Source organism: Aeromonas sp. FDAARGOS 1403, assembly GCF_019047325.1.
GTDB lineage: Bacteria > Pseudomonadota > Gammaproteobacteria > Enterobacterales > Aeromonadaceae > Aeromonas > Aeromonas dhakensis.
Window position 1 is genome coordinate 2,594,582 of record NZ_CP077249.1, and the last position, 226,738, is coordinate 2,821,319.

A 226,738-nucleotide genomic window follows, 5' to 3' on the forward strand; every position below is an offset into this window, starting at 1 on the left:
TCGATATGTTCACTTAGCATGGATTGCGCACACTCCTTATGACGGGCGCACTATATCACAAAGGATTTGAAACTGTTAACCGCCTGTCGACAGGAAATCCACAACCAGTTTGTTGAACAAAACCGGCTTTTCCGCGTGCAGCCAGTGACCGGTGCCGGCGATGACCCGGGCCTTGGCAGCGGGAAATTGGGCCATAACCGTCTCGGTATGCGCGGGCAGCATGTAGTCGGAATCGCCCCCCTTGATGAAGAGCGCAGGCCCCTCGAAACGGCTCTGTGGATCGGGCCAGCCCATGATGTTGGCGTAGTTGCGCTCAAGGGCCGGCACGTTGAAACGCCAGCCCCAACCCGACTCCCCCTTGGCGAAGGACTTGAGCAGGAACTGGCGCACGCCGGCGATCTCGACATGCTCGGCCAGGATGGCTTCCGCCTCGCCGCGGCTTTGCGGAAGGTGCGCGAGCGTGGCATTGAGGCCGGCAAACACGTTCTGGTGGCGGGCGTGAGGGTAGGCGACCGGCGCTATGTCGGCCACTACCAGCCTGGCGACGCGGGTCGGCGCCTGCTTGGCAACCTGCATGGCTACCTTGCCCCCCATGGAGTGGCCCACGAGCGCCACCTGCTCAAGCCCCAGCTGATCGAGCAGGGCGAGCAGATCGGCGGCCTGGGCCGGGTAGCTCATCTCGTCGGAGTGAAAGGAGGCGCCGTGGTTGCGCAGATCGACGCTGATGACCCGGTATTGTTCGCTCAGCGGGCGTGCCAGCAGGCCCAAGTTGTCCAGGCTGCCGAACAGCCCGTGGATCAGCACGACGGGTTGGCCCTGGCCCTGCTCCTTGAAGTTCAATAATGGGTTTTGTTGCAAAATGACACCTTGTCGGTCGTGAGTACGTTGCTCACCATGATTTAACGCACTGGAAAGAAAAGGATTTCACTCATCACGGAGCAAAAAAGTGTGGTTTTTTTCCTAAAAAAAGCCAGCCAGATCGGCTATCAGTGCGACGGATCACACACTTGGGCCGCTATTATGCCGTATTCTCGATGAGATTCATGCACATCTGTCCGCCCCTTGCTTGGGCTGCCGGGTTTGCCTATGTATAATCGCCGCATCCGAATTTCGACGAGTCCAGCGCATCCCTATGAAAACCATCGAGCTTGATGACGATCTCTACTTCTATATCGCCAGCCAGACCCGGCACATCGGTGAGAGTGCCTCCGATATCCTGCGCCGCCTGCTGGAACAGCCCGCCCGCCAGGCCTCGCCGGTCGCAGCAGAGGTGACGGCGGCTCCGTCGCCCACCGTGGCCGACGGCATGGGGCTGGAAACGCTGCTCGATTCCGGCGAGCTGCAAAAAGAAGAGAAGTCCATCAACCGCTTCATGCAGGTGCTCAGTACTCTCTACCGGGATGATCCGGTCGGGTTTACCCAGGCCACCGAAATCAAGGGGCGCAAGCGCGTCTATTTCTCGCGGGATCCCGATGCCCTGCGCGCTAGCGGCAGCACCACCAAGCCCAAGCAGGTGCCACAAACTCCGTTCTGGGTGATCACCAACACCAACACCAGTCGCAAACAGAACATGGTGGCCCAGCTGATGGCCAGCATGGGGTATGGCGACGAGGTGATTGCCCGGGTGTGCGGCGCAATCTAACGGTTCATCAGACTCAGGCCTTGCTGGGCAAGGCCGCCATCAAGCAAGGACAACGCCATGGCACAGCATTCCCACGCCGGTCAGCCGGCCCGTTTGAGCGACCTGACCAACATCCCCCGTCTGGTCAGCGCCTACTACCTCAACAAGCCGGACATGAGCCGTCCCGAGCAGCGGGTTGCCTTCGGCACCTCCGGCCACCGCGGCAGCGCCCTGCACAACGCCTTCACCGAATCCCACATCCTGGCGGTGACCCAGGCGCTGGTGGAGTATCGCCAGCAGGCCGGCATCACGGGCCCGCTGTTTGTCGGCATGGATACCCATGCTCTCTCTGAATCCGCCTTTGCCAGTGCGGTGGAAGTGCTGGCGGCCAACGGCGTCGAGACCCGCATTCAGGCCGGCCTCGGCTTCACCCCGACCCCAGTCATCTCTCATGCCATTCTGCGCCACAATGCAGGCAAGCCTGCCGCGCGCGCCGACGGCGTGGTGATCACCCCGTCCCACAACCCGCCGGAAGACGGTGGCTTCAAATACAACCCGCCCCACGGCGGTCCCGCCGAAGGGGAGATTACCAAGTGGGTGGAAGACCGTGCCAACGCCATCCTTGAGGCGAACCTTGCCGGCGTGAAGCGCATGCCGTTCGCCGAGGCCCTCAAGAGCCCGTTCGTGGTGGAGCACGACTATGTCACTCCCTATGTGGATGACCTGAAGAACGTGCTGGACATGGAGGCCATCAAGCAGGCCGGCATCAAGATCGGTGTCGATCCGCTGGGCGGCTCCGGCGTCGCCTACTGGGACGTCATCGCCAAGACCTATGGTCTGAACATCGAGGTAGTGAACTACAAGGTCGACCCGACCTTCTCCTTCATGACCCTGGATAAAGACGGCAAGATCCGGATGGACTGCTCCAGCCCGTTCGCCATGGCCAGCCTGATTGCCCTCAAGGACAAGTTCGACATCGCCCTTGGCAACGACCCTGACTACGACCGTCACGGCATCGTCACCAAGTCGGGCCTGATGAACCCGAACCACTATCTGGCGGTAGCGATCCAGTATCTGTTTACCCATCGTACCGGCTGGTCTGCCGATGCAGCCGTCGGCAAGACGCTGGTCTCCTCTTCCATGATCGACCGGGTGGCCGGCGAGATTGGCCGCACCCTCAAAGAGGTGCCGGTCGGCTTCAAGTGGTTCGTGGATGGCCTCTACAGCGGCGAGTTCGGCTTTGGCGGCGAGGAGAGCGCGGGCGCCTCCTTCCTGCGCAAAGACGGCACCGTCTGGACCACCGACAAGGATGGCTTCATCCTGGCGCTGCTGGCAGCGGAAATTCTGGCTGTGACCGGCAAGGATCCGCAGGCTCACTACGACGCACTGGAAGCCAAGTTTGGTCGCTCCAGCTACCGCCGCATCGACGCCCCGGCCAACAGCGCCCAGAAGGCGGTGCTCTCCAAGCTGGATCCGGCGCTGGTGGAAGCCTCCACCCTGGCCGGCGAGCCCATCGTCGCCAAGCTGACCAAGGCGCCGGGCAACGATGCCGCCATCGGCGGCCTCAAGGTGGTGACCGAGAACGGCTGGTTCGCGGCGCGCCCCTCCGGCACCGAGTCCATCTACAAGATCTACATGGAGAGCTTCAAGGGCGAGGCGCACCTGGACCTCATCCAGCAGGAAGCCCAGCAGATCGTCTCCGCCGCTCTGGCCAAGGCCGGCGTCTGAGTTCGACTCAAATATCCGCGGAATGTGAAAGAGGAGCCTTGATGGCTCCTCTTTTTTATTGCGCTTTTTGTATTGTCCTTGAGCCGGCTTACGGCTTGCCGCACTGGCCGGTGCACGCCCGGCGGGCCTGCCAGCGCTTGAAGAAGGGGCGGGCAGGCAGCTTCATCAGAAACAGTGAGGCCAGGATCACCCCGATGCCGAGCCATTGGCGGGCATCCAGCGTCTCCCCCACCATCAGCACGCCGCAGGAGACCGCCACCATGGGGTTGGTGAGGGCCAGCATGCCCATCACCTCCGGGCCGTGGCGCTTGAGCCCCCACAGCCAGGCCCAGTAGGCCAGCGCCGTATTGAGCAGGATCAGCCAGAGCAGACCAGGGGCGCTTGCCGGCTGTGGCAGCGGCATGGGGCCGGCCAGCCACCAGGCGAGCGGGATCAGCATCAGGCCGCCCAGCAGCAGTTGCCAGGCGGTCAGTGCCAGCAGATCGCTGACCGGCCAGTGGCGCATCCAGCGGCTGGACTGGCCGATGAGCAGGGTGGCCAGCAGGGCGCAGGTCACGCCGACAGGATCCAGATTGGCGGAAGGGTTGAGCAGCAGCAAGACCCCGCCCAGTCCCATCAGGCCCAGCAACAGCCATTTCAGGGATGGCCTGACGCCATCCTGCAACCAGGCCAGCAACATCAGGATCAGCGGCAGAGTGGCACCCAAGGTGCCCGCCACGGCCCCGGGCAGCCGGAAGGCGGCCACGAACAGCAGGGCGAAGAAGGCGGCGATGTTGCAAAACGCCAGCAGGCTCTGTTTGCCCCAGGACAGGGGGGGCAGGCGCGGGTGCAGCACCAGCAGTAGCAGGCCGGCTGGCAACGCCCGCCATACCGCCACCCAGTAGGGGGAGTAGTCGGTCAGATAAAGGCTGACGACGGCATAGGTGCTACCCCAGAGCAAAGGGGCCAGCAGGGCGATCAGCATGGGCATTAACTTGTCTCTTTATGAAGTATCTTTAAGTAAAGATAAGTTGGCCTCAAATTGGTTTACCATCAAGTATCTCGATAAAAAGATAAGTGGCCGAAGATGGAATCAGATCATGTAGACCTGCTGCTGGCCCAGTGGGCCCGGCAGCGACCGGATCTCGACTGCTCTCCCATGGGCGTGCTGGGGCGGGTGGCGCGAATGGCGGCGATCGCCGGACGGGAGGTGAGCGAGGAGCTCAAGGAGTGCGGCCTGCTTGGCAGCGACTTCGACATTCTGGCGACCCTGCGCCGGGCCGGCGAACCGCTCACCCCGACCGTGCTCTATCAATCCGCCATGTTGAGCTCGGGGGCCATGACCGCCCGCCTCGACAAACTGGCAGAGCGGGGCTTGATCGAGCGTCAGGCCGCCCCGAGCGATCGGCGCAGCCTGCTGGTCTGCCTGACCGACGCGGGTCGGGAGTTGGTTGACCGGGCGGTGGAGCGGCACGTGGCCAACGAGCGGCGCCTGCTGGCGCCATTGACCCAGGCCGAGCAGGAGCAGCTGGCCGCCCTGCTCAAGCGCTGGCTGCTGGAAAACGAGTGACCCCCTGAGCGGTCGTCATGCCTCCGCAGACAAGATGGCCTGCATCTGGGCCAGCACGGCGTTCACCTTGGCGGCGGGCGGATGGGTGCGGCCCAGCACGCGCAATCCCCACACCATGGTCATCAGCAAGGCGGCGGTGGCGTCGACGTCGCGCCCGGCGGCCAGCTCCCCTGCCGCCTGCGCCTGGCACAGGGCTGCGCTGACCCGCAGCTCGACCTCGGCTAGGTGGCTGCTGGCGGTCTCCTGAATGAGCGGGTGGTGGCGGCCGATCTCCAGCAAGGTGTTGACCAGCAGGCAGCCACGGTGCGCCTCGCTGGCGATGGCATCCCGGGCCACTGCATCGAGCAGGGCCTGCACGCCCGCCAGCGGGGAGGCTGCCGAGCTCAGGATCTGCTCGATCTGCGCCAGGCTCTGCGCCGAATAGCGCTGCAGCACCTCCATGAACAACCCCTCCTTTGAGCTGAAGGCGCCATACAGGCTGCTGGGCTTGAGCCCCATCCGCTCGACCAGCGCGGCAATGCCGGTGTTGCTGAAGCCGGTATCCCAGAAGGCGTTGAGGGCGATTTCCAGTACCTGTTCTCTGTCAAATGATGCGGGTCTTGCCATCTCGAGTCCTGCCTTGTGACACTCCATTTTGGAGTGATCGCTAAAAAACAACTTGACCATAGTGCGTGGTCCGCTTGATATTGTAGCGACCACTACAAAAAGGATGGTCATGATGCACACACTCGAGCAAAAAATCAAAGCGTACGATGAGCAGAAGCAGCGCCAGGTACCGGCCCCGGTACTGGCCCTGATGGAGGAGGCGACCCGCAACCTGCAGGAAAGCGGGCTGGCGCAGGCTGCGCTGGGGCGCGGAGAGCGGATGCCCGACTTCGCCCTGCCGGACCAGCACGGGGTGGTGCGCCCGCTCTCCCACTATCTGGCGGAGGGGCCTGTGCTGCTCAACGTCTATCGCGGTGGCTGGTGTCCCTACTGCAACATGGAGATGCAGGCGCTCAACGCCGTGTTGCCGGCGCTGCGCGAGCGCGGCGTTAACCTCATCGGCATGACGCCGGAAACCCCCAGTTCGGCGCAGGATACCCTCACCGCCAACGGGCTGGCGATCACCGTGCTGAGTGACGAGGGCAACCGGGTCTCGGCAGCGCTGGGGCTGGTGTTCGAACTGCCTGAGGCGCTCAGGCCCATCTATGCCGGCTTTGGCATCGACATCCCGGCGAGCAACGGCGACGAGAGCTTTACCCTGCCTGTGCCGGCCAGCTACATCATCGGTCAGGACCGCACCGTGCTCTACCACTTCATCAACGCCGATTACACCCGTCGGGTCGAGCCGGCCGCCCTGCTTGCCGAGCTGGACCGTCTGGCGAAGGCGGGGGCACTGTAAACGCACACTGCGCCCGAAGGCGCAGTGTGGATAGTTGGCGCGGCGGCCCCGAGGGCCGCCTTTTTTATCCGGCCGGATCAGTAGCCGCCGCGGGCATCCTTGACCGCCAGTCCCAGCTGCCACACCGCCATGGCGTAGTGGGTGCTGTGGTTGTAGCGGGTGATGGTGTAGAAGTTGGGCAGGCCGTACCAGTACTGATAGCCGGTGCCCACGTCCAGGCGCAGCAGGCTCGCCTCGCTGTGGTTGCCGAGGGTGCTGGTGGGGGTCAGCCCGGCGCGGCGCAGGGAGGCGACCGGGTAGCGAGTCTGGAAGCCGTGTTCGTAGCCGGGCAGCTGGCCCTGACCGCGCACCGCCACCGGTTGTCCCTTCTCCCAGCCGTGGGCCTTGAAGTAGTTGGCCACGCTGCCGATGGCATCCACCGGATCCCACAGGTTGGTGTGGCCGTTGCCGTTGAAGTCCACCGCGTAGCGCTGGAAGCTGGAGGGCATGAACTGGCCGTAGCCCATGGCGCCGGCGTAGGAGCCCTTGGGTTCGGTGGGATCCATCCCCTCGTCGCGGGTCATCACCAGGAAGGATTCCAGCTCGCTGGTGAAGAACTCGGCCCGGCGCGGGTAGTCGAACGCCAGGGTCGCCAACGCATCCAGGATGCGGGTCTTGCCCATCACCCGGCCCCAGCGGGTCTCCACGCCTATGATGCCGACGATGATCTCCGGCGGCACCCCATAGATCTGCTGGGCGCGGTTGAGCTCGTTCTCGTACTCACGCCAGAAGCTGACGCCGTTCTGTACGTTGTCCGGAGTGATGAACTTGGTGCGGTAGCGATTCCAGGCGCCGGTCGGGCCGGTGGGTGGCGTGGTGGTGGGGGCCTGGGCATCCATCAGGCGGATGATCCAGTCATAGCGTTCGGCCTGGGCCAGCACCCGGTGCAGCTCGGCGCCGTCGAACCCGTGCTTTTGCACCATCCGCTGCACGAAGTTGTTCACATTGGCGCGATTGGCGAAGTCCCCCTTGCTGACTCCCGGCTGGCTCACCTGCCCGTAGAAGGGTTTGCTCGGCGGCGTCTGGTTGATGAAGGCGCTGTTGGGCTGGGGCTTGACCACGGGCTTGGCAGCCGGCGTGCTGCTGCAGCCATAGAGCATGGGAAACAGGGAGAGGGTGAGCACGGAGACAAGGCGACGCATAAGGTTCTCATGAGCCTGAAAAAGAGTGTCGCCATGGTAAAACATTGTCGTCCATGCGCAAGTGTTCCGTAGCGGCCTCCTCCCGCCGTCCTGCCTCAACGCAGGGTGTGGTAACCGCTCCAGAGCCGGGTCAGGGTGGTGATGGCGCAGAGCAGGGCAAAGCCGTAGGCGAGCGGGGCGAAGGCGGCGGGCCACAGGCACATCAGCACGAACAGGGTTATGGTCTCGCTCCCCTCGGTGAGGCCGCCCAGATAGTAGAGGGATTTGTGGTGGTAGACCGGATTGTCGATGCCCCGCTTGCCCGCCATGATGGCAAATGCCAGAAAGCTCGAGCCGGTGCCCATGAAGGCAAACAGCAGGGTGGCGGCGGGCAGCGCATTGGCGGGGGTGGCGAGGGCAAAGCCCAGCACCACGGCGGCGTAGAAGATGAAGTCGAGCGTGATGTCGAGAAAGCCGCCGCAGTCGGTGATGCCGGTCTCCCGTGCTACGGCGCCGTCGAGCCCGTCCAGCAGCCGGTTGAACAGGATGGCCACGAGCGCCCACTGATAGCAGCCAAAGGCCAGCAGCGGCAGCGCCAGCATGCCGATGGCAAAGCCGGTGAGGCTGACCTGGTTGGCGCTGATCCCGGCGCGGCAGAGCGGTCTGGCGAGCCGGGCGAGGGGGCTGCGGATAACGGGGATCAGGTGGCGGTCAAACAAGGTGAACTCCTCGGTCAAAAACGGGATTCGGTGAGCTGGATTATGGTGCCCGGCGCGTCATCTTCGTCGTGGGTCACCAGAATGGCGGGGATGGCCAGTGCCTTCACTTGCGCGAATACCAGTGCGCGAAAGGCGGCCCGCAGCGGCTTGTCGAGGCGGGAGAAGGGCTCGTCCAACAACAATGCTTCGGGCTCGGCCAAGAGCGCCCGCAGCAGGCTGACACGGGCCTTCTGGCCGCCGGAGAGCGCCCCCGGCAGCTTGTCCGCCTGATCTGTGAGATCCACCTGCGCCAGCGCGGCCACCGCCTTTTCCCGCCGCGCTCCGTGCCCCTTCACGCTGGCCGGCATGCCGAACATCAGGTTCTCCGCCACCGTCAGATGGTCGAACAGCAGATCATCCTGAAACAGCATGCCGATGCGCCGCGCCTGGGGCGGCAGCTGGGTGAGCCGGCGCGCGCTCAGGGTCACGTCCCCCTCCAGCCGGAACGGGCCGCTGGCGGGCAATACCCCCGCCAGCGCCGCCAACAGCGAGCTCTTGCCACAGCCACTGGGCCCCATCAGGGTCAACACCTCGCCCGGCGCCACCTGCAGGGCGGGCAGCGAGAGCAGCAGGTTTTCCTCCAGATAGAGGCGAAGAGGCGTGGTGCTCAGCATATGGCTATCTCCATCATGAGAGTTCCTCGTCAGCGGGCGCCCTTGAGCGCCGGATTGATCCGGGCCGGCAGCCAGAGCGCCAGCAGATAGATAACGAGCGGCAGCAGCAGTTGCAGCAGGCCGTAGAGGCCCGCCAGCCGCCGGTTGAGGCCGCTGCCGATGGCCACCGCCTCGGTGGTGATGGTGACCACCCGGCCGGCGCCAAACAGCAGGGTCGGCAGGTATTGGGCCAGGCTTACTGCCGCTCCGACGCCGAAGGCAAACAGCAGCGGACGGGCCAGCAGCGGCCCTTTCACCTGCCACCAGGCTCGCCACGGGGTTGCCCCAAGCAGCAGGGCACTCTGGGTGATCCGTGGGTCGAACTGGCGATAGGGGCCCTGCAGGCACAAGTAAACGTAGGGAAAGACAAACAGCAGCTGGCTCCAGAGCACCCAGCCCCAGCCGATGCCATCGCCCCCCCACCCTAGGCTGAACCAGTCCACCCCGAGCCGAATGCCGAACAGCAGGCTGGCCTGCGGCAGCAGCAGCGGCAGGCAGATGAGCCAGAGCGGCCAGGGGCGGCGGCCCGCCTGCGCTTCAAGGCTCAGTACCGCCATCACCAGCGCTATCGCCCCGCTCGCCAGTGCCAGCAGCATGCTGGTGGTCAGCAGCGGCGACAGGGTCGGCAGCAGTTCGAGCCAATGGCGGCCGCTCCACTGGCTCGGCCAGAGGGCGGGAAAGGGCCAGCGCCGGGTCAGCGACCATAGCAGCAGCGCCCCCAGCACCGCCAGATTGATGGTGATCAGGGTCGCCACGCTGCCGGTGGCAAGGGTGCGGCCAAGAGCGCTTGGGTTGGCTCGCCTGCCATCGAGCCAGCCGGGTTTGCCAAGGGTTCGATGGGCCAGCTCAAGCAGCCGCAACAGGGCCAGCAGCAGCGCCGTGATGGCGAGCAGTAGCAGGGCGCCGCTGGCGGTGGCGCCGCGCCAGGCCAGATCCGGGTCCTGATACCAGAGCCACAGGCGAACGGCCAGCGGGGCGGGGGCATCGGGCCCGAGCAGCTGAGCCAGATCCACTACGGCTACCCCGTAGGCGGCCACCGCGTAGAGGGGCAGACGCAGGGCGGGCCACAGCGCCGGCAGCAGCAGGCGCCACCAGATCTGGGGGGCGCTGAAGCCTAGGCTCGCCCCCAGCCACTGCTGACGCGCCACCCTGGCGGGGTCTTGCGCACCGAGCGCCATCAGCAGCAGGAAGGGGGTCTCCTTGAGGGTCAAGGCGAGGATGAGCCCGAGCCCGGCGGGATCGCGCAGGGTCTGCCAATCGGGGGGCAGCTCAAACCCGGTGAGGGTCGGCGAGAGCAGGCGCAGCAACCAGCCGGAGGGGGCGAGCAGAAAGGCAAAGCCGATGGCAAAGGCGACGTGGGGCAGTGCCAGCAAGGGCGATAGCAGCCGACGCAGCCAGCCGACGGCCCGGCTGTCGCTGTGGGCCAACAGCATTGCGGTCAGCAGCAGGCTGGCCAGGGTCGAGGCGGCGCCAATCCACAGGCTCAGCAGCGCCGAGTGCCAGAGGCCCGGCTGGGCCAGCAGCCGCTGCAGGTGGGCCAGACTGAGCCCCTCAGCCAGCAGTTGCCAGCCCCCCGCCAGCAGCGGGAGACCAAAAACCAGGGCGCACCCCGCCGCAAACAGGGGGCGCCAAGCGGATGCAGCGCTGCCAAAGCGGCTCATCAGTGGCCGTAGCGCTCGGCCCAGGCCGCTTCGAGCCTGAGCTGCCAGCTGGGATGGGGCTCTGCCACCGATTTGAAGCGCAGTGCCGGTGCCTGCTGCTGGGTGGCGGGCAGGACATCGGCGCGCAGCACGCTGGGATCGCCCCAGAAGGCGGGCTCGGCCTTGCGCTCCTGGGCGGCGGGGCTCAGCAGGAAGTTGGCCACCACCTTGGCACCGGCACGGGCGTTGGCATTGAAGGGGATGGCGAGGAAGTGGCTGTTGGTCAGCGCCCCTTTCGCCATGGCCACCGCCACCACGTTGGGGGTAAGGGTGCCATTTTGCACCGCGCTTTGCGCCTCCTGCGGGTTGAAGCTGATGGCCATCGCCAGCTCGCCGTCATCGAGCAGTTGGCGGGTTTCGGCGGCGCTGGTGGGGAACAGCTTGCCCTTGCGCCAGAGCGTCGGATGCAGCTCGTCCAGCCAGGCCCAGAGCGGGGCGGTAACTTTGGCAAAATCGTTCTCGGTCGCCTCCCGATAGAGAGGGGCGGGATCCGGGGTCAGCTCCAGCAAGATCTGCTTGAGGAAGCTGGAGCCGTGAAACTGGGGCGGTTTGGGATAGGTGAAGCGGCCGGGGTGGGCCTTGCTCCAGGTGAGCAGGGCCGCCGCCGAGGTGGGCAGCGGGCTGACCTCTTCGCCGTTGACCATCAGGTTGAGCTGGCCTATGCCCCAGGGGGCTTCCAGCCCCTCCACCGGCACGGTGAAGTCCTCGCTCACCGGCAGGGTACCGTCGACCAGCGCCATGTTGGGCAGCTCCCGGGTAAAGGGGGCGCCGAGCAGCCCCTGCTCCTTGAGCGCCTTGAAGTTCTCGCCGTTGACCCAGAGCAGGTCGATGGGGCCGCCACTGCGCTTGCCAGCCTGCTTGTTGGCCAGCAGCTGGCTCACGCTCTGGGCGATGTCATCCACCTTCACCTGCACCAGCTTGACCTGGTATTCGCGCGCCAGCTCCTGGCCGGCCCACACCAGATAGGCGTTGATCTCCGGGCTGCCGCCCCAGGCGTTGAAGTAGACGGTCTGCCCTTTGGCCTCCTCGAGGGTCTGCTGCCACTGCGGGTTGTCACCAGCGTTGGCCTGGGTGAAGAGGAGGCTGCCAGCCAGCAGGGGCAGGGCACGCAGCAGCTGTTTGAACGAGGGCAATGGGTGTCGCATCTGGGTTACCTGGTTGGTCAGGCGCCGCGGCGCCAGTGGTGATAACGGGTCAGCAGCGCCAGCAGGGTGGCGGGCTGACGGGCCCGTCGCCACTCGCCCGCCAGGTACTTGTTCCCCTCCATCAGGGTGGGGTAGGCGTGGATGGTAGCGAGGATCTTGCCAAGGCCGAGGCGGTGGCGCATGGCGAGCACGAATTCGGCGATCCGCTCGCCGGCGTGAGTGCCCACTATGCTGGCACCCAGGATCTGATCCTTGCCGGGCACGGTGAGCACCTCGATAAAGCCCTGGCGCTCGCCGTCGGCGATGGCCCTGTCCAGCTCGGCCAGCTCGAAGCGGGTCAGCTCGAAGGGGATGCCCTGCGCCCTGGCCTCTTTCTGGTTGAGGCCGACCCGGGCGATTTCGGGGGTGGTGTAGATGGCGGCCGGCATGACCCGATAGTCGGCCCGAAAGCGCTTGAACGGGCTGAACAGGGCATTGATTGCGGCATACCAGCCCTGATGGGCGGCGGCATGGGTGAGCTGGTAAGGACCCGCTACGTCCCCCACCGCCAGAATGCTGGGGTAGTTGGTGGCGAGGAAGCCATCGACCGCCACCGTGCCGCGCGGAGTCAGCTCCACCCCCAGCGCTTCGAGCCCGAAGCCGCCGACGTTGGCCACCCGGCCCAGCGCCAGCAGCAGCTGATCGCCTTCAATTATTTGCGTCTCGTCGCCCCGCCGCAGTTGCAGCCGGATGGGCAGATCTCCCTCGGCTGCGGGCAGATAGTCGGCTCGCTCGGCGCGCCAGCCGGTGAGCACCCTCACGCCATCGCGGGCCAGCTGTTCCGCCAGCAGTTCGGCCACTTCCCGCTCTTCACGGGGCAGCAGCTGATCCGAGAGCTCCACCAGGGTAACGGGAACCCCAAGCAGGGCAAAACTCTGGGCCAGCTCGCAGCCGATGGGGCCGCCGCCCAGCACCAGCAGCTGGCGCGGTGCGCTGCGCAGTTGCCAGAGGCTGTCGGAGGTGAGCCAAGGCACCTGATCCAGCCCCGGCAGCTCGGGCACCAGCGGCCGGGCGCCGGTGGCGAGCACGATATGACGGCTGGCAAGGCGCTGGCCGTTCACCTCCACCTCCCAGGGGGAGACAAGCCTTGCCTCTCCTTCTATACACTCCACTCCCAGCCCCTGATAGCGCGCCACCGAGTCGTGGGGTTCGACCTCCTTGATGACGCGGGCCACCCGCTCCATCACGGCGGCGAAATCGGCGCTGGTCTGGCTTGGGCCAAAGCCCAGTTCACTGGCCCGGCGCTGCTCGGCGGCAAAGCGGGCGCTTCGGATCAGCGCCTTGGAGGGAACGCAGCCGCTGTTGAGGCAATCGCCCCCCATCTTGTGCTTCTCGATAAGGGCCACTTTGGCCTTCACCGCCGCGGCGATATAGCTGGTCACCAGGCCGCCGGCCCCGGCGCCAATCACCAGCAGGTTGTAGTCATAGTGCGTCGGCTTGCGGTAGGGGGCGTGCAGCCGATGCCGGGCGAGGCGCCGCTGCAGACCCTTGAGCAGCATCGGCATCAGCCCGAGCAGGGTCAGCGCCACCATCAGGCCGGGGGAGAGGATATTGCCGGTGCTGGTGAGGTTGGCGAGCTCGCTGCCCGCCAGCACGTAGACGAAGGTGCCGGGCAGCATGCCGAGCTGGCTCACCCAGTAGTAGGTGCTGACTCTGATGGGGGTGAGCCCCATCAGCAGGTTGACCAGAAAGAAGGGGAAGATGGGGATGAGGCGCAGGCTCAGCAGATAACGCGCCCCTTCCTTCTTCATACCGGCCTGCAAGCTGGCCAGCTTGTCGCCAAAGCGCCGCTCGACCCAGTCGCGCAGCAGAAAACGGGCGCTGAGAAAGGCCAGGGTCGCGCCAATGCTGCTGGCAAAGGAGACCAGCAAGAGCCCCCAGGCAACGCCGAACACGGCGCTGCCGGCCAGGGTGAGCAGGCTGGCGCCAGGCAGGGAGAGGGCGGTGCTCACCACATAGACGACGACGAACAGCAGGGCGGCGGCGCCAAAATGGCGCTCGACCAGGGCGGCCAGCTCGGCCTGACGGGCCTGCAGCTGGGGCAGGCTCAGGTAGTGGCCCAGGTCGAAGGCGAAGAAGGCGCCGATGAGGCAGCCCATGACCAGCACCAGCAGCAGGCGGGAGCCTCTCATCAGGCGTCCTTGCTGTTCGGCTGGGCCGGGCGCTCGGGTTGCACCGGCAGCTGGCAGAAGCCCTGCGGGGCGATATCGAGGGCGGCGTTGAACTTGGCCGACATGTTCTGGAAGGCGATGAGGCCGGTCAGCTCCACCATGGCGTCGTCATCGAACCAGGGCTTGAGGCGGGCGGCCTGCTCGTCGCTGACCCCATCGAGGCCCGTCATCGCCTCTGTGTAGTCGAGTACGGCTTTTTCTCGCTCATCGAACAGCGGGCTTTCGCGCCAGTTGGCGAGCGCCTCCACCTTCTCGCTGGAGCCGGCTCTTTTTACCAGGGTCATGGCGTTGATGTCGACGCAAAAGCGGCACCAGTTGAGCTGGGAGACCCGCACCGTTACCAGGGAGCGCAGCACGGGGTCGATGGGGGAGCGCTTGCGGTTGATGACGCCATAGAGGGTGGCGACGGCGGCAAACAGGCGCGGCGAGCGGCCCCAGCACTTGCCCGGAATGAGCACCTGGCCGTAGTTGCGTTTTTGCAGCCAGAAAAAGGGGCGGATGAACCAAGCATATTCCCGATCGGGCTTGACCTCGACGCGCATGGATGACCTTCTTATTGCTTCAAGTTGGGTTTGTAGGCCTGACCCAGCCGCTCGTTGAGGCGGATCAGAAACTCCTCTATACGGGCCCGGTTGGTGCCCAAGTCGCTGCGTCCCTGGCGGGAGGCGGAGCGCATGTCGATGCGGGTTTCGCTGGGCCCGGCAAAGACCCGCAGCGCCACGTCATCCTGAAAACCGAACCAGCCGGTGGTGACCACCGCCTCGAGCCCTTGTGGGCTTGGTCGCACCCGCCAGCCGAGCTGCTCCATCAGGGCGTGGGCCTCGGTGATCACCTCGGCCGGGGGGGCGCTGGTAAAGAGAGGACCGGGTTTCCCCTCAAATGCTTTCAAAGGAGCCGGATTAATGGGCAGATCCTGCGCCGTTCTGAGTTCGGCTGCCCAGCGCAGCTGGGGCGGGTTGCAGGGATCCGTGCTCACGTCGTTGACCAGCGGCGTGCGCAGCGCCTGCACCACGAAGGCCAGGGGCAACAGCAGGGGGACGGCGCCCCAGCCGTTGGCGCAGCGGCTGCGAGACCAGGGCAGGCGAACCAGCAAGACGAGGGAGACGAGGGTCCCGAGCAGGCAGAGGGCGAATCCCAGCCACCAGGGCCAGAGGTGAACACGGCTGCCGAGGGCGCCGGCGAGCGGCAGCAACCAGGCCAGCAGTGGCCACCACAAATAACTGGGCATAACGGGGATCCCCTGGTTATGATGAACAAGTGCCCAGAAGGATAAACTTAATTGACTGATAACGTTAGTAAATTTATCTCAATCCTGCTGCTTTTCCCAAGCGTTCCGCTGTGGGCGGACAGCGCCGTGCTGGCGGCGGGGGACATGTGGCGCGCCGAGGCCGTCTACGAGACCCTGCCCGGGGTCAGCCGGGTGGAGCCGGGCTATGTGATTCAGCGGGTGACGACGGGGTCGAGCTGGCGGGAAGTGCCACCGCAGCGCCAGGCGGTGCGCATCGACTATGACCCGGTCAAGGTGGGGTATGGGGATCTGCTCAACGTCTTCTGGCAGCTGGTGGATGGGAACGATGGCGACGGCCAGTATTGCAACCGGGGGCCGGCATTTGCGCCGGCCCTGCTGCCGAAGGATGACTACCAGTGGCGTTTGTCCCAGGTGAGCCTGACACGCTGGCAGGCCCTGCACGGGCGGCCGAGCCGGGTTGCGCTCTGGCCGCAGAGCCGGTTCACCCCGGCGCCGGAGATGGAGGACTGGGCGGCGCGCCACCCCTGGCGTTTCGGCTTCTATGCCCGCCGCTGCGGCGGCTGGCCGGTGGAGTTGAACCCAGAACCCTGAGCCGGGCCCTGAACTCAGTTGCGGTAGAGCACCTTGATAAGGTGGAAACCGAACTTGGTGCGCACCGGTCCGAGCACGGTCAGCAGCTCGCCCTTGAACACGGCATCGTCAAACGACTTGACCATGTCTCCTTTCGAAAACTCCCCCAGATCGCCGAAGCGCTTGCCGGAGGGGCAGGTAGAGAAGCGCTTGGCCATCTGGCCGAAGTCGGCTCCCTTGGCAATCTTCTCCTTGATCTCCAGACACTCTTTCTCGGTCTTGACCAGGATGTGCTGGGCACAGGCTTTTTTCATCGGGGTGCTCCTCGGTAGCGGGCAAATCGGGGGCGCAAAGAGTACTCCAATTCCTGCCGCGCGTCAGCCGTCATCGGCATATCAGCCGCGGGCACGGGCCCCGAGCCGGGTTCTGGGGCGCGCCTGCCAGAGGATCTCCAGCCCGAGCAGGGCATGCAGGCTCCAGATGGCCAGCGGATTGAGCCAGTTGCCCCCCAGTTGCAGGGTCGCCAGGGCGCTGCCTGCCAGCAACAGGGTGATGCCCGGCAGGCGCCAGTGGGTCGGCAGCGGTGCCAGCATGGCCATGCCCAGCAGGATGGCGAGCCCGAACGGCAGGTTCAGCGCGGTGAAGGCCAGCGCCTGCTGGCCGTTCATGCCGGTCAGCAGGGCCAGCAGGGCGCTGCAACAGGCGAGAAAGGTGATGAATTCGAGTCTATCGGCGATGTAGTCCGCCATCTGTTCGCTGCGTGCGTGCATACGGTGTCTCCTCTGGTGGGGCAGGGGTCTGATCCAATGGCTCCAGTGTGGGCGAGAAGTGAGCAGGGGGGCAGCGGGATAAATCGATTGGGTTGAACGAGGCTTTGATTGCGTGACGGCAACTATTTGATCCGGCAAGATAAAATCCGCAGTCCTGCGGAGGCGCGAGTGAGATGGCCCAGTGCCTGCCAGGATCCGGTCTGGCCGCTTGGGGAGGGGGCATTGCTGCGATCTTGACCCGTTGCCGACAGTTGGTGTCGCGCCCATCGGGAAATCGGGGAGATTGCGCCGTCGGGCCGGATTGGCCGGCAGGGGCCATCTGGCCAGGCCCTGAGGGTCATGGATTGCCCTTTTGGGCCCATAGTGGCATAAGTCTGCGGGGGAATGCCTGAAAAATGGGCGGCCCGAGCGGGCAAAGGCTTCAATAATATGGCGAAATTCGCGGTCAACCCGCTCTGATGTCGAGCCGGGGATATGCTAGGATGAGGCGCGCTTGCGATCGAGTGAGCCTCATATTCGTTCTGAATATCGCATTATTTTAATCATGTTCTTCGGGGAAATTGACGTTTGACAGGATGCAATCCGCCCCTGCCTGCAGGGATCTCACCGCCCGCACGGGCTTTTCGTCGTGGGCTTCGCGCGCTGGGACTGAGCCTCTGTCTGCTGCTGTTCGTCACGCCCGCCATGGCGGCCAAACTCACCTATCAAATCAAGGGGTTGAAAGGGGAGAACAAGGACAACGTCGAGGCCTACCTCAATGCCCTGCCGGTCTATCAGGAGCGCCAGTACCGCCCGGCCCGCCCCAAGATCACCGAGAGCGTGCAAAAGGCGCTGCAGGTCTATGGCTACTACCAGCCCAAGATCACCCTGAGCCGGGACAAGAAAACCCCCTCTAAGGTGATCATCGAGGTGGATCCCGGCAAGCCGGTCATCATCTCCCGCCTCGACATCCTGCTGGAAGGGGATGCCGGCAGCGACGAGCTCTACAGCGAGCTGTTGGACAAGCTGCCCCTGAAAGAGGGGGATCCCCTCAACCACGGCAAATACGAATCCATCAAGGCTGATCTGGGCAGCCTGGGGCTGGCCCGCGGCTACTTCGATGCCAAGATCAGCAAGAGCCAGGTCAAGGTGTTCCCGGATCAGGGCACCGCCGAGATCTACATCCTGTTTCGCTCCGGCCCGCGCTACCACTTCGGCGAGATCCGCTACGACGCCACCCCGGAGGCGCTGCGCCTCATCCGTCCCCTCATCAACATCAAGAGCGGCGACCCCTATCTGGCGATCCGGCTGGCGGAGATGTCGCAGGATGTCTCCTCCACCAAGCTGTTCAAGCAGGTGGACATCAAGCCCCTCATCAGCCAGGCCGAGCATAACCGGGTGCCGGTGCAGGTGACTCTCTCCAACCGGGTCGATCACGAGATTGAAACGGGTATCGGCTATGCCACCGACGTGGGGCCGCGCATGAGTGCCACCTGGGAGAAGCCCTGGGTCAACCGCTACGGCCACCGGCTCAACGCTACCGCCAAGGTCTCCCAGCCCGAGGCCGAGCTCAGCTTCGACTACCAGATCCCGGTGGGCAACCCGCTGCGGGACTACTACTCGTTGCAGGCCGGCTATCAGTACAAGGACAACAACGATACCCGCTCCGATCTGACCACCTTCAGCGTGCACCGCTGGAAGCGGCGGCCGGAGAGCTGGGACCGGGACGTGTTCATCCGGCTGGAGAACGAGGTCTATACCCAGGGCGCCGACGAGGGCAATAGCTTGCTGTTGATCCCCGGCGTCTCCTGGTCGCGGCTGCGGGTGCGCGGCGGTCTGGTGCCCGACTGGGGCGATCGCCAGCAGCTCACCCTGGAGTTCTCCGACCCCTACTGGGGCTCCGACATCAGCTTCGTGCGGGTGTGGGGGCGCAGCAAGTGGCTGCGCACCCTGGGGGAGGATCACCGCTTCCTGCTGCGGGCCGAACAGGGGGCCATCATAGGGGACAGCTTCTCGCTGGTGCCGCCTTCACTGCGTTTCTTTACCGGTGGTGACCAGACGGTGCGCGGCTACGGCTACGAGACCATCTCGCCGCGGGGCAGCGACGGCAAACTGCTGGGGGGCCGCTACGTGAGCGTCGCCAGTGCCGAATACAACTACCGCTTCAGCGACAAGTGGCTGGGAGCCCTGTTCGTCGACAGCGGTACCGCCACGGTCGACTACAGCGAGGCCTGGAAGATAGGCACCGGGGTCGGCGTGCGCTGGGTGACCCCCATCGGCCAGGTCAGGCTCGATCTGGCAGTGGGCATTTCCGAAGATGAGAAGCCGCTGCGGCTCCACTTCGCGCTGGGGCCTGAACTATGATCCGGCCGCGCTCCACCTCTCTTCTCTTTTGTTCTCCTGACTGGCCGCTGCGGCTGCATCTTTCGCGGGGGTCTGCACTGTGATCTGGGTAAAACGTATTTTTCTCTGGCTGATGGGGCTCATCTTCCTGCTGCTCATCGGCGTCAGCCTGCTGGGCTTCACCCATCAGGGCAACAAGTGGCTGTGGCAGCAGGCCAGGGCCGCTCTTCCCTCCCTCAAGGGGGAGCTGGTGGCGGGCCAGCTCGGCTACGGCTGGACCCTGGAAGGGGTCGGCTGGCAGGACGAGCTGGTGGACGTCACTGTGGATCGCGCCGTGCTGGACTGGGATCTGGGCAAGCTGCTGCAGGGCAAGCTCTGGATCAAATCCCTTAACGTCACCCACCCGGTGGTCAAGGTGGCCGACTCGGAGCCGGCTCCGGAAGAGCCGTCAGAACCCTTTGTCTGGCACCCGCTGCCGCTGAAAATCCAGGTCGACAGCCTGACGGTGGCGGATCTCGATGTGACTGTGCCCGGGGTGGGGGTGAGCCTCAAGTCTCTCGACATCGGCGCCACCCTCAGCCGCAAGGGGCTGATCGTGCAGGGGCCGGTGCTGGACGGCCTCAAGGTGACCCTGGCCGAGACGCCTGCGGCCGAGGCTGCCAAACCGGCTGGCGTCAAGGCGGCCCCCAACCCGCAAAACGTGGCCAAGGCTGCCGGCAACGGGAACAAAGCGGCAAATGCGGGCAAGGCGCAACCGCCCAAGCCGGCGGAGCCTATCGCGCTGCCCGCCATCCGGCTGCCTTTCCCCATCCAGCTGGAAGGCTTGCAGGTCACGGCGTTTCGCTATCAGCAAGGTGAATTGATTGAAGGGCTCGACAAGCTGCTGCTGTCGGCCAGCGCCGAGGGGAGCGACATCGCGCTGCGCGAGCTCTCCCTGCGCCACGCCATGGCGGATCTGGCGCTCAAGGGCAAGATCCAGCTCAAAGAGGATTACCCGCTCGCCCTGACCCTGGATGCCAAGGCCCGCAAGGGGCTGCTGGATGGCGAGCTGCAGGGGCAGCAGGCCAGCCTGACCCTCGGTGGTTCGGTGGGCAAGCTGGCACTGGCGCTGCAGGCCAAGGGGCCGGTGGCCGCCAGCCTCAAGGGGTCCTTGGCGCCCCTCGACCCCGACTTGCCGTTTGATGCGGGGCTGGAGTGGAAGAGCCTGGGCTGGCCGCTGCACAAGCCTGCCAAAGATGAGCCCAGCTACCGGCTGGAGAAGGGCACGCTGAGCGCCAAGGGCAAGCTCTCAGGCTACCAGTTTGCCTTGAATACCGCCGGCAAGGGCACGGACGTGCCCCCCTTCAAGCTGGCGCTGACCGGCAAGGGGGATCTGACGCAGCTGAACCAGATAAACCTGCTACTCAACGCCCTCAAGGGGGAGCTCAAGCTGGACGGCAAGCTCGCCTGGGACAAGGGGGTACGCTGGCAGGGCACCACGGAGTTCAAGGGGATCAACCCGGCCGAGCTGGTGCCCGAGCTCAAAGGGGCGCTGGCGGGCAAGATTGCCAGCCGCTTCGAGCTCGATGAGGCAGGCCACTGGCAACTGCAACTGCCGGAGCTGAAGGTGGACGGCAAGCTTAACCAGTATCCGCTGGCCATCAAGGGCAGCGCGAGCGGCAACGACAAGATGGAGTGGACCATCCCGGCGCTGGCATTGCAAAGCGGCCCCAACCAGCTGCAGGCCAAGGGCAGCCTGAGCCAGCAGGCGTGGAAGCTGGATGCGGATCTCGACGCTCCCAACCTGGCCGGGCTTTACCCCGGGCTCAAGGGGGACATCAAGGGGCAGGTGCGGCTGACCGGCAATCAGCAGGCGCCGCGGGTTACCACAGATCTGGCCGCCAGCCGCCTCTATTATGCCGGCACCGACCTGAAGGGGATCGCCATCAAGGGCAATGCTCTGGTCGGCGACAAGCCGGCAGGGGAAGTGGCCCTGACGGTGGCCAGCCTAGTGCAGGGGGCGACCAGCCTCAGCCAGCTGGCGCTCAACCTGAGCGGCGATCTCAACCAGCACGCCCTGTCGCTCACCATGAAGGGCGACCCGGTGGCGGCCAACCTCAAGCTGAGCGGCGGCCTGCGCGGGGATCGCTGGCGCGGCGCCCTCGGCGAGCTCAAGTTGAAGACGCCGCTGCGGCGCTGGGAGCTTAGTGCACCCTGGGATCTGGATGTGGATCTGCCGCGGCAGCGGCTGACCATGGGGGATCTCTGCCTCGGCTCCCAGGGGGCCAGCCTCTGCGTCAAGGGCAGTCAGGTATCGGCCCAGCAGGGCAGCCTGGAGTTTGCCCTCAACCAGTTCGACCTCAAGCGCCTGCGGCCCTGGCTGCCGGACAACTTCCGCTGGCAGGCGGTGCTCTCCGCCGACGGGCGGGCCAGCTGGCGCGGCAATCAGCCGACCCTGCACGCCACCGTGCGCACCACGCCGGGCACCTTCGTGGCCGACGAGCTCAAGACCGACTATCAGCGCCTCGAGCTCGGGGTGGACTTCGAGCGCCAGCAGGCGGCGATCCGGCTCGACTTTGCCTCCGGGCAGATCGGCAACATCGATACCAAGCTCTATATCCGGGATCCGTCCGGTCGCGGCAATCTCTCCGGCCAGCTCAAGTTTGACGACCTCAAGCTGACCACCTTCGCGCCGCTCATCCCAGAGGTGCGCTCACTGCAGGGGGTCATCTCGGCCGATGCCCGCTTCGACGGCACCCTGGCCTCGCCGCTGCTGTTTGGCCAGCTCAACCTGCTGGACGGGGAAGTGCAGACCCACTCCGACATGGTGACCCTCTCCAAGCTGGTGACCCGCCTCAAGATTGAAGGCAACCGGGCCGAGCTGGACGGCACCATGCTGGTGGGCAAGGGCCCGCTGGCACTGGGAGGCTGGCTGAGCTGGGCGCAGCTGCCGGTCAGCGGCAGCCTCACCATCCAGGGCAAGGAGCTGGAGGCCCAGTATCCTGGCATGGGCCGGGTGCGAGTCTCCCCGGACATCGCCATCTCGCTGGGAGAGGAGACCCGGATCACCGGCCAGGTGGACATTCCCTGGGCGCGGATCCTGGTCAAGAGCCTGCCCGAGAGCGCGGTGGCGGTGTCGGATGACGTGACCGTGGTCTACGACGATCTACCACCGGTGCCCAAGGCCGCGCCGCTGCCGATGGAGATCAAGCTGGCCATCCGGCTGGGTGACGACGTGCGGCTGGAGGCGATGGGACTCAAGACCAAGGTGGGGGGCGGCATCAACATTCGCCAGGATCCCTCGCGGCCGCTGGCGGGCAACGGTCAGCTGGTGCTCAACGACGGGCGCTTCAAGGCCTATGGCCAGAACCTCATCATCAAGGATGGCCGCATCCTCTTCTCCGGCCCCCTCGATCAGCCCTACCTCAACATAGAGGCGTATCGGGATCCCGATACCATAGAGGACAAGGTGACGGTCGGGGTGCGGGTGACCGGGCCGGCCAGCAAGCCCAAGATCACCGTCTACTCGGAGCCGCAGATGGCCCAGTCCGAGCAGCTCTCCTACTTGCTGCGCGGCAAGGGGCTGCAGACCAGCGGCGAGGATGGCGGTTTCAACGGCCTGCTGGTGGCGGGCGCAGTCAGCCAGGCCAACGGCGTGGTCTCCAGTCTGGGAGAATCCCTCGGCATGAGCGACGTGGCCCTCGACACCGCCGGCAGTGGTGAGAACACCCAGGTGACCCTGTCGGCCTACCTGCTGCCGGGGCTGCAGTTCCAGTACGGGGTCGGGGTGTTCAGCCCCATCGCCGAGTTCAAGCTGCGCTACGAGCTAATGCCAAGGCTCTACCTGCAGGCCATGAGCGGGGTGGCCCAGGCGGTGGATATCTTCTATCGCTTCACCCTGTAACGGGTGGCAAGAGACAAAAATGGGAGGCGCAGGCCTCCCGTTTTTATGGGGGGCGTTGAAGATGCCGACGAATGAGGTAGGACGCTGAAAAGCGAAAACCCGGCGTGAGGCCGGGTTTTCTTGAATAGATGGTGGAGGGAGAAGGATTCGAACCTTCGAAGGCAGAGCCGTCAGATTTACAGTCTGATCCCTTTGGCCGCTCGGGAACCCCTCCACGGGGCATTGCTGATGTTGCATCACAACCTGGGGCGTGACGGCACTTGAAATGGTGGAGGGAGAAGGATTCGAACCTTCGAAGGCAGAGCCGTCAGATTTACAGTCTGATCCCTTTGGCCACTCGGGAACCCCTCCACAAGTGCGAGGCGCATACTAACAGATCTTCTGCGGTTGTGAACCCCTCGGCGGGATTTTTCCTGCTCAAAGGATCGGATTTGCGGCCGATAAAGGATGAAACCACCGTTTCCAAGAGTTATCCCATGCTACCCAGCGCCGTTCGTGAGCAATGGCTGGTGGACGAAGCCCAGCTCGGGCAACGTCTCAACCAGGATCTCCAGCACGGAGACAGGGCGGACTTTCGTCTGCATCTGGCCCTGCTGACCGATGCGGTGGAAGAGCAGCCCTGGTTTGATCCCAGGCAGCCAGCAAAGGCAGAGAGTCGGGTCTGGCGCAGCCGCTTTGAGCTGCCACCGGCTACCCCATTGCAGGGGAGCGAGGATGATGCCGAGGCAAGCGTGCTCAACGAACGGCTGCAGCAGGGGGGCTCCATGGTGGATGTGCGGCTCTGGCTGGCGCTGCGCTCGCCACCGCTGCTCGGCACCCCGCCTGCGCTGGAGCCCGCCGTCTATGACAACCTCTCGCCGCTTGGGCGCGAGCGTTGGCGAGGCAAGCTGGCGGATCAGCCCAGACGCGAGGATCCGCTGCTGATGCTGCCCGTGCTAGATGCGCTCAAGGAGGGGGTGGATGCCGGCCTGCACTGGCTCAGCTGAGGGTATGCCCAAGGCGTCAGGCAGCAAAAAGGCGGGGAGACCCCGCCTTTTGTGTGATGGATGTGTCGTGCCCTGGATCAGGCGTCGGCTTCGTCCGGCAGCGGGACTTCCTTGCCGGCCGCAGCGGCGCGACGGGCGATGGGTTTCTCGGTGTGGCGGTTGATCTGACGCTCCAGTTTTTGCCCCAGTTCGGTGATGGCGGCGTACAAGTCCTCATGTTCTGCCTGGGCAAACAGTTTGCCGTTGGGGATGCCAGCAGTGGCTTCAACGATAAACATCAGACGCTCTTTGGAGACAATCACATGGGGTGTGATAAGAGGCACCTGAAGACGTTCGAGCTTGTCAAAGCGGGATTCAATGCGCTCGCGGATAGCCGGGGTGATCTCGATGATTTTGCTGGTAATTTCGATTTTCATATTGGCCCCCTTCGGGTCGTATTGCTTGTGTCTTCACCTTCAGATTACTCATGGCTGAACATTAAAATGTGATCTGCGTCACTAAATGGTGCCTTGCTGCGAAGGGGAGGGGGAAATTGTGATCTTTTCCCGTTCTGCACCAAAAAGCACTTGAGCTCGACGAAACAGGCAGGCAGTATGGGGAAACTTGGATCGTTTCTGTCCCTTCGTGGCAGCGCCGCATGTCGACCTCATGTCCGGTTTTCACCGCTTAGTCTCGCATCTTTCGCACTTCCCCCCGCACCGCCCTTGCCGACGTGCGCGCTGAGAATGTGGGCGCTATCGAGTCGTCAGGGACTTGAACGTGGTTGTTGTGGTGTTGGAGTAGTACATGAAACAGCAAGCCACTCAGATGATGTGGTTTTATGATCGGCAACATGCCCAGTGGAGCCTGTCCGATCATGCCTCCTACCAGCTCTGGCAAGGGGAGGGGCCTCACCCCTGGTTCGGGCAACTGGCGGCAGATGACGAGGCCGGCTTTGCCGACTTTCTCGCCAGACTCTACCACTCCCAGCAACCGGCCCAGTTCATCGGCCACCTCGGCGACGAGAACGGCGAGGTGCGTCATGTGCTCTGGAGCGGCCAGTACGTACCGGCCCAGCAGATGTGCTGTGGCTGGATTGCGCCGCTCGACACCACCCGCAGCACCCAGCTGCCTGCCGATCTCTCCCAGCAACTGCCACTGCTGCAAGACCCTCTGCTGACTCAGCTGGCCCAGGCGCTCTCCGCCCGGACCGGGCTCGATTTCTTCAATACTCTGGTCAGCCAGCTTGCCCACATTCTGGTGGCTGATGCGGTCTGGCTGGCGGAGCGCACCGGCAGCGAGCGGCTCAAGGTGCTGGCCTGTCACGGCATCGACCTCAAGGAGTACGAGCTGGCTGGCATGCCGTGTCAGCAGGTTTACCAGCGCGGCGAGACCTGCATCCTGCCGCTCACCGCCGAGCATCTGCACTGCGCCGGCTTCAAGGCAGGGCAGGGCTACTACGGCCTGCCCCTGTGCGATCGCAACGGCCAGCTGCTGGGGCACCTGGCGCTGCTCTTCTCCGATCAGAGCGCGATCCCCAATCTGGGCTCGGTGCTGACCACCTTCTCCATGCGCATGGTGGCGGAGCTGGAGCGGCTGCAGAGCGACGCCCAGCTGCGCCTCTCGGCGGTGGCCTTCGAAACCCACGAAGGGATCATCATCACCGACCCCGACTTCAAGATCCTGCGGGTCAACCACGCCTTCAGCCAGATCACCGGCTTTGACAGTCAGCGAGTGATCGGCCTGCATCTGGGCAACGATCTCTGGTGCGGGCTGGGGGGGCTTGGCTATGAGCTCGGCAGCCTGAGCCGCTGGCAGGGGGAAACCCAGCGCCTGCACGCGGATGGCTATCCCTATCCGCAGTGGGAAATCGTCACCCCGGTGCAGGACGACAGGGGGGCGATCAGCCACTTCGTCATCTGCTTCGAGGATATCTCCGAGCGCAAGGAGGCGGAGCGTCGCATCCAGGATCTCGCCTACTACGACGAGTTGACCGGCCTGCCCAATCGCCGCCAGCTGCACGAGACCCTGGCCCACGCCTTTGGCGAGGCGAGCCGCGACTATCTGATCGGCGCCCTGCTGTTCATCGATCTCGACCACTTCAAGACCATCAACGACTCCCTCGGCCACGCCACCGGCGACTGGCTGCTCAAGGAGGTGGCCAGCCGGCTCAAGCGGCTGGTACGCCAGGGGGACTGTCTGGCGCGCCTTGGCGGCGACGAGTTCGTGCTGTTGCTGCCCTCGCTCTCGGCCAGTCCCCCCCAGGCGGAGATGCAGGCCGACCTTATCGCCGAACGGCTTATCAGCGAGATTGCGGCCCCCTACAACCACGCCGGTCAGGTGCTGCACATCGGCGCCAGCGTCGGCATCACACTGTTCCCCGGCCGGGAGCAGGGGGTGGACGATCTGCTCAAGCAGGCGGACACCGCCATGTATCAGGCTAAGTCGGCAGGTCGCAAGACCCGGCGCTTCTTCGACGCCTCCATGCAGTTGCAGGCGGATCGCCGGCTGCTTATCCACAACGAGCTGCGCAGCGCCCTCAACCAGCAGGAGCTGACCCTCTACTACCAGCCCCAGCACATGGTGGAGGGGGGCGACATCATCGGCGTCGAGGCGCTGATCCGCTGGCAGCCGCCAGGTCGGGCGCTGGTGTCCCCTGCCGAGTTCATCCCCATCGCCGAGGAGACGGACCTTATCGTCGACATCGGCAACTGGGTACTGTACGAGGCCTGCGCCCAGTACGTGCGCTGGGAGGAGAACGGCATTCACATCCCGCAGCTGTCGGTCAACGTCAGTGCCAAGCAGTTTCACGCCGCCGATTTTGTTGACCGGATCCACGACGTGCTGGCCTCCACCGGCATGGATCCCGCCAGCCTGAATCTGGAGATCACCGAATCCGTGGTACTGGGGCACGCAGAAGACACCATCAGCAAGATGAGCGAGCTCAAGGCGCTCGGCATCAGCTTTGCCATCGACGACTTCGGCGCCGGTTACTCCTCCCTGAGCTACCTCAAGCGGCTGCCGGCGGACGAGCTCAAGATCGACCGCTCCTTCATCCAGGACATACCGCGCGATGGCGACAACATGGCCATCGTCGAGGCGGTGATCGCCATGGCGCGTCACATGGGGTTCAACGTGACGGCGGAGGGGGTGGAGTCACGCCAGCAACTGGAGTTTCTGCAGGCCCAGGGCTGCCACTTCTACCAGGGCTACCTGGCCTCCAAGCCACTGCCGGTGACCTACCTGGAGCGCTACGTGCGGCGCCTTGCCCGCAGTGAGAGCCTCGCCAGCGGCGAGTAAAAATAGTCTCGCCGGCGAGCTGTAGCCCCCGGGGTTAACGGGTAGAATGAGGGAATATGACACCACCGCCAACGGGCGGTGGCATTGCCTCTCAATGGAGACGTCTCTCGTGAAAGCCGTGCAGGGAATCATTTTATCGGCGCTGTGCGTGCCGGGGCTGCTGACGCAAGTGGCGGCGCAGACCCTGGAACAATCTCTCTATCGCCAGGCTTATGACGCGGTGCGGGCCGACGATCAGGCCCGTTTTCAGCAAATTCGTGCCCGTTTGACCCATTATCCGCTGCTGCCCTATCTCGACTACTACCAGCTGGCCTTCCGGCCCGGGGCGGCGGACTATGGCGACGTGACCCGCTTCATCCGCGAGCACGGCGACACCCCGCAATCCAACCGGCTGGAGCGCAGCTACCTCACCTATCTGGCCCAGAGCCAGCAGTGGTCCCAGTTCCTGCGCTTCTATCCGGCCAAGCCGAACTCCACCGATCTGCTCTGCATGCACTATCAGGCGCGCTACTACACCGGCCAGCAGAGCCAGGCGCTGCAGGAGGCGGGCAAGCTCTGGCTGAGCGGCCAGTCTCGCCCCGATGCCTGCGATCCCCTGTTTCAGCTCTGGCAGCAGGCCGGCTTGCGCACCCAGGAGAAGATCTGGACCCGCATGACCTTGGCCTTCGAGGCGGAGAACCCGAACCTTATCCGCCACCTCGGCGCCCAGCTCGGTAGCGGCATGAAGGCCTATGGGGATCAGATGATTACCCTGTTCGAGCAGCCCGCCAAGGCGATGAACACGGCCTATTTCACTACCGCCGCCCCCTCCAAAAAGTTGCTGTTGCTGGGCTTGGCCCGCTATGCCAACCAGCAGCCGGAAGCGGTACTGGGACAGCTCGGCTATCTGCGCTCGCGTTTCGCGCTGAGCGCGGCCGAACTCAAACCGGTGGAGCGGGCGGTGGCCAGACGGCTGCTGCTGGATCGCTCAACCGCCCAGCGCAACTGGCTGGATGCTACCGTGGTGCGCCAGGCCGACCCGGATCTGCTGGAGCTGCGGGCCCGGCTCGCCATCTGGGAGCAGGACTGGAAAGGGCTCTCCGGTTGGGTCAAGCGCATGCCCATGGGCCTGCAGAAGGAGGATCGCTGGCGCTACTGGCTGGCGCGCTCGCTGGAGGTACAGGGTCAGCAGAAACCGGCGCGGGATCTCTATCTGGAGACCGCCAATCTGCGCGGCTTCTACGGCTTCATGGCGGCGCAGCGCACCGGCGTGCCCTATCGGATGAAGAACCAGAGCGTGGCGCACAAGGTGCCGGACTGGCGCACCGCCAGCCGCCGCTGGCCCTTCCTGCTGCGGGTGCGCGAGTTGCTCGACATGAACGAGATCACGGCGGCGCGGGCGGAGTGGATCCACAACATGGATCGCAACCCGGTGGCCCAGCGCCTCGAGTTCGGCCACATCGCCCTCAACCAGGGCTGGCACGAGCTGGCTATTCTGGCCAGCATCCGGGCCGAGGCCTGGGATGCCCTCGACTTGCGCTTCCCGCTGCCGCTCAAGCACACCTTCTCCCAGATGGCGCAGGAGCGGACCATGAACACCAGCCTGCTCTACGCCATCTCGCGCCAGGAGAGCGCCCTTTACCCGCTGGCGCAGTCGCCGGTGGGGGCGAGGGGACTGATGCAGCTGATGCCAACCACCGCCAAGGAGACGGCCAGCAAGCTGGGGGTGCCCTATCGCAACGAGCAGCAGCTGTTTGATCCCGCCATGAACATCCGCCTTGGCAGCGCCTATCTCAAGCGGCTGCTGGATGTGTATGACGGCAACCGGATCCTGGCGGCGGCGGCCTACAACGCCGGTCCCGGCAGGGTCAAACGCTGGCGCGATCAGAGTGCGGACAAGCCGATGGATGTCTGGGTCGAGAGCATTCCCTACAAGGAGACGCGCAACTATGTGCAGAACGTGCTGTCGTTCGACCTCATCTATCAGCACAAGCTGCAGCAGCCGCTGCGCTTCATGTCCGAGCGCGAGCTGAGTCACGCTTATTGAGACGGCTGCCGCCTGGGCGGCAGCCGGATTCCCATTCCTTCCCCAAAATGGTTATTATCCCATAAGGTTTTGTTACAAAAGGAAACCTGCCAGGTGATCGGGCGCCCTCTCTTGGTCTGGCAGGTTCGTTATAATCGCCCGTTCAACACAGACAGGCTTCCCCAACAAAGGAATTGATAGTGGCAACGATTAAAGACGTTTCCCGGTTGGCTAATGTGTCCATTTCAACTGTGTCGCGAGTCATCAACAACACGGCGCAGGTGGCACCAGAAAAGCGTGAGGCCGTATTGGCGGCCATGAAGGAACTGAATTTTCGTCCCAACAGTTTTGCCCAGGCGCTGGTCAGCAAGCGCTCCAACTGCATCGGCGTGCTGGTGGGGGATCTGTGTGGTGGCCCCTTCTTCGCCCAGATGATGCGCGGTATCGAGAGCGTGGTGGACAAGGCGGACAAGTTCACCATCGTCATGTCCGGCAATCACGACGAGGTGCGCGAGCGCCACGCCATCCAGGCGCTGCTGCAGCGCCAGTGCGATGCGCTGATCCTGCACAGCAAGGCGCTGCCAGACGAGGAGCTGAGCGAGCTGGTGGCGGGCAGCACCCCGGTGGTCTTCATCAACCGCCAGGTGCCGGGCGCCGAAGATCGCTGCGTCTGGCTGGACAACCAGGCCGGCATCACCACCGCCTGCCAGCACCTGCTGGATGCAGGCCATCGCAAGATTGCCTTCGTCACCTCGGACGATGAAGAGTTCGTCGATGGCCAGCAGCGGATGGCCGGGTATCACCACGCCCTGCAGCGGGCCGGCATTGCGATCGATCCTGCTCTCATCGGTCGAGCCTTTGCCGACGAGAACGGTGGCTACGTGGCCATGGGTGAGCTGCTGGATCGGGGCGTCGAGTTTACTGCCGTGCTCGGCTTCAACGACGCCATGGTGGCAGGGGCCATCTCCTGTCTGCTGGAGCGGGGGTACAAGATCCCGCAGCAGATTTCGGTGGTGGGCTTCGATGACATTCCCTATGCCCGCTACATCTATCCCAAGCTCACCACGGTGCGCTACCCCATCGAGGAGATGGGCGGCCGGGCCGCCGAGCTGGCGCTGAGCCTGCTGGATCACAAGCCGGCCGAGGGGCTGGAGCTCAAGTTCGAGGCCGAGTTGGTGAGACGGGAATCCGTCGCCTGAGTGGCCGACATTGGCCCTGAACGGGCCAATGTCGCTCCCGAATTTTGCTGAAAAATTGAAAGCGTTTTCAGAAATCCTTTTCAACTGTGATCCGCTTCAAAGCTTTTTGGACTGCCTGCCACTAGCATAGGCCCCACGAATTAGGAGCCTGCGCTCCCGATTTTCCCGCTGTGGGAGGTAACTGGTTAATCCAGCTATTTCCTTCGTTACTTTCGACGGTCATCATGGATGGCCGTTTTTTTTTGCCAGGATTTTGTCATGACAACAGAACGTGAATACCAGACCGGGATCGTGGGGGCAGGCTGGCTGGGACTGCCGCTGGCCCGGGCGCTGCAGGCCGAGGGCCGCCAGGTGGCGGTGACGGTCAGCTCGGCCGAAAAAGCCGCGCAGCTGACAGCAGAGGGGGTGAAGGCCTGGCCGTTGCAACTGGGCTCCGGGCTGGCGGCCCTGCCGTTTCGCTGCCGCGAGCTGGTGATCTGCGTGCCGCCGAGCAAGGTCGAGGATTACCCGGCCGCCATCGCGCGGGTAGCCGAGCTGGCGCAGGGCGCCGGCGTGCAGCGCTTGCTGTTTGTGAGCGCTACCTCGGTCTGGGCGCCGGGACAGGGGGAGGATGAACACCCCATGCCTGCCCACGAGCGCGGAATGCGGATGCTGGCCGCCGAGCAGGCGGCGATGGGGGCCGGCATTGCATGCTCCATGGTGCTGCGCCCGGCCGGGCTCTACGGGCCAGAGCGCCATCCCGGCCGTTTCCTGGCGGGCAAGACCCTGGAGGGGGGCGGCCAGGCGGTGAACCTGGTACATCTGGATGATGTGGTGGCCGCCTGCCTGCTGCTGCTGGAACAGGGCAAGGATGGGGATGCCTACAACCTGAGTGCGCCAGTGCACCCGCGCCGGGAGCAGTTCTATCCCTTTGCTGCGCGCCAGCTGGGCCTGCCGGCCCCGATCTTCATCGAGCCGGCCGGCCGGTTTGCCCCCGTCGAGGGACAGCGCATCTGCGAGCAGCGCGGCTTTGTCTATCGTTGGCCCGATCCGGCGCACTGGTTTGCCGAGCTGGCAGCCCGGGGGCACTGAGCATACTGCCCGGTGCTATGTGTGGCTATGGCGGTGAGGCACAGGCGGCTCCGCTCCTTGGGCGGGCCTGCCGTTTGACGGGCAATTGAGGTTTGCCAAGGGGGAGCTCGCCCCCTATCATGCCGCCATCCATATAGAGAGAGCGGTAATGATGGTAGATACAAGACGTCACCCCGATGGGGAACTGTTGCTGAGAACCCTGGCAATGCCAGCCGATACCAACCCCAATGGCGATATCTTCGGGGGCTGGATCATGTCCCAGATGGATATAGGTGGGGGCATCATGGCCAAGGAGCTGGCAAAAGGACGTATTTGTACCGTATCCGTCGAGGGCATGACCTTTCACAGCCCGGTCAAGGTGGGCGATGTGGTGTGCTGCTACGGGCGCTGCCTGAAGATTGGCCGCAGTTCCATGCGGCTGAAGCTGGAGGTGTGGGTCAAGCCGGTGCTGCGTGAAAACGAAGCCCAGCGCTACTGCGTCACCGAGGGGATCTTCACCTATGTCGCCATCGACGAACAGGGAAAATCCCGTCCGGTACCGGTCTGATCCGGGTCAGATAAGCCGGGCATTGATGATGGATATTTCCTGCTCAAACCCGGTTTTTTGCCGTATCATGCGTTCCAGCATCTCTTCCGAGCCGACGCACTGCTGGGTGTCGAACAGGCAGAGATCGCACTGGGGATCCCGTCTGATCTGATAGACGGTGGAAAGCTCCACTTGATGACAATTTCCTTGTTGATCATAAAACGTCACGCGGTACTGGTGCTGTCTCGCCATCGTTGAATTCCTTCTGGATGAGCCGGGCCGGACACGAGTTATGAGCCTAGTCGGCAGCGATGACGTTTGGGATGGTCATGACACAATGCAGAGGCAGGTGGTTGTTAGCCAATGAAAAATAGTTATCGCATTCTGGGTACGTCGCTGCTGACGTTGGGACTGGTCGGCTGTTTCGAAGTGCCGGATCAGGATCACCTGGTCACGGCGCAGGGCATCATCCCCGGCGCCAGCTGCCAGAAGCCGCCGCTGGTGGCGCTGGCCTCCACCGCCTTGCCCCGCGAGTTTGGCATTACCGTCTGGAATCTCTACAAGGGTCAGCGCAAAAACTGGCGCGAGGGGCTGGACGAGTATGCCAAGGCCCAGGATCTGGTGCTGTTGCAGGAGTCGGCGACCCGCCCCGAGATGCTGGCGTGGCTCAAGGCCGGTGATTTTCAGTGGCAGCAGCTGCAAGCCTTTACCCAGGGCGACGTCTCCTTCGGCGTGATGACGGTGGCCAAGACGCCGCAGGCGTTCGTGTGCGGCGTGCGCTCGCCCGAGCCGCTGCTGCGCATCCCCAAATCCGGTCTGGTCAGCCTCTACCCGTTGCAGGGGGATCCTGACGGTGTGCTGGTGGTCAACCTGCATGCGGTCAACTTCGAGCTGGGGATGGCGACCTTTCGCGAGCAGATCAACGATCTGACCGCCCTCATTCATCGTCACCAGGGGCCCGTCATTCTGGCCGGGGATTTCAATACCTGGAGCGACAAGCGGGAGTTCTGGCTGAAGCGGCTGGTGAGCGATCTGGGGCTGCAGGAGGCGATCCCGATGCCGGATCTGCGCCGGACCGCCTTCGGCCGGCCGCTCGATCACCTCTACTACCGCAATCTGGATCTGGTGGAAGTGAGCAGCCCGGCGACCGATGCCTCGGATCACAATCCCATCGTGGCCCGTTTCGCGGCCCAGGCCATCACCCCCTGAGCCCTGCTCCAGATAAAAAAATACCCCGCATCAGGCGGGGTATTTTTTTATGAAGTGATGAACGATCAGCTGTTGTTCTTCACGAACAGGGTCAGCTCCTGACCCGGCTTGAGGTAATCGCTCTTGCCCAGCTGATTCCAGCGCATCACATCCATCACGGCGACCTGAAAGCGGGCTGCGATGGAGGAGAGGGAATCGCCGCGGCGCACCTGATAGACCATGGACTTGTTGCCACCCTTGCCCTGCTTGGGCCAGACCACCAGCTTCATGCCCGGTTTCAGGGCCGATTTGGCGTTGAGACCGTTCCACTTGGCCAGCTCGTCATGGGTCACCCCGTGTGCCTGGCTGATGCTCCACAGATTGTCGCCGGCCCGTACCTTGTACTGGATCTTGCCGCTACCACGGCTGGCGAGCTGCTGTGGCTTGCTCTGGACGTTCTGGCTGACCACCGGTTTGCTGCCGCTGGTCGGGATCATCAGGGTCTGACCACGGCGCAGGTTGTTGCTGCGCAGGTTGTTGGCCAGCTTGATCTGCTGCACGCTCACCCCGTGATTCTGGGCGATGCGGGAGAGGGTGTCGCCACTGGTAACCTGATAGGAGCGGGTGCGGATGCGCTCGCTCTGCGGCAGGTCGGCCAAGGCCAGCTCCAGGGTATCGGCATATTCAACCGGTACCAGCAGGCGATAGGGGCCCTTGGGCGAGGTCGACCAGCGGGTCAGCGCCGGATTGACCTCTTTCAGCTGGGCCGGGCGCAGGCCCGCCAGCTGGGCTGCCACGTTCAGGTCGATCTGACCCCCCGTGTTGACCACCCGCAGTTGTGGTTTGTTGGCCAGCACCGGTAGGGTGATATTGTACTTGTCCGCATTGCGGATCATGTCAGCCATAGCCAGGATCTTGGGCACGTACATCCGGGTCTCGCGAGGCAGATCGAGCGACCAGTAGTCGGTCGGCCGGCCAGCCTTCTGATTGCGGATGATGGCGTTGCGCACCCGCCCTTCACCGGCATTGTAGGCGGCCAGCGTCTGCAGCCAGTCGCCGTCGAAGAAACGGTTCAGGTACTCCAGATAATCCAGCGCGGCATTGGTGGAGGCCAGTACATCGCGGCGGCCGTCGTACCAGTTGTCGTGGCGCAGGCCGAAGTTCTTGCCGGTCGCAGGAACGAACTGCCACAGACCCACCGCATTGCTGCGGGAACGGGCGTGGGGATCGAACATGCTCTCGATCATGGGAATGGTAATAAGCTCCATTGGCAGCTCACGCCGTTCGATTTCCTCTACCATCAGATACAGGTAGGGCTCAGCCCGGCTGGCAATGGTCGCCAGATGCTTATCATTGCGCAACAACCAATCACGCTGCTGGCGGACACGGTCGTTCTCCTGCGGATCAAACTGCATATCATCGCTGATACGCACCCACAGGTTATCGGTGTCATCCAGTTCGTCGATCTGTTCGTCACCGAACAGGAAGCGCGCAGAATGTTTTTTATACGCTTTTTTGTTGACTTGGGGGGACTTGATCGGCTCGATTGCCGTTAGCGCCCGGTCATCCTGATGGCTCAGGTTTTGGCAGCCGCTGAGAAACAGCGCCGCCAATAAGGCCGTTCGTACCTTCATCTCGCTCAGGTCATCTTTGGGAAAAACAGCTCGCATCATAAGGGGCAATGGCCCCCTGATCAAGGTTTGTTCAAAAAACATCCTTCCATTGGCGCAGGATCGTGAAGGTATCTACCGGATTTTCCACGCATTTCAGAGCGTGTTTCTCAGCAGAAAATTTCACGGAATCCAGTTCGCAACGCAGAAAAACATTGAAGCGCTTCTCATCCCCCAGCCGTGAGGGGAGACTCGGCAGGCCCTGCTGGCGCAGCTTGCTGATCAGCCCGATCTGTTGCTGGATCGCCTGGTTGTCGGGCTCGACAGCGTGGGCGAAGCGCAGGTTGGAGAGGGTGTACTCGTGGGCACAATAAATGAGGGTGTCATCAGGCAGGGCGGCGAGGCGCTGCAACGATCCGAACATCTGGGTCGGGGTCCCTTCGAACAGGCGGCCGCAGCCGGCACTGAAGAGGGTGTCGCCACAAAACAGCATGCCGTGACCGTGGTAGGCAATGTGGCCGTGGGTATGACCGGGCACGTGGATCACCTCGAGGCTCAGGCCGTGCCAGTTGATCTGATCCCCGTCATCGAGCCACTGGCCGTGGTGCGCCGGCATGGGGTCAAGCTTGGGGCCATAGAGGCGGGCATGGGGAAAATGTTCCAGCAACTCACCCACGCCGCCCACATGGTCGTGATGGTGGTGGGTGAGCAGGATGGCATCCAGTTGCAGCTCCAGCACGGCCAGCCGTTCCAGCACGGGAGCAGCCTCGCCCGGATCGACGACCAGGCAGTGATTTTCGTGTCGGATCAACCAGATGTAGTTGTCGTTAAAGGCTGGAACTGTGATCACTGGATACATGAGTCTGCTTCTCTTTATGGAGGGTATCTTATATAACTGGATGGCGTTCGAACCCCAAGTTGAGCCCTATTATGCAGGTGGCACGTACCGAACAACAAATCGAGATCCCGACCAGCTGGTCGGCACTGCCCATGGGGGACTGGGTAGCGGCCGAGATCCAGGAGCGACTCGACAGCTGGTGCCCGCATCTGTTTGGTTATCATCTGCTGAAGGTCGGCGCGCTGAGCGCCGAGCTCTCCTGCGGTTGCTCCTCCATTCGCCACCAGATAGGGGTCGCCCCTGGCGGTCGCCTGCTGGATCTCAAGGGGGATCCGCTGGCCCTGCCGGTACGCACCGGCAGCGTGGATGCCTGCCTGCTGGCCCACTGTCTCGATTTTTCACCCGACCCGCACCAGGTGCTGCGGGAGGCGGAGCGGGTACTGACCGACGATGGCTGGCTTATTGTCAGCGGCTACAATCCGCTCAGTCTGGTCGGCATCGGGCACTGCCTGCCTTTCCTGCGTCAACATCTGCCCTGGTCCGCCCGCATGTTCACCCCGGCACGGGTCACCGACTGGTTGCAGCTGCTTGGCTGCGAGGTGATGTTTGACGAGCGCTTCGGCTATTCGTTCATGGGCAGGCAGAGCCGGATCGGCTGGTGGCGGGAGAGTGTGGGGCGGGATTACTGTCGGCCGTTTGCGTCTGTCTACGTGATAGCGGCGCGCAAACGGCGCTTCCCCCTGACACCGGTGCGCCGTCGCTGGCGTCTGCCGGGCTCCATCGCGACGCCGGGGATGGCGCGCCAGGGCGGCTAGTCGTCAACCGCCGATCAGGCTCATGTGCCAGAGGGGAAGGAGGTCAGGGTTGATAGCCGGTATCTTCGGCCAGCTGTTTGCCGCTGGCGGCCTCGCGGGCCAGCTCATCGCAGCGCTCGTTCTCCGGGTGTCCGGAGTGCCCCTTGACCCAGAGCCACTCGATCTGGTGGCGACTGACTTCCGCATCCAGCGCTTTCCAGAGATCGACGTTCTTGACCGGTTGACGGTTGGCGGTCATCCATCCCTTCTTCTTCCAGCCGATGATCCACTGGGTGATCCCCTGGCGCACATACTGGCTGTCGGTGGTGAGGCGTACCTGGCAGGGCACGTTCAGGGTGCGCAGCCCCATGATGGCGGCCATCAGCTCCATCCGGTTATTGGTGGTGAGGCGAAAGCCGGCGGCGATCTCCTTGCGATGCTTGCCGTAGACCATGACGGCACCATAACCACCCGGGCCCGGGTTGCCGAGGCAGGAACCATCCGTATACAAATCAATCTGTTTTAACATGAGGCTTGGGGTAAACTAGCGGGTAAAGCCGAAGTTTGACATAGATTGGATCATGAGCACACCCCAACTGAATCGCCAGATCATTCTGGATACTGAAACCACTGGTATGAACACGGCCGGTGGCCCCGTCTATCTGGGACACCGGATCATCGAGATCGGCTGTGTGGAGGTGATCAACCGCAAGCTGACCGGGAACCACTTCCATGTCTACATCAAGCCGGACCGGCTGGTGGACCCGGAAGCCATCCAGGTGCACGGCATCACCGACGAGTTTTTGCGTGACAAGCCGTCGTTCAGCCAGATTGCCGACGAGTTCATCGAGTTTATCCGCGGCGCCGAGCTGATTGCCCACAACGCGCCGTTTGACGTGAGCTTCATGGACTATGAGTTCAGCAAGCTCGGCCTCAACTTCAAGACCGCCGATATCTGCGGCATCACGGATACCCTGGCGATGGCGCGGGACCTGTTCCCGGGCAAGCGCAACAACCTGGACGTGCTGTGCGATCGCTACGGTATCGACAACTCGCACCGTACCCTGCACGGGGCCTTGCTCGATGCGGAGATCCTGGCAGACGTCTACCTGTTGATGACGGGTGGCCAGACCAAACTGAACCTGGCCACCGAGAGCAGCGAGAATGAAAGCAACCAGGACACCAGTATCCGGCGGCTGGAGAGCAACCGTCCGCCGCTCAAGGTGATCCGGGCCAGCGCCGAGGTTGAGGCGATGCACGAGGCGCGGCTGGATCTGGTTCAGAAGAAGGGAGGAGCCTGCCTGTGGCGGCAATGAGCAAGCTATGGGGCGGCCTGCTGCTGCTGGCCTCGCTGACGGCTGGGGCCAACGAGGTATTTGCCCCCTCCGACATCCCCCTGCTCGATAATCGCTTTCGCATCGATTACGGGGTGAAGGAGATCACCTTCATCGTGACGCGCAAGCCGGGCACTCCGTCGGTGATCCTGGTGCGACCCGATGGCAGCAAGCTCTATGTGAGCAAGGTGACGCCCCCCGATGTGGGCTGGCTGGCGCTCAAGGATCAGGATCTCATCACCATCCGCAATCCCATGCCGGGCCCCTGGCAGGCCATTGGCGAGGTGGACCCCGACAACCGGGTGCGTCTGCTGTCGAACATCAAGCTGGAAACCGATCTGTTGCCGACCCAGCTTTATCAGGGGGAGAAGGTCAAGCTCAAATCCTGGCTGCTGATCGACGACGCGCCGCCCAAGGATGGCTACTACCTGTCCGATCTCGGCATGACGGTGCGACTGCAGCGTTTCAATGACGCCAAGCCGGAAGGGGAGCCTGTGGTCGATGAGGTGCTCGGCCACTATCGTGACGATGGCAAGGGGCTCGACGAGGTGCCAGGCGACGGCATCATGACCGCCGAGGCGGTGCTGGATGTGCCTGCCGGAAAATACCGGGCCATGTACAGCACAGGCAATCAGGTCTTCTCCCGTGCCCGCTATCAGGATGTGCTGATCTATCCGCTACCTGTCAGTTACTCCTTGGCGCCTCCCTCCCAGGAGTTCGGGGCCAAGCTCTCCTTCCTGATCGACGTGGATGAACTGGATCCCGCTTCCGTGGTGATCCAGGGCAAGGCGAGCAGCACAGTCGGGACCAGCATGCCGTTCAATGCGGTGGCCACCGAACCCAAGGTGGAGGTGGATCTCTCCGCCATCAAGGAAGTCGGCCAATATGAGGTGACGGCCACCCTGTTTGGCACGACCCGCTTGGGCCGCGAAATTCAGGTGAGCCTGCCGGTCAAATCCTTCAATATCTTCCCGGTGCTGGCAACGCCCCCATCGGCCGCCTCTGCTGCGTCAGAAGCCTCGGCGGCAATTCCGAGCCAGGTCAAGTTCGAGGAAAAGGAGAGCGGCGGCTGGCTGGTCTGGCTGCTGGGGGGCGCTGGCACATTATTGCTGCTCCTGCTCGGCGGCGTGGGCTTCATCGTGCTGCAAAAGCGGCGGGCGCTGAAAAAAGCCATGGCATCGCAAAAAGCCGAGAGCGAGAGCGCCAAGCCGGAGGCCAAGCTGGATCTCAACCTGCCCGAACAATAGGTGAGGGGAATGCTGCAAGCAGCAAAAAGCCGCCTGTCAGGGCGGCTCTTTCTATATGGGCAGATTATTGGGGTGGTTGAACAACCCATCCAGCTCAATGTTCCCCGACGTAGATATCCTTGTGCTGTTCGCGGATCTCGAGGAATTTATCGAGGTTGGCCAGCATCAGCTCCACCAGCTGGGGGTCGAAGTGCTGGCCTTTCTCCTCTTGGATCAGCGCCAGTACCTTGTCCAGCGGCCAGGCCTTCTTGTAGCAGCGATCCGAGCCGAGTGCATCGAACACGTCAGCCAGCGCCACCACCCGCCCTTCCAGCGGAATGGCATCGCCCTTGAGGCCACGGGGATAACCGCTGCCGTTCCACTTTTCGTGGTGGTTGCCGGCGATGGTGGCACCAATCTGGAACAGCGCCAGATCGCTGCCGGAGAGCATATCCTGTCCCAACTGGGCGTGGGTCTTCATGATCTCCCACTCCTCCGGGGTCAGCTTGCCCGGTTTGTGCAGGATGGCATCCGGAATGCCCACCTTGCCGATGTCGTGCAGCGGAGAGGCGCGCTTGATGAGCTCGCTCTGCTCCTCGCTCATGCCCAGCAACTGGCAGAACAGCTCGGTATAGAGGGCGACCCGCTTGACGTGCAGGCCGGACTCCTTGGAGCGGGTCTCCACCAGTTCGCCAATGCGGTAGATGATCTCGCGCTGGTTGTCGGCGATGACTTCGTTGAGCCGGATGTTCTCCAGCGCCACTATGATGTTTTCGGTGAACAGGCTGAGCAGGCCCGTATCCATCTGGCTGAGCTGGCGAGTGGTCTCGATGTGAAACAGCAGATGATGGCGGGGGTTCTGGCAGTAGAGCACCATCTGGTTGCCGTCATAGACGTTGGCGCGATTGTTCATGGCCTGACGCAGGATGACGGGAGCATCGGCCAGACGCAGCGACGGATGGCCCGGCAGCAGAGGTTCCAGGATCTGATCCCGTACCTCGTAGGCATACTGCTTCACATCATAGATATGTGAATCTTCCAGATTGAGCAGGGCACTGAGCTGCTCCTGGGCCCCTTCGACAAACTGCCGCAGTGCCCGCTTCTCGAAGATCCCCTTGGAGGCCTCGATGACCTTCTCCAGCCCCTGGCGGTTGCTCTCGAGGGTGCGGATGTCGCGATAGGAGCGCAGGCTGGCTCGCAGCAGGGTGCGCAGCTTCTGGGAGGTGAGCTCGGTCTTGTCCTTGTAGTCGTTGATGTCGTAGTTGCTGACCACGTCATCTTCCGGGGCCTGGCCCGGCTGACCGGTACGCAGCACGATACGCACCATCTTGTTTTGCAGATCCTCGCGCACGAATTTGACCACATCGAGACCGGCGTGATCGACCTCCATGACCACGTCCAGCAGCAGCAAGGCCACGTCCGGGGTCTTGGCGAGCAGCTCCTTGGCCTGAGCGGCTGAATAAGCATGCAAAAATTCAATGGGTCTATTATCGAATTCAAACTTGCTCAGGGTGATCTTGGTGATGCGATGCACTTCGGGCTCATCGTCCACAATCATCACCTTCCATCCAGCCTGCTGGTCGTCGAGAAGGGGCAGATCGTCATCGTCAATAATCAGGATTTGGTCATCCATCATGCAATCCTGTTTGGGATCCTGTGCTTACATTAACTGCTTCACTAAGGATAGGAAACTTATTGGGAAATAAAATTTGATCTGTGAAATCTCTTTGTCGTCATCCTGATCCTGCCCCATAAAAAACGCCTCCACTTGGGAGGCGTTTGACTATCTATCAGGCGTTCAGGCGGCTCTGTGATAGGCCGATGGCTCGAACAGGGCCTTGTTGGCGACCAGCTCGATGGGATCAAAATCATCGACGTTGATGGTGCGCAGACGGCTCTCTTCGGCGCGACGCAACAGGTCCGCTTCGGTCTGGTTGAGCACCCCGAGCGTCAGGCCCGCTTCTGCTACCTTGTCCAGTTGCATAAACGGACGCTTGATGCCGTCAGCCTTGCATACTTTCTCAAACAGCGGCTCGGCAGAGAGCACGTCGTCCAGTGCCTGCTCCAGCAGACCGAAGGGGTTGCCCTCTTCGCGGGTGAGATACTGCCCCTGGGCCAGTCGACTGCGGGTGTCGCTCGGGGTTTGCAGCAGGCGGGCCACCTGGTTGTCCAGCTTGTCGCTCGGACGTTTCAGGTCGCGGCCCAGTGGCAGCACGATGACGCGCAGGGCCAGCCCAATCCAGCGGTTCGGGAAGTTGCGCAGCAGCTCGTCGATCGCTTCCTGTGCCTTGAACAGGGCATCTTGCAGCGCCCAGTGCAGCAGCGGCAGGTCGGCGTGCTGACGACCCTCATCCTGATAGCGCTTGAGGGCGCTGGAGGCCAGATAGAGCTGGCTCAGCACGTCGCCAAGACGGGCGGAGACCCGCTCTTTACGCTTGAGCTCGCCACCCAGGGTGCCCATCGCCATGTCTGACAGGAAGGCCAGGTTGGCGGATAGGCGGGAGAGCTGTTGGTAGTAGCCCTTGGTCTGGTCCTTGAACGGCGCAGCAGCGAAGCGGGCACCGGTCAGACCCAGCCAGAAGCTGCGTACCAGGTTGCTGATGGCAAAGCCGACGTGGCTGAATACCGCCTTGTCGAAGTCCTTGAGGGCCTGCTCCTGATCCGGGTGGCTGGCCGCCAGCATTTCGGGCAGCACGTAGGGGTGGCAGCGGATGGCGCCCTGACCATAGATGATCATGCTGCGGGTCAGGATATTGGCCCCTTCCACCGTGACGGCGATGGGTGCGCCCTGATAGCCACGGGCCAGGTAGTTGTTGGGCCCCATGCAGATGGCCTTGCCGCCGTGGATGTCCATGGCGTCGATGATGCACTTCTGGGCCCGGTCGGTGAGGTGGTACTTGACGATGGCGGAGATGACCGAGGGTTTCTCGCCCAAATCGATACCGGTCACGGTCAGCTTGGCGGCGGCGCCCATGATGTAGGCGTTGCCGCCGATACGGGCCAGCGGCTCTTCAATTCCTTCCATCTTGCCGATGGGCAGCTTGAACTGGCGACGGATGCGGCTGTAGGCGCCGCTCGCCAGGGCCAGCATCTTGACGCCGCCGGTGCTGTTGGAGGGCAGGGTAATGCCGCGTCCGACCGACAGGCACTCGACCAGCATGCGCCAGCCCTGACCGGCCATGGCCGGGCCGCCGATGATGAAATCGAGCGGGACGAACACGTCCTTGCCGCGGGTCGGGCCATTCTGGAACGGCACGTTGAGCGGGAAGTGGCGACGGCCGATCTCGACCCCTTTGATGTGGGTCGGAATGAGGGCGCAAGTGATGCCGAGCTCCTCTTCGTCACCCAGCAGGTGCTCGGGGTCACGCAGCTTGAAGGCGAGGCCCAGTACGGTGGAAATGGGGGCCAGTGTAATGTAGCGCTTGTTCCAGGTCAGGCGCATACCGAGTACTTCTTTTCCTTCCCACTCGCCTTTGCAGACGATCCCGAAGTCGGGGATGGAGCCTGCGTCAGAGCCTGCTTCCGGGCTGGTGAGGGCGAAGCAGGGGATCTCCTTTCCGACCGCCAGACGTGGCAGGTAGTAATCCTTCTGCTCATCGGTGCCATAGTGTTGCAGCAGCTCGCCCGGGCCCAGCGAGTTGGGCACGCCGACGGTGGAAGCGAGCACGGCGCTGGCGCCGCACAGCTTTTGCAGCACGCAGGACTGGGCGTAGGCAGAGAACTCCAGGCCACCGTACTTCTTCTTGATGATCATGGCGAAGAACTTGTTGTCCTTCAGGTATTGCCATACCTCGGGGGAGAGATCGGCCCGCTCATGGGTCACTTCCCAGTCGTTGACCATGCGACACACCTCTTCCACCGGGCCGTCCAGGAAGGCCTGCTCTTCGGCAGAGAGGGTGCTGACCGGGATGGCGTGCAGCTTTTTCCAGTCCGGGTTGCCGGCAAACAGGTCGGCTTCCCACCAGGTGGTACCCGCCTCAATGGCCTCTTTCTCGGTGCGGGACATCTCCGGCATGATGGACTTGTAGAGCTTGAACAGCGGCTTGGTCAGTTGATTGCGACGAAAATCCACCAGATTGAGGGGAATGGCGATCACCGCAAACAGTACCCAGACCAGCAGAGGAACGTGGCCATAGAGGGTGCCGGCAATCAGGGCTGCCGCCGTGGCAAGCGTGGAGGTGAACAGAGACGCCCGGCGATAAGCCATGGCGCCGATCACCAGGATCACTCCGAGCAGAGTGAGGGTCGTCGTCATTTTTCGCTCCTTGCATGAGTTGCCGAAATTGGGTGAACTGGGGGTTAACCGATCCAGAGGTCTGACCTGTTGGATATGGCCTCTGTTGTAATTCATACGCACAAACTTATCAAGCTGTTTACAAGCTCGTTACCTTGGCTCTGTGATCGGCATAACGTAGTGCCGGCGCCATCTTGACGGGCGGGGGGCGACTCCGGGATTGGCTTGTGCGACAATGGCGCCGCCCATATTTTGGAAGAGACATCATGTACCAAGAACTGATCCGCAATGAATTGACCGAAGCTGCCGGCGTGCTCCAGGCGTTCCTGGCAGATGAGCAAAATCTGAAGAACATCGAGGCCGCCGCCAAGCTGCTCGCTGACTCCTTCAAGCAGGAAGGCAAGGTACTCTCCTGTGGCAACGGTGGCTCCCACTGTGACGCCATGCACTTTGCCGAAGAGTTGACTGGCCGTTATCGCGAGAACCGCCCCGGCTACGCCGGCATCGCCATCTCCGATCCCAGCCACCTCTCCTGCGTTTCCAACGACTTTGGCTATGACTACGTCTTCTCCCGCTATGTGGAAGCGGTCGGCCGTCGTGGCGACGTGCTGCTCGGCATCTCCACCAGCGGCAACTCCGGCAATATCCTGAAGGCCATCGAGGCGGCGCGTGCCAAGGGCATGAAGGTAATTGCACTGACCGGCAAGGATGGTGGCAAGATGGCCGGTCTGGCCGATGTGGAGATCCGGGTGCCGCACTTCGGCTATGCCGACCGCATTCAGGAAGTGCACATCAAGGTGATCCACATCCTGATCCAGCTGGTCGAAAAAGAGATGGCCAAGTAAGGATGTGATCCCGCGCCGGAACCGCTGAATCCTGCAGATTTATGTTCCGGCCGGCGTGATCCGGTGCAAGAGGTCGGTCGGCAAGGTTCTGCATTCCCTGCCGGGCGACCCCTTGAACGAGCAACGATCAAGTAAGCAAGGAGCCCGCAGCCTATGTGCGAACTGCTCGGCATGAGTGCCAATGTGCCGACCGATATCTGCTTCAGTTTCACCGGCCTGATGCTGCGCGGCGGCAAGACGGGACCCCACAAGGATGGCTGGGGCATCACCTTCTACGAAGGGAAGGGCTTTCGAACCTTCAAGGATCCCGAACCCAGCGCCCAGTCCCCCATCGCCAGGCTGGTGCAGGCGCTGCCCATCAAGAGCCGCGCCGTGGTCAGTCATATCCGCCAGGCCAACCGTGGCTGTGTGTCGCTGGAAAATACCCACCCCTTTACCCGCGAACTGTGGGGCCGTTACTGGACCTTTGCCCACAACGGCCAGTTGACCGGCTACAAGAAGCTGGCCACCGGGCGGCACAGGCCGGTGGGGGATACCGACAGCGAGCACGCTTTCTGCTGGTTGCTCGAGCGGCTGGAGCAGAAATACCCCAGGCGCCCTGCCAATTTCCCCGCCATGTTCCGCTATCTGGCGACCCTGTGCGACGAGCTGCGTAGCCTCGGGGTATTCAACATGTTGCTGTCGGATGGGGAGTTCGTGATGACCTATTGCAGCAACAACCTCTACTGGTTGACCCGGCGAGCTCCATTCGGGGAGGCACGTCTGCTGGATGAGGATGTCGCCATCGATTTTCAGAGCGAGACAACCCCGAACGATGTGGTGACCCTGATTGCCACGCGACCGCTGACCGGTAATGAAGACTGGGTCAGGATGGCGCCTGGCGAGTTCAACCTGTTTCGGCTGGGTGAGCGGGTGTCTGCCGATCAGAAGTGATAACACCCTGATCTCAATGTAAAAAAATACCAGGGTAGAATCCTACCCTGGTTCTTCGCAGCAGCCATACAGGCAAAAGGGATGAGAGAGGTGTTGCTGAGTCGCATCATTCTCACGGCTGTTATTGTTATTTAATTGTTAATTTATTGGCAACCATTATGTTGCAATCCAGCCATCTATTGTCTGGTTAGGCGAGCTCGATCACGTTTTTCATCCTATGCCCCGTGCGGGCCTGATTGTTGGTAGGGAAGTAGACGTGACGGTACCATGCCGGGCATCTATAGTATGGTCTGTTTGAATACCGCGGGAGGATGATGAAATGGAGTGGCTGGATCAGAAGGTATTGCGACAATTGGCGGAAGATATCGGCCAGGAGATGATGCCGGTGGTGATCTCGGTGTTTATCGAGGAGGTGGGCGAGCAGCTCACTCAACTACGTCCGCTCTATGAGCGTCAGGACTGGACGGCTCTGGCCCGGCTTGCCCACAGCATGAAGTCTTCTTGCGGCAGTTACGGTGCTCAAGTCAGCTATCAGCAGGTGATGGCGCTGGAGCTCGCCTGCAAACAAGCGGATGGGGCCGAGGTCGCCCGTCTGCTCAACGAGCTGGAACAATCTCTGCCTCAGGTGCTCTCCCACCTTGCCAACTACCATTGAGCCCGGGCAGCCGGCGCATGGGCGCCGGACTTGCCAGACTCAACCTGCCCGCTAGCGTTGATTGACCAGTTGTTGGATCACCCTGTCCAGGGCCAGTTTCAGTTTCAGGCGATCATGGCGATGGGGCAGCGCGGCTTCACCCAGATCGGCCTGGATCAACCTGCCAGCCAGTTCAGGTTGGTACTCTCCTGCAGGAGCAAGGATGGCATCGAGCCGTCCCGTACCGACCCGTGATTCCAGCCAGCGCCACTGATCGAGCAGGCTGAGCTGGCCAGCCGGGCCATTCTCCGCCACCAGATTGCAGATGAACACCAGCATGGCGTTGCTCTCGTTGATGGCCTGCGCCACTTCCGCCAGCAGCAGCGGGGGCATGATGGAGGTGAGAAAACTGCCGGGCCCCAGAATGATCATGTCGGCCTGCTCCAGCGCCTGTACCGCCTCGCGGGTGGCTGGTACCTCGGGGCTCAGGCTGAGTGAGAGCGGCGGGGTATCGAGCTGATCGATGGAGACTTCCCCCAGGATCTGGTTGCCACAGACGGTGTGGGCACACAGGTCGGTGGGAAATTCAGACATGGGTAACAATTGTGACTCTATTTTCAGCATGTCGCTGATGAGCTTGATAGCATCAAGAGGACGCACGCAGAGGTTGTCGAGTGCCAGCAGCATCAGGTTGCCGAGGTTGTGACCGGCCAGTTCACCGCGGCCGGCGAAGCGATACTCGAACAGCAGGCTGCCGATGCTGGGATCGGTGACCAGTTGATTCAAACAGTTGCGCAGATCACCCCAGGCGATACACTCCTGGCTCTTGCGCAGTCGTCCGGTGGAGCCGCCATCATCCGTGGTGGTGACGATGCCGGTCAGGCGCGATCCCAGGAACGAGAGGGACGAGAGCACGCGGCCCATGCCATGGCCGCCACCGATGGCGACGACCCGGTCAAAATCATTGATGTTCTTCTGCCACATGCGGCTGTCCTGTGGTTGGTCTCGATTGAGAGCATTCTAGTCGATGAAACGGGATAATTGTTTGATTAAGGTATGATTTTTGCTTACCCCCAGCATCATGCACAACTAGGAGATGGTGTTGAACTTTCTGACGGCTCACTCTCTTGAAGAGACCTCCCTGCTGGCTGCCCGACAGATCAGTGAGCGGCTGCTCGCTCAATCACCCGATTCCCCTTCACTGTTGTTGGTCTATTTTACTCAGGCTCATGATGCCGAGGAACTGCGTCATCATTTCAAACAGCAGTTCCCGTCGTCCCGGCTTATCGGTTGCAGCTCCTGCGGCGGGGTCATGACCCAGACCGGCCATCATGCCCGCCAGGGGCGGGGGGTGGCGGTTGCGGCCATCTACGATGACAAGGGCGCCTACGGTGTGGCGGGTCAGGCGGGGGCTGCCGTCGATGTGCGCCAGCTGCTGCGCAACGCCATTGCTGACGGGGGTCGCCCCGGCGAGTTACCGCAGCTCATCTTGTTGCATGCAAGCCCGGGCCAGGAGGAGGCGATGCTGGAGAGCATCGAAGCCGAGCTGGGTACAACGGTGCCGGTGGTCGGCGGCTCCGCCGCCGACAACAGCGTGAGCGGGGAGTGGCAGTTGTGCTGGGACGAGGGCAGTACTCGCGAGGGGGTGGTGCTGGCGGTGCTCTATCCCGATTGCCAGCTGGCGTTCCAGTTCCACTCTGGCTATGTCCCCACCGAACAGCGCGGCATCATCACGGCGTTGGCAGGACGTGAGATCCTCACCATCGACGATGAACCGGCCGCCACCGTCTATGCCCGCTGGACTGGACGCACGACGCCCTGGCCGGTGGGGCCCATCCTGCGGGAAACCACCTTGTCTCCGCTGGCCAGGCAGGTTGGCACCCTGGATGACATGCCCTATTACAAGCTCTCCCACCCCGAAGCCGTGACAGAAGGTGGCGGATTGCGCCTCTTTACCGATACTCAGGTCGGGGAGCGGTTGCTGCTGATGTACAGCAGCCAGGAGGGCCTGTTGCAGCGCTGTCTGAATGCGACTCGTATCGAGCCCGAGTACGGCATGGCCACCGAGATGCAGCCGTTTGGTGCCCTCGTGATCTTTTGTGCTGGTTGCCGCTTGGCTCTTGGTGATAGCTTATGCCAATTTGTCGATCAATTTCATACCCGGCTGGGGGACATCCCCTTCATCACCCCGTTCACCTTCGGTGAGCAGGGACGTCTGCCACACGGTGAGCTGGCACACGGCAACCTGATGATATCGAGCGTGATCTTTCTCGACAGCTGACACTGCGCTGGAAACAAGATGATTGGTAATACGGAACTGGAAGCCCTTGGCGACAAGCTGCAGACCACTCTGGTGGAGCTGGTGCGCTGTCGGGAGCGCGAGGCCAAATACCGGCAGGAGTCGCAAACCCTGCTGTGCGGGGTGGCTACCCTGGCCGATGCCCAGACGCTGGAGCAGGTGCTGGACAGCCTCATCCAGGTGCTGAAACCCTTCATCGGCTTCGAACACGCGGATGTGGTGGCCTGGGAGGGCGAGGGGGCGCTGACCCACCTAAGCACCCAGGAGGGGGAGGTGGGCCGCCCCTGGCTGCTGACACCTATCTTCTCCCGGGCCATCGAGGGGGAGACCCTGGTCATCTATGACCCGACCCAGTTGCCCGAGCTGGCGCCGCTGGCCGATGTGACGGGTTGGGCCAGCGTCATGATGACGGGGCTGCGGGCCCCCGGTTTCTCCGGCGTGCTCATCTGCCGCCACTCCCTGATGGGTACTTTCGATCTCAAGAGCAAGGCCGCCATGCAGCGCTGCCGGCCGCTCATCTCCCAGGCATTGGTCAACATCGCTTATCGGGCCCGCTTGCAGGAGCAGGTTGAGCTCAAGACCCTGGCGTTGCAGGCGGGTGAGCAGCGTTTTCGCAGCTTTGCCGGCATGGCCTCCGACTGGTTCTGGGAGACGGATACCGAGCACAGGCTGAGCTACGTCTCGGCCCCCGGCCAGCAGGAAGAGATGCTGGTGCATCAGACTGGCCAGAGTCTCTACGACTACGCCTATGACAGGCGGGATCCCGAATGGGGCAAGTACCGCCGGCTCATCGGCCTGCACCTGCCGGTACGGGCGGTACGGGTACAGGTCAGCCTGGCACGGGGGCCGCGCTGGATGGAGATCAACGCCGAACCCTGTTTCGACGGGGCCGGTGTTTTCATCGGCTATCGGGGCACGGCGCGGGATGTGGGCAACCAGATCCGCCGTGAGCAGGAGCTGGCCAGGGCGCGGGACGAAGCGGAGGCGGCCAACCGTGCCAAGTCGCAGTTTCTGGCCATGATGACCCATGAGATCCGCTCCCCCATGAACGCGGTGCTGGGCATGCTTGATCTGCTGCAACACGCCCAGCTCGAACCCCAGCAGCAGACGCTGCTTGGCCATGCCACCCATGCGGCGCGCCTGCTGCAGACCATCATCGACGACGTACTCGATTTTTCGAAGATTGAATCCCACACCCTGGAGTTTCACTGCGAGACGCTGCAGCCGGCCCAGCTCTGCCAGTCCCTCATCGAGCCACTGCTGGCGCGGGCTGTCGCCAAGGGCATCGATCTGCGCTGGCAGGTCGATGAGGCTGTGCCGGCCCAGTTGCAAGGGGATCCGGTGCGCCTCTCCCAGGTGATCAGCAATCTGCTTGGCAACGCGGTGAAATTCACCAGCACGGGTCGGGTGTTGTTACAGCTGGAGTGGCATGATCAGCAGTTGCGGGTGACGGTGACCGACACCGGGATCGGCATCTCGGCCGAGGATCAGGCCCTGCTGTTTGAGCCCTTCTCCCAGGTGGACAGCTCGGCCACCCGCCGCTTCTCCGGCACCGGACTGGGGCTGGCCATCAGCAAGCGGTTGGTGGAATTGATGGGGGGCAGCATCCATCTGCGCAGTGCCCCCGGCGAGGGCAGCTGTTTCTGGTTCGATTTGCCGGGCATGGCGCTGCCATGCGAGTGCAGCAGCCGGCCCGAGCCGGATCAGCAGCCCATCCAGGCTCTGGATGTGCTGGTGGTGGAGGACAGCCCGGTCAATCAGCTGGTGGTCTCGCTCATGCTGCAAAAGCTGGTGAGCCGGGTCAGGGTGGCCGCCAACGGACTGGAGGCGCTGGCGCAGGTCGCGCAGCAACAGCCGGATCTCATTCTGATGGACATGCGGATGCCGCAGATGGATGGACTGGAGGCGACCCGCCGCTTGCGGGAGCTGGGTTACCGCATGCCCATAGTGGCGCTGACGGCCAACGCCATGGCGGAAGACAGAGCCCGTTGCCTGGCACAGGGCATGGATGATTTTCTGGCCAAACCCATCAGTCTGATGCGGTTGCGAGAGTGCCTGCAACGTCATTTTCATCCCGCATCACCGGATCGCAGCTAAAAAAAATGGTCAACCTGGGTGGTTGACCAATTCTTCAGCAAATACTGAAGAGAGCACGGGATAAATCGGGTTGTACGATTCTATATGAAAAAGTCGTGCCAACTTTTCAGAACCGGTTTTACAGGGCTTGCAGCGCGATTATCGGTTTTTATTGCGTCCTGCAATTTGCAAAATGCGAAATTGACATTTTCATTATCGGAATATTTGCATTTTGCAAAGCCCGAATTGACTCACTGTGCGATCAGTCGGCGCAAGAATTGACGAGCCGCTTCGCTATTTTGTTTGGCAATCAACATCTGCTTCTCATAGATCGGCATCGGCAGGATCTCGAGCCAGCGTTGGCAGAGCCAGGCTGCATCGTCAAACCGCTTGTCCGGATAGAGCTCGTCGAGCTCCGGATATTGTTCGAACACTTCCTGCAACCGGGTGACCAGCGGCTTGTCGCTGAAATTTGAGTGGGTACTCGGCCAGTTGGGCAGGGCCTCGACCTTGGCCCGGCGCAGACCCAGCTCGTCCGTCTCCATCTCGTGGATGCAGAATCGTTCCATGCCGAGCACGGTGACACCGAGCAGGCCGTCATTCAGGGTGTAAAAGTCGGTGACTTTGACCCGGGTGCCGACCGGCAGGATCCGACCCGACTTGCCCGAGGTGGTTGCCTCTTCCATCACGATGCCAAACCCCTGGTCATTGATGAATGACTCTTTGAGCATCTGCAGGTGGCGCGGCTCAAACAAACGCAGAGGAAGCTTGCCACCAGGCAGGATGTGGGAAGGCAAGGGGAACAGTGCCAAAGGTTGAAGTTTCATGTTCCATCCTCCATTCAGTTGTTACTGAACAGGACAATGCAGCGACTGTGCCAGAGGATAAAAAAAGCCACCGGACGGTGGCTTTGGCTGGGTAAAAAGGGGGCTTAGTTACGCTGCTCCAGGTACATGACAGCCGCTTCCACGCGGCTTTGCGCCTCGAGTTTCTTGAGCAGGCTTTTGACGTGAACCTTGACCGTGCCTTCGGAAATATGGAGCACGGAGGCGACCTGTTTGTTGGAGAGGCCCTTTGCAATTTCACGCAGGATTTGCATTTCGCGACGCGTTAAGCTCTCCAGCTTCTGCTGCAGGTGATCCAGCTCGTAGATGTTCTCTAGGTAGGGGCGCAGCGGTTCGCTCAGGATCTGCTTGCCGGTCATCACGTCTGCCAGCTGGGCCAGCAGCATATCGGGTTCGGTGTCCTTGAGCAGGTAGCCGTCGGCGCCGGCCTTGAGCAAGGCCACCACATCCTGACGGGCATCGGAGACGGTCAGGATCACCACCCGGGAGGTCACCTCCTCGGCGCGCAGCGCCTTGAGGGTGTCCAGGCCCGAGAGACCTTTCATGTTGAGGTCGAGCAGGATCAGGTCCGGTTCGGACTCCTTGGCCATGGCGACGGCGTCGGTACCATTGGAAGCTTCACCGACGACCTCGATGTTCTCTTCCAGTGCCAGCAGTTGCACAATCCCTTTGCGCATGAGGGGATGGTCATCCACGACCAGAACACTATATTTCATCTCGTCCATCAGGCGTCTCTTGTTAGGCTGGTGGGAAAGGTCAGATGTACGCAGGTGCCTCTGGGCGGCCTTTCGCTGATGGTCAGCAGGCCATGCAGCTTGTTGGCACGCTCGTTCATGATGCTCAGGCCGTAGTGGTTGACCGCCGAGCTTGCGATCCCTATTCCGACACCATCATCTGAAATCTGAACCTGGATGTTACCATCGGCGAGGGTCTCACAGCTAACATCAATCACTTGTGCGCTGGCATGTTTGATGGCATTGAGGACTGCCTCACGGATCAGCTGCAAAATGTGAATGTGCTGACCCGCCTCTAGGTCGGTATCGGCCAGACCGTAATGGAGCCTTATCTCGGCCTGGGTCTGCGGCTTGAGCTGCTCCAGCATCACCTTGATGGCTTCGCCGAGATTGGCGTCACCAATGCTGAGGCGGAAGGTGCCGAGCAGCTCGCGCAGCTGGGTGTAGGCGCTGCCAAGCCCCTCGTCGATCTGCTGCATGGCGGCTTCGGCCTTGGCGGTATCCCCCTTGGCAAACGAACGCTTGAGCAGGGTAGCCTGGATCTTGAGATAAGAAAGAGCCTGGGCCAGAGAGTCGTGCAGCTCGCGGGCGATGACGGCCCGCTCTTCCATCAGCAGCAGGCGCTGGTGTTGCAGCAGGGTCTGATCCTTGTGCAGCACCTGGGCCAGCAGCATGGAGAAGTTCTTCATCAGCCGCTCGTCGATGGGGTGGCTGCTGATGACGTCGAGCCGGCCATACTCCTGCTCGTCCATCTGCAGATAGAAGCTGACCACCGCCTCCAGATCGCCGGGCCAACCCTTGCGGCCGGTGATGTAGTCCGGCATGGCGTTGTGCTCGAAACGGGTCAGCCGGATGTAGTCGATGTGCTGGTGGGCCGCCGCCCGCTCCAGCAGCTTGAGCAGGGTGCGCCGGCTCAGCGGCGCCGCGTGCAGCTTCTGGGCTGTGCTGTAGAGGAAGGAGAGGGTGTCGTTGGCCTGCTGCAGCTTGGCGGTCTTCTCTTCCACCTTGCTCTCCAGCTCCCGGTAGAGCTTGCCGAGCTCGTCGGCCATGGTGACGAAGGCCCCTGACAGCTCCCCCAGTTCGTTTTCGCAGCGGGGGGGCAGGGTCAGATCGAACTCCTGGCGCTGGATCTGGCGGGCGCAATAGACCAGCTGGTTGAGCGGGGCCACCACCTGCTGGCGGGTAAAGCGCACCGTGAACCAGGCGATGGTGATGATGGAGAGCAGCCCCAGCCCTTCGGCCAGCGCCAGCATGCGCACCTTGAACTCCACGTGATACTGCATCTGGTTGACGAAGTCATCGATGGCGGCGACAAACTGCTCTGTGTTATCCGTATAGCGCCGCGGGGTGGCATTCTCGATGTGCTCGCGCATCACCTGCCACTGCTGCAGCACCTCGCCGTAGGTGCGACGCAGGGAGGCTGGCGTGATCCAGCGCTGGGTCTCCTGCAGCTCGGCGGCGTGCAGGGTCTGCTCGAACTGATCGAGCCGGCTCAGCACCTGCTGGCCCTGCTCAATCTCGTAGGCCATCCGGTAGGCCTGCATCCGCAGGGAGCCGGAGAGGTTGATCGCCTTGGCATCGGGCACCGAATAGAACAGGGTCACCATGGCCACCACGGCGATAAGGCTCGCCATGAACAGGATGAGCACCATGGAGCGCCCGATGGCGCTGCTGACCGAATGTACTTTGAACCACTTTCCCATGCCGGCTCTCTTCCTTCACTGCAGACAATAACCCCACAAAGTAGCATGGGAGTGTACTCCAACTTGTGCTAGCATCGAAAAACTAGATGAACTCCGAGCGGTTTTGCCTAAGTCCTCATGATAGGGGGAAACCGCCGTCAGCCGATGTTCGAGCTGTAAGGGTCAGGAAAGAAATGCCCTGGCCTCCCGTATTTGGAAAGGTGTTTATGTCGCCACTGCAAGATGGTTTTTCCCGTCGTTTTTACTATTTGCGCCTGTCGGTCACCGACGTGTGCAATTTTCGCTGTACCTACTGTTTGCCGGATGGCTATCGGCCACCGGCCGGTGGCAAGGCGGGGCGCCAGCCCTTTCTCTCTCTCGAAGAGATCCGCCGCGTCGTCGGTGGCTTTGCCGCCATGGGCACTCGCAAGGTGCGTCTGACCGGCGGGGAACCCTCCCTGCGCCGGGACTTCACCGCCATCATAGAGACGGTGGCCAATACCCCCGGCATCGAGAAGGTGGCCATGACCACCAATGGGTATCGTTTGAAAGAGCGTGCCAAAGAGTGGTTCGATGCGGGTCTGACTGCCCTCAACGTCAGCGTCGACAGCCTGGATCCGCGCCAGTTCCACCAGATCACCGGCGAGAACAAGTTGGCTGAGGTGATGGAGGGGATCGAAGCTGCGCTGGCCGCCGGCTTCAAGTCGGTCAAGATCAACGCCGTGTTGCTCAAGGGTCTCAACGACCATCAGCTGGATGCCTTCCTGGCCTGGATCCGGCACCAGCCCATCGAGCTGCGTTTCATCGAACTGATGCAGACCGGCGAGATGGATACCCTGTTTCGCGATCATCACGCCAGCGGGGCGCTCATCAAACAGCGTCTGCTCGATGCCGGTTGGTTGCAGCAGCTGCGTGGCGACGACGATGGCCCCGCCCAGGTATTCATGCATCCGGAGTCGATGGGCGGGGTCGGGCTCATCATGCCCTACAGCAAGGATTTCTGTGCCGGTTGCAACCGGCTGCGGGTCTCTTCCCTCGGCAAGCTGCACCTCTGCCTGTTCGGCGACCACGGGGTGGAACTGCGTGATCTGTTGACGGATGACGGCCAGCAGGATGAATTGCAGCAGCGGATCCGCAGCGCCCTTGCCGGCAAGGCGGCGACCCACAGGCTGCACGAAGGCAATGCCGGCATGACCCCGCATCTGGCCTCCATCGGTGGCTGAGCGGCCTCGCTCGAAAAAATAGCCATCGATTAATAAGCAATCCTCAAATGGGGGTATTTTGTCTTGCCCCCGTTGTTCTTTCCTGCGCCAAGGGTTTGATCCAGCGCAAGAATCCCCCCTGTTTATCTCCCTGGTGGTATATCCCTGAACTTGTCAGGGCCGCAATATACACCCACTCTTATAATAGGTATTGAAAATACCTGTCATGGGACTCACTCGTGCGCCATCACCTGCAACAAGGAGCCGTTATGCCGGATGGGGTCAACCTGTCGCGTCGCAGTCTGTTTCGGGGTCGTCTGACATCGAATGAACCTCGGGTGCAACTGCCCTGGTCCGTCGCCTGGTCCGATTTTGCCGCCGACTGCACCCGCTGCGGTGACTGTCTCACGGCCTGCCCGGAGCAGATCCTGGTCAAGGGCGATGGCGGTTTCCCGACCGTGGATTTTCTGCGCGGTGAGTGCACCTTCTGTGGGGAGTGTGTCGCCGCTTGCAAAATGCCGATATTTCGTCCGACCACGGAGGCGCCCTGGCAATACATCGCCCATATTGAAGCCAGCTGTCTGGCTCAGGGTCAGGTGTTCTGCCAGCGCTGCCAGGACAGCTGCGAGCCCCGGGCGATCCATTTCTCCCCCGTGCTGGGCCGGGTGCCGACCCCCAGTATCGAGGCTGCAGCCTGCACCGGTTGCGGTGCCTGTGTGAAGGATTGTCCGGTCGGCAGCATCCGGGTGGGAGCCCCCGCCTGCGAGGAGTCCAGATGAAGCAGGATGTGTGTGAAGCAGGAGCCACAATGAAACAAGAGTTCCATGTATCGAGCCTGGTGGTGCTGACCCAGCCCTCCTTGCGTCATCGGCTCGCAGAGCAGATTGCCACCCTCGAGGGGGCCGAGATCCATGCCGTCAGTGATGAGGGCAAGCTGGTGGTGACCCTGGAAGGCCCGAGCCAGCGGCCCATCATGACGGCCATCGACGCCATCAATGCGATGCCGGGCGTGCTATCCGCCGCCCTGATTTACCACCAGTTCGATGAGCTCGATGCCCAGTGCAAGGAGTAGCGCCATAAGGTCGAGCCTGCGTGACTCATCATGATGGCCGCCATGGATGCACAGAAAAACGAAGCCAGGGTTCTAGTTCGCCGCCCTGAGCCAAAACCAGTTCGATACACTCGACAACTTACGCGATAAGCAATGTGAGGATATGCCATGAAGCTGAGTCGACGCGACTTTATGAAGGCCAACGCGGTGGCGGCAGCCGCTGCCGTGGCTGGTGTCAGTGCCCCCACGCTGGCGGCCAATCTGATCACCAGTACCGACAAGACTGCCATCAAGTGGGACAAGGCGCCGTGCCGTTTCTGCGGTACCGGCTGTTCCGTGCTGGTGGGTTCCCAGGATGGGCGCGTCGTGGCGACCCAGGGCGATCCCGATGCACCGGTCAACCGCGGTCTTAACTGCATCAAGGGTTACTTCCTGTCCAAGATCATGTATGGCCAGGATCGCTTGACCCAGCCTATGCTGCGCATGACCAACGGCAAGTTCGACAAGAACGGCAACTTCGCCCCCATCAGCTGGGATCAGGCCTTCGACATCATGGCCGAGAAGTTCAAGGCCACCCTGAAAGAGAAGGGCCCGACCGCCGTCGGCATGTTCGGCTCCGGCCAATGGACCGTGTGGGAAGGCTATGCCGCCGCCAAGCTGATGAAGGCCGGTCTGCGTACCAACAACCTGGATCCCAATGCCCGTCACTGCATGGCGTCCGCGGTAGTGGGCTTCATGCGTACCTTCGGCATGGATGAACCAATGGGCTGCTACGACGACATCGAGCAGGCCGACGCCTTCGTGCTGTGGGGCTCCAACATGGCCGAGATGCACCCCATTCTCTGGTCGCGCATCTCCGATCGCCGCCTGTCCCACCAGGACGTGCAGGTACACGTGCTCTCCACCTTCGAGCATCGCAGCTTCGAGCTGGCGGACAACGGCATGGTGTTCACCCCGCAGACCGATTTGGCGATCCTCAACTACATCGCCAACTACATCATCCAGAACGACAAGGTGAACTGGGAGTTCGTCAACAAGCACACCCAGTTCCGCAAGGGCACCACGGACATCGGCTACGGCCTGCGTCCCACCAACCCGCTGCAGCAGAAGGCCAAGAACCCGGATAACGGCGACTCCACCCCGATGAGCTTCGACGACTTCGCCAAGTTCGTGGCGGATTACGATCTGGAGTCCGTCTCCAAGCTCTCCGGCGTCTCCAAGGACAAGCTTGAGAAGCTGGCCCAGCTCTATGCCGATCCGAGCAAAAAGGTGGTCTCCTACTGGACCATGGGGTTCAACCAGCATACCCGCGGTGTCTGGGCCAACAACCTCTGCTACAACATCCACCTGCTGACCGGCAAGATCTCCCAGCCGGGTTCCGGTCCCTTCTCCCTGACCGGTCAGCCCTCCGCCTGCGGTACTGCCCGTGAAGTGGGTACCTTCGCCCACCGTCTACCGGCCGACATGGTGGTGACCGAGCCCAAGCACCGCGCCATTGCCGAGAAGATCTGGAAGCTGCCGGAAGGCACCATCCCGGAGCAGGTGGGCTACCATGCCGTACTGCAAAACCGCATGCTCAAGGATGGCAAGCTCAACGCCTACTGGGTGATGTGCAACAACAACATGCAGGCCGGCCCGAACATGAACGAAGAGGGGCTGCCCGGTTATCGCAACCCGGCCAACTTCATCGTGGTCTCCGATCCTTATCCGACCGTGACCGCCCAGGCGGCCGACCTCATCCTGCCGACCGCCATGTGGGTGGAGAAAGAGGGGGCTTACGGCAACGCCGAACGTCGCACCCAGTTCTGGCACCAGCAGGTGAAGGCACCGGAAGGGGCCAAGTCCGACCTGTGGCAGCTGATGGAGTTCTCCAAGCGCTTCACCGTGGAAGAGGTGTGGCCGGCGGAGCTCATCGCCAAGATGCCGGAAGTGAAGGGCAAGACCCTGTTCGACGTGCTCTATGCCAACGGTCAGGTCAACCAGTTCCCGAAAGAGCAGAGCAAGGGGGCGCTGAACGACGAGGCAGAGCACTTCGGTTTCTACGTCCAGAAGGGTCTGTTCGAAGAGTACGCCACCTTCGGTCGCGGCCATGGTCACGATCTGGCGCCGTTCGATCAGTATCACGAGGCCCGTGGCCTGCGCTGGCCTGTGGTGGATGGCAAGGAGACCCTGTGGCGTTATCGCGAAGGGTTCGACCCCTATGTGAAAGCGGGCGAGGGGGTGCGTTTCTACGGCAAGCCCGACGGCAAGGCGGTGATCTTCGCGCTGCCCTATGAGCCGGCCGCCGAGGTACCGGACAAAGAGTACGACATGTGGCTCTCCACCGGTCGCGTGCTGGAGCACTGGCACACCGGCACCATGACCCGCCGGGTCCCCGAGCTCTATCGCGCCTTCCCGGATGCGGTACTGTTCATGCACCCGGAAGATGCCAAGGCTCGCGGCGTGCGCCGTGGTGAAGAGGTGATCGTCTCATCCCGCCGTGGCGAGGTGAAGACCCGGGTCGAGACCCGCGGTCGCAACCGTCCGCCCAAGGGACTGGTGTTCATGCCCTTCTTCGATGCGAGCCAGCTGGTCAACAAGCTGACCCTGGACGCCACCGATCCGCTCTCCAAAGAGACGGATTACAAGAAGTGCGCCGTCAAGGTCGTCAAGGCATAAGGCGGGGAGCGCGAGATGAGTCGTAGTCGGCGCCAGTTTCTGGCCGACATGGCCAAGGGGGCCTGCGGTGTGGGCCTGCTTGGCGTGGGGCTCGGCGGCATGGCGCGTCAGCAGGTGCAGGCCATGCCTGCCCAGGCGCTGCGCCCGCCGGCTGCCCTCGACGAGGCACAGTTCCTCGGCGCCTGCGTGCGCTGCGGACTCTGCGTCGAGGCCTGCCCCTACGACACCCTCAAGCTCGCCCGGCTGTTTGAACCCGTGACCACCGGCACTCCCTACTTCAAGGCGCGCGCCGTGCCGTGCGAGATGTGTGATGACATCCCCTGTGTGGCGGCCTGCCCGAGCGGGGCGCTGGATCAGGCCATGACCGACATCGATCAGGCGCGGATGGGGGTGGCGGTGCTCATCGATCACGAGACCTGCCTCAACTACCTGGGGCTGCGTTGCGACGTCTGCTACCGGGTCTGCCCGCTGATTGACAAGGCGATCACCCTGGAGCTGCAGCACAACCAGCGCACCGGCAAGCACGCCATGTTCCTGCCCACGGTGCACAGCGATGTCTGCACCGGCTGCGGCAAGTGCGAGCATGCCTGCGTGCTGGAAGAGGCTGCCATCAAGGTGGTGCCTCGCCAGCTCGCCAAGGGAGAGCTGGGCCACCACTACCGGCTCGGCTGGGAAGAGAAGGCGAAGGCGGGCAAGTCGCTCATCGGCGACAGGCTCACCCTGCCGACCCGCAAACCGGAGGGGCTATGAGTCGTTATCCGGGAGTCGAAGCCACGGCCAGGCTGGGCTGGTGGCGCGCCCATCGCTTCCTGCTGTTGCGCCGGCTCAGCCAGTTTGGCGTGCTGGGGCTGTTCCTGCTGGGACCGCTGGCGGGCAGCTGGATCCTCGAGGGCAACCTTTCCAGCTCACTGTTGCTGGAGACTGTGCCGCTCACGGATCCGCTGACCCTGCTGCAATCGTTGGCGGCGGGCCATTGGCCCATCCCCACCCTCTGGCTGGGGGCAGGGCTGGTGCTCGCGGGTTACTGGCTGGTCGGGGGGCGGGTGTTCTGCTCCTGGGTCTGTCCGGTCAACCTGGTCACGGATGCCGCCGCCTGGCTGCGAGCCCGGCTCGGTCTCAAGGGCAATGGCCAGTTCAGCCGCAATACCCGCTACTGGCTGCTGGCCATGGTGCTGGTGGCGCCGGCCATCACCGGTGTACTGGTGTGGGAGCTGGTCAATCCGGTGTCGCTCACCCTGCGCGGCCTGTTGTTCGGCATGGGGGCGGGCTGGGCCTTGCTGGCGGTGTTGTTCCTGTTCGACCTCTTCGTGGTGGAGCGGGGCTGGTGCGGTCACCTCTGTCCGGTGGGGGCCTTCTATGCCCTGGTCAACCGGGTCGGGTTCATCAAGATTTCTGCCAAGGGGCGCGAGCGGTGCAGCAACTGCATGGATTGTTATGCGGTCTGCCCGGAACGTCCCATCCTGCGCGGCCCCGTTCACGGTGCCAAGCGTGGTCACGGGCCCTTGATTGCGGCTCAGGAGTGTACCAACTGCGGCCGTTGCATCGATGTCTGCGCGGAGCAAGTTTTTGAAATCACTGTAGGTTTTGCCGTCAAGGCAGAGAAAACGTCGGAGAACAAATAATGAAGAAGCTGATTGGAGCAATGCTGGCCTGTCTGATGGCTGGTTCCTTGATGGCGGCAGTCCCCGAGATCACCAACAGCACGGGGGGCATCAAGTCGGAACGGGGGAGCACGGATCTGGTGACGGATGCCGATGCGGCCCCCATGAAGAACTTTCGCAAGGATGGTGATCTCTACGATCGCCAGTACATGCATCAGCCCCCGCTGATCCCCCACGACACCCGCAACTATGAAGTGGACAACAAGGTCAACAAGTGCCTGGCCTGTCACAGCTTCAAGAACGCCAGCGCCATGAAGGCCCCCAAGATCAGCCCGACTCACTTCGAGACCCGTGACGGCATGACGTTGGGAGAAGTATCCCCCCGCCGCTACTTCTGCCTGCAGTGCCACGTGCCGCAAGCGGATGCCAAGCCGCTGGTGGAAAATACGTTTAAACCAGTTGAAGCCTTGAACTGAGGAACCCATAGATGAAATTACCCGGCTTTATCCAGCGTCTGTGGACCACCTTCAAGTCCCCCTCGAAGGCAGCCCTCTGGGTACTGCTGCTGATGGGCTTCTTCGGCGGGGTCATCTTCTGGGGCGGTTTCAACACCGCCATGGAAGCCTCCAACACCGAAAAGTTCTGCACCAGCTGCCACGAGATGAAGGACAACGTGTTCGTGGAGTACCGCGACACCATCCACTATGCCAACCGTTCCGGCGTGCGGGCCAGCTGCCCGGATTGCCACGTGCCGCACGAGTGGACCTACAAGATCATCCGCAAGGTGCAAGCCTCCAAGGAGCTGTGGGGCATGATCACCGGCAAGGTGGACACCCGCGAGAAGTTCGAGTCGCACCGGCGCGAGATGGCCGAGCGGGAGTGGAAGCGGATGAAGGACACGGATTCGAGGGAGTGTCGCAACTGCCACAACTTCGAATACATGGACTTCTCCCTGCAAGGCAAGCGGGGTGCCCAGATGCACTCCACCAGCCTCGCCAGCGGCGAGAGCACCTGTATCGACTGCCACAAGGGCATTGCTCACCAGCTGCCCGACATGACAGGGGTGAAGGGCTTCTAAGTCTGCACCAGCAACGAGGCCGGGGTCACCCGGCCTCGTTCATATTTCGCCCGGCCAGGGCAAAAGCACCACTGTGCCTCCTTTAAATCCCCCCTCTGGTGCGAGTTTTGATAGAATCGGCCCGCCGTGAGTCGCAGCGCATGACAGCAAGGTCAAAGGTTCAGCCCGGGCGGGCATGGACCGTGCCACCAGCGAGCGCTGTCAGCCGGGATCCTGGCCGCTTTTCTTCTTCTCTTTGCTCACGGTCCTTTGCCATCAGGAGCTGCCCATGGGACAGAAACATAACGCATTCATTCCCCTCAAGATCGCCGTGCTGACGGTCTCCGACAGCCGCACCGCTGCCGATGACAGCTCGGGCGACTATCTGGTTTCCGCCCTCGCTGAATCGGGCCATCAGCTGGCCGACCGGGCGCTCTGCCCCGACAATCTGTTTCGTATTCGCGCCCAGGTGAGCGACTGGATCGCCGATGAGGGGGTGCAGGTGGTGCTCATCAATGGCGGCACCGGCTTCAACGAACAGAACCGGGTGCCCGAGGCGGTCGGGGTATTGTTCGAGCGCACAGTGCAGGGCTTTGGCGAACTGTTTCGCCAGCTATCCTTCGCCGACATCAAGGGCGCCGCCATGCAGAGCCGCGCGCTGGCGGGTCTCGCCAATCGCACCCTGATCTGCTGCCTGCCGGGCTCTACCGGTGCCTGCCAGCTGGGGTGGGAGAAACTTGTCCGCGATCAGCTCGATGCTCGCACCAAGCCGTGCAACTTCGTCTCCCATCTTTGAGGGCCTCTGATGAACCCGACCGAATCCAAGCAGCCTCAGCCCGGCCTGACCCATCTCAACCAGAGCGGCGAAGCCCACATGGTGGATGTGACCGACAAGCTGGTGACCGAGCGTGAAGCCCGCGCCGAGGCGTTTGTCGCCATGGCTCCCGACACCCTGGCCCTGATCCTGAGCGGTCAGCACCACAAGGGGGACGTGTTCGCCACCGCCCGCATCGCCGGCATCATGGCGGCCAAGAAGACCTCGGATCTCATTCCCCTCTGCCATCCGCTGGCATTGACCCGGGTGGAGGTAGAGATAGAACCCCAGGCGGAGCAAAATAGGGTCCATATTCGCACCCTCTGCAAGCTCTCGGGCAAGACAGGGGTGGAAATGGAAGCGCTGACCGCCGCGTCGGTGGCGGCGCTGACCATCTACGACATGTGCAAGGCGGTGCAAAAGGACATGGTGATCGAACAGGTTCGTCTGGTGGAGAAAAAGGGCGGCAAGTCCGGTCACTTCCAGTTGAATGCCGGTGCAGGAGAAAATGCATGATCAAGGTACTCTTTTTTGCGCAAGTCAGAGAGCTGGTGGCCTGCGACGAGTTGAGCCTGCCCTGTGACTACGCCAGTGCCGAGGCGCTTCGCGCCGCCTTGTGCGAGCGCGGCGACAAGTGGGCGCTGGCGCTGGAAGCGGGCAAACTGCTGGTGGCGGTCAACCAGACCCTGGTGCCGCTCGATACGCCCCTTCATGATGGCGATGAGGTCGCCTTCTTCCCGCCGGTGACCGGAGGTTAAGGATGAGCGAGGCAACCATGACCGATCGCATTCTGGTGCAGCGGGATGACTTCTCGCTGGCCGACGAATATGCCCGCCTCGCTGCCCGGCAGGACACCGGCGCCGTGGTCAGCTTTGTCGGCAAGGTACGCGACTTCAATCAGGGGGAGCAGGTGAAGGGGCTGGCCCTCGAGCACTACCCCGGCATGACCGAGAAGGCGCTGACGGACATAGTGGCCGAGGCTCGCAGCCGCTGGCCCCTGCAGGAGTGCACCCTGATCCACCGCATCGGCGAGCTGCTGCTCGGCGATCAGATCGTGCTGGTGGTGGTGAGCAGTGCCCACCGTGAGGCGGCTTTCGAGGCCTGTCACTTCATCATGGATTTCTTGAAAACCCGGGCGCCGTTCTGGAAAAAAGAGCTGACCGCCGAAGGGGTACAACGCTGGGTCGAGGCCAAGGAGAGCGACAGCACTGCCGCCGCCCGCTGGCAAGCTTGACCTGTTCAAGGGGGCTGGCTCATCGGGAGCCGCGGCCCCTGTTTTCGGGGCCGCCCCCTTGGCTGGGGAGCGATAGAAGCGGCCCCACTCAGGAGGTAAAGGAATGAAACCGCTGTTATCCGTTGTCATCGCCGGGGTCTGCGCCAGTGCGCTGCAGGCTGGTGCCGTGCAGGCCGACGAGGTCAAGGTGGCCGTGGCCGCCAACTTCAAGGGCACCATAGAGCGCATCGGCAAGGCGTTCACCGCCAAGACCGGCCATACCCTGGCCATCTCCTCTGCCGCGACCGGGGTGCTCTACACCCAGATAAGCCACGGCGCCCCGTTCGATCTCTTCCTCTCCGCCGACGTGAAAACCCCGCAGAAGCTGGAGCAGGAGGGCAAGGGCAGCGAACGTTTCACCTACGCCATCGGCCAGCTGGGTCTGTGGCAGAAGGGGGGGCCGGCTCCTGACGAGGCAACCCTGCGCGGCTGGAAGGGCAACCTCGCCATCGCCAACCCGAAAACCGCGCCCTACGGCACTGCCGCCATGGCGACCCTCGACCATCTCAAGATCGATCCCAAGCAGTACCGCCTGCTGACCGGCACCAACATCGGCCAGACCTGGCAGTTCGTCGACACCGGCAACGCCGAGCTGGGCTTCGTCGCCTGGGCCAACCTGGTGGAGGCGGGCAAGACCAGTGAAGCCTGGGCCGTGCCGGCCGACTTCTATCCGCCCATTGAACAGCAGGGGCTGGTATTGAAGAAAGGGGCGGCGGTCGAGGCGCTGGTGGCCTGGCTCAAGGGGCCGGGTCAGGCAGAGATCAAGGCGGCGGGTTATGCGCTGCCCCAGTGATGGCGCAACCATACACCTGACTGATGAGTGGCCGGCCCTCGGGTCGGCCCACTCTTGCGATAAGGATGCACACCATGCCGTTGCCTGAATTCATCTGGGAATGCGGCTCAATCGATGTGTCTGGTTCTGGCGTTGGGAGTGCGTCCGATGAGTGAAGGGGATCTGCTGGCGGTCTGGCTCACCCTGAGGCTGGCAGCCAGCACCACCGCCATCCTGCTGCTGCTCTCGCCGCCGCTGGCCTGGTGGCTGTCGCGCAGCCAGCACAGGCTCAGACCCGTGGTGGAGGCCTTGGTGGCGCTGCCGCTGGTACTGCCGCCCACGGTGCTCGGCTTCTATCTGCTGCTGGCCTTCTCCCCCTCCTATGGCCTGGGCGCCTGGTGGCGCGACACCTTCGGGGCGCCGCTCGCCTTCAGTTTTACTGGCCTGCTGCTCGCCTCCATCCTCTATTCGCTCCCCTTCGTGGTGCAGCCGCTCACCTCCGCCTTCGTCAACATGGGCAACAAGGAGCTGGAGGCCGCCGCCACCCTGGGGTTTGGCCCGCTGGAGCGCTTCTTTCACATCATCTTGCCGATGACGCTGCCCAGCTTCGTGATGGCGGCGGCGCTCGGCTTTGCCCACACCCTGGGGGAGTTCGGGGTGGTGCTGATGATTGGCGGCAACATCCCGGGCGAAACCCAGGTGCTCTCCATCGCCCTGTTTGATCACGTGGAGACGATGGACTATCAAAACGCCCACCTGCTGGCGGGCGGCCTGATGGGCTTCTCGCTGGTGATGCTGGTGCTGGTGTACGGGGTGCTGCAGCGCCGGCAACGGAGGCTGTTCGGATGAACGACACCGGCAAGGTGAAACCGCTGCAACTCAAGGCGAGGCGGGCGTTCGGCGCCTTTAGCCTCGATTGTGAACTGGCCCTGGAGCTTGGGGGGATCCTCGGTCTGTTCGGCCCCTCAGGTTGCGGTAAGAGCAGCCTGCTGCGCATCATCGCCGGGCTGGACAGGGCACCGGGTGACACGTTGAACTGGCAGGGCAGGGGGCTGAGCGATCTGCTGCCCGAGGCGCGCCGCATCGGCCTGGTGTTTCAGGATTCGCGTCTCTTCCCCCATCTGAGCGTGCTCGGCAACCTGCAACTGGCTGCCCGCAAGGGGCGGGGGCGCTGGCAACCCGAGGCGCTGGCGACCCGGCTCGGTTTTGCCGAACTGCTGCCCCAGCCGGCCCACGGCCTCTCCGGCGGCCAGCGCCAGCGGGTGGCACTGGCCCGGGCCTTGTTGGCCGAGCCCGATCTGCTGCTGCTCGATGAACCTTTCTCTGCGCTGGACAGACGCAGCCGCATCCATCAGGCCCACGTGCTCAAGGGTTTGCAGCAGGAGAGCGGTATCCCGATGATCTTCGTCAGCCACGCCATGGAGGAGGTGAGCCTGCTCTGCGATCAGCTGGTGCTGCTGGCGGATGGCCGGGTGGAGGCACAAGGTCGGCCGAGCGATATCTTTGCACGCACCGATCTCTCGCTTGCCAGTCGCGACGACGCCGGGGTGATGCTGGCGGCGAGCCTCTCTCACTACGATGAAGAGGAGCAGATGGCGACCCTGCAGCTCGGCGAGCAGCAGTTGCGAGTCACCATGACCCAGGTGCCGGACGACGGCGGCCCCCTGCAGATCAAGGTGGCCGGGCGGGACGTGGTGATTGCCACCGCCCCCATCGAGCACTCCAGCCTATCCAACTGCCTCACCACCCGATTGCTGGCCGAACGCGAGGTGCGCCCCGGCCAGACCCTGTTGCAGTTGGCGCTGGGTCAGCAGATACTGCTGGCCCGGATCACCAGCCGCTCCGCCAGACGGCTGGCGCTCGCCCCGAACCAGCAGATCTACGCCTACATCAAGGCGGTGAGTCTGGTCAGCGAGGGTTGAGCGGATTGCAGAAGAGGCAGAAAATCAGGATGGTTCAGCGGATGAGTCGAGAGGCAATGAACTGATGCGCCGCAATCAGGTGATGAAATCCAACGGTCTTGCCCTGCGCAGCGCGGGGGAGGGCCCCTTGCTGTTGCTGCTGCACGGGCTGGGCTCCTCCAGCCTCGACTGGCAGGCGCAGATCGAACGCTTTTCCGAACACTACCGGGTGGTGGCGCTGGATCTGCGCGGCCACGGCCAGAGCATGCAGGAGGGGCCGTTCGATGTGGCGACCCTGGCGGCTGACGTGGTGAACTGGCTCGACGAACAGCCTGAGCCCGCCTGGGTGGTGGGGCTCTCCTTGGGGGCCATGGTGGCGCTGGAGCTGGCGTTGCAGCTGCCACACAAGGTGCAAGGGCTGGTGCTGGTCAACGGCTGCAGTGAATTTCTGCTGGAGACGCCGAAAGAGCAGGAGCGCTTTGCCCAGCGCCTCAAGTGGCTGCGCTGGTTCGGCTTGCGGCCGCTCGCCTGGTGGCTTGGCCGCGAGCTCTTTCCCGGCCCCGACCTTGCCCAGGTGCGTCACACCTTCCGGCTGCGTTTCGTGCGCAACAAGAAGAAAACCTACAAGGCGCTGCTGGAGGCGCTGCCCGGCTGGTCGGTGCGCGCCCGGCTTGGCAACATCTGGCAGCCGGTGGCCATCATCTCCACCAGCCACGACTATCTGCCGCTCGCCAAACGGGTGGAGCAGTTCGCCTCCCTGCCCAACGCCACCATCCACACCCCCAATGGCCACCACGCCTGGCCGGCGGAAGATCCCTCCGGCTTCAATCATCTGTTGCAGCGGATCCTCTCTACCCATTGATGAAGTGATGGAGAACAGTGGCAGATAAAAAAAGCCGACCCCAGGGTCGGCTTTTTTGTTGGCGCAAAGGCTCGCTGGGATGGTTCACCCGTGCGAGCAGACCGGGCAGTCGGGGCGTTTGGGCAGCTTCATTTCGCGAAAGGTGCCGCCCAGACCGTCGATCATCAGCAGGCGGCCGCTGTAACTGCGGCCCATCCCCGCCAAGAGTTTGATGGCTTCGAGCGCCTGCAGGCTGCCCACCAGTCCCACCACAGGGGCCAGCACCCCTGCCTCGACGCAGGTAAGGGCCTGCTCGCCAAACAGGGCGCTGAGGCAGGCGTAGCAGGGCTCATCCTGCTGCCAGGTGAAGCTGCAGACCTGGCCCTCCAGCCGGATGGCGGCGCCGCTGACCAGCGGCACGCCGTGCTGGCGAGCCTTTTGGTTGAGCAGGTTGCGAATGGCCAGGTTGTCGGTGCAATCCAATACCAGCTGGTGGCGTGGCAACAGGGCATCGAGCAGCGCCTCGTCGGCCACGGCGGCATGGGTCTCCACCTCAAGCCAGGGGTTGAGGGCGCGCAGGGAGTGGGCGGCGGAGTCCACCTTGTCGTGGCCGATGCGCTCATCGGTGTGCAGCACCTGGCGCTGCAGGTTGGAGAGCTCCACCTTGTCGAAATCGACCAGGGTGAGCCGGCCGACCCCGGCCACCGCCAGATACTGGCTGGCAGCGCAGCCAAGGCCGCCGGCGCCGATCACCAGCACGTGAGCCTGCTTGAGCGCCTCCTGCCCCTCGAAATCGAAAGATTTGAGGATGATCTGGCGGTTGTAGCGCAAGAGCTCGGCGTCGCTCAGGATCTCGTTCACAGCAGCAATCCCCCGAACGGTTCGACGGTGACGGTTTCCCCTGCGACGACCCGGCCCCGCTCGCGCTCCAGGACGATGTAGCAGTTGGCCCGCGACAGGGAGCTGAACACGGCGGAGTCTTGCGAGCCGGTGCTGCGCACCTCCAGGCCGTTTGGCCCCTGAGTCAGGATGCCGCGCTGGAAGTCGAGCCGGCCCGGCGCCTTCTTGAGCGGCTCGGCCGCGATGGCGTTGAGCTGGAGCGGGCGTGCGAAGCGTTGGCCGGCGAGCTTGGCCAGCGCCGGTTGCACCAGCTGATCGAAGGTGACCATGGCGGAGACCGGGTTGCCCGGCAGGCCGAAGAACCAGGCGTGGGGCAGGCGACCGAAGGCAAACGGCTTGCCCGGCTTGATGGCCAGCTTCCAGAAGCCGATTTCGCCAAGCTCCTCCAGCAACTGTTTGGTGAAGTCCGCTTCCCCCACCGAGACGCCGCCGGTGGTGATGAGGGCGTCGGCCTCGCGATCGGCCTGTTGGAAGGCGGCGCGTAGCTGGGCGGGATCGTCCGGGATAATGCCAAGGTCGAGGCAATCGCAGCCCATGCGATCCAGCATGGCCCGCACGCCGTAGCGGTTGGAGTCGTAGATGTCGCCGTGGGCGAGGGGGGTACCGACCGGTTTGAGCTCATCGCCGGTACTGAAAATGGCCACTTTCAGCGGTCGGCGCACCGACACAGTGGCAATGCCGAGGGAGGCCAGCAGCGGCATCTCCCGGGCGGTGAGGCGAGTACCGGCGCCGAGTACGCTGGCGCCCTCGCGGATGTCTTCGCCGCGGCGGCGAATGTTCTGGCCGGGCACAGGGGTGGTCAGAAAGGTGATCCTGTCGCCGTCGGCCTGGGTTTCTTCCTGCATCACCACCGCATCCGTCCCGGCCGGCACCGGGGCGCCGGTCATGATGCGCACGCAGTGGCCGGCGGGCCACTCGCCCTGGTAGGGCTGACCGGCAAAGGCCTTGCCCGCCATGATGAGGGGGGCGCCGCCGGCGAGATCGGCCAGCCGCACCGCATAACCGTCCATGGCGGAGTTGTCGAACGGGGGCACGTTGAGGGGGGAGGCGATATCCGCGGCGAGTACCCGGCCAAGGGCCTGCGGCAAGGGCAACTGTTCGCTGTCGCAGCAGCCGTCAAGCTGTGCCAGCATGCCCTGCAGGGCGTCGCTCAGGGGGAGTAGTCCGCTGGTATCAAATCCCATGTCATGACCTCATTGTGTGATGGAGGGGGGGGTGAAGGGCGGATTATCCCAAAAATCCATGCCGATGGGCAGGTTGCAGCAGGATAAAACCTTTGGCTGTACAGATAGGCAGCGACCGGGCAGCGCGCCTCCCCCCGTATGGGTAGCGCCGGCGAAGTAAAAGCCGCCAGATTGGCATAAAGTCAGGGAACGGGCTTGAGTTAGCTTGAATTATGACAATAATCGCCGTCTACTATTGCGCCACAACCGAGTGCCGTCATAGCGAGGCGGCCATCACAGTCCCTGAGCGTGGGAGAGGAACAAGATGACGAGCTTAAGTCGGGAAGCCCTGTTGGTCAGGGCCGCCCTCGAGGCCGAGGGCCTCGAAACACCTCTGGTGGCCAATACCCTGGACAGCCAGCAGAAGCGGGAGAAGATCGAGGGCCACATGCGCGCCATCATGGAGACGCTGGGGCTGGATCTGGCCGATGACAGTCTGGCAGAGACACCGCACCGCATCGCCAAGATGTACGTGAACGAAATCTTCTCCGGCCTCGATTACGCCACCTTCCCCAAGGTGACGGTGATCGAGAACAAGATGAAGGTGGACGAGATGATCATGGTGCGGGACATCAGCCTCACCAGCACCTGCGAGCACCACTTTGTCACCATCGACGGGCTGGCCCACGTGGCCTATATCCCCCGCGGCAAGGTGATCGGGCTCTCCAAGATCAACCGCATCGTGCAGTTCTTTGCCCGCCGCCCCCAGGTGCAGGAGCGCCTGACCCAGCAGATCCTGCTGGCGCTGCAGACCCTGCTCGGCACCAAGGACGTGGCCATCAGCATCAAGGCGACCCACTTCTGCGTGAAGGCTCGCGGCGTGATGGACTCCACCTCCTACACCACCACCACCTCCCTGGGTGGCGTCTTCAAGACCCAGCCCGATACCCGTGCCGAGTTTCTGGCCGGTCTGAAAGGCTGATCTGCCAGGAGATGTGTCGCCACTGCGGCATGTCTCCTCGCTTTCCCCTCTTTTTTCACTGCCCCTGACGGCCCGCTGGCCGCCGGATGGTCGCACCGACAATTTTCCTCAAGGGATGGACATCCCCGGTCGATATATCCCGTTATGGCTTGTGCGCATCTTTCGGGAGTACGTTCAAGTCTTCAAGGTGCCAGGCTTTGGCTGCTCTCTTGGCCGGGTGGGTCTGTCGATAAGAGACCTGCGCTCAGCCGGGCATCTTGTAAAAAATGTCGCCTCGTTCATGCAAGGACATATATTCATCAAGGCTGGATGAGCCGCCATGGAGGCGGTGACAGCGGGCCGTATGCGTACGGTTCAGACGAGCGTTATCTGTTCACTCATATCCAGGACATGCCATGAATACCAGTACCATGACCATTGGCAAGAAACTCACCGCGGGTTTTGCCATGCTCGGCCTGATGATGGCCTTTATCGGCGGCTTCTCGCTGCTGCAGTTTGGCAACATGAACCGGGCCGCCATCGGCTTTACCGACAGCATTTTGCCCGCCGTGGTGCGCACCAGCACCCTGGGCGAGACCATCAATACCCTGCGTCGCTATGAACTGGATGTGTTTCTGGTGGCGGCCGATCCGCAGCAGAAAGCCCACTATCGCGACCTTGGCGAGCAGACCCTGCAAGAGGTCGCCCGGCAGGTCAAGGCGCACGATGCCACCATCTGGGCGGAGGACGTGGAAGAGCGGCGCACCTTCGACATCGTCAAGCAGGACTGGGACAAGTACGTGGCCTTGCACCAGCGCATCCGGCAGATGCAGGATGGCGGCCAGCTGGCCGAAGCCCAGCAGCTGTTCATGAGCGAGGGGATCACCCTCTACACCAACCTGGCCAAGTCGGTGGGGGATCTGATCCGCATCAATCACGGCTACTCCGTGGGCTCCCGTGCCCAGGTGGTGGCTGCGTTTGACAGCGCCAAGTTGAGCATCATAGTGGCGCTGGTACTGGGTCTGCTGCTGGCGGGGGCGCTCTCCACCGTGCTGACCCGCCAGATCCGCGATCCGCTGGTGATGCTGGCCCGCCAGGCCCAGCGCATCGCGAGCGGTGATCTGGGCAAGAGCGAGTTGCAGGAGTGGATCCGTGGCAGTCGCTTCAAGCGTGACGAGCTGGGCCAGCTCGGCGCCGCCATCGATCGCATGCAGGGTTCGCTCGCGGATCTGGTGAGCGAGATCGCCGGCTCGGTGAGCCAGCTCAGCAGCGCGGTGGAGGAGGTGAGCGCCATCTCCGAGCAATCCGCCACCGGCATGGCTCGCCAGCAGAGCGAGGTCTCCCAGGTCGCCACCGCCATGAACGAGATGCAGTCCACCGTCAACGAGGTGGCCCGCAACACCACGGACGCCATGAGCGCCGCCAAGGATGCCTCCCGCACCTCGACCCAGGGCAACCAGGTGGTGCGCAGTGCCATCAGCAGCATCGAGGAAGTGTCGGTCAAGATTGAGCAGGCGGGCGCCGTGGTGCAGCAGCTGGAGCAGGACAGCACCAACATCAGCATGGTGCTTGACGTGATTCGCGGCATTGCCGAGCAGACCAACCTGCTGGCCCTCAACGCGGCCATCGAGGCGGCGCGCGCGGGTGAACAGGGGCGCGGCTTTGCGGTCGTGGCCGATGAAGTGCGCTCCCTGGCCCAGCGTACCCAGAACTCCACCGCCGAGATCAGCAAGATGATCGAGGTGCTGCAGGGGCGTACCGCCGAGGCGGGCAGCGCCATGCAGCTGAGCCGTCAGCAGATGCAGGAGAGCGTGGGGCTGGCGCGGGAGGCGGGCAACAGCATCGACACCATCAACGGTGCCGTCACCCAGATCACCGACATGAACACGCTGATCGCCACCGCCACCGAGGAGCAGAATGCGGTGACCGAGGAGCTCAACCGCAGCATCGTCAACATCCACAATGCGGCGGACGAGAACGCCCTGGGGGCCCAACAGACCGCCCAGGCCTGTGTCGAGCTGAGCAAGCTGGCCAATACGCTGTACCATATGACCCAGCGCTTTACCCTCTAAGAGCGTTTGGCAGATAGCAAAAGGCCCCGTCCAGTGACGGGGCCTTGTTGTTTCTGGCGTTTGAGGGGGCAGCAGGTCAGGCCGCCAAAGCCGATATCAGCTCAACCCGACGATATCGCCGTGCTCGTTGATATCGATATGACGGTAGGCCGGCAGGCTGCCAAGGCCCGGCATGGTCATGATGGGGCCCGCCAGGGCATAGACGAAGCCGGCGCCGGCGCAGAGTTTCACCTCCTCGATGGGCACCTCGAAGTCGGTCGGCACCCCCTTGAGGGCCGGGTCATGGCTGATGGAGAGCGGCGTCTTGGCCACGCAGACCGGCAGGTGGCCCCACCCCTCGGCAGAGAGTTGCGCCAGCTGGCGGCGCGCCTTGTCCGAGAGTCGTACGCCACGCCCGCCATAGCCGCACTCCACCAGGGTCGCCAGCTTGGCGTCGAGGCTCGCCTCGTCGGGGTAGAGCAGCTTGACCTGGCCCGGCTGCTCACAGGCGGCCACCACCGCCCGTGCCAGATCGCCGGCACCGGCCCCGCCCTGGGTAAAGGCGTGGGAGATGGCGCAGCCAGAGGCGCCGGCTTGCATCGCCTCGCGGGCCAGCAAGGCCAGCTCCGCCTCGCTGTCGGTGGGGAAGCGGTTGATGGCGACCACCACGGGTATGCCGTAGCGGCGGGCGTTGGCGATGTGCCAGCCGAGGTTGGCGCAGCCCTGCGTCAGGGTCGGCAGATCCTCGCCCAGCAGGCTTTCCGGCAGCGGCTGACCCGGGCGGATGTCGAGCAGGCCGCTGTTGGCCTTGAGGCCGCGCACCGTCGCCACCAGCACCACGCAGGCCGGGGTCAGGCCGGATTGGCGGCTCTTGATATTGAAGAACTTCTCCAACCCCATGTCGGAGCCAAAGCCTGCCTCGGTCACCACGTAGTCGGTGAGGCCGAGGGCCATGCGATCGGCGATCACCGAGGAGTTGCCGTGGGCGATGTTGGCAAAGGGGCCGGCGTGCACCAGCACCGGGGTCTGTTCCGTGGTCTGCATCAGGGTCGGCTGCAGGGCCTCCTTGAGCAACACCGTCATGGCGCCCGCCACTTCCAGCTGCTCGGCGGTGATGGGTTTGCCGTTCAGGTCGCGGGCCAGCTGGATGCGGCCGAGGCGCGCACGCAGATCGTTCAGATCGCTCGCCAGCGCCAGAATGGCCATCAGCTCGGAGGCGGCGGTGATGACGAAGCGATCGCTGCGCTCGACGCCGTCGGCGGCGCCCCCCTGGCCGATGGTGAGGTGGCGCAGGGCGCGGTCGTTCATGTCGAGGGTGCGCGGCCAGAGGATGTTGTCTGCATCGATATCGAGCCGAGGCAGGCCGGTTCTGGCGCTGAACTGGTCACCGAGTTTGCGCTCATGGAACAGGCGGGCATCGAGGGCCGCCGCCGCCAGATTGTGGGCGGCGGTGAGGGCGTGAAAGTCACCGGTGAGGTGCAGGTTCATCTCCTCCATCGGTACCACCTGGGCGTGGCCACCGCCAGCGGCGCCCCCCTTGACCCCGAACACGGGCCCGAGGCTCGGCTGGCGGATGGTGGCGATGCTGGGCTGGCCGATATGGTTGAGCCCCATGGAGAGGCCGAGGGTGGTTACCGTCTTGCCCTCGCCAAGCGGGGTGGGGGTGATGGCGCTCACCAGCACCAGCTTGCCCGCCGGTTTGGGGAGCGACTTGAGTAGGTCGAGGCTGAGTTTGCCCTTGTAGTGGCCGTATGGGCTCAGCTGGTGCGAAGGGATGGCGAGGCGCTCGGCCAGCGCATGAATGGAGAGACGGGGGGACTGGCGGGAGATCTCGATATCGCTTAGCATCAGCACCTCGTTGGCATGTCAGGTCAAATATGCGGCGAAGTCTAGTGGAATCAAGAGGGTTATCCAATGAGTAATAATATTTTGTCCGGCAATCGTGAGCTGCATCTAACGCCCATCGAGCTGGATCTCAACGCCCTCTATCACCCGCCCAAGCAGCCACTCACCGCCCTTGGCATCGTCAGCGCCTTCATTCCGCTGTTTGGCTACGGCTGGCAGGCGATGACCCAGGATCCGGAGACCCACTTTCGCCACGAGCTGGCCAAACGCATCAACAAGCACAAGACCGACGAGGCCAACCTCATCCTGATCCTGCAACTGGCCGGCATGCTCGATTGCCACTGCCTGCACATCACTCTGCCCTATGCCCTCGGCGATGAGCAGCTGGCGCCCCTGCGCCAGCGCCTGCCGCGCTGGCAGTTGAACCTGCGCGACGTGCTGCTGGTGGCCGAGCTGCCACTGCCTGCCGATACCACCGCCTCATAGCCATCCCGTCACCGCGGCCGTGGCAAAGACTTAAGCCTTGCGATCCCAGTAGTGGGGGGCGAGATAGCGCTCCTGCACGAACTCGATGAAACAGCGCACCTTGGCCGAGACGAAACGGCGATGCGGATAGAGGGCATAGAGCCCCACCTGCCCCTTCTCCCACTCCGGCAGCAGTGACACCAGGGCACCGGAGCGCAGCGCATCGCCGACGATGAAGGTGGGCTGCAAGATGATGCCCTGATCGTCGCAGGCCGCCCGGGTCAGGGCTACCCCGTTGTTGGCCCGCAGCGGCCCCTGCGGGCGCACGCTCAGCTGCTCGCCATCCCGTTTGAACACCCAGTCCGGCTGGGTCAGGGTATAGAGCAGGCAGTCGTGCTGCTTGAGATCCTCCGGGCTGTTCGGCGTGCCCCGACGGGCCAGGTAGCCCGGGCTGGCGCACACCTCCAGCCGCATCATGGCCAGCGGTTTGGCCACCAGGGAGGAGTCCGGCAGGTTGCCGATGCGCAGCGCCAGATCGAACCCCTCTTCCACCAGCGCCACCCGCCGGTCGCTGTACTCTATCTCCAGCTTCAGATCCGGGTAGCGTTCGCGAAACAGCGGCAGGGCGGGGGAGAGGTGCAGGTAGCCAAAATCCATCGGCACCGACAGCTTGAGGGTGCCCTGGGGCTGCTGGTTGTTGCGGGTCAGCTGGCTGTGGGTCTCTTCGAGCTCCGCCAGCAGCGCCTGGGAGCGCTGGTAGTAGAACTGGCCCGCCTCGGTGGGGTTGACCTGGCGGGTGGTGCGCGACAGCAGCCGGGTGGAGAGGGACTCCTCCAGCTGCTGCATCAGCTTGGAGGTCATGGCGACCGAGATGCCGAGCTGGTTGGCGGCCTTGGTAAAACTCTGACACTCCACCACCTTGATGAAGGTGCGCATGGCGGCAATCTGGTCCATCTTTCACTCTCAGTTGATAATTATTTTAATAAATCGCTGATTATCTATGTCCGGTATGGAGGTTAGCATCTTGGCTGTTGTTGTGAACCCCCAATATGAAGGAACGAACGGATGAAGATGACCAAGGCCCTGCTGGCCTCCTGCCTGTTTATGGCGGCGCCCCTGATGGCAGCCGATTACGACGTCGATGCGGCGCATACCACAGTGCAATTCAAGGTGGGACACCTCGGCTTCTCCGAGCTGGTGGGTCGTTTCAACACCTTCAGCGGCACCTTCAGCATGGACGATGCCAACCCGGCAGCGGCCAAGGCGAGCTTCGAGATCGATGCCGCCAGCGTGGACTCCAACCACGAGCCACGCGACAAACACCTGCGCAGCCCCGATTTCCTGGACGTGAAGCAGTATCCCAAGATGACTTTCGTCAGCTCCGGCTACGAGGGCACCAAGGATAAGGGCGTGCTGAAAGGCACCCTGACCCTGCACGGCGTGTCCAAGGAAGTGGCCTTCGATCTGGTTCACATCGGTGAAGGCAAGGATCCCTGGGGCGGCTACCGCAGCGGCTTCAACGCCACCACCACCATCAAGCGCAGCGACTTTGGCGTGAACTACATGGTGCCGAACATTCCGGACGAGATGACCATCGCACTGTTTGTCGAAGGTGTGCGCAAGTAATGGGCGCGGCACTCCTGCTTCAAACCCTGGCGGCTCCTTTGGGGGCCGCTTTGCTGTCGTGGCGCTGGCCGCGGCTGGGGTATCTGTGGGGCGCCCTGGCGCTCTGGCTGGTGGGCTGCCTGCTGGGCGGTGCCTACGGGCTGCCGGTCAAGGCGTGGCAATGGCTGCCACTCACCTTGCTGGTGCCTGCTCTGGCGGTGCAGCTGGCCGACCAGCGGGCCGCGCTTGCGCTGTTTGCCGCGCTCGGGGCACTGGTATGGTGGCAGGGGCTGGCCTCGGTGCTGGCAAGCGCGCCCGCCATCTGGCTGGCGCTGTTGCCCGCCATTGGCTGGCTGGGATGGACCGGACTGCGCGGTGACAGCCGCGAGGGGCTCGGCTTTGCCCTCGGCTTCATCTGGCTGGCACTGGTGATCGGCATCGACGGCAGCCTGTTGATTGCCCAGCTGGCCGGTGCGCTGGCGGCTTTCGCCGGTTTCCGTGCCCTGCTCGGGGCCTTTGCCGGCAGCCAGGTGGCGCCTGCGGCGCTCGGGTTGGCGCTGGCCTTTATGCAGATGCTCGCCTGGCAATACGTGGAGGTGCCGCTGCTGGTGTTGCTGCCGGTCTGGTTGCTGCCGCTGCTGGAGTGGGCACTGCGCAACAAACCCTGGTTCCTGCGCTGGGCCCTGTTGATCCTGCTGGCGGGCGTCGGGGCGGGTCTGAGTCTGTGGAAGGTGTGGCCAGAGGCCTCTCTTTATTGATTTTTAGCATAAAAAACAGGCAATTAACCCAAAAGTTGCCGACTTCGTCATAGTCTGTACAGATAAAGATTGAGCCCCATAGTGGTTTCAGATAAAAAGGATTTTCAATTATCTGGACACACACAGAACCCGGTCTGACCGGGTTCTGTTTGCCTGCTTGTTTGCGGCGCGCTAAGGAGGCCACAGTTGCGCAGTCAAGGATCTGAGCATCTGTTTTTTCGCCATTTCACCGAGCAGGGACGTCTCGACGGTCTCTGCATCCTGCTGGTTACCCATCTGCTTCCCGATCGTCCCCAGTTTATCCAGGCCCTCGATCAGATCGGGCGGATCGGCGCCATCCTGCCCAAACCCAAGTCAGTTCACGGACCGACCCTGACCTGGGCCCAACAGCACTATCCGGTGCTGCCTCTCAACCGCCAGTGGACCAATACCCCGCAGGGGGTGATCGAGCACATAGCCCCGCTGGTGGCGCCCCATGAACGGCTGATCATTCTCGATATCGGCGGCTATTTCGCCAGAACCCAGGCCACCCTCAGCGAGTATTTCGGCCCCCGTTTCCTCGGGGTGGTGGAGATGACCGAGAACGGCCATCAGCGCTACGAGCAGGAGGTGCTGTCCACCCCTGTCATCTCGGTGGCGCGCAGCCCTCTCAAGCAGGCCGAGGATATCCAGATCGGCCTGAGCGTGGTCTACTCCGCCGAATCCCTGGCCCGCACCCTCAACCGCACCTTCAATGTCTGCCAGGCCGCCCTGTTCGGCTACGGCAAGGTGGGGCGCAGCATCGCCCGCGAGCTCAGGTGCCGCAACCTGCATCTGGAGCTGGTGGAGACCGACGTGCTGCGCCAGGTGGAGGCGCTCTCCCACGGCTTCAAGCTGGTGGGCAAGGCCGAGGCCCTCAGCCGGGCCGAGCTGGTGATCTGCTCCACCGGCAACGGCGCGCTGGACCTGGCGGATCTGCAGCGGTTGCGCCCCGGCACCATGGTTGCCTCGGTCACCTCGGCGGACGACGAGTTTGCGTTCTGTCTCTCCCAACTGCCCTGGCCGAGCGAAGAGGTGTGCCCCCACGTGCTGGCGCTGACCCGCCCCGACGGCAGCACCATCTTCCTGCTCAACCGGGGTGAGGCGGTCAACTTCGTCCACGGCGCCGTCATCGGCGAATATGTCTACCTGGTGCTGGCGGAGATCATCGAAGGGGTGCGCCAGCTGGCGTTGCAGCCGCTGGCCCCCGGCCTGTTCGACCTGCCGCAGTCGACCATGCGCACTATTGCCCGCCACTGGCTGGCCGACTTCCACGGGGTCACCCAGTGAGCCTCTTTTTTATTGCCGCCATTGATGGAGTGACCACATGAGTAAGGCGACCTTGTCCACCCCCAAACCCCGCATCGAGATCCGCTACTGCACCCTCTGCCGCTGGATGCTGCGCGCCGCCTGGCTGGCCCAGGAGCTGCTCTCCACCTTCGACAGTGAGCTGGGGGAGGTGGCGCTGGTGCCGGCCAGCAAGGGGGAGTTTCGCATCCTGGTGGACGGGGTGCTGGTGTGGGATCGGGTGGCTGACGAGGGCTTCCCCGAGGCCAAGGAGATCAAGCTGCGGGTACGCGATCTCATCGCCCCCGAGCGAGACCTGGGCCATGCCGATCGCAAGCCGGTTGCAGAGTAAACCGCAGCATCAATGACAAAGAGAGGGAGGCGCAGGCCTCCCTCTCTCGTTGTGGCGTCCGCTCAACGGTCGGCAGCTGTGCCCGGCTTATCTTTGGCGGGGAGGCCGATATAGCGGGCCCGCTTGTGGGGCTTGAGGCGGCTCACATCCACCCACACCAGGCCGTCGATGCAGTGGTTGAAGTCGGGGTCGATGCCAAAATCCATGAACTGCACGCCGCCCGGCTCGCACAGCTCGGAGTACTGCTTGTAGAGGGTGGGAATGGCGCAGCCCAGATTATCGAGGCGGGCCTTGAGCTCCTTGAGATCGGCGCCGTAATCCGTGCCTGCAAACAGCGGCGGTGTGGCCGGATAGGGGCGGCGCGAGGGGGCGAGCGCGAGCTCGGGGGCAAAGTGCTGGCGATAGAAGCTCACCAGCAGATCTTTGGCCGCCGCCGGCAGGCTGCCGGAGAGCGACACCGGGCCGAACAGGTAGCGGTAGTCGGGATAGCGGGCCAGATAGGCGCCGATGCCAAACCAGAGGTAATCGAGCCCCCGCTTGCCCCAGTAGGCAGGCTGGATGAAGCTGCGGCCAAGCTCGATGGCAAGCTCCAGCCTGGGCAGTAGCTTCTCTTCAAAGCCAAACAGGGTGTGGCTGTAGAGGCCGTCGAGCCCCTTGCTGGCCAGCAGTTCGGCCACCGGCGCGAAACGGTAGGCGCCGATGATCTCGAGCCGGGTCGGATCCCAGAGGATGAGGTGGTGGTAGTCATCGTCGAAGGCGTCGAGATCCCGCCGTCTGCCGGAGCCTTCCCCCACTGCTCGAAAGGCGATCTCCCGCAGGCGTCCCAGCTCGCGCAGGATCACCGAGTGGCTCAGCTCATGGCGTCGGTAGAGATAGATACCCTGGCCGTCCGGGGTGTGGCCGAGGGCTTCGCAGGATTCGATGGCCTGCTTGAGCTGACGGCGCTCTTCCGGCAGGGCGATGGGGGCCTCGGTGGCCAGCAAACCCCGCTTGCCGCGCCCGACTCGGTAGAGGTGGCTGCGTACCAGCCGGGCCGCGCTCTTGGCGGGCAGATCCTGCACCCCGCTCACCGGGATGCGGGCACCTATGGTGATGGCAATGCGCTTGCCCTGCTGGCGAAACAGCTGCTTGACCAGCAACAGCCCGGCCCAGTCGTTGTTGAGCCAGGCGGTGAGATAGAAGGAGAGCCCATTGCGCCCGTCCAGGTGCACCGGCACCAGCGGGGTGCGGGTGCGCTGGGCCAGCTTGATGAAGCCTGATTGCCAGGGGCCGTCCTTGACCCCCTTGGGGCCGAGGCGCGACACCTCGCCGGAGGGAAAGATCACCAGCGCCCCTTCGTTCGCCAGGTGTTCCCCCATCGCCAGGATGGCGCGCCTGTCTGTCTTGCCGCCCAGGTTGTCCACCGGCAGCAGCAGGGGGCGCAGCGGCGTCAGCTGGGCCAGCAACTGGTTGGCCACTATCTTGACGTCCGGCCGGATGCGGCCGAGCAGACGCAGCAGGGCCAGCCCGTCGAGGGAGCCGATGGGGTGGTTGGCGACGATGATGACCCGGCCGCTGGCCGGAATGTGCTCGAGCTGGGCCTCGCTCACCCGGTAGTCGAAGTCGAGCTCGGTCAGCGCCTGCTCGACGAAGTCGAGTCCGCGCAGGTGGGGGTGGCATGCGGCGAAGCGTTGAAATGCCTGCTCGTGCAGCAGCCAGCGCAGCCCTTGTCGGAGCAGGGGGCGCAGCAGGTCGTTGGCCGACAGGCGGGGCAGGTGTTGTTGTAGCAGGGCATCGACACTGAACATGGGCTGGGCTCCGATGAGTCGTTGCCCTAGCGTGACGCCCTTTTGTTCCCGCCCCATGGCAGCGGGATGACAGTTTGATGGCAAAGAGGGGAGCCGGTTAACCGGCTCCCCTCTTGTGGTCATGCTTTGGTCATGGCGGTGACGATGGCCGGTTTAGTCGCGCCAGGCCGAAGTCAGGCGCACCAGCTCCACCAGGGTGGCGACCGCTTTTTCCATGGATTGCAGCGGGATGAACTCGTGCTTGCCGTGGAAGTTGTGACCACCGGTAAAAATGTTCGGGCAGGGCAGCCCCATAAATGAGAGCCGAGCGCCGTCGGTACCGCCGCGAATGGGTTTTATCTTTGGCGCCACGTCGGCGGCCAGCATGGCGGCCTTGGCCAGCTGGACTATGTGCATGTGCGGCTCGATCTGGCTGCGCATGTTGCGATAGCTGTCGGTCAGGGTGAGCTCGATGCGCGCTTTGGGGGCCTCCAGCTGCAACGAGGCGACCCGCTCCTTGAGCTGGGCCTTGCGGGCGGCAAAACCCTCGTCGTCGAAGTCACGAATGATGTAGTGCAGGGTGCACTCCTCCACTGTGCCGTTCATCTGGGCCAGGTGGAAGAAGCCCTGATAGCCGTCGGTGCACTCCGGGGTCTGCTCGGTTGGCATGGCGGCGTGGAAGCGGGCGGCCAGGGTCTGGCTGTTGATCATGCTGCCCTTGGCGGTGCCGGGGTGCACGTTGTTGCCGATAAAGCGCACGGTGGCACTGGCGGCGTTGAAGTTCTCGTACTCGAGCTCACCGAGCTCGCCGCCGTCCACCGTGTAGGCCCAGCGGGCCGGGAAGCTGTCCAGCGGGAAGCGGTCGGCACCGCGGCCTATCTCCTCGTCCGGGGTAAAGCCGACCCAGACATCACCGCGGGGGATCTCGGGGTGGGCCAGCAGGTGGTCGATGGCGGTGAGGATCTCGGCGATGCCCGCCTTGTCGTCGGCCCCCAGCAGGGTGGTGCCGTCGGTGGTGATGAGATCCTGGCCCAGGTAGTTTTTCAGGAAACGGTAGTCGCGAATGGCCAGCACCTCGTCACCCTTGCCCAGGCAGATGTCCCCCCCCTGATAGTTTTCGATGATCTGGGGCACCACCTGCTCGGCCTCGTAGTCGGCGGTATCCATGTGGGCGATGAGGCCGATGGCCGGCGCGTCCGGCTGGTTGCCCGGCAGGCAGGCGGTGAGGTAGCCGTGCTCGTCCAGGGTAACCCGGCTCAGTCCCATCTGCTGCATCTCGTCACAGAGGGCGCGGGCGAAGACCAGCTGTCCCTCGCTGCTGGGACAGACGGGATTGGTCGCATCGGAGCGGGTATGAAAAGTCACGTAACGCAGAAAACGCTCAAGCAAGGTATCCATTGGCAAGCCTCAAACCTGTGGTGGAGGGTCATTGTGGCCAATCTGGCGGCGGGGCTTTTTGCGTCAGCGCAGTTTTTGCCACATTTTTTGGCGAAGATCGGGTTGGAAAGGTGTAAGGTGGTTCAGTCTGTGGTTGTTGATATCAATGACAGCATAAAATGGTCCATCAATCGCATTTTTAAGCGGCTTGTGATGGGACTCAGTTTTCCGTCAATGCCCTTGGTGGCGGGGAAGGGGCGAGGACGGGCCAGACGGGGTTATTTTCAGGGTGAAAAAGGGCGCGTGGCGAGACTTCTCCCCCCGCTTGCCAGGCCTGCTGGCAGCAAGATTTGATCGCCTTATGAAAAGCTGTTTTTGAACACTATTTTTTATTGTCACCGCTGGCGGTAAGTGTGTACACTCCGCGCCGATCCAAGGGCAACCCTGAGCAGGCAGAGGCCGCCAGACTCCCGCAGGATCATACGCCTATAGGGCGAGGCACGCAGAAACGACAGACACTGCTAGGGTATGGTTTCTTTAATACCGGTTAGGCTCCGGTATCAGGGAGAACAACGGACTCTCATTTTCCGGCTGACCGAGTGAGCCATCGGCTCATCATCTTCCCTTGTCATGGGCGGTCACTGGCGGTGAGCTGGCTGTGGTTGTTGTCGTCTATCAACACGCTTGCGTGCTGACGCCTTCGCATCTCTTCCTTGAAACCCTCCCCTGCTGTCGTGACGGCTGCCGAATGATGAACGAACGACGTGGCTGATGTCGTTTGTCATCAAAGTACCGCGGCGCTGGTTGCAGCACCGCATACCGTTGAGCTTGATGTAAAGCCACCAGCCCCACATCAAGACTCGTTACTTCCCCAAGATCCACCAGGCAGCCTAGGCTTGCCGCGATGAACCAGGGAGGTGGCGACAGGTGAACGTTCAGGTCAACCCGCGGCGTCAGCGCCCGGTGCCGGACGTCTTGCCTTGCTCGCCCGCAGGCCGCTTCGGCGCGCCACACCTGCTCATCGATGGTCTGGATGTGATTGAGGGTAACGAAGGCGGCCACCGGCCGCTCATTTGCGAGGCATAGCCCATGACTAACTGGTCCAGCAAGGACTCCTTGAAGGTCTACAACGTTCCCTACTGGGGTGCGGGTTTTTTTAACATCAATGACGCCGGTCATGTGACCGTCGCTCCCGACAAGTCACGCCCTGACGCACAGATCGTGCTCTCCGATGCCATCGAACAACTGCGTCAATCCGGGCTGACCACTCCGGTACTGCTGCGTTTCCCCGACATCCTCAAGAGCCGGGTCGATGCGTTGTTCAACGCCTTCGGTCAGGCCATCGAGAAGTCAGGCTATGAGGGGGACTACCTGTGCGTTTACCCGATCAAGGTAAACCAGCAGCGTCGCGTCATCGAGACCATCAGCCAGTCCTACAGCGACAAGCCCCGGCTTGGCCTGGAAGCTGGTTCCAAACCGGAACTGCTGGCCGTGCTGTCCCATCACCATGAGCAAGGCTCGGTGATCGTCTGCAACGGTTACAAAGACCGCGAATATATCCGCCACGCCCTCTTGGGCAACCTGATGGGCCACAAGGTCTACATCGTGGTGGAGAAGCCCTCCGAGCTGGAAATGGTGCTGGACGAGTCAGCTCGCCTCAACATCAAGCCCAACATCGGGGTGCGTGCCAAGCTCGCTTCCACCGGCTCCGGCATGTGGGAATCGAGCGGCGGCTCCATGTCCAAATTCGGTCTGTCCGCCTCCCAGATCCTGGCGCTGATCGAGCGTCTGCGCGGCCTGGGCAAGCTGGACTGCCTGCAGCTGCTGCACTTCCACCTGGGTTCCCAGATCGCCAACATCCGCGACATCCAGGGCGGTATCCGCGAGTGCGGCCGTTTCTACGCCGAGCTGCGTCGCCTCGGTGCCAACATCGAAGTGGTTGACGTGGGTGGCGGCCTGGGCGTGGACTACGAGGGAACCCGTTCCCAGAGCCACTGCTCCGCCAACTACAGCCTCTCCGAGTACGCCAACAACGTGGTGTGGGGCATCGGCGACGTGTGCCGCGAGTTCGACCTGCCGCACCCGACCATCATCAGCGAGTCCGGCCGTGCCCTGACCGCTCACCACGCCGTGCTGGTTACCAACATCATTGGTGCCGAAGGGGTGGAGATGAACGACATCAGCGCGCCGGACGAAGACGCGCCCACCATTCTGCAGAACATGTGGAAAGGCTGGCTGGATCTGCGCGGCGAAGATCCCTCCCTGCTGGAGATCTTCCACGACTCGGTGGCAGATCTGGGTGACGTCAACACCCAGTACACCATGGGTCTGCTCAACCTTGAGCAACGCGCCTGGGCCGAGATGCTGCACCAGAACACCTGTCTGGCGCTCAAAGAGATGCTCAACCCGGTCAACCGCAACCACCGCGCGCTGGCTGACGAGCTCTCCGAGAAACTGGCTGACAAGTGCTTTGCCAACTTCTCCCTGTTCCAGTCCCTGCCGGATGCCTGGGGTATAGGTCAGGTGTTCCCGGTGATGCCGCTTTCCGGCCTCGAGCGTCCGCTCACCCGCCGCGGTATCCTGATGGACATCACCTGTGACTCCGACGGTCAGGTCGAACACTATGTTGACGGTCTGGGGGTGGAGAGCACCCTGCCGATGCCGGTCTACGGTGAAAATGAAGAGTGCCACGTCGGCTTCTTCCTGGTGGGTGCCTATCAGGAGATCCTCGGCGATCTGCACAACCTGTTCGGTGACACCCACTGCGCAGAAGTGTGGCTGGACGAGGAAGGCAAGATGGACATCCGCAACGTGGTGCGCGGCGACACCGTCGACCAGCTGCTGCGTTACGTCAACATCGACCCGTCCGTCATCCGCGAGAACTATCAGCGGATCGTCTCACACCCGGCGCTGGACGACGCGGCCCGCAAGGCCCTGCTCGAAGAGCTGGAGCTGGGTCTGCAAGGCTACGCCTATCTGGAAGACGAATAAGCGCCCGCGCTGGTTCGTTGCCCCGATGGCAGCAAAGAAAAGGGAGGCAGATGCCTCCCTTTTTTCATATCTGAGCGGTCATGAGCCCAGGGCCAGGTGCAAGTCATGCTGCAACTGCCGGCCCTCCTCGCCCGGCAAGGCAACCACGCCCAGCCGCAGCGCCTCCTCTATGGTGAGGGTGCCGGCCAGCAGGGCGTCGAGGGCCGCTTCGCTCAGCAGCATCATCCGATCCTTGGGGTGCGGGCCGGCAGTATGGAGCTGGAGCAGCAGCGACTCCTTGCCCCGCAGCCTCGACCAGAGCCCGGAATCGACCAGCAGGATGGAGACGCCGCCCCTGACGCCGGCCTGCTGGAAGCGGCTCTTCAGGGTCTGCAGCCAGGCCTGGCTGCGGGCAAACCCCGCCTCGCCGGTGAGGCTAGGCAGACGGGCCACCCTGTCATCATTGACCGCTGCCGCGGTCGCCATGGCAACGTCGAGTGCGCCGGGCCAGCTCTGTTCAAACGGATTGGGATAGAGGGCGTCATAACCGCAGGTCTGCCCCATCCCAGGGATGAGGCAGAGCAGGGTCATGCACACGCGCAAGGTGCGTCGCATCATGGGGTCACTATGTTGAACCAGAAGTTGAACTTGTCGAGCAGGCCGACGAAGTCGCTGAAGGTCTGTTGGTTCCCCTGAACCTTGATCTCGCCGCTGGCGATCTTCTGCTCCAGCGTGCCCTGGCCCAGCTGGATGTCGTCCAGGGTCTGCTTGCTCAGGGTGAGGGTGACATCCGGCTTGGCGGCATAGTGGGTGGTGTGGTTGAGCACGGCGTTCTCCAGGCTCAGGGTGTGTTTCTCTCCGATATCGGTGAAGTCCATGTTGATGACCATCTTCTTGCCGGCCGCTTTCTCCGGATTGATCCGCACCGCCAGATAGTCGAACAGCATGCTGGGACTCATGGCGCGAATGGTGTCCGGCGAGGCGGTGACGGTACCGCCAGCGGTGGGCACGCCGTTGCGCAGCTCATAGGCCCCCTGTAGATAGACGGAGCGCCATGGGCCGGACTCGGCCTGATAACCCAGCTGCTCGAGCGCATCGGCCAGCAGCAGTTTGCCCTCCTGGTTGTTCGGGTTGGCGAACACCAGATGCTTGAGCACCTCCGCCACCCAGCGATATTCCCCCTTGTCGAACGACGCCTTGGCTTTCTTCAGGAGCGCCTGCTCACCGCCCATGAACTCGACGTATTTGGGACCGACCATCTCGGGTGGCAGGTTGTCCAGATCGGAGGGGTTGCCGGAGTACCAGCCCATGTAGCGTTGATAGACGGCCCGGCTGTTGTGGCGCAGGGTGCCGTAGTAACCGCGGTTCGGCCAGAAGTCGTTGAGCTCGGGGGGCAGGGCAATCTTCTCTGAAATCTCCTCACCCGTGTAACCCATGTTCATCAGCCGCACCGACTGGTCGTGGATGTACTTGTAGAGATCCCGCTGCTTCTTGAAGTAGTCGACGATGCTGGCATTGCCCCAGCGCGGCCAGTGGTGGCTCTGGAACTTGACCTGGGCCTGGTCGCCCCAGGTCTCGATGGTCTCGTTGAGGTAGCTGGACCACTTGAGGGCATCGCGTACCTGGGCGCCGCGCAGGGTGAGGATGTTGTGCATGGTGTTGGTGGTGTTCTCGGCCATCCAGAGCGCCTTGCTGTCCGGGAACCAGGTGTTCATCTCGGCCGGCGCTTCGGTGCCCGGGGTCATCTGGAAGACCATCCGCACGCCGTCCAGGGTGACCTCTTCCCCACTCTTGGTGATGAAACGGGTCGGCAGCAGCAGGGAGGGCACGCCGGTGGAGGTAGTCTGCCCCAGGCCGCCATTCACGCCTCCCTGGGCATTGCGCGGCAGCAGGGCGCCATACATGTAGACGGCGCGGCGGGCCATGGCGTTGCCGGCGATGACGTTTTCCGAGACCGCATGCTCGGTGAACCCTTCGGGGGCGATGATCTGAACCCCGTTCTTTTTCACCTCGTCCGGCGAGTTGAAGAGGCCGGCGGCCCCGCCGTAGTGATCCACGTGGGAGTGGCTGTAGACCACGGCAGTGACCGGCCGCTCGCCCAGGGTCTTGTTGATGAAGGCGAGGGCAGCCTTGGCGGTCTGCGGCGAGATCAGCGGGTCGAAGACGATCCATCCCTTGTCACCCTGGATGAAGGTGATGTTGGAGAGATCGAAGCCGCGGATCTGGTAAATCTTGTCGGTCACCTTGAACAGCCCGTACTCCATGTTCAGCTGGGCATTGCGCCACAGGCTCGGGTTGACGGTATCCGGCGCCGTCTTGTCCAGGCCGATGTAGGTCTTGTATTGCTCCAGATCCCACACCACGTTGCCCTGCTCATCCTTGATGGTGAGGGTATCCGGTTTGGCGATAAAGCCGCGCCGGGCGTCCTCGAAATCCTGCTTGTCGTTGAATGGCAGGGTGTGCAGCACATTCTGGTTGGCCTGGATGGTAAATTCGCTGGCTGGCTTGGGGTTGATGACGGCCCAGGCCGGCTGCAACAGCAGGGAGCCGGAGAGCCATAGGGTGACAATGGTGTGCGTCGAGAACTTGAGCTTCATCTGTCTTTCTCCAGATTGTGGTGGGCAGGCAGGACCAAGTGTAGTCAGACTCTGATGCCTCCCAGTAATAAACAGGGTGAGTGACGGGTAGCCGAGATGACGCCAGCCATGGCTGGCGCTATCCGGACCCGGAGTGAAACGTTGGGCGAGAGATGCCCCTGACGACATGTCCCATGAACATGGTCAGCATCGATTGGTTAGTCGGGCGTTGCGGCATTGCGCCGAGGGCACGGCAACGGGGTCGGCACCAGAGTAGTCAAGCCGGCCGCAACAATCATGGCAGCCGGCAATAAACGACAGTTAAGCGGTGGTTAAATGAGGAGGGTCAGCTTGCGGCAATCAGGTGCAGTTGGCGGATAAACCACTGGAGGGCGGGATCCCGGCCCTGCGCCTGGTGCCAGCTGATGTAGACGGGACAGTGGCTGGAGGCCCAGGGCAGCGGAAAATCCTTGAGCCGCAGGGTGTCGCGCACCTGTGCGACATGCCACTGGCTGACCACGCAGAGCCACTCGGTCTGGCTGACCAGGGAGAGGGCGGTGAGCAGGGCGTTGCTCTCGTAGGCAATCTTGCGGGGGGGCAGGGCCTGCTCGCTGAGGCTGCGGATGACCCAGTCGTCCTTGCGGCGCACATCCCAGACCACGTGCTCCTCGGCAAAGAAGGTCTCGAAGTCGAGGCTCTCCCCGATGCGCGGATGATCGGCGCGACAGGCTACCCTGAGCTCCAGGGTCAGCAGGGATTCGTTGCAAAAGCCGGTCTCTTCCAGCGCCGTGCTGGCCAGCACCAGGTCGATGTTGCGAAGGCGCAGCGCCTGCTGACGCAGGTGCTCTTCAAACATGCCGGGCACCGACTCCACCCGGCAGTGGGGCGCCACCCTGGCCAGATGGGCGAGCAGCGCCGGCAACAGCAGGAGATCGAGGTCCGGGTGGCTGGCGATGCGAAAGATGCGCTGGCTGGTGAGGGGATCGAACGCCTGATTGAGCAGCAGGGAGCGCTCCATGGTATGCAGGGCGGTGCGGATCTCCCGGTGCAGGGCGAGGGCGCGGCTGGTGGGGATGATCCCGCGGCCATCGCGGCGAAACAGGGGCTCGCCGATGAGGTCGCTGAGCCTGCGAATGGCCTGACTGATGGCGGCGGGGGTCATCTCCAGGCTGGCGGCCGCGGCCGATACCCCCTTCTCGGTCATGACGCGATCGAAGATGCGAAACAGGTTCAGATCTATGTGGGAGTGGCTCATCTATACCTCCTCTGCGGGCCTGGTCGTGTGGCGCCAGGCGCTGGCTGTCGCCGGGCCCCGCCATGGGGTGAAGGGCGCCTGAGGGGCTGCGCAGGATCCGCTGCCCCAGCTCACATTGTGGCGGGCGTGGCTGACTGAGAACTTAACGAGCAGCATATGACCATCGCTGAGGCAGAAGAAGCGCCTTTCGGGGCTCTTTTACCGAGAAATGGTGGCGTCGGCAACCTGGCTTGATCTGCATCAAGTTTGTAACGCCCTGGTTACTTTACGGTCAAAAAAGGATGTGGGTAGTAGGTAACAGAAGGATGGATGTATGGAACTTGAAAGGGACCCGAGATGTTATACCGACGTCTGTATCGACGGTAAGTGGTATCACTATGACCACTGCAGCACGCACGTTTACATGCTGATGGGAGGGGCGGCGCCGAGCATGACGCTGGCTTATGAGCCCAGCAGCGAGGAGGAGTTGATCGAGATGCTCCGCCAGCTCGCCTGCGGTTGAACCATATTGCTGCGGCCATCGGCAGCTTGCCGATGGTCGCGCTTCATCTACTTACTCAATTGCCCCGCTTCTGCCCCAGCAGTGTCTTGCCGAGCGCCTGCACGGCGACGGCCGCGGCGTAACCGGCGTCTGACTTGCCCATCTCGTCGGCCACGTAGAGGAAGTTGGAGCCATACTTCTCCACCGCCTCGCGCGGGTTGGCCGCGTCGATGAAATCCTCTTCTATCTCGAACCCCTGCGCCAGCAGCGCGGCTTTCTCAATCAGAAAGGTGGGGGAGGCCATGTCGATAAAGGTGTACTGCTGCCGGTTGGAGGCCGGGATAGAGAAAAACTGGTACTTCGCCATTTGCGATACCTCGCCTGAACGGTTGTGTCGTGATGCGAGCTTCCTCTCGCCGAACTCTCGTCGAACTGCCTCTCGGGCGTCGAACTGATCCCCGGGCCTGTTGCAGGCAATAAAGGTAACGTTCGAATCTTGTTGTGGCTGCAGATTACCCCGCTTTCATCTCATTGCACAATGGGTAGTCGATACTTTTTTCGCCAAGAAAAACAATGCAGCCTGACGGTCTGAATTTGCAAAAAAACCAGCCCGGCAAGGGGCTGGCGTGGGTGACGGGCGCCGGCTCAGAGCACGAAGCTTTGCACCATGGCACGCAGCTGCTCGGTGAGCTGGTGGATCTGGCGGGCGGCGTCGCGGGCCGCGTTGGCTACCTGCAGCGCTTCGTCGCTGCCATCGGAGATGCGCACCACGTTGCGCTCTATCTCGTTGACCACGGCCCCCTGCTGCTCGATGGCGCTGGCAATGACCGAGTTGGTGTCGACCATGCTGCCCACCCGCTCGGTGATGGCGCCAAAGGCCTGCTGGGCCTCCTGAGCGAGGCCGACCCCCTCCTGCGCCTCGCGGCTGGCGGCGGACATGGCGCTGACCGAGGCGCGGGCGCCGGTTTGCAGCTGCTCGATCATCTGCTGGATCTCGACCGTGGCCCCCTGGGTGCGACTGGCCAGCGAGCGCACCTCGTCGGCCACCACTGCGAAGCCGCGCCCCTGCTCGCCGGCGCGGGCCGCCTCGATGGCGGCGTTGAGGGCCAGCAGGTTGGTCTGCTCGGCGATGCCGCGGATCACCCCGATGACGCCACCAATCTGGCTGCACTGCTGCTCCAGCTGGCCGATGGCCTCGGCGGTGCGCAGCACCTCGCGGTTGATGTGGTCGATGGCGGTGATGGTTCGCTCGACCACTGCCTCGCCCTGACTCACCACGGCCTGCGCCTCCTGGGTCATGCGGGCGGCCTGCTGGGCGTTGCCCGCCATGTCGTGGGAGGTGGCGGCCAGCTCCTTGATGGCGGTGGCCACCTGGTGGGTCTCCCCTTGCTGATCGGCGATCACCTCCTGGGAGCGGCAGGTCCGCGCTTCGATTTCGGTGGCGCTCTCCACCACGCTGACGCCGTTCTCCCGCACCCGCAGCATCAGGGTGCGCAGGGTCTGCAGGGTCACGTTGTAATCCCGGCTGATGGCGGCCAGCTCATCCTGGCCGACGATTTCGATCTGCTGGCCGAGATCCTGGGCGTTGACCCGGGCGGCGATCTCCCGCACCCGGCCCACGGTGGCGCGCAAGGAGAGATAGGCGCCGATCATCAGGTAGAGATAGACCAGCAGGATAGCGGTCAGCGGCCCGGTCACCCACCAGAAGTGGCGCTGGTTGGCGGTCATGCGCTGGTGCAGATCCGCCTCCAGCCGCTGGCGCACCTGACCGGCCAGCGCCGTGATGGCGGCATCCAGCCCATCTCCCAGCGCCAGCACCTCCTTGCTGGAGAGCTGCACCTGCTGATCCTTCATCATCTTGTTTTCCAGGGTATCGACCCCCTGATGGGCCTGCTGCAACAGGGCGTCGGTCTGCTGGCCAAGCTCGCTGCGATAGGTGGGCGCCATCTCGTAGAGCAGGGTCAGGTCGGCCTCCAACTCCTGCAGGGTGGCGTTGATGAGGTCGAGGCGAAAGCGCAGGGCGCTATACCCTTGCGCCTGAAACAGGCCGAAGTCGGCGATGGTGGCGGCGCGATCCCGTACCTGGGCCAGCAGATCGCGCAGCTGCGGCAACCGCTCGCTGGCGAGCACCACCATGTAGTAGGTGCCGAGCGCGGGATCCTGCACCAGGCTGCTGGCGGCGGTAATGCTCTTGTAGAGGTGGCGCACCTCGGTCAGCAGCTTGTCGTGGCGCAGGTTGCTCTGATCCACCTCGAGCTCCAGCGCCTCGTTTTGCAGGCCGGCCCAGCCCTGGGCGAGGGCATCAAAGGTGGGGTTTTGCTGTCCACTGGCGGCAAAGGCGGCCAGGCTCGCATCGACGGCCCGGGCCGCGGCCTTGACCTCCTCCTCGCCGACCGGGTTCTGCTCATAGCCGTGCCGGGTAACCAGGTTGCGATGGGTCAGCAGGGCCTGCTCGATGGCGGGCAGCGGCGCCAGCTTGACCACGCCGGCCAGCTCCTTGCGGGCCTGGGCATTGTCGTCCTGCAGCCGGCCCAGCAGGTTGGTCATGCTGTAGGCGAGCGGCAGCAGCATCAGGCAGGACCAGAGCAAAAACTTGTACTTGAAGGAGAGCTGATTGCCGAGCCGGATGGCGGGCATGAATATCCATTTCATATGAAGCCTCGGGCCCCGAGGGGGGCGTGTAGCGGGATGGCTGGATATTACTCCTCGCCGGGGAGGCTCGGTTGGAAGGGCGGTGGAAGTTGTGATCCTCTTGGCTTTTTCACTCAGGAAGGGGGCTGAATGGGTCAAACAGACGGGCCACCCTCAGGGTGGCCCGCCGCCGATGACACAGGGTGCCGGCAGATCAGTTGAAGGCGAGGAAGGGCGAGACGCAGAGCAGCAGACCGGTGACGATGATGATGTAGAGGGAGACCCCCTTGTACTTGTGCAGCGCTGGCACCTGATAGACCAGGTAGGCCGGGATGAGGCAACCCACCATGCCGAAGATGGGGCTGCAGATGGAGGTGAAGCTCAGCACCGGGGCGTTGAGCACGATGGCCCCCCAGGAGAGCAGCACGGTGAACACCATGATGCCCTTGCCTACGAGCCCCTTGTTGATGCGATCTTCTGGCATCACCCGGCGCAGCAGGTTCATCGCCAGCCCCTGGCAGGCCTCGCGAAAGCCGAGATAGACGCCGAAGTAGGCGGTCATCACCGCGAAGATGTTGAGGGTCAGGCTCAAGAGTTTGAGGGTCTGGCCCGGCATGCCCTGGGCCACCATGGCCAGCGCCGAGATGTTCTCCTCGGAGGCCTTGACCGCCTGCTCGTGGCCCATGGCCAAGGTGAAGGAGACGGCGTAGAAGAACACCACCACGAACAGGATGCCGAAGGCGATGTTCATGGCGCGCATCGCCTTGAAGTGGGCCACTTCCAGGGACTTTTCCCGCGAGCGGTAGGAGATCACCATGGGGCTCAGACTCTGGATGAAGAGAATGGAGGTGAGGGTGAAGGGGAGCATGACGATGGCATCCTTCAGCCAGTCACCGCTGGCCGGCATGGCGGTGATGTTGGCGGCATCCCACTTGCCCACCATCATCAGGCCGAGCACTGCCACCACGCTGATCTTGGTCAGCACCATGAAGGTGGAGATCTTGAACAGCAGGTTCTCGCCGCGCGAGGCCAGCGCCACCAGGGCGCAGATCAGCACCAGCCCGTAGAAGGGATTCTCGGAGAGCAGTTGCTGGGTGACCCCGAAGCTTTGCAGGAAGGAGGCGCTGTCATTAGTGATGGCGGTGGAGTAGACGAATACCCAGATCACCAGCATCACGAAGTAGAGGGCGCCGAGCAGCACGCCCCAGTTCTTGCCGAGGTAGCCACTGATGACGCTGGGGTAGTCCTTGCACTCGGGCGAGGTGGCCAGGGTATTGATGAAGAGGCGCTGGAACATGTACATGGCCGGGTAGCCGATCACCGCCGACAGCAAAAACACCCACAGCCCCATCAATCCCACCTGCACCGGCAGGAAGACGATCCCCGCCCCGATGGCCATGCCGATGCTCATGATGACCCAGCCCCAGTCGGTGCTGTCAAAACGAACCGCTTCTTTCCATTCCAGCGTGCCCATCACGGGCCGGGTGAGTGTCGTACTGTGCGCGTCCATAAAATACCTTGTTTTTGTAGGGGTAAAAATCAGGCGCAAATATAGTTGAATGAAAAGTGGCAAAACAATGCTTTTTATCGCTCTTCTACCTAAAGAGGGAGACAGATCACGCTTTCAATTTGCGCCTGCTACCGAATTTATCGCTGTTTTTGCAGGTTTTAGTTGAATGGAATGCCTAATAAGCAAATAATGTTGAACAAGACGAGACTATTGATTGCAAAAATAATTGCATTTTAAGGAGTGGCGATATGAAAAAGATCATAGTGGCGGATGCCGCACCCGATGCCATCGGTCCCTACAGCCATGGCACTGCCTATGGCGACCTCATCTTTACCTCTGGCCAGCTGCCGGTGTGCAAACAGCAGGGCGGCGTGGTGGAAGGGGGCATCGAGGCCCAGAGCCGTCAGGCGCTGGAGAACCTCAAGCATGTCTTGGAGGCCGCCGGCGGCAACCTGGATACCGTGCTCAAGACCACCTGCTATCTCGCCGAGATCAGTGATTTTGCCGCGTTCAACGAGGTTTATAAACGCTATTTCCTGAAAGATTGCCCGGCTCGCAGCTGCTTTGCGGTGAAGGATCTGCCGATGGGTGTCAGGGTGGAAGTGGAAGCGATCGCTCACATCGCTGGTTAATGTTGATAGAAAGGGTGTTCTGATGAAGCAAGCGTGGCAGCAGTATCTGCAGATTATTCAACAGGTTGTCAAACCGGCGCTGGGCTGTACCGAGCCCATCGCCGCCGCTTATGCCGCCGCCGTCGCCGCCCGGCAACTGGGCTGCAAGCCCGTCCGGCTGGAGGTGGTGGTGTCGGACAACCTCTACAAGAACTCCATGGGGGTCTATGTGCCGGGCACCGGCAAGATTGGGCTGGCCATTGCCGCTGCCGCCGGTGCTCTCGGCGGCAACGCCGAGGCCGGGCTGGAGGTGTTGGCCGCCATCACGCCGGCTCAGGTTGCAGAGGCGCAGGCGCTGATCGATGCAGGCCAGGTGCAGGTGAGCCGCACCTCGGCCCCCGAGTTCATCTATTGCCGGGTCCGCTTGTTAGGCCTTGATACAGAGGGCACCGAGCACAGCGCCGAGGTGACCCTGTGCGGCGGCCATACCCGCATCGTCGAGCAGCGCCGCAATGATGAAGTGACCTTCACGGCCGAGCAGGGCCAGGGCGGCGCCACCGGCGCCATCTGCGACGGGGTCGACATCAGCATCGCCGCCATTCATGAGTTCGCCACCCAGGTGGAGTTCGAGCAGATCCGCTTTATCCTGCAGGCCTCCGAGCTCAACGGCAAACTCTCCGACGAGGGGATGAACAACCCCTATGGCCTCGAGATCGGCCGCACCATGCAGCAGAACATCCAGGCCGGTCTCATCGGCGAGGACGTGATGAACCGCATCGTGATGCGCACCGCGGCGGCCTCCGATGCCCGCATGGGGGGGGCCAGCCTGCCGGCCATGAGCAATTTCGGCAGCGGCAACCAGGGCATCGCCGCCACCATCCCGGTGGTGGTCATCGCCGAGCGCTTCGGTGCCAGCGAAGAGCAGCTGGCCCGCGCCCTCATCATGAGCCACCTGGGGGCCATCTACATCAAGTCCCACTATCCGCCGCTGTCGGCCTTTTGCGGCAATACGGTCACCAGCGCGGCGGCGGCCATGGCCATGGTCTACCTGGCGGGCGGCAGTTTCGAGCAGTCCTGCCACGCCATCCAGAACGTGCTGAGCGACAGCGCCGGCATGGTGTGCGACGGCGCCAAGGCCTCCTGCGCCATGAAGGTGAGCACTTCCTCCGGGGCGGCGGTGCGCGGCTTCCTGATGGCGCTCAACAGCCATGCAGTGTCGGGGCAGGGGATCGTGGCGGGCAACGTGGAGCAGACCATTCGCAACGTGGGCCAGATGGTCAAAGACGGCATGTCTGCCACAGACAGCACCATTATTGATATCATGTCCGCTTGAGTGTCCCTGTCGGCTGCCGCCCTTGCCCGGGTCGGCGGCCCTTTTATAAGGTTTCAATGTGAAGCTGCAAGAGCTGAGTCCGACCGATTTCGAGATCCTCAAGGCGATGGAGATCATCGTGGACGGCATCGCCGCCATGTATGGTCAGCACACCGAGGTGCTGCTGCACAGCCTGGATGCACGCAATCCGTCGATCATCAAGATTGCCAACGGCCATATCACGGGGCGCAGCGTCGGTGCCCCCATCACCAACCTGGCGATGATGAAACTCAAGAGCGGGCAGGATATCTCCAGCCCCTACATGACCAAGTGCGCCACCGGCAAGACGCTGCGCTCGCTCACCACCGTCATTCGCAATGGCGAGGGGCAGGCCATCGGTCTGCTCTGCATCAACACCGACATGGACGCCCCGCTGCAATCCGTGCTGCGCACCATGATGCCGGAGTGCCTGCACGGCCACGATGGTCATGCCACCCCGGAGGTGTTTGCCCGCAACATCGACGAGGCCCTCAACAGCACCATCGACACCGTCAGTGCCGAGGTGCGCGGCAACGAGGCGGTGCCCCCGTCCCAGAAGACCCGGGTCATGGTCAACCAGCTGCACGAGCTCGGCATCTTCGAACTCAAGGACAGCGCCCAGATAGCCGCCCGCCAGCTCGGCATCTCGGTTCACTCCATCTACCGCTATCTGCGGGAGATCAAGAAGGGCTGAGCACGGAGCCTGCCAGCATAAACGGGTCACCATTGACCCGTTTTGTTTTTTTCTTTCCCCCGTCTGTGCCTTGGCTGCCCCGGCACATCTGCTACCATGCCTCTCTTGTTTTTGTTATCTCGTTGAACCTGCTGGAGAAACCATGTCCCGTACCCTCTATCTGCTGCGCCACGGCCAGACCCGTTACAACGCCGAACTGCGACTGCAGGGGCGCTGCAACTCCGAACTGACCGCCAAGGGCGAAGCCCAAGCCCTCGCCATGGGGGCCCGTCTGGCCAAGCTGCTGGCCGAGCCCGCCGACTGGACCCTTTACGCCAGCCCCCTCGGCCGGGCGCGCCAGACCGCGGAGCGGGTGTGCCAGCAGCTTGGCTTGGACCAAGCGCGTATCGTCTGGGACGAGCGGCTGGTGGAGTTGGGGATGGGAGAGTGGGAGAGTCGCCGGGTGCCCGAGCTGCTGGCGGCCCACCCCGAGCTCGATCTGGAGCAGCCAGACTGGTACCTGCAGGCCCCAGAGGGGGAGAGTTTTCAGAGCATTCAAGGGCGGGCGCTGAGCTGGCTGCAGGATGAGCAGATCGCCGAGCGCGCCATCGTGGTCTCTCACGGCCTGTTTGGCGCCATGCTGCGCGGCGCCTATGCGGATCTGGACTACACCACCACCTGGTTGCAAGAGTTGCCGCAGGATGCCTTCTTCAAACTGAGCGGTGGCCGCATCGAGCGGATCCCCTGCTGACCCCGATCAAAACGGCTCGCCAATGGCGAGCCGTTTTTTATGAGTGAAGAAGGCGCGTTATTCTCGTACCAGTCTGGGTAGCGCCTGGTAAAGGGCCTCACGTTTTTGTGCTTGGTTGACGCCATAGTGCAGCTCACGGTGGCAATTAGGGCAGAGCGCCACCGTATTGCTGATGGTATCCGAACCCCCTTCTGCGAGTGTGCGCAGATGATGCACCTCTAAAAAGGCCTCCCCCGTGGTGGCATGAAAAGGGGCTGGTTGTGCGCAGCTTTCGCAATGGCCCGCCGCCGTCATCAATACCCAAGCCTTCACCTTTGGATCTCGCCCATAGCCAGGACTGGCCCCATAACGCTGCTCTGGTTCTTGAATGCCCGTCGGCATGGGGAGTGTTGGTTTGGCCTGGTAGCGGCTCACTTGATGCTCAAAGGCAGCCTTGCCGGTATAGGGTTGGCCATCGAGTTCACAGAGCAGGCGCTCTATGATGGGGGCATTGTGGGGACCCACGTTCTTAGCCGGCTTGAGACCTGATACCCAGGTTCGTCCTAGCAGGGCGCAGATGTAGGAGATGTTCTGCATTCGATATTCGAATGCCTTCTCGGTGCGGCCAAACTGGTTAGCGAGCTCGGTGTAATAGCGCTTCTTGACGAAGGGGATGCCATTTTGCTCCATGGTGCGCATCGCCAGGTAGGCGCTGACCGTCGCCCTTAGTTCCTCTTCTGTCCATGACTCGCGCAAAACGGGCTCCTCAGCACTGTTTCTCGGTCGCCTCTCGCCCCGACATGATCGGGATGGCCCCATTCGAGTTACCTGATATGGCGCGAATCATAATCCAATCGACACCTTATTTCAGCTGTATCGGTACAATAATGTGTTCATCATCAACCAATTACGTTAGTTGTGGCCTGTAAGAGGCTTATCATACGCAGTGATCAGGCCACCGCCGCCTTCACTCAGCTAGCGGCTCTGCTCGGCCATCTTTGCGCCATTCGGCACAGATGCTGGGTGTGCAATTGGGTATGATGAGGGGGCCCACAGGCCAGTCTGTCGGGCCAGCGCTATCGACACACATCAGCCAGGAGGGGACATGATCAGCCATATCGACCATCTGGTATTGACGGTCAGTGACATCGAGCGGGCCGTCGCGTTTTACAGCTCGGTGCTCAACATGGAAGCCATCACCTTTGGGGCAGGGCGCCGGGCCCTGCGCTTTGGCAACCAGAAGATCAATCTGCAACTGCTGGGGCAGGAGCCGCGCAACCGGGCGCAGGTGGGCTCGGGAGATCTCTGCCTCATCACCCGCTGGCCGCTGGAACAGGTCATCGCCCAGCTCCATTGCCACGGGGTGGCGATAGTGGAGGGACCGGTGACCAAGAGCGGGGCCTGCGGCCCCATCGAGTCGGTCTACTGCCTGGATCCGGATCAAAACCTGATTGAGATCAGCCGCTATCCCTGATGGCGCTTGGTATCGGGTGACGGCCGGTGGATGCCGCTCTGTCTGAGCAAGTACTGAGGGGGCCCCATGTCGGCCCCATCCTGACGCACAACCTTAATGAGCCCCGGCAAGGGCCCTAGAAGGGAGCCTCGCTCTCCTGCCCATCGTTTAGAAACGCTTCCCGCTCCGCCTGATAGGCGGCCTCGTCTTCGCTGTCCCAGACCGGGGTTGGCTGTTTGCCGGCCGGCGGTTGGGCAGGCGCCGTCAGCGTCTCTATCACCTTCTCCTGCAGATAGGGGAAGAAGGGGTTGGAGGAGGTGCGGGTGAGGGCGCCGGGGTTGACGATCAGCACCCCGCGCTCACCGCGCAGGGCCAACCCCCCCAAATTGATGCCGTATTGCTCGCGCTGTTCGGGCCGTGGCGCCATGCCATAGAGGGGGTCATCCATCGGGAAGGGCAGGGCCACGTGGGAGAGGGAGTAGATCTCCCTGGGGTAGTCGATGTCGAGAGGCTGGATCTGCTCAGGCCCACCGCCGGCCGGCAGACTGCTGGCCTGGGTGCGGGTGCTGGCGGGAGCCTGATTGCCCACCACCGTCAGCCGGTAGGAGAGCGGCGGGCGCGGCAACAGGTGGCTCAGCGCCAGCTCGGAGGCGCTGCTCAGCAGCGGGCCGAACAGGGTGCCGCGGTTGATGTCGAACAGCACCAGCTCGCTGCCGTTGGCAGGCAGGAAGTGATAGAGATCGGCGATGATGGAGCGGGTGCTGACGGTGTAGTCCATCACCGACTGGAAGGTGAGGGTGGGCGGGAAGGCCGCGAGTGCGCCGCTGGCGGCCTGCTCACGCACCTGCTGCTGGATGGCGTGGGTCAGCCGGTAGGATTGGCGCGCGCCGTTGACCGGGAACGAGTTGTATTTGAAGGGGTTGAACTCCGGCATGGTGTCAAGCCAGGCGGCGCTGGCAAAGGCGGGCAGCAGGGCGGGCACCGCCTTGAGGCCGGCGAAGCGGGCAAAGCGGGTCACCCCTATCATGGGGGAGATGAGCACCAGCCGATCCGGCCTTGCCAGCGTGCCGGTCTTGTCACCTTCCGCATCGAGCGCATATTTCACCGCCAGCGCGCCGCCGTTGGAAAACCCCACCAGATGCAGCGGCAGCGGGCTTGGCGCCAGCACCCTGGCTTCGCGCACCGCCAGCCGGGTGGCGGCCAGCCAGGTCTCCCAGTCGATATCGACCAGCCCGGCCGGCACGGTACCGTGGCCCGGAATGCGCAGCCCCAGGGCGATGAAGCCCTGCTCGCGGTAGCGCTGGGCCAGGTGGCGCAGGCTGTAGGGGGAGTCGGTCAAACCGTGCAGGAACACCGCCACCCCTTTCACCTCGCCGCTTGGCCGCAGCAGATAGGAGCGGTTCCAGTCAGTTTCGAAATGAGCCGGATTGATGGGGGCATCCTGATAGTAGCGATTGCTGTCGAGCTGCTGCTCCGGCGGCGTTCTGGCGATCACTTCCTTGGTCACCAGCTCGAACAGCTGCTGCTCGTGGGCCAGATAGGCCTGCCAGTCGCTGCCATCGAGCTGCTCGGCGCTGAGCTCGGGCGGCACCAGGGTGTGCCAGGGCTGCAGCGGCTCGGCCTGCCAGGCGAAGTAGGCGATCAGGGCCCAGCCGAGCAGCAGCAAGCCCAGCAGACTGAGAAGAAGGCGGCGAACGAGGCGGCGGGTGCGAGCCAGCATGGGAGAGTCCTTGGCACTGATAAAAGAGGGGCGACCCTGCGTCCACGGCGGCCGTACTAAGGGTCGAGAGCTGGCTTAAAGCCTAAGGGAAACAAGGTGATAAGTACAGGCAGCAGGCCGGGATGAGGTAGATGAGGGGCGCCAGGAGGTGAGGTTTTGGGCATTGTCCTGGCTGGGGATAAGGCGCTTTCATGGCGGCACTTGCCGCCTGCGGCGCCGTTTATATGGAGACGCATGGCGCGCCGTTTTGGCGTGACGCGGCGCGCATTTTGCGGGAAGCGGGAGGGGCCGGGTGCAACTATCCTGCGTGTGCGGCAGAGCAATGTGCTAATGTGCCGGCGTTTTTTGCTGACAAGGCCGACCTCGGCCGGTTTTAAAGATGGAGTGATATGCACAATTTTGACCTGGTGAGCCGGCCATCCCGCGCTCTGATGAGACATGAGCAGGCCGTGGGCCGCTGGCAGGTGACCCATGCTGGCTGATGAATCCATGCGTCTGAACAAATACATCAGCGAGAGCGGCATCTGTTCGCGTCGCGAGGCCGATCGCTTCATCGAGCAGGGCTGCGTCTTCATCAACGGCAAACGGGCCGGGGTGGGGGATCAGGTGTTTGCCGGGGATCTGGTCAAGGTCAACGGCCAGGTTATCGAGCCGCGCGAGGCGGACAGCCTGGTCTTCATCGCCCTCAACAAGCCGGTGGGCATCGTCTCCACCACGGAAGCGGGCGAGAAGGACAACATCGTCGACTTCGTCAACCACAGCACCCGCATCTTCCCCATCGGCCGGCTCGACAAGGACTCCCAGGGGCTCATCTTCCTGACCAACCACGGCGATCTGGTCAACAAGATCCTGCGGGCGGGCAACGATCACGAGAAAGAGTATCTGGTGACCGTCGACAAGCCGGTAACCGACGACTTTATCAAAGGGATGGCGGCCGGGGTGCCGATCCTCGGCACCGTCACCAAGAAGTGCAAGGTGAAGAAAGAGGCGCCGTTCGTGTTTCGCATCACCCTGGTGCAGGGGCTGAACCGCCAGATCCGCCGCATGTGCGAGCACTTCGGCTTCGAGGTGACCAAGCTTGAGCGTATCCGCATCATGAACGTCAGCCTCAAGGGGCTGCCGGTGGGCGAGTGGCGCGATCTCGACGGTGACGAGCTGATCGAGCTGTTCAAGCTGATTGAAGACTCCTCCTCCGAGGTGAAACCGGCCAAGGGGGCGCAACCGGCCAATGCTCAGGGTGGCAAACCCAAGGCGCCTGCGGCGCAAGGCAGCAAGTCGGCGCCGGGCAAGAAGCCACGGCGCGACGACGATCACGAGATTGGCGGTCGCCCCAATGTGCCGGGCCCGGAGGCGTTCGAGAAACGGACCCCAGCAGGCAAGGGTGCTACGGGCAAAGGCGGGTCAGCAAAAGGGAGCGCTGGCAAAGGCGCCCCGAACAAGGGGGCCAAACCGGCCGCCGGCAAACCGCGTGCCGGTCAGGGTGGGCGACAGAAGAAGGGGCGCTAGGCGCCCTCTCACTCCCCCGCGTTGACAGTGAAAAACACCGGCTACAGGCCGGTGTTTTTGTATCGATGAACCGCGATTCAGAGGTCTTCGCGGGGCTGGGTGGTGTAATCAGGCAGGGTGCTGATGGCGCTCTCTTCCTGCGGCACGCTGGCAGGATCCAGATCGCCGCCGACATTGCGCGGATCGGTCGGTATGGTGGAGGGGATCACTACCGCTTGCTCCGCCAACCGCCAACCCAGAATGGTTTCCAGGCGGCCGCCTTCCTCTTCCGGTCCTGTGATGGCCTCCAGCTGCAGCGGCAGGGGGTGACCGATCAAGCGGCCGACCTCATCGACGGCGCCGGGATCGGCCAATGTCTGCTGGGTCGCGTAGAGGCGGGGAAGTGCGGCGCGCGGCACATACACCCGCAGCAGCACGCCATTGCGGATGCGGCCACGGGCATCCGCTTCCTGATCCTGAGCGTAACCGTAGGCGAGGGCCGGATCGCCGGCGACATAGAAGCCTTGCCAGGGGGCAATGGAGGATTGATCCCGTTCATGCACCCCCTCAAACACTATGCTGTGGGCAGCTTCGAGGAAGGTGCCGTGATAACCGACGAAGAGATAACCGCGCGCCAGCAGCTGGCGATGGGCTTGCTCCAGGCGGGTCACCGACCAGTTGCGAGTACCGGCCGTGCTGAAGCTGACCTCGTCCCCGTCACCTAGGAAGCTGGCACCGTTCGGATAGTCCCGCTCCTGCAGGGCATCGGCGCTGTCGGCTGGCGCCAGGCAGTTGAGATCGGCGGCGGGGCAGGTGAGATTGACCACGTCAGCGCTGGCGGCCTGCTCTTGGCTATTGCCCGCCTGCTGGTGGCTGAAGGCATCGCTCTGGGCGGCCGCCATGCTCAGGGCCAGCCGTGCCTGGGTCGGGTTTTCCCGAATGGCTTGCGCCAGCTGCCCTCGTGGCGTTGAGCCATCCTCTGGCGTGGTATTGGCCAGCGCCTGGGTGATCACGGTATCAAGTTGGGACCATGGCAGGCGGGTCAGCAGATAGAGGGTGACGAGATTGTGGACTGGATAGCCACACTGGCTGAGCTCTTCCCAGCCTCTGGGTTGACGGCTTCTGGCCAGGGATTCAAGGGGGATGGCGCAAACCTGATGAGTGGTGAGAGCCGCCAGACCGTCTCCCTTGGCAAAGTGCAGCCGATGACTGATGGCGGTCGGCACGATATGGGTGTCGTGAGAGGCGGGTGCCCCGGCCAATACCCGGTAGACCTTGCCTTCCCAGGTATCACCCAGGTTGCAGGTGCGCTGCGACAGGTAGTTGTAGACCGCATCCAGCGGATCCAGCAGGCACAGCACCTTGCCGGTATGCCACTCGCTCCAGCGCTTCTGACGGCTGTGCTGGGTGGGCGCCGCCACGAAGCCGACACCGGCCGCACTGAGGGTGAGGCTGCGATTGATCTCGTTGTTTTCCACGTGCCTGACGAAGAGCGTCGAGTTGCTGGCCATGGTGCGCAGCAGGTCATCGCTCACTTCGATGCTGTAGATGGGGGAGATATGGCTCACCTCGGATCCTGCATCCAGCTCGTGGAAGAAGACCTTGATGCTGGCGGGGGCATCGTCGCCGACGGGAACCAGCCAGTGCAGCGACCAGTTGCCGCGCCCCTGGCGGGTATAGCTGTAGGTGCGTGGGCCCTTGCCCGCGGTGGCGCTGGTCAGGGTGATGGTAGTGCCATCCGTGCGCAGGGTCAGCGCATTGCCGAGGGCCAGCTTGAGGCTGTCTCCACCTTCTTCCAATACCATGGAGTAGTGCAGTACCCCGGAATCGGTCTGTCCGCCCAGCAGGCTGGCGACATCGAGCTGACTGGCGCGCACCCCCTGGGCCAGATCCAGGGTGCAGCGGGTGGCGCACTCCTGCCACAGGTTGAATGACTCGTCGGCCATGACCGGTGAGATGGCACCGCCTAGCATGGCCAAGCCACCGAGTAGAGAAGCCCATTTTGTGTTTGTCTGCATGTGATTTCCTTTGAGTAATGGCAAAGCCACTGGCGCGTGGCGTTCTCCTCCTTGATGAATACAGCCTCTTCCCTGTCAGACGAAACGAGATTAATTCTCGTCTGAGCGCCTTACCTTAATGGGCTCATATGGCAGCACAACCCACCATATGGGAAGGTTTAATATGTTACAAATCAAATGGATATGTAGTTTTTTGCTGATGGTTTGCTCAGCTGCCCGATACCGGAAAGCGAGCAAGGAATGGGGAGAGGCTGGAAGGTGGTGAGTTTGCCTCCTCATCTGGAAAAGGAGGCGAGTACAGATCAGCTGATGGGCGTGGGGGTGGGAGACGGTGTGGCCAGCTTCATGGCGCTGGGGTAGCGGCGCGGGTCGAGACGCAGCACCAGCAGGCTCATCAGCACCAGGCCGGCCAGCTGCCACTGCCAGGCGGCGGCGAAGTCACCGCTCAGGTGATGCAGGCGGGCCGCTACCCAGGGGCCGGTGGCTGCCAGCATGAAGCCGAATCCCTGCATCAGGGCGCTGAGGGTGCCGGCGCGGCGCGGATCCGGCAGGTGATCGAGCGCGATGACCATGATGAGGGAGAAGCTGCCGCCAAGCCCGGCGCCGCACAACATGCACCAGAGGATGGGGGCGGCAGTCGGCGCCAGCCAGAGGCCGCCAAAGCCCGCCAGTTGCATGGCGATGGCCAATCCCATCCAGGGCCGCCGGTCGAGCCGGCGGGCGGCCAGCAGCGGCAGGCCGAGGCCGCTCACGGTCTGGGCCAGTGCCAGCCAGGCCACCAGCTCGCCCCCCTGTTGGGGGCTCCAGCCCTGCGCCATGTAGGCCGGCGCCAGCCAGGCCACGACGATGCCGTAACCGCTGTTGATGATGCCAAAGCAGCTTATCAGCAGCCAGCTGCGGGGCAGGCTGATGAGACGCTGCTCGCCGCCGCCGGAGACAGCCACCGGCGCTGCGGGCAGCCGTACCCGCCAGCCGAGCCAGCCCATGGCCAGCAGCACCGGCAGGCTCCACAGCGCCAGCGCCTGAGACCAGTCGAGCCGGGCGGCGAGCTGCGGGGTGAGGCTGGCACCCAGGGCCCCGCCCCCCATCATGCAGGCGGAGAAGATGCCCATCACCAGCGGCACCTTCTGGGCAAAGGCCTGCTTGATGAGACCGGGCAGCACCCCCTGCACCAGGGCCGAGCCCAGCCCGCAGAGGGCGGCGCTGGCGATGAGCAGGGCGCCGCTGGCCGCCTCGAAGCGCATGGCGCTGCCCATTCCCAACAGCAGCAGCGCTGCCCCCAGCAACTGACGCGGCCCGCTGCGACTGCGCAGGGCCGGGGTGAGCAGCACGCCGCCGCCGATGAGCCAGAGCGGCAACAGGGTCAGCCAGGCCAGGGTATCCATGCCAAGCCCGAGCGCCTCGGCAATGTCGCGGCTGAGAGGGCCGATGGCGGTGAGAAACGGCCGCAGGTTGAGCCCGATCAGGATCACCAGCACCAGCAGGGCCTGCTGCTGGCGTGTATCGATGCGGGCCTCAAGCATGACTTTGCGCACCATAGAGCTCGGCGGCGGCCAGCGGGCTCGGCAGCTTGATGAGCGGCAGGGGGGGCGGCGCGAGGGGCAGGCCCAGCTTGCGGTAGGCGGCCGTGCTGTCAAAGCCGAATGGGGCCGCATCCTCGTTATCGAAGGCGTAATAGACGGCGGCGATGCCGTTCATCACCAGGGCGCTCAGGCACATGGGGCAGGGGTGACCGCTGGCGTAGACGATGGCACCCGCCAGCGGCCCGACCTGGCTGGCCTGGCGCAGGGCTTCCAGTTCGGCGTGGCGGGTGGGGTCGCCATCCTGGTGCATGGCGTTGACGGCGCTGGTCACCAGCTGGTTGCCTTGCACCAGCAGGGCGGCAAAGGGTCTGCCCCCCTGCTGGCGGTTATGGAGGGCCAGTTGCAGCGCCTGCTCCAGCCACTCCTGATGAGTGGGGTTGGTGGTGAGCGAGGCGATCAGGCGTGAGCCGGCGGGTTCGACAAGGGAGTGGGGCATGGCGGATCCTCGAGGCAAGGGAATGGGAGGAGACCAGCCTAGCGGGGAAGCCAGCCATGGGGAAATTAAATGATAGAATGGCGTCCAGTGGTTTTGTAAATGGAGTCACCATGCTGGATCCCCTCTTGCTGCGCAGCTTTGTCGCCATCGTCGACAGCGGCAGTTTTACCCGCGCCGGTGAACGGGTGCACCTCACCCAATCCACCATCAGTCAGCAGATGCGGCGGCTCGAACAGCAGCTCGGCTGTCCGCTGCTGAATCGCTCCGGTCGCCAGGTGGTGACCACGGCAGAGGGGGAGAAGCTGCTGGGGCTGGCACGCAGCATCCTGACCCTGCTGGCCCGGGCCGAGGAGCAGGTGGCCGAAGCCAGCCTGCAGCTGAGCCTGGGAGTGCCGGAGGATTTTGCCGCCGGCGCCATCGCCCCTGTGCTGGCGGCCTTTGCCCGCGATTACCCGCAGGTGCGGCTGGAGGTGCACAGCGGCCTCAGCCACGAGATCTGGCAGCGTTTCGAGGCCGGCGAGCTGGACTTGGCGCTGGTCAAACAGGCGCGGGGACAGGGGGCGCCGTGCACCTGCTGGCGCGAGCCGCTGGCCTGGGTCGACAGCCGTGCCTGGCCCGCCAGCGAGCGGGATCCCCTGCCGCTGGTAGTATTCCCGAGCGAAGGGCTCTATCGGCGGCAGCTGACCGAGGCACTCGACACTCTGGGGCGGCGCTGGCGCATCGCCTACGTCAGTGCCAGCCTGGCCAGTTTGCAGGGGGCTGTGAGCGCCGGGATCGGGGTCAGCCTGCTGCCCCGGCGCTTGCTGCAGCCGGATCAGCAGGAGCTGACCCACTGGCCGGCGGTGGCGCCGGTGGAGCTGGCGCTGCACCTGGGGGCGGAGCGCGGCGAGCCGCTCACTCGCCTCTGCGAGGCCCTCATCAGCCTGTGCGATCGGGTGATGGGGCCCGCTGAGCAGTGAGAGGATGCAGGCAGGGGCCTGCTTAGCGCACCCTGGTGCGCACGATGAGCAGGGTGATGAGCGCCAGGGTGAAGACGAGCGGAGCCCAGGCCCCGTGATGGCTCACCAGGGTGGCGCCGGCGGCAGCCACCCCGGCCACCCCCTGCTGCAGGAAGCCGCACAGGGCCATGGCGTAGGCGCCGTGCTCGCGGCCATCGCTCACCGCCAGCGCCATGCTGTTAGGAAAAAGCACCGCCTGCCCGAAGATGATGAGGCAGTAGCAGGTCATCATGGCCACCAATCCACCGCTGCCCTGCAGGGCGCCCAGAGCCCAGAGCAGCAGCATGCCGCCGGCCGCCGGCAGTATGAGGGCGGCCCCCTGGCGCATTAGCTGGCGGCCTCCCACCCGGGCGACCCGCCAGTTGACCGTCATGGCGCCGGCGAAGTAGGCGATACCGATCAGCAACCCCAGGCTACCGAAGGTGGTGACCTCGAGGGCAAACCCCTGCTGCAGCACGAAGGGGCTCACCTCCTGCAGGGTCACCGTGATGGCAAAGCCGATGCCGCCGGCGCAGGCCGGCCAAAAAAAGCCGGGGCGGCGCAGCAGGCTGGCGTAACGGGCCCACATGCCGCCGCTCGCCGCCGCCGGGTTGGGCCCCTGCAGCGGCAGGCTGCTCATCAAGAGCAGCGCCAGCACGCCGACCCCGGCCATCAGCACGAACCCCAGCTGCCAATGGGCATAGCGGCTGATGAGGCCGCCTATCCACTGACCGCCGCCGAGGGCGGTGATGAAGGCGATGGAGAGCACCGAGAGGCGGCGCGCCAGCTCATCCCCGTGCCAGTGATCCCGCACCAGGATGCGGGCGATGATGGCCGCGCCGCCGGCCGCCACCCCTTGCAGGGTGCGCAGGATCAAGAGCAGCGGCCCCTGGCTGGTGGTGGCCAGCAGCAGGCTGAGGCCGACAAACAGCAAGAGTGACAGGGCGAGGGGCAGCCGGCGACCGTAGCGATCGGCGGCGGCGCCCCAGAACAGCACCGGCAGGGCGGCGCCGATGACGAACAGCGAGATGGAGAGCTCGGCCCCTTGCCGGGTCATGGCGAGATCCGTCATCACCACGGGCAGGGAGGGGAGGTAAACGGTGGTGGCCATCTGGGCCATGAAGACGATGAGGCAGGCCAGCGTCATGATGCGGGCGGAGCGGCTCCAAAGACCAGCCTGGTCGAGACATTCCTGGCTATCCATAACAACTCTCGGGCAGTAGGGGAGCCATATCCTTGCACCGCCCGTGCGCCGAGTCAGCCCCTTGTCTGGGTTAAACCTGGCCGGTTTATCAGGGCTGAGCGCGGGATGCTCAGGCGATGGCCTGGCGCGGCAGCACGGCGAGCCAGAGTTCGACCTCGCCGCTGCCGGTGTCCGGGTCAAAGGCGGCGCCATAGCGCTCGAAGTCTGGCTGGTGGGCCGACTGGTAAGCGGACTGCGCCAGCCACTCCAGCGCCTGCTGCCAGGTGTGCGGCATGGTCGAGACATGCCCCCGATGCAGGAAGACGGCATAGGTCTGGGGCTCGATGCGCATCCGCCCCAGCGTCTTGGGCAGCACCTCCAGCGCGGCGACCTCTACCGCACACATGTATTCGCACTCGGTGGCGGTCACGCCGCAGATGACGCCATAGGCATGCTCACCCAGCTGGCCCGGCAGCGGGCCCAGGGCGCTGAAATCGCGCCATTGGCCGCCGAAGTCGGCGTGGGCGAAGGCATGGTGACGACGCAGGCCGCCGAGCAGCATGGGGCGGCCGGTTTCAAAACGAACGGGATCCGTCATGACACCTCCTGTGCAAGGTGGGGTGGCAAGGCAACCTTGCTCAGCACTCCTTGCCTTCGTTGAGCTTGCGCTGATAGTCCGCGGAGACGATGGCCAGCGCCGCCAGGGCGAGGGCCGGCTCAATCCGGTTGGTCTCCAGCAGTTCGATGAGATCCACCGCGAGCTGGACCTCGGGCGGGGCAGTTTCCAATGACATGACAGACTCCATAACGGGGAAAACGCCATTATACAGGGCCGCTCCCGGATGGGGACCTGTCTGCTCTTGCGGGCAACCCGGCTAGAGGTGCTGGCGCATCTCCTGGTCGATCTGCTCGCGCAGGGCCATCAATTTGAGGGCGTACTGCTGCAGCTGCCGATCGCTCTCGTTTTGCGGTTGCCACTGGGGCACCGGGGTCGGTTTGCCGTGCTCGTCCATGGCCACGAAGATGATGATGCAGTGGGTGGTCTTGTGACGCTCTCGCTGGGTCGGGTGGCGGCTGTAGACATCCACCGCCAGGTGCATGCTGGTGGTGCCGGTGTGGATCACCTGGGCGTGTACCTCCACCAGCTGGCCTATCTGGATGGGGCGCAGAAAGCGGATCCCCCCCACATAGACGGTCACCGCGTAGCCGCCACACCAGCCGGCGGCGCAGGCGTAACCCGCCTGATCGATCCATTTCATCACCATGCCGCCGTGCACTTTGCCGCCGAAATTCACATCGGCGGGCTCGGCCAGAAACTGCAGGGTCAGCTCGCGGGGTGGGGTCATGGGGTCTCCTTGATTGAGGGTCATTGCCGGTAGCTCTTGCGATAGGCATCAGCCTGCTGGCAGGGGGGCAGGTTGTTGAGATCGGGCCGCTTGTTGCCCTCGCGCTGGCCGAAGCTGGCGAACTCCTGCTGGCACTTGGCAGCCTTGCCGCCCGCCTTGATGCAGGCGTCGATCCGCTGTTGTTTGCCCTGTTCGACCAACTGTTGCTGGGCCTGCTGGCAGGCCGCATCCAGCTTGGCCTGTTTGGCATCTCTGTCCTCCACTGCGGCCAGCAGGGGGAGCGAGAGGGCACAACCGAGCAGCAATACGAGCATCTTCATGATGATTTTTCTCCTGATGGGGGGCGTCCGGCGATGACCAGGGCGATCCCCCCCAGGATGCCCAGGGTCGACAATACCAAGCGCAGCGACCAGGACTCATCCAACCAGATGAGCCCGGCCAGGGCGGCGAGCAGGGGCACCAGCAGCTGGACGCTGGCGGCCAGGGTACGGCCAAGGTGAGGCAGCACCAGATACCAGAGCGCATAGCCAAGGCCGGAGGCCAGCGCCCCCGAGGCCAGGGCATAGCTGATGGCGGCGGGGCTGGTCTGCAGCTGCCCGAATAGCAGATAGAGCAGGGCCGCCGGCAAGCTGGCGCGCAGAAAGTGGCCGGCGTTGGCGGAGACCGGGTCGGCAAAGCGCGAGGCCCGCAGGGTATAGCCGGCCCAGGCGATGCCGGCCACTATCATCAGGGCCGCCCCCAGCGGATCCGGCGCACTGAGGCCGGGTAGCAGCAACACCACCAGGCCCGCCATGGCGAGCAGCAGGCCGAGCCACTGGCGGCGGGGCAGGGGCTCCCCGCGCAGCAGGGGCGGCGCCAGCATGCTGAGCTGGACGGCGGCAAACAGCAGCAGGGCGCCGGTGCCCGCGGTCAGGGTGAGGTAGGAGAACGAGAACGCCGCGCCATAGGTGATGAGGGCCAGGGCGCCGCCCCAGTCCCCCTGGCGGGGGGATTTTTTGCGCGCGCCGCACAGCAGCACCAGCACCAGGGCGCCGCTGGTCAGGCGCAGCAGGGTGAAGAGGGCGGGATCCATCCGCTCTTCGAACAGGGCGAGCCGGCAGAGCACCGAGTTGGCGGCGAACGCCATCAGGGTCAGCAGGGTCAGCGACAGCAGGCGGGGCAGTGGCATCCATTCACCTTGAGTTCAGTGGGGCAGGTTCAGCATGGTTCACCATCCAACGAGGAGGTCCCATGAAACAAATGCTGGAGCAATTGATGGGAGCTGGCAAGGGCTGGCTCAACGAAGGTGGCGACAGCCGCAAGGCGCAGATGAAGGGGATGGCGCAAGGGGGCCTCGCCGCCGGTGCCATGGCCCTGCTGCTTGGCAACAAGAAGGTGCGCAAATATGGCGGCAAGGTGGCGGCGGTGGGCGGCGCAGCGGCCCTCGGCGGCCTGGCCTACAAACTCTATCAGGACTGGCAGGCCCAGCAGTCTGCCCCGGCCCAGCCGACCCAGCCCCTCGATACCCTGCAGGGCAATGCGCTGGATGCCAGAGCCGCCCTCCTGGTGCGCGCCATGGTGGCGGCGGCCCGGGCCGACGGCCATATAGACAACGACGAGCGTCAGAAGATCCAGCAGTACCTGACCGAGCAGGGCCAGAGCGACGCGGCCCGCTGGATTGATGCCGAGCTGGCTCGCCCCCTGGATCCCCACGCTCTGGCGCGGGAAGTGACCGACATGGAGCTGGCCACCGAGGTCTATCTCGCCTCCCTGCTTGCCATCGACGTGGATCACTTCATGGAGCGCGGTTATCTGGACGAGCTGGCGCGCGCCCTCAAGCTCGATGACAACCTCAAAGGCAGCATTGAGCGCCAGGTAGCTCAGCTGGATGCCCCCGCCTGATCCCCGCTCAGTACATGGATTGTCGATAAGGCCCCGTGACGGGGCCTTGTTGTTTTCAGATGCCTGCCAAAGGCTGTTGCGGCACTTCTTGTCTGGCCGGGCAGCCACTATGATGGAGCCCTGGTAAAAGGGAGCAGATGAGATCGTCTCATCGCCAGGACACATCATCGTCAGGACACAGAGGCAAGGAGCATTCATTGGAAATACGCAAGGCACGTGAGCAGGACATAGACGCCATCCTCGAGCTGAACCGGCAGATAGGGGAGATCCACTTCGCGCAGGCGCCGCAGGTATTCTGCCCGCCATCCCCCGAGGAGCGGGCCTTTCTGCTGGCAGCCATCGTCGCCGAAGGGCGCCTGTTTTGCGTGGCCGAGCAGGAGGGGACCGTGGTGGGCTTTCTGACCGCCCGCATCGACATCAACGAGACCATCCCGTTTCTGAGCAAGGAGCCCATCTGCCGCATCGGCACCCTGGTGGTCGATGAGGGGCAGCGCTCCCGGGGGATCGGCAAGGCGCTGATCGCTCATTGCGATGAGTGGGGCAAGGCGCAGGGCGCCAGTCAGTTGCGGCTGGAGGTGATGGCATTCAACGAGCGCGCCAAGGCGCTCTACGAGAGGTTGGGGTTCAAGATGCTGTCACAGACCATGGCCAGATAAGCCCGTTTCAACCAGATAATTTCGCAAGAAAAAGGCCCCGTCATGGGGCCTTTTGGTCTTTGACGGGAGCTGTGTCCAGCTGTTGGTGAATCAGTTCGGCCAACCGGGTGAGGGCCGCCTCCAGCTGCTCGCTCCAGGGATGGGAGCTGTTGAGTCGCAGGCAGTGGTTGTGCAGCCCCTTGCTGGAGAAGAGGGCGCCTGGGGCCAGCGAGAACCCGCTGGCCAGCGCCCGGGCGTGCAGGGCGCGACTGTCGAGGCGCGGGTCAAACTCGAGCCAGAGGAAATAGCCGCCATCGGGGGAGGAGATGCTCACTTCCCCTGGCAGCAGGCGCAGCAGGGCGGCCCGCATCTGCTGCTGGCGCTGGGCCAGGGTGTGGCGCAGCCGGCGAAAGTGGGCATCCACCCCGCCCTGGCGCAGCATCTCGGCCAGCGCCAGCTGGCTGGGCACATTGGTGGAGAGGGTCGACATCAACTGCAGCCGCTGCACCCGCTCGGCGTGGCGACCGGCCACCACCCAGCCGACCCGAAAGCCCGGTGCCAGACACTTTGAGAAGGAGCTGCACAGCAGGCTCTCGCCCCGGGTATCCCAGTATTTGATGGGCCTTGGCCGCTCACGACCAAAATAGACCTCGGCATAGACGTCATCCTCCACCAGCGCCACCCCGCGTCGGTTGAGCAGCGCCATCAGCGCCTGCTTGTGCTCATCCGGCATGGTGTGACCGAGCGGGTGCTGAACATTGCCCATCAGCCAGCACGCCTTGATGGGGCGCTGGGCGAGGGCCTCCTCCAGCAGAGCGAGATCGATGCCCACCCCGGGGATCACCGGGATCTCCACCGCATTGAGCTTGAGTCGCTCGATGGCCTGCAGGGCGCCATAGAAGGTGGGGGACTCCACCACCACCCAGTCACCGGGCTCGGTCAGCACCTGCAGACTGAGGGAAAGCGCCTCCATGGCACCGGTGGTGATGATGATCTGCTGGGGATCCACCGCCAGCCCCTCGCTGGCGTAACGCTGGGCGATGGCCCGGCGCAGCGCCTCGTTGCCGGGGGGCAGGTCTGCCACCGTGCTGAAGGGGTCGAGCCGGCGCATGCAGCTGGCCAGCGCCCGCCCGAGCTGGGGATGAGGGAACAGGGTGGGGTCGGCCACCGACATGCCAAGAGGCACCAGCCCCCGTGACTTGCTCGCCTGCAACACCTCGAACACCAGATCGTTGATGTCCACCGAGCCGCTGTAGTGAGCCTGCTGGGGCAGGCTGGCGGCAGGGCGGGAAGGCGCCGCCTTGACGTAGTAGCCGGACTGGGGGCGGGCGAGGATCCGCCCCTGGCTCTCCAGCAGCTGATAGGCCTGCAGCACCGTCATGGGGCTCAGGCCATGGGTCTTGCAGCTCTGGCGGATGGAGGGGATGCGCTCGCCGGGTTGCCACACCCCGGCTTCAATCTGCTGTTGCAGGCGGTCGGCCAGCTGACGGTAAAGGGACATGTGATGCAGTAACTGTTATAGGTGTAATTCAATATAACTGCATCTGTTATAGGTGTCATGCTCCGTGGTGTACTTGTCTCGCACAAAACGTGCAAGGTAAATACAACAAAAGAGAGTGACGCATGATCAATCCGGATGACGTGGTCAGCCTGTCGCGCCTGCAATTTGGCGCCACGGCCATGTTCCACTTCCTGTTTGTGCCCCTCACGCTGGGGCTGTCCTGGATCCTGGTGATCGCAGAGTCGGCCTATGTGATGACCGGCAAGGTGATCTACAAGGACATCACCCGTTTCTGGGGCAAGCTGTTTGGCATCAACTTCGTGATGGGGGTGACCACAGGCATCACCCTGGAGTTCCAGTTCGGCACCAACTGGGCCTACTACTCCCAGTATGTGGGGGACATTTTCGGCACCCCGCTGGCGGTGGAGGGGTTGATGGCCTTCTTCCTCGAGTCGACCCTGGTGGGGCTCTTCTTCTTCGGCTGGGACAAGCTCTCCCGCGGTCAGCACCTGCTGGTGACCATGCTGGTGGCGCTCGGCTCCAACCTCTCGGCGCTCTGGATCCTGATCGGCAACGGCTGGATGCAGAACCCGGTGGGCGCCGAGTTCAACCTGGTGACCCAGCGCATGGAGCTGGTGGACGTGGCCGCGGTGATCTTCAACCCGGTGGCCCAGGTCAAGTTCGTGCACACGGTGGCGGCGGGCTATGTGGCCGCCTCCCTGTTCGTGATGGGGGTGAGCAGCTGGTATCTGCTGCGCCGCATGGAGGTGCGCTTCGCCCTGCGCTCCTTCGCCATCGCCTCGGGCTTTGGGCTGGCCGCCATTCTCTCGGTCATCGTGCTGGGTGACGAGTCGGGCTATCGCACCGGCGAGGTGCAGAAGGTCAAGCTGGCCGCCATCGAGGCGGAGTGGGAGACGGAGCCCGCGCCGGCCGCCTTCACCCTGTTCGGCTTCCCGGATCAGGGGGCCGAGACCACCCACGCAGCCATCAAGATACCCTATCTGATGGGCATCATCGCCACCCGCTCCCTCGATGAGGCGGTGACCGGCATCAAGGATCTCAAGGCCCAGCACGAGACCCGCATTCGCAGCGGCATGGTGGCCGCCGGGGCGCTCGAGCAGATCCGCGCCGGCAACGACTCGGCCGAGAACCGTGCGCTGTTCGACCAGCACGGCCAGGATCTCGGCTACGGGCTGCTGCTCACCCCCTATGCCAGCAACATCGCCAAGGCCGGTGAGGCCGAGATCGCCAGGGCGGTGGAAGACTCGGTACCGCAGGTGGCGCCGCTGTTCTGGGGCTTTCGGATCATGGTCGGGTTGGGGGTCGTGATGCTCGGACTGTTCGTGGCGGGCTTTGTCCAGCTCTGCCGCAACCGGCTGCTCGCCTCGCCCCGCCTGCTCAAGGCGCTGCTGTGGAGCATTCCGCTGCCCTGGATTGCCATCGAGGCGGGCTGGTTCGTGGCCGAGTTCGGTCGCCAGCCCTGGACCATCAGCGACGTGCTGCCGGTGTCGGCCTCGGTGTCGCTGCTGCAGCCGGGCCAGCTCTGGTTCAGCCTGATCTCCATCTGTCTCATTTACTCCTGCCTGCTGGTGGTGGAGCTGTTCCTGCTGCGCCGCGTGATCCGCCAGGGGCCCGCCGTGCTGCATACCGGCCGCTACAGCGGTGAACAACCCGAACTTGCGAGGATCGCCTGATGGATTATGAAACCCTGAAACTCATCTGGTGGGGGCTGGTGCTGTTCATGCTGGTCGGCTTCATCGTGATGGATGGCTTCGATCTGGGCATCGCCATGCTGCTGCCGGTGGTCTCGAAAGAAGATGAAGACCGCCGACTGGTGATCAACAGCGTGGGGCCGGTGTGGGAGGGCAACCAGGTGTGGCTCATCGCCGGCGCCGGCGCCCTGTTCGCCGCCTGGCCGCTGGTCTACGCCGCCGCCTTCTCGGCGCTCTATGTGCCCATGATAGTGCTGCTGCTTGGCCTCTTCCTGCGCCCGGTGGGGTTTGACTATCGCAGCAAGCTGGCCGATCCCCTCTGGCGCCGCTGGTGGGATCGCGCCCTGGTGGCTGGGGGTCTGGTGCCGACCCTGGTGCTCTCTGCCGCCATCGCGCTGGTGATGCAGGGCCTGCCGTTTCGCTTCGACAGCGCACTGCGCCTGCACTACGGGGCCTTCGATTTCCACTGGAGCTGGATTGTCAGCGTGGTGGCGACCGGGGTGAGCCTGTTGCTGCTGCACGGTGCCAGCTTCCTGCAAGCCAAGGTAACGGGCACCCCTGCACTGCGGGCCCGTGGCCTCGCCATCCTGCTGGCACCGCTGGTGACCCTCTGCTATCTGCTGGCTGGCTGGCATCTGCTGGGGTTGCCGGGTTATCAGCTGACCGGCCTGGCGGGCCAGCCCTTTGACCCCAATGCCGCTATCAGCCCACTGATGAAGGGGGTGATCCCCCACGCCTGCGGCTGGCTTGGCAACTACTTTGACTACCCGCTGCTGTGGCTGGTGCCCCTCATCGGCGCCCTGGCACCGCTGGCCAGCGGCATCGCCGCCTGGCAGGAGAAGGGACGGCTGGCGCTGCTGGCCAGCGGCCTGGCCTGCGCCGCCATGCTCTGCTCGGTGGCCATCGCCCTGTTCCCCTTCGTGCTGCCCTCGTCGCTGGATCCGGCCAGCAGCCTGACCCTGTGGGACGGCACCTCCAGCTTCAAGACCCTGACCATCATGTTCGGGATCGTGCTGGTGCTGATGCCCATCAACCTCGGCTACACCGGCTGGGTCTACCGGGTGGTGCGCGGCAAGCTGGATCGTGCCGGCATCAAGCGCGACAGCCATCAACTCTACTGACCCCAAGGGAGCCGCTATGTGGTACTTCACCTGGATTTTGGGCCTGGGTTTCGCCCTGTTGCTGGGCCTGTGCAACCTGCTCTGGCTGGAAGCACGCTGGGAAGCCGATGAACGGGATGAGCCCCGCTCTCAACCCTGATCCCCCTCGGTCGGGGAGGGCAGACACTGCCTCGCCCCGACCCCTTTCTCTTGTCATCCAACCGACAGGTAATCCGTTATGAAACAGACAATCAAAGCGGTGACGCTGGCCATCGGCTGCGCGCTCGCCACCGCGCCGGCCTGGGCCGAGCCCGTACAACTGACGCCACTGGACAAGGCATTCACCCTGCAGGTGCTCGGTAGCGGCGGCCCCATCTCCGACGATCTGCGCGCCTCCTCCAGCGAGGTGATCTGGTGGAAGGGCAAATCGCGCATCCTGATCGATGCCGGTGGCGGCGTCTATCTGCGCTTCGGCCAGGCGGGCGCCAAGCTCGAAGAGGTCGACTTCATCGGCATCACCCACTTTCACACCGACCATGTGACCGACCTGCCTGCGCTGCTCAAGGGAGCCTACTTCTTCAAGCGCAGCGATCCCCTCGATCTGGCGGGGCCGCAGGCCGGCTCGGCCTTCCCGAGCATGAGCGGCTACTTTGACGCCCTGTTCAACCCGAGTAAGGGGGCCTATGCCTACCTCGGCGGCTTCAAGGATGGCACCGATGGTCTCTTCCCCATCAATGTGCACGATGTGCCCTACCAGACACCCAGGCCGCAACAGGTCTATCAGCAGGATGGCCTGACCATCACGGCGCTCGGCATCCCTCACGGGGACGTGCCCTGTTTGGCCTATCGCATCGAGAGCGCCGAGGGGACCATCGTCATCTCGGCGGATCAGAACGGCAGCAATCCGGCTTTTGTGCCGTTTGCCAAGGGGGCCGACATCCTGGTGATGCCGCTCGCCATCCACGAGGGCGCCGATCCCGTCTCCGCCTCGCTCCATGCCAAGCCCTCGGTGGTTGCCAACATTGCCGCCGAAGTGAACCCCAAGCTGCTGGTGCTCAACCACTGGATGGGGGTCGGCCTCAATCACAAGAAGGAGGCGATGGCCATCGTCAAGCAGCAGTTCCACGGCCAGGTGGTGGCCGCCCGCGATCTCTCCAGTTACCCCGTTTCATCCGTCAAGGAGTCCAGCCATGAGTAACGCAAGCAGCATCAAAACCTCCTGCAAACTGAGCCTCTCCATCGCCATGACCGGCCTGATCGCGCTGACCCCCGGGCTTGCGCTGGCGGCTACCCCGAGCGAGGCGCCGGTGAAGGCGGCGCCGAGCGAACAGCACGGCGGCAAGTGTGCGGCCGGCAAGTGCGGCACCGAGAAGCGCTTCGAGAAGCAGGCCCTCGACAGTGATCCACAGGGCCGGCTGGTGCGCGCCCGCGATGGCAAGTGTGGTCTGACGGAGCAGGGGATCAACGGCGAGACCCAGCGCCAGGAGAGCAAGATAACGGAGGGGGTATGCGGCCAATAAGCGCCAGCAGCCGTGGCGTGGGGCTGCGCCAGGAGCATCTGGCCCAGCTCTGTGGGGCGCCTGCCCGCCCTGGCATCGACTTTCTCGAGCTGGCGCCGGAGAACTGGATGGCCATTGGCGGCGCCAGGCGGGAGCAACTGCAGCAGATCGCCGAGCGCTATCCGCTGGTGGCCCACGGGCTCAGCCTCTCCCTCGGCGATTGCCAGCCGCTCAATATGAGCCTGCTCGGCCAGATCCGCGCCTTTCTCGACGAGTTTGGCATCGACATCTACAGCGAGCACCTGAGCTTTTCCCGCGATGCCCGGGGTTATCTCTACGAGCTGCTGCCGGTGCCGCGCCAGTGGGAGAACCTCCCCTACCTGGCGGATCGGATCCGGCAGGTACAGGATGCGCTGGCCCGCCCGCTGGTACTGGAGAACATCTCCTACTACCACGGCTATGAGCACGAGATGGCGGAGGAGGCGTTTCTGACCGAGCTGGTGGCGCGCAGCGGCTGCGAGCTGCTGCTCGACATCAACAACGTTTTTGTGAACAGCCGCAACCACGGCTACTGCCCCGAGCGGATGATTGCCGGGCTGCCGAGCCAGGCGATCCGCTACTTCCATATCGCCGGCCATCTGGAAGAGGCGGACGGCACCCTGCTGGATACTCATGGCCGTCCGGTCTGCGAGGAGGTGGTGGCGCTGGCCCGCTATACGGTGCAGACCCACGGCCTGCGCCCCCTGCTGCTGGAGCGGGATCACCATCTGCCCCCCTTGCCCGTGCTGGAGGCCGAGCTGGCCCGAGTCCATCAGGCCTGCTGCGAGGCGACGGCGCATCCTGCGGGACGGGAGGTGTGTCATGACTAGGCGAGAGCAAGCGGCATGGCCTGCCACGGCGGTCCCGCCCCGGCTGTGGCAGCAGACCGAGTGGCTGGCCGGTTGCATACGGGAGTCGGCAGCCGAGCTAGCCCCCCACTATGTGCGCAGCGTGCGGGCCAATGTCGAGGCGGTGCTGGAGAGTACCTTCGCGCTCACCCTGAACCACCTGACGCCGGCTGAGCGCGATGCGCTGGTGAATGGCTTCGTTGCCCACCATGGCGCGATCGAGCCCGCCTTTCACCAGATTGCCACCGAGTTGGTGCGCCATGTGCAGCTTGGCCAGGGTGAGGGTTGGCTCAACTGGCCCGGGCTGCGGCTGGCGCTGCTGGAGTATGAGTGGGCCTGCCTGTGCGTCGAGATTGACGACGCGCAGGTGCCGCGCCCGCTTGCAGGGGAAGCGGTGGAGATGGGCAGCCAGCTCTGGCTCAACCCCACCCTGCAGTTGCTGACGCTGCCCTTTGTGATCCAGCAGGGGCGGGTGGTGGCGGCCGGTCAGGCGCCCGAGCTCTGCGCCCTGTTTCGCTGTCCTGCCCATCAGCTGGTCAGCCAGGCGCTGCGCGAATTCGATGTGGCCCTGCTGCAGCTGCTTGGGCAGCAGCAAGGGCTCAGTGTGGCCGGGTTGGCCGCCCAGGTGCATCCCTATCGCAGCGGTTTTGATCTGCTGGGGTGGGCCCGCCATTTTCACCGGCTCGGCCTGCTGGCCACGCAACCGCCATCCATAGAACCCATATCCATTGAACGTCAGGTTCCCCCTTTCCAAGGAGACATCCCATGAACAACACCCTTATCCATTGGTACGAGCGGGCCGTGGCCCAGTGCAAGCGGCTCGATTTTCTGGCCCTGCTGGCCATTCGCCTCTACCTCATCCCGGTCATCTATGTGGGTGCCCACTCCAAGGTGGTGGGGTTTGCCGGCACGGTCGCCTGGTTTGGCGCGCCAGCCTCGGAAGGGGGGCTCAACCTGCCGTTCCCGACCCTGCTCGCCTTTCTGGCGGCGGGCACCGAGGTGCTGGGCTGCATCTGCATCGCCCTTGGTCTCTTTACCCGGGTCATGGCCATTCCGACCATCTTCCTGATGAGCGTGGCGAGCGCCATGGTGCACTGGAAGCACGGCTGGGATGCCATCGCCACCGGCAGCATGGAGGCGACATTGCGCCTCAACGGCTTTATCGAGTGGCTGGCCGCCAACTTCCCCGGTCGTTACAACTACATCACCGAGCTTGGGGATCCCGTGATGCTCAACAACGGGATGGAGTTTGCCGCCACCTACTTCGTGATGCTGCTGGTACTGCTGGTGTACGGCGGCGGTCGCTACGTCAGCCTCGACTACTGGCTGGCACACGCCGTGACGGGCAAGGCCGAGCCGCAAGCGGCATAACAAAAATAAACAGAGCGTGAAAGCGAAACGAGCGGCATCAGCCGCTCGTTTTTATTTTGCAGAACAAAGGCCTGCGGTTTCAGTACTGGGGGCAGGCCTGTGCCATCCGGGCGGCTTGCCGCTCGCTGACATGGGTGAGGCCATAGGCCAGCAGCACGATCAGCGCGCCGATCCAGGGGGTGTGCATCAGGCCCAGGTGCTCCACCACCAGGCCGCCGACCACGGATCCCAGCGCGATGCCGACGTTGAAGGCGGCGATATTGAGGCCGGAGGCCACATCCACCGCCCTGGGGGTGTGCTGCTCGGCCTGTTTCACCACCAGCACCTGCAGGCCCGGTACGTTGCCAAAGGCAAAGGCGCCCCACACCAGCACGGTGAGCACTGCCAGCACCGGGTGGGGCGCGGTGAAGGTGAGCACCAGCAGCACCATGGCTAGACCGGCAAACAGCAGCTTCAGCGCAGGCAGCGGGCCCATGCGATCGGCCAGCTTGCCGCCCCAGATATTGCCGACGGCGACCGACACCCCGTACACCAGCAGAATGAGGCTCACCGCGCCGGCGCTAAAGCCGCTCACCTGCTGCAGGATGGGGGCGAGGAAGGTAAAGGCGGTGAAGGCGCCGCCGTAACCGAGCGCTGTCTTGGCGTAGACCAGCAGCAGCGGCTTTTTGGTCAGCACCGAGAGCTGCTCGCGGATGGTCGAGGCCGCCCCCTTGGGCAGGTTATTGGGGATCAGCAGCAGGCTGCCCACCATGGCGACCAGCCCCAGCAGGCTCACCACCAGAAAGGTGTCGCGCCAGCCGAAGACCTGACCAATCCAGGTGCCGAGCGGGACGCCGGTCACCAGCGCGATGGTGAGGCCGCTGAACATGATGGCGATGGCGCTGGCCGCTTTCTCTTTGGCCACAAGACCCGTGGCGATGGTGCTGCCCACCGAGAAGAAGACCCCGTGGGCCAGTCCTGTCAGGATGCGGGCCAGGATCAGGCTCTCGTAACCGGGGGCCTGCCAGGCGAGCAGGTTGCCGGCGGTAAAGAGCGCCATCAGCCCCACCAGCAGCCACTTGCGCGGCACCTTGCCGGTGAGTGCCGTGAGTACGGGGGCGCCGATGGCCACCCCAAGGGCATAGAGGCTGACCAACAGGCCCGCCGAGGGGAGCGAGACATTGAGCTGCTCGGCGATGGTGGGGATGAGCCCCACGATCACGAATTCGGTGGTGCCGATCGCAAAGGCACTTAAGGTAAGGGCAAACAACGCCAGTGGCATAACAACTCCTTGGATAGGGACTCCCGACGGGAGAGTGGCGCCAGTATGCCGAGGGCGTTTGTTGGCAAAAATGACGGCGACATCAAATTACTTTTGCCAAATCAGCAGCAATGGAATCGTGGAAGGAGGAGTGGCTGAGGCAACGCGGCAAGAGCAGGTCGTAGCGCGTGAGGTGGGGGCAGAGACAACGCGCACGGCAGCAATCCATGCATAGCGAGCCAGGACAACGAGAAAAAAGGAAAGAGGAAAGAGTTAAGAAACAAAGGGTTGAGGGAAGGCACTGGGGGAGCGGCACGGGCGGCCGTGGCGCTGTGTTGGAAACAAAAAAACGGGAGGCATGATGCCTCCCGCTCAGGTTCTCGTCGATGTTGTCGGGTTTTCTTTGCTCCCTTCTCCCCTTGCGGGAGAAGGGTTGGGGATGAGGGGGGCCTGATGACCTAAAAATAGGATCTTGCCCTCACCCTGACCCTCTCCCGCAGGGAGAGGGGATAGCCCGTGGCTGCAATAGGCTCGTGCGGGTTGCCGCTATCCGCCGCCTAAGCGAGAGGCCATGGCTCCACTCCCGTTTAATCCCAATCTGGCGCAAAGTCCGGGTTGGCGCAGCGCTCGCCCCGCTCCAGGGTCGCGATGGCGGCCATCTCCTCGGCTGTGAGCGTGACCTTCAGCGCCACCAGGTTGGCGGCCAGGTTCTCCCGCTTGGTGGAGCTCGGGATCACCGTCATGCCCTGGGCCAGCAGCCAGGCCAGCGACACCTGGGCCGCCGAGACGCCGTGGCGCTGGCCAATTTCCATCAGCAGCGGCTCGGTGAGCACCTTGCCATAGGCCAGCGGCATATAGGCGGTGATGGCGATGCCGTGATCTTTGCAGAACTCAACTACCTTGCGGTTTTGCAGCAGCGGGTGGATCTCCACCTGCTGGTGGGCGATGGCGCCCGGCCCCAGAATGTCGATGGCCTGTTTGAGCTGGGCCACGGTAAAGTTGGAGACCCCGATCTCGCGGGTCAGACCCCGGGCCTTGGCCTCGGCCAGCTGCTCCAGATAGACCGTCATCGGCACCTCATCCCTGGGGGAGGGCCAGTGGATCAGCGCCAGATCCAGATAGTCGGTGCCCAGTTTTTCCAGGCTCATCTCCAGGCTCGGGATCACCTTGCCCGGACCAAACTCGCTGGTCCACACCTTGGTGGTCAGGTAGATATCCTGGCGGGGCACGCCGCTCTCGCGCATCAGCTGGCCCACTTCGGCCTCGTTGGCGTAGATCTGGGCGGTATCGATATGGCGGTAGCCAAGCTCGAGCCCCTGCAGCAGGGAGTCGCGCAGGGGTTGGCCGGTCAGGCGAAAGGTACCAAGACCCAGGTTGGGCATCTTCATCATTTATTCCTCGAATGGGTTGCAAGAATGCGCTCGGCGGCGCGGCACATCAGGCGTCCAGCGGCTGATAGCGGCGAATGGTGCTGCCGGCAAACCAGGGCTCGGCCGTGGTGACAAACTTGGTGAAATGGGGTTGGCCCTGATGGGCGCTGAGGGCGGCATCGCTCTCCCACACCTCGTAGAGCATCCAGCCGTGGGGATTGTCCAAATCCTGATGCAACTGGTAGCGCAGGCAGCCAGCCTCCTGCAAGGTGGCCGCGATCAAGGGGTCCAGGGCGGCGCGAAACTGGGGGGCGAATTCGGGTTTGGCTTCAAGCTGGGCAATCACAATCACGGGTGAAGACATCTGAACCTCCTTGCAAAAACGAAGGGTCAGTATGCCCACCGTGACTTGCCCGAAACAGGGCCTCTGTCGCAAAACACTATTGAGATAAGAGCAGCAATGAATGGGCCGGGGCGAGGTGGCGGTGAGGAAGTCAGGAAGGTAAAAGGAGCAGGGAGCGCCGGGGCGCCCCCTTGTTATCAGGTATTGTCTGGCTCCGACCAGACCGCAAATTCATTGCCGCTGGGCTCGACAAAGTGAAAGCGGCGGCCACCGGGAAAGTCGAACAAGGGGCGAACTATGGTGCCCCCTGCGCTGGTCACCTTGGTCTGGGTTGCGACAATATCGGCACTGTAGAACACCAGCAGGGCGCCGCCTTGCGCACTCTGGCTGCAGAGGTCTGCGCGATAGAAGCCTCCATCCAGCCCTTCTCCCTCGAAGGCGCAATAATCGGGGCCATAATCGGCAAATTGCCAGCCGAAAGCGGCCTGAAAGAAGGCCTTGGTGGCGGCAAGATCCCTGGCCGCAAACTCCACATAGTTCAGTTTTTCATGGGCCCTGGTCATGAGGGCCTCCTTGTCGGTGATTATTTCGGTTGCCAGCGTTTTTGCGTGCGGATCGTGGAGTGGGGCAAAGCGTCCCAAGGAGTCAGTTTGAGCTGCTTGCGCCGAAACCAGAGCCAGGTCGCCATCAGCAGACCAAACCCTATGCCAAACAGCAGGCTCTGGCGCAGGGCGAATGCTGGCGTTACCTCATGTTGCCAGCCGAAGAACCACATCAACACCCCCCAGATAGCGCCAGTGGGGATCCCCAGAGCAAGGACATTGACCAGAAAGCGTTCGTAGTGGGGCGGCCTGATGGTAAACCCAGCCTTTCGTAGCAGCCAGGTGATCGGCGGGTTGTAGTTGAGCGTCTGCACGCCCTTCTCTGCCAGCTCCCGGTGGGCGGCCGCCAGTCTACGTTCGAATTCCATGATGTTTTTCCTTGAGGTGTTTGGTGCCATACGATGCCTGCTTGCCGCATTCTACTGGCAAACCCCGAGTGGCATGTGAGCGTGCCGTCACGTTATCTCCTCGTCGTGGCCTGGCCATCTCAGGCAGCGGTTACCCATCACGCCAGGGCCGCCATGATGGCTGGATGAAGCCTTCTAGCGACCACCATGCCAAGTAAAATGGAGATGAAGAGAGGGAGAGGATCCCGGCTGCGTCGATAGCTGCGCCAGTTGCCATTATGGTGGCGGAACAGCCGGTAGGTGAGAACCACAAGACAAATTGCGGTTTGAATGAAGCAGTTAACTGAAAAACTGATCATGAATTTGACGAAATCGGGCAAGGTGGGGGTCCGTATCTGTAGCCTGTATTACATCTGGTGCCAATTTGCAGCGGGGTTTCAGCCTTTTCCTGCCGCGCTTTCACGGATGGGTTGGCGTGCTAGCTGTTCCCATGGGGTCAAATCAAGCTGCCTGCGCCTTTGCCAGAGCCTGATTGAGGTAACGAGGCCAAACAGACCAGCGAATAGAGCTGTGCTGAACAAGGATGATACGAAGGATCTTCCCTCTGGGTGCCAAACGAACATCCACATAATCAGACCCCAGATCGGCGCGATACTGAGGCTGGCATAAAGAAAATTGACCAGCCAGCCCGCGTAATAAGGTGGCTTGACGGTGCAGCCGAGTTTGCGCAGCAGCTTGAACCCCCATGGGTTGTAGTCGGATTCCTTGATGCCTTGGTCAGCCAGAGTCTGATGGGCGATGGTCAGTCGTTCTTCAAATGTCATTGATGTGTCTCATATCAATGTGGCGTCATATGATGCCTTTTTTGCGGCATTCTACGGATTAAGCAGGTTGAGGGATAGCGCGCATATCTGGTTTTTCTCCCTGAAATGCCGGCACGGCTGCCAGAGCGCCCTTGCCAACCCAAGGACATTACGCCTATAAAGGCCCATTACTCTTGTCTGGATTGCAGCAATGAAGACCCATTCTGATGAACTGACCCTGTTTGTAGCTGTGGTGGAGGCGGGCAGCTTTCGCCAGGCGGCGGAGAACCTCGGCATGGATAATTCGGTGGTGAGCCGCGGCATCAAGCGGCTGGAAGAGAAGCTCGCCACCGTGCTGCTCAATCGCACCACCAGGCGGGTCAGCCTGACCGAGGAGGGGGGCTGGTTCTATCAGCGGGCGGTGAAGATCCTGACCGAGATGAGCGAGGCGGAGGGGCTGCTGCTGATGCGCCGCGAGCAGCCGGAGGGGGTATTGCGGGTCGATGCCGCCACTCCTTTCATCCTGCACCGGCTGGTGCCCATCATCGGCGAGTTTCGCCGCCGTTATCCCGCCATCGAGCTGCAACTGCACAGCTCCGAGGGCTTTATCAACCTGATGGAGCGGCGGGTGGACATGGCCATTCGCATCGGCGAGCTGACAGATTCTTCTCTGCGGGCGCTGCCGCTGGGCCGCTCGCGGCTGCGGCTGCTGGCGTCCCCCGACTATTTGCGCGAGCACGGCACCCCGCGCCAGCCGGCGGATCTGCTGAGCGGGCACGAGCTGCTCGGCTTTTTGCACCCCGATCACCTCAACCACTGGCCGCTCTTGAGCCAGGAGCAGGGAGATCGCTTTCCCATCACCCCGACCCTGCGGGCCAGCAGCGGTGAAACCCTGCGCCAGCTGGCGCTGCGGGGGCAGGGGATCGTCTGTCTGTCGGATTTCATGACCGGGCCGGATCGGACGAGCGGGGCCCTGGTGGAGGTGCTGGCCCGCAGCAACAGCGGCGCCTCGCGCCCCATCAATGCTGTCTTCTACTCCGATGCCCAGCGCGACATCCGGCTGCGGGTCTGGCTCGATTTCCTCAAGGAGCAGCTGGGAAGCCATGCCCTGTGATCCTGCGGCCGGGTGAAGAGGGCAGGGGCCGATCCGGATAAGCAGACGGCCGCCTCAAGGGGCGGCCGTCTACCTGGGAAGGTGGGGTGGGCTTAGCGGGGCAATCTGCCCCATACCCGGCTGAGCAGAGCGCCACCGATGGCAGGCGGCATGGCCAGCAAAAGCGTCCAATACCAGGGGAGCTCAGCCAGGGTGGCGGCCAAGACGATGCAGGTGAGCACCAGCAACTGGGCAACCATCATCAGCAAGGTGCCTTCACGGGGGGTCAGCGCCGCCTTGTGGGTGGCACTGGCTCGGGCGGCGGGGGTGTGAGTGGTGGTCGGCTTCATGGCGATGTCCCTGGGTTGCGTCTGATATGACTCAACGATGACTAGCAATGGCCGTTCCAAATTTTTTCGTGTTACTTATCAATCAGTTGTGTATGTGCGTGCCATTCCCGTTTAGGGAGTGATGCAAAATCGTTCGCAAAATGAAAACGCCACCCCAGGGTGGCGTCTTGTCTGACCGACAGCGGTTCAACCGATCCGGTATTGGCGGATCTGCTCGTCTATCGCCTTGGCCAGTTCGAACAGCTCGCGACTGGCGGCATTGCTCTCTTCCGCGTGTTCGCGCTGGTGCTCGGCCACCATGGCCAGCTCGTCCAGCGCCGCTCTGGCTTGTCCCATCTGCTGATCCTGCGCCTGGGCCAGCGCGCTGATCTCGTTTATCTCGAGGGCGGTCTGCTTGATCTGGCGGCTGGCATCCATCAACACCGCCCTGGCCTGATGCATGCGGTCATGGCTCTCTTCACTCAGGGTGCGGGAATCAGCCATGGAGCCGCTGGCCTGGCGGGTGCCCTCCTGCAGGCGCAGGATGAGATCCTGCACATCTTTGGTAGCGGTCTGGGTGCGCACCGCCAGCTGGCGCACCTCGTCGGCCACCACGGCAAAGCCGCGCCCCATCTCGCCCGCCCGCGCTGCCTCGATGGCGGCGTTGAGTGCCAGCAGGTTGGTCTGGTTCGAGACGTCACGGATGAGGTTCATGATCTGGGTGATGTTGTTGCTGTCCTTGACCACCTCTTCGAGCAGAGCGGAGGAGCTGCCGATGCTGCTGCGCAGGGTGTCGAGCTGCTGGGCACTCTGACTGACGTCCCGCTCGATGGCGAGCATGTGGTCGGCGATGCGGTGGGTCACCTCATTGACCCCTTCCGAACGACCGGCAATCTGCTCGGCATTGTCACCGATGAGGGCGACCACATTGCTCAGCTCCTGGATGCTCTGGGCCTGCTGGCAGGCCTCTCCTGCCAGGGCCTGCGCCTGATGCAGGGATTGGGAGGACTGGGCCGAGAGGGCGCTGCCTGACTGCTGGAAGCGGGAGAAACTCTGGTTCAGGCTCTGGATCAAGCGGTTGAAGCTCTGCGCCATCTGGCCTAGCTCCGACTGATCCGAGAAGTCGAGGCGGGTCGCCAGATCCCGATCGGCGGTGATGTGGTGCATGCCGTCGGCAGCCTGGCGAATGGGGCGGCTGATGGAGTGGGCGAGCCAGGCGGAGGCCAGCATGGCGAGCCCGCCGATAGCCAGCGACACCATGATGATAAGCCGGCGGGATTCGCTGCGTCCCTCCTCCAGTTCGGCTGCATTGATCTCGCCTATCAGCAGGCGATTGAGTGCCGGAATGTAGCGCACGGCGATCAGATAGGTCTCTTTCCCAAGCGTCAGCGCCTGGACCGCGACCTGTTCTCTGGCTGCCGGGATCAGCGTCCTGACGGTGTCGAGGAAGGCGCTCTGATGGTGGGCAGCCTCTTTGAGCTCCTGCTCTGGGTGGATCTCGATATGACCCTCCATGTCGGCCAGATAGACCTGCCCGCTCTTGCCTATCCGGTAGCTGCTGATGAGTTTGCGCAGTGCGCTCATGTCGATGGAGGTGCCGGCCACCGCCAGAGTCTTGCCCTCTGCCGTGACGGCGGTATTGATATAGAGGGAGGCACGCTTGTCAAAGTCGGAGATGTCGAGGTTCAGCTCGTAGGGCTTGCCCCGTTTCAGAAAGCCGTAAAACCACTCGTCTTTGGGATCCGATGCGCTCAGTCTCTTCTGGGCCGTGGTGCCGTTGCTGAAGTTGAGCAGGGTGGCGCTCTGGCGCGGCGCGATAAACACATTGCCCCCGATGCGTTGCTGCAGTGCCAGAAAATAGCGCTCCATGATCGGCCACTGCTCGGCGGGCATCTCCTGGCTCAGCCAGTCGATGACAAAGCTGTTGCCGGCCAGTGCCTCGGCTTCGGTCAGGTGCTGGGTCAGTTCGGCGGTCAGCTGGTTGGCGATGCGCTCCACGCTGCTTGGCAGCTCATAGCGCTCCACCCGCTGCTGTGCCTGGTCGTGGGAGATCTGCTCCAGGATCAGGGTGATGCAGCTGATGGCAATGATCATCAGGATGGCTACTCCGATCAGGATCCGGCTGCGGATCCCGAGCCCCGACCAGAGTGATTGCAATCTAACAAGGTGTATCGCCCGCTCCATAACGCTCTCCTGTATTAAATAAGGTCGCATATGCGACCCAAGAGATGATTATAGATAGATAACTCAATTGAGAATGGCTGACATGAAATCGTCATCAAGGCAGAGGCGGCTGGCAGGGGGCGGCAGGCCATAAAACAAGAGGCCGACATTGCTGTCGGCCCCTTCAGTTTCTATTTCAAGGATATCGGTTGCCCGATCACTCCTCTTCGGCCCAGCGGCGTGAACGCTCCACCGCCTTCTTCCAGCCGTTGTAGCGCTTGGCGCGATCGTCGCGGTCCATCTGCGGGATGAACTCACGGTCCACGCTGAACTTGTCTTCCAGCTCTTCCGAGCTCTTCCAGAAGCCGACGGCGAGGCCAGCCAGGAAGGCAGCGCCCATGGCGGTGGTCTCGATCCGGGTCGGACGCACCACAGGGGTGTGCATCATGTCGGCCTGGAACTGCATCAGGAAGTCGTTGGCAACCGCGCCACCGTCCACCTTGAGGGCGGCCAGCTTGATGCCGGAGTCCTGCTGCATCGCATCCAGCACATCGCGGCTCTGATAGGCGATGGATTCCAGCGCGGCACGGATGATGTGGTTGCGGTTGGCGCCGCGGGTCAGGCCGACCATGGTGCCGCGAGCATACGGATCCCAGTAGGGGGCACCCAGACCGACGAAGGCCGGTACCAGGTAGACGCCGTTGGTGTCGCCCACCTTGGAGGCAAAGTAGTCGGTGTCGCGAGCATCGTGAATGATCTTGAGCTCGTCACGCAGCCACTGGATGGTGGCGCCGCCCATAAACACCGCACCTTCCAGCGCGTAGTTCACTTCCCCTTTCGGGCCGATGGCGACCGTGGTCAGCAGGCCGTTGCTGGAGCGAACCGGCTCGGTACCGGTGTTCATCAGCATGAAGCAGCCGGTGCCATAGGTGTTCTTGGCCATCCCTTTCTCGAAGCAGAGCTGGCCGAACAGGGCAGACTGCTGGTCACCGGCGATACCGGCGATGGGGATGCGGGAGCCGCCGCCACGGGTGGTGTAGCCATACACCTCGGAGGAGGGCTTCACTTCCGGCAGCATGGAGGCAGGGATGCCCAGCTCGTCCAGCATGCGTTGATCCCACTTCAGGTCGCGGATGTTGTAGAGCATGGTACGGGAGGCGTTGGTCGGGTCGGTGACGTGTACTTCACCGTTGGTCATCTTCCACACCAGCCAGGTGTCGATGGTGCCGAACAGCAGCTCGCCGTTCATCGCCTTCTCGCGGGCACCTTCGACGTTGTCGAGGATCCACTTCACCTTGGTGCCGGAGAAGTAGGCGTCCAGCACCAGACCGGTGTTTTCGCGCACGTACTCTTCGAGGCCGCGGGCTTTGAGCTCTTCACAGATGGCCGCGGTACGGCGGCACTGCCAGACGATGGCGTTGTAGATGGGTTTGCCGGTGGCCTTTTCCCAGACGACGGTGGTTTCACGCTGGTTGGTGATGCCGATGGCGGCGATCTCTTCGCTGCGCAGGCCAGTCTTGGCCAGCACTTCGGTGAAGACGGAGGACTGGGTCGCCCAGATCTCCATCGGGTCGTGCTCCACCCAGCCCGCTTTCGGGTAGTGCTGGGTGAATTCGCGCTGGGAGGTACCGACGATGTTGGCGTCCTGGTCAAACACGATGGCACGGGAAGAGGTAGTACCCTGGTCCAGAGCGACGACATATTTCTTTTCAGCAGACATGATGTTCTCCACGTTTTTATTTTCCACGTTTTTACACGTTGGGGAGGGCCGCTCTTAGGCGGCGGCCTCTTCTTTGGCGGTTTGGGCAGCTTGCTCGGTGGCGGCAACACGGTTGCCCGGCACACAGGGAGCCAACACTTTCACATAGAGGGCGGTACCAATCTGGGCGCCGACGATGGGGCCAAGGATGGGGACCCAGAAGTAGGGGTTGTCACGACCACCGGTCAGGGCCACGTCACCCCAGCCGGCCAGGAAGGCGAACAGTTTGGGGCCGAAGTCACGAGCCGGGTTCATGGCAAAACCGGTTAACGGGCCAAGGGAGGCGCCGATCACCGCGATCAGGATACCGATCAGCAGGGCGGCGGCGAAGCCTTTGGGGGCGCCGTTGTTGTTGTCACCCAGTGCCATGATGCCCAGCATCAGCACGGCGGTGATCACCAGCTCGACGGTGAAGGCCTGCATGTTGGAGAGCAGGGCATTCGGGTAGGTAGAGAAGATGCCGGCGGTGCCGAGGCTCTCGACGCTGCCGCGTACCACGTTGTGGGTCACTTCCCACTGGCTGAAAAGGTTACCATAGAGGAAGTAGACCAGCGCCGCGAAGCAGAAGGCGCCAGCCACCTGGGCGATGATGTAGGGCACTACCTTGCGCTTGTCGAACCCGCAGAAGGTCATCAGCGCCAGGGTGACCGCAGGGTTGAGGTGGGCACCTGAGATGCCGCCGGTCACATAGATGGCGATGGCGACGCCCAGACCCCAGGTAATGGAGATTTCCCATTGCCCGAAGTTGGCACCGGCCAGCACCAGTGCGGCCACGCAACCGACGCCGAAGAAGATCAGCAGGCCGGTTCCGATAAACTCGGCGATGCACTCGCCAAGCAGGGTATTGGGTCTTTGTATGCTCATACCGTTATTCCTTATATCCACCCAGAGTAGGTTTGATGTTCCGTTTTGTTGTTTTTCATTCCCATTGTTGCGCCCGAAAACGTTTCTTCTTGTTTTTTGAGCTGGCGCAAACGTTATGCTCGTTTACGCTCGTTCTCGGACGAGAGAGAAAATAAACCGAAATCGACCATTCACCACTCCCTCCCCGCAGGAAATGTGGACAAGATCCCACTCATTGCTAAGAAAATGTGACGGAAAGCAAGTTGATACCGTGGTTATACCACTTAGTGGGTATCCAAAAGCCTTGCTACACAAGGGATTGCGACTGATGAGTGATTACTCATCTGACACTTTCTTTTGTAATAAAACTGCAATATTTCCGACTACATCACAGATTAAATGTTCACATGTGAGCACAATAGGCTCGCTTTCGAATCGGGACTCCTCTGATTGGTCAGCATGGACAGGGCACCCTCAACCGCCCACAACAACAATAAGGAAGCAGAACATGCTTAGTCTCTTCAGGCCTGCACCACACATAGACAGGCTCCCGACCGACAAGGTCGACCCCTTCTACAAACGCATGCGTTGGCAGGTGTTCTTCGGGATCTTCTTCGGTTATGCCGGTTACTACCTGGTACGGAAAAACTTCAGTCTGGCGATGCCTTATCTCATCGAGCAGGGCTTCTCCCGCGGTGATCTGGGCCTGGCCCTGTCCGGCGTCTCCATCGCCTACGGCCTCTCCAAGTTCCTGATGGGGAACGTGTCAGACCGCTCCAACGCCCGTTACTTCCTCTCCGCCGGTCTGCTGCTGTCGGCCGGTATCATGTTCATGATGGGGACCATGCACTGGGCCACCTCCAGCATCGCCATCATGTTCGTGCTGCTGTTCCTGAACGGCTGGGCACAGGGCATGGGCTGGCCGCCCTGCGGTCGCACCATGGTGCACTGGTGGTCGCAAAAAGAGCGGGGCGAAATCGTCTCGATCTGGAACGTGGCCCACAACGTGGGTGGCGGCATGATAGGCCCGCTGTTCATTCTGGGGATGGGCTGGTTCAATGACTGGCGCAGTGCCTTCTACGTGCCGGCCGCTGCGGCTGCCGCCATCGCGGTGATCGCCTTCTTCGTGATGCGTGACACCCCGCAATCGGTGGGCCTGCCGCCCATCGAAGAGTTCAAGAACGACTATCCGAAGGATTACAACGAGAGCCACGAGCAGGAGTTTTCCGCCAAGGAAATCTTCATGAAGTACGTGCTGCACAACAAGCTGCTGTGGTACATCGCGATCGCCAACGCCTTCGTCTACCTCATTCGCTACGGTGTGCTGGACTGGGCGCCGACCTACCTGAAAGAGGCCAAGGACTTCAGCGTCGACAAGTCCTCCTGGGCGTACTTCCTCTATGAGTGGGCCGGTATTCCGGGCACCCTGCTGTGCGGCTGGATCTCCGACAAGATGTTCCAGGGCCGCCGCGCTCCGGCCGGTATCCTGTTCATGGTGCTGGTGACCATTTCCGTGCTGGTTTACTGGTTCAACCCGGCCGGCAACCCGACCATCGACATGATGGCGCTGGTCGCCATCGGCTTCCTCATCTACGGCCCCGTCATGCTGATCGGCCTCTATGCCCTGGAGCTGGCGCCGAAGAAGGCGGCCGGTACCGCGGCGGGCTTCACCGGTCTGTTCGGTTACCTGGGTGGCGCGGTTGCGGCCAACGCCATGCTGGGCTACACCGTTGACCACTTCGGCTGGGACGGCGGCTTCATGGTGCTGACTGCCTCCTGCTTGCTCTCCATCGTGCTGCTGGCGATGACCCTCAAGCACGAGAACGAGTCGATTGCCGCCAAGGCTGCTGTTCATAAGGCATAAAACGTGATCCTGCCCTTATCGATTGGAAAAGGGATCAGGTAAACTGCCCAAGGCCCCGCATCTGCCGGGGCCTTTTTTCGTCTCATCATCGGAGTTCAAGCGTGAAGCAAACCCAACGACATCTGGAGATCCTGGACGTCCTGACGCGGCAGGGCTTTGTCTCGACCGAGGATCTGGTGACCCATTTTGACGTCAGCCCCCAGACCATTCGCCGGGATCTCAACGATCTTGCCGAGCAGAACAAGATCCGGCGCCACCATGGCGGGGCCTCCCTGCATTCGAGTACCGTCAACACCGCCTACAGCGCCCGCAAGGTGATGCAGCTCAAGGAGAAAGAGCGCATCGCCCGGGAAGTGGCCGCCAACATCCCCGACGGCTCGTCGCTGTTCATCGACATCGGCACCACCACCGAAGCCATCGCCCGCGCCCTGCTCGATCACCGCGAGTTGCGCGTGGTCACCAACAACCTCAACGTGGCCAGCATCCTCACCGCCAAGGATGACTTCACCGTCATCATCGCCGGCGGCGAAATTCGCAACCGGGACGGCGGCATCGTGGGGGAGGCGACCCGCGACTTCATCGGTCAGTTTCGGATGGACTACGGCGTTATCGGCATCTCTGGCATCGACAACGACGGCTCACTGCTCGATTTTGACTACCACGAGGTGAAGATCGCCCAGGCCATCATCGCTCACTCCCGCCAGGTGTTCCTGGCCGCCGACCACACCAAGTTCGGCCGCAACGCCATGGTCAACCTCGGCAACCTCAGCCAGATCCACGCCCTGTTCACCGATCAGGAGCCGCCGGAGAAGCTGATGCGGCTGATGTCCCAGCATCAGATCGAGTGTCACATCTGCTGAGTCACCGTTAATCCGCTCCAGCATCAGGCCGCCATCGGGCGGCCGCTTCGTTTTCAGCTTTCCGCCTTTCTGCTCGCCTTCATCCCACTGCCGATGCCGCGCTGATTACCCAAAAAGCGCGAACTCGCTCACAGCCTTGCCCCCGTTTTCCCCATGCCCTGCCGCTTTATCACCGACCGGCAGCATTTTTAGCATTGCCAAAACAATCGCGATCACATTTTCTCCATAAAATGTTCGTTTATCATTTTTTCATGCTCTAATATGAGCGAAATCAAACATTGCGACGGTTTCGCAAGATCAAAATAAGAAAGTAGGTGAACATGAGCGAACATTATGATCTGGTCGTCGTCGGCGGCGGCATCAACGGGGTAGGCATTGCGGCTGATGCGGCAGGGCGGGGTCTGAAGGTTGCCCTGTTCGAGGCGCGCGATCTCGCCTCTGCCACCTCTTCCAACTCCAGCAAGCTGATCCACGGCGGCCTGCGCTATCTCGAACACTACGAATTCCGGCTGGTGAAAGAGGCGCTGGCGGAGCGGGAAGTGCTGCTCGGCATGGCCCCTCACATCGCTCGCCCCATGCGTTTTCGCCTGCCCCATCGCCCGCACCTGCGTCCGGCCTGGATGATCCGCGCCGGCCTGTTCCTCTATGACAACCTGGCCAAGCGCGACAAGCTCAAGGGCAGCTGCGGCGTGCGCTTCCTGCCGCAGGATGGCCTCACCGCCGGCATCAGCAAGGGGTTCGAGTACTCGGACGCCTGGGTCGACGACGCCCGGCTGGTGGTGCTCAACGCCATGATGGCGCGCGACAAGGGCGCCGACGTGCAGACCCGCACCCGCTGCGTCAAGGCGGTGCGCGGCTCCAAACACTGGACCCTGACTCTGGAGCGGGAGGGGGGCGAGCAGTTCAACGTCACCTGCCGCGGCCTGGTCAATGCGGCCGGCCCCTGGGTCAAGACCTTCTATGACGAGAGCCTGCACGAGAAATCCCCACGCGGCATTCGCCTCATCAAGGGCAGCCACATGATAGTGCCGCGCATCCATGAGCGCGAAGAGGCTTATATCCTGCAAAACGAGGACAACCGCATCGTCTTCGTCATCCCTTATCAGCAGGACTACTCGCTGATTGGCACCACCGACGTGGAGCACAAGGGCAGCCCACGCGAAGCCAAGATCAGCGACGCCGAGATCAACTACCTGTGCAAGGTGGTCAACGCCCACTTCACCCGCCAGATCGCCCCCAAAGACGTGATCTGGACCTACGCCGGGGTGCGCCCCCTGTGCGATGACGAGTCCGACTCGCCGCAGGCGGTGACCCGCGACTACACGCTGGAGCTCAGTGGCGAATCCGATGGCGCGCCGCTGTTGTCGGTGTTCGGCGGCAAGCTCACCACCTACCGCAAGCTGGCCCAGGCTGCCTGCAACAAGCTCAAACCCTGGTTCAGCCAGATGGGGGATGACTGGACCGCCAGCAGCCGGTTGCCCGGTGGCGAGTTCGACTGCTCGGTGCGCGAACTGGCGCGCGCCTTTGCGCTGGAGTTCGACTGGCTCGATGATCGCAGCGCCCTGCGCATTGCCGAGGCCTATGGCGCCCATGCCCGCCTCTGGCTCAAGGAGCCCCGTGGTCAGCACTTTGGTGCCGGTCTGTACGAAGCCGAGGTGCGCTACCTTATCGAGCGGGAGTGGGCCTGCACCCTGGAAGACATCCTGTGGCGCCGCAGCAAGCTGGGGCTGCGCCTCTCCGACGCCGAGCAGCAGCAACTGGCTGTCTGGCTGAGCGAACACCACCACGCCCTGCCAAAAGCGAGCTGACCCCCTGCGGGCGGCCTCGGCCGCCCGCCGTAAAACTGCAATAAACCTCTGTTATAACAATAACCTACATCCCATAAACAATAACAAAGAGCACCGCGCATGAAAAAACATACTCGCTCCCTGATTGCCCTTGGTCTGGGGGCTGCCCTGGCATTGCCCGCGCTGGCCGCCGAGGAAGGCAAAATCGTGATCGCCCACCGGGGCGCCTCTGGTTACCTGCCCGAGCACACCCTGGAGTCCAAGGCATTGGCCTACGGCATGGGGGCCGATTACCTGGAGCAGGATCTGGTGATGACCAAGGATGACCAGCTGGTGGTGATGCACGATCACTTCCTCGATGGCATCACGGACGTGGCCGAGCGCTTCCCCGGCCGGGCCCGCCCGGATGGTCGCTACTATGTGGTGGATTTCACCCTGGACGAGGTGCGCTCCCTGCGCATGACCGAGCCGTTCCAGCTGGTGGACGGCAAGCAGGTGCCCGTCTATCCGGCCCGCTTCCCGCTCTGGAAGTCCAGCTTCAAGATCCACACCTTCCAGGAAGAGATCGAGATGATCCAGGGGCTCAACAAGAGCACCGGCAAGAACATCGGCATCTACCCGGAGATAAAAGCTCCCTGGCTGTTCCGCCACGAAGGCAAGGACATCTCCAAGGCGGTGCTCAAGGTGCTGAAGGAGTACGGCTACACCAGCAAGAACGACAAGGTCTATCTGCAGTGTTTCGATACCAACGAGCTCAAGCGCATCAACAGCGAGCTGATGCCCGCCATGGGGATGGACTTGAAGCTGGTGCAGCTGATGGCCGAGACCGACTGGAACGAGACCATGGTCTACGATGCCAAGGGCAAGGCGACCCCCTACAACTATGACTGGATGTTCAAGCCGGGCGCCATGAAGGAGATCGCCGCTTACGCCGAAGGGATCGGCCCCTGGAAGCCGATGATAGTGCCGGAGCCGGGTACCCTGGGCAAGCCGACCTTCACCGGCATGGTGAAAGAGGCCCATGCGGCCGGCCTCAAGGTGCATCCCTATACTTTCCGTCAGGATGAGGGCCAGATCCCGGCCTACGCGAAAGACTTCACCGATCTGCTGAACATCTTCCTCTATCAGGCCGATGTGGATGGCGTGTTCAGCGACTTCCCCGACAAGGCGGTCGAGGTGATCAAGGCGCACGGCAAATAATAAAAGAAGAGCAACACGGGAATGCAAGCGGGGCCAGGTGCCCCGCTTTTTTATGTCTGCTGGCAAGGGAAACCAGTAAGGGTGTAATTATATGTTTACGATTTTGGTGTTTTGAGTATATGGCGAGCACTACTTTCTGGCCGAAAGGGTCTTTTTTGTGGTCATTTATCCATCTGTCAGCGAATAAGTCCGCTAGTTTCACTTGATTGTTTGTTTTTAATTGGTAAGGTGGGGGCGGTTGCGTAACAAAGTGCTGACTTGTGTAAATAAAACTGAACGGTTGGCGCAGTTGGCTTGAAACAGTAGAGAGAATGAGAAAATGCAAAGAGATCCCCTGAACAACATCCATATCCAGTCCGAACAAGTGATGATCACGCCTGCCCAGCTCAAGGAGAAACTGCCCATCTCCGATCGCGCGCTGGCATTCGTGCAAGGGGCCCGCAATACCATCGCCGACATCATCCACCGTCGTGATCACCGCTTGCTGGTGATCTGTGGTCCCTGCTCCATCCACGACATGGACGCCGCCAAAGAGTACGCAACCAGACTCAAAGCGCTGCATGACGCCTATCAGGACACTCTCTACATTGTCATGCGGGTCTACTTTGAGAAGCCACGCACCACGGTCGGCTGGAAGGGCTTCATCAACGACCCGAACCTGGATGGCACCTTCGACGTGGAGCTGGGGCTGCACCGGGCCCGCGAGCTGCTCTGCTGGCTGGCCGAACTGGAGCTGCCGCTGGCCACCGAGGCGCTCGACCCCATCAGCCCGCAATACCTGGCGGAGCTCTTCTCCTGGTCGGCCATCGGTGCCCGCACCACCGAATCCCAGACCCACAGGGAGATGGCGTCCGGCCTCTCCATGCCGGTCGGCTTCAAGAACGGCACCGACGGCAACCTGGGCACCGCCATCAATGCGCTGCAGGCCGCCTCCAGCCCCCACGCCTTCATGGGGATCAACCAGCAGGGCCAGGTCGCGCTGCTGCAGACCCAGGGCAACCCGGATGGTCACGTGATCCTGCGCGGCGGCAAGCACCCGAACTACGATTCGGTCAATGTGTCGCTGGCGGAAGAGGCGCTGGAAAAAGCGGGCCTGCTGCCCGGCCTGGTGGTGGATTGCAGCCACGGCAACTCCAGCAAGGATCACCGCCTGCAGCCCAAGGTGGCTGACAACGTGATCCATCAGATTGAGGAGGGCAACCGCTCCATCATAGGGGTGATGCTCGAATCCAACCTGTTCGAGGGCAACCAGTCCAGCGAGCAGCCCAAGTGCGAGATGCGCTACGGCGTCTCCATCACCGATGCCTGCATCGACTGGGAGACCACGGCCGATCTGCTGGCCCGTTGCCACAGCCAGCTGGCGGCGCCACTTTTGGCCAGAACCAAGGCATAAGCCGTGGTATCTTGTCAGCACTGATTGAACAATCGAGGTGTCACCGGCCGAGGCGGTGGCACCTCGTTGCCTCTTGAATCACAGGGCGTCGCTGCGGGCGGCGCCGCAGGGACCGGATATGGCTGAAGAGTTGAATGCCCTCAGGGACAAAATCGATGCGGTGGACAAGCAGCTGATTGATCTGCTGGCCGCCCGTCTCGCCCTGGTGGGGGAAGTGGGGGAAGTGAAGAGCCGGCATGGCCTGCCCATCTATGCACCGGATCGGGAGGCGAGCATGCTGGCTCGCCGCCGCGCCGAGGCCGAGGCACTGGGGGTGCCGGGGGATCTTATCGAGGACGTGCTGCGTCGGGTGATGCGCGAATCCTATATTCTGGAGTCCGCCAGCGACAAGGAGCACCACTTCAAGTGCATGAAGCCGGACCTTGGCAAGGTGGTGATCATAGGTGGTCAGGGTCAGCTCGGTCGCCTGTTCGGCAACCTGTTCAGCCTCTCGGGCTACCGGGTCGAGACCCTGGGTCAGGCCGACTGGCCGCGCGCCGACGAGATCCTGCAGGGCGCCGGACTGGTGATGGTGGCGGTGCCCATCGACGTCACCTGCCAGGTGATCGACCGGCTCGGCAACCTGCCTGAGAACTGTCTGCTGGTGGATGTGACCAGCGTGAAGGCGGCGCCGCTCGAGCATATGCTGGCGGTGCACAAGGGGCCGGTGCTGGGGCTGCATCCCATGTTCGGGCCGGACGTGGCGAGCCTCGCCAAGCAGGTGATCGTCTGCTGTCAGGGGCGCGAGCCCGCTGCCAGTCAGTGGCTGCTGGAGCAGATGACCATCTGGGGGGCGCGTTTGCAGCAGGTGGAGGCCAGGGCCCACGACGAGGCGATGACCTTTATCCAGGCGCTGCGCCACTTTGCCACCTTTGCATACGGCTGGCACCTCTCCCGCGAGCAGGCCAACCTCGACCGCCTGCTTGCCTTAAGCTCCCCCATCTACCGGCTGGAGCTGGCCATGGTGGGACGGCTGTTCGCCCAGGATCCTCATCTCTACGCCGACATCATACTGTCGTCGCCGCAGAATCTGGCGATGATCCGCCGCTACTACCAGAACTTCGGCGAGGCGCTGGGGCTGCTGGAGCGGGGAGACAGGGAGGGCTTCATCGAGGCCTTCAGCCAGGTTTCGGGCTTCTTTGGCGAGCGGGCGGACGAGTTCCTGCGCGAGAGTCGCACCCTGCTGGCCCAGGCCAACGATCGTCGCCATCATGGCTGACGATGACCAAAAGCAAAAGGGGCCGACAGGCCCCTTTTGCTTTTGCATACCAGCGCGCGTTGCGCTGCCTCTATTCCGGCTGTGGCAAGCGCAGATCGGCGCCATCCCAGCCCAGCGGCAGGGTCAGCAGCTGATCGATCAGCTCCCGGCGATCGGACTTTTCCAGATAGGCGAGGTAGAGCGGACGGCTCAAGGCCTGGGCGCCTTCCACCAGGTGCAGGCGCCCCTGCTCGAGGAAAGGGCTTACCATGCGCCTTGGCAGGTAGGCCGCACCACCGTTGGCCAGCACGAACTGCAGCGCCATGTTGGCAGAGCTCGAGTGCAGCACCGGGGTCTTTTGCAGGCTCTGCAGCCGGCTGGGCTGCGGCTCAAAGCTGGTGCCCCAATCCAGATGAATGTGCGGCATCTGCATCAGGCTGTCGGCGTTGGCCGCGCCATCCCGGCTCACCAGCTCGAACACCAGCTCACCGATGGGGTGCAGGGCAATCTCGTCGATCTTGGTCGGCTCGGAGAGCAGGGCGAGGTCAAGGGAGCGCTCCAGCAACTGGCGGCACAGGTGCTCGCGGGAGGCGGTCTCGAGCCGCACCGCAAGACCCGGGGCCAGGGCATAGACATGGTTGAGCCAGTCATTGAAGTCGAGCTCCCAGAACACCGCGGGGGCGCCGATGGCGAGCTGCTGGCTGAAACCGGGGGAGAGGGCCACATCCTGCTTGGCGCGGCCCAGGGTATGCAAGATGGCGTCTGCGTAGGGCAGCAGACGCTCACCGGAGGCGGTCAGGCGGATGTTGTTGCGATGGCGGGCAAACAGACTGACCCCGAGTTGCTGTTCGAGCTGGCGGATCCGAAAGCTCACCGCCGACTGGGTCAGGTAGAGATTTTCAGCAGCCCGGCCGAAGTGCCGGGTCTTGCTGACCTCGATAAAGGTCCGAAGCAGTTCGGTATCCATTAATCGATGGACTCGTCGCTACCGCTGCCACCTTCAAAACCGCCGCCACTCGCTTCCTCGTTGGCACCGCCAGCGACGGTGCAGAGACGGTGCACGCGCTTGGGACCGATCACCTTCAGATACTTGAACCACACCTTGGCGTGGGGGTTGTTGCCGGCGGCGCCGGACTTGACCTGCTCGATGAAGGCGCTTTCCACGTCATCGCGTGCGGCCAGGTTGCCCTGATAGAGCGCGAGCATGGCGGTACCGTATTTTTCCAGACTGTCCGCTTCGGCCACAGTGAATTCGCCACTGCGACGCAGGCCACGGGGAAAATGTTTGAAGTCGTTGAAACGCTTGTCTGATTCGAAGCTCATAGTGCTCTTTTTCTGGTTAGTTTGACCTTTGCGGGCAAGTATCATCAGGCCGTCGCAGAGTGCAAAATCAATTTTTTCACTATATTGATAAATCTCTTTCATCGAAAGTGATTTGCCGCGGATCCATGGGCCCGGGTCGGCTGAAAAGGGCAAAAAAGTGAGAAAAAAAGCGGAGTTATGTCAGGTTCTGTAAAGGTTGGCGGGGTGGGAAACAGCACAATTTGTTACAAATAAAGCGCCATTCGGCGCTCTATTTGATGTCGTTCATGAACCAAAGCGGGAGGTCTGGTCTCGGTAGAGACTCACTCGATCATGGCTGGCTGAGCCAGGGTATCGGCACGCCACAGACGGTAGCGCACTTCATACTCCTGCGGTACGTAGAGCACGAACGGCAGCTTGGAGTTGTAGTTCACGAAGAAGCCCTGACCGTAGATCTGGACGAAGGTCTCTTTCTTCTGGCCATCCGGGCAGGCCATCAGGGTGCTGATGGGATCGGACACCTTGCCGAGCATCAGGTAGTTGTAGCCCCAGCCTTTGACGCTGTGCTGTTCCAGGTTGCCGGCAAAGCGCGGCACATTGCAATCGACCATCATTTTCTTGCCGACCTGCAGCTCGACCATCATGTCGGCTTCGTTCTCGACTTCCGGCAGGCGGATCACCACACGTTCCTGGTTCACTTCGGCAGCCGGGAACATGCTGATATCAAATTTTTTCGGTTCGGCGGCGAAGGCATGGCCGCCCAGCAACAAGGCGCCCAGCAGGCTAAAACGCAATACGGTTTTCATCTGTACCTCATGGGGTTGGTTCAACGCCGCTAGACTAACCGCTCTGCCCGTTTCATGCCAGCGATCTGCTACGTAAAAACTGCGTAAAATGATGCAGATCCGGCACACAATGACGTCTTCTGGCTATTTTCTGACAGGGTGCAGATCCGCCAAACGACAGGCCGGGCTGCAAACGCGGGTGGCCAGCCGGGATCCTGTGTTCATCGGGATCCCCTGGCCACCCGACTCCATCAGCGCACCAGCAGTACCTGCTTGGCCCAGGCGCCGGGGGCTCGCATGCCGACGGCGCCGCTGGTGATATCCAGATAGGCGACCCCCTTGCTGGCCGGCACCGGGGTGGAGGACCAGAGGTAGACGTAACCGTCGTTCACCTCTTTACCGTCACCGGCCATGGCGCGGGGGAAGATGGTTTCGTTGAGCGCCGGCTTGTAGCAGGCGGACTCAAGCACGCTGGCCAGCTCCTTGATGGTGGGCAGGCGCCAGCCGCCGTGGCCGCCGAAGTTATAGAGGGCATGGCTCGGCTCGGTGCGGATCCGCTCGGCTGTCAGCAGGGCCTGCTGCCAGTAAAGCCGGGTCGGTTCGCCGCTGCAGCTCTGGTTGCGCCAGGTCTGGCCGAGCTGGCAGCGCATCCAGGTCAGGCCGGTGGATCGATCCGTGACGGTGCCGTTGCCGCGATCGATGAAGCGGGCTGTGGGGCTGGTTCTGGGCATGTTGTCATCACAGATGGCGGTGGCCAGGGCGAGGGGGCTGCCAAGGGTCAGCAGCAGGGTCAACATCAAGCGGTTCATCGGGTTACCTCCGCCACCAGTCGCAGTTGCAGACCGTTGGCATCATCGCTGTTTTGAACTGTGGTGGCGTAGTCGGTGCCGGCGTCATCGCCAAGGAAGATGTGAGCAATGGCGCTGATGGGAGCACTCTCCAGCCGGCGCGAAGGGGTCAGGGTCTGGCTCCAGTAGTAGCCGCTGAAATCCTTGCTGGTGGTGCCGACATCGGGGAAGTAGCGCACGTCCATGCTCACCGGCTGGTCGTCCTGGCGGGAGAGGGAGCCGTAGTGCTGCAGGCTCATCAGCTCGCGCGAGTGGGGCATGCGCCAGCTGGTGATGCCGCACAGCTGCTGGGCGTTGAGCCACTGGCGGTACTGCTCCGTGGTGCAGATGGCCTCGCCATCCGGGCAGGCGTAGTCCAGCTCCTGCTGGGTGGGGTGATAGTCGTCAAGCTCCCAGGCGAAGGTGCGGTGCAGATCCCGCGGGCTGGCGGGATCATCGAGCTTCTTCTCCCAGACCAGACCGGTGTTGAGATCTTCCACACACTCCCAGACGGGGGCGTCATCGGCCAACGGCTGCCCCTTGCCGTCGAGCTTGCGATAGCGCAGCGGCGCCTTGTTGAGGCTGGCCTCCTGCCCCGGGTGGTCGGCGGGTTCCTGGGTGAGCAGGTAGTCGACCCCGTCCGTGTAGGTGGTGACGCCACTGCCGGTGATCAGTGGATGGGAGTGCTGTTGCAGCAGCCGGGCACTGACGCGCTCCTGCTGGCTGGCCAGCTCGCCGTGCAGGGCAAAGTGGCCAGCCAGCTCGGGCAGCAGGCTGCCGATGGCAGGCCACACCAGCATATGCAGGGTGGCGGTGGAGAAGCCCTCCTGGGCCTTCAGATCGGTCTCGACGACCGACTGCAGCAGCTGGCCCAGCGCCAGGTTGAAGTCGCTCAGCCGGGAGAGGGCGGCCAGATCCTGACCCGGTTGCAGCGGCGCCAGCGCACTGAGCAGCTCGCCGAGGGCTTGCCTGGGGGGCTGCCCCTCGGCGATGCGGTATTGCAGCAGGGTGCTGAGCGGGCTGGGGGTCAGGTGCTGATCATCGAGCCGGGCGGCGGGATGCAGCAGCACGGGGGCGGCCGGGTTGCTTGGCAAGAACAGCAAGGTGCTGGTCAACAGGGCCGGGGCGCTGCCGCTCAGCCGGTGAGTACCGGCCGCGCCGCTGACACTGGGCTCCCCCTCATCACAAGATGCATTCTGGTTGAGGTTGACGCACAGGGTGCCGGCTTCGGGCAGGGTCACGGTCAGGCTGTAGTCGGGGACCGCCAGCGGCGCCTCGTCCGAGCCGCCACCGCCACAGGCGGTGAGCAGGGGGGCCAGCAGGCAGGCCAGGCGGGAGTAATGTGGTGTCATCTCTAGTCCTTGGGGAGGGGGCCTTGGCCCCCTCTTCTTATATATGGATGGGGTGGATTCAGGTGCGCTGGCGCAGGCGGCGCCAGAGTGCCAGCGGTAGCAACCAGAGCAGGTTGGCTGCCCCGCCGCCGCTGCCGTCGTCCACCTGGAAGTGGATGATGCCGTCATCGGGTGGAGTGACCGGCTTGCTGCACTGGGCGCCGGTGCGCTGGCTGATGCTCCAGCCGTTGATGCGGCCCCGATTGCCGGGCTTGCTGTCCACTATCTCCAGCGTCCAGCGACCGGCCAGCGGCTCGCCTTCCAGTGCGCTGAAGGGCTGCAGGGGCAGCAGCTCGGTGGGGAAGACCCCCTTGAGGCGCGGCAGCGGGCTGTAGCCCTTGTCCCAGATCTGGATGCGGGTGCCGGAGGGGGAGTTGAGCCAGATTTCCAGCTCATCGAGCGCCGGGTGTTGCAGATCCAGGTTCAGCTGCAGCCGATCGCTCACCCTGGCCTCGCTGCTCTCTATCAGCAGGCTGGTTTCGCTGAGGCCACGCACCTCGTCGCTGATGGCATCGCTCAAGGTGAGCGGCTGACCACTGGCGCGGCTGACGATGGGGGCGCCGATGGGCAGGGTCAGCGACTGTTGCCACTGGCGTTCGGTCGGACTGGTGCCGCTCATGGCGAGGCTGACCGGCAGCGCCACCTCGTCGCCACAGGCGAGCGGGCTCTGGGCCAGCAGGCGCAGGGTGGTGGTCATGCTGGCACCCGCCGCGAGGGTCGCCGGTTGCCAGCTGTAAGGATCGGCCTGCAGCCCGCTTGGCAGCTGGAGGGCCAGCTCGTTCAGGGTCACCGGCGCCTTGCCCTGGTTGGTGAGGGTCAGCTGCACCGACTGGCGCTGCCCCAGCTCGATGACGCTACCCTCTGCCAGGCCGACATTGACCGGTGCCTGTAGCAGGCCGTGCTGGCGGAACGCCTGCTCCAGCAGCTTGGCATAGGGGCGCGCCGGGTAGAGCCGGGCGGCTGTATCCACAGTGATGCGGGCCAGCTGCGGCATGCGGATGGCCGGGCCAAGACCGAAGTGGGACTCGATGATCAGGCGGTCAAACTCGTCCCGCGCTCCTTCGCCCTGCTCGGCAACCGCGGCCAGCAGCGCCTGGAACAGCGGGGTGCCCCACAGCTGGTCGCCATTGCTGCCGTTGATGGTGCGGTGGGCCGGGTAGTTGTAATCCGGGTGGTAGCGGGCACGCAGATCGTCCAGCTGACGCGGGGTGCGGTCGGTGAAGCGGGCATCCCAGTTGAACACCATGGCGGGTTCAAACTGGCGGCCGGCTTCGCTGCGTTGGCGGTGGCTGGCCGCCAGGTAGTCGCTGAAACCCTCGCCGATGGCGCCCCAGTCCGCCTCGTCCCCCAGATCCGGCACTATGTGATGCTGCACCGCGTGGCCGAACTCGTGCCAGATCACCATGGGATCCTCGGCATCGGGCACGCCGCTGCGACCCAGCTCCAGCCGGCGTTCGAACGGATCGTAGAGGGAGTTGTCCTGATAGCCGGCCTCGGTGTCGATGTCGAGTGCCCCCGGAATAAGGTCGCTAAAGCCGAGGCGCTTGAGGTGACGCTGGGCCAGATCCAGGTGGTAGTAGGCGTTGATGTCGGCAAAGCCGCGATCATCGCGGGTCAGGCGAAACCCCTGCGGGCTGTCGGCGCTGAAGGGGGCGGTATCCGGCTCCATGGCATCCACCACCCGGGCGTGGGGGCCGCTCAGCAGATAGCGTCCGCCCGCCAGGGTGACCGGCAGCGGTACCTTGTCCTGATAGGCGGCGTCTGCCAGTTGCAGGGATTCGTGCCACACCAGACCGGCGTCGCGCAGCTGGGTACGGGGATCCGGATCGAATACCCGAGCCTCCAGCTGGGTGTCGCCGGCGTCGGCGGTGCGGCTGGCCCGGGTGGTGGCCGCATCCATCCAGCGGCCGAGCTCGCGGCTGCCGTCGCAGCTGGCGAAGAGCTGCACCTGGCTGGCCTTGGCGTTGCCCGCCTGATGCTCGCGTACTCGCTGGCGCAGGGCCGGCACCAGGGTGTCGCCGTCGCGCCAGTACCAGGCCTCGACCGGACCAAGGGGGTCGATCTCGCTGCCGCCATCGCGCAGTTGATCCAGCAGGGGATCCAGATTGCCGGCGGCATCGCAGCCGGGTTCGCGGCTATTCAGCGGCCGGCTGTTGTGATAGATGCGCCAGGGCTTGCCGGCCTTGTCGACGCTGACGGCGGCCTGGATGGTGGCCACCGGCAGGCCGTTGACCAGCTGGCGGAAGCTGTAGTGATGGCCGAGCAGGCTGGCCCTGTCGTAGTCGGGGGCGAGCGTCACGCCGAGACGCTGTTCGAGCCACTGCTGCGGCGTCGTGGTCAGCGGTTGTTCATCGACAAACTGCAGCTCGGCCGCCAGCAGTGGCTGGGAGAGCAGGGTTGCCGCCAGCCAGAGGGCCAGGGAAGAGGGTTTCATGGTTTACTCCAACACAAAAATGAGAAAAGGGATCACCGGCGGGCGCCCGCCAGGGTGAGCAGGAAGGCGTACTCGCGGGCCGCCTGCTGGCGCGCGTTGCCCGGGCTGGTGCGGTGGCCGCCGTCGAGGGCCGTGCTGAGCAGATAGGGGCCCGCTCCCATGCTGTGTTCCCGCAGGCGGGCCACCCACTTGAGCGGCTCCCAGTAGGGCACCTGACTGTCGTGCAGCCCGGCCGTCACATAGACGGGGGGGTAGGGGGCCGCGTGCAGGTTGTCGTAAGGGCTCAGGCGACGCATGGCGGCGTAATCGGTGGCAATGGCCGGATTGCCCCATTCGGCGTACTCCTGGCGGGTGAGCGGCAGTTCGGGATCGCTCATGGTGCCGATGAGATCGACGAAGGGCACCTGCAACACGGCCCCGGCGAAGCGGGTCGGCGCCTGGTTGAGGGCCGCCGCTACCAGCAGGCCGCCGGCGCTGCCGCCCATGGCGAACAGCCGGGCGGGGTCGATGGCGGGATCCCGGGCCAGCGCATCGGCCACGGTCAGGAAGTCGTCCACGCTGTGCTGCTTGTGGCGACCGCGTCCGGCCAGATACCACTCATCCCCCAGCATGCCGCCGCCGCGCACGTGGGCGATGGCGTAGACGAAGCCGCGATCCAGCAGGCTCAGCACCTGCGGCTGGTAGTAGGGGCGCATGGGGGTACCATAGGCGCCATAGCCGTAGAGCAGCAGCGCCTTGGGGGTGTGGATGTCCTTGCGCCACACCAGGGAGACCGGCACCTTGACGCCATCCTTGCCCACCACCCAGCGGCGCTCGCTCTGGTAGGGGGAGGGGAGGGCGGCCCGGGCGTCCGGCAGCCAGCGGCCGCTGGCGAGATCGAGCTGGCGTTGGTGCGGCGGCTCGGCCATGCCCTGACGGCGGATCAGGATCTGCCCGCTGGCGGGGTCGTGAGCGCCCTGGATCCAGGCCGTGCCGGCCCCCTCGGTCAACAGCAGGCGATGGCTGAGCCGGCCGCGGCCATCCAGCACGTCGAGCCAGTCATCCCCTTTGTGGCGATACTGCAGCACCGTGTAGTCGGCAAACAGGCGCCACTTCTCGAGGCTCCTCTGCTCGCCGGACCAGAGCGGCTGCCACTCTCCCTTGGCCACCTGGCTCAGGTCGGCCACCTGATAGAGGCCGAGGGCACCGTCCCGGTTGCTCTTGAGCAGCACCCGCTCCCCCTGGGTATCCAGGTAGTACTCGAGGCCGGCCTGACGGGCCTTGAGCAGAGCAGGTCTGCCCTCGTCCAGCAGATACTGCTCGGCGCTGTCGTGGTTGTTGCTCTGCAGCAGCAGGTGGCGCCGATCCGTGGTGCGATAGAGGCTGAGCAGCCAGGCAGGGTCCGCCTCCTGGTGGATTTGCTGCTCCTTGCCATCGCGCCAAGCCCACAGCTGCCAGGGGCGCAGGGTGCGAGGTTCGTTGGCGATGGTGTAGAGGGTCTTGCCATCCAGGCTCCAGAGCAGATCGGCGGCCCGGTGGGTCAGGGTGGCCAGGGGCTTGCCGTCGGCCAGATCGAGAAGGGTGATGCGGTAGTCCCGATCGCCCTGCAGATCTTCGGCCAGGGCCAGCCAGCGCCCGTTCGGGTGCAGGGCCCAGCCGGCGAGCTCGTAGTAGCCGCTGGCCGGTTGGCGGGCCGCCAGTCGTTGACTGGGTTCAGCCTGCTCGCCGCTGCGCTGCCACAGGCTGCCGTCGGCTTCCATCCGCCACTGGCTGCCCGCCTCGCTCAACCACTCTTGCGGCATGGGCTCGCCGCGCGCTTGCGCCTGCCACTCGGCCTGCAGAGCCTGCTCCAGTGGCCGCTGAGCGGCGAGCTGCTGCTCGGTCCAGCGGTTCTGCTCGCCCAGCAGGGCCAGCAGGGCGGGATCCTGGCGGCTGTCATCGCGCCAGCCGCCGTAGGGATCGAGCCGGGCCCGCTCCCCCGGCATCGGTAGCGGGCGGTGAGGAATAAGCGGCGCCGACGCGGCGACGGCCTGGCTCGGGGCGCCGGCAGCTGCAAGGGCGGCAGGCTGGGTGGGCGCCGGAGTGGCCAGCAGGCTGGCCAGCATCAGGAGTGCGTGCATCAGAGCCCCACGAAGGTGTAGCGCAGGCTGGCGCTCAGGGAGCGGCCCGTCTGGGTGTAGAGGCCCGCATCCGTGCCTGCTTCCAGCCCGGCGACGTCCTGATAGCGGGTGTAGCGGGTGTCGAGCAGGTTGTCGAGCTTGAGGTTGGCCTTGAGAGCGTCGGTGATCTGCCAGTCGGCGGTCAGGGCGAAGCTGAGCCAGCCTGCGGTTTTCAGGCACTCGCCCTGCTGCTGGGTCAGGCTGTTGCCACAGCTGGGCACCCGGCTCATGGCGGCGGCGTAGTCGGCCTGCAGCCCCAGGCTCCAGTCGTTGGCCTGATAGCTGAGGCGGGTGTTGCCCTCGAGCGGAGTGAGGTTGCGCGGCGATTCGCCCTGGCTGGTCTTGCCGTCGACCCAGCCCAGCTTGGTGGCCAGCTCCCATTGCGGGGTCAGCCAGTAGTTGGCGGCGACTTCGGCGCCCCAGGTCTCGGACTTGGCGACGTTGCGATATTGACGCAACATGACCCCGTCTCGCAGGCGGAAGCCCACCTGACGCCAGTCGACGAAGTTGTAGTAGCGGTTGTAGAAGAGGGCGGGCTTGATGCTCCACTCGTCCCCTTCGCCACTCACCCCCCACTCGAAGCTGTGGCTGGTCTCCTCCTTGAGATCCGGGTTGGCGATGATCTCGAACGGCGGCAGGGCAAAGTAGTGGGGGATGTTGCCGTACACCTTGTCGTAGGAGGGGGCGCTGAATCCGTTGGCGTAGCTCAGCCAGCTGCGCCACTGCTCGTTGAAGCGGTAGCTGGTGGCCAGACTCGGCGAGAGGTGCCAGCTGTGGTTGCTCTCGCCCCGACCATCCTGCGGGCTCAGCCACTGCTGATCCATGCGCAGGGTCGGGGTGAACTGCCACTGGCCCAGGGTCGCCACGTCTCCCAGCCAGATGCCGGCCCGATCGGTGCGGGCGCTGCTGAAGGGGGCGGACTGGGTGGGTTGGGGAATGCCGGCTTCCAGCATCAGCTTCTCCACCGGTCGCTCGTGCCGGGTGCGCGCCAGCTCGATGCCGTAGCTCAGCTTGTGCTCGATGGGGCCGGTGACCAGATCGCGGCGGATATCCAGCTCGCTGCCGAGCAGGTGCTCGGTGAAGGTGGCCAGCTCCCGCTCGCTGCGATAGCGGGGGTAGCCGCTCAGCTCGTCATTTTGCAGCAGGCTGCGCTTGTTGGCTGTGTTCTTGGCATAGTTGCCGTGCAGGTTCCAGGTAAAGCGGTCGGCCAGCGGGTGGCCCAGATCCTGCGCCTCCCAGCTCAGCTTGCCGCCCTGGGAGCGCTGGCTGCCGTTTTCACGATACTGGCGCACCTGCCACTTGCCGTCGGGCTGGGGAATTTCGCGCGGCCCCTGATCCCGCTTGGCGTTGTCCTCGAAGTAGTCGAACTCGAGGCGCAGCAGATGCCGTTCATTGAGGGTCAGGCTGGAGCTGGTGGAGGCGCTGAGGCCATCGAGATCCGCCGGGATGCGGCTCTGGTCGTAGTTGGCAGTCTCGTGCCCCTGCCAGCCGGAGAGGCGCAGCAGGTGGGCGCTCTCGCCCCAGCGGGCGGCGCCGGTGGCGCTCAGTTTCTGTTTGTCGCTGCTGCCGTCGTGCAGCACCTTGCTGCTGAGGTAGGCATCCTGCCCCTGCAGGTAATCTTCCGGCTGCTTGGTGGTGATGACCACGGTGCCGCCGATGGCGTCCGAGCCGTGCAGGGCGGAACCAGCCCCCTTGGCCACCTCGATCTGCTTGACGTCATCGAGATCGAAGCTGAAGCGGCCCACCTTGTCGTTGAGATCGTCGGCACCGAAGCCGTCGCTGACCCGGACCCCATCCTTGACGATCAGCACCCGGTTGCCACCGATGCCGCGGATGCTGATGTTTTGCGGCCGGCCCGCCGAGCCGGTCACCGAGACGCCGGGTTCGTTCTTGAACACGTCGGTGAGCTCGGTGGCTATCTGGCGCTCCAGATCCTCTTCGGTGATGACGGTGATGGAGCCCGAGATGTCGGACAGTTTCTGCTCGACCCGCTGACCCTTGACGATTATGGTCTCGCGCGCCTTGGGCAGGGTGGTGCCGGAGGTGTCTATCCCTGCGGGATCGCCGGCGGCCAGCGCAGTACCGGACAGCAGCATGGGCCAGTAGTGAAGTAGTGTTTTCATTTTGAGAATAATTATTATTTAAGCCTGAAGGCCGCGGATTATTGCAGAGAGGTCCAATCAGATCAACGATTGATAATCATTATCATTTTGTTTTTATGATCCTGATCGGACTGGGTTTTTGATAAAAAAGTTAGTAATGGACAGGGCCAACGTTTGCGTCGGGAGCTGATCTGGCAGGTAGGGTTGGTGATGAGGCGGGGGCGGACGAAAGCGGCTCGGCCAACGTGTTGGCAGCCCCTGCACAGACCTTGTCGGCAATAAAAAACCCGCTCGAGGAGCGGGTTTTCAAGGGATAAAAGACGGGCCTCAGGGGGCGCGGTAGAAGCGGTTCAGCTCGTTCATCACCTGGATCATAACCCCCATGTCCGGGGTGCCGTGCTTGATGGGACGGTAGCTGTTGCGCTCCAGCAGCTCGAAGTCACCCTGCTTGTTGAAGTGGGTGATGGTGTTGCCCTGATAGATGGCAAAGTCACGCTGATCCCCCGCCAGCAGCCAGTTACGCGGGCTGGTGTCGAACAGGTTGCGACCTATGCTGTAGTCCCGTGGCTGGTTGCGCACCCCAAGCATCCCCTGCATCAGGGTCGGCACCAGATCCAGGTGGCTGCTCACCGGGCTCGTCGGCAGGGTCTCGTTGCCCGGCCAGGCCAGCACGAAGGGCACCTGCACCTGATAGGGCGAGTAGTTGGTGCCATAGCCCCAGCTGTTGCTCTGGGTATCGTTGAACTCCTGGCCGTGGTTGGCGGTGACCACGACGATGGTCTGCTCGCCAATGCCCTGCTGCTGCAACTGGGTCAGCATCTGCTCCAGCAGCTGATCGGTGTAGAAAACCGAGTTCTTGTAGCGGTTCTCCAGCTTTTGCAGGTTTTCGGCCTGATAGGCGGTGGCCGGGTTGAACTTGGTGAGCTCCGGCTGGAAGGGGCCCTTGATGCCGGCCGGCAGCTGGTAGTCGCCCGGACTCGACAGATAGACCAGCGAGAACCAGGGGCGGTCAGGGGAGCGCTTGGCGAGCCACTGCTGCCAGTCGCCGACAAGCTGGGTATCGTCGGTCTGCTCGGAGACAAACACCTGCTTGCGCAGGCCGGAGAGGATGCTCTGGCGATACTGCTGGGCATCTTCCAGCGCGCCGAACAGGCCAAACTGGTAGTCCTGGCGCAGCATCTCGTCGAACAGCACCGGCGGGGTCTTGTCGTTGCGAATGTCGTCGTAGTAGTGGCCAGGCAGGCCGTAGAACAGGCTGAACATCCCCATGGCGTCATCGTTGCCGCCACTCATGTGGTTGGCAAAGTTGAGGTGTTGATCCGCATAGCGCTGCAGATTGGGCATGTTGATGTTGTTGAGCATGTCGGCCCGCAGGGAGTCAACCACTACGATCAGCAGGTTCTTGTGGGTCAGCGGGGCGTTGACGCTGAGCGGGCGCAGCGGGTAACGCAGCCGGCTCGCACTGTCGCCATCCTGGGACTCGGCCTTCTTCTCGTACTGATCCAGATCCAGCCAGCCGTGCTTGGCGAGGAAGCTCTTGGCGGTCATCGGGTAGGAGAGCGGGAAGTTGGCGCGCTGCATGGTGATGGGCTGATACAGGGTGGCATCGGCCCAGCTGTTGACCACGTGGGTCAGGATGAAACAGACCAGCAGGGCCAGCCCCACCTGATTGCCGTACTGGCGGCGCTTGCGCTTGTTGATCTTGCGCCAGACATAGGCCGACAGCAGCAGCTGCACCAGGAAGATGGTGGGCACCGCCACGAAGATGATGCTCCAGATCGAGCCCTCCTCGGTCTGGGCCTGATCCAGCAGAAGCTGCCACACCTGACCGTTGAGGTGGAACTTGAACAGCTGGAACACCTGGGTGTCGATAAGCAGCAGCACCAGCGCCAGGGTGGCGATGATGGCGGAGATGAAGCGCAATGGTTTCTCCCTGGGCAGCACGAAGCTCAGGGGGAAGATCGTCAACAGGTAGGTGACAAAGCTCAGAAACGAGAAGTGACCGATCCAGCTGATGATGAGATAGGTCACGCCGAGCGTGGTCGACGGCCAGCTGATCGCCCCCAGATAACGGGTGGCGATCAGCATGGCCAGAATGATGTTGAAGAAGGAGAACCAATGCCCCCAGGTGATCAGGCGAGAGACATTATCACGATAGGGGTTGCCGGTTTCGACCATAGTGATCCATCTGCTTGAAAAACATCAAAGAATGCGAAGAGACTCAATGAGCATCGTGGCGATGATCGACCGAGGCGGTGAGCGCCTGGATGAATTTCTCGGTGATCGCCTGACGCTGGGCCGGGGCCATGCCATTGATGATGTTGGTGGTCAGGTTGCCGAGCACCATCAGACTGAGGTCCACCGGCGCCTTGTGCTTCTCCAGGGCGGTGATCAGGTCGTTCATCAGGGCGTCAAACTGCTCGTTATTGTACTTTGATACGATGGGCATAATCTTGGGTTCATCTCGGTTCAAAGCGCCTTATAATACTTCACCCTTTCGGCTAACACTATGGCTTTGTGACATGAGTCTCGATATCGACAAGATCATTCTTCACTCCCTGCGCCAGGGCGGCGATGGTCAACCTCACGCCGACACCCGCAGCCAGCTTCTGCCTGCCGATGAGGCGGTACAGGGGCTGATGGCGGAGCTGCACCGCATTTACAACGGCAAGGGGGGCAAGGGCTTCGGCTTCTTCGCCGACCCCGAGGCCGCCGTCGCCGAGCTGGCGGAGGGGGAGGATGCCCCCAAGCAGCCCTCTCCCCTGTTTCGCATCGCGCTGGAAAAGCTGCTGGACGAGCAGCTCGAATTCGTTCCCTTCTCGGTGGAGATGACCCAGCTGCTGGTCAAGCAGCTGGTGGAGCACGCCCTCGACGAGCAGGGGGTGCTGCTGTTTGCCAAATACAACTACGTGGGTGTGGATTATCTGATGATCGCCCTGCTGGAGGGCAAGGAGAGCGTCACCGTCAGCGAGGCGCTGGAGCTGCGCCATATCCAGTATCTGGATATCGGCAAATTGAACCTGGTGGCCCGCATCGATCTCACCGAATGGAAAACCCAGGCTGATTCGCGCCGTTACATCACCTTCAGCAAGGGCCGGGTCGGTCGCAAGCTGGGTGATTTTTTTATGGATCTGCTGGGTGCCCGCGAGGGGATGGATGCCAAGATCCAGAACAAGGGGCTGCTGCAGGCGGTGGACGACTATTGCGACAGCCGCCAGCTCGAACCGGCCGAGCGCAACGACTACAAGAAACAGGTCTTCAAATATTGCACCGAGCAGGCCAGCGCCGGTGAAGAGATCGAGATCAGGGAGCTGTCGGCAGAGCTCTCGTCAAAAGAAGCAGGGGAGGGCGACCTCGATTTTTACAGCTTCATCGGTCAGGAGTACGAGCTGGAAGAGCGCTTCCCGGCCGATCGCTCCACCCTGCGCGGGCTAACCAAGTTCGTCGGCTCCGGTGGCGGGCTGACGTTGAGCTTCGAGCAGAAGCTGCTCAACAGCCGGATTTTCTACGATCCCCAGACCGATACCCTGACCATCAAGGGGGTGCCGCCCAACCTCAAGGATCAGCTGTTGCGCCAGTCGTAATGTGATCTGCTTTCCACTTTTGGCAAAAAGACACCGTAGCCTGCTGCGGTGTCTTTTTATTTAACGGGGTAGGTGGCAGCGAAACCAACTCGGTGATTTGTTAACAAATTAAACAGAATAATCCCTGTGAAAGGGTTTTCAATGAGGTGAAAACCCTTTCATTCATGTTTATTTATTTCTCTTTGGTAATTTAATTTCTTAATTTGGCGATAAATATGCCAATAAATGGCGTTAACCCCCTGAAATAAGAAAATGTTTTCAGAACTTTCCGGAAGAAAATACGTAATTGCGTTTCAAAAATGCGAGTTGCGTCATGTGAGGCGGTAACGGCTTGGGATAATATTCATCTCGCACACAATGCTCTTGCAGCGCGGAACTAATACAAGGAAAGGCTCATGAAAAAGAAATTGCTGTCATCCCTGATCGGTCTGGCTACTCTGGGTGTGGCTTGCTCTGCCACTGCCGCCATTGACGAAGGCCAACTGACCATCTGGATCAACGGTGACAAGGGATACAATGGTCTGGCCGAAGTAGGTAAGAAATTTGAAGCCGAAACCGGCATCAAGGTGACGGTTGCTCACCCTGATCAGGTGGAAGTGAAATTCCAGCAAGCCGCTGCCACCGGCAACGGCCCGGACATCTTCTTCTGGGCTCACGACCGTTACGGTGAGTGGGTCAAGGCCGGTCTGCTGGTCCCCGTGACCCCGAATGCCGCCACCAAAGCCAAGTTTGAACAGTTCGCCTGGGATGCCATGACCGTTGATGGCAAGACCTACGGTTATCCGGTTGCCGTCGAAGCCGTCAGCCTGATCTACAACAAGGATCTGCTGCCGGAGCCGCCGAAGACCTTCGAAGAGATCGCCAAGATTGACGAGACCCTGAAGAAGAGCGGCAAGCGCGCCATCATGTGGGCCTATGACACCCCCTACTTCAGCTACCCGCTGGTGGCTGCCAACGGTGGCTACGCCTTCAAGAAGACCGCTACCGGTTATGACGTGAAAGACACCGGCGTGAACAACGCGGGTGCCAAGGCCGGTGTCGGCTACATCTCCGAGATGATCAAGTCCGGTCACCTGGAAAAAGGCATCGACTACGGTGTGATGGACGCCAAGTTCAACAAGGGCGAAGTGGCCATGATGATCAACGGTCCCTGGGCCTGGAGCAACCTGGACAAGAGCGGCATCAAGTACGGCGTCGCCTCCCTGCCGACCCTGAAGGGTAAACCGGCCAAGGCCTTCGTCGGCGTGCTGGGTGCCACCATCAACGCCGCCAGCCCGAACAAGGATCTGGCCATCGAGTTCCTGGAAAACTACCTGCTGACCGACGCCGGTCTGGCTCCGGTCAACGCCGACAAGCCGCTGGGCGCCGTGGCGCTGAAGTCCTTCCAGAAGACCCTGGAAGCGGATCCGCACATCAAGGCCACCATGGTGAACGCCCAGAATGGCGAGCCGATGCCGTCCGTGCCTGAAATGAGCCGTTTCTGGTCCTCCTTCGAAACTGCCCTCAAGAACGTGACCTCCGGCCGTCAGAGCGTTGACGAAGCCCTGGATACCGCTGCCAAGCGTATCGTTCAGTAAGCACGCACTACCCGGGAGGCCGCAACGGCCTCCCACTCTCTCAAATCTCTCTTGGCGTTATAAAGGTTAATTGGCATGGAAGTAGTACCTTCTATCGAATCCTATGCCGGTCCGAAGGATAAGCACACCTGGCTTAAGTGGACCATTGCTGCCCTGGTAGCCATCCTCAACGGTTATGCAGCCGTGATGATGTACGCCAGCGGTGAGTGGGTATTCGCTCTGCTTGATCTGGTGGTGGTCTCCGTCGGTCTGTATGTCTTCATGAACAAGAAGACCTATGCCCACCGCTATATCTTCCCCGGTGTGGCTGGCATGGTTGTTTTTATCATCTTCCCTCTTGCCTACACGATCGGCATCGCCTTCACCAACTATTCGGGATCCAACCTGCTCTCCATCGAGCAGGCGCGGGATTACCATCTGAAAAAAACCTATAAGGTGGCGGGCGGTGAATTCGATTTCACCCTCCTGGGTGGTGAGAACAATCAGTTTCAGCTGCTGCTGAAACAGGACGACCAATCCTTTATCAGTCAACCCGTTACCCTGATGAACAACAAGGCCCGTGAACTGGCTGTCCGCGAGGGCAGGGTTCATGACAAGGTACAAGTTGTTCAGCTGCAACCCCTGGCCGGTGAGGCCGTGGACCAGGTGGCGCCCATCCGGGCCATCGTCGATCACCGCACCCATCTGAGCGCACTCGATCTGGTGCTGCCGGATGGCGGAACCCACCTGACCCTGAGCAGCCTGCGCAAGTTCGCCGCCCAGAAGCAGCAGTACACTCGTCTGCTGGACGGTGCCGTGCTCAAGTCCGGGGTGGTGATCAAAGACAGCAACCTGCTGCGTGACAATCAGAGCGGCGAGCTGATGCTGCCCAACGGCGACACCGGCTTCTATCAATACATCGACGAGCAGGGCCAGTTTGTCGGCAAGAGCGTGGCGCCCGGTTTCGTGGTGAGCGTGGGCTGGAAGAACTTCGCCCGCATCGTCACCGATCCGGGTATCCAGGCGCCGTTCCTGCAGATCTTCGTCTGGACCGTGATCTTCTCCGCCTGTTCGGTGGGCTTCACCCTGGCCATCGGCATGGTGCTGGCCTGTCTGGTGCAGTGGGAGTCTCTCAAGGGGCGCGGTTTCTACCGGGTCATGCTGATCCTGCCCTATGCCATCCCGGCGTTCATCTCCATCCTGGTGTTCAAGGGCTTGTTCAACCAGAACTTCGGCGAGATCAACCTGTTCCTGGAAGCGGCGTTCGGCATCAAGCCGGACTGGTATACCAACCCCTTCCTGGCCAAGGTGATGATCCTCATCGTCAACACCTGGCTTGGCTACCCCTACATGATGATCCTCTGCATGGGCCTGCTCAAAGCCATTCCGGAAGATCTCTATGAGGCGTCCGCCATGGACGGTGCCGGTCCGGTGCAGAACTTCTTCAAGATCACAGTACCGCTCCTGATGAAGCCGCTGACGCCCCTGTTGATTGCCTCGTTCGCGTTCAACTTCAACAACTTCGTGCTTATCCAGTTGTTGACCAACGGGGCGCCGGACATCATTGGCGCCAGCACTCCGGCCGGTACCACCGACCTGCTGGTGAGCTACACCTACCGGATCGCGTTCCAGGGCTCGGGTGGTCAGGACTACGGTCTGGCCAGTGCTATCGCCACCGCCATCTTCCTCATCGTGGGTGCGCTGGCCTTGCTCAACCTGAAATTGTCCAAAGCCGACAAGCAACTGTAAGGAGGCTTCAACATGGCAATCGTACAACCCAAATCAGTCAAATACCGGGTGTGGGCAACCCACCTGGTGATGTGGGGCTTCCTGGCACTGATCATCTTCCCGCTGATCATGGTCATCGCCATCTCGTTTAGAAACGGCAACTTCGCGGTAGGGGAGATCATCCCCTCCAACCCAACCCTGGATCACTGGAAGCTGGCGCTGGGCATGTCCATCACCAACGCCGACGGCAGCATCACGCCGCCGCCGTTCCCGGTGCTGACCTGGTTGTGGAACTCCATCAAGATCGCGGGCATCACCGCCCTGATGATAGTGGTGCTCTCCACTACCTGTGCCTACGCCTTCGCCCGCCTGCGGTTCCGTGGCAAGTCCACCATCCTGCAGGGCATGCTGATCTTCCAGATGTTCCCGGCGGTGCTGGCACTGGTGGCCATCTATGCGCTGTTCAACAAGATTGGTGACTACATCCCCTGGCTGGGTCTCAACACCCACGGCGGCCTGATCCTAGCCTACATGGGCGGCATCGCCCTGCACGTCTGGACCATCAAGGGCTACTTCGAGACCATCGACTCCTCCCTGGAAGAGGCGGCGGCCATCGACGGTGCCACCCCGTGGCAGGCATTCCGGTTGATCCTGCTGCCGCTGTCGGTGCCCATCCTGGCGGTGGTGTTCATCCTGGCCTTCATCGGTTCCATCACCGAGGTGCCCATGGCCTCCATCCTGCTGCAGGATGTGAACAATCTGACCCTGGCGGTCGGGGCCCAGCAGTACCTCTATCCGCAGAACTACCTGTGGGGTGACTTCGCCGCGGCCGCCGTGCTGTCGGGCTTCCCCATCACGGTCGTCTTCCTGCTCGCCCAGCGCTGGCTGGTGGGTGGTCTCACTGCCGGCGGCGTGAAAGGTTAACGGTTCATGGCCGGGGGAGCCGACTCCCCCCGCCATCACGATTTGCAAAGATTCAAGAGCGGAGCTCGACATGGCTGAAGTAGTACTCAACAACGTTCGCAAAAATTACGACCCGGCTGTCCACAAGGACACCCTGCGCAATATCAACCTGGCCATCAAGGAAGGGGAGTTCATCGTCTTCGTCGGCCCGTCCGGTTGCGGCAAGTCCACCTTGCTGCGGATGATCGCCGGTCTGGAAGACATCACCAGCGGCGAGCTGACCATCGGTGGGCGCTACATGAACGACGTGCCGCCAGTGGAGCGCAACGTGGGCATGGTGTTCCAGTCCTACGCCCTCTACCCGCACATGAACATCTACGAGAACATGGCCTTCGGCCTCAAGCTCAAGAAGATGGACAAGGAGAACATCCACAAGCGGGTGATGCGCGCCGCCGAGATCCTGGGTCTCGAGCCGCTGCTGGACCGCAAGCCCAAGGCGCTCTCCGGCGGTCAGCGCCAGCGGGTCGCCATCGGTCGCTCCATCGTCCAGCAGCCGCAGGTGTTCCTGTTTGACGAGCCGCTGTCGAACCTCGACGCCGCCCTGCGGGTCAAGATGCGCATCGAGATCGCCAAGCTGCACAAGGAGCTCAACTCCACCATCATCTACGTGACCCACGACCAGGTGGAGGCCATGACCCTGGCCAACCGCATCGTGGTACTGAGCCCGCTCAAGGCGGATGCGACCACCAACCTGGAACAGTTCGGCACCCCGCTCGAGCTCTACCACAACCCGGACAACAAGTTCGTGGCGGGCTTCATCGGTTCCCCCAAGATGAACTTCCTGGCGGGCGAGCTGGTGGAGATTGGCGAGCAGGAGTGCCTGGTCAAGCTGACCACGGGCGATAGCGTGCGGGTGCGGGTCGATGCCCGCCGCGGCGCGGTTGGCGACAAGGTGGAGCTGGGCATTCGTCCCGAGCACCTGGTGCCGCTCGATCACGCCCATGCCGACAGCCGCGTGAGCGGGGTGGTGCAGGTGGCTGAACACCTGGGGGCCGAATCCTTCGTCTACATGGACGTGGCGGGCCACGACTTCACCGTCAAGGCGAGCTCCGACGTGGACGTGGCCACCGGCCAGCAGTACAGCGTCGGCATTCCGGCCGAGGCCTGCTACCTGTTCGATGCCAAGGAGCAAGCCTTCCCGCGCACGGCCAAATACATCCGCACCTGACAAGGGGCGGCTGCCGAGGTTTCCTTTTCTTTATATTCAATGCCTTTTTGCCGGTCGCAAGACCGGCTTTTTATTGCCTGCCGTTTGGCGAGCACGGCAGGCGAGGTGGCAGTGCTCAGGCCTCGAGCGCGGCGGTAATGTCCGGCACGAAGTGCTGGCTGGTGAGCGGCGGGCGCTCGTAACCCTCGGTGTTGATGGGGGGCAGGGTGATGGGCTCGTAGTGGATCGCCTCGTAGGGCACCTTGCCCAGCAGGTGAGAGATGCAGTTGAGGCGGGCTCGGCGCTTGTCGTCCGCCTCCACCACGAACCAGGGGCAATCCTCGGTGTCGGTGTAGGTAAACATGTCGTCCTTGGCGCGGGAGTACTCCACCCAGCGGGAGCGGGACTGCAGATCCATCGGGCTGAACTTCCAGCGTTTGATGGGGGTGTTGATCCGCTCCTTGAAGCGCTTCTCCTGCTCCTCGTCGCTGACCGAGAACCAGTACTTGATGAGGGTGATCCCTGAGCGAGTCAGCATCCGCTCGAACTCGGGGCAGGCGCGCAGAAACTCGCGATACTCGTTGTCGCTGCAAAAGCCCATCACCCGCTCGACCCCGGCCCGGTTGTACCAGGAGCGGTCGAACAGCACCATCTCGCCGGCGGCGGGCAGGTGGGTCACGTAGCGCTGAAAGTACCACTGGGAGCGCTCCCGGTCAGAGGGCGCTGGCAGGGCGGTGACCCGGCAGACCCGGGGGTTGAGTGGCTCGGTGATCGCCTTGATCACGCCCCCCTTGCCGGCGGCGTCGCGCCCCTCGAACAGCACCACCACCTTCAGCCCCTCCTGCTTGACCCACTCCTGCAGCTTGACCAGCTCCTCCTGCAGATGGGCCAGGTGGTGCTCGTAGGTCTTCTTGTTCAGGCGCGGGCGCTTCTTGCTCTTGTCCTTCGGCATAATTGTCTCCTTATTGAGTCCTTTCCAGATTGCACCAGGCGGGCGTCACTGCCAAGGGGGTCGTGTTACACTGCCGCCTCACGAGCCGCCGGCAGGCAATAGAAAAAACATGACGCCAGTGATGGCGATTTGCACTGCCGTCTCATCACCGGCTGTTGGCAACAGGAGAAAACATGAAGCAAGTTATGGAGATAGCAGGCCGCCAGATGGCCTATCTGGACGAGGGGCAGGGCCCGGTCGTGCTGTTTGGTCACAGCTACCTGTGGGACAGCGCCATGTGGGCGCCCCAGGTGGAGGCCCTCAAGGGGCAGTACCGTTGCATAGTGCCCGAGCTATGGGGCCACGGTGATTCCGATGCGCTGCCAGAGGGGGGCTGCACCCTGGCGACCCTGGCCCGCGACCAGCTGGCCCTGCTCGATGCGCTCGGCATCGACGAGTTCGTGCTGGTGGGTCTCTCCATCGGCGGCATGTGGGGCGTGGAGCTGGCGCGCATGGTGCCTGCGCGCCTCAAGGGGCTGGTGTTGATGGACAGCTTCGTCGGCCTTGAGCCCCAGATCACCTGCGAGCGCTACCTCGGCATGCTGGCCATGATCGAGCAGCTTGGCACCATCCCGGCTCCCATCGTCGAGCAGGTGGCGCCGCTGTTCTTTGCCGATCAGCCGGATGCCAATCTGATGAGCGGTTTCAAGGCGCGCCTCGCCGCCTGGCCGGCCGACAAGGTGGCCGCCATGGTGGCGGTGGGTCGCAGCTTCGTGACCCGCGAAGATCGCATCGAGTGGCTTGAAGAGATGAGGCTGCCCGCGCTGGTGATGACGGGTTGCCAGGACAAGGCCCGCCCTGTGCTGGAAGGCTACCTGATGGCCGAGGTGCTGGGCTGCCCGTTCAAGGAGATCCCGGCGGCCGGCCACATCGCCTCGCTGGAGAACCCCGCCTTCGTCAACGACGCGCTGGCCGAGTTTCTGGCCCGCCTGTGACAGTGTTCTCTGCCGGATAACAAGAAAAGGAGCCATGGGCTCCTTTTCTCTTTGGTGCGGGTGTGGTCTGGGCGTTACCAGATATAGCCGAGCCCCAGCCCGGCATAGAGTTCCCCCTGATGCTGGACGAGGGGGCTGTCCGCGATGTCGCCGTCATAGCGCTCGTAGTTGATGCCAAAGCCGCCGATCCAGTTGGCGTTGAAGCGATAGCTGCCGATGAGGGAGACCATGGGGGAGAGGGTGGTGCCGGTGTTCCACGCCGGCCTGTCCGCCCTCGCTTCGTCTTGCGAGACACCGCCGAAGTAGTAGTTGGCCAGGTTGTGGCTGCGCAGCATGACGCCGGCCCCCGGCATCAGCAGCAGCGGGCCGCGAATGATGGGGAAGTTGGCCCACAGCATCAGCTCCTGGCCATTGCTGGTGCCGGTCACGTCGCTGGTGGCCCGCACGCTCCAGAGGGCATAGGGGGTGATGAGATCGGCCCCGATCCCGGCTTCGAACTCACCTTTGCGCTTGTCGAGGCCGTGCAGGAAGGGATCATCGTCCGGATCCAGATTGCCAAAGCGCATCCGGCCGAAGGCGTAGGTGGAGAGGCCGCCATTGCGGCTCAGGTAGTAGCGGGCCCGATCCCCCAGGTACATGAGGTTGTCGCCAAAGTAGAGGGCACCCGGGATCGGCAGCAGGGTGTCATCCTGGTGCTGGTAGCGGGCCTGACCGCCGATGACGGCCCCGCCCAGCACCAACCCCTTGGGAATGGGGCTGTCGGGGCTGTCGCTGGAGAAGGCGCTGAGCGCCCCGATATCGAGATCGGCCCGGGCCGGCAGGGTGGTCAGGAGCAGGGCCGCCAGCCCCGTCCGTGTGAGCATTTGCAATATCTTCATGGACACTCCGTTGTCATCGATGGCCAGGCACGACTATCGCATTATTTGGGCACGGCGGGCAGCTCTTCGCGCTTGGGCCAGGCATTGAGCACCGCCTTGACCAGGGTGGCGAGGGGGATGGCGAAGAAGACCCCCCAGAAGCCCCACAGGCCGCCAAACACCAGCACGGCAACGATGATGGCCACCGGATGCAGGTTGACCGCCTCGGAGAAGAGCAGAGGAACCAGCAGATTACCGTCGAGGGCCTGGATCACCAGATAGGCCACCATCAGCCAGGTGAACTCGGGGGTCAGCCCCCACTGGAACAGGGCCACCATGGCTACCGGCACCGTCACCGCGGCGGCACCTATGTAGGGGATCAGCACCGAGAAGCCCACCGCCACCGCCAGCAGCGCCGAGTAGCGCAGCCCCATCAGGGCGAATGGGATATAGGTCGCCACCCCGACGATGAGGATCTCGATCACCTTGCCGCGGATGTAGTTGAGGATCTGCTCGTTCATCTCCACCCAGACCCGGTTGACCAGGGTGCGGTTGCGCGGCAGGAAGCGGCGCAGCCCCCCCATCAATATCTCTTTGTCCTTGAGCATGAAGAACACCATCAAGGGCACCAGGATGGCGTAGATGAGGATGGCCACCACGTTGATGAGGGAGCCGAGGGAGGCGGTCACCAGCTGCTCGCCCCCGCTCAGGATACGCTGGCGCATGTTGTCGATGACGGTCTCCACCAGGCTGACATCGACCAGCTCGGGGTACTGCTCCGGCAGGGTGCGCACATAGTCCTGGGCATGGGAGAGCATGGCCGGGGACTCCTTGGCCAGGTTCAGCCCCTGGCTTGCCAGGGTCGGGATGAGGCCGAGAAACGCCATGGCGGTGAGGGCGATGAACAGCAGCAGGATGAGGCTGGTGGCCAGGGTGCGGGAGAGTCCGGCCCGCTGCAGCCGGCTCACCGGCCACTCCAGCAGGTAGGCCATCACCAGCGCGACCAACAGTGGCGCCAGCAGATCGCCAAACAGCCAGAGCACGGCGAAACAGGCCGCCAGCAGCAGAAACAGGGTGACGGCATCGGGATCGGAGAAGCGGGTCTGATACCAGCGCTTGATGACTTCTAACATGGCGACATCCTTTACGTTACTGGGGCTGGCTGTGGTGCCTGGCCCCGACCACCAACTGCAAAGAGAGGGTATTGTCCGGCGCTTCCTGCAAGGTGAAGGGGTGACCCTGGCGCTGCAGATAGGCGGGAATGTCCTGCCGGGAGCCGGCATCGGCCAGCCGGATGGCGAGGGCTTGACCGGTTTTGGCCTGGCGCAACCAGAGCTTGAGCCGGATCAGCGGCTCGGGGCAACGCCAGGGGGTCAGGTCGAGGTATTCCATGGAGGCTCCATCGCGCGTGATGGCGGCTATTATGGCCGTGATGAGAGCGCGAAACAACGCTTGTAGCCCTTGATGGGCAAGGGTATTCTGCCGGTGTCCCGGTAGGGTCTGATTGGAGATAGAGATAACGTGGCACGCTTTTCCCCCCTGATGGCATCGCTCCCCCTGCTGGCTTCCCTGATGGGCGCCACTTTCCATGCCCAGGCCAGCAACCAGCTTCCCGACATCGGCACCGCCGGGGTGGCCGCCCTGCCCATCGAGCAGGAGGTGCGCTACGGCAACGCCTTCATGCGCTTTGCCCGGGCCGGCTTGCCGATCATCGATGATCCCGTGTTGAGCCAGTACATCGACGATCTGGGACAGCGGCTGCTCTCCAACGCCGACGGGGTGCGCTTCCCGTTCACCTTCTTCCTCATCAACGACCCCAGCATCAACGCGGCCGCCTTCCTCGGCGGGCGGGTCAAGGTGCACACCGGCCTGTTTCTCTATGCCGACAGCGAGAGCGAGCTCGCCTCGGTACTGGCCCACGAAATCACCCACGTGACCCAGCGCCACATCGCCCGCTATATGGAAGCGCAGGCGAGCAGCTCCGCCATGACCCTGGCCGGCCTGGTGGGTTCCATTGCGCTGGCGGTGATCAACCCCACCGCGGGGATCGCCGCGCTGCAGACCACGCTGGGTCTCTCCATGCAGTCGGCCATCAACTACACCCGCGACAACGAATACGAAGCGGATCGGATCGGCATGAAAACGCTGTATGACGCCGGTTTCGATCCCATGGGCATGGCCAACTTCTTCCAAAAGCTGGCGGCCGAGTATCGCTACGCCAGCAAGCCGCCTGAAATGCTGCTGACTCACCCGCTGCCGGAGACCCGGATCAGCGAGGCGCGCGCCCGGGCGGGCAGTTATGGCCGTCGCAATCTGCCGCCGAGCCTCGACTTCTGGCTGGCCAAGGTGCGCATCCAGGTGCGTTTTGGCACCGAGAGCCCGCAGGCCCTGCTCACCTATTTCGACAACCGGTTGCAGAAGGGGGACTACCCTCTCAAGGATGCGGCCATCTACGGCAAGGCGCTGGCGCTGCTGCAGCTCAAGCGCACCGACGAGGCTGACGCCCTGATGCAGGAGCTGGCGACTCGCCACCCGGAAGATCTGTTCGTGGTGGATGCCCTCACCGACATCGACTTGGCCAAGGGGCGCAGCGCCCAGGCCATCGCCCGGCTCGAGAAATTCCGCACCCGCATGCCGGACAACGAGGTGGTGGTGGTGAACCTCGGCAACGCCTACCTGGAAGGGGGCAACTACAAGAAGTCCATCGCCATTCTCGACCCCTATGCCCGCGAGCACGAAGAGAACAACCTGGCCTGGAGCCTGCTCTCCGATGCCTATCGCAAGGCGGGCAGGATGACCGAGCTGCACATGGCGCGCGCCGAGATGCTCTCCCTGCGCGGTGACTACCAGGCGGCCATCGACGAACTGATCGTGGCGCGCGGCACCACCAACGACAAGTTGACCTTGGCAAGGCTTGAGGCACGGATCACCGAGCTGGAGCGGGCCAAGAAGGATCTCGACAGCCTCAAGGGCTGACAGGCCAGCGGCTTTCACCCACAACAAGGGCGCACCTCGGTGCGCCCTTGTTGTTTTATGATGACAAAGAGAATGGCGGGAACGCCAGCCGACTGGCTTTTTCGCAAGGGTTTGGGCGCTCAGTGGCCAGCCGGCTTGACGGAGGTCCTGAGGGCCTCTACCCGCGATGGGGTGAGCTCCCCCACCAGGCTCTGCAGGAGGTTTCCTTTGCCATCGAGCAGATAGCTGGTGGGCAGCCCGGCGGGGCGAGGGAAGGGGAGGCTCGCCTCCTGCCGGGGGACGAGCAGCGGCACCCTGATGTGGTACTGCCCGGCCAGTTTGCGAAGCTCGGCCGGTGTGGTCGGGTCGTAGTTGACCATCACCACGGCGATCTCTCCCTCCTGCGCCAGCGCCTCCAGCAGCGGCAGCTCCCGCAGGCAAGGGGCGCACCAGAGGGCGAAGTAGTTGACCAACAGCGGCTTGCCGGCAAAGTCGGCCAGGGCCACCGGCAGGTTCTTGCTGTCGGTGAACTGGGGGGCCGGGCTGCAGGCCGTCAGCAGGCCAGCCACAATCAGCCAACAAATTCGTTTCAATTCCTGCACTCTCGCGCTTACCCTGACCATCAGTTTCCCCTACAATAGCGCCGTTTCTTGTCCCATCTTGCGATTAATCAGGGAGTTATCATGAGCGAGACCCAAATCTACCACAATCCGCGCTGCTCCAAGAGCCGTGAAACCCTGGCCTTGCTGGAACAGCACGGGATCGCCCCGAATGTGGTGCTCTATCTGGAGCAGGCCCCGAGCGAGGAAGAGATCCGCACCCTGCTGAGCCAGCTGGGATTCAGTGATCCGCGTCAGCTGATGCGCACCAAGGAAGATCTCTACAAGGAGCTGGGGCTTGACGAGGTGAGCGGCGACGCCCTCATTCGCGCCATGCACCAGAATCCCAAGCTCATCGAGCGCCCCATCGTCATCAAGAACGGCCAGGCCCGCATCGGCCGCCCGCCCGAGCAGGTGCTGGAGATCCTCAAGTGAGCACCCGCTTCGCCCGTCTGCTAACCCTGGTCGGCTTTTTCGGCCTGCTGGGCTGGGTGCTGCTGTGGCATCTGTGGCTCTCGCCCCATCCCGACCTCAACCCCTGGCTGTTGCCGGTGATCTGGACTGTGCCGCTGCTGTTTCCGCTCAAGGGGATAGTGCAGGGCAATCCCTACACCCACGCCTGGGGCAACTTCGTGCTGATGCCCTACTTCCTGCACGCCCTGACCCTGATCACCACGGATGAGGGGGAGCGGTGGCTGGCGGTGGTGGAGCTGCTGTTCACCGTGCTCGCCTTCATCGGCACCATTTATTACGCCCGCCTGCGCGGCCGCGAGCTGGGTTTAAGCATTCGCAAGAAAAAGGATGCCGACCGCTGACTTTGCACCCAGGTTGACGGGGGAAGAACGGCTTGGGGTTGTCGCTGCGACCACAATGCAGAGCGCGCATCCAAATAAAAAGTCCCTGCTTTGGCAGGGACTTTTTTATGGCCAAAGTGGCCTTGGCTGCGCTTGCCGCTCGCTTAGAAATGAATGGTCAGCTGGGGCGCTTTGGCCGGGGTTGCCTCCGAGGTATAGACATATTTATCGTAGAAACTGGCATAACCGGGATCGAGCGTGAAGCTCAATCTTGGCTGTTCATAGGTATCGCCACTCCCCGTTTTTGCCCTGTCCAGGGCGGCATTGAACAAGTCAGTGACATCAACCCAGGCCACCTGTTCACTGGAGTAGGTGATTTGATCGCTGAACTTGGGCCGGTACTCTTTCCAGCTGTTTTGTCGCATCGCCCAGGTTGAGGCGTTGGCGCTGAAGAAGTAGTAACTCCAGTAACTGGAAATATATACGGTGCCGGGATCGTACTGCTCAATTCTCAATGAAACCGAGCTCGGTTTTCTGTTGCCATATTTGGCAACATATTCACCCAGGTTGAATGAGAGAAATCCCCAGGTCATGGCAGGATTGTAAGCACCATCGGCGCCGAGAGTTAGGTAGTCGTTTTGAGACTGACTGACTTGTTTGGGATCATAGGTATAATAAGCCATGTCTTCATCGGCATAGATGGCATAGGTGCCATCGCTTCTGACCTCATGGGGCTTGTTATATTCCCCTTCTGCCGCGCAATAGTTCTTTATGGTGACCTGACTTGATGGTGCACCGAGACGAATATCAAGACCTTGCTTGGGAGTCAGCGTCACATTGCCCAGTTGTCCTGAATTTATCAGGCGCTTGGCATCGCTATCCGGATCCAGCGTGTCCTTGGTATAACTCAAGGTGGCGGGATACTCTTTCATGGTCAAATAATAGGGAACGAATTTCCCCTCGGCGTCCGTTTTATTCACCATGGCAATGTCTTTATTCAAGATATTGTCATGGAGGGTGGCGGAATTATTCTTCGCCGTGACGATCAGGGAGATGCTATCCACAACCCCTTTTCCCCCCTTGAATGAAATGCTCGGGCGCTTGCTGTTCAAGCGGTCGTACAAATACATCAAGGGCACGTCATCGGTGACTACCGTATACAGCTTGGAACTGCTGCCATTGGTAGACATAGCGGCATAGGAGAAGCTGTCATTATTGCCGTCTATATCGTGAAGGTTGGTGAACTGCGGGGTGACATCCGCACTGACCAGATATTTGATCTTCAATCTCCCGGTGAGATTGACGCCGGTATTCTCGGTCGTGTTCCAGCCACTCATGGTCAAGCCCGACTTGGCATTGCTTGCCAGCACGACGTTGGAGGGGATGAAGGTGGTGACCAGCTTGTATCCCTGGGAGCTGGAGCGATCGCTATAGGTCTTGTCGACACGGACCTTCGGGGTGGTCAACAGGGTGAACAAGCCCATGGGCTCATCATAGAGCGGGAACGAGATATCACTGGCACCATTTTCGCCAAAATCTTGCCAGGCGGTGGACAAACTGCCCGGCATTTTCAGTTTGACCGTGATGCCAGGATCTGAGGAGGTCGTTTCACCCCGCAAATACACCTCCGAGAAGGAGATTTGTGGAATGATTGGGCTGTAGCCGGGCACGGCCGCCGCCTGTGTTCCGAAGATGGATCCCACGCCAGACAGGGTGCCAGCCAGTGCCTTGAAGCTTGCCGTTACACTGCTTCCCCCCGGAGCCAACTCCATCATGCCGCCCAGAAAGTCGCCAGCGGCCCCCAGGGCATCGCTGGCCACGGCATTGGAGGTGGCGGAGTCGTTGATGCCGCCGAAGACATTCTGCAGGTCGGAGAGATTGCTGACGGTATAATTGCCGGCCTGTTCCAGGTTGTCGCTCAAGCTACCCGAGACATCCATCAGATAGGCCGCCGGATCGCCGATACCCTCGTCGGTGATATTCTGCGAGATACCGGTGGCATGCCCATACAGTTCAACATTGGCGATCGCTTTTGGACTGATCTTGATGTTCAAGTCAATTTCATCTGAACCGGCGGAACAGGGATCCAGATTCACCTGGAAGTCGGTCACCCCCCAGCCACCATCCTGCGCGTTATTGATGGCGCCAAAGCCGGTTTTGCTGCTGGAGTAGAATCGGGCATCCGCGCTCTGGTTGCTGTCAAAGAGCTTGGATTTGCCAGTGGTGGAGAGCGTCACCGCAACGCCGGTGCCTATGGTGTAACCGGGGAAATATCCCATCACCCGCAGTTTTGCCGTCATCCGGTTGTAGAGGATGAGGTAGGGATATTGATTGGTTGAAAATGCATCATCTCCATCGGCTGACCAGGCGGACTTCGCATTGGCATAATGCTGCATCTTGTAGCCAAGATTGAATTTGAGGAGCTCCCAACCGCTATTTGGGTCCATGTCAGGTATTTTATCTGCGATGGTTCTGGCTACCCGCCTGGTGCAGCTTGTGGCAGGAGGGAGCTGATTACCCGGGCCCATGATATCCGAGGTGATGGCTGCGCCACCCGGAATATTGTAGAGCGATTCTATTTCGCAGATATAGAATGGGCTGGTCATCAGCTCATCTTCTCCGCTTATCGAAGACATGCCAACTTGCAGGTGTTGGGTACGCCAGTCGAAAATATTCTTGCGCTGTTGTTGAATTACCGCTGCCGTATTTGGGTAGCGCGCATGATCCGGGTGGGTAATGACGGCTTCCTGTTTCCAGCGAGCATCTATATCCAGCGGGGTGGCTGCATGCGCCATCAATGGAAGCATGGCACTGACGGCCACCCATAATGTTGAATGCCTGATCTCCATTATCATAATTCTCCAGGTTTTAATCGCTATTGTAAAATCTTATAATTGACAGATATCGAGAATATTATTCTCACAATGAATATGTCAGTGGGTTTTAAATGAAGCATATCCATTGTCGTGAGGGTAATAATTAATACTGGCTAGTCAATGACTTTCTTATTATTCTGGAGGCCGTGGATAATAGCGGCGGCGTTCGACAGACGTTTTTAGATGGAAATAGATGAAAAATAATATCAGCCAGAACTGGTGTAACATCATTTATGTGGGGCCTTCATTGGCGTTGATTTGTTGCAGCCAGAGCGATATATGAAAATATATATTCAATGAATGAAATCTTCTCCATCAAGGGTCATTGCCAAGCAAATATTCCTTACCCCAGCTCAACCGGAGATACGCTCCCGTGAAGTACGGGGAGCGAAAGAGAGTGTATGTTTGTCGTCATACTGCGGGGTACTCATGGCTGCGGCCGTTCATCCCCGCCACGATAGTGGGCCAGCTGCTGCACGCTGAACTGCATCAGCTGGGGGTAGAAGCGCAGAAAGCCCTCTTCGCACTGCTGCCAGCGGGTCGCGTCCAGGGTCGTGAGTGCTTCTCCCAGAGGCTGCGGGCGGCGCAGCCGGCGACCTATGCCGTTGAGGGCCTGCGCCAGTCCCTCTTTGCGCTGATAGGAGGCGATCCAGTCTTGCTCTGCCATTCGTTTGAGAGGTAGGGGGAGCCCCTCCGGCAGCTGGGGGGCATCCGCCAGCAGACGCCCGTAGCTCTGCTGCAGGAAGCGGGGCAGGGCTTCGTTATGAAACTGCGGCCAGTGCAGGCTGAGCCAGTGATCGTAGAGCATGTCCACCAGGATACCGCCAAAGCGGCGCCAGGGGGCCTCGAAGCAGGCCACCGCCGCCCTGTGCTCGGGGTGGCCGTCGGTGAAGGCGTCTATCTTGCGGTGCAGCCAGATCCCCTCGTCAAACGGTGCGGCGAGGCCGGTGGGCAGGGCGCCCTTGACGAAATCCCCCAGCAGGTTGCCGGTAAGGGAGCTGTGGGTATGGGCTGCCAGATGCAGGTGGGCCAGATAGTTCATGGAGGGGGAACCAGCCAAAGGGATTGCCGCTGAGCCTAGCGGATCCGGCGGCCCTTGCCTATGAAAACGGCCGCCTGGCCGTGAGGAAGTGCTTCCCTCCCTGACCGTCGGCTGGGTAGAGTGCAGCATGGCTGCCGCTTGACGGCGCACATCAACCTCACGAGGAGCATGCCGCATGTTGACCCTGATCGAAGGGGCCGAACTCTATGGTCCGACCCCGCTTGGCCGCCAGGATCTGCTGGTGGCCGATGGCCGCATCGCCTGGCTCGGGCAGGGATTGTCTCTCCCCGCCGACTGGCCGCTGACGCGGGTGGACGCTCGCGGCCGCTATCTGGTGCCCGGGTTGGTGGATCCGCTGGCCCACATCACCGGCGGTGGCGGCGAGGGGGGCTTTGGTTTTCGCACACCAGAGCTCTCGGCAAGGGAGGCGCTGAGCGCCGGGGTCACCACCCTGGTGGCGGCGCTTGGTACCGACAGCCTGACCCGCAGCCCGGCCCAGGTGCTCGGCAAGGTGCGCGAGTTTCGCGCCGCCGGGGTGAGCGCCTTCATGTATACCGGCTCCTACCATCTGCCGGTCAAGACCCTCACCGGTACGGTGGAATCGGACATCATGCTCATCCCCGAGGTGCTGGGGGTGGGGGAGGTGGCCATCAGCGATCACAGATCCAGCGCACCGACCCACCACGAGCTGGCCCGCCTGGTGAGCGAGGCGCGGGTGGCCGGGTTGCTCGCGGGCAAGAGCGGGGTGAGCTTCTTTCATCTGGGGGACGGGCGCGGGGCGCTGGCGCCGCTGCGGGTCCTGCGCGATGGCACAGACATCCCGCTGCGCCAGCTCTACCCCACCCACTGCAACCGCAATCCCTGGCTGTTTGCCGAGGCTATCGAGTGGGGCCGGGCTGGCGGCTGGATCGATCTCACCACCTCGAGCTTCCCGGACCTGCTGGACGATGGTGAGTTGCTGGCGGCCGACGCCCTGGTGGCGCTGCTGGCGGCCGGGGTACCTGCCGAGCGTATCAGCTTCAGCTCGGACGCCAATGCCAGCCTGCCGCGCTTCGATGGTGAGGGGCGTCTCATCGAGCTGCGCTGCGGCCAGATAGGCAGCCTGTGGCAGGCACTGGTGGAGAGCTGCAGCAAGGGGATCGCACTGGAGGTGGCGCTGGCAGTGGTGACGGCCAATCCGGCCAGGGCGTTGGGGTTGGCGGCCAAGGGCACGCTGGCGGTGGGGCAGGATGCGGATCTGCTGCTGATCGACCCCGACACGCTCACCATCGAGCGGGTGATGAGCGGCGGCCGCTGGCGCAGCTGAATATCGGAATTGATGGGGAATCCGTGATGTCAGGCCACCCCTCTTTTAAACAACAAGCCCGGCAGCAGTGCCGGGCTTGTTGTTGTTGACCGTGGGTCGGTCAGCGGGTCGAGATCAGATGGCCAGGAAGCCCAGGATCAGGATGGGGCCGAGCAGGCTCAGGATAAAGCCGGAAACGATGGCCACCGGCACCACCTGGATGCCGCCGGATTTCTGGATCACCGGCAGGGTGAAGTCGAGCGCGGTGGCGCCGCCATAACCGATGGCGGCGGAGGGGTGGCGGCGCATCAGCACCGGAATGATCAGGATGGCGATGAGCTCGCGCCCCAGATCGTTGATGAAGGCGGCGGAGCCCAGTACCGGCCCCAGCTTGTCGGCCACCAGGATGCCGGAGAGCGAATACCAGCCGAAGCTGGAGCTGAGGGCCAGGCCGTGGGCCAGTGGCATGCCGAGCAACTGGGCGGCCAGCAGGCTGCCGAACCAGCTGCTGACGATGACGGTGGCGGCGATCTTCATGCCCCAGGGGTTGAGCAGGATCTGGCGCAGCCGCATGCCGGAGTTGCGCATCTGTACCCCGATGAGAAACAGCAGCAGCATCAGGGCCCACTCGCTCCACTTGTCGATGGGCAGAGCGCGCAGGTCCACCAGCAGCCCCAGCAAGACGCCGCCCAGCACCACGAAGCAGAGCTGCAGCGACTCCCACAGCAGGTGCAGCTTGCTCGGCATCTGGCCGTCGCTGGCTTCATGCGTAGGGGGGGAGCGCCGGTCCAGCCACCAGAGGGCCAGCAGGTTGCACAGGGTAATGGCGGCAAGCATGACGCCGGCCACCTTGAAGATCACCGCCAGGTTGCTGCCCAGGTTCTCCACGTAGGCGAGCCCCAGCCCCATCAGGAACAAGATGAGATAGACCATCTTGCCCAGCGATTGATTGACCAGCTTGATCAAACGGGCGGAGGAGAGGGGTACCAGATAGCCGATCACGAGCGGCAGCAGGATCAGCAACACATTGAGCAACATCGGGGCCTCGATCACAAAAACTGACAAAAATGACACCTTATCATCACTTATTGGCCCTGTGTCACATATTTGTGTGTTTGCCTGCCTCATCCGGAACTTTTTTATCGATTTGTTATGTTTCTGGTATGAAATGAGGCCCCGTTTCGGGGCATCTACCCACCCTGGTGCAACCCAAAAACGGCGCGAGTCGGCGATTTTTCAACGGGATGCGAGGGCGTGGCGGGTGAATAAAGCCACTTCGGCTGCCTTATGGCATGATGGGCGGAATTTTCTTGCCAGTAGTGCGCTGCGGGTATAAAAAGGCGGTGTCGTCGAACCGGTATGATTAGCATTTTATGCAGACAAAGTGCTGAAAAATACCTGTTTGGCCAATAAAAATACAGACAAAACACCAAAGACCTCGGTTCTGTATTGTTTTTTGACTATCCGAGTGATATTTTCGCTGAAGGTTGCCATCGGTTAACTTTTTGTTAAATAAGCGATGGCGTGAGTCACGCCCCAGCGGCGTCTAGGGACAGACAAGGTTGTAATGGATGAGCGACGTTGCCGCACTGGAAGTTCGTGATCTGCACAAGTATTTCGGCACCCACGAAGTGCTCAAGGGCATCGATATGACCGCCCACAAGGGGGATGTCATCTCCCTTATCGGCTCCTCCGGTTCGGGGAAGTCGACCTTTCTTCGCTGTATCAATCTGCTGGAAACACCCTCTTCCGGCACGGTTTCCCTCCATGGCGAGCTTATTCGCATGAAAACCAACCGCACCGGTGAACGTCTGCCGGAAGACATGCGGCAGGTGGAGCGCATTCGCAGCCGGCTGGCCATGGTGTTTCAAAGCTTCAACCTCTGGTCGCACATGACCATCATGCAGAACATCATCGAAGTGCCGATCCAGGTTCTCAAGGTGCCCCGCGCCGAGGCCATTGCCAAGGCGGAACACCTGCTCAACCGGGTAGGGCTGTGGGAGCGGCGCGACTACTACCCGGGTCACCTCTCTGGCGGCCAGCAGCAGCGGGCGGCCATCGCCCGGGCCCTGGCGGTGGAACCCGAGGTGATGCTGTTTGACGAACCCACTTCGGCGCTCGACCCCGAGCTGGTGGGCGAAGTACTCGGCCTGATGCGCGAGCTGGCCGAAGAGGGGCGCACCATGCTGGTGGTGACCCATGAGATGTCGTTTGCCCGCGATGTGTCGAACAAGGTAATGTTTTTGCACCAGGGCCGCGTGGAGGAGGAGGGTAATCCCAAGGAGATCTTCGCCCATCCCAAGTCCGAACGGTTCAAGCAATTCATCTCCTCCATCTATTGATGGCCGGAGCTGAGCCCAACAATCTGCAATTGCAACAGTCGATGACTTTATCAAGGAGAGATACATGAACAAGCTGATGCTGGCGACTGCCATGGTTACTGCCCTGTCCTCCGGCAGCCTGATGGCCAAGGAGTGGAAAGAGGTGCGGATCGGTGTCGAAGGTGCCTACCCCCCCTTCTCCTGGACCGAGCCGAGCGGCGAGGTGAAAGGCTTTGACATCGACATCGCCAACGCCCTGTGCGAGGAGATGAAGGTGAAGTGCACCCTGGTCAAGCAGGACTGGGACGGCATCATTCCGGCGCTGCTGTCGCGCAAATATGACGCCATCATCGCCACCATGGACATCACCGAAGAGCGCAAGAAGAAGGTGGACTTCACCCAGAAGTACCAGCACATTCCGGCCCGCTTCGCCGCCAAGAAAGGCACTGACGTGAAACTGGAGAAGGCCTTCATGGATGGCAAGACAGTGGCCGTGCAGCGTGCCACCTCCATGGACACCTTTATTACTGACAACTTCCCCAACGCCACCATCAAGCGTTACGGCACCGCCGATGAGGCCTATCTCGACCTGAAATCCGGCCGCGTCGACTACGTGCTGGCCGACTCCGCCGCCATCAGCGACGGTCTGCTCAAGAAAGAGGGCGGCGATGCGTTCGAGTTTGTGGGCCCGAAACTGACCGATCCCAAGTGGTTTGGTGAAGGCGCCGGCATCGCGGTGCGCAAGGCCGACAAGGATCTGAAAGAGAAATTCAACGCCGCCATCCTGGCGCTGCGTGCCAACGGCAAGTACAAGGCGATCAACGACAAGTACTTCGACTTCGACGTCTACGGCGAGTAACTTCCAAGGCTCGCTGCCAGAGGCAGGAGCCAGGGCGTGACACGCACAATAGCGACAGGTTGACCCTCGTCTGTAGTCATCGGGCCCGTCGTCTCTCGCCAGGGAGTGATGGGCCCGCTTAGTTGCGATGGAACTGCATATGTTTGATTTGAAAGGATACGAAACCTCCCTGCTGGAGGGGGCCTGGGTCACCCTGGAGGTGGCGCTGGCCTCCCTGCTGCTGGCGCTGGTGCTTGGCATGCTGGGGGCGCTGGCCAAGCTCTCCCCCTACAAGTGGGCCCGCGGCTTTGCCACCGCCTACACCACCGTCATCCGCGGCATTCCCGATCTGGTGCTGATGATGCTCTTGTTCTTCGGCGGTCAGGTGCTCATCAACAACCTCTGTACCTGGGTCAACGAGACCTACAACAACTACCTGCTGGCGAGCAACCCCAACCAGGAGTGGGTCTCCCTGCTGCCCGATTACATCGACATCAGCCCGTTTGCGGCCGGGGTGGCCACCATCGGCTTCATCTTCGGCGCCTACATGACCGAGACCTTCCGCGGCGCCATCCTGGCGGTGGACAAGGGCGAGCTGGAAGCGGCCCGCGCCTTCGGCATGCGGGCAACCCAGGTGTTTCGTCGCATCCTGTTTCCCCAGATGATGCGCCACGCTCTGCCGGGGTTTGGCAACAACTGGCTGGTCTTGCTGAAAACCACGGCGCTGGTCTCCATCATCGGGCTCGATGACATGGTGCGCAAAGCGTCCCTGGCGGCGGGCTCGACCCAGCTGCCCTTCACCTTCTACATGGCGGTGGCCCTGATCTTCCTGATCTTCACTGCGGTCTCCACCTCGGCACTGAAATGGGCCGAGCGTCACTATGCGATAAAGACGAGGTAAGCCATGGATTTCTCAATCATTCTCAGCGAATGGCCCACCTACTGGCAGGGCCTCTACACCACAGTACTGCTGGTGGCCGCCTCCCTGATCCTCGGGCTGATGCTGGCGGTGCCGCTCGGTATCCTGCGCAACAGCCGCAACTGGCTGATCAAGGGGCCGATCTGGGCCTACATCTACTTCTTTCGCGGCACCCCGCTCTTGGTGCAGCTGTTCATTATCTACTACGGCGCCGCCCAGTGGGAGTGGCTGAAAAACAGCGTCGCCTGGGATCTGTTTGCCGAAGCCTGGTTCTGCGCCCTGCTGGCGTTCACCCTGAACACCGGGGCCTACACCGCCGAAATCGTGCGCGGCGCCGTGCTCAACATGCCAAAGGGGCAGATTGAAGCGGCCAACGCCTTCGGCATGACCCGCTGGCAGACCCTCACCCGTATCATTCTGCCCAACTCGTTTCGCCGGGCACTGCCGGCCTACAGCAACGAGGTGATCTTCATGCTGCAGGGCTCGGCGGTGGCGGGCATCATCACCATCGTCGATCTGACCGGCGCTGCGCGGATCATCAACTCCCGCTACTACAGCCCGTTCGAGGCGTTCCTGACCGCCGGCCTGCTCTACATGCTGCTGACCTTCGTCATCGTCTGGCTGTTCAAGAAGTGGGAAGCCCGCTGGCACGCCCACCTGCGCCCCCGCACCGTGTAACACCCATAAAAAAAGCCCGCAATCGCGGGCTTTTTTGTCGGTCAAGATAGGGGCAAGCATCACAGCATGCCGAGGGGCGTCAACATCTCGTCTGCCATCAAGCCAAGCGAGCTCAGCACGCCGAGGGCACCGATAAGCCCGGGGGCGTGGAGGGCCTGCTTGCCCTGTTTGATTGGCATGCGCTGTTTGTCGTGCTGCTGGATCTTCTGTGCCACGGCCATGGCTCCGATCTCCAGATGCCGATAGAAGCTGGCATTGATCTGGGTCAGGTGCAGCAGGGACTGGCGCATCCGTTCGAACGTCTCGTTGCAGACCGGGCTCTGCTTGTGCCAGAACTTCTCCAGCGTGCCGCGGGTGGTGAGCCCCAGCAGATCGTAGAGCGCGCGCCCCATGCAGAAGGTCGGCACATCGTGCAGCAGGGCGGAGAGGCCAACCGTGCTGTTGATGGTAATGACGCCCTTGAGCAGAGGATAGAGCGCCGGCAGCGGCAGGTCATAGCCATAAAAGACCCGCCCTTCCAGTCCGAGCAGGGTGACCAACCGGTTTATCTGGGACTGGTAGCTGACGTAACCTCGGTCCATGGGGTGGTGCTTGAACAGCAGCACATCTTCGCTGCGGGCATGCTCGGCAAACGAGTTCATCACCTGTGCCACCATCTCCTCGACACCGCTCAAATCCGAATGCTCGCGGATCTGGAAGTCCTCGGTGACCTGCAGGGGAACGAAGAAGATATGCCCCTTGTGTGCCGGCAGGGCTTTCAGCAGACGGCGGTCTGCCCAGCGGTAGCGCCACTTCACCAAGCCGCCGGCAACCCAGCCGCTGGCCTCCTGGTAAAGGCTCCAGGGTCTGTGGTTGACGAAGTGGGGGTAGCGCCAGCGAAACAGGCTCTTGTTGATGTGGTAGCGGCTGGCATACCAGGCTCGTCTGGCAAAGGTCTTGCCCACCTGCAACGGCGCCTGGTAGGGCTCAGGCCATTGCATCTCCGCCAGCTTGTCACGCTTGGCATAGAGCGGACTGAAGGCGTTGACCCCTCCTTGCTCCAAGGTCACGTAGTCGGGGCGCAGGTACCCCTCTTCCATGGCCCAGACGGCAATCTTTTTCTGCTTGCAGATGCGAATGGCCTGCAGATGGTAATAACGGCAGTCACCGTAGCAGACCAGGCTGTCGATACCGTTGCGCTTGATGAAGCGGCGAAAAAAAGTGTTCCAGCTCTCCGGTTTGCCGGTAAAGCGCTCGTTATGGCCGACACAGGGCCAGCACTCATCCCCACCGTTGAAATGGATCTTGTACACCTGATGGCCGGCATCGCTCAGCACCTGGCTCAGGGTTTGAAAGAAGGGGCCCAGCGGTCCTTGCAACAACAAAATCTTCATGTACGACTTATCTCATGAGCTGGGGGAGGGAAGGGCGCTGCCACAGAGTCTGGGTCAGGTAACTCAGCTTGAGCTGCCAACGTTGCCAGCGGCCAGCCTTTCGGGCCGATGAGTGGCCCTGCTGTGCCAGCTGGCGGATCAGCTGCTCCGGACTTATCCAGAGGCCGGTCTGCCAGTCGATATAGAGCGGATAGGCTACCAGGGTCAGATAGACCAGAGCGGCCAAAGGCAGGATTCGTTGCCGACGAGCAGGAGGGTGGGCATCCGTGGTCAAGCCCCAGCCACTGTAGAAGGGTTGGCCCCAGGTCGTGACCTTGACCCCTTGCACCAGCGCCTCGAATCCGCTCAACGAGGTCATGGTATGCAGCTCGTCCACATGGGGATAGAGGCTGGTGAGGCCGATATCGAGTACCTGGCTGTCGACGCACTCCGCCAGGCAGGCTGCCGAGATGGCACCGGCCCGGTTGCCTGCCACCACATCCGGATGCGGTTTGTAGATGATATGGGCCTCGGGTTTGGCGGCCCGCACGGCCCACAGCAACTGCTCGTTGCTGCGAATGGTCGGACTGCCGGTCAGGATGGAGGCATCCCCGTCGACCTGACCTACCACCAGCACCCGCGTGCGGCCATCGGCCGGCGGCGTGAATGGCTGTACTGTGCCCACATTGTATTTGCTGACGCCGTGTCGCTTGAGCAGCTCAAGCAGAGCCTGGCCTCGCATGACCTCCTGCTCGGTCAGTTGCTGGTAATTGAGCAGCTGCTCGAGCCCGCTTGGGGTGCGACAGTCAAAGTAGATCCCCACCGGATCGATGGAGAGGGAAGAGGGACGACACAGGTTGGAGCCCAGCCCGCGAGAGCGGATAAAACCATCTTCCACCCGAATGGCCGAGGTGAGATCGGGATGCCGGCTGCCCCAGACCAACACCTGCTCATCGCCGGTCAGCCGCTTGGGAGGCTTGCGAACAAAACGAAGCTCCTCGGCCAGGTGATGACAAAACGCCTGCATAAAGGCGCGCTTCCACAGCGAGAAGCCGACCAGATAGAGCCTGCGCCAACGGGGAGCGGGCTTTTGCTGGCGGGCGATGATGGCGATCACCTCTTCCACTTCGCAGCGCTGGCCGAGCACGGGGTCAAGGTAGCGCGGGTAGTGGATCAAGGCCGCCGCCACCAGCTGGGGCAGCGACACCGGCAGGTTACGACGCTCACACTGCTTGCTGTCGTGGGTCAGCCCCCAGCCGGCATAAAACGGCATGCCGAAGCAGTAGACCGGCTTGCCCAGCAGCAGGCCCTCAAAGCCGAGCTGGGATGAGACGGTATAGACGGCATCCACCAGGCTCAGCAGGGCGTGGGGATGACAATGGTCGGCCACTATCTCCACATCGCTGAGCTTCAGCCTGGCCAGCACTCCGCTCTTCTTGCCAAAGCGGGTATCCGGGTGAGTACGCAGCAGCAGACGGGCATGGGGGTGGTTGCGACGCGCCGCTTCCACCATGGCAACAAAATCGGCCTCGCTGGCCAGTGCGCCGGGGATGGAGAGATCGCCGGCCACCTGATCGACCAGCAAGACTCTGGGTCTGGCGTCTTGCAGCAGGCGTTGAGCCAGTGCTGCCGGTAGCCCTTTCACTTCGGCAACCGACGGGCTGCGGGGCCCGGCGGCCGAGGCGGTATCAGGGCGACTGGCATAACAGTTGTACTTGGTCACCCCAAGGCGGACCAGTTCGCCGATCAGTCGCTCGGCCCGCGCCAGCGTGCCGGCATCGCAAGGGGTGGCGATCAGCTGTTCGAGCCGGCTGGGTTGGCGGGCATCGTAATAGATGCCCACCGGATCGGCGATCAGCGACACCGCCATCCCTCCCTTGGCAGGGTGGCCGATATAGCCGATAAAGCCGTCTTCCAGTTGCCAGTAGGGCAGGCCCAGTGCCTGTGCCTGCTGCTTGATCTGACGGGTATTGGCCTTCTGGCCCCAGCCGATCAGCACATCACCCGGTTGTGGGTCATCAGGAGATGTGAAGCGAGCCAGGGGCTGGTCCAGGCAGGCACCGATCTGGGCGCTGCGAGCCATAATGCCGCCGGATTGTGTCCATAGAGTCATGCAAATTGCTCAGATAAAAAGTTCAGCGAGACCTGGGTTTGAACATGTCTCTGAAAAAAGCCCGAGGGTTGAGGTAGAGCTTGCGCAGCTTGCGCCACAAAGGGCGCTTGGGTTTGATGCCATCCTGCCAGCGAAGCAGGCCCGGATACTCCTGCACCGGGTAGCCAGCCTCCTCCTGCAAGCGGATCATCCACTCCCGAAAATCGGGCAGCTCTCCACCAAGGTCGTTGCAGGGCACCACGGGCCCCTTAAGCGGGCCCCGCTCTGCCTCGCTGCGGGTCAGCATCTGCTCGAGCAGCTGATCATTGCCTGCCCGCCGCTTGTGGTATGGGTGGGTCAGGGGGCGCGGATGCCACTGGTGCACCAGAAACCGGCCGGCAAACAGATGGGGCAGCGCATAATAGCTGAAATAGCGCCGAAAGCCCTGATAATCCCCCGGATGCTGAGCCTTGATATTGAGGGCATAGTCATCCGGTCTCGGCCCGATGGGGTAGTGACGAGTAAGGCGGTCTATCAGTTCAAGATCTTCGCCGCCATGGCCGACAAACTGCTCATCAAAGCCCCCCAGCTGCAAAAACCACTCGCGGTTCATCAGCAGACAGCTGCTGGCCAAGGCGATTCCCTCCACCCTATGGTTTTCACCGCGCAGAAAGGACTCCAGGCAGCCCTGAAAATCACCGTCAAAGCGCTCCGTTTCTTCCTTCGTCAGATAAAGGCAGGGGTACATCTCAAAAGAGGGTTGCCCTTGGGTATCAATATTCTTTACTCGAGTTAAGACCTCTTGTAATAGCGTATGATTGAGTATCAAGTCAGAGTCGACAAAAAAGATATATTCGTTTGACAGTTTTGATACGCATATATTTCTTGAGCTACCAGGGGAAAATATAGTGTCAGTATGCGTGAATGAAAATTCAATGTTGTTATGTTCTTCAATCCCCAAGGATTGAATGTTTGAATCTACATGAAGAAATAAACACTTATTGTCAAGTGACTTAATACAGCGCTCAAGCCTTTTTTGTGCGTACTTAAGTCCACCTCTTTCGTTACCTAGATGGAAAGATGGAATTATTACATCTATATGCTTTCTCATTAGATTGACTTATTTTCCGCAAAACCATTAATTATAAATGGGCATGCTGCTATTGCTAGCAGTCACGCCCATGTTTTTTATTATAACCTGACTAGGTTTTTTACTTCTTTCATAAAGGCTAGATAATATTCATCAATGTAATGGAATGGTGATAGACCCCATTTATGCTCTTTGCTAGCAAGTGAAATCTCATTGTCAATGCGTATTGTTTTTATCCTAGAGATGTTTTTCTGAAGGAAGTTAATATGCGATGACAATTTTGCGTTCATAATTGCATTCTTATGGCACCTTATCACATCAAATTGTCTGATCACTCCGTTGTCACGATAATAGTTGCTATATCTTGCATCATGAATTATTACAGTTGATTCAGGGAAGTCAGAGTTTATCCTTTCACAAAACAGCTTTGCTTTTTCATAGAATAACAATGTTGTTTCATCGCTAGTACTTCCAAGTATTGAGTCATACTCAGGACTTTTAGACAGTGGATTCACCTTTAAAAGCTCATCTGAGCGAGTAAGGTAGCTATTGCCTAACTTTATTAGGTCATATCTTTCTTCAATCAAATCTATAAAGATAAAATCTGGTTTTTTGGACTTTACCTGTGCCAATGTTGATTTATTATAATCGTTGAGTATAACCCATTTTAACCACTGATTTTCAGATGATAGAGTTGTATGTTCTATCGAAATAGGGGGGCTCATCATACTAATAAGAGATGTTCTTGGGAAATATGAACCTGATATGTCAATAAGATTAGGTTCAAACTCGAATGCATCTCTTGTAACACAGGAGCCAATAATTACGGCTTTTTTCAATGTCATGCCCCTATATGCAATAGGTATCTTTAGCTAGCCCATCACAAATAAATTGCGCATTTTTTACAAATGCTTGGTCATCGATTTTCCAAGTGTGATTATCTAAATTCTTACTTCTGATTGTAATGTAATTATATATATCAGATGAATATATAAGGATATTTTTTTCTTTGCAGTCTGCTAAGAATTGTGAATCTTCACCTTTGTTTTTATTGTGGAAAGTGACCTTTTCAAATACTTCTTTTCTTATTATTAGGCTTGCACCAATTATAAAGTCACTGAATCGACAGTCCTTATCATTTCTGATTAAAAATGTCTTATCCATTGATTCAACATATGCTAGATGAGAATCCTTTCCGACAACATCAGCACCAGAATACTCCAGAGCAAGTACAGCATCAGTTATATAATGCGAACCATAAATATCATCGTCATCTAGTTTGGCTATAACATCGCCACTGGATAATTCCACAGCTTTATTTAAACACTCCCCAAGTGTAAAACTATCAGCCATTTGGAGCAGTTTATGATTTTTTATTTTTGATAGTTTTTCATTGATTGATTTTAAATCAACGTCACTTGTGTTTATGATAACAATCAGTTCTTTTCGGTCATACTTTTGTTGTATGAAGTTATTAATCATTAAGTCTATGTTATGCGGTCTGTTCGTGCACATTACTATAGATACAAGAGGTTGTTCATTATAAAGGCTAATATTGCCATTTATTTTATTTACAATATACTCAAATCTATTTTTATATGTGTGTTCTTGTAATGTATGGCGAGAGGCAAGATGACCAACAGCTCGACGTTTACTCTCATCATTTAATAAATTATCGATATTTATTTTTGCAGTGTTTTTATTATCAACTATATAAACATGATCACCCAACATTGCCTTCATACCATCGGAATGGGTCGATACCACAGGCGTACCACAGGCCAGGATTTCGAAGACCCGACGAGAGAACATGGTCGGTGAATCTTGTACCGTGTTGATATTGAGGAACAGCTTGTACTGGCGATAAGCGGTGACCATCTGGTCGTAGCTCAGAGAACCCACAATAAACGGCTGATATTTGGCCGGGAAGATACGAGACTCGCGATGCTTGGTGGCGTGCAACATGCGGTCGTAGACGTGCAGCTCACGGTGCATGGCCCCATCGAGCACGATCTCGGTCTGAATACGGCGGGTGTCATGGCCATTGTTGTACCAGCTGCCGGCGAAGCAGGCTTCATAGGTAGGCAGCTTCTTGCGTTTGTCACGGATCGGGTTGTGAATCGCCGGCTGCGCCGCAAAGGCTAGCGGGTAAACCCTGTCGTGGCCGACACGGGCCTTGTACTTGTCTACGATCCCGCCATCGGTAGTAAAGATGTAGTCACAATCGGCGGCTACATCGATAAATACGTCGTAGTTGGTCGGATCTTCCTTGTTCCAGAACACCACAGGAATGTTCTTGGACTGGCAATACTTGATGGCTTCGCGCAGCGGATCGCCAAGGTGCTTCTTGTAGCTGGCCATGGTGTAGGTCCACTCGCCATCATTGCCGTTCCAGGCTGACTCGACGAAGAACAGTACGGGGTTGGCTGCATCGATCTCGGCTTTCCAGTTCTTCTTGGTCAGCGGGATGAAGTTGGCTTCGTAGCGGAAACACTCGTAAGTGAACTTGTCGCTGATCGAGACGACATTGATATGCTGGTTACGCAGACGGGCGCGAGGTTCGAATCCGGGCCAGGTGATCTCTTCATTAGGACGGGCTTCGTTGAAAATGCCAACCTGCTCCAGCAACTGTTGCCTGATGGAACTATCCATGGGCGAATGTTCAAATTTCCCCTTGCGCTTGGCCGCCCGAATTTTGATGAGCTTCTGCGGCAAAGCCAGTAGCCCAGCCAGCTTGTTGCGCTTGGCTTCTGCCAATGTTTTACCAAGGCGATAATACAGAGACTTCTCTACTTGCTGCTTTTCATAGAGCGCAGTAGCCAGTTTATCCTTCAATGCCTCCAGATTGGTTTTTTGAACCATGGGGGAGTCTGGCAACGCATGAATGCGTTTCTCAAAGGCTGACGTCAACGCTTTGGCTTTGAGCTCAAAGATACGAGCAATCTCTTCTTCAGACTGGCAATTTTCGAGAGTGATCGCGTTAACCGGCAGCATCTCTTCCGCAATTATTCTTAGCGGTTTTAGGCTGAGAGTTCCTTGACCTTTGAAACGAAGAGCGATGCTGAAATAACGAGCCTCTGGCACCGTTTCAAACTCGATTTTATTCAGCCCGTTATAAATCTGTTGGTATTTATGGGCGATGCGTTTTTCTGCATCATATTGAATAAAGAACATGGCGCAGTCAGGACGCTGTTCACCATAAATTGCATCAAGATGTACTTGATATTTATGACCGCCATTGATTCGCCAAGCATCTTTGTTATGAGGAAGACCGTTGATATCCATGCTGCCAGTTTGCAGATAGAAAGAATCTCCATCGACCAGATCCATGTCGAGTGAGAGTACACCATGTTCATCAACATTTATCGTTTTCTTGCGATCATTGTCAGCAGGCAACAACCAAGCATCATCGGCGTCGATATTACTGATTTTTACGAATGTAAGCAGAGCGTAGGATTGTTCAACCCAATCAATCTTGTCGGTTTTTCTGGCAAGTTGACGATAGAGATGATCGAGATGTTCGTCATAAATAGAAAAAACAGTGTTGAGATGATTTTCTTGTTGACGTGGCTGCTGATTTTTTCGAGCGTTCTTTTTAGCGAGTCGAGTCGACATATCTGAGTTCTTTTAGCATAAGGTGGCCGATATGCATCGACCACCTTTTTAAGGGAATTAGTGAGAGGCGTTGACAAAATCAAGCAGGTTATGGCTGGCAATATCATTGCTGTTCAGACCAAGGAATTGCTTGTGTTTGACCAGGATCACGACTACATCAGCCTGCTTCAGTGCATCTGACAGAGAAGCCAGCTTGACGTTATTGCGATTTTCCAGAGTGGCTGGCAGCGCTTCAATATTGGGTTCAACCGCCAGAATCTGATAGGCAGGGTTGTTGGCCAGGGTCTTGGTGATATCCAGCGCCGGACTCTCACGCAGATCGTCGATATCCGGCTTGAAGGCCAGACCAAGACAGGCGATTTTCGGGTTGTTCAGGCCAGTAACAGCTTGCTCGACCTTTCCAACCACATAGTGCGGCTTGTAGTCATTGATGAGGCGTGCCTGGTGGATGATTTTGGCGGTATCGGGGTTTTGGTTGACGATAAACCAGGGGTCGACCGCGATGCAGTGGCCGCCCACGCCACAACCCGGCTGCAGGATATTGACCCGCGGGTGACGGTTGGCAAGGGAGATCAGCTCCCACACATTGATGCCCTGCTTATCGCAGATCAGCGACAGCTCGTTGGCAAAGGCGATATTGACGTCACGGAAGGCGTTCTCGGTCAGTTTGCTCATCTCGGCGGTGCGCGCTTCGGTGGCAATGCATTCCCCCTTCTTGACGAACATCTTGTAGACCTGGGTGGCCGCAGCGGTGCTGGCCTTGTCCATGCCACCTATGATGCGATCGTTTTCCACCAGCTCGCGGATCACCTGACCCGGCAGTACGCGCTCCGGGCAGTGCGCCACAAAGATATCAGGGGTCTGGCCTTCTGCCACAGTGTGGGGGAAGGTCAGATCGCTGCGCTCTTCGGCCAGCCATTTGGCCATCTGCTCGGTGGCGCCGACCGGTGAAGTGGACTCCAGTACCACCAGATTGCCTTTCTCCAGCATGGGGGCCAGGGCGCGGGAGGCACTCTCTATATACTTGAGGTCCGGCTCGTGCTCTTCACCCTTGAACGGGGTCGGTACGGCAATCAGGAAAGCGTCCGCTTTCTGCGGGCTGGTATGGGCACTCAAGTGGCCATCCTGCACTGCCTGCTTGACCAGATCTTCCAGGCCCGGCTCCACGATATGGATCTTGCCCTGGTTGATGGTATCGACCGCATGCTGGTTGACATCAACCCCGATAACGCGAATACCGTTGCTGGCGATGACTGCTGCTGTTGGCAAACCGATATAACCCAGACCAACGACGGAGATGGTTTCAAATTTCATTATTGTGTGCTCTCGATAGTAAAACAGGGGGCAGGAAGCCCCCAAGGACAGGTATGTAATCTGTAGATCAGGCAACCTGCAGGCTGCTGTCGATCTGTTGACCCAGGGCGCCGCTCAGGCCGATCACCGCTTCGACGATACGCTGGCTGGTTCTGCCATCCCCGTAGGGGTTGTTGGCATGGCTCATCACCTGATAGGCCAGCTCGTCATCCAGCAGACGAACCGTTTCCGCGACGATAGTTTCATCACAGGTACCCACCAGACGCACCGTGCCCGCCTTGACGGCGGCCGGGCGCTCTGTGGTATCGCGCATGCACAGTACCGGCTTGCCCAGGGTTGGCGCCTCTTCCTGAATACCGCCCGAGTCGGTCAGGATCAGGTAGCTCTGCTTCATCAAGTAGACGAACGGCAGGTAGTCCTGCGGCTCGATCAAATGCACGTTATCGAGCCCTTTAAGGTTGCGGTTGACCGGCTCTTGTACATTGGGGTTGAGATGCACGGGATAGACGATTTGCACATCGTCCCGCTTGGCCAGTACGGCGAGGGCCTTGCAGATGCGCTCAAAGCCATCGCCATGGTTCTCGCGGCGATGGCCGGTGACCAGGATCAGCTTCTTGCTCTTGTCCAGGAAGGGGAAGCGAGCAGCCAGCTCAGCCTTCATGCCCAGGTTTTTATCAATGCGCTGAGAAACCTCAATCAGGGCATCGATCACCGAGTTGCCGGTGACGAAGATGGTCTCGGGAGCGATGTTCTCCATGATGAGGTTTTTCAGCGAGCTGATTGTCGGGGTGTAGTGTTGATCGGCGATGCCGCCGGTCAAACGACGCATGCCCTCTTCCGGCCAGGGGGAGTAGATGTTGCCGGTGCGCAGACCCGCTTCCACATGACCCACCGCGATACGGTGATAATAGGCAGCCAGCGTGGCCGCGAACGAGGTGGCCGTGTCGCCGTGCACCAGAATGCGATCCGGCTTGAACTCGGCAAATACGGGTTTGAGCCCCTGCAAGATGGCAGTGGTCACATCGGTCAGATCCTGACCCGGCTTCATGATGTTGAGATCGTATTCCGGGGTGATCTCGAACAGGTTTAGTACCTGATCCAGCATCTCCCTGTGTTGCCCGGTGACGCAAACCCTGACGTCGACCTGGCGGTTGGCCTGAAAGGCCTTGACGATAGGCGCCATCTTGATCGCTTCCGGCCTGGTGCCAAATACGATCAATACCCGCTGCGCTTTCATCGGCATATTATTCACTCCCGTGTGAGTTAATTGATTTTAGTTTTCCTGAACTTAATAAAGGCTGAGCTCGCGGTTGAGCTGATCCAGCCGGTGTTGCCAGGTGTGCTGGGCAAGCACTATTTCCTTGGCTTGCTCGCCCAATGCGCTTCTTTGTTGAGCATCTTTTTGTAATTGCACACACCATTCTCTTGCCTCCGTGCCACTTGACACGGAAATAACGCTTTCACCAAAAAAATTCGCCATGGCTAGCGAGGGAGTACTGATAATGGGGCAGCCGGCGGCGGCCAGCTCAAATACCCGTCTAGAAAGCATGGTGGTCGATTGACTGATGGTATTGAAATTGAGATAAAGCTGATATTGCCGATATGCCTTGGCAACCAGCGCCGGCGAGATGGCCGGTTTGCAATATGGCAGCAATTTTTCTGGATAACTGCAGCCACTGTTGTGTTGCCAGAAGCGGTCAAAGATGATCAGACCCCGATCTCGCAGGGCATAGAGCACATCCTCCTGGGTCCGGCTCCGCTCAGCCAGCTCGTTGCCATAGTAGCCCCCCAGAAAGGCGATGCCAGGCCCGCGTTCGCCTGGCTCGGCAGGCAGGTACCAGCGTGGCTGGGCCGCAAACATCAAGACCCCCACATGTTGGAAAGCCTGATGGGGCAGGGCCCGATATCTCTCCACTGAGCCTATGTCGGTGGTATAGACGACGTCGAACAGTGCGGCGGCATCGGCAAAACGTTCGAAATGAAACGGGTCTTCCTTGTTCCAGAAGATGGTGGTTATCTTCTGTTTGCGGCAAAAGTCCAGCAGCTTGCTGAGCTCGGGTTTATTTGGCGAACTGTGGGCATAACTGGCAATTTTTCCTTGCCAACTGTTTTTATAACCACGCCAGGTTGATTCAACGAACAGAAAGTCAGGTTTGAATAATCTGAGTTTCCAGCGCCAATCTATTGGGGTGATTTGCACAAGGTCTGCGTCAGGTGACAAGCTGAATGTGGTGAACTGATCCGCCACCAATGCGATGCGTGGCTTTTTATTATTATTCAAACGAATTGACTCACAATTTAAATGGAGTGGCCAGCAAGGCCACTCCATTCATTTATTAAAGGAGCACCAGCGCTCTGGCAGAAATGGCGATCTGATAAAGCACTTCGGTGAGATCCTTGGTGATCTGCAGTGACTTGGTATCAACCTGCGGCAGTACGAATATTTCGTCGCCCGGTTTGATGGCAATCTCTTTATTGTCGAGATCACCCTTCTCGATCTGGCTGAAGGTGCCATCACGATGCAGCAGCAAGATGCGTGAGTTGCTCGCTTTCTGGGTAAAGCCGCCGGCCAGATTGATGTAGTCGGCCACGGTCCGCTTGCTGTCCATCAGGATGGCGTTCGGGAACATCACGTCCCCATGCACCATGATGAGATTGGTCTGACGCGGGATCCGGATCACATCCCCCGGTTCGAGCCGCACCTCTTCCATATTGGTACCGTTGGCCAGTACCACCTGGCCGTTGGGCTGGATATCCTTGGCACGTTCTACCCATTGCATCAGAAGCTGGGCTTCGCTGTTGCGCAGCTTGGCCTCACCCTCTGAGGATGAACGAGCGGTCAGGATGCTCGCTTCCAGCGCCTTGAGCGAGGATTGCAGCATCTCTTTTTGGCGTACCTTGACCGATTCCCGATAGAGCTGGATGGCACTGAGATCCGCATCCTGGGTCAGTTTCAGCCCGTTGAGGATATCGCCAAGGCGTGCGCCGTACTTGAGCACATACTCCTGGGCACTGTCGTGCTCCCCTTCCACCCGTACCGCGATGGAGGCATAGCGCTTGTCGGCGATCACTTCCACCGTGTCGCCTGAGCTGACCATCTTGCTGTTCAGTTGCTGATCATTGATGGGGTAGTAGTCCATGCGGATATCTTCCCCCTGATTGCGGCTCACCCGGATATGGGTGGCATCGGGGTCAGGTCTGGCCATCTGCATCAGCTCGGCCAGGGTGACATGGGGCTTGCTCAGTTCGAACTTGTTGGCGTTGGCCACCTTGCCTCTGACCGTGGTCTGATAGCGCAGCGGCGCCACCACTATGATGTCACCATCGCGCAGCTGGGTCGGTAGCAGGGTGCCATTGACCAGGAACTGATAGAGGTTGTAGTGACGCAGGGTCTGGCCATTGCGCTTGAGGGCGACATCTAGATAGCTGCCACGCTCGGGGGAGATGCCACCCGCCTTGTCGAGAAAATAGAGGATGGAATCCCCAGATTGACCGGCAAACAGACCCGGCTGTTTGACAAAGCCGGTGACGAAGATCTTGACCGGTTGGCTGACATCCAGGGTCGCATACACGCTGACGTTTTTCTGGTAAACGGTGGTGATGGCGCCGAGCAGAGTGTCGTTGAGCTGTTCGTTGCGCACTCCGGCTACTTTGATGGGGCCTACCTTGGGCAGGAAAATATTGCCCTGATGATCGACCGTCAGCGGCTGATCAAATTCGACACCGCCCCAGAGTTGTACCTGCAGGCGATCGCCAATGGCGATGCGATAATCCGGGTTGAAGCCGTTGAAGGATTCGCGGGCGAACTCGCCGCGAAACAGCCAGTTGCCAAAGACAGGATCCTGGGTCTGGGTGTCGGTAATGACTTTGCGCACCGGGGCCGCTTCTTGCGAGATCTCGAGAGCCAACGCGGGCTGCAACAGCATGCCCAGGCCCAGCGCCAGCAGGCTGGGTTTCAGGTTCAAATGGGATAACATCTTCAAAAAATCACTCCTGATCAGTCCTGGTGTTCACGCAGGGTCGCCAGACCCATTACGACCAGACCGTAGAAAAGACAAAGCAGCACGCCGATGGTTGCCAGGTTGTAGAGACGGCGGGGATATTCAGCCTGTTCGGCCAAGCTGGGTTGGCTGACCACCAGCAGATGCTTGAGTTTGCGATAGGCTTCGACGCGGGCCTGCTCCATGCTGACCAGACCTGTCTTGTAGACATCGGCGGCCAGCTGGGTTTGTACCTGAACCGCCTGATAGTCGGCATTGACCTCGTTGAGGGCCTGTTTCTCGCTGCCGGTCAGCCGCTGTTTCTCTTGTGCCAGCTGGCGGGTGAGGGCATCGACCCTGTCTTTTACCGCTACCACATCCGGGGCATTGGGGTTCATGTAGATTTGCAGGCGCTTGAGCTCGGCGTCCTGGCGTACCAGCTCCGCTTCCAGTTCAGACACCACGCCCATCATGGCGGTACTGGTCGCCTCGGGGCTGATCAGCTGGTGCTGGTTCTGGAAGGCGAGCATCTTTTCCCGCTCACTCAACAGCCGTTCATGAGAGCGAGCCACCTGGGACTCGACAAACTTGAGCTGTTCGACGGCGACCTGACGGCTCAGCCGGTTGATGAATCCTTCGCTCTCCTTGAGCATCAGCGCGACCACCTGTTTGGCATACTCGGGCTCAAAGGCTTGCAAACTGACGGTCAACACCCCGGAAAGTTCATCCAGGCTGACGGTCAGGTGGTCCCGATAAAAGGCCAGAAACTCTTCGCGACTGGCGTCTGCCGGCAAGCGGGAGAAGAGGTCAGCACTGTCGCTCTCGTAGTGCTTTTTCAGCTGCAGTTGTTTGTCCAACGTTTCGAGCATGTCCCAGGATTTGAGGTAATCCTGGATCACCAGCACATCCTGATGATTGCTGCCACCCAGCCCCAGCATGGAGAGGGCATCCGGCATCATCTTGAGCTGATCCGCCTGCTTGATGATAAGACTGGCCTGACTGACATAACGATCGCTGGCAATGGTGCCGTAGTAGAGCGCGGCCAGGCTGAAACAGGCGACAACCCAAAGAAAGCTGCCCAGTTTGATCGTCTTTTTCCAGGAGTGGCGAGCCACCTTGTAGCCCTTGGAGTCGATCAGAAACAGCTTGGGATCCCGCTTGAATTTGCGAAGCTTGCGCTCAAGCAGGGCGGTCAGATTGGCTTTGGTCATAGATGTCCGTGGAAATGCTTAATAAGAAGAATCAGAGTTTTTGGTAGACGGCGATGGCATCCTCGATGTCATCGTGCAGGGTCAACTGCCCGTTTTGCAGCACGATACCCATATCGCACTGCTGGCGCAGGGTGTTCATATCGTGCGAGACCATGATCAGGCTGGCGGTCTGCCGCTTCTGGGTAAAGACGTCGATGCACTTTTGTCTAAATCTGGCATCCCCCACCGAGGTGATCTCGTCGGTGAGGTAGATATCGAAATCAAAGGCCATGCTCACCGCGAAGGAGAACTTGGACTTCATACCGCTGGAGTAGCCCTTGATGGGCAGTTCAAAATGCTGGCCGATTTCCGAGAACTCTTTGACCCACTCTTCCACGGCTGCCGTGTCGTGCACGCCGTGGATCCGGCAGACGAAGCGGGTATTTTCGCGCCCCGTCATGCTGCCCTGAAAGCCGCCGCTCAGGGCCAGCGGCCAGGAAACCCGGCTATGGCGCGTCACCTTGCCCTTGCTCGGCATATCCATCCCCCCGAGCAACCGCAACAGCGTCGACTTGCCCGCGCCATTGGCACCGAGAATGCCGATATTGCGATCCCCTGGCAGGGTGTAACTGACATCTTTTAGCACGTAATGGCGACCAAATTTGGTCGGGTAATATTTTGTGACGTTATCCAGCGTGATCATAGGGTTAGCTTGCAATTAGACGGCGATGGCTGAGGCGATAGGCACTCATGGCAAACGTGAGCAATATCAGGGTAATGCCAGCCAGATAAGACCAGTTTCCACCTTGGGTCTGGTAACCGGCGATCCAGCCGGAGCGGATAAGCTCAAGGGCATGCACAACGGGATTCCACAACAGCAGATGCTGATAACTCTGTGGCACCGCCGCCAGTGGAAAGAAAACGGCGGAGATAAACATCATGGGGCGCATCAGAATGGGAAGCAGTTTTTTGGCTTCTTCGGAAAGAGATGCCGCAATACAAAACAGGGTGCCCAATGCAAACGAGAAGATCATCAGCAGACCATAGCCGGTCAGCACCGCCAGCGGGTCGGCAGGCATGGCATCAAAGCCAAACCAGATAAGTCCCAAAATAAGCACAAAGGCTACCAGCACGCCGATCAGGGTTTCCAGTACAAAGCGGGAAAACAGGGTGGCGAAGGGTGTTACCTGCCGATAGCAGAACAGCCCCTTGTTGGCACTGACTGCGGATTGCAACTGGCTGACCACGTTTTGAAACATCATAAAGGGCAGGTAACCGGCGGCGATAAAGACCGGTGCTTCCACCCCGCCGAAACCGGTGCGCTGGCGCATACCAAAGATGAAACAAAACAAGGCAATCGCAATTAGAGGATCGAGCACGGCCCAGGCGTAGCCCATCCGGTAACTGCCGAAACGGGTCTTCAGTTCACGCATCAGCAGGCCGAAGGTGACATCCTTCAGCACGGCCAGCGAGGTTCGGCGATGAGTTGATAAAATGGGGGTGTTCAATTTTTAATCTTTCATCAGCGTATGAAAATCAAGAGGGGCGACTCTAGCATAAAGGTTTGGCAAAGCAGCAATGTCTTGAAAGCGAATAATTCATTGCGCAATGCTGGGCAACTATATTGCGTTATTGCAATGTTAATTGTTTGTTTCTGTGTTGGTTTGCTTAGGGTATAGCTACCGCACGGCAATGACATATTCCCGGCGTAAAGAGCAGATTGTGTTGAATAAAAATAAAATGGGGGTGATAGCGAGGCGTAGCTTGTTGATGGCAACAAACATAAGTGGACTTGCAAAGCAAGTAATCAACCCGTGCATATGACGTCGTTCTGTGACGCGCGTCATGCTTAATTTTATTTGCGCTGCATACTACCTACCAGCTGCAATTGAGTCAACACGCATTATCAATTGTTCGTAAACGCGACCAAATAATATAACTAATTGTTGTATATGTGTTTTTTTTGAAACTTAATGGTAATTGACACGAACATGGTGAGTATTGATGGCGAAAAAATGATTAATTAAGACTTTTCTCATACATCCCCCTTCCTCAATAAAATTCTATTTTTGTGATCTGTATTTCTTGCTTTTACGTGTGTTTAGACATTTTCGCGCGACACTATTTAATTGTTCAAATAATGACCGAATATTTCCATTTGTTCTGACAAAATCAGCCTTTCTCTTGAGTTGGTAGACTATTTGACATGAAATGTTGATTTTTTTAGTTGTTAATACTCAATTGACAAACCTCCTTTTGACTGACTATGTCTGTTATGTACTCGCTTGCACTTGGACGTGGCGGCGCAAACAACAGGGATGGTGGAGGAGATGATGAACGCTAATTCGATCTTGCTTTCAGGATTGCTGGCGACCATGGCTGTCAGTACGGGAGTCTTCGCCGAGGATGACATAATGGCACTGCAGCTTGGCAAACCAGCCGAAGACGAAAAGCTCGATATCTATAGTGTCGATGTGAAATACCACCACATGTTTTGGCGTTGGGGTGACTCAGGCTGTCAGCTGGGTTTGGGTGCCCGGGGCGGCATGTTGAAGGTCGGAGATGACAGCACTGCCAGACTAGGAACCGGAGCCAGGGCTGAGTGCCTGTGGGGTAACTGGGTAGTCTGGATCCCGGTTGAAGTGCTCTGGCTGGCGGAGCATGAGTTTGGCCACCGCGGCAATGGTTTCAAGGACTATGGCGGGCCATTTCAGTTTTCAAGCGGTATTGGTCTTGGCTATGCGCTGACGCCGAACTGGCTGATTGGCTATCAATATGAGCACATGTCCAATGCCAACATGTATGAACAGAACCCGGGTCTGGATAGTCACTCCATCCACATTGAATATCGCTTCTAACCTCGCTTGCCTTTCACAAACAAAAGCCCCTGGAACAGGGGCTTTTGTTTGGCGGGTGATAATCAAGCCCTGCGTCGGGATCAGCGGCCCAGGTATTCCCGATCGAAGAAGGTGTTGACCCAGTGGGGGCGGTAGATGGTGAGCAGGGTCATGGTCATGCCGTTGAGCAGGGCTTCGGGGAAGAGCAGCAGTGGCCAGATGGAGAGGTAGTCGGCGCTGATGGTGTACCAGGGGTAGGTGTCGCTAAGGCCCATCAGCAGGGCGCTGGCCACCACCTTGACCGAGATGGAAAGGGCGCCGCCAAGAAAGGCCACCACGAACAGATAGACGAACAGGTGGCGCGGCAGCCAGGCCCAGCTGGCCAGAAACAGCAGCCAGGTGGTGGCGACCGGCAGGGCCACGCCGATGAGGGCCTGCCAGCCGATGTCGGCCAGGGGGATGACCCCGAAGTAAGAGAGGACCAGCAGGGTGAGGCAGGGGGCGAGCAGGGCGAGGCGCCAGCCCAGCAGCAGGGTCAGGCTGGTGAGGCCGAGAAAGTGCACCTCCAGTCCTTCGTGCAGGCCGGCCCGCAGGGTCCAGAGCGGCACCAGCACGATGGCGCCGCCAAGGCAGAGGTGCTGGTAGAGCGGATTGTCGTGGAGGGTGCGCAGCAAGGTGCCACGCAGGCTGAATGTGAGCAGCAGTACCCAGAGCAGCAGGGCGGCGGCTTGTCCTTCACTCATGGCAGATCCTTGTCCGGTGACGGCATGCAGGTGGGCGAGGCCCGATGTGAAAGGGGCTGGCGTTTTCCCGGCCAGCCCCTGAGCTATCAGTATTTGACGTTGTTGTGGTACTTGGCGAGGATGCCCTGGACGCGGTCCATGGTCTCCTTGCTGGGGGGCTTGATCCCGGTGAGATCATAGGTGTCGCCCAGTACGTCCCACTTGTGCTTGCCGAGCTCGTGGTAGGGCAGCAGTTCCACCTTCTCGACGCACTCTCCCAACTCGGCGATGAACTGGCCGAGCCCTTCGGCGCTCTCGTCATCGTCCGACCAGGTCGGTACCACCACGTAGCGGATCCACATGGTCTTGCCCTTGGCGGCCAGGTAGCGGGCAAACTCCAGGGTGTACTTGTTGCTGACGTGGGTCAGCGGAATGTGCTTGTCGTCGTTGATCTGCTTGATGTCGAGCAGCACCAGATCGGTATTGTCGAGCACCTTGTCGAGCTGTTCGTCGTAGTGGCGCACGAAGCCGTTGGTATCGAGGCAGGTGTGGATGCCCTTCTCCTTGCAGGCGGCGAACAGTTCGGCGATGAAATTTTGCTGCAGCATGGCTTCGCCACCGGAGGCGGTGACGCCGCCACCTGAGGCATTCATGAAGTGGCGATAGCTGGTGATGTCGCTCATCAACTCCGGCACTGTCACCTCGCGGCCGCCCTGGGTATCCCAGGTGTCGCGGTTGTGGCAGTACTTGCAGCGCATCAGGCAACCCTGCATGAACACGATGAAGCGTATTCCGGGGCCATCGACGGTGCCGCAGGTTTCAACGGAATGGATCCGGCCAATGACCCCGGATGTATCGGTGGTCACACTGGTTTCAGCGGCGGTGCCGCTGACTTCGACAGCAGGGATCCGATTAATGACAGACATAGACGACTCCAATGATTCGAGCAGGCCGTTATTTTATTACATAAAGCCCTATAAATCCTACATGTTTAGCCCGCCACCGGGGCACCCAGCAGGCTCTCGAGGGCTTTGGCGGTGAGCGGCCTGCTGGTCAGGAAGCCTTGATAATGCTGGCAGCCTAGGGCTTTGAGGATGGCGAGCTGCTCTTCGTCCTCCACCCCTTCGGCGGTGACGGTAAAACGAAAAACCTTGGCCAGTTCCAGGATCGCCTTGACGATGGCCTTGTCCTGTTCGCTGTGCACCAGGGTCTGGATGAAGCTTCTGTCGAGCTTCACCTCGTCCGCCGGCAGATCGCGCAGATAGGCGAGCGACGAGTAGCCGGTGCCGAAATCATCGATGGAGAGCAGGATGCCGAGCTCCTTGAGCTGGCGCATCCTGGCGATGCTCTCCAGCCGGTTCTCCAGCACCACGGATTCTGTCACCTCCAGCAGCAGGCGGGAGGGGGGCACCCCGGTATCGCGCAATATGTATTCCACCTGCTGCACAAAGCCTGCGGTGTGGAACTGGCGGGCGCTGACGTTGACCGACAGATGGGGAATGGCCAGCCCGCGGTTGAGCCAGAAGCTGTACTGGGCGCAGGCGGTCTTCATCACCCAGTAGCCGATGTCCTGGATGAGGCTGGTCTCCTCGGCGATGGGGATGAACTCTGCCGGCGGCACCATGCTACCGTCGCTGCGCTGCCAGCGCAGCAGCGCCTCGATGCCGGAGAGCGCACCGTTGTCGACCCGGTATTGCGGTTGGTAGTGCAGTTGCAGCTCGTGGTGGCGCAGGGCGTCGCGCAGCTGGTTGTTGAGCGCCAGCTTGTTCTTCTCCTTCTCAGCCATGGCCTCGCTGAAGAACACATAGTTGCCCTGGCCGGATCGCTTGGCCATGTGGGTGGCGGTGTCGGCCTGCTGCATCAGCACCAGGTGATCCTTGTCCTCGCTGGAGAAGAGGCTGATCCCCACCGAGGCGCTGCAGTGCAGCTTGTGATCCTCGATGTCGAACGGGATGCGAAACAGCCCCATCAGCTCGCGGGCGAAGTGTTCTGCCAGGATCTTGGCGGTGACATAACCCTGGCCCAGGGCGCTGAACAGCAGGGCGAACTCGTCCCCCGAGATGCGGGCCAGCACCAGGTTGTCCTGGGGCAGGGTCTTGAGGCGCTCCACCACCGCCTGCAGCAGCAGATCGCCGCAGGCATGGCCGAGGGAGTCGTTGATCGACTTGAAGTTGTCCAGATCCACCAGCAGCAGGGCGCCCCACTGGCCGCTGGCCTCCTGCAGAGTGCGCTGCATGATGTCGTTGAGGCTGCGGCGGTTGTAGAGGCCGCACAGATCGTCGTAGTAGGCGAGCTGCTCGATATGGCGCGCCGCCTCCTTTTCCTGGGTGATGTCGTAGAAGCTGCAGACATAGTGGCTGATCTCGCCGTGCTCATCCTGCACCCCGCTCACCATCAGCCGCACCGGAAAGAGGTGGCCATCCTTGTGCAGGCAGCGCTCTTCGCCCATCCAGAACTCCTGGGCCGCTACCGCCTCGCGCACGTCCTGCGCCAGGTGATCGCCATAGTAGGTGGGCCTGAGCCGGACGATATGCTGGCCGATCATCTCATCGTCGGCAAAGCCGGTGATGCGGCCAAAGGAGCGGTTGACCTTGAGGATGATCCCCTTGTGATCCATCACCAGCAGACCGTCGTGGGTGTTGAAGGCCACCTCGGCCAGCCGCAGCGCATCGTCGGCGGCCAATCGTTGCAGCTCGACGGCGGCCCGCTCGTGCTGGCTGCTGAGAGCGTCGAGCAGCGGCATGGGGTCGGCCAGTGGCGCATCGAGCAGCAGGGTGAGCTGGCCGATGGGGGCGCCCTGCGAGCCGTGCAGCGGAATGCCGACATAGACGGGGGCATTGAGTGCCAGCAGTTGGCTGGCCTGGGGATAGCGCAGGGGCAGGTCTTCCACATAGACAGCCTGGCCGTGCTGGAACAGCTCCTGGCCGGGGCCCGGGTCCATCTGGATAGGCTTGAGCACCGAGAAGGTCTCCCCCTCCAGCACGCAGCGCGGGATCATCCAGAGATCCTGGCCGCGCGGCTGGTACTCGCCAATCCAGCCGATGCGCGCGCCGCTGATGCCCATGGCCCAGCTCACCAGGGCGCGGCAGTAAGCGATGCCGGTCAGCAGGGTGAGCTCGGCAGGCAGCGTCAGCACGGCGGGCTGGACCGGCTCCTGCACCGGTTGCCAGTGGCCGAGCAACTGGGCGCTGTGACGCACCAGTTGCAGCATCTCTTCGCTCAGCGGGGTGGCGTTGAGGTATTCGAGGCTCAGCACGCCGATGAGTTTTTCCTGCTCCAGCAAGGCACCGTCCAGACGCGAGCTCACACCGGCATTGGCCAGATAGTAGTGCTGACTCAGCATGGGCTGGTGCGCGGCTTCCGAAAAGCTCAGGGACTTGCGGGTGCGCAGGGCGCGGATGTAGCGACTGTCGCCGCGAATGGCTGCTACCTCGTCGGCCCCCAGGGTAAAGACCGGGGTCAGCTGCTCGCTGCCGAGGGGGCCGTTGGCCTGATAGTGCCAGAGGATGAGGCGATCGGCCCCCAGGCTCTCCTTGAGGGTCTCCAGCATGGCGGCAAACTGCTGCTGGCTCGCCATCTGGCTCAGGCGCGGCAGTTGCAGCGCCAGGTCGGCCACCGGCTCCTGGCGCAGGGTCTGCAGGCAGATGAGCCAGAAGGCATCTTGTTCGTGGGAGAGGGCAATGTGCCACTGCTGGCCGGCAAAGCGCAGCACCAGCTTGCCGCCTTGGCCGTTGCTGAGGGCCTGTTCGATAGGCAGGCGCAGCGCATCCGGCAACTGGGCCGGCCAGGGGCCTCTGGGCTCATCGAGCCAGTAGAGTGGGGTTTGCATCACATCGGTCAACGCGACCAGCCGTTGGCTGCGCACGTCCAGACGAAAGAACAGCGGTGTCTGGTTGGCAGAAGAGAGATGACTGAGCGCGGTTGACGACATGAACTGATAACATCCTGTTGAACGACTGTCGGGTGGCAAGAATACTGCAAAATCGGTGCAAACAAAATTTCATTGAAATCTAAATTAGAAAATACTAATTTAATGTCAATTTGTCGTTGACTGGAGTCTTGCTGATGAAACGGATCCTGATTGTAGGCGGGGTAGCGGGGGGCGCGTCTGCTGCTGCCAGAGCCCGCCGTCTGAGCGAAGAGGCGGAAATTGTGATGTTCGAGCGGGGCGAGTTCGTCAGCTTCGCCAACTGCGGGCTGCCTTATCACATCGGGGGTGACATCCCCAACCGGGATGCCCTGCTGTTGCAGACCCCCCAGAGCTTCAAGCGCCGCTTCAACGTGGATGTGCGGGTTTTTCACGATGTCATCGAGATAGACAAGGCCGGCAAGAGCCTGCTGGTGCGCAACCTGCTGACCGGTGAAGAGCGGCGCGAAGCCTACGACGTGCTGCTGCTGAGCCCGGGCGCGGCCCCCATCCGGCCTCCCTTCCCCGGCATCGACAGCCCGGGTGTGCACACCCTGCGCAATATTCCTGACATGGATCGCATTCTGGCAGCGCTGGCGCACGATCAGCCGCACCATGTCACCGTGGTGGGGGGCGGTTTCATCGGACTGGAGATGATGGAGGCGCTGCACCAGCGCAAGCTGGACGTCACTTTGCTGGAGCTCTCCGATCAGGTGATGGCACCGGTGGATAAGGAGATGGCCAACATGCTCCATGCCCGCATCCGGGAGGAGGGGATCGACCTGCGCCTGCGCACCGGCCTCTCCGCCATCGAGAGTCTGGATGTGCTGGCGGAAAAAACTGCTGCCGTGGCCACTGAACAACGGGGCGGGCTGCGACTGACCCTGAGCGATGGCACCCGGCTCGATACCGGCTTGCTGATCCTGGCCATCGGCGTCAAGCCCGAGACCCTGCTCGCCGCCAAGGCGGGGCTGGAGCTGGGGCCCCGCGGCGGCATCAAGGTGGATGCCGCCATGCGCACCTCGGATCCCTTCATCTATGCGGTGGGGGATGCGGTGGAGGAGACCGACTTCGTCACCGGCGAGTCTGTGCTGATCCCGCTGGCGGGGCCTGCCAATCGGCAGGGGCGTATCGCCGCCGACAACATGCTGGGCCGCGCCGAAACCTACAAGAAGACTCAGGGTACCGCCATCTGCAAGCTGTTCGATCTGGCGGTGGCCAGCACCGGGCTGAACGAGAAGCGGCTGCTGCAGCTGGGGTTGCCGTTCGAGAAGGCCTATGTCCACCCGGGCAGCCACGCCGGTTACTACCCCGGCGCTCACCCGGTCAGCCTCAAGCTGCTGTTTGCCCCCGATGGCAAGATTTATGGCGCCCAGGCCATCGGCAAGGACGGGGTCGACAAGCGCATCGATGTGCTGGCGGTGGCTCAGCGCGCCGGTCTCACCGTGTTCGATCTGCAGGATCTGGAGCTCACCTACGCGCCGCCCTTCGGCTCGGCCAAGGACGTGATCAACATGGCCGGCTTTGTGGCCAGCAACCACTTGAAGGGGGATACCCTGCTCTGCCACGCAGCCGAGGTAGAGGCCCGTCACCCCCATCAGCAGGTGCTGGATGTGCGCAATGGCCCCGAGCTCGACAAGCTGGGTCGCATTCCGGGGGCGATGCACATTCCGTTGGATGAGCTGCGCAGTCGCCTTCATGAACTGCCCAAGGACAAAGAGCTGCTCATCAGCTGCCAGGTGGGCTTGCGCGGCCACGTGGCCTGTCGCCTGCTGAGCCAGCACGGCTTCAAGGTGAAAAACCTTTCCGGCGGTTTCAAGACCTGGCAGATGGCGGTGATGGAGTAACCCGCCACAGTCGCAAGCGAGCGCCGACCCCAGGGTCGGCGCTGTTGCATCTGGCGGGGGCCGGCGGCGTTTTAATGCAATGAGTTTTGTGTCAAGCGAGCCTGATCCCTTATCCTGTTGGCTATTGCGCTGCACTGGCAGCGAGCCAATCAGGGATGACATTTATGCGCCGCGTCGACTCTCACCCTCGCCTCTCTCGTTCCTCACCGCAACAGACGGCCATCCCCGGGCGCCGCTGGCCGGCCCTGCTGCTGGCGGGGCTCACGGCGCTGCTGCTGAGCGGCTGCGGCCCCGACAAGCCCGTCACTCATGTCACAGCTAATGGGCCGACCACGCAACCTGCCGCGCAGCAGGAAGCGGGCGCCCCAAGCGCCGTGGTGCAGGCGAATGCCCGTCAATATCGGGATGCCCCGGCGCTGGCGCTGGTCTTCTCCGGCCAATTGGCGCCCAAGGCCAATTGGCAGAGCTGGCTATCGGTCAATGAAGGAGGCAAGCAGCTGCAGGGGGAGTGGATCCTCGCCGATGATGGCCGCACCCTCTACTTCCCGAACGTGCAGCCCGATAAAAGTTACGAGGTGAGCCTCAAGGCGGGGCTGGGCCCATCCCCCCAGAGTTGGACCCTCAAGACTCGCCCGCTGGAGGCGGGGGCCTTCTTTACCGCCAGCGGCATGGTATTGCCGCTGCGCGACGAGCTGCGTCTGCCCATCAGCGCGGTCAACGTGGATGAGGTCAATATCGACTTCTTCCGGGTCGATGCGGAGTATCTGCCCCGTTTCCTGGCCGAGTATCGCCCCGGTGCCGGCATGGGCAACTGGGAGCTCGAGCAGATCACCCAGCGGGCCAAGCGGGTGTTCAGCGGCCGCTATGCGCTGGAACTCGATGCCAACCGGCGCGAGACCCGCCTCATCAATGTGAAGGAGCCACAGCTGGCCCAGGCTGGCGTCTACTTTGCGGTGATGTCGCCTCTTGGCAACTACGACTGGCGCAAGGAGACCACCTATTTTGCGGTGAGCGACATGGGGCTCAGTGCCCGTCGTTATCACGATCAGCTGGAGGTGTTCGTGAGCTCCCTGGCCAGCGCCGACCCGCTCAAGGATGTGCAGCTCTCCCTGCTCGACGAGAAGGGCAACCGGCTGCAGGTGCAAAATACCGATCCGCAGGGTCATCGCCGCTTCGATCAGGTGCAGGGGGCCCGCCTGCTGCTGGCCGAACAGGGCAACCATCTGGCGGTGCTGCGCCTCGACGGGGCGGCGCTCGATCTCTCCACCTTCGATCTTGGCACCCAGCCCTGGCAGGCTCAGCAGTTGTATCTGTTCAGCGGGCGCGACCTCTATCGCCCCGGTGAGCGGCTCGACAGCGAGATTTTGCTTAAAGGGCAGGATGGCCAGCTGCTGCCGGGTATGGCGGTGGAGCTGGAGGTGAAACAGCCGGACGGCCAGCTGCTCGAACAAAAGCGGCTGCTGCCGGATAGCCTTGGCGCCGCTCACTATGGCCTGCACCTGCCGGACGATGCGCCGCTGGGGCGCTGGACCATCAACCTCAAAACCGCCGCCGGCAGCCGCTTCGAGTGGCCTTTCCTGGTGGAGGAGTTTTTGCCTGAGCGGCTGAAACTGCAGCTTGGCAAGGGGCCGGATGGGGAAGTGACGAGTCTGGACGCCGCCCTCAGCCTGCCACTGCAAGGGGACTATCTCTACGGTGCGCCAGCGAGCGCCACCAAGGCCAAGGCGGAGGTGAAAATCAGCCGCGCCACCATGCCCTTTACCCAGTGGCAGGAGTTCACTCTGGGTGACGTGCTGCTCGCCGAGCAGGCCAGGGATCTTGAACCGCTGAGTCTCACCCTCGATGCGCAGGGGCAGGGGGCTTTTTCGCTTGCTGATGAGCTCGACAATGTGAGTGCTCTCGGGCCGCTGGAGGTGGCCTATCGGGTGTCGCTTTCCGAACCCGGTGGCCGCGCCGTCAATCGCAACCGCACCCAGTATGGCTGGCCAGCGGGCAGCCAGTGGCCGGCGCTCAAGGCCGACTTTGTGGCGGATCGGGTGGAAGGGGGCAAGCCGCTCCCCTTCCAGATCCTCAACCTCGATGCGCAAGGTCAACCGGTGGCGGGAGCGGTGAAGGTGCGCCTTGTCAACGAGTACCGCGATTACTACTGGCACTACGCCGATGGTGAGGGGTGGAAGTACGAGTTCAACAGTCAGCCCTATCTGGAGCAGGAGCAGACCCTGCAGCTGGATGGCAAGGGGCCGACCCCGCTCACGCTGCAACTGGCGGCGGGCTGGTATCGATTGGAGGTGGAGAACAGCCAGGGCCATCAATCGAGCCTGCGGGTGGAGATAGGCAGTTACGCCTGGGGCGGCGGTGGCGAGCAGGCTCGGCCCGACAAGATTGCCATCACCCTCGACAAGCGCGCCTATCAGGCGGGTGACAAGGCCAAAGTGACGTTGGTTGCCCCGCGCCCCGGCAAGGGGCTCTTGTTGGTGGAAGATGGCGACGGCCTGCGCTGGTGGCAGCGCATCGAGCTCAAGGGGGAGGGTGGCGATGCCAAGGATGCCCGCGGCGAGTTCGAGATCCCGGTCAGCCCCGAGTGGCAGCGCCATGACCTGCATATCTCGGCCCAGATCGCCGCGCCAGACAGTGCCTCCAAACCGGCTGGCAAGCAGCAGGGGCAGAGCCTGCGCTCGGTCGGCCTGGTGCCGCTCACCCTGGATCGGGAAGCGCGCCGTCTGCCGCTCACCCTGAGTGCGCCGGATAAAGCGGTGCCGCTTACCCGACTGGAGGTGACAGCCACCTCCACCCCCAACAGTCAGGGGCGGGTGGTGCTGGCCGCGGTCGATCGGGGCGTGCTCAACATCAGCGACTACCAGCCGCTCGACCCGTTCGAGATCTTCTTTGGCCGCAAGCGCTTCGCCCAGGATTTGTTCGACAACTACGGTCAGGTGATCCCGCCGCAGGATGGCAAGCTGGCCCGCCTCAATTACGGGGGCGACCGTGCGCCGCTGAAAAAGGGCGGCGCGCTGGAGAGCCGGGTCGAGATCGCAGCGCTGTGGAGCGGCGAGGTGAGTTTTGATGAGAGCGGCAAGGCGGTGATCCCGCTCGATTTGCCCAACTTCAACGGCGAGCTGGCGCTGATGGCGCTGGCCTGGAACGAACAGCAGGTCGGTGAGGCCGAGCGCGCCGTCAAGGTGGTGGCGCCCTTGGTGGCCGAGATTGGCTGGCCGCGCTTTGGCGCCAGAGGGGATGAGACCCGGGCGCTGGTACAGCTGCGCAACATGAGCGGCGAGGATCAGACCCTCTCCCTTGCCTGGACCCTCAATGGCGGGCTGAAAGCAAACGGTGAGCTGCCTAGCACCCTTGCCCTTAAAAATGGTGAGGAGCAGTGGCTGACCCTGCCGCTCACCGTGACCGGGGCGAGCGGTGTGGCAAGCCTGCAGTTGGCGGCCAGCGGCAAGGATTTTGCCATCAGCCGCGACTGGACTTTGCCGCTGCGCTCCCCCTGGCCGGCCGAGACGCGTCAACGCTACCAGATGCTGGCCCCCGGCCAGCAGATGAGCTTTGCGCCAGCTGAGCTGGCCGGGCTGGATCGCGCCAACCTGCAGGGACTGCTCAGCCTCTCCGGTACCCCGCCCTGGGATCCGGCAGCCCAGTGGCAGGCGCTGGCCGACTACCCCTATGCCTGTCTGGAGCAGACCCTGTCCCGTGCCTGGCCTTACTTGCTGACCACGGCCGATGAGCGGGCCGCCTGGCGCAAACCCGCAGCGGGCAAGAAAGCGACAAGCGAGGCGGATGTGCAACGCGCCCTGCTGCAACGGCTGCAGCGGTTGCAACTGCCAAGCGGCGGTTTTGGCCTCTGGGATGGCCGCTCCGACGAGGAGCAGTGGCTCACCGCCTATGCCGCCGACTACCTGCTGGCGCGCAAGGAGGCAGGCGATGCAGTTCCGGAGGCGATGCTCAATCAGGCGCTGAATCGTCTGCAGAGCTATCTCACCGACAACCAATACGGCGAGCGCTGGAGCAGTGCCCCCGAGCACAGCCGGCTGGCCTATCAGGCCTACAGCGCCTATGTGCTGGCCCGGGTGGGCAAGGCACCGCTCGCTACCCTGCGCCTTATCTGGGAGCAGCAGGCCGATCACGCTCGCTCCGGTTTGCCGCTGCTCCACCTCTCGCTGGCCCTCTCGGCCATGGGGGATGAGCAGAACGCCGCCAAGGCCCTCAACCGGGCGCTGGCGACCGAGCGCGGTGATGACTATCTCGGGGATTACGGTTCACAGTTACGCGATGGAGCTCTTGAGCTCTCCTTGCTGCGCCAGCACAAGCTGGCTGCGGATCGCTGGCCCGCTCTCAGTGCCAAGGTGGCCGATACCCTGGCCCACCGTCAGTGGCTCAGCACTCAGGAGCGGCTCGCCCTGTTGCGACTCGCCCGCTTCGATCCGGCCGTCGACTGGCAGGCCAGGGTGACCCCCTCGCTTGGCAGTGGCTCCCTGAGCGGTTCGGCCCCGTTGCAGCTGAGTGCCCCCGAGGCGCTGGCGGCGAGTACCGTCACCAATGAGGGCAAGGGATCCCTCTATGTGCAGCGCACCTTGGTAGGTTACCCCGAGCAGGCTCCTACCCGGTTGAGTCAGGGGATAAGCGTGACCCGCAGCTGGTTCAACAGCGACGGTCAGCGTTTTGATCCCGCCAAGGTGAAGATGGGCGATCTGGTGGTGGTGCGGCTCAACGTCAGCAGTGAATCGGCGGTGCCCGATGCCCTGCTGGTGGAGATGGTGCCCGCTGGCTTCGAGCTGGAGAACCCGGTCCTTGGCAACAACATCAAGCTCGAAGAGCTCTCCATCGAGGGGAAACCGGCGTGGCAGAGCGAGTGGAACGACTACCTCAAGCATCAGGAGTTTCGCGATGACCGCTACACGGCGGCGCTGGATCTGAGCGAGGGGAGCAACCAGCAACTGGTCTACCTGATGCGGGCGGTGACGCCGGGTCGCTATCAGGTGCCGCCGACCCAGGTGGAGGATATGTACCGCCCCGAGCTGCGGGCTGTGGGTGAGGATATCCACGAGGTAACTATCTCTGAGTAGCTGGCGCTTGATGGGTCGCAGACGCCCTCTGGGCAACGACCCCTCCCTTGAGCGGGTTCGCCCGCCCACTTTCTGGCAGCAGCGTGGCTGGCTGAAATTGGGTCGCAGTGGCCGCGCTGGCGGGCGCTGGCTTGGCTGTCTACAACGCTGGCTGCGTTTCTCGGTGCTGGGAGTTGTAGCACTGCTCCTGTCATTGCTGGCGCTGGATCGCATTTTCCCGCCGCCACCGCTCGACCCGGCCTATGCGCGGGTGGTACTCGACATGAAGGGACGGCCGCTGCGCGCCTTTGCCGACACCAGTGGCGTGTGGCGCTACCCCGTGACCCTGGAGCAGGTCTCCCCCCGCTATATCGAGGCGCTGCTTGGCTACGAGGATCGCCATTTCTGGCGCCATCCCGGAGTCAACCCGGTGGCCATGGTGCGCGGGGTCTGGCAGTGGCTGCGCTACGGACGCGCCGTGTCGGGGGGCTCGACCCTCACCATGCAGGTGGCGCGTCTTATCGAGCCCTACCACAGGAGCGTGCCCGGCAAGCTGCGCCAGATGGCGCGCGCGCTGCAGCTGGAGTGGCACTACGACAAGCGCACCCTGCTCACCGTCTACCTCAACCGGGCGCCGTTTGGCGGCAATCTGGAGGGGGTGCAGGCGGCAAGTTTTGCCTACCTTGGCAAGAGCGCCGCCAGGCTGACCCATGCCGAGGCTGCGCTGTTGGCGGTGCTGCCGCAGGCCCCCAGCCGCAACCGGCCGGACCGGCATCCCGAGCGGGCCCGCGTCGCCCGCGACAAGGTAATGCAGCGGCTGGTGGCGCAGGGCGTCTGGCCCGAACAGGTGTGGCTGGAGGGGCGTATCGAGCCGGTGCTGGCCCGCGGTCACTTCACGCCGATGGAGGCGCCGCTCTTCGCCCGACTCGCCGCCGACAATCAGGCCGGGGCGCTGGTGCACACCACCATCGATGGCGATCTGCAGCGCTGGCTGGAGGGGCGGGTGGCGAGCTATATCCGCCGCTTCCCCGAGCAGACCTCCGCCGCCCTGCTGCTGGTGGACAACAAAAACATGACGGTACGCGCCTATGTGGGCAGCGCCGAGTATGGCAATTTGCGCCGCCACGGTTATCTGGACATGGTGCAGGCGATCCGCTCCCCCGGCTCCACCCTCAAGCCCTTTATCTACGGTCTGGCCATGGACGAGGGGCTGGTGCACTCGGCCTCCCTGCTCTCTGATGCGCCAAGGCTCGGGTCTGACTATCGTCCCGCCAATTTTTCCGGCGCCTTTCAGGGGCCGGTGACCCTCGCCCAGGCGCTGCAGCAATCCCTCAACGTGCCGGCGGTGCAGGTGTTGGAGGCGCTGGGGCCGGACAAGCTGGTCAGCCGTCTCGACAATGCCGGGGTGAGGCTGGCCCTCTCCGACAAGCCCAATCCGGCCATCGCGCTGGGTGCGGCGGGCATTCGGCTCGAGCAACTGGTGGCCCTCTACAGTGCGCTTACCCGGCAGGGGCAGGTGGCAATGCCGGTCTGGCTGGCGGGGCAGCAGGCGGTGTCGCGCCCCTTGCTGAGCCCAGGGGCGGCCTGGATCATCTGGCAGATCCTGAGCGCGCAGGGGCGGGCGGATCAGCCCTTTGCCAGCGAGGCGACCGGCCGGGTCAACCGGCTGGCCTGGAAGACCGGCACCAGCTATGGCTATCGCGACAGCTGGGCGATGGGGGTCTCCGGTCGCTGGACCATCGGCGTCTGGCTGGGGCGCCCCGATGGTACCCCCATGCCCGGTTTTTACGGCCAGAGCGCGGCGGTGCCGCTGCTGCTGTCGGTCTACTCGCGGTTGGCTGACAACAGTCCCCTGCCGGCACAACCCAATACGGTGGGCGAGGCCGAAGTTTGCTGGCCGCTGGGGCGCAAGGTGAGCGCGACCCTGCCTGAGGCCTGTCTGCAGCGGCAGAGCGCCTGGCTGCTGGAAGGGCGCGATCCCCCCACCTTGCCGGATCCCATGGATTGGCCTTCGCCGCTGCGCCAGGTTGCGTTGACCAAGGAGGGAAAACCCACTCTGAGCCGCTGTCAGGATGCGGCGCAATCCGGTTTTCGGGCGCTCTGGCCATTGTCGCTGGAGCCGTGGCGGGGGCCTGGCGAGCGGCGCCAGGCGCTGCTGGCCAGCGGTTGCAAGGGGGAGGGGCAGAGCACCGAGCTGCAGGCCCCCATCCGCATCCTGGCGCTGGGGGAGGGCAACCTTGTTCGCAGCCAGCGTTATCGGCTGCAGCCCAGGGTGCTGGGGGGGGTCGGCAAAGCGGCCTGGTTTCTCAACGGTCAGCGGCTGCGCTGGGACGGGGATCAGGTGCTGAGCGAGGCGGGTCGCTACCAGCTGGTGGTGGTGGATGAGGCGGGCAACAGCGATCGCATCGAGTTTCGGCTGGAGAATCCCTCCTGAGGGGAGAGGCTGTGCCTAATTGGCGTGTCAGAATATTGACGACATCGGGGGATGGCTCCGATGTCGTCAGCGGATTGTCGATCCCCGGCAGGGCGTCTTGGAGTCAGGGCTTGACCTGACCCAGCCGGGTGAAGAAGTGTTGACTCTTGCGCTGGTGGAAGTGGCTCTTCTTGATGGAGTGAAACACCAGCTTGCTGTCTGGATGGCTCGCCTTGAGGCGATGGATCATCGCCATGGCCGGTAAGCCAGTACTGACGAGCGTGGTGAGCGGCAGACTCTGGGTCTGTGGCCCCAGCAGCTGGTTGAGCCCCTGCTGGGCCTGCTCGAAGCGGGTCAGCACGGCGGGCTCGGCATAGCCGCTGCCCAGCATGGCGAGCAGGGCATCGAGCGCCTGATTAAACTCGGCCAGCTGCTGGCGAAAGCCGCTGCGACTGCGCAGGGCGATCAGCTCTGCAAACGGGATGTCGGCCAAGTGAGTGGGCACTTGCAGCGGGATCTCCAGATGGAAGCAATCTTGGCCACCGCGGTTGTGATAGCGCGATTCGAGCAGGTGCAGCAGCCGGTCCAGATAGTCGTGATCGGTGATGAGGGCCCCCTCATTGGCGAGTGCCCACTCGCGGGCGAGCCGCATGGAGAGCAGATTGGCAAAGCGCCGTGCCATCCTGAACCCGCCCTCCTCCCGGCTGGCGAAACCGTGCGCCAGGCAAAAGCCGTGCAGCCGCTCCAGCCCCGCCTGGGCCGGGCAGAAACAGTCGTGGTTGGCAGGCGAGCGCCAGCGACCGATCAACTCCTTGTTGCCAAACACCTTGTGACGCACGAAGTCGGGGGCGAGCAGGCTGCTCAGCTGACTCTCCAGCTGGGGAGTGATGGCGGCAAAGAAGGCGGCATCCGGCCGCTCGGCCAGCAGGTCCGTCTCCTGTTCGAGCGTCTGCAGCAGGGCGGTGAGGCCGCTCTTCTCACTGACGGTGAAGACGAAGGCGAGCCGCTCCAGATAGAGCAGGGCAAACTTGAGCCACAGCTCGTCGCGCACTTCCATGCCGGGGTAGTAGATGTAGGTCTTCATCGAATGGGTCTGTGGTCAGGAATGTTGCCGGGACGCAGGTTCGGGAATATACGCAAGATTGCCTCGCTGCGGCAAACATTGCGTGGGGGAATGTGAGCAAACGCTCATCCAGTAGGCGCTGGCCACAAACTTCTGATATAATTCGCGCCCTTAAATCAAGGTCACCCGAGTCATTACCATGAAGTTCATTATCAAGCTGTTCCCGGAAATCACCATCAAGAGCAAGTCGGTGCGCCAGCGCTTTATCAAGATCCTGCAGGGCAATATCCGCAATGTCCTGCGCCGCTTCGACGACGATGCCCGGGTGCGGATGGATTGGGACAAGCTGATCGTGAGCTCCCGCAATGACCAGTTCCGTGAACAGGCCATCGAAGCCCTGGCCTGCATTCCCGGCATTCAGGCCTTCCTCGAGGTGCAAGCCAGCAAGTTTACCGACCTGCACGACATCTTCGAGCAGGTGAAAGCCGTATGGGGTGACCAGCTCGAGGGCAAGACCTTCTGCGTGCGTGCCAAGCGCCACGGCAAGCACGAGTTCTCCTCCCTCGAAGTGGAACGCTACGTGGGTGGTGGCCTGAACCAACACTGCGTGAGCAACGGCGTGCGTCTCAAGAATCCGGATGTGAAGATCAACCTCGAGATCGACGGCGAGGAGCTGTTCATCGTCAGTGCCATCCACCAGGGCCTGAGCGGCATGCCCATTGCCACCCAGGAAGATGTGCTGAGCCTCATCTCCGGCGGTTTTGACTCCGGCGTCGCCTCCTTCCAGTTCATCAAGCGCGGTTGCCGGGTGCACTACTGCTTCTTCAATCTGGGTGGTGCCGCTCACGAGATCGGTGTCAAGCAGGTGGCCTATCACCTGTGGAACCGCTTCGGCTCTTCCCATCGGGTGCGTTTCACCGCGGTGGACTTCGAGCCTGTGGTGGCCGAGATCCTCGAGAAGATCGACAACGGTCAGATGGGTGTGGTGCTCAAGCGGATGATGATGCGCGCCGCCGCCAAGGTGGCCGACGAGTTCCAGATCCCGGCGCTGGTGACCGGCGAGTGCGTGGGTCAGGTCTCCAGCCAGACCCTCACCAACCTGAATGTCATCGACCGGGTGACCGACAAGGTGATCCTGCGCCCGCTCATCACCTGGGACAAGCCGGACATCATCAGTGAAGCGCGCCGTATCGGCACCCTGGAGTTTGCCGAGACCATGCCGGAGTATTGCGGTGTCATCTCCAAGAAGCCGACCGTGAAGGCCGATCTGGCCCGCATTGAAGAGGAAGAGGGCAACTTCGACTTCGCCATTCTGGACAAGGTGGTGGCCGAGGCACGTTACCTCGACATTCGTCGTATCGGTGAAGAGACTGCTGCCGAAGTGCAGGAAGTGGAGACTACCGCCGAGAGCGGTGACAACGAGGTGATCCTGGATATCCGCTCCATGGATGAGCACGACGAGAAGCCGTTGCTGGTGGAAGGGCGTGAGGTCATGCATATCCCCTTCTTCAAGCTGGCCACCGCCTTTGGCGATCTGTCGAAAGAGAAGACCTACCTGCTCTACTGCGATCGCGGCGTGATGAGCAAGCTGCAGGCGCTCTACCTGAAAGAGAAGGGCTTTGCCAACGTCAAGGTGTACCGTCCGTAAGGTGACGTTCCTGCGTGCATAAAAAATCCGGCCAATGTGCCGGATTTTTTTATTTCACTTGCAGGTTGAGGCTCAAGGGCAGGGGACCGGGGTAAAGGTGGACTGCCCCTGGCAGCGCCATCCCATTTCCGCCTGGCGCATCTGCCACAGGTTGTTGCTGCGAAACAGGGTCAGGATGTAGATCATGTCGCTCTTGGTGCCATTGAGGGCGACCGAGAGCACCAGATCGTTGTCCAGCTGTTGCGCCTGGATGCGACTGGGGATGTCGCTGTGGCCGACGAAACGCAGGGCCACTTCACGATAGTCATTGACCCAGCTCTGCTGGGCGGTGCTTGCCTGACGGATCTGCTGGTTGAACTGCTGCACCGGGGTGGACGCGAGCCGACCAAACAGTACCTGGGCTTCAGCCTGCGCCGTTGCCACATTCATCAGTAACAGTGATGCGATGAGTCCAAGTTTTTGCATGAGGGATTCCGGCTTACAACACTGCATCCTATGACAACAGAAAAGCCTGCTTGGTTCAACGCAACCGGGCCGGGAGTGCGACCTGACGCCGGTTGTGAGGTCAATTGCGCTGCAGCGAGAAGGTAGGCAGTGACAGATGCCAGTAGATGGCGGCCACCCGTAAACCGAACACCGCCGTCATGCAGATGAGAATGGCGGTCACCCGATCCACGTCTATCTCCAGCGCCAGGGTATAGAGGATGCCCCCCAGGATGCAGGCGGTGGCATAGATCTCCTTTTGCAGCACCATGGGCACCTCCCGGGCCAGCACGTCCCTGATCATGCCGCCAGCCACCCCTGTCATGGTGCCCATCAATACGGCGATCAGCCCCGATGTACCAAAGTTGAGGGCTTTTTGTGCCCCGATCACGGTAAATAGCGCCAGCCCGAAGGCGTCGGCGACCGGCAACACGTACCAGGGCATGCGACGGGGCAGCTTGACCATCCACATGCCGATCAGTGCCGTGGCGATCACCACCCAGATGTAGAGAGGGTCCCGTACCCAGAAGACCGGGGTGGCCCCCAGGATCATGTCGCGGATGGTGCCGCCGCCGATGGCGGTGACCGCCGCCAACACCATGACGCCAAAACCGTCCATCCTGAGACGGCCCGCCACCAGTACGCCCGAAAACGCGAATACCGCAGTACCAAACATGTCGCTGATGTAAACAATCTGCTCAACCAGTGTCTGCATGGAGAACAACTCACGTCCAATTGTTGATGGGGCCGCGATTTTAGGGGGGATTGCGGCGTCTGACCAATGGCTGCCTGCAAGAAGTGGGAGCCAGACCAAGTTTTTCTCGGCTGCGCTGGCGCCAGCCAGCGCGATGCATCTGAGCGGCGTCATGTTGCAAGGGAGGTGGATGTAGCCCCGCGCCCGGCCCGTTGTCGCAAGCCCGATGAACCCAGTGAGCAAAACAGGGCACTTTTTTCCTCAAGTTCAGCCGGAACATGCCGATATATAGGGTAAGCGGCGTTAATGCGATGAAGCGTTGAAAATAATGCTAAAGACATCGAAAAAGAGGCCGTTAAATAAGAAGCATCGAACAGGAAAGACAATAAAGTTCGAGCAAATTAAATAGTAAATTTAATAGCTTAGGAGAATAGTCATGGGTCTTTATATCAATACGAACGTTTCATCGCTCAACGCCCAGCGTAACCTGATGAACACCAACAAATCTCTGGATACATCCTACACCCGTCTGGCATCCGGTCTGCGCATCAACAGCGCCAAAGACGATGCCGCCGGTCTGCAGATTTCCAACCGTTTGACCTCCCAGATCAATGGTCTGGATCAGGGCAACCGCAACGCCAACGACGGTATCTCCGTCGCCCAGACTGCCGAAGGCGCCATGGATGAAATTACTTCCATGCTGCAACGGATGCGTACCCTGGCCCAGCAGTCTGCCAACGGCTCCAACAACACGGATGACCGTACCGCGTTGCAGCAAGAGTACACTCAGCTGATGACTGAAATCGACCGGGTAGCCAAAGACACCACCTTCGGTGGCCAGAATCTGCTCAAGGGCGGTTATGTGGGCTCCTTCCAGGTCGGTGCCGATGCCGGTCAGACCATCACGTTCCGGATGACCACTGCCTTCAGCATCTCTGGCATGGCGTCCGCGACCAGCGGCAGTGCGGCTGTGACGACCACTACTTCGGGCGAGCCTTATAAAATCACAAAAACTGCAGGTACGCCGGTGAGTTCTACCAGCATGTCGACCATTACGGCGGCAAGCTCTGCCCAGTCGGCCATGGCCAACCTGGATTACATGATTAAAGTGGTGGATAGCAAGCGTGCCGAACTGGGTGCGGTGCAGAACCGGTTCGATTCGACCATTCGCAACCAGGCGAACGTCTCTGAAAACGTCAGTGCCGCCCGTTCACGGATCCGCGACGCAGACTTCGCGACCGAGACCGCCAACCTGACCAAGCAGAACATTCTGCAACAGGCAGCCTCGACCATACTGTCTCAGGCAAACCAGCGTCCGCAGTCAGCACTCTCCCTGCTGCAGGGCTGATAAAAGAAAACAGGGCGGTTGTTCAGGCCGCCCTGGTCAAGAGATGGAACAAAGGGGTGTTCGGTTCGCACTCTGTTCTATCGGGAGAGAATCTATTCTCTACTAGTAAAGCCAAGTGTTGTACAGCTGTTCAGTTCTGTCACGCTTGGTCATATTCTCCTGAGCGTATGCTCGTTTTAGGCCGGATCTTCCGGCCTCTTTTTATTGTGCCGTCAAATTGACGCCACTCCCCCATATCAAAGCACAAACTGTGCCAACCCTCAGAGTTCATCTCTGTCACGCCGGCTTTAGGCCCTGCTCCCGATAACAGGAGACTGCTCGCCGTCATTTTGCCGCTTGCCGGATAAAACTTGCCGCCTTCGGCAATTATTTTCCTAAAGCTTGTCGCTGCGCTGCCGTTAAATAAAGTGAAGCAATCGAGGGGTGTTCGGAATCCAACGTTTGCACTACTGCGGGTGACCTGTCCGTTCAAACAGACACCCGCCAGAAGAATCAGGCTCGTTCAACCTGTTCTTCTAACGGTGGGACGCCGCTTTGGCGGTGCAACCCGCAGTCGCATGTTCTTCGGGAGAATATTTTATGGCCATGTACATCAACACGAATACTTCATCACTGAACGCCCAGCGTAACCTGATGAACACCAACAAGTCCCTGGATACGTCCTATACCAGACTGGCTTCCGGTCTGCGTATCAACACCGCCAAGGACGATGCTGCCGGTTTGCAGATCTCCAACCGTTTGACCTCTCAGATCAACGGCCTGGACCAAGGTAACCGCAACGCCAACGACGGTATTTCCGTCGCGCAAACGGCTGAAGGGGCCATGGATGAAGTGACCAGCATGCTGCAACGCATGCGCACGCTGGCACAGCAATCCGCCAACGGCTCCAACAACACCGATGACCGTACTGCACTGCAGCAAGAATTTGACCAGCTGACCACCGAGATCAACCGGATCTCCAACGACACCACCTTTGGTGGCCAAAAACTGCTGGATGGGAACTACAAGGGGTCATTCCAGGTAGGGGCTGACGCTGGTCAGACCATCACCTTCAAGATGACCTCCGCGTTCACCATCAGCGGGATTGCGGCGTCAACCAAGGGCAGCGCGACCGTTGCGACCAGCGCCACTGGCGAGCCTTACAAAGTGACCAAGGGTACGTCAGCGGTGACTTCTACCAGCGTCAGCAGCATCAAGGCAGCAAGTTCGGCTCAGCTGGCCATGGCCAACCTTGACTTCATGATCAAGGCGGTTGACAGCAAGCGGGCGGAGCTGGGTGCGGTACAGAACCGGTTTGACTCCACCATCCGCAACCAGTCCAACGTCTCTGAAAACCTGAGCGCCGCACGTTCTCGTATCCGTGACGCAGACTTTGCGACCGAGACGGCCAACCTGACCAAGCAGAACATTCTGCAACAGGCAGCGTCCAGCATCCTGGCGCAAGCCAACCAAAGACCGCAATCTGCTCTGTCCCTGCTGGGCTAACAGAACAGCAGTGATGAGATAGGAAAAGGAGCGACGATATGGCCAATGAAATTGGGATCCCGTCATCGGTCACTCCTTCTTCTCTTCAGTCAAGTAGCAAGAGCGGCCAATCGGCCGCTCAAGTGCTATCTGGCACGACGGAAGAGCAGCGGGTGACGGCACAACAGGATGTGAAAAAACAGCAGGATGCTCTGGCTGGTGATAAAACCGCCAAACAGGACGTATCCAATGCCGATATTGAAAATGAGGTGCAAAACTTGCAAGAGTTCAGCAAGTTGCAAGGCTGGACTGTCAATTTCAGTGTTGAGAAGGATCTGGATCAGGTGGTTATCAAGGTGGTGGACGCCGAGACCAAGTCAATGATCCGGCAGATCCCGAGCGAGGAGCTGCTGGCCATCAGCAAGCGGATCAAGGATCTGCGTGAGGGCGATGTATCCGGCGGCGGTTCGCGGGTCGGGTTGCTGCTCGATAACGAGATCTGATACGAAAAAATTAAGAGGAGAGAGAGTATGCCCACCATTACGTCTGCCGGTGCCGGCTCTGGACTCGATTTGGAGTCAGTGATTGCTGCCAGTGTCGATGCCAAAAAGGCACAACTGATGCAGCCCATCACCACCAAGAAGACCAACACTCAAATCACTCTCTCCGGTGTGGGGCAACTGAAGTCTGCCATCGCCTCGTTCGTGACCACTCTGCAGGCCATGGCGAAGGATGATGCGTTCAACAAGCGCTCCATCAACATTACCCAGGACAAGGACAAACCCGTGCTCAAGGTGGAGAGCAAGGCGGGGGCCTCCAACGGTCAATATGACATCAGCGTCGAACAATTGGCGAAGTCCAGTAAATTTGACGGCACCTTCGACTCGTCGACGACCCCCCTCATCACTCAGGACGGGAAACTGACGTTCAAGGCTGGCGACAAGACCTTCGATGTGGATGTCAAGGCGGGTGACTCGCTGCAGTCCATTCGCAAACGGATCAACAATGACGCCGACAACTTCGGTCTGAGCGTCAACATCATGAATACCTCAGATGGCAAATCCAAGCTGATGATCGACTCAGGGGTCAGCGGCGACGGCAAGGATCTGCAGATCACCGGCAACACCACTGAGTTGACCGACAACCTGGTGTCCAAGTTGACCAAGAGCCAGAGCGCTCAGGATGCCAAGATAAAGGTAGATGGCAACTCGCTGACCAGTGCGACCAATACCTTCGATGGCACCATAGTCGGGCTCAAACTGACCGTGCTCAGAGAGTCGGATAGCACGACCACCACCGATACCAACGGCAATCCGGTCAAGACCTACAGCTCGAACAAGGTCGATGTGACCACCGACAAGGCCGGCATCAAGGACATGGTCAAGAGCTTTGTCGACGGTTACAACGCGCTGGTGAAGAAGAGCAATGATCTTGGCAAGCGCAACTCGATCGTGGCAGGGAAGAGCCAGAATGATGGCGGTGCATTGGCCGGTGATGCGACGACGCGTGCCGTGGTCAACATGATGAACGGCCTCATCACCGAACCCTCCAAAAAATCGTCTACCTATTCAACGATTTTCCAGATGGGTATCAAGATGGACAACAAGGGGGTATTGTCCATCGACGATACCAAGTTCAGCGAGGCCATCGACAAGAACTTTGATCAGGTAGTTGCGGTGTTTGGCGGCAAGGATGGGGTCGCAGGCAAGCTGGCCAGCCAGCTGGAAACCTACTCCAAGACCGGCGGCCTGCTGGCCAAGCGGGAAGATTCGCTCAATTCCGATCTGCGCGAAGTAAGCCGCAAGGAGTCGGATGTTACCGCCCAGCTGACCAAGTATCAGGAGACCTTGCGGGCTCGTTATGGCAGCCTGGACAGCATGCTGGCCAAGATGAACAAGTCGGCCTCTTATCTGAATCTGCTCAATACCAAAACGAATTAATACGTAGTCAGGAGCCGTGCCTCTTATGTATCGGAAAAATATCAAGGCTTACACCACCCAGAATCTGCAGTCCGAGCTGGCGGTGGCGGATCCCTACCGGGTGATCCAGCTGTTGATGCAAGGTTGCCTCGAGCGTCTTGCCCAGGCCCGTGGTGCCATCGAACGTCGTGATTTCGAAGCCAAGTCCCAGTCCATCTCCAAAACCATGGCCATTATCAACGGTCTGCAGGACTCGCTGGACCTCTCCTATGGCAAGGTGCCGGAAGATCTGTTTGCGCTCTACGACTACATGAAGGTGCGTATGATGGATGCCAGTCGTGACATGGACATGGCCGCCATCGACGAGGTGATGAACCTGATGCTGACAGTCAAGAGTGGCTGGGATGCGATTCCGGTCGAAGAGCGCGACAAGGCCATTGCCCAGCAAAAAGCGGGTCGTGCGGAATGAATGATGCCAAGCTGTCCGGCTTGATGAACCACGGCAGCCGCTTGCGGTTGCTGTTGGAGCAAAATGAGCTGGCGGCAGCGGAAGTGCAAATGGAGCACTATCTCGCTGCCCTGAACGAGGTCTTCGAGCATATCCCCGCTGACAGTCACCTTAATGCAGAGCAGCAGCAAGCCCTGTCTCAGTTTCACATGATCCATGCGCTGATAACGAATGCGAGACACCTGGCAGAGGATGAATTGCGCCAATTTTCCAAGGCCGGTCGTGTGGCGGGCCTTTACAAGATGAATGCGGGTTGAGTACCGAATGGATTTTAACAAGAATATCAAAGATGCCGAGCATGAGCTCTCCCGTCTAGCCAGGCAGAAAGAGCAGGAAGCCGCCATGCTGGAGGTGCTGCCCGTTCGCCATGAACTCAATATGGCTGCCTTTGAAAAATATATGCCCGGAATACATGCATTTTTCAAAGAGTATCAGCCGGTCAGACCCTTCCGCTTTTTCTGCAATGAGAACGGCGTTCCAAATGTTCTTTGGCTGGACGATGATGTCTCCCTCTATGGCGATGATCCCTTTGCCGAAGCACAGGCCCAGATTGCCGAGGTGATCGAACATAGCGTATTGCAATGTATCGACTTTGTGCCTCAGTGGCATCTGGAAGGGCAGATCCATATCGCCTACAACAATGCCATCTCCAAACTCAAGGAGAATGTGTCGCTGGAAGGCTTGCTGCTTCGCAAGGCGCTGGATGCCGACATTCCCTTGTCCTTCATGTACGGGATCGGACTGGGTTATCAGCTAGGCTACCTGTATGAGCAGTGCCGGGTTCGGAATCTGTTTGCCTTCGAGCCCGACCTCGATATGTTCTATGCCTCGCTCTATTGCTTCGATTGGCACAAGTTGCTCGAGTACATGGAGCAGGAGTCGCTGAGTCTGCACCTGTTCATCGGTGTCGATGAACAGCTGCTGGTTGCCGACATGATGGAGGCGCTGCATCGTAAAGGAGCATTCTGGTCGGCGAGCTATTTCTCGTTTTGTCATTACCACTCACCCAAGCTGCATGCCTTGATCGACAAGGCCGAGGGTGAGCTGTATCTGCTCAAGACGGGCTGGGGCTTTTTCGATGACAATATTTATGCGCTGGCCCACAGTCACACCCATCTGCAGGATGGCACGCCTTTCCTGAAGCGAGAGCGGGATACCTCGCTGGTCGAGCAGGTGCCGGTATTCGTGGTCGGTAACGGACCGTCGCTGGATCAGAGCATCGAATTCATCTGGCAGCATCAACGGCAAGCCATCATCATTGCCTGCGGCACGGCCGTCAGTGCGCTGCACAAGGCGGGCATCAAGCCGGACATCTATGTGGCGGTGGAGCGCACCAAGAGCTCGGCGGATTTCCTGCGCATCCTCAATGCGGACGATTTCCTCAAGGATGCGGTCTTCCTCAGCGTCGACGTGATCCACCCCGAGTGCAAGACCTTCTTTCGCAAGACGGGGCTGACCTTCAAGCCCAACGAGCCCATGTTTGCCATGCTGGTCAGCCGGTTTGGTCAGGCTTTCGAGTATGAGTCCATTGAATTCTCCAACCCCTTCGTTGGCAACACCGGCCTCAATTATGCGGCGTTGCTCGGGTTCAAACAGGTATACCTGTTCGGAATAGACAATGGCTACAAGTACGCAGACAAGCATCACTCCACTCTGAGTCTCTATTACAACGAGAAGAGAGAAGCCAAGTACAACGAGAATCTGAAAGGTACTTTCCCGGCACCGGGCAATTTGGGCGGGGAAGTGCGGATCAATCATCTGTTTGGCCTGGCAATCCATAACATGACGCGCGTGCTGACAAGCCATCCGGATATGCGCTGTCTGAATTGCAGTGATGGGGCCTACATTGAAGGCGCCATCCCTCAACGGGTGGAGGCCCTGCAAGTCAACAGCCCGGAGCTGGACAAGATCGCTTTGCTTGATGAGCTGATGGCGCGCAGCTTCCAGCCGTTCGACATGGCCAGCGTTGACTTCAATGCCGCGCTCAATGTGACGCTGTTTGACGATCTGCTGGAGAAGTTGCGTACCGACTGGCAGACGGTCAAATACGAACATAATGACATACTGGCCATGATGCAGCGTCACCACGACTATCTGCTCTATTTGCTGATGAGCCGTGATTGCCATCTCTATCGTGTCTTGATCGGCTCGATGAACTATTTCTACGCCAACATCATCGGCTTGATGATGACCCTGATGGACGCAGCGCCTGACAAGTTCGAAGCCAAGGTGAAAGAGGCCGAGGTGATACTCGAGCGGTTCTTCGACGATGCAAAGCCGATTTATGCCGATGCCTTCCAGCGACACGATTCCGTCTACTTCGTGGGGCTGGATATCTTCAAGAAGAAGTGACGGCTATCTCTCGTCACGTCTCTGCCAAACAAAAAAACGCCGGCCAATGCCGGTGTTTTTTTATTGTACAAGTGATGAGCTGCGGGCTTTAAAAGCTTGGTGACTGTACACCTGCGATGGCCCGGCATATCTGCTCCACCGCATTGAGTGCTCTTGGGGTGAAACGGTGCAGTTCGTCCGAGTTAATGAGATGAAGGCGCTGATGGCGGACGGCATCCAGATTGGGCCACTGTTGCCAGTGGCGCAGGGCGTCAGCGTCTTGACTCCCTGCCAGGATCAACGCCGGATTGGCCTTGATCACCTGCTCCAGGCTGACCTGTGGATAGGGCGTGCGGGCCGCTGCCATCACGTTTTCCCCACCGCACAACTCGATGGCCTGGGCGGGCCAGGCGTTGCCGCTGACGCTGGTGAGCGGTGGATACCAGAGCTGGTAGAACACCTTGATATGCTTGGGTCTGCCGTAGCGCTGGCCAAGGGCGGCCAGGCGGGCGAGATAGGCGTCGGCCTCGGCATTGGCGGTTTGTTCCACCCCCAATGTTTTTCCCAAGGCCCGCATCTCGGTGGCGAGGGAGGCAAAGTCGGTCGGCTCTGAATAGAACACCGGGATCCCCAGCTGTTCGATGGGGGCCAGCATGCGGGATTGGGCGGAGCGCCAGGCGACGATCAGGTCGGGCTTCTGGGCCAGCAGGGCTTCCAGATTGATGCTGCGGTAGTTGGCTACCTGGGGCAGGCGTTTGACCTCGGGCGGATAATCGGAGGCATCGTCGGTGGCCACGATGCGATCCCCTGCGCCGATGGCAAACAGCAGTTCGGTCAGGTGGGGGGTGAGGCTGACGATGCGTGCAGGCGTGCCAGCCAGCAGGACGGGTGACATGCACAACAGGCAGAGCAGGATGAGCCATCTAGCCATGCAGGTGCTCCAGCACAGTGAGCAGCAATGCCAGCGCCAGCCAGCCCCAACCGGCTTGTTGCAGACGGTTGAGCAGGCGCAGGGCCGTGCCGGCCTCCGGCTCGGCGGCGGCATCAAACACGGGAAAACGGAACAAGCTGCCCTGATAGTAACGGGGGCCACCGAGCTTGCAGCCCAGCGAGCCGGAGAGCAGCGCCAGCAGTATTCCCATGGCGGGGTAGGGCCAGAGCATGGCTGTACGCAATCGGCTGGCCAGCTTGCGCAGCTGGGTCAGGCACAAGGGCAGCGCCAGCAACAAGATGGCAGGGGTACACAGGGCCTGGTAGAGCACGGCGGCGGCCCGGCCAAAGTGGGCAAAGGCTGGCAGTTTCGGGCTCCAGCCCTGATTCATCAACTGGGCGAGGCGCCACAGCAGGGCGCCTTGCACACCTGCCAGGGCAAATCCCAGCAGAGGGCCGGCCCACTGCCCTATCAGGCGCAGGGTGCAGCTTTCGCTGACCGCCTTGGCAAGCCCCATCAGAGATAGCTTGCCGGTATCGCGTCTGAGCCAGGGGGCCGCCTGCAACCGGGCCACCACCAAGGTATCCTGGTCTGTCAGTGCGCGAGTGGCACGGGCCAGCTCCCGCAGCGGGCGCGATTCCAGCATCAGCAGCAGAAACAGCAGATCGAACAGCGGCTCCGAGAGCGAGAGATTTCGCACCGCCCAGAGTCCGGCGGCGCACGGCAGCCAGACAATCAGCATGGCCAGCAGGCCGGCCTGCAGTTGCTGCCCGGGGGCGCCATCGGGACGACATACTTTGTGACCCAGCCGGGTCAGCAGGGGCACGACGGCGGAGAGCCGATAGTGGGCCGGCCAGGGGACGATGGCCTCCAGCAGCGCGGCCCCGAGCAAAATGGCCGCCGGAGTGGCGGCCATCTGTTCCAGTGTGGTGAGTGTGATCACAGCTTGCCGAGCATCTTGATGATCACTTCGGCAGAGTGCTTGCCGGCCACCTCGATGAAGGCATCGAAGGATTCAACCTGTTCCTTGCCGGCGATGTCGGACATGGCACGCACCACCAGATAGGGCACCTTGAACATGTGACATACCTGACCGATGGCCGCCCCTTCCATCTCGACCGCCAGCATCTGCGGGAAGTCGGTGCGAGCCTTGGCGATGGCGTCGGGCTTGCACATGAACTGATCGCCGGTGCAGATGAGGCCGACCTTGGTCTGATGCTTGCCTTGCTCGGCAATGCAGGCCTGGGCGACGGCGATGAGCTGCTCGTCGCAGGGGAAGGCGGCAGGCTGCTGCGCCATCTGGCCCATCTCGTAGCCAAAGGCGGTCACGTCGACATCGTGGAAGCGCATCTCGCTGGCGATCACCACGTCACCGATGTGCAGGTCCTGGGCAAAGCCGCCGGCAGAGCCGGTGTTGATGACGCAGTCGGGGGCGAATTTTTCCAGCAGCAGGCTAGTGGCGACGCTGGCGGCGACTTTACCGATGCCGGAGCGGGTCAGGATCACCTCCTTGCCTGCCAGGGTGCCCTGATAGAACTCGCAGCCGCCCAGTTGCAGGGTGGTCGGGTTGCTCATCTGGCTGCGCAGCAGGGCCACTTCCTGTTCCATGGCGCCGATAATACCTACTTTCATCACTCACCTCGTCTTGATGGCCAGTTGGCCGAATAAGTTGTTGTGGATCATAACAAAAGTTGGCGATGGCGCCGAGCATTCCGATGCTGGCGGGTGGGAAGGTCCACTCAAGGGTAGCGCTCGGCCAATCTGGCCAGCTCGCCGCGGTCCGCCAACCGTTGCAGGGTGTTGGTAAACAGGGCCAGGCGGGCAGGGGAGGTGCGCTGGTAAAACAGGATGTAGAAGGGGATGGTCTCCATGGCGGTGGGGAGGATGCGGATCTGGTCGCTCAGGTGATGGCGCTGCAGATCGGCTTCGATACCGGGTGAGCGGTAGTAGACGAAGCGTCCGCGCTTCATCAGCAGCTTGTCGTAGTTGGCGGCGCTGCTGCTCCCGCCGCTGTCGATGATGAGCCCCTGTATGGCCTGCAGCCGTTCGATGGCGCCACTGCCGTGATTGACGAGGATGATCCCTGCATTACCCAGCGCCCTGACGTCGTCCCAGTGGTGGATCTCGACCGGGTCGTCGCTGCGCACCGCCAGGTGGTAGCGTACGGTGAAGATGGGGGGCTGTAGATAGAGGAAGTGGTTGCGGCGGACCGGGTTGTCGCCCACGCCGCAGAGGAAGTCGAGCTGGCCGAAGCGCACCCGTTTTTCCAGCCGCTTGAGGGGGATAAAGTGCTGATCCCCCTCGATGCGCAGGGCAGGCTCCTGTTGCTCCATCAATCGAAACAGTTCGACGCAGAGCCCCCCTATGCGGCCATCTGCCATCTGGGTGTATTTGGGGGCGGACTCGGGCTGCGCCGCCGTGCGATAAATCTCGGTGGCGCTGACGGCCCGGTGAGTGACTGCTAGCAGACAACCCAGCACCATCACCCGGAATATCATGTCATGCTGGCCCTCGATGCGTGGGAAAATGCGACGTTGCCTGCGGATGTCGCGGCGCTAGTGCTGAAACATTACGCCATATATCAGAACCTTATCAACCAAGCGCCGTATCCAGGGTCATCATCAGCGCAAACCCGGCCATCAGGCCCAGGGTAGCGTGGGTCTGGTGGCCGTTGCGGTGCGTTTCCGGGATCACCTCGTGGGAGACCACGAACAGCATCGCGCCGGCGGCCAGCCCGAGGCCGATGGGATAGGCGATGGCCAGCCCGCTGGAGAGGCCGACGCCGAGCAGGGCCCCGAGTGGCTCAAGCAGACCGCTGCCGATAGCGACCAGCACGGCTTTGCCGGGCCGAAAACCGGCCGCGCACATGGCGAGTGCCACCGCCAGCCCTTCCGGAATGTCTTGCAACGCGATGGCGGTGGTGAGCGGCAGACCCACCGACATGTCCCCCTGCGAGAAGCTCACCCCGATGGCCATCCCCTCCGGCAGGTTGTGCAGGGCGATGGCAAATACGAACAACCAGACCCGGGAGCAGCTCTCGTGACCGGGGCCGCAGGGGCCGGTCTTGTCGTGTTCATGGGGGGTGAATTGATCGAGCCCCAGCATCAGGAGTACCCCGAGGGTCATGCCTGTCACCACCACGGCGGCGGCGAGAAAGCCGTTGCCAGTGATCCCCTCTGCCGCCTCGAGCCCCGGCAACAGCAGGGAGAAGGCGCTGGCTGCCAGCATCATGCCGGCGGCAAAGCCCAGCATGCTGTCTTCTACCCGTTGCGGAACCGAGCGCAGAAAAAGGGCGGGCAGGGCGCCAAGCGCGGTGGCGGCAAAGCCGGCCAGGCCGCCGAGCAGGCCATAGCGAACGCCGGGGCTGATGTCGCCGGCGGCCAGCATCACCAGGCTTTGCAGCAGCAACAGCACGACGGTCGCCAGAGCAACGAACAGGCCGATGGCGATCACCGGGCGTGCCCGCAGCTGCTCGCGCAGCTGGGCTGACCAAGAGGAAAGGGGCAGGGCTGACGCGTTATCCATGAAGATCACCTCTTTTGCTTGACGGCAGGGATGGCGCGGCGCCATCCGGGGACTCTTGCATTACAGCGAGCCGGGCCTCACTTGTCCATGCCGGGGCATCGATTGCATTCATCGGCTAACTATTTGAAATGATTTGGTCGTCTTGAATAGTTTGTGACGAAGATCTGGTTGTATGGAAAAACAACTTGCTTTGTTGCGGCGAAAGCTGGTGAAGGAGTAGGCAGGTTTGTGGTAAAGTGCCGCCCTCGCGAAACCCACCCTTCCCTTGGTCTTTCGCAACGTCCCATCTCCCGTCAGGAAAGCCCGGGTTACCAGTTCATACGGATGTGATCGCCACTGTGCACCTGCTTGTCAGCAGTTGAGGATCACCAGCCACCATGTTTTACAAAAATCTGTCTATCGGCAAAAAGATTGCCGTGGTCTTTGCGGTCATTGCCGCCGTCAACGTGATATTCGGTATTTTTCTCTCCAGCGAACTGCGCGGCGTGCGCGATCGCGTGTTGAATTTTACCGATTCCACCCTGCCGAGCGTGCTCTCGGTCGAGAACCTGCTCTACGACGTATCCTACGTGCGCCGCGCCCAGTTTGCCCTGCTGATGGTGGATGACGCTACCGATCTGCAGGCGCGTCGTGGCCGGATCCAGGCCAACGTTCAGAAAGTCGAGCAGGCCTTCCGGGGCTATGAGGCCACGGTCGGTGCCGCCCATGAGCATCAGGTGTTCAACGGCGCCAAGCAGGCGTGGCAACGCTACCTGAATTCGGTCAATCTGGTGGATCAACTGCTGGCACAAGGCCAGCTGGAGCAGGCCAAGGTACAGCTGTTCCAGTCCAACCCCATTTATGGCGAGCTGGAGCAGGCGGTCAATGGCCTGGTGGAAGTGAACCTCGGTTTCGTCAAAGAGAACCGCGGCAGCCTGCTTGACAGCGTCAACATGGTGACCAGTTTCGCCATGGTGAGTATCGGCAGCCTGCTGCTGTTCATGGTGGCCATGACCTGGTTCCTGACCCGCCAGATCTGCCTGCCGCTGCAGGCCGTGGTGGCCCAGGCCAACGCCATCGCCGCCGGCGATCTGACCCATCAGCTGGATCGCCAGCACATCGGTCGTGACGAGCTGGGCATGCTGGCCAAGGCGTCTCTCAAGATGCAGGACAACCTGCGCGGTCTGATTGAAGAGGTTGTGGCGGCTGTGACCCAGCTGGGCGCCGCCATCGAAGAGGTGAGCGCCGTCTCCGAGCAGTCGGCACAGGGGATCCAGAGCCAGCAGCAGGAGATATCGCTGGTTGCCACCGCCATGGCCCAGATGAAGGCTACCGTGGCCGATGTGGCAGGCAACACCGAGACGGCGTCCGAGTCGGCCAGCTCCGCCAATGCCTTGGCGCGCCGCGGCAATCAGGATGTACAGAGCTCGCTGATGGCAATCACCCGGGTTGCCGAAGAGATTGAACAGGCCGGTACCCTGGTCACCGAACTGGAGCGCGAATCCGCCCAGATCAACGTGGTGGTGGACGTGATCCGCGGCATCGCCGATCAGACCAACCTGCTGGCGCTCAACGCCGCCATCGAGGCGGCCCGTGCCGGTGAGCAGGGCCGTGGCTTTGCGGTGGTGGCTGACGAGGTGCGTACCCTGGCGGGTCGCACCCAGGCGTCCACCGGCGAGATCGTCGCCATCATCGAAACCCTGCAGGCCCGTGCCAACCAGGCCAAAGAGGTGACCGGCCAGAGCTGCGAGATGATCCGCCAGTGCGTGGAGCAGAGCGAGCAGACCAGCGACGGCATCCAGCAAATCGAGGAGGCGGTCGCCCAGATCGCCGACATGGCCATTCAGATCGCCAGTGCCTGCGGCGAGCAGGACGCGGTCTCCGATGAGCTGGGTCGCAACGTGGAGCGGATCAACGAATCCTCCAACGAGGTCGCTGTTGGGGCCGATCATACCGCCCGTGCCTGCCTGGAGCTGAGCCAGCTGGCTGCCGGTCTGCGTCAGACCATAGGCCGCTTCCGCCTGGCGTAATAGCTGTATCGGCACCAGACAGGGTGCCGTGTCATGGCCTGTTGCTGCAGGCAAACAGTCAACCCGGCTTCGGCCGGGTTGACTGTTTTTGTTGGTCCGTCATTTCAAGGCATGAGCACAGGGATGGTTCACGACTCTTGGCCTGCCGCTGGGATCGGGGATTGACGCCGCACAAGGCGACAGTGACGTTCAGCGAGCTCGCCAGTCGGGACAGCGCTGGCCATGAGGGGCAGAGGAGCGATGGCAATGCGCATTGGCAGGGATTTGCTTGTCAGCGTCGATGGGTTGATGGTCATGAAAAGGTCATAAAAAAACCCGGCCTGAGCCGGGTTTTGATGAGTGCGGGTAGTGCTGGCTTACTTGGCCAGGGATTCCGGCAGCTCTTCGCGGATCTTGCTCAGCATCTCTTTCAGGACACGCGGGTTGGCCACCACGATGTTGCCGGAGTTCTCGTAGTTGTGACCACCGACAAAGTCGGTGACGATGGCGCCGGCCTCTTTGGCCAGCAGCTCACCGGCAGCGGTGTCCCAAGGCTTGAGGCCGATTTCCCAGAAACCGTCGACGCGACCGGCGGCCACATAGGCCAGATCCAGCGCGGCGGAGCCGGCACGGCGGATGTCGGCACACTCGATGAACATGCTCTGGAACATCTTCAGGTACGGCTCGATGTGGTGCTTCTGCTTGAACGGGAAACCGGTGGCCAGGATGGTGCCGGCCAGCTCTTTGGCCTTGCCGACACGGATGCGGTAGCCGTTCAGCTGGGCGCCGCTGCCACGGGTGGCAGTGAACAGCTCGTCACGGATCGGATCGTAGATCACGGCCTGTTCGGTCTTGCCCTTGACGCGCAGGGCGATGGAGACGGCAAAGTGCGGAATGCCTTTGACCAGGTTGGTCGTGCCATCCAGTGGGTCAATGATCCATTGGTAGTCCGGATTGGTACCGGCAATCTCACCAGACTCTTCAGCCACGATGCTGTGTTCCGGGTAAGATTTTTTGATGGTGTGAATGATGGCCGCTTCGGCTTCACGGTCAACGTTGGTCACGAAGTCATTGCTGCCCTTCTGGATAACCTCGATGTTCTCGGGTTGAGAAAAGGCTTTTACTACTACTTGACCGGCGTTGCGCGCAGCGCGCACGGCGATATTCAGCATCGGATGCATAGGTTCACCACTGGATGTTAAAGAACGGGGGAATAAAAGGACGCGGTATAATACCAGTCTTTTCGACAATGGCAACTGTTATACGTTATCGCTCCGGCCTTGGCGACTGCCAGATCTGACGGCTCCAATATAGGCTCTTTTTGGTCTAGTCTTATGGGCAGCAGCCGAATAACAGGCTGCCTTGAGCATAGGGACGTGGATCATGAATTTGTCATTAGTGAGTCAAAAACCGTCGGCAACCTCCACCCAGGGTTTGCTGGCCGCCTTGCGGAACTCGACCGGATACGGCGACTACTTCAACGAGCTAACCATTACCCAGCCATCCCACTGGCAACCAGGCAAGGAAGAGGCGGCCATCCTGCTGCTGGACGGGGATGCGGCCTGGCCCGAGTTTGCCTGGCAGCGCAACAGCGACACCTTCGGGTTGCCGGTGTTGCCGCTGCTGATGCGCAAGGGAGACGGTACTCTCACCATTCAGGGGCCGGATGTGCGGGACCCGCGCTTCTATTTCGTCTCCAACGGCATCGTGCTGGAAGAGTCTGAACTTGCCGATCCCGCCTGCAGCCGGGTGCTGCTGAACAAGCTGGAGTCCTACTTCCCGCTGCTTTCCCGCCTCATTCTGCTGCGCCAGCGTCAACCCATGGGGCTGTGCAACTAGTCTCTTCCTTCCCTGCGCTGGGCTGTTCAAGCGGCACAATATTTGTCATAACTGACCGGTATTGTGCCGCTTCGTCATGTTCAGGCCGGGGGATGTCCATGTTGTCCATCCCGCTGCGTTTCTCTGGCCGACATGGGCGAGGCCCTATCCGTCCTGTGCCAATGTGTGAATCACAAGGAGTCCATGATGATCGATTTTTATACCGCAGCCACCCCAAACGGCTTCAAGGTGGCGATTGCCCTTGAAGAGCTGGGCTTGCCCTACCGTGTCATTGCGCTCGACCTGTCGGCGCTGGATCAGAAGAAACCCGAGTTTCTGGCCATCAACCCCAACGGCCGCATTCCGGCCATCGTCGATCGGGACAACGGAGACTTCGCGGTGTTCGAGTCGGGTGCCATTCTTCTCTATCTGGCCGAGAAGGCGGGTAAGCTGCTGCCGGCGGATCCCAAGCGCCGCTCCCAGGCCATTCAGTGGCTGATGTTCCAGATGGGTGGGGTCGGGCCCATGATGGGGCAGGCCAATGTCTTCTATCGCTACTTCCCGGAGAAGATCCCGGCCGCCATCGAACGCTATCAGAAAGAGGGACGCCGCCTGTTCGAGGTGCTCGACAGCCATCTGGCCCAGCACGAATATCTGGCCGACGAGTACAGCATCGCCGACATCGCCACCTGGCCCTGGGTGCGTATCTATGACTGGAGCGGTATCTCTATCGAGGGGTTGCCCCATCTGCAGGCCTGGATGGACCGGATGGCTGACAAGCCGGCCTGCCAGAAGGGGATCACCATACCGCCGCGCAACGAGAAGCCGGAGGATCTGGTCAAGCAGGCCCAGCAGATGGTAACGCGTTGATTTTTATCGTTGACGGGGCCTAAAACCCCGTCACATTAGAAAAACTAAGGAAAGCTGATTATAAAGATTCGTTCGTTTTTCGTGATCTGAATCACTAAGATGACGGCAAGCCATGGGAGTGTCCTGCTCCC

At 61.8% G+C, this 226,738-nt stretch carries 202 protein-coding genes, 2 tRNA genes and 1 riboswitch (1 of these 205 only partly in view); of the genes, 100 read left to right on the top strand and 104 right to left on the bottom strand.

The window, feature by feature from the left end:
- Both I6L33_RS12330 and I6L33_RS12335 read right to left on the bottom strand, forming a co-directional pair.
- Positions 1-20 carry the beginning of a DUF2788 domain-containing protein gene (locus I6L33_RS12330; RefSeq protein ID WP_005299172.1) on the bottom strand. It extends 202 nt beyond the left edge of the window, so 20 of the gene's 222 nt are visible here — the first part of the coding sequence; the start codon lies at positions 18-20; its stop codon lies beyond the left edge, outside the window.
- Positions 21-75: 55 nt separating this feature from the next.
- Complete coding sequence (locus I6L33_RS12335; protein WP_216974126.1) at positions 76-840, bottom strand: alpha/beta fold hydrolase; 765 nt, start codon at positions 838-840, stop codon at positions 76-78.
- A gap of 292 nt (positions 841-1,132) precedes the next feature.
- Between I6L33_RS12335 and seqA the strand changes: the two genes are divergently transcribed.
- Together seqA and pgm are read left to right on the top strand one after the other, a co-directional pair.
- A complete protein-coding gene (seqA, locus tag I6L33_RS12340; protein ID WP_010634479.1) occupies positions 1,133-1,642 on the top strand; it encodes a replication initiation negative regulator SeqA in 510 nt (169 codons plus the stop codon).
- Between the two features lie 57 nt (positions 1,643-1,699).
- Positions 1,700-3,349: a phosphoglucomutase (alpha-D-glucose-1,6-bisphosphate-dependent) gene (pgm, locus tag I6L33_RS12345; RefSeq protein ID WP_216972604.1), complete on the top strand. Its 1,650-nt coding sequence runs from the start codon at positions 1,700-1,702 to the stop codon at positions 3,347-3,349.
- A gap of 88 nt (positions 3,350-3,437) precedes the next feature.
- Here pgm and I6L33_RS12350 read toward each other — a convergent pair whose 3' ends face one another.
- Complete coding sequence (locus I6L33_RS12350) at positions 3,438-4,319, bottom strand: DMT family transporter (protein ID WP_216972605.1); 882 nt, start codon at positions 4,317-4,319, stop codon at positions 3,438-3,440.
- Positions 4,320-4,415: 96 nt separating this feature from the next.
- Between I6L33_RS12350 and I6L33_RS12355 the strand changes: the two genes are divergently transcribed.
- Positions 4,416-4,898, top strand: a complete 483-nt coding sequence (locus I6L33_RS12355) for a MarR family winged helix-turn-helix transcriptional regulator (RefSeq protein ID WP_017786565.1) — start codon at positions 4,416-4,418, stop codon at positions 4,896-4,898.
- 15 nt (positions 4,899-4,913) lie between these two features.
- Here the strand turns inward: I6L33_RS12355 and I6L33_RS12360 are convergent, their stop codons facing one another.
- Positions 4,914-5,504 (bottom strand): TetR/AcrR family transcriptional regulator, encoded by a 591-nt coding sequence (locus tag I6L33_RS12360; protein WP_017786566.1) that lies wholly within the window; start codon positions 5,502-5,504, stop codon positions 4,914-4,916.
- A gap of 112 nt (positions 5,505-5,616) precedes the next feature.
- Between I6L33_RS12360 and I6L33_RS12365 the strand changes: the two genes are divergently transcribed.
- A complete protein-coding gene (locus I6L33_RS12365) occupies positions 5,617-6,282 on the top strand; it encodes a peroxiredoxin-like family protein (protein ID WP_216974127.1) in 666 nt (221 codons plus the stop codon).
- A gap of 77 nt (positions 6,283-6,359) precedes the next feature.
- Here I6L33_RS12365 and mltB read toward each other — a convergent pair whose 3' ends face one another.
- The 8 genes from mltB to I6L33_RS12405 all read right to left on the bottom strand — a co-directional run bounded on the left by mltB (position 6,360) and on the right by I6L33_RS12405 (position 15,136).
- Positions 6,360-7,463 (bottom strand): lytic murein transglycosylase B, encoded by a 1,104-nt coding sequence (gene mltB, locus I6L33_RS12370; protein WP_216972606.1) that lies wholly within the window; start codon positions 7,461-7,463, stop codon positions 6,360-6,362.
- Between the two features lie 95 nt (positions 7,464-7,558).
- The gene (locus I6L33_RS12375; RefSeq protein ID WP_216972607.1) at positions 7,559-8,161 is read right to left on the bottom strand and encodes a CDP-alcohol phosphatidyltransferase family protein; all 603 of its coding nucleotides are present in this window, start codon (positions 8,159-8,161) and stop codon (positions 7,559-7,561) included.
- A 14-nt stretch (positions 8,162-8,175) separates the two neighbouring features.
- Positions 8,176-8,814, bottom strand: coding sequence for an ATP-binding cassette domain-containing protein (locus tag I6L33_RS12380; RefSeq protein ID WP_216972608.1), 639 nt, complete (start codon positions 8,812-8,814; stop codon positions 8,176-8,178).
- Between the two features lie 29 nt (positions 8,815-8,843).
- Positions 8,844-10,514 (bottom strand): ABC transporter permease, encoded by a 1,671-nt coding sequence (locus tag I6L33_RS12385; RefSeq protein WP_216972609.1) that lies wholly within the window; start codon positions 10,512-10,514, stop codon positions 8,844-8,846.
- Positions 10,514-11,698, bottom strand: coding sequence for an ABC transporter substrate-binding protein (locus tag I6L33_RS12390; protein ID WP_216972610.1), 1,185 nt, complete (start codon positions 11,696-11,698; stop codon positions 10,514-10,516). The genes I6L33_RS12385 and I6L33_RS12390 overlap by 1 nt, the downstream gene beginning before the upstream one ends.
- A 17-nt stretch (positions 11,699-11,715) precedes the next feature.
- Positions 11,716-13,869, bottom strand: coding sequence for an FAD-dependent oxidoreductase (locus I6L33_RS12395; protein WP_216972611.1), 2,154 nt, complete (start codon positions 13,867-13,869; stop codon positions 11,716-11,718).
- On the bottom strand, positions 13,869-14,450 hold the full coding sequence (locus I6L33_RS12400; RefSeq protein ID WP_017786574.1) for a carboxymuconolactone decarboxylase family protein: 582 nt from the start codon (positions 14,448-14,450) through the stop codon (positions 13,869-13,871). The genes I6L33_RS12395 and I6L33_RS12400 overlap by 1 nt, the downstream gene beginning before the upstream one ends.
- An 11-nt stretch (positions 14,451-14,461) precedes the next feature.
- Positions 14,462-15,136, bottom strand: coding sequence for a DUF1499 domain-containing protein (locus tag I6L33_RS12405; RefSeq protein WP_216972612.1), 675 nt, complete (start codon positions 15,134-15,136; stop codon positions 14,462-14,464).
- Positions 15,137-15,187: 51 nt separating this feature from the next.
- Here I6L33_RS12405 and I6L33_RS12410 point away from each other — a divergent pair, with 51 nt between their 5' ends.
- Positions 15,188-15,748, top strand: a complete 561-nt coding sequence (locus tag I6L33_RS12410) for a peptide-methionine (S)-S-oxide reductase (protein WP_216972613.1) — start codon at positions 15,188-15,190, stop codon at positions 15,746-15,748.
- A 14-nt stretch (positions 15,749-15,762) separates the two neighbouring features.
- On the opposite strand, the gene I6L33_RS12415 is transcribed toward I6L33_RS12410, so the two are convergent.
- Together I6L33_RS12415 and I6L33_RS12420 are read right to left on the bottom strand one after the other, a co-directional pair.
- Positions 15,763-16,041, bottom strand: a complete 279-nt coding sequence (locus I6L33_RS12415; RefSeq protein WP_017779266.1) for a peptidylprolyl isomerase — start codon at positions 16,039-16,041, stop codon at positions 15,763-15,765.
- A gap of 81 nt (positions 16,042-16,122) precedes the next feature.
- A complete protein-coding gene (locus tag I6L33_RS12420; RefSeq protein WP_005299231.1) occupies positions 16,123-16,497 on the bottom strand; it encodes a hypothetical protein in 375 nt (124 codons plus the stop codon).
- A gap of 642 nt (positions 16,498-17,139) precedes the next feature.
- Between I6L33_RS12420 and I6L33_RS12425 the strand changes: the two genes are divergently transcribed.
- Positions 17,140-18,840, top strand: a complete 1,701-nt coding sequence (locus tag I6L33_RS12425; protein ID WP_282100308.1) for an autotransporter assembly complex family protein — start codon at positions 17,140-17,142, stop codon at positions 18,838-18,840.
- Between the two features lie 79 nt (positions 18,841-18,919).
- Positions 18,920-22,702: a translocation/assembly module TamB domain-containing protein gene (locus tag I6L33_RS12430; RefSeq protein WP_216972614.1), complete on the top strand. Its 3,783-nt coding sequence runs from the start codon at positions 18,920-18,922 to the stop codon at positions 22,700-22,702.
- A 129-nt stretch (positions 22,703-22,831) separates the two neighbouring features.
- On the opposite strand, the gene I6L33_RS12435 is transcribed toward I6L33_RS12430, so the two are convergent.
- Both I6L33_RS12435 and I6L33_RS12440 read right to left on the bottom strand, forming a co-directional pair.
- A tRNA-Tyr gene (locus I6L33_RS12435) sits at positions 22,832-22,916 on the bottom strand.
- 52 nt (positions 22,917-22,968) lie between these two features.
- Positions 22,969-23,053: transfer RNA gene (locus I6L33_RS12440), tRNA-Tyr, on the bottom strand.
- Between the two features lie 125 nt (positions 23,054-23,178).
- Here I6L33_RS12440 and I6L33_RS12445 point away from each other — a divergent pair.
- Positions 23,179-23,688, top strand: a complete 510-nt coding sequence (locus I6L33_RS12445) for a VC2046/SO_2500 family protein (RefSeq protein WP_042008255.1) — start codon at positions 23,179-23,181, stop codon at positions 23,686-23,688.
- 77 nt (positions 23,689-23,765) lie between these two features.
- Here I6L33_RS12445 and raiA read toward each other — a convergent pair whose 3' ends face one another.
- The gene (gene raiA / locus I6L33_RS12450) at positions 23,766-24,104 is read right to left on the bottom strand and encodes a ribosome-associated translation inhibitor RaiA (protein ID WP_010634460.1); all 339 of its coding nucleotides are present in this window, start codon (positions 24,102-24,104) and stop codon (positions 23,766-23,768) included.
- Between the two features lie 370 nt (positions 24,105-24,474).
- Here raiA and I6L33_RS12455 point away from each other — a divergent pair, with 370 nt between their 5' ends.
- From I6L33_RS12455 to yciA, 5 genes are all read left to right on the top strand, one after another.
- Entirely contained in the window at positions 24,475-26,967 is a 2,493-nt protein-coding gene (locus tag I6L33_RS12455) for a bifunctional diguanylate cyclase/phosphodiesterase (protein WP_024942825.1), read from the top strand.
- Between the two features lie 109 nt (positions 26,968-27,076).
- Positions 27,077-28,993: a transglycosylase SLT domain-containing protein gene (locus tag I6L33_RS12460; RefSeq protein WP_216972615.1), complete on the top strand. Its 1,917-nt coding sequence runs from the start codon at positions 27,077-27,079 to the stop codon at positions 28,991-28,993.
- A gap of 179 nt (positions 28,994-29,172) precedes the next feature.
- A complete protein-coding gene (locus tag I6L33_RS12465; protein WP_054545194.1) occupies positions 29,173-30,171 on the top strand; it encodes a LacI family DNA-binding transcriptional regulator in 999 nt (332 codons plus the stop codon).
- Between the two features lie 258 nt (positions 30,172-30,429).
- A complete protein-coding gene (locus tag I6L33_RS12470; RefSeq protein WP_216972616.1) occupies positions 30,430-31,242 on the top strand; it encodes an NAD-dependent epimerase/dehydratase family protein in 813 nt (270 codons plus the stop codon).
- Between the two features lie 148 nt (positions 31,243-31,390).
- The gene (yciA, locus tag I6L33_RS12475) at positions 31,391-31,789 is read left to right on the top strand and encodes an acyl-CoA thioester hydrolase YciA (protein WP_024942822.1); all 399 of its coding nucleotides are present in this window, start codon (positions 31,391-31,393) and stop codon (positions 31,787-31,789) included.
- A 6-nt stretch (positions 31,790-31,795) separates the two neighbouring features.
- Here the strand turns inward: yciA and I6L33_RS12480 are convergent, their stop codons facing one another.
- Positions 31,796-32,020 carry a hypothetical protein gene (locus I6L33_RS12480; protein WP_005299261.1) on the bottom strand — a complete coding sequence of 75 codons (225 nt, stop codon included), beginning with the start codon at positions 32,018-32,020 and terminating at the stop codon, positions 31,796-31,798.
- 111 nt (positions 32,021-32,131) lie between these two features.
- Between I6L33_RS12480 and I6L33_RS12485 the strand changes: the two genes are divergently transcribed.
- On the top strand, positions 32,132-32,977 hold the full coding sequence (locus I6L33_RS12485) for an endonuclease/exonuclease/phosphatase family protein (protein WP_216972617.1): 846 nt from the start codon (positions 32,132-32,134) through the stop codon (positions 32,975-32,977).
- 65 nt (positions 32,978-33,042) lie between these two features.
- Here I6L33_RS12485 and I6L33_RS12490 read toward each other — a convergent pair whose 3' ends face one another.
- Positions 33,043-34,590: a LysM peptidoglycan-binding domain-containing protein gene (locus tag I6L33_RS12490; protein ID WP_216972618.1), complete on the bottom strand. Its 1,548-nt coding sequence runs from the start codon at positions 34,588-34,590 to the stop codon at positions 33,043-33,045.
- Positions 34,591-34,660: 70 nt separating this feature from the next.
- Positions 34,661-35,425, bottom strand: coding sequence for a hydroxyacylglutathione hydrolase (gene gloB, locus I6L33_RS12495; RefSeq protein WP_139725982.1), 765 nt, complete (start codon positions 35,423-35,425; stop codon positions 34,661-34,663).
- Positions 35,426-35,496: 71 nt separating this feature from the next.
- On the opposite strand from gloB, the gene I6L33_RS12500 reads away from it, so the two are divergent.
- The gene (locus I6L33_RS12500; protein WP_010634452.1) at positions 35,497-36,219 is read left to right on the top strand and encodes a methyltransferase domain-containing protein; all 723 of its coding nucleotides are present in this window, start codon (positions 35,497-35,499) and stop codon (positions 36,217-36,219) included.
- A 43-nt stretch (positions 36,220-36,262) separates the two neighbouring features.
- Here I6L33_RS12500 and rnhA read toward each other — a convergent pair whose 3' ends face one another.
- The gene (gene rnhA, locus I6L33_RS12505) at positions 36,263-36,727 is read right to left on the bottom strand and encodes a ribonuclease HI (protein WP_124250269.1); all 465 of its coding nucleotides are present in this window, start codon (positions 36,725-36,727) and stop codon (positions 36,263-36,265) included.
- A 52-nt stretch (positions 36,728-36,779) separates the two neighbouring features.
- On the opposite strand from rnhA, the gene dnaQ reads away from it, so the two are divergent.
- Positions 36,780-37,514 carry a DNA polymerase III subunit epsilon gene (gene dnaQ, locus I6L33_RS12510; RefSeq protein ID WP_124250268.1) on the top strand — a complete coding sequence of 245 codons (735 nt, stop codon included), beginning with the start codon at positions 36,780-36,782 and terminating at the stop codon, positions 37,512-37,514.
- Positions 37,511-38,779 carry a TIGR03503 family protein gene (locus I6L33_RS12515; protein WP_216972619.1) on the top strand — a complete coding sequence of 423 codons (1,269 nt, stop codon included), beginning with the start codon at positions 37,511-37,513 and terminating at the stop codon, positions 38,777-38,779. The genes dnaQ and I6L33_RS12515 overlap by 4 nt, the downstream gene beginning before the upstream one ends.
- Before the next feature lie 94 nt (positions 38,780-38,873).
- On the opposite strand, the gene I6L33_RS12520 is transcribed toward I6L33_RS12515, so the two are convergent.
- Positions 38,874-40,391, bottom strand: a complete 1,518-nt coding sequence (locus I6L33_RS12520; RefSeq protein WP_005299285.1) for an HD domain-containing phosphohydrolase — start codon at positions 40,389-40,391, stop codon at positions 38,874-38,876.
- A 165-nt stretch (positions 40,392-40,556) separates the two neighbouring features.
- Positions 40,557-43,013 (bottom strand): acyl-CoA dehydrogenase FadE, encoded by a 2,457-nt coding sequence (gene fadE / locus I6L33_RS12525; protein WP_216972620.1) that lies wholly within the window; start codon positions 43,011-43,013, stop codon positions 40,557-40,559.
- A 245-nt stretch (positions 43,014-43,258) separates the two neighbouring features.
- Here fadE and lpcA point away from each other — a divergent pair, with 245 nt between their 5' ends.
- The 3 genes from lpcA to I6L33_RS12540 all read left to right on the top strand — a co-directional run bounded on the left by lpcA (position 43,259) and on the right by I6L33_RS12540 (position 45,425).
- The gene (gene lpcA, locus I6L33_RS12530; protein ID WP_005299294.1) at positions 43,259-43,837 is read left to right on the top strand and encodes a D-sedoheptulose 7-phosphate isomerase; all 579 of its coding nucleotides are present in this window, start codon (positions 43,259-43,261) and stop codon (positions 43,835-43,837) included.
- A gap of 153 nt (positions 43,838-43,990) precedes the next feature.
- Positions 43,991-44,770: a class II glutamine amidotransferase gene (locus I6L33_RS12535; RefSeq protein WP_005299296.1), complete on the top strand. Its 780-nt coding sequence runs from the start codon at positions 43,991-43,993 to the stop codon at positions 44,768-44,770.
- Between the two features lie 319 nt (positions 44,771-45,089).
- Positions 45,090-45,425, top strand: a complete 336-nt coding sequence (locus tag I6L33_RS12540) for an Hpt domain-containing protein (RefSeq protein WP_005299299.1) — start codon at positions 45,090-45,092, stop codon at positions 45,423-45,425.
- Positions 45,426-45,476: 51 nt separating this feature from the next.
- On the opposite strand, the gene yvcK is transcribed toward I6L33_RS12540, so the two are convergent.
- Complete coding sequence (gene yvcK, locus I6L33_RS12545) at positions 45,477-46,388, bottom strand: uridine diphosphate-N-acetylglucosamine-binding protein YvcK (protein WP_005299302.1); 912 nt, start codon at positions 46,386-46,388, stop codon at positions 45,477-45,479.
- A 112-nt stretch (positions 46,389-46,500) separates the two neighbouring features.
- Here yvcK and I6L33_RS12550 point away from each other — a divergent pair, with 112 nt between their 5' ends.
- Positions 46,501-47,685: an FIST signal transduction protein gene (locus I6L33_RS12550; RefSeq protein ID WP_216972621.1), complete on the top strand. Its 1,185-nt coding sequence runs from the start codon at positions 46,501-46,503 to the stop codon at positions 47,683-47,685.
- Positions 47,686-47,703: 18 nt separating this feature from the next.
- Positions 47,704-49,800, top strand: a complete 2,097-nt coding sequence (locus tag I6L33_RS12555) for an ATP-binding protein (RefSeq protein WP_216972622.1) — start codon at positions 47,704-47,706, stop codon at positions 49,798-49,800.
- 230 nt (positions 49,801-50,030) lie between these two features.
- Here the strand turns inward: I6L33_RS12555 and I6L33_RS12560 are convergent, their stop codons facing one another.
- From I6L33_RS12560 to narQ, 3 genes are all read right to left on the bottom strand, one after another.
- Positions 50,031-50,606: an LON peptidase substrate-binding domain-containing protein gene (locus I6L33_RS12560; RefSeq protein ID WP_005299312.1), complete on the bottom strand. Its 576-nt coding sequence runs from the start codon at positions 50,604-50,606 to the stop codon at positions 50,031-50,033.
- A 104-nt stretch (positions 50,607-50,710) separates the two neighbouring features.
- The gene (gene narL / locus I6L33_RS12565; RefSeq protein ID WP_005299317.1) at positions 50,711-51,349 is read right to left on the bottom strand and encodes a two-component system response regulator NarL; all 639 of its coding nucleotides are present in this window, start codon (positions 51,347-51,349) and stop codon (positions 50,711-50,713) included.
- On the bottom strand, positions 51,349-53,061 hold the full coding sequence (narQ, locus tag I6L33_RS12570) for a nitrate/nitrite two-component system sensor histidine kinase NarQ (protein WP_005299320.1): 1,713 nt from the start codon (positions 53,059-53,061) through the stop codon (positions 51,349-51,351). Before narQ ends, narL begins: the two co-directional genes overlap by 1 nt.
- 79 nt (positions 53,062-53,140) lie before the next feature.
- Positions 53,141-53,280, top strand: a riboswitch (molybdenum cofactor riboswitch).
- Here narQ and moaA point away from each other — a divergent pair.
- The 16 genes from moaA to I6L33_RS12650 all read left to right on the top strand — a co-directional run bounded on the left by moaA (position 53,268) and on the right by I6L33_RS12650 (position 66,231).
- Positions 53,268-54,263 carry a GTP 3',8-cyclase MoaA gene (moaA, locus tag I6L33_RS12575; protein ID WP_041203111.1) on the top strand — a complete coding sequence of 332 codons (996 nt, stop codon included), beginning with the start codon at positions 53,268-53,270 and terminating at the stop codon, positions 54,261-54,263. It overlaps the preceding riboswitch by 13 nt.
- Before the next feature lie 248 nt (positions 54,264-54,511).
- Positions 54,512-55,021 carry a ferredoxin-type protein NapF gene (gene napF, locus I6L33_RS12580; protein WP_216972623.1) on the top strand — a complete coding sequence of 170 codons (510 nt, stop codon included), beginning with the start codon at positions 54,512-54,514 and terminating at the stop codon, positions 55,019-55,021.
- Positions 55,022-55,050: 29 nt separating this feature from the next.
- A complete protein-coding gene (locus I6L33_RS12585; RefSeq protein WP_017779249.1) occupies positions 55,051-55,314 on the top strand; it encodes a chaperone NapD in 264 nt (87 codons plus the stop codon).
- Positions 55,315-55,461: 147 nt separating this feature from the next.
- The gene (gene napA / locus I6L33_RS12590) at positions 55,462-57,951 is read left to right on the top strand and encodes a nitrate reductase catalytic subunit NapA (protein WP_216972624.1); all 2,490 of its coding nucleotides are present in this window, start codon (positions 55,462-55,464) and stop codon (positions 57,949-57,951) included.
- A 15-nt stretch (positions 57,952-57,966) separates the two neighbouring features.
- The gene (gene napG, locus I6L33_RS12595) at positions 57,967-58,701 is read left to right on the top strand and encodes a ferredoxin-type protein NapG (RefSeq protein ID WP_216972625.1); all 735 of its coding nucleotides are present in this window, start codon (positions 57,967-57,969) and stop codon (positions 58,699-58,701) included.
- Positions 58,698-59,573: a quinol dehydrogenase ferredoxin subunit NapH gene (napH, locus tag I6L33_RS12600; RefSeq protein ID WP_216972626.1), complete on the top strand. Its 876-nt coding sequence runs from the start codon at positions 58,698-58,700 to the stop codon at positions 59,571-59,573. The genes napG and napH overlap by 4 nt, the downstream gene beginning before the upstream one ends.
- Positions 59,573-60,028: a nitrate reductase cytochrome c-type subunit gene (locus I6L33_RS12605; RefSeq protein ID WP_005299342.1), complete on the top strand. Its 456-nt coding sequence runs from the start codon at positions 59,573-59,575 to the stop codon at positions 60,026-60,028. Before napH ends, I6L33_RS12605 begins: the two co-directional genes overlap by 1 nt.
- An 11-nt stretch (positions 60,029-60,039) precedes the next feature.
- Entirely contained in the window at positions 60,040-60,630 is a 591-nt protein-coding gene (locus I6L33_RS12610; protein WP_005299345.1) for a cytochrome c3 family protein, read from the top strand.
- A gap of 268 nt (positions 60,631-60,898) precedes the next feature.
- Positions 60,899-61,405 carry a molybdenum cofactor biosynthesis protein B gene (gene moaB / locus I6L33_RS12615; protein ID WP_010634441.1) on the top strand — a complete coding sequence of 169 codons (507 nt, stop codon included), beginning with the start codon at positions 60,899-60,901 and terminating at the stop codon, positions 61,403-61,405.
- 9 nt (positions 61,406-61,414) lie between these two features.
- Positions 61,415-61,939, top strand: coding sequence for a cyclic pyranopterin monophosphate synthase MoaC (gene moaC / locus I6L33_RS12620; protein ID WP_017779245.1), 525 nt, complete (start codon positions 61,415-61,417; stop codon positions 61,937-61,939).
- The gene (gene moaD, locus I6L33_RS12625) at positions 61,936-62,181 is read left to right on the top strand and encodes a molybdopterin synthase sulfur carrier subunit (protein WP_005299353.1); all 246 of its coding nucleotides are present in this window, start codon (positions 61,936-61,938) and stop codon (positions 62,179-62,181) included. The genes moaC and moaD overlap by 4 nt, the downstream gene beginning before the upstream one ends.
- 2 nt (positions 62,182-62,183) lie before the next feature.
- The gene (moaE, locus tag I6L33_RS12630) at positions 62,184-62,657 is read left to right on the top strand and encodes a molybdopterin synthase catalytic subunit MoaE (protein ID WP_017781789.1); all 474 of its coding nucleotides are present in this window, start codon (positions 62,184-62,186) and stop codon (positions 62,655-62,657) included.
- Positions 62,658-62,760: 103 nt separating this feature from the next.
- On the top strand, positions 62,761-63,489 hold the full coding sequence (gene modA / locus I6L33_RS12635) for a molybdate ABC transporter substrate-binding protein (RefSeq protein WP_042050781.1): 729 nt from the start codon (positions 62,761-62,763) through the stop codon (positions 63,487-63,489).
- A gap of 147 nt (positions 63,490-63,636) precedes the next feature.
- The gene (gene modB / locus I6L33_RS12640) at positions 63,637-64,317 is read left to right on the top strand and encodes a molybdate ABC transporter permease subunit (protein WP_026140934.1); all 681 of its coding nucleotides are present in this window, start codon (positions 63,637-63,639) and stop codon (positions 64,315-64,317) included.
- The gene (gene modC, locus I6L33_RS12645) at positions 64,314-65,390 is read left to right on the top strand and encodes a molybdenum ABC transporter ATP-binding protein (protein WP_042050782.1); all 1,077 of its coding nucleotides are present in this window, start codon (positions 64,314-64,316) and stop codon (positions 65,388-65,390) included. The genes modB and modC overlap by 4 nt, the downstream gene beginning before the upstream one ends.
- Positions 65,391-65,454: 64 nt before the next feature.
- The gene (locus I6L33_RS12650) at positions 65,455-66,231 is read left to right on the top strand and encodes an alpha/beta fold hydrolase (protein WP_017766042.1); all 777 of its coding nucleotides are present in this window, start codon (positions 65,455-65,457) and stop codon (positions 66,229-66,231) included.
- A gap of 84 nt (positions 66,232-66,315) precedes the next feature.
- On the opposite strand, the gene moeB is transcribed toward I6L33_RS12650, so the two are convergent.
- Together moeB and moeA are read right to left on the bottom strand one after the other, a co-directional pair.
- The gene (moeB, locus tag I6L33_RS12655; protein ID WP_216972627.1) at positions 66,316-67,071 is read right to left on the bottom strand and encodes a molybdopterin-synthase adenylyltransferase MoeB; all 756 of its coding nucleotides are present in this window, start codon (positions 67,069-67,071) and stop codon (positions 66,316-66,318) included.
- Positions 67,068-68,294 carry a molybdopterin molybdotransferase MoeA gene (moeA, locus tag I6L33_RS12660; RefSeq protein ID WP_216972628.1) on the bottom strand — a complete coding sequence of 409 codons (1,227 nt, stop codon included), beginning with the start codon at positions 68,292-68,294 and terminating at the stop codon, positions 67,068-67,070. The genes moeB and moeA overlap by 4 nt, the downstream gene beginning before the upstream one ends.
- 304 nt (positions 68,295-68,598) lie before the next feature.
- Here moeA and folE point away from each other — a divergent pair, with 304 nt between their 5' ends.
- Together folE and I6L33_RS12670 are read left to right on the top strand one after the other, a co-directional pair.
- Positions 68,599-69,255, top strand: a complete 657-nt coding sequence (folE, locus tag I6L33_RS12665; protein WP_216972629.1) for a GTP cyclohydrolase I FolE — start codon at positions 68,599-68,601, stop codon at positions 69,253-69,255.
- 395 nt (positions 69,256-69,650) lie between these two features.
- Positions 69,651-71,306: a methyl-accepting chemotaxis protein gene (locus I6L33_RS12670; protein ID WP_216972630.1), complete on the top strand. Its 1,656-nt coding sequence runs from the start codon at positions 69,651-69,653 to the stop codon at positions 71,304-71,306.
- A 96-nt stretch (positions 71,307-71,402) separates the two neighbouring features.
- Here the strand turns inward: I6L33_RS12670 and I6L33_RS12675 are convergent, their stop codons facing one another.
- Entirely contained in the window at positions 71,403-73,133 is a 1,731-nt protein-coding gene (locus tag I6L33_RS12675; RefSeq protein WP_216972631.1) for a formate--tetrahydrofolate ligase, read from the bottom strand.
- Between the two features lie 66 nt (positions 73,134-73,199).
- Here I6L33_RS12675 and I6L33_RS12680 point away from each other — a divergent pair, with 66 nt between their 5' ends.
- Positions 73,200-73,616, top strand: a complete 417-nt coding sequence (locus tag I6L33_RS12680; protein WP_216972632.1) for a hypothetical protein — start codon at positions 73,200-73,202, stop codon at positions 73,614-73,616.
- 30 nt (positions 73,617-73,646) lie between these two features.
- Here the strand turns inward: I6L33_RS12680 and I6L33_RS12685 are convergent, their stop codons facing one another.
- Positions 73,647-74,549, bottom strand: coding sequence for a LysR family transcriptional regulator (locus I6L33_RS12685; RefSeq protein ID WP_010634428.1), 903 nt, complete (start codon positions 74,547-74,549; stop codon positions 73,647-73,649).
- Between the two features lie 111 nt (positions 74,550-74,660).
- Between I6L33_RS12685 and I6L33_RS12690 the strand changes: the two genes are divergently transcribed.
- The 4 genes from I6L33_RS12690 (at position 74,661) to I6L33_RS12705 (ending at position 77,615) form a co-directional block, all read left to right on the top strand.
- A complete protein-coding gene (locus tag I6L33_RS12690) occupies positions 74,661-75,221 on the top strand; it encodes a YceI family protein (RefSeq protein ID WP_010634427.1) in 561 nt (186 codons plus the stop codon).
- Positions 75,221-75,958: a hypothetical protein gene (locus I6L33_RS12695; RefSeq protein WP_216972633.1), complete on the top strand. Its 738-nt coding sequence runs from the start codon at positions 75,221-75,223 to the stop codon at positions 75,956-75,958. The genes I6L33_RS12690 and I6L33_RS12695 overlap by 1 nt, the downstream gene beginning before the upstream one ends.
- A 186-nt stretch (positions 75,959-76,144) precedes the next feature.
- Complete coding sequence (locus I6L33_RS12700; RefSeq protein WP_005299415.1) at positions 76,145-77,266, top strand: adenosylhomocysteinase; 1,122 nt, start codon at positions 76,145-76,147, stop codon at positions 77,264-77,266.
- Between the two features lie 37 nt (positions 77,267-77,303).
- Positions 77,304-77,615, top strand: coding sequence for a SelT/SelW/SelH family protein (locus tag I6L33_RS12705; protein WP_216972634.1), 312 nt, complete (start codon positions 77,304-77,306; stop codon positions 77,613-77,615).
- 62 nt (positions 77,616-77,677) lie between these two features.
- On the opposite strand, the gene I6L33_RS12710 is transcribed toward I6L33_RS12705, so the two are convergent.
- Positions 77,678-79,402 carry a lysophospholipid acyltransferase family protein gene (locus tag I6L33_RS12710; RefSeq protein WP_216972635.1) on the bottom strand — a complete coding sequence of 575 codons (1,725 nt, stop codon included), beginning with the start codon at positions 79,400-79,402 and terminating at the stop codon, positions 77,678-77,680.
- 153 nt (positions 79,403-79,555) lie between these two features.
- Positions 79,556-80,779: a peptidase T gene (pepT, locus tag I6L33_RS12715; protein ID WP_211051044.1), complete on the bottom strand. Its 1,224-nt coding sequence runs from the start codon at positions 80,777-80,779 to the stop codon at positions 79,556-79,558.
- A gap of 1,068 nt (positions 80,780-81,847) precedes the next feature.
- On the opposite strand from pepT, the gene speA reads away from it, so the two are divergent.
- A complete protein-coding gene (speA, locus tag I6L33_RS12720; RefSeq protein WP_017766029.1) occupies positions 81,848-83,749 on the top strand; it encodes a biosynthetic arginine decarboxylase in 1,902 nt (633 codons plus the stop codon).
- A gap of 78 nt (positions 83,750-83,827) precedes the next feature.
- Here speA and I6L33_RS12725 read toward each other — a convergent pair whose 3' ends face one another.
- The 3 genes from I6L33_RS12725 to I6L33_RS12735 all read right to left on the bottom strand — a co-directional run bounded on the left by I6L33_RS12725 (position 83,828) and on the right by I6L33_RS12735 (position 87,559).
- The gene (locus tag I6L33_RS12725; RefSeq protein ID WP_216972636.1) at positions 83,828-84,346 is read right to left on the bottom strand and encodes a hypothetical protein; all 519 of its coding nucleotides are present in this window, start codon (positions 84,344-84,346) and stop codon (positions 83,828-83,830) included.
- On the bottom strand, positions 84,343-86,325 hold the full coding sequence (locus I6L33_RS12730) for an alkyl/aryl-sulfatase (RefSeq protein WP_216972637.1): 1,983 nt from the start codon (positions 86,323-86,325) through the stop codon (positions 84,343-84,345). Before I6L33_RS12730 ends, I6L33_RS12725 begins: the two co-directional genes overlap by 4 nt.
- A gap of 325 nt (positions 86,326-86,650) precedes the next feature.
- Positions 86,651-87,559, bottom strand: a complete 909-nt coding sequence (locus tag I6L33_RS12735; RefSeq protein ID WP_017779227.1) for a LysR substrate-binding domain-containing protein — start codon at positions 87,557-87,559, stop codon at positions 86,651-86,653.
- A gap of 313 nt (positions 87,560-87,872) precedes the next feature.
- Here I6L33_RS12735 and I6L33_RS12740 point away from each other — a divergent pair, with 313 nt between their 5' ends.
- Positions 87,873-88,061, top strand: a complete 189-nt coding sequence (locus I6L33_RS12740; RefSeq protein WP_010634417.1) for a hypothetical protein — start codon at positions 87,873-87,875, stop codon at positions 88,059-88,061.
- 55 nt (positions 88,062-88,116) lie between these two features.
- Here I6L33_RS12740 and I6L33_RS12745 read toward each other — a convergent pair whose 3' ends face one another.
- The 3 genes from I6L33_RS12745 to I6L33_RS12755 all read right to left on the bottom strand — a co-directional run bounded on the left by I6L33_RS12745 (position 88,117) and on the right by I6L33_RS12755 (position 92,181).
- Positions 88,117-88,407 carry a hypothetical protein gene (locus I6L33_RS12745; protein ID WP_043169989.1) on the bottom strand — a complete coding sequence of 97 codons (291 nt, stop codon included), beginning with the start codon at positions 88,405-88,407 and terminating at the stop codon, positions 88,117-88,119.
- A 278-nt stretch (positions 88,408-88,685) separates the two neighbouring features.
- Positions 88,686-90,692: a methyl-accepting chemotaxis protein gene (locus I6L33_RS12750; protein ID WP_216972638.1), complete on the bottom strand. Its 2,007-nt coding sequence runs from the start codon at positions 90,690-90,692 to the stop codon at positions 88,686-88,688.
- A gap of 193 nt (positions 90,693-90,885) precedes the next feature.
- Positions 90,886-92,181: an amino acid permease gene (locus tag I6L33_RS12755; protein ID WP_216972639.1), complete on the bottom strand. Its 1,296-nt coding sequence runs from the start codon at positions 92,179-92,181 to the stop codon at positions 90,886-90,888.
- Positions 92,182-92,429: 248 nt separating this feature from the next.
- Here I6L33_RS12755 and I6L33_RS12760 point away from each other — a divergent pair, with 248 nt between their 5' ends.
- The 4 genes from I6L33_RS12760 to I6L33_RS12775 all read left to right on the top strand — a co-directional run bounded on the left by I6L33_RS12760 (position 92,430) and on the right by I6L33_RS12775 (position 95,567).
- On the top strand, positions 92,430-92,813 hold the full coding sequence (locus I6L33_RS12760; RefSeq protein WP_005299455.1) for a Rid family detoxifying hydrolase: 384 nt from the start codon (positions 92,430-92,432) through the stop codon (positions 92,811-92,813).
- A 22-nt stretch (positions 92,814-92,835) separates the two neighbouring features.
- Entirely contained in the window at positions 92,836-94,125 is a 1,290-nt protein-coding gene (locus tag I6L33_RS12765) for a serine dehydratase subunit alpha family protein (RefSeq protein WP_017786613.1), read from the top strand.
- Positions 94,126-94,183: 58 nt separating this feature from the next.
- Positions 94,184-94,837 (top strand): transcriptional regulator, encoded by a 654-nt coding sequence (locus tag I6L33_RS12770; RefSeq protein ID WP_017779224.1) that lies wholly within the window; start codon positions 94,184-94,186, stop codon positions 94,835-94,837.
- A 142-nt stretch (positions 94,838-94,979) separates the two neighbouring features.
- On the top strand, positions 94,980-95,567 hold the full coding sequence (locus I6L33_RS12775) for a histidine phosphatase family protein (protein ID WP_042065352.1): 588 nt from the start codon (positions 94,980-94,982) through the stop codon (positions 95,565-95,567).
- Positions 95,568-95,624: 57 nt separating this feature from the next.
- Here I6L33_RS12775 and I6L33_RS12780 read toward each other — a convergent pair whose 3' ends face one another.
- On the bottom strand, positions 95,625-96,302 hold the full coding sequence (locus tag I6L33_RS12780) for an HNH endonuclease signature motif containing protein (RefSeq protein WP_240035824.1): 678 nt from the start codon (positions 96,300-96,302) through the stop codon (positions 95,625-95,627).
- 349 nt (positions 96,303-96,651) lie between these two features.
- On the opposite strand from I6L33_RS12780, the gene I6L33_RS12785 reads away from it, so the two are divergent.
- The gene (locus I6L33_RS12785; protein ID WP_024943745.1) at positions 96,652-97,020 is read left to right on the top strand and encodes a VOC family protein; all 369 of its coding nucleotides are present in this window, start codon (positions 96,652-96,654) and stop codon (positions 97,018-97,020) included.
- A 115-nt stretch (positions 97,021-97,135) separates the two neighbouring features.
- Here the strand turns inward: I6L33_RS12785 and I6L33_RS12790 are convergent, their stop codons facing one another.
- Positions 97,136-98,719, bottom strand: a complete 1,584-nt coding sequence (locus I6L33_RS12790; protein ID WP_216972640.1) for a carboxylesterase — start codon at positions 98,717-98,719, stop codon at positions 97,136-97,138.
- 471 nt (positions 98,720-99,190) lie between these two features.
- Between I6L33_RS12790 and rluF the strand changes: the two genes are divergently transcribed.
- Positions 99,191-100,225, top strand: a complete 1,035-nt coding sequence (rluF, locus tag I6L33_RS12795; protein ID WP_216972641.1) for a 23S rRNA pseudouridine(2604) synthase RluF — start codon at positions 99,191-99,193, stop codon at positions 100,223-100,225.
- Between the two features lie 77 nt (positions 100,226-100,302).
- Here rluF and I6L33_RS12800 read toward each other — a convergent pair whose 3' ends face one another.
- The 3 genes from I6L33_RS12800 to I6L33_RS12810 all read right to left on the bottom strand — a co-directional run bounded on the left by I6L33_RS12800 (position 100,303) and on the right by I6L33_RS12810 (position 104,241).
- Positions 100,303-102,183 (bottom strand): exotoxin A binding domain-containing protein, encoded by a 1,881-nt coding sequence (locus tag I6L33_RS12800; protein ID WP_216974128.1) that lies wholly within the window; start codon positions 102,181-102,183, stop codon positions 100,303-100,305.
- A 341-nt stretch (positions 102,184-102,524) separates the two neighbouring features.
- A complete protein-coding gene (locus I6L33_RS12805; protein ID WP_216972642.1) occupies positions 102,525-103,745 on the bottom strand; it encodes a cyanate transporter in 1,221 nt (406 codons plus the stop codon).
- On the bottom strand, positions 103,738-104,241 hold the full coding sequence (locus I6L33_RS12810; protein WP_216972643.1) for a nucleoside deaminase: 504 nt from the start codon (positions 104,239-104,241) through the stop codon (positions 103,738-103,740). Before I6L33_RS12810 ends, I6L33_RS12805 begins: the two co-directional genes overlap by 8 nt.
- Before the next feature lie 110 nt (positions 104,242-104,351).
- Between I6L33_RS12810 and I6L33_RS12815 the strand changes: the two genes are divergently transcribed.
- Positions 104,352-105,200, top strand: coding sequence for a LysR family transcriptional regulator (locus I6L33_RS12815; RefSeq protein ID WP_216972644.1), 849 nt, complete (start codon positions 104,352-104,354; stop codon positions 105,198-105,200).
- A 22-nt stretch (positions 105,201-105,222) separates the two neighbouring features.
- Here the strand turns inward: I6L33_RS12815 and I6L33_RS12820 are convergent, their stop codons facing one another.
- The 6 genes from I6L33_RS12820 to I6L33_RS12845 all read right to left on the bottom strand — a co-directional run bounded on the left by I6L33_RS12820 (position 105,223) and on the right by I6L33_RS12845 (position 108,915).
- Positions 105,223-106,422: an MFS transporter gene (locus I6L33_RS12820; protein ID WP_216972645.1), complete on the bottom strand. Its 1,200-nt coding sequence runs from the start codon at positions 106,420-106,422 to the stop codon at positions 105,223-105,225.
- 109 nt (positions 106,423-106,531) lie between these two features.
- Positions 106,532-106,999 (bottom strand): GyrI-like domain-containing protein, encoded by a 468-nt coding sequence (locus I6L33_RS12825; RefSeq protein ID WP_216972646.1) that lies wholly within the window; start codon positions 106,997-106,999, stop codon positions 106,532-106,534.
- Positions 107,000-107,039: 40 nt separating this feature from the next.
- Positions 107,040-107,195: a pleiotropic regulatory protein RsmS gene (gene rsmS / locus I6L33_RS12830; protein ID WP_005299504.1), complete on the bottom strand. Its 156-nt coding sequence runs from the start codon at positions 107,193-107,195 to the stop codon at positions 107,040-107,042.
- A gap of 81 nt (positions 107,196-107,276) precedes the next feature.
- Positions 107,277-107,747 (bottom strand): acyl-CoA thioesterase, encoded by a 471-nt coding sequence (locus tag I6L33_RS12835; protein WP_005299506.1) that lies wholly within the window; start codon positions 107,745-107,747, stop codon positions 107,277-107,279.
- 20 nt (positions 107,748-107,767) lie between these two features.
- Positions 107,768-108,067, bottom strand: a complete 300-nt coding sequence (locus I6L33_RS12840; protein WP_010634401.1) for a hypothetical protein — start codon at positions 108,065-108,067, stop codon at positions 107,768-107,770.
- Positions 108,064-108,915, bottom strand: coding sequence for a DMT family transporter (locus tag I6L33_RS12845; RefSeq protein ID WP_124250170.1), 852 nt, complete (start codon positions 108,913-108,915; stop codon positions 108,064-108,066). The genes I6L33_RS12840 and I6L33_RS12845 overlap by 4 nt, the downstream gene beginning before the upstream one ends.
- 62 nt (positions 108,916-108,977) lie before the next feature.
- On the opposite strand from I6L33_RS12845, the gene I6L33_RS12850 reads away from it, so the two are divergent.
- Both I6L33_RS12850 and I6L33_RS12855 read left to right on the top strand, forming a co-directional pair.
- Positions 108,978-109,628: a tellurite resistance TerB family protein gene (locus I6L33_RS12850; protein WP_124250169.1), complete on the top strand. Its 651-nt coding sequence runs from the start codon at positions 108,978-108,980 to the stop codon at positions 109,626-109,628.
- A gap of 137 nt (positions 109,629-109,765) precedes the next feature.
- Entirely contained in the window at positions 109,766-110,284 is a 519-nt protein-coding gene (locus I6L33_RS12855) for a GNAT family N-acetyltransferase (RefSeq protein WP_216972647.1), read from the top strand.
- A 40-nt stretch (positions 110,285-110,324) separates the two neighbouring features.
- Here the strand turns inward: I6L33_RS12855 and I6L33_RS12860 are convergent, their stop codons facing one another.
- A complete protein-coding gene (locus I6L33_RS12860; RefSeq protein ID WP_126882110.1) occupies positions 110,325-111,764 on the bottom strand; it encodes a PLP-dependent aminotransferase family protein in 1,440 nt (479 codons plus the stop codon).
- Positions 111,765-111,886: 122 nt separating this feature from the next.
- Between I6L33_RS12860 and I6L33_RS12865 the strand changes: the two genes are divergently transcribed.
- From I6L33_RS12865 to I6L33_RS12900, 8 genes are all read left to right on the top strand, one after another.
- Positions 111,887-113,458, top strand: coding sequence for a cytochrome ubiquinol oxidase subunit I (locus I6L33_RS12865; protein WP_117404045.1), 1,572 nt, complete (start codon positions 111,887-111,889; stop codon positions 113,456-113,458).
- The gene (gene cydB / locus I6L33_RS12870; RefSeq protein WP_017779409.1) at positions 113,458-114,597 is read left to right on the top strand and encodes a cytochrome d ubiquinol oxidase subunit II; all 1,140 of its coding nucleotides are present in this window, start codon (positions 113,458-113,460) and stop codon (positions 114,595-114,597) included. Before I6L33_RS12865 ends, cydB begins: the two co-directional genes overlap by 1 nt.
- 16 nt (positions 114,598-114,613) lie before the next feature.
- Positions 114,614-114,736, top strand: coding sequence for a cytochrome bd-I oxidase subunit CydX (gene cydX / locus I6L33_RS12875; RefSeq protein ID WP_017766001.1), 123 nt, complete (start codon positions 114,614-114,616; stop codon positions 114,734-114,736).
- Between the two features lie 78 nt (positions 114,737-114,814).
- Positions 114,815-115,774, top strand: a complete 960-nt coding sequence (locus tag I6L33_RS12880) for an MBL fold metallo-hydrolase (RefSeq protein WP_017779408.1) — start codon at positions 114,815-114,817, stop codon at positions 115,772-115,774.
- Entirely contained in the window at positions 115,767-116,096 is a 330-nt protein-coding gene (locus tag I6L33_RS12885; RefSeq protein ID WP_216972648.1) for a hypothetical protein, read from the top strand. Before I6L33_RS12880 ends, I6L33_RS12885 begins: the two co-directional genes overlap by 8 nt.
- Positions 116,084-116,944: a DUF692 domain-containing protein gene (locus I6L33_RS12890; protein WP_026141310.1), complete on the top strand. Its 861-nt coding sequence runs from the start codon at positions 116,084-116,086 to the stop codon at positions 116,942-116,944. Before I6L33_RS12885 ends, I6L33_RS12890 begins: the two co-directional genes overlap by 13 nt.
- Positions 116,945-116,987: 43 nt before the next feature.
- A complete protein-coding gene (locus I6L33_RS12895; protein ID WP_216974129.1) occupies positions 116,988-117,731 on the top strand; it encodes a putative DNA-binding domain-containing protein in 744 nt (247 codons plus the stop codon).
- Positions 117,728-118,333 carry a DoxX family protein gene (locus I6L33_RS12900; RefSeq protein ID WP_216972649.1) on the top strand — a complete coding sequence of 202 codons (606 nt, stop codon included), beginning with the start codon at positions 117,728-117,730 and terminating at the stop codon, positions 118,331-118,333. The genes I6L33_RS12895 and I6L33_RS12900 overlap by 4 nt, the downstream gene beginning before the upstream one ends.
- Before the next feature lie 79 nt (positions 118,334-118,412).
- On the opposite strand, the gene I6L33_RS12905 is transcribed toward I6L33_RS12900, so the two are convergent.
- From I6L33_RS12905 to I6L33_RS12935, 7 genes are all read right to left on the bottom strand, one after another.
- The gene (locus tag I6L33_RS12905; RefSeq protein WP_043170022.1) at positions 118,413-119,594 is read right to left on the bottom strand and encodes an MFS transporter; all 1,182 of its coding nucleotides are present in this window, start codon (positions 119,592-119,594) and stop codon (positions 118,413-118,415) included.
- 566 nt (positions 119,595-120,160) lie between these two features.
- Positions 120,161-120,964 (bottom strand): 2,5-didehydrogluconate reductase DkgB, encoded by an 804-nt coding sequence (gene dkgB / locus I6L33_RS12910; protein WP_216972650.1) that lies wholly within the window; start codon positions 120,962-120,964, stop codon positions 120,161-120,163.
- A 46-nt stretch (positions 120,965-121,010) separates the two neighbouring features.
- The gene (locus tag I6L33_RS12915; protein ID WP_216972651.1) at positions 121,011-121,307 is read right to left on the bottom strand and encodes a putative quinol monooxygenase; all 297 of its coding nucleotides are present in this window, start codon (positions 121,305-121,307) and stop codon (positions 121,011-121,013) included.
- Between the two features lie 176 nt (positions 121,308-121,483).
- Complete coding sequence (locus I6L33_RS12920; RefSeq protein WP_216972652.1) at positions 121,484-121,849, bottom strand: VOC family protein; 366 nt, start codon at positions 121,847-121,849, stop codon at positions 121,484-121,486.
- A gap of 20 nt (positions 121,850-121,869) precedes the next feature.
- Entirely contained in the window at positions 121,870-122,256 is a 387-nt protein-coding gene (locus I6L33_RS12925; RefSeq protein WP_017779401.1) for a DUF6404 family protein, read from the bottom strand.
- Between the two features lie 137 nt (positions 122,257-122,393).
- Complete coding sequence (locus tag I6L33_RS12930) at positions 122,394-122,615, bottom strand: hypothetical protein (protein ID WP_156559979.1); 222 nt, start codon at positions 122,613-122,615, stop codon at positions 122,394-122,396.
- A 57-nt stretch (positions 122,616-122,672) separates the two neighbouring features.
- Entirely contained in the window at positions 122,673-123,059 is a 387-nt protein-coding gene (locus tag I6L33_RS12935; RefSeq protein WP_216972653.1) for a DUF6404 family protein, read from the bottom strand.
- A gap of 190 nt (positions 123,060-123,249) precedes the next feature.
- On the opposite strand from I6L33_RS12935, the gene I6L33_RS12940 reads away from it, so the two are divergent.
- On the top strand, positions 123,250-124,152 hold the full coding sequence (locus I6L33_RS12940; protein WP_005299545.1) for a LysR substrate-binding domain-containing protein: 903 nt from the start codon (positions 123,250-123,252) through the stop codon (positions 124,150-124,152).
- Positions 124,153-124,244: 92 nt separating this feature from the next.
- On the opposite strand, the gene I6L33_RS12945 is transcribed toward I6L33_RS12940, so the two are convergent.
- From I6L33_RS12945 to I6L33_RS12960, 4 genes are all read right to left on the bottom strand, one after another.
- Complete coding sequence (locus I6L33_RS12945; RefSeq protein WP_216972654.1) at positions 124,245-124,481, bottom strand: hypothetical protein; 237 nt, start codon at positions 124,479-124,481, stop codon at positions 124,245-124,247.
- A 186-nt stretch (positions 124,482-124,667) separates the two neighbouring features.
- The gene (locus tag I6L33_RS12950; RefSeq protein ID WP_216972655.1) at positions 124,668-126,644 is read right to left on the bottom strand and encodes a methyl-accepting chemotaxis protein; all 1,977 of its coding nucleotides are present in this window, start codon (positions 126,642-126,644) and stop codon (positions 124,668-124,670) included.
- Positions 126,645-126,840: 196 nt separating this feature from the next.
- Positions 126,841-128,343 (bottom strand): glycerol kinase GlpK, encoded by a 1,503-nt coding sequence (gene glpK, locus I6L33_RS12955; protein WP_005299552.1) that lies wholly within the window; start codon positions 128,341-128,343, stop codon positions 126,841-126,843.
- 54 nt (positions 128,344-128,397) lie between these two features.
- Positions 128,398-129,246 (bottom strand): MIP/aquaporin family protein, encoded by an 849-nt coding sequence (locus tag I6L33_RS12960; protein WP_005299554.1) that lies wholly within the window; start codon positions 129,244-129,246, stop codon positions 128,398-128,400.
- Positions 129,247-129,733: 487 nt separating this feature from the next.
- Between I6L33_RS12960 and glpT the strand changes: the two genes are divergently transcribed.
- The 6 genes from glpT to tyrA all read left to right on the top strand — a co-directional run bounded on the left by glpT (position 129,734) and on the right by tyrA (position 137,587).
- Positions 129,734-131,089 carry a glycerol-3-phosphate transporter gene (gene glpT, locus I6L33_RS12965; protein ID WP_216972656.1) on the top strand — a complete coding sequence of 452 codons (1,356 nt, stop codon included), beginning with the start codon at positions 129,734-129,736 and terminating at the stop codon, positions 131,087-131,089.
- A 101-nt stretch (positions 131,090-131,190) separates the two neighbouring features.
- The gene (locus I6L33_RS12970; protein WP_216972657.1) at positions 131,191-131,949 is read left to right on the top strand and encodes a DeoR/GlpR family transcriptional regulator; all 759 of its coding nucleotides are present in this window, start codon (positions 131,191-131,193) and stop codon (positions 131,947-131,949) included.
- A 320-nt stretch (positions 131,950-132,269) separates the two neighbouring features.
- On the top strand, positions 132,270-133,757 hold the full coding sequence (gene glpD, locus I6L33_RS12975) for a glycerol-3-phosphate dehydrogenase (RefSeq protein ID WP_216972658.1): 1,488 nt from the start codon (positions 132,270-132,272) through the stop codon (positions 133,755-133,757).
- Positions 133,758-133,856: 99 nt separating this feature from the next.
- Positions 133,857-134,936, top strand: coding sequence for a glycerophosphodiester phosphodiesterase (gene glpQ / locus I6L33_RS12980; RefSeq protein ID WP_095592995.1), 1,080 nt, complete (start codon positions 133,857-133,859; stop codon positions 134,934-134,936).
- Positions 134,937-135,255: 319 nt separating this feature from the next.
- Complete coding sequence (locus I6L33_RS12985; protein WP_010634379.1) at positions 135,256-136,329, top strand: 3-deoxy-7-phosphoheptulonate synthase; 1,074 nt, start codon at positions 135,256-135,258, stop codon at positions 136,327-136,329.
- A gap of 118 nt (positions 136,330-136,447) precedes the next feature.
- Positions 136,448-137,587 (top strand): bifunctional chorismate mutase/prephenate dehydrogenase, encoded by a 1,140-nt coding sequence (gene tyrA / locus I6L33_RS12990; protein WP_010634378.1) that lies wholly within the window; start codon positions 136,448-136,450, stop codon positions 137,585-137,587.
- A 70-nt stretch (positions 137,588-137,657) separates the two neighbouring features.
- Here tyrA and hdfR read toward each other — a convergent pair whose 3' ends face one another.
- From hdfR to I6L33_RS13040, 10 genes are all read right to left on the bottom strand, one after another.
- Positions 137,658-138,533, bottom strand: a complete 876-nt coding sequence (gene hdfR, locus I6L33_RS12995) for an HTH-type transcriptional regulator HdfR (protein ID WP_005299567.1) — start codon at positions 138,531-138,533, stop codon at positions 137,658-137,660.
- Positions 138,533-138,889, bottom strand: a complete 357-nt coding sequence (locus I6L33_RS13000; RefSeq protein ID WP_010634377.1) for a DUF413 domain-containing protein — start codon at positions 138,887-138,889, stop codon at positions 138,533-138,535. The genes hdfR and I6L33_RS13000 overlap by 1 nt, the downstream gene beginning before the upstream one ends.
- Before the next feature lie 302 nt (positions 138,890-139,191).
- Entirely contained in the window at positions 139,192-139,674 is a 483-nt protein-coding gene (gene eco, locus I6L33_RS13005) for a serine protease inhibitor ecotin (RefSeq protein ID WP_005299572.1), read from the bottom strand.
- A 230-nt stretch (positions 139,675-139,904) separates the two neighbouring features.
- Positions 139,905-140,462, bottom strand: a complete 558-nt coding sequence (locus I6L33_RS13010) for a DUF1566 domain-containing protein (protein ID WP_139725636.1) — start codon at positions 140,460-140,462, stop codon at positions 139,905-139,907.
- On the bottom strand, positions 140,459-141,832 hold the full coding sequence (locus I6L33_RS13015) for a DUF1566 domain-containing protein (protein WP_216972659.1): 1,374 nt from the start codon (positions 141,830-141,832) through the stop codon (positions 140,459-140,461). The genes I6L33_RS13010 and I6L33_RS13015 overlap by 4 nt, the downstream gene beginning before the upstream one ends.
- A 58-nt stretch (positions 141,833-141,890) precedes the next feature.
- Positions 141,891-144,305: a proprotein convertase P-domain-containing protein gene (locus I6L33_RS13020; RefSeq protein ID WP_216972660.1), complete on the bottom strand. Its 2,415-nt coding sequence runs from the start codon at positions 144,303-144,305 to the stop codon at positions 141,891-141,893.
- A gap of 32 nt (positions 144,306-144,337) precedes the next feature.
- A complete protein-coding gene (locus tag I6L33_RS13025) occupies positions 144,338-146,404 on the bottom strand; it encodes a prolyl oligopeptidase family serine peptidase (protein ID WP_216972661.1) in 2,067 nt (688 codons plus the stop codon).
- Positions 146,404-148,566 carry a TonB-dependent hemoglobin/transferrin/lactoferrin family receptor gene (locus tag I6L33_RS13030; protein WP_216972662.1) on the bottom strand — a complete coding sequence of 721 codons (2,163 nt, stop codon included), beginning with the start codon at positions 148,564-148,566 and terminating at the stop codon, positions 146,404-146,406. The genes I6L33_RS13025 and I6L33_RS13030 overlap by 1 nt, the downstream gene beginning before the upstream one ends.
- Positions 148,567-148,872: 306 nt before the next feature.
- The gene (locus tag I6L33_RS13035) at positions 148,873-150,723 is read right to left on the bottom strand and encodes a DUF3413 domain-containing protein (protein ID WP_216972663.1); all 1,851 of its coding nucleotides are present in this window, start codon (positions 150,721-150,723) and stop codon (positions 148,873-148,875) included.
- A 43-nt stretch (positions 150,724-150,766) separates the two neighbouring features.
- On the bottom strand, positions 150,767-150,994 hold the full coding sequence (locus I6L33_RS13040) for a YejL family protein (RefSeq protein ID WP_005299589.1): 228 nt from the start codon (positions 150,992-150,994) through the stop codon (positions 150,767-150,769).
- 73 nt (positions 150,995-151,067) lie between these two features.
- On the opposite strand from I6L33_RS13040, the gene yejK reads away from it, so the two are divergent.
- The 5 genes from yejK (at position 151,068) to I6L33_RS13065 (ending at position 157,544) form a co-directional block, all read left to right on the top strand.
- A complete protein-coding gene (gene yejK / locus I6L33_RS13045) occupies positions 151,068-152,129 on the top strand; it encodes a nucleoid-associated protein YejK (RefSeq protein WP_010634372.1) in 1,062 nt (353 codons plus the stop codon).
- Between the two features lie 395 nt (positions 152,130-152,524).
- Complete coding sequence (gene malE, locus I6L33_RS13050) at positions 152,525-153,706, top strand: maltose/maltodextrin ABC transporter substrate-binding protein MalE (protein ID WP_005299593.1); 1,182 nt, start codon at positions 152,525-152,527, stop codon at positions 153,704-153,706.
- Positions 153,707-153,781: 75 nt separating this feature from the next.
- The gene (gene malF, locus I6L33_RS13055; protein ID WP_005299595.1) at positions 153,782-155,434 is read left to right on the top strand and encodes a maltose ABC transporter permease MalF; all 1,653 of its coding nucleotides are present in this window, start codon (positions 153,782-153,784) and stop codon (positions 155,432-155,434) included.
- Positions 155,435-155,446: 12 nt separating this feature from the next.
- Complete coding sequence (gene malG, locus I6L33_RS13060; RefSeq protein WP_005299600.1) at positions 155,447-156,337, top strand: maltose ABC transporter permease MalG; 891 nt, start codon at positions 155,447-155,449, stop codon at positions 156,335-156,337.
- A 70-nt stretch (positions 156,338-156,407) separates the two neighbouring features.
- Positions 156,408-157,544, top strand: a complete 1,137-nt coding sequence (locus I6L33_RS13065) for an ABC transporter ATP-binding protein (protein ID WP_005299602.1) — start codon at positions 156,408-156,410, stop codon at positions 157,542-157,544.
- A gap of 115 nt (positions 157,545-157,659) precedes the next feature.
- Here I6L33_RS13065 and ppk2 read toward each other — a convergent pair whose 3' ends face one another.
- The gene (gene ppk2 / locus I6L33_RS13070) at positions 157,660-158,475 is read right to left on the bottom strand and encodes a polyphosphate kinase 2 (RefSeq protein ID WP_216972664.1); all 816 of its coding nucleotides are present in this window, start codon (positions 158,473-158,475) and stop codon (positions 157,660-157,662) included.
- 173 nt (positions 158,476-158,648) lie between these two features.
- Between ppk2 and I6L33_RS13075 the strand changes: the two genes are divergently transcribed.
- On the top strand, positions 158,649-159,449 hold the full coding sequence (locus tag I6L33_RS13075; RefSeq protein ID WP_216972665.1) for an alpha/beta fold hydrolase: 801 nt from the start codon (positions 158,649-158,651) through the stop codon (positions 159,447-159,449).
- A gap of 74 nt (positions 159,450-159,523) precedes the next feature.
- Here I6L33_RS13075 and I6L33_RS13080 read toward each other — a convergent pair whose 3' ends face one another.
- The 3 genes from I6L33_RS13080 to I6L33_RS13090 are packed head-to-tail and all read right to left on the bottom strand — an operon-like array spanning position 159,524 to position 161,698.
- The gene (locus I6L33_RS13080; protein ID WP_010634368.1) at positions 159,524-160,312 is read right to left on the bottom strand and encodes a MipA/OmpV family protein; all 789 of its coding nucleotides are present in this window, start codon (positions 160,310-160,312) and stop codon (positions 159,524-159,526) included.
- Positions 160,313-160,368: 56 nt separating this feature from the next.
- A complete protein-coding gene (locus I6L33_RS13085; protein ID WP_017786655.1) occupies positions 160,369-161,439 on the bottom strand; it encodes an AI-2E family transporter in 1,071 nt (356 codons plus the stop codon).
- 16 nt (positions 161,440-161,455) lie between these two features.
- On the bottom strand, positions 161,456-161,698 hold the full coding sequence (locus tag I6L33_RS13090; RefSeq protein ID WP_017779381.1) for a sulfurtransferase TusA family protein: 243 nt from the start codon (positions 161,696-161,698) through the stop codon (positions 161,456-161,458).
- A 129-nt stretch (positions 161,699-161,827) separates the two neighbouring features.
- On the opposite strand from I6L33_RS13090, the gene I6L33_RS13095 reads away from it, so the two are divergent.
- Positions 161,828-163,282, top strand: coding sequence for a M48 family metalloprotease (locus I6L33_RS13095; RefSeq protein WP_010634365.1), 1,455 nt, complete (start codon positions 161,828-161,830; stop codon positions 163,280-163,282).
- 119 nt (positions 163,283-163,401) lie between these two features.
- Here I6L33_RS13095 and I6L33_RS13100 read toward each other — a convergent pair whose 3' ends face one another.
- Entirely contained in the window at positions 163,402-163,884 is a 483-nt protein-coding gene (locus tag I6L33_RS13100) for a TlpA disulfide reductase family protein (protein ID WP_216972666.1), read from the bottom strand.
- 60 nt (positions 163,885-163,944) lie between these two features.
- On the opposite strand from I6L33_RS13100, the gene arsC reads away from it, so the two are divergent.
- A complete protein-coding gene (arsC, locus tag I6L33_RS13105; protein WP_216972667.1) occupies positions 163,945-164,295 on the top strand; it encodes an arsenate reductase (glutaredoxin) in 351 nt (116 codons plus the stop codon).
- Positions 164,292-164,675 (top strand): DUF2069 domain-containing protein, encoded by a 384-nt coding sequence (locus I6L33_RS13110; protein WP_017784473.1) that lies wholly within the window; start codon positions 164,292-164,294, stop codon positions 164,673-164,675. Before arsC ends, I6L33_RS13110 begins: the two co-directional genes overlap by 4 nt.
- Before the next feature lie 143 nt (positions 164,676-164,818).
- Here the strand turns inward: I6L33_RS13110 and I6L33_RS13115 are convergent, their stop codons facing one another.
- Together I6L33_RS13115 and I6L33_RS13120 are read right to left on the bottom strand one after the other, a co-directional pair.
- Positions 164,819-167,101 (bottom strand): hypothetical protein, encoded by a 2,283-nt coding sequence (locus tag I6L33_RS13115; RefSeq protein WP_216974130.1) that lies wholly within the window; start codon positions 167,099-167,101, stop codon positions 164,819-164,821.
- 856 nt (positions 167,102-167,957) lie between these two features.
- Positions 167,958-168,572 carry an ACP phosphodiesterase gene (locus I6L33_RS13120; RefSeq protein WP_216972668.1) on the bottom strand — a complete coding sequence of 205 codons (615 nt, stop codon included), beginning with the start codon at positions 168,570-168,572 and terminating at the stop codon, positions 167,958-167,960.
- 175 nt (positions 168,573-168,747) lie between these two features.
- Between I6L33_RS13120 and iadA the strand changes: the two genes are divergently transcribed.
- Positions 168,748-169,878, top strand: a complete 1,131-nt coding sequence (gene iadA / locus I6L33_RS13125) for a beta-aspartyl-peptidase (RefSeq protein WP_216972669.1) — start codon at positions 168,748-168,750, stop codon at positions 169,876-169,878.
- A gap of 114 nt (positions 169,879-169,992) precedes the next feature.
- On the opposite strand, the gene I6L33_RS13130 is transcribed toward iadA, so the two are convergent.
- The gene (locus I6L33_RS13130; RefSeq protein WP_216974131.1) at positions 169,993-170,895 is read right to left on the bottom strand and encodes a lysine exporter LysO family protein; all 903 of its coding nucleotides are present in this window, start codon (positions 170,893-170,895) and stop codon (positions 169,993-169,995) included.
- A 533-nt stretch (positions 170,896-171,428) separates the two neighbouring features.
- Between I6L33_RS13130 and I6L33_RS13135 the strand changes: the two genes are divergently transcribed.
- The 4 genes from I6L33_RS13135 to I6L33_RS13150 all read left to right on the top strand — a co-directional run bounded on the left by I6L33_RS13135 (position 171,429) and on the right by I6L33_RS13150 (position 174,613).
- Entirely contained in the window at positions 171,429-172,199 is a 771-nt protein-coding gene (locus tag I6L33_RS13135; RefSeq protein WP_005299631.1) for an ABC transporter ATP-binding protein, read from the top strand.
- Between the two features lie 64 nt (positions 172,200-172,263).
- Positions 172,264-173,037 carry an ABC transporter substrate-binding protein gene (locus I6L33_RS13140; RefSeq protein ID WP_005299633.1) on the top strand — a complete coding sequence of 258 codons (774 nt, stop codon included), beginning with the start codon at positions 172,264-172,266 and terminating at the stop codon, positions 173,035-173,037.
- Between the two features lie 139 nt (positions 173,038-173,176).
- Complete coding sequence (locus I6L33_RS13145) at positions 173,177-173,917, top strand: ABC transporter permease (protein ID WP_005299635.1); 741 nt, start codon at positions 173,177-173,179, stop codon at positions 173,915-173,917.
- 3 nt (positions 173,918-173,920) lie between these two features.
- On the top strand, positions 173,921-174,613 hold the full coding sequence (locus tag I6L33_RS13150) for an ABC transporter permease (protein WP_005299639.1): 693 nt from the start codon (positions 173,921-173,923) through the stop codon (positions 174,611-174,613).
- 59 nt (positions 174,614-174,672) lie between these two features.
- Here I6L33_RS13150 and I6L33_RS13155 read toward each other — a convergent pair whose 3' ends face one another.
- The 12 genes from I6L33_RS13155 to I6L33_RS13210 form a co-directional block, all read right to left on the bottom strand.
- Entirely contained in the window at positions 174,673-175,986 is a 1,314-nt protein-coding gene (locus I6L33_RS13155; protein WP_216972670.1) for a capsule biosynthesis protein, read from the bottom strand.
- Positions 175,987-175,993: 7 nt separating this feature from the next.
- Entirely contained in the window at positions 175,994-178,048 is a 2,055-nt protein-coding gene (locus I6L33_RS13160) for a capsular polysaccharide biosynthesis protein (protein ID WP_216974132.1), read from the bottom strand.
- Between the two features lie 52 nt (positions 178,049-178,100).
- Positions 178,101-179,168, bottom strand: coding sequence for a galactosyltransferase-related protein (locus I6L33_RS13165; RefSeq protein ID WP_254204930.1), 1,068 nt, complete (start codon positions 179,166-179,168; stop codon positions 178,101-178,103).
- A gap of 80 nt (positions 179,169-179,248) precedes the next feature.
- Positions 179,249-179,986, bottom strand: coding sequence for a DUF6270 domain-containing protein (locus I6L33_RS13170; protein WP_216972671.1), 738 nt, complete (start codon positions 179,984-179,986; stop codon positions 179,249-179,251).
- A 10-nt stretch (positions 179,987-179,996) separates the two neighbouring features.
- Complete coding sequence (locus I6L33_RS13175) at positions 179,997-182,762, bottom strand: glycosyltransferase (protein ID WP_216972672.1); 2,766 nt, start codon at positions 182,760-182,762, stop codon at positions 179,997-179,999.
- A gap of 57 nt (positions 182,763-182,819) precedes the next feature.
- The gene (gene wecC / locus I6L33_RS13180) at positions 182,820-184,076 is read right to left on the bottom strand and encodes a UDP-N-acetyl-D-mannosamine dehydrogenase (protein ID WP_201964326.1); all 1,257 of its coding nucleotides are present in this window, start codon (positions 184,074-184,076) and stop codon (positions 182,820-182,822) included.
- Positions 184,077-184,143: 67 nt separating this feature from the next.
- Positions 184,144-185,319: a non-hydrolyzing UDP-N-acetylglucosamine 2-epimerase gene (gene wecB, locus I6L33_RS13185; protein ID WP_216972673.1), complete on the bottom strand. Its 1,176-nt coding sequence runs from the start codon at positions 185,317-185,319 to the stop codon at positions 184,144-184,146.
- A gap of 45 nt (positions 185,320-185,364) precedes the next feature.
- Positions 185,365-186,357 (bottom strand): glycosyltransferase, encoded by a 993-nt coding sequence (locus I6L33_RS13190; protein WP_254204931.1) that lies wholly within the window; start codon positions 186,355-186,357, stop codon positions 185,365-185,367.
- A gap of 55 nt (positions 186,358-186,412) precedes the next feature.
- Complete coding sequence (locus I6L33_RS13195) at positions 186,413-188,041, bottom strand: polysaccharide biosynthesis/export family protein (RefSeq protein WP_042008107.1); 1,629 nt, start codon at positions 188,039-188,041, stop codon at positions 186,413-186,415.
- Between the two features lie 32 nt (positions 188,042-188,073).
- Positions 188,074-189,267, bottom strand: a complete 1,194-nt coding sequence (locus tag I6L33_RS13200; protein WP_216972674.1) for a sugar transporter — start codon at positions 189,265-189,267, stop codon at positions 188,074-188,076.
- A 31-nt stretch (positions 189,268-189,298) separates the two neighbouring features.
- Entirely contained in the window at positions 189,299-189,949 is a 651-nt protein-coding gene (locus I6L33_RS13205) for an ABC transporter ATP-binding protein (protein WP_017765952.1), read from the bottom strand.
- A 4-nt stretch (positions 189,950-189,953) separates the two neighbouring features.
- Positions 189,954-190,754: an ABC transporter permease gene (locus tag I6L33_RS13210; protein ID WP_010634345.1), complete on the bottom strand. Its 801-nt coding sequence runs from the start codon at positions 190,752-190,754 to the stop codon at positions 189,954-189,956.
- An 825-nt stretch (positions 190,755-191,579) separates the two neighbouring features.
- On the opposite strand from I6L33_RS13210, the gene I6L33_RS13215 reads away from it, so the two are divergent.
- A complete protein-coding gene (locus tag I6L33_RS13215; RefSeq protein ID WP_026459095.1) occupies positions 191,580-192,104 on the top strand; it encodes an acyloxyacyl hydrolase in 525 nt (174 codons plus the stop codon).
- 80 nt (positions 192,105-192,184) lie between these two features.
- Here the strand turns inward: I6L33_RS13215 and I6L33_RS13220 are convergent, their stop codons facing one another.
- The 3 genes from I6L33_RS13220 to I6L33_RS13230 form a co-directional block, all read right to left on the bottom strand.
- Complete coding sequence (locus I6L33_RS13220; protein WP_216972675.1) at positions 192,185-192,826, bottom strand: energy-coupling factor ABC transporter permease; 642 nt, start codon at positions 192,824-192,826, stop codon at positions 192,185-192,187.
- A gap of 86 nt (positions 192,827-192,912) precedes the next feature.
- Positions 192,913-193,731: a pyruvate formate lyase 1-activating protein gene (gene pflA / locus I6L33_RS13225; protein ID WP_017765948.1), complete on the bottom strand. Its 819-nt coding sequence runs from the start codon at positions 193,729-193,731 to the stop codon at positions 192,913-192,915.
- Between the two features lie 65 nt (positions 193,732-193,796).
- Positions 193,797-196,736 (bottom strand): EAL domain-containing protein, encoded by a 2,940-nt coding sequence (locus tag I6L33_RS13230; RefSeq protein WP_216972676.1) that lies wholly within the window; start codon positions 196,734-196,736, stop codon positions 193,797-193,799.
- 134 nt (positions 196,737-196,870) lie between these two features.
- On the opposite strand from I6L33_RS13230, the gene I6L33_RS13235 reads away from it, so the two are divergent.
- The 3 genes from I6L33_RS13235 to pbpC all read left to right on the top strand — a co-directional run bounded on the left by I6L33_RS13235 (position 196,871) and on the right by pbpC (position 206,038).
- Positions 196,871-198,559: an FAD-dependent oxidoreductase gene (locus I6L33_RS13235; RefSeq protein WP_216972677.1), complete on the top strand. Its 1,689-nt coding sequence runs from the start codon at positions 196,871-196,873 to the stop codon at positions 198,557-198,559.
- A gap of 86 nt (positions 198,560-198,645) precedes the next feature.
- Positions 198,646-203,625, top strand: a complete 4,980-nt coding sequence (locus I6L33_RS13240; protein ID WP_216972678.1) for an alpha-2-macroglobulin — start codon at positions 198,646-198,648, stop codon at positions 203,623-203,625.
- 10 nt (positions 203,626-203,635) lie between these two features.
- Entirely contained in the window at positions 203,636-206,038 is a 2,403-nt protein-coding gene (pbpC, locus tag I6L33_RS13245; protein ID WP_026459096.1) for a penicillin-binding protein 1C, read from the top strand.
- A gap of 103 nt (positions 206,039-206,141) precedes the next feature.
- On the opposite strand, the gene I6L33_RS13250 is transcribed toward pbpC, so the two are convergent.
- The gene (locus I6L33_RS13250) at positions 206,142-207,101 is read right to left on the bottom strand and encodes a hypothetical protein (protein ID WP_019840379.1); all 960 of its coding nucleotides are present in this window, start codon (positions 207,099-207,101) and stop codon (positions 206,142-206,144) included.
- A gap of 178 nt (positions 207,102-207,279) precedes the next feature.
- Here I6L33_RS13250 and thiI point away from each other — a divergent pair, with 178 nt between their 5' ends.
- Positions 207,280-208,728: a tRNA uracil 4-sulfurtransferase ThiI gene (gene thiI, locus I6L33_RS13255; protein WP_019840389.1), complete on the top strand. Its 1,449-nt coding sequence runs from the start codon at positions 207,280-207,282 to the stop codon at positions 208,726-208,728.
- Between the two features lie 72 nt (positions 208,729-208,800).
- On the opposite strand, the gene I6L33_RS13260 is transcribed toward thiI, so the two are convergent.
- On the bottom strand, positions 208,801-209,193 hold the full coding sequence (locus I6L33_RS13260; RefSeq protein WP_128830518.1) for a hypothetical protein: 393 nt from the start codon (positions 209,191-209,193) through the stop codon (positions 208,801-208,803).
- A gap of 100 nt (positions 209,194-209,293) precedes the next feature.
- Entirely contained in the window at positions 209,294-209,926 is a 633-nt protein-coding gene (locus I6L33_RS13265; protein WP_216972679.1) for a trimeric intracellular cation channel family protein, read from the bottom strand.
- Between the two features lie 415 nt (positions 209,927-210,341).
- On the opposite strand from I6L33_RS13265, the gene flaA reads away from it, so the two are divergent.
- From flaA to I6L33_RS13300, 7 genes are all read left to right on the top strand, one after another.
- Positions 210,342-211,253, top strand: a complete 912-nt coding sequence (flaA, locus tag I6L33_RS13270) for a flagellin A (protein ID WP_010634334.1) — start codon at positions 210,342-210,344, stop codon at positions 211,251-211,253.
- A gap of 579 nt (positions 211,254-211,832) precedes the next feature.
- Positions 211,833-212,738: a flagellin B gene (gene flaB, locus I6L33_RS13275; RefSeq protein WP_005299664.1), complete on the top strand. Its 906-nt coding sequence runs from the start codon at positions 211,833-211,835 to the stop codon at positions 212,736-212,738.
- 38 nt (positions 212,739-212,776) lie between these two features.
- Positions 212,777-213,220: a flagellar protein FlaG gene (locus tag I6L33_RS13280; protein WP_017786670.1), complete on the top strand. Its 444-nt coding sequence runs from the start codon at positions 212,777-212,779 to the stop codon at positions 213,218-213,220.
- 27 nt (positions 213,221-213,247) lie between these two features.
- Positions 213,248-214,657 (top strand): flagellar filament capping protein FliD, encoded by a 1,410-nt coding sequence (gene fliD / locus I6L33_RS13285; protein ID WP_010634332.1) that lies wholly within the window; start codon positions 213,248-213,250, stop codon positions 214,655-214,657.
- A gap of 25 nt (positions 214,658-214,682) precedes the next feature.
- Positions 214,683-215,105, top strand: coding sequence for a flagellar export chaperone FliS (fliS, locus tag I6L33_RS13290; protein ID WP_010634331.1), 423 nt, complete (start codon positions 214,683-214,685; stop codon positions 215,103-215,105).
- A complete protein-coding gene (locus I6L33_RS13295) occupies positions 215,102-215,401 on the top strand; it encodes a hypothetical protein (RefSeq protein WP_010634330.1) in 300 nt (99 codons plus the stop codon). The genes fliS and I6L33_RS13295 overlap by 4 nt, the downstream gene beginning before the upstream one ends.
- Positions 215,402-215,408: 7 nt before the next feature.
- Entirely contained in the window at positions 215,409-217,496 is a 2,088-nt protein-coding gene (locus tag I6L33_RS13300) for a 6-hydroxymethylpterin diphosphokinase MptE-like protein (protein ID WP_216972680.1), read from the top strand.
- A gap of 88 nt (positions 217,497-217,584) precedes the next feature.
- Here the strand turns inward: I6L33_RS13300 and I6L33_RS13305 are convergent, their stop codons facing one another.
- From I6L33_RS13305 to I6L33_RS13325, 5 genes are all read right to left on the bottom strand, one after another.
- Positions 217,585-218,406 carry a cobalamin-binding protein gene (locus I6L33_RS13305; protein ID WP_216972681.1) on the bottom strand — a complete coding sequence of 274 codons (822 nt, stop codon included), beginning with the start codon at positions 218,404-218,406 and terminating at the stop codon, positions 217,585-217,587.
- Positions 218,399-219,349: a cobalamin biosynthesis protein gene (locus I6L33_RS13310; RefSeq protein ID WP_162513163.1), complete on the bottom strand. Its 951-nt coding sequence runs from the start codon at positions 219,347-219,349 to the stop codon at positions 218,399-218,401. The genes I6L33_RS13305 and I6L33_RS13310 overlap by 8 nt, the downstream gene beginning before the upstream one ends.
- Positions 219,346-220,038 (bottom strand): 5'-methylthioadenosine/S-adenosylhomocysteine nucleosidase, encoded by a 693-nt coding sequence (gene mtnN / locus I6L33_RS13315; protein WP_019840396.1) that lies wholly within the window; start codon positions 220,036-220,038, stop codon positions 219,346-219,348. Before mtnN ends, I6L33_RS13310 begins: the two co-directional genes overlap by 4 nt.
- 107 nt (positions 220,039-220,145) lie before the next feature.
- The gene (locus I6L33_RS13320; RefSeq protein ID WP_213343195.1) at positions 220,146-220,904 is read right to left on the bottom strand and encodes an ABC transporter substrate-binding protein; all 759 of its coding nucleotides are present in this window, start codon (positions 220,902-220,904) and stop codon (positions 220,146-220,148) included.
- 94 nt (positions 220,905-220,998) lie between these two features.
- Positions 220,999-221,931 (bottom strand): ZIP family metal transporter, encoded by a 933-nt coding sequence (locus tag I6L33_RS13325; protein WP_213343196.1) that lies wholly within the window; start codon positions 221,929-221,931, stop codon positions 220,999-221,001.
- Between the two features lie 377 nt (positions 221,932-222,308).
- Here I6L33_RS13325 and I6L33_RS13330 point away from each other — a divergent pair, with 377 nt between their 5' ends.
- Entirely contained in the window at positions 222,309-223,940 is a 1,632-nt protein-coding gene (locus I6L33_RS13330; RefSeq protein WP_216972682.1) for a methyl-accepting chemotaxis protein, read from the top strand.
- A 356-nt stretch (positions 223,941-224,296) separates the two neighbouring features.
- On the opposite strand, the gene suhB is transcribed toward I6L33_RS13330, so the two are convergent.
- Positions 224,297-225,100 carry an inositol-1-monophosphatase gene (gene suhB, locus I6L33_RS13335; RefSeq protein ID WP_042008117.1) on the bottom strand — a complete coding sequence of 268 codons (804 nt, stop codon included), beginning with the start codon at positions 225,098-225,100 and terminating at the stop codon, positions 224,297-224,299.
- A gap of 202 nt (positions 225,101-225,302) precedes the next feature.
- Between suhB and I6L33_RS13340 the strand changes: the two genes are divergently transcribed.
- The gene (locus tag I6L33_RS13340) at positions 225,303-225,758 is read left to right on the top strand and encodes a hypothetical protein (RefSeq protein ID WP_017765933.1); all 456 of its coding nucleotides are present in this window, start codon (positions 225,303-225,305) and stop codon (positions 225,756-225,758) included.
- Between the two features lie 186 nt (positions 225,759-225,944).
- Positions 225,945-226,607, top strand: coding sequence for a glutathione S-transferase family protein (locus tag I6L33_RS13345; protein ID WP_005299690.1), 663 nt, complete (start codon positions 225,945-225,947; stop codon positions 226,605-226,607).
- Positions 226,608-226,738: the final 131 nt, after the last annotated feature.

What these genes read in the sequence shown, in the direction of transcription:
- seqA (WP_010634479.1), top strand. Translation starts at nt 1,133, where the DNA reads ATGAAAACCATCGAGCTTGATGACGATCTCTACTTCTATATCGCCAGC.
- pgm (WP_216972604.1), top strand. Translation starts at nt 1,700, where the DNA reads ATGGCACAGCATTCCCACGCCGGTCAGCCGGCCCGTTTGAGCGACCTG.
- I6L33_RS12350 (WP_216972605.1), bottom strand. Translation starts at nt 4,319, where the DNA reads ATGCCCATGCTGATCGCCCTGCTGGCCCCTTTGCTCTGGGGTAGCACC.
- I6L33_RS12355 (WP_017786565.1), top strand. Translation starts at nt 4,416, where the DNA reads ATGGAATCAGATCATGTAGACCTGCTGCTGGCCCAGTGGGCCCGGCAG.
- I6L33_RS12360 (WP_017786566.1), bottom strand. Translation starts at nt 5,504, where the DNA reads ATGGCAAGACCCGCATCATTTGACAGAGAACAGGTACTGGAAATCGCC.
- I6L33_RS12365 (WP_216974127.1), top strand. Translation starts at nt 5,617, where the DNA reads ATGCACACACTCGAGCAAAAAATCAAAGCGTACGATGAGCAGAAGCAG.
- mltB (WP_216972606.1), bottom strand. Translation starts at nt 7,463, where the DNA reads ATGCGTCGCCTTGTCTCCGTGCTCACCCTCTCCCTGTTTCCCATGCTC.
- I6L33_RS12380 (WP_216972608.1), bottom strand. Translation starts at nt 8,814, where the DNA reads ATGCTGAGCACCACGCCTCTTCGCCTCTATCTGGAGGAAAACCTGCTG.
- I6L33_RS12385 (WP_216972609.1), bottom strand. Translation starts at nt 10,514, where the DNA reads ATGAGCCGCTTTGGCAGCGCTGCATCCGCTTGGCGCCCCCTGTTTGCG.
- I6L33_RS12390 (WP_216972610.1), bottom strand. Translation starts at nt 11,698, where the DNA reads ATGCGACACCCATTGCCCTCGTTCAAACAGCTGCTGCGTGCCCTGCCC.
- I6L33_RS12395 (WP_216972611.1), bottom strand. Translation starts at nt 13,869, where the DNA reads ATGAGAGGCTCCCGCCTGCTGCTGGTGCTGGTCATGGGCTGCCTCATC.
- I6L33_RS12400 (WP_017786574.1), bottom strand. Translation starts at nt 14,450, where the DNA reads ATGCGCGTCGAGGTCAAGCCCGATCGGGAATATGCTTGGTTCATCCGC.
- I6L33_RS12405 (WP_216972612.1), bottom strand. Translation starts at nt 15,136, where the DNA reads ATGCCCAGTTATTTGTGGTGGCCACTGCTGGCCTGGTTGCTGCCGCTC.
- I6L33_RS12415 (WP_017779266.1), bottom strand. Translation starts at nt 16,041, where the DNA reads ATGAAAAAAGCCTGTGCCCAGCACATCCTGGTCAAGACCGAGAAAGAG.
- I6L33_RS12420 (WP_005299231.1), bottom strand. Translation starts at nt 16,497, where the DNA reads ATGCACGCACGCAGCGAACAGATGGCGGACTACATCGCCGATAGACTC.
- I6L33_RS12445 (WP_042008255.1), top strand. Translation starts at nt 23,179, where the DNA reads ATGCTACCCAGCGCCGTTCGTGAGCAATGGCTGGTGGACGAAGCCCAG.
- raiA (WP_010634460.1), bottom strand. Translation starts at nt 24,104, where the DNA reads ATGAAAATCGAAATTACCAGCAAAATCATCGAGATCACCCCGGCTATC.
- I6L33_RS12455 (WP_024942825.1), top strand. Translation starts at nt 24,475, where the DNA reads ATGAAACAGCAAGCCACTCAGATGATGTGGTTTTATGATCGGCAACAT.
- I6L33_RS12470 (WP_216972616.1), top strand. Translation starts at nt 30,430, where the DNA reads ATGACAACAGAACGTGAATACCAGACCGGGATCGTGGGGGCAGGCTGG.
- yciA (WP_024942822.1), top strand. Translation starts at nt 31,391, where the DNA reads ATGATGGTAGATACAAGACGTCACCCCGATGGGGAACTGTTGCTGAGA.
- I6L33_RS12480 (WP_005299261.1), bottom strand. Translation starts at nt 32,020, where the DNA reads ATGGCGAGACAGCACCAGTACCGCGTGACGTTTTATGATCAACAAGGA.
- I6L33_RS12485 (WP_216972617.1), top strand. Translation starts at nt 32,132, where the DNA reads ATGAAAAATAGTTATCGCATTCTGGGTACGTCGCTGCTGACGTTGGGA.
- I6L33_RS12490 (WP_216972618.1), bottom strand. Translation starts at nt 34,590, where the DNA reads ATGAAGGTACGAACGGCCTTATTGGCGGCGCTGTTTCTCAGCGGCTGC.
- gloB (WP_139725982.1), bottom strand. Translation starts at nt 35,425, where the DNA reads ATGTATCCAGTGATCACAGTTCCAGCCTTTAACGACAACTACATCTGG.
- I6L33_RS12500 (WP_010634452.1), top strand. Translation starts at nt 35,497, where the DNA reads ATGCAGGTGGCACGTACCGAACAACAAATCGAGATCCCGACCAGCTGG.
- rnhA (WP_124250269.1), bottom strand. Translation starts at nt 36,727, where the DNA reads ATGTTAAAACAGATTGATTTGTATACGGATGGTTCCTGCCTCGGCAAC.
- dnaQ (WP_124250268.1), top strand. Translation starts at nt 36,780, where the DNA reads ATGAGCACACCCCAACTGAATCGCCAGATCATTCTGGATACTGAAACC.
- I6L33_RS12515 (WP_216972619.1), top strand. Translation starts at nt 37,511, where the DNA reads ATGAGCAAGCTATGGGGCGGCCTGCTGCTGCTGGCCTCGCTGACGGCT.
- I6L33_RS12520 (WP_005299285.1), bottom strand. Translation starts at nt 40,391, where the DNA reads ATGGATGACCAAATCCTGATTATTGACGATGACGATCTGCCCCTTCTC.
- fadE (WP_216972620.1), bottom strand. Translation starts at nt 43,013, where the DNA reads ATGACGACGACCCTCACTCTGCTCGGAGTGATCCTGGTGATCGGCGCC.
- lpcA (WP_005299294.1), top strand. Translation starts at nt 43,259, where the DNA reads ATGTACCAAGAACTGATCCGCAATGAATTGACCGAAGCTGCCGGCGTG.
- I6L33_RS12535 (WP_005299296.1), top strand. Translation starts at nt 43,991, where the DNA reads ATGTGCGAACTGCTCGGCATGAGTGCCAATGTGCCGACCGATATCTGC.
- I6L33_RS12540 (WP_005299299.1), top strand. Translation starts at nt 45,090, where the DNA reads ATGGAGTGGCTGGATCAGAAGGTATTGCGACAATTGGCGGAAGATATC.
- yvcK (WP_005299302.1), bottom strand. Translation starts at nt 46,388, where the DNA reads ATGTGGCAGAAGAACATCAATGATTTTGACCGGGTCGTCGCCATCGGT.
- I6L33_RS12550 (WP_216972621.1), top strand. Translation starts at nt 46,501, where the DNA reads ATGGTGTTGAACTTTCTGACGGCTCACTCTCTTGAAGAGACCTCCCTG.
- I6L33_RS12555 (WP_216972622.1), top strand. Translation starts at nt 47,704, where the DNA reads ATGATTGGTAATACGGAACTGGAAGCCCTTGGCGACAAGCTGCAGACC.
- I6L33_RS12560 (WP_005299312.1), bottom strand. Translation starts at nt 50,606, where the DNA reads ATGAAACTTCAACCTTTGGCACTGTTCCCCTTGCCTTCCCACATCCTG.
- narL (WP_005299317.1), bottom strand. Translation starts at nt 51,349, where the DNA reads ATGGACGAGATGAAATATAGTGTTCTGGTCGTGGATGACCATCCCCTC.
- narQ (WP_005299320.1), bottom strand. Translation starts at nt 53,061, where the DNA reads ATGGGAAAGTGGTTCAAAGTACATTCGGTCAGCAGCGCCATCGGGCGC.
- moaA (WP_041203111.1), top strand. Translation starts at nt 53,268, where the DNA reads ATGTCGCCACTGCAAGATGGTTTTTCCCGTCGTTTTTACTATTTGCGC.
- napF (WP_216972623.1), top strand. Translation starts at nt 54,512, where the DNA reads ATGCCGGATGGGGTCAACCTGTCGCGTCGCAGTCTGTTTCGGGGTCGT.
- I6L33_RS12585 (WP_017779249.1), top strand. Translation starts at nt 55,051, where the DNA reads ATGAAACAAGAGTTCCATGTATCGAGCCTGGTGGTGCTGACCCAGCCC.
- napA (WP_216972624.1), top strand. Translation starts at nt 55,462, where the DNA reads ATGAAGCTGAGTCGACGCGACTTTATGAAGGCCAACGCGGTGGCGGCA.
- napG (WP_216972625.1), top strand. Translation starts at nt 57,967, where the DNA reads ATGAGTCGTAGTCGGCGCCAGTTTCTGGCCGACATGGCCAAGGGGGCC.
- napH (WP_216972626.1), top strand. Translation starts at nt 58,698, where the DNA reads ATGAGTCGTTATCCGGGAGTCGAAGCCACGGCCAGGCTGGGCTGGTGG.
- I6L33_RS12605 (WP_005299342.1), top strand. Translation starts at nt 59,573, where the DNA reads ATGAAGAAGCTGATTGGAGCAATGCTGGCCTGTCTGATGGCTGGTTCC.
- I6L33_RS12610 (WP_005299345.1), top strand. Translation starts at nt 60,040, where the DNA reads ATGAAATTACCCGGCTTTATCCAGCGTCTGTGGACCACCTTCAAGTCC.
- moaB (WP_010634441.1), top strand. Translation starts at nt 60,899, where the DNA reads ATGGGACAGAAACATAACGCATTCATTCCCCTCAAGATCGCCGTGCTG.
- moaC (WP_017779245.1), top strand. Translation starts at nt 61,415, where the DNA reads ATGAACCCGACCGAATCCAAGCAGCCTCAGCCCGGCCTGACCCATCTC.
- moaD (WP_005299353.1), top strand. Translation starts at nt 61,936, where the DNA reads ATGATCAAGGTACTCTTTTTTGCGCAAGTCAGAGAGCTGGTGGCCTGC.
- moaE (WP_017781789.1), top strand. Translation starts at nt 62,184, where the DNA reads ATGAGCGAGGCAACCATGACCGATCGCATTCTGGTGCAGCGGGATGAC.
- modA (WP_042050781.1), top strand. Translation starts at nt 62,761, where the DNA reads ATGAAACCGCTGTTATCCGTTGTCATCGCCGGGGTCTGCGCCAGTGCG.
- modB (WP_026140934.1), top strand. Translation starts at nt 63,637, where the DNA reads ATGAGTGAAGGGGATCTGCTGGCGGTCTGGCTCACCCTGAGGCTGGCA.
- modC (WP_042050782.1), top strand. Translation starts at nt 64,314, where the DNA reads ATGAACGACACCGGCAAGGTGAAACCGCTGCAACTCAAGGCGAGGCGG.
- I6L33_RS12650 (WP_017766042.1), top strand. Translation starts at nt 65,455, where the DNA reads ATGCGCCGCAATCAGGTGATGAAATCCAACGGTCTTGCCCTGCGCAGC.
- moeA (WP_216972628.1), bottom strand. Translation starts at nt 68,294, where the DNA reads ATGGGATTTGATACCAGCGGACTACTCCCCCTGAGCGACGCCCTGCAG.
- folE (WP_216972629.1), top strand. Translation starts at nt 68,599, where the DNA reads ATGACGAGCTTAAGTCGGGAAGCCCTGTTGGTCAGGGCCGCCCTCGAG.
- I6L33_RS12670 (WP_216972630.1), top strand. Translation starts at nt 69,651, where the DNA reads ATGAATACCAGTACCATGACCATTGGCAAGAAACTCACCGCGGGTTTT.
- I6L33_RS12675 (WP_216972631.1), bottom strand. Translation starts at nt 73,133, where the DNA reads ATGCTAAGCGATATCGAGATCTCCCGCCAGTCCCCCCGTCTCTCCATT.
- I6L33_RS12680 (WP_216972632.1), top strand. Translation starts at nt 73,200, where the DNA reads ATGAGTAATAATATTTTGTCCGGCAATCGTGAGCTGCATCTAACGCCC.
- I6L33_RS12685 (WP_010634428.1), bottom strand. Translation starts at nt 74,549, where the DNA reads ATGGACCAGATTGCCGCCATGCGCACCTTCATCAAGGTGGTGGAGTGT.
- I6L33_RS12690 (WP_010634427.1), top strand. Translation starts at nt 74,661, where the DNA reads ATGAAGATGACCAAGGCCCTGCTGGCCTCCTGCCTGTTTATGGCGGCG.
- I6L33_RS12695 (WP_216972633.1), top strand. Translation starts at nt 75,221, where the DNA reads ATGGGCGCGGCACTCCTGCTTCAAACCCTGGCGGCTCCTTTGGGGGCC.
- I6L33_RS12705 (WP_216972634.1), top strand. Translation starts at nt 77,304, where the DNA reads ATGAGTAAGGCGACCTTGTCCACCCCCAAACCCCGCATCGAGATCCGC.
- I6L33_RS12710 (WP_216972635.1), bottom strand. Translation starts at nt 79,402, where the DNA reads ATGTTCAGTGTCGATGCCCTGCTACAACAACACCTGCCCCGCCTGTCG.
- pepT (WP_211051044.1), bottom strand. Translation starts at nt 80,779, where the DNA reads ATGGATACCTTGCTTGAGCGTTTTCTGCGTTACGTGACTTTTCATACC.
- speA (WP_017766029.1), top strand. Translation starts at nt 81,848, where the DNA reads ATGACTAACTGGTCCAGCAAGGACTCCTTGAAGGTCTACAACGTTCCC.
- I6L33_RS12725 (WP_216972636.1), bottom strand. Translation starts at nt 84,346, where the DNA reads ATGATGCGACGCACCTTGCGCGTGTGCATGACCCTGCTCTGCCTCATC.
- I6L33_RS12730 (WP_216972637.1), bottom strand. Translation starts at nt 86,325, where the DNA reads ATGAAGCTCAAGTTCTCGACGCACACCATTGTCACCCTATGGCTCTCC.
- I6L33_RS12735 (WP_017779227.1), bottom strand. Translation starts at nt 87,559, where the DNA reads ATGAGCCACTCCCACATAGATCTGAACCTGTTTCGCATCTTCGATCGC.
- I6L33_RS12740 (WP_010634417.1), top strand. Translation starts at nt 87,873, where the DNA reads ATGGAACTTGAAAGGGACCCGAGATGTTATACCGACGTCTGTATCGAC.
- I6L33_RS12745 (WP_043169989.1), bottom strand. Translation starts at nt 88,407, where the DNA reads ATGGCGAAGTACCAGTTTTTCTCTATCCCGGCCTCCAACCGGCAGCAG.
- I6L33_RS12750 (WP_216972638.1), bottom strand. Translation starts at nt 90,692, where the DNA reads ATGAAATGGATATTCATGCCCGCCATCCGGCTCGGCAATCAGCTCTCC.
- I6L33_RS12755 (WP_216972639.1), bottom strand. Translation starts at nt 92,181, where the DNA reads ATGGACGCGCACAGTACGACACTCACCCGGCCCGTGATGGGCACGCTG.
- I6L33_RS12760 (WP_005299455.1), top strand. Translation starts at nt 92,430, where the DNA reads ATGAAAAAGATCATAGTGGCGGATGCCGCACCCGATGCCATCGGTCCC.
- I6L33_RS12765 (WP_017786613.1), top strand. Translation starts at nt 92,836, where the DNA reads ATGAAGCAAGCGTGGCAGCAGTATCTGCAGATTATTCAACAGGTTGTC.
- I6L33_RS12775 (WP_042065352.1), top strand. Translation starts at nt 94,980, where the DNA reads ATGTCCCGTACCCTCTATCTGCTGCGCCACGGCCAGACCCGTTACAAC.
- I6L33_RS12785 (WP_024943745.1), top strand. Translation starts at nt 96,652, where the DNA reads ATGATCAGCCATATCGACCATCTGGTATTGACGGTCAGTGACATCGAG.
- I6L33_RS12790 (WP_216972640.1), bottom strand. Translation starts at nt 98,719, where the DNA reads ATGCTGGCTCGCACCCGCCGCCTCGTTCGCCGCCTTCTTCTCAGTCTG.
- rluF (WP_216972641.1), top strand. Translation starts at nt 99,191, where the DNA reads ATGCTGGCTGATGAATCCATGCGTCTGAACAAATACATCAGCGAGAGC.
- I6L33_RS12805 (WP_216972642.1), bottom strand. Translation starts at nt 103,745, where the DNA reads ATGCTTGAGGCCCGCATCGATACACGCCAGCAGCAGGCCCTGCTGGTG.
- I6L33_RS12810 (WP_216972643.1), bottom strand. Translation starts at nt 104,241, where the DNA reads ATGCCCCACTCCCTTGTCGAACCCGCCGGCTCACGCCTGATCGCCTCG.
- I6L33_RS12815 (WP_216972644.1), top strand. Translation starts at nt 104,352, where the DNA reads ATGCTGGATCCCCTCTTGCTGCGCAGCTTTGTCGCCATCGTCGACAGC.
- I6L33_RS12820 (WP_216972645.1), bottom strand. Translation starts at nt 106,422, where the DNA reads ATGGATAGCCAGGAATGTCTCGACCAGGCTGGTCTTTGGAGCCGCTCC.
- I6L33_RS12825 (WP_216972646.1), bottom strand. Translation starts at nt 106,999, where the DNA reads ATGACGGATCCCGTTCGTTTTGAAACCGGCCGCCCCATGCTGCTCGGC.
- rsmS (WP_005299504.1), bottom strand. Translation starts at nt 107,195, where the DNA reads ATGTCATTGGAAACTGCCCCGCCCGAGGTCCAGCTCGCGGTGGATCTC.
- I6L33_RS12835 (WP_005299506.1), bottom strand. Translation starts at nt 107,747, where the DNA reads ATGACCCCACCCCGCGAGCTGACCCTGCAGTTTCTGGCCGAGCCCGCC.
- I6L33_RS12840 (WP_010634401.1), bottom strand. Translation starts at nt 108,067, where the DNA reads ATGAAGATGCTCGTATTGCTGCTCGGTTGTGCCCTCTCGCTCCCCCTG.
- I6L33_RS12845 (WP_124250170.1), bottom strand. Translation starts at nt 108,915, where the DNA reads ATGCCACTGCCCCGCCTGCTGTCGCTGACCCTGCTGACCCTGATGGCG.
- I6L33_RS12850 (WP_124250169.1), top strand. Translation starts at nt 108,978, where the DNA reads ATGAAACAAATGCTGGAGCAATTGATGGGAGCTGGCAAGGGCTGGCTC.
- I6L33_RS12855 (WP_216972647.1), top strand. Translation starts at nt 109,766, where the DNA reads ATGAGATCGTCTCATCGCCAGGACACATCATCGTCAGGACACAGAGGC.
- I6L33_RS12860 (WP_126882110.1), bottom strand. Translation starts at nt 111,764, where the DNA reads ATGTCCCTTTACCGTCAGCTGGCCGACCGCCTGCAACAGCAGATTGAA.
- I6L33_RS12865 (WP_117404045.1), top strand. Translation starts at nt 111,887, where the DNA reads ATGATCAATCCGGATGACGTGGTCAGCCTGTCGCGCCTGCAATTTGGC.
- cydB (WP_017779409.1), top strand. Translation starts at nt 113,458, where the DNA reads ATGGATTATGAAACCCTGAAACTCATCTGGTGGGGGCTGGTGCTGTTC.
- cydX (WP_017766001.1), top strand. Translation starts at nt 114,614, where the DNA reads ATGTGGTACTTCACCTGGATTTTGGGCCTGGGTTTCGCCCTGTTGCTG.
- I6L33_RS12880 (WP_017779408.1), top strand. Translation starts at nt 114,815, where the DNA reads ATGAAACAGACAATCAAAGCGGTGACGCTGGCCATCGGCTGCGCGCTC.
- I6L33_RS12885 (WP_216972648.1), top strand. Translation starts at nt 115,767, where the DNA reads ATGAGTAACGCAAGCAGCATCAAAACCTCCTGCAAACTGAGCCTCTCC.
- I6L33_RS12890 (WP_026141310.1), top strand. Translation starts at nt 116,084, where the DNA reads ATGCGGCCAATAAGCGCCAGCAGCCGTGGCGTGGGGCTGCGCCAGGAG.
- I6L33_RS12900 (WP_216972649.1), top strand. Translation starts at nt 117,728, where the DNA reads ATGAACAACACCCTTATCCATTGGTACGAGCGGGCCGTGGCCCAGTGC.
- I6L33_RS12905 (WP_043170022.1), bottom strand. Translation starts at nt 119,594, where the DNA reads ATGCCACTGGCGTTGTTTGCCCTTACCTTAAGTGCCTTTGCGATCGGC.
- dkgB (WP_216972650.1), bottom strand. Translation starts at nt 120,964, where the DNA reads ATGATGAAGATGCCCAACCTGGGTCTTGGTACCTTTCGCCTGACCGGC.
- I6L33_RS12915 (WP_216972651.1), bottom strand. Translation starts at nt 121,307, where the DNA reads ATGTCTTCACCCGTGATTGTGATTGCCCAGCTTGAAGCCAAACCCGAA.
- I6L33_RS12920 (WP_216972652.1), bottom strand. Translation starts at nt 121,849, where the DNA reads ATGACCAGGGCCCATGAAAAACTGAACTATGTGGAGTTTGCGGCCAGG.
- I6L33_RS12925 (WP_017779401.1), bottom strand. Translation starts at nt 122,256, where the DNA reads ATGGAATTCGAACGTAGACTGGCGGCCGCCCACCGGGAGCTGGCAGAG.
- I6L33_RS12935 (WP_216972653.1), bottom strand. Translation starts at nt 123,059, where the DNA reads ATGACATTTGAAGAACGACTGACCATCGCCCATCAGACTCTGGCTGAC.
- I6L33_RS12940 (WP_005299545.1), top strand. Translation starts at nt 123,250, where the DNA reads ATGAAGACCCATTCTGATGAACTGACCCTGTTTGTAGCTGTGGTGGAG.
- I6L33_RS12945 (WP_216972654.1), bottom strand. Translation starts at nt 124,481, where the DNA reads ATGAAGCCGACCACCACTCACACCCCCGCCGCCCGAGCCAGTGCCACC.
- I6L33_RS12950 (WP_216972655.1), bottom strand. Translation starts at nt 126,644, where the DNA reads ATGGAGCGGGCGATACACCTTGTTAGATTGCAATCACTCTGGTCGGGG.
- glpK (WP_005299552.1), bottom strand. Translation starts at nt 128,343, where the DNA reads ATGTCTGCTGAAAAGAAATATGTCGTCGCTCTGGACCAGGGTACTACC.
- I6L33_RS12960 (WP_005299554.1), bottom strand. Translation starts at nt 129,246, where the DNA reads ATGAGCATACAAAGACCCAATACCCTGCTTGGCGAGTGCATCGCCGAG.
- glpT (WP_216972656.1), top strand. Translation starts at nt 129,734, where the DNA reads ATGCTTAGTCTCTTCAGGCCTGCACCACACATAGACAGGCTCCCGACC.
- glpD (WP_216972658.1), top strand. Translation starts at nt 132,270, where the DNA reads ATGAGCGAACATTATGATCTGGTCGTCGTCGGCGGCGGCATCAACGGG.
- glpQ (WP_095592995.1), top strand. Translation starts at nt 133,857, where the DNA reads ATGAAAAAACATACTCGCTCCCTGATTGCCCTTGGTCTGGGGGCTGCC.
- I6L33_RS12985 (WP_010634379.1), top strand. Translation starts at nt 135,256, where the DNA reads ATGCAAAGAGATCCCCTGAACAACATCCATATCCAGTCCGAACAAGTG.
- tyrA (WP_010634378.1), top strand. Translation starts at nt 136,448, where the DNA reads ATGGCTGAAGAGTTGAATGCCCTCAGGGACAAAATCGATGCGGTGGAC.
- hdfR (WP_005299567.1), bottom strand. Translation starts at nt 138,533, where the DNA reads ATGGATACCGAACTGCTTCGGACCTTTATCGAGGTCAGCAAGACCCGG.
- I6L33_RS13000 (WP_010634377.1), bottom strand. Translation starts at nt 138,889, where the DNA reads ATGAGCTTCGAATCAGACAAGCGTTTCAACGACTTCAAACATTTTCCC.
- eco (WP_005299572.1), bottom strand. Translation starts at nt 139,674, where the DNA reads ATGAAAACCGTATTGCGTTTTAGCCTGCTGGGCGCCTTGTTGCTGGGC.
- I6L33_RS13010 (WP_139725636.1), bottom strand. Translation starts at nt 140,462, where the DNA reads ATGAACCGCTTGATGTTGACCCTGCTGCTGACCCTTGGCAGCCCCCTC.
- I6L33_RS13015 (WP_216972659.1), bottom strand. Translation starts at nt 141,832, where the DNA reads ATGACACCACATTACTCCCGCCTGGCCTGCCTGCTGGCCCCCCTGCTC.
- I6L33_RS13020 (WP_216972660.1), bottom strand. Translation starts at nt 144,305, where the DNA reads ATGAAACCCTCTTCCCTGGCCCTCTGGCTGGCGGCAACCCTGCTCTCC.
- I6L33_RS13025 (WP_216972661.1), bottom strand. Translation starts at nt 146,404, where the DNA reads ATGCACGCACTCCTGATGCTGGCCAGCCTGCTGGCCACTCCGGCGCCC.
- I6L33_RS13030 (WP_216972662.1), bottom strand. Translation starts at nt 148,566, where the DNA reads ATGAAAACACTACTTCACTACTGGCCCATGCTGCTGTCCGGTACTGCG.
- I6L33_RS13035 (WP_216972663.1), bottom strand. Translation starts at nt 150,723, where the DNA reads ATGGTCGAAACCGGCAACCCCTATCGTGATAATGTCTCTCGCCTGATC.
- I6L33_RS13040 (WP_005299589.1), bottom strand. Translation starts at nt 150,994, where the DNA reads ATGCCCATCGTATCAAAGTACAATAACGAGCAGTTTGACGCCCTGATG.
- yejK (WP_010634372.1), top strand. Translation starts at nt 151,068, where the DNA reads ATGAGTCTCGATATCGACAAGATCATTCTTCACTCCCTGCGCCAGGGC.
- malE (WP_005299593.1), top strand. Translation starts at nt 152,525, where the DNA reads ATGAAAAAGAAATTGCTGTCATCCCTGATCGGTCTGGCTACTCTGGGT.
- malF (WP_005299595.1), top strand. Translation starts at nt 153,782, where the DNA reads ATGGAAGTAGTACCTTCTATCGAATCCTATGCCGGTCCGAAGGATAAG.
- malG (WP_005299600.1), top strand. Translation starts at nt 155,447, where the DNA reads ATGGCAATCGTACAACCCAAATCAGTCAAATACCGGGTGTGGGCAACC.
- I6L33_RS13065 (WP_005299602.1), top strand. Translation starts at nt 156,408, where the DNA reads ATGGCTGAAGTAGTACTCAACAACGTTCGCAAAAATTACGACCCGGCT.
- ppk2 (WP_216972664.1), bottom strand. Translation starts at nt 158,475, where the DNA reads ATGCCGAAGGACAAGAGCAAGAAGCGCCCGCGCCTGAACAAGAAGACC.
- I6L33_RS13075 (WP_216972665.1), top strand. Translation starts at nt 158,649, where the DNA reads ATGAAGCAAGTTATGGAGATAGCAGGCCGCCAGATGGCCTATCTGGAC.
- I6L33_RS13080 (WP_010634368.1), bottom strand. Translation starts at nt 160,312, where the DNA reads ATGCTCACACGGACGGGGCTGGCGGCCCTGCTCCTGACCACCCTGCCG.
- I6L33_RS13085 (WP_017786655.1), bottom strand. Translation starts at nt 161,439, where the DNA reads ATGTTAGAAGTCATCAAGCGCTGGTATCAGACCCGCTTCTCCGATCCC.
- I6L33_RS13090 (WP_017779381.1), bottom strand. Translation starts at nt 161,698, where the DNA reads ATGGAATACCTCGACCTGACCCCCTGGCGTTGCCCCGAGCCGCTGATC.
- I6L33_RS13100 (WP_216972666.1), bottom strand. Translation starts at nt 163,884, where the DNA reads ATGGTCAGGGTAAGCGCGAGAGTGCAGGAATTGAAACGAATTTGTTGG.
- arsC (WP_216972667.1), top strand. Translation starts at nt 163,945, where the DNA reads ATGAGCGAGACCCAAATCTACCACAATCCGCGCTGCTCCAAGAGCCGT.
- I6L33_RS13115 (WP_216974130.1), bottom strand. Translation starts at nt 167,101, where the DNA reads ATGGACCCAAATAGCGGTTGGGAGCTCCTCAAATTCAATCTTGGCTAC.
- I6L33_RS13120 (WP_216972668.1), bottom strand. Translation starts at nt 168,572, where the DNA reads ATGAACTATCTGGCCCACCTGCATCTGGCAGCCCATACCCACAGCTCC.
- iadA (WP_216972669.1), top strand. Translation starts at nt 168,748, where the DNA reads ATGTTGACCCTGATCGAAGGGGCCGAACTCTATGGTCCGACCCCGCTT.
- I6L33_RS13130 (WP_216974131.1), bottom strand. Translation starts at nt 170,895, where the DNA reads ATGTTGCTCAATGTGTTGCTGATCCTGCTGCCGCTCGTGATCGGCTAT.
- I6L33_RS13135 (WP_005299631.1), top strand. Translation starts at nt 171,429, where the DNA reads ATGAGCGACGTTGCCGCACTGGAAGTTCGTGATCTGCACAAGTATTTC.
- I6L33_RS13140 (WP_005299633.1), top strand. Translation starts at nt 172,264, where the DNA reads ATGAACAAGCTGATGCTGGCGACTGCCATGGTTACTGCCCTGTCCTCC.
- I6L33_RS13145 (WP_005299635.1), top strand. Translation starts at nt 173,177, where the DNA reads ATGTTTGATTTGAAAGGATACGAAACCTCCCTGCTGGAGGGGGCCTGG.
- I6L33_RS13150 (WP_005299639.1), top strand. Translation starts at nt 173,921, where the DNA reads ATGGATTTCTCAATCATTCTCAGCGAATGGCCCACCTACTGGCAGGGC.
- I6L33_RS13155 (WP_216972670.1), bottom strand. Translation starts at nt 175,986, where the DNA reads ATGAAGATTTTGTTGTTGCAAGGACCGCTGGGCCCCTTCTTTCAAACC.
- I6L33_RS13160 (WP_216974132.1), bottom strand. Translation starts at nt 178,048, where the DNA reads ATGGCTCGCAGCGCCCAGATCGGTGCCTGCCTGGACCAGCCCCTGGCT.
- I6L33_RS13165 (WP_254204930.1), bottom strand. Translation starts at nt 179,168, where the DNA reads ATGAGAAAGCATATAGATGTAATAATTCCATCTTTCCATCTAGGTAAC.
- I6L33_RS13175 (WP_216972672.1), bottom strand. Translation starts at nt 182,762, where the DNA reads ATGTCGACTCGACTCGCTAAAAAGAACGCTCGAAAAAATCAGCAGCCA.
- wecC (WP_201964326.1), bottom strand. Translation starts at nt 184,076, where the DNA reads ATGAAATTTGAAACCATCTCCGTCGTTGGTCTGGGTTATATCGGTTTG.
- wecB (WP_216972673.1), bottom strand. Translation starts at nt 185,319, where the DNA reads ATGCCGATGAAAGCGCAGCGGGTATTGATCGTATTTGGCACCAGGCCG.
- I6L33_RS13200 (WP_216972674.1), bottom strand. Translation starts at nt 189,267, where the DNA reads ATGACCAAAGCCAATCTGACCGCCCTGCTTGAGCGCAAGCTTCGCAAA.
- I6L33_RS13205 (WP_017765952.1), bottom strand. Translation starts at nt 189,949, where the DNA reads ATGATCACGCTGGATAACGTCACAAAATATTACCCGACCAAATTTGGT.
- I6L33_RS13215 (WP_026459095.1), top strand. Translation starts at nt 191,580, where the DNA reads ATGAACGCTAATTCGATCTTGCTTTCAGGATTGCTGGCGACCATGGCT.
- I6L33_RS13220 (WP_216972675.1), bottom strand. Translation starts at nt 192,826, where the DNA reads ATGAGTGAAGGACAAGCCGCCGCCCTGCTGCTCTGGGTACTGCTGCTC.
- pflA (WP_017765948.1), bottom strand. Translation starts at nt 193,731, where the DNA reads ATGTCTGTCATTAATCGGATCCCTGCTGTCGAAGTCAGCGGCACCGCC.
- I6L33_RS13230 (WP_216972676.1), bottom strand. Translation starts at nt 196,736, where the DNA reads ATGTCGTCAACCGCGCTCAGTCATCTCTCTTCTGCCAACCAGACACCG.
- I6L33_RS13235 (WP_216972677.1), top strand. Translation starts at nt 196,871, where the DNA reads ATGAAACGGATCCTGATTGTAGGCGGGGTAGCGGGGGGCGCGTCTGCT.
- pbpC (WP_026459096.1), top strand. Translation starts at nt 203,636, where the DNA reads ATGGGTCGCAGACGCCCTCTGGGCAACGACCCCTCCCTTGAGCGGGTT.
- I6L33_RS13250 (WP_019840379.1), bottom strand. Translation starts at nt 207,101, where the DNA reads ATGAAGACCTACATCTACTACCCCGGCATGGAAGTGCGCGACGAGCTG.
- thiI (WP_019840389.1), top strand. Translation starts at nt 207,280, where the DNA reads ATGAAGTTCATTATCAAGCTGTTCCCGGAAATCACCATCAAGAGCAAG.
- I6L33_RS13260 (WP_128830518.1), bottom strand. Translation starts at nt 209,193, where the DNA reads ATGCAAAAACTTGGACTCATCGCATCACTGTTACTGATGAATGTGGCA.
- I6L33_RS13265 (WP_216972679.1), bottom strand. Translation starts at nt 209,926, where the DNA reads ATGCAGACACTGGTTGAGCAGATTGTTTACATCAGCGACATGTTTGGT.
- flaA (WP_010634334.1), top strand. Translation starts at nt 210,342, where the DNA reads ATGGGTCTTTATATCAATACGAACGTTTCATCGCTCAACGCCCAGCGT.
- flaB (WP_005299664.1), top strand. Translation starts at nt 211,833, where the DNA reads ATGGCCATGTACATCAACACGAATACTTCATCACTGAACGCCCAGCGT.
- I6L33_RS13280 (WP_017786670.1), top strand. Translation starts at nt 212,777, where the DNA reads ATGGCCAATGAAATTGGGATCCCGTCATCGGTCACTCCTTCTTCTCTT.
- fliD (WP_010634332.1), top strand. Translation starts at nt 213,248, where the DNA reads ATGCCCACCATTACGTCTGCCGGTGCCGGCTCTGGACTCGATTTGGAG.
- fliS (WP_010634331.1), top strand. Translation starts at nt 214,683, where the DNA reads ATGTATCGGAAAAATATCAAGGCTTACACCACCCAGAATCTGCAGTCC.
- I6L33_RS13295 (WP_010634330.1), top strand. Translation starts at nt 215,102, where the DNA reads ATGAATGATGCCAAGCTGTCCGGCTTGATGAACCACGGCAGCCGCTTG.
- I6L33_RS13300 (WP_216972680.1), top strand. Translation starts at nt 215,409, where the DNA reads ATGGATTTTAACAAGAATATCAAAGATGCCGAGCATGAGCTCTCCCGT.
- I6L33_RS13305 (WP_216972681.1), bottom strand. Translation starts at nt 218,406, where the DNA reads ATGGCTAGATGGCTCATCCTGCTCTGCCTGTTGTGCATGTCACCCGTC.
- mtnN (WP_019840396.1), bottom strand. Translation starts at nt 220,038, where the DNA reads ATGAAAGTAGGTATTATCGGCGCCATGGAACAGGAAGTGGCCCTGCTG.
- I6L33_RS13320 (WP_213343195.1), bottom strand. Translation starts at nt 220,904, where the DNA reads ATGATATTCCGGGTGATGGTGCTGGGTTGTCTGCTAGCAGTCACTCAC.
- I6L33_RS13325 (WP_213343196.1), bottom strand. Translation starts at nt 221,931, where the DNA reads ATGGATAACGCGTCAGCCCTGCCCCTTTCCTCTTGGTCAGCCCAGCTG.
- I6L33_RS13330 (WP_216972682.1), top strand. Translation starts at nt 222,309, where the DNA reads ATGTTTTACAAAAATCTGTCTATCGGCAAAAAGATTGCCGTGGTCTTT.
- suhB (WP_042008117.1), bottom strand. Translation starts at nt 225,100, where the DNA reads ATGCATCCGATGCTGAATATCGCCGTGCGCGCTGCGCGCAACGCCGGT.
- I6L33_RS13340 (WP_017765933.1), top strand. Translation starts at nt 225,303, where the DNA reads ATGAATTTGTCATTAGTGAGTCAAAAACCGTCGGCAACCTCCACCCAG.
- I6L33_RS13345 (WP_005299690.1), top strand. Translation starts at nt 225,945, where the DNA reads ATGATCGATTTTTATACCGCAGCCACCCCAAACGGCTTCAAGGTGGCG.